This is a genomic window from Erythrobacteraceae bacterium WH01K (assembly GCA_027941995.1).
Classification (GTDB): Bacteria; Pseudomonadota; Alphaproteobacteria; order Sphingomonadales; family Sphingomonadaceae; genus CAJXSN01.
Genome location: CP115966.1, coordinates 2,347,785 through 2,572,760, shown reverse-complemented (window position 1 = coordinate 2,572,760; position 224,976 = coordinate 2,347,785). Strand labels below are relative to the sequence as shown.

The 224,976-nt window shown below is 63.6% G+C and carries 226 protein-coding genes, 3 tRNA genes and 1 other RNA gene (2 of these 230 running past the window's edge); 100 read left to right on the top strand and 130 right to left on the bottom strand.

Translation table 11 applies throughout. The features are described from left to right. Positions 1 to 45, bottom strand: partial view of a GFA family protein gene (locus tag PF049_12735; GenBank protein ID WBY16439.1) — the beginning only. Its footprint begins 579 nt before the window's first position; the window shows 45 of its 624 coding nt (coding positions 1-45); its start codon is at positions 43 to 45; its stop codon lies off the left edge, out of view. On the opposite strand from PF049_12735, the gene PF049_12730 reads away from it, so the two are divergent. Then, positions 44 to 487, top strand: coding sequence for a DUF3429 domain-containing protein (locus PF049_12730; GenBank protein ID WBY16438.1), 444 nt, complete (start codon positions 44 to 46; stop codon positions 485 to 487). The genes PF049_12735 and PF049_12730 overlap by 2 nt on opposite strands. A gap of 28 nt (positions 488 to 515) precedes the next feature. After that, complete coding sequence (locus PF049_12725) at positions 516 to 983, top strand: hypothetical protein (GenBank protein WBY16437.1); 468 nt, start codon at positions 516 to 518, stop codon at positions 981 to 983. A 1-nt stretch (position 984) separates the two neighbouring features. Here the strand turns inward: PF049_12725 and PF049_12720 are convergent, their stop codons facing one another. Next, positions 985 to 1,332 carry a DUF962 domain-containing protein gene (locus PF049_12720; GenBank protein WBY16436.1) on the bottom strand — a complete coding sequence of 116 codons (348 nt, stop codon included), beginning with the start codon at positions 1,330 to 1,332 and terminating at the stop codon, positions 985 to 987. Between the two features lie 232 nt (positions 1,333 to 1,564). Between PF049_12720 and PF049_12715 the strand changes: the two genes are divergently transcribed. Both PF049_12715 and PF049_12710 read left to right on the top strand, forming a co-directional pair. Next, entirely contained in the window at positions 1,565 to 2,149 is a 585-nt protein-coding gene (locus PF049_12715) for a YbhB/YbcL family Raf kinase inhibitor-like protein (protein ID WBY16435.1), read from the top strand. A 25-nt stretch (positions 2,150 to 2,174) separates the two neighbouring features. Further along, a complete protein-coding gene (locus PF049_12710) occupies positions 2,175 to 2,426 on the top strand; it encodes an SWIB/MDM2 domain-containing protein (protein WBY16434.1) in 252 nt (83 codons plus the stop codon). Here PF049_12710 and PF049_12705 read toward each other — a convergent pair whose 3' ends face one another. Further along, on the bottom strand, positions 2,427 to 2,840 hold the full coding sequence (locus PF049_12705) for a DoxX family protein (protein ID WBY16433.1): 414 nt from the start codon (positions 2,838 to 2,840) through the stop codon (positions 2,427 to 2,429). A 37-nt stretch (positions 2,841 to 2,877) separates the two neighbouring features. Next, positions 2,878 to 3,168, bottom strand: coding sequence for a DUF427 domain-containing protein (locus tag PF049_12700; GenBank protein WBY16432.1), 291 nt, complete (start codon positions 3,166 to 3,168; stop codon positions 2,878 to 2,880). Positions 3,169 to 3,267: 99 nt separating this feature from the next. On the opposite strand from PF049_12700, the gene PF049_12695 reads away from it, so the two are divergent. Then, entirely contained in the window at positions 3,268 to 4,533 is a 1,266-nt protein-coding gene (locus PF049_12695; GenBank protein WBY16431.1) for a dipeptidase, read from the top strand. A 3-nt stretch (positions 4,534 to 4,536) separates the two neighbouring features. Here PF049_12695 and PF049_12690 read toward each other — a convergent pair whose 3' ends face one another. From PF049_12690 to dapD, 5 genes are all read right to left on the bottom strand, one after another. Continuing rightward, a complete protein-coding gene (locus PF049_12690; GenBank protein ID WBY16430.1) occupies positions 4,537 to 4,872 on the bottom strand; it encodes a DUF3140 domain-containing protein in 336 nt (111 codons plus the stop codon). Then, the gene (locus PF049_12685; protein WBY16429.1) at positions 4,872 to 5,066 is read right to left on the bottom strand and encodes a DUF3008 family protein; all 195 of its coding nucleotides are present in this window, start codon (positions 5,064 to 5,066) and stop codon (positions 4,872 to 4,874) included. The genes PF049_12690 and PF049_12685 overlap by 1 nt, the downstream gene beginning before the upstream one ends. Before the next feature lies 1 nt (position 5,067). Next, complete coding sequence (locus tag PF049_12680) at positions 5,068 to 5,298, bottom strand: DUF2945 domain-containing protein (GenBank protein WBY16428.1); 231 nt, start codon at positions 5,296 to 5,298, stop codon at positions 5,068 to 5,070. Between the two features lie 38 nt (positions 5,299 to 5,336). Beyond that, entirely contained in the window at positions 5,337 to 5,672 is a 336-nt protein-coding gene (locus PF049_12675; GenBank protein WBY16427.1) for a hypothetical protein, read from the bottom strand. Positions 5,673 to 5,741: 69 nt separating this feature from the next. Next, positions 5,742 to 6,563, bottom strand: a complete 822-nt coding sequence (gene dapD, locus PF049_12670; protein WBY16426.1) for a 2,3,4,5-tetrahydropyridine-2,6-dicarboxylate N-succinyltransferase — start codon at positions 6,561 to 6,563, stop codon at positions 5,742 to 5,744. 178 nt (positions 6,564 to 6,741) lie between these two features. Between dapD and PF049_12665 the strand changes: the two genes are divergently transcribed. Continuing rightward, entirely contained in the window at positions 6,742 to 9,150 is a 2,409-nt protein-coding gene (locus PF049_12665; protein ID WBY16425.1) for a S8 family serine peptidase, read from the top strand. 24 nt (positions 9,151 to 9,174) lie between these two features. Here the strand turns inward: PF049_12665 and PF049_12660 are convergent, their stop codons facing one another. The 4 genes from PF049_12660 to PF049_12645 all read right to left on the bottom strand — a co-directional run bounded on the left by PF049_12660 (position 9,175) and on the right by PF049_12645 (position 14,293). Then, entirely contained in the window at positions 9,175 to 10,260 is a 1,086-nt protein-coding gene (locus tag PF049_12660) for a phosphotransferase family protein (protein ID WBY16424.1), read from the bottom strand. Then, a complete protein-coding gene (locus tag PF049_12655) occupies positions 10,260 to 11,360 on the bottom strand; it encodes a Zn-dependent alcohol dehydrogenase (GenBank protein ID WBY16423.1) in 1,101 nt (366 codons plus the stop codon). Before PF049_12655 ends, PF049_12660 begins: the two co-directional genes overlap by 1 nt. Further along, entirely contained in the window at positions 11,360 to 12,703 is a 1,344-nt protein-coding gene (locus PF049_12650; protein ID WBY16422.1) for an acyl-CoA dehydrogenase family protein, read from the bottom strand. The genes PF049_12655 and PF049_12650 overlap by 1 nt, the downstream gene beginning before the upstream one ends. Positions 12,704 to 12,796: 93 nt before the next feature. Beyond that, positions 12,797 to 14,293 (bottom strand): MFS transporter, encoded by a 1,497-nt coding sequence (locus PF049_12645; protein ID WBY16421.1) that lies wholly within the window; start codon positions 14,291 to 14,293, stop codon positions 12,797 to 12,799. A 287-nt stretch (positions 14,294 to 14,580) separates the two neighbouring features. On the opposite strand from PF049_12645, the gene PF049_12640 reads away from it, so the two are divergent. The 3 genes from PF049_12640 to PF049_12630 all read left to right on the top strand — a co-directional run bounded on the left by PF049_12640 (position 14,581) and on the right by PF049_12630 (position 17,829). Beyond that, complete coding sequence (locus PF049_12640) at positions 14,581 to 15,774, top strand: acyl-CoA dehydrogenase family protein (protein ID WBY16420.1); 1,194 nt, start codon at positions 14,581 to 14,583, stop codon at positions 15,772 to 15,774. Positions 15,775 to 15,866: 92 nt separating this feature from the next. Further along, positions 15,867 to 17,006: an acyl-CoA/acyl-ACP dehydrogenase gene (locus PF049_12635; GenBank protein WBY16419.1), complete on the top strand. Its 1,140-nt coding sequence runs from the start codon at positions 15,867 to 15,869 to the stop codon at positions 17,004 to 17,006. Positions 17,007 to 17,022: 16 nt separating this feature from the next. Beyond that, positions 17,023 to 17,829, top strand: coding sequence for an SDR family NAD(P)-dependent oxidoreductase (locus PF049_12630; protein ID WBY17927.1), 807 nt, complete (start codon positions 17,023 to 17,025; stop codon positions 17,827 to 17,829). A gap of 31 nt (positions 17,830 to 17,860) precedes the next feature. Here PF049_12630 and gmk read toward each other — a convergent pair whose 3' ends face one another. The 3 genes from gmk to PF049_12615 all read right to left on the bottom strand — a co-directional run bounded on the left by gmk (position 17,861) and on the right by PF049_12615 (position 19,589). Beyond that, entirely contained in the window at positions 17,861 to 18,520 is a 660-nt protein-coding gene (gene gmk, locus PF049_12625; GenBank protein ID WBY16418.1) for a guanylate kinase, read from the bottom strand. A 95-nt stretch (positions 18,521 to 18,615) separates the two neighbouring features. Then, positions 18,616 to 19,023, bottom strand: coding sequence for a hypothetical protein (locus PF049_12620; GenBank protein WBY16417.1), 408 nt, complete (start codon positions 19,021 to 19,023; stop codon positions 18,616 to 18,618). Positions 19,024 to 19,085: 62 nt separating this feature from the next. Continuing rightward, complete coding sequence (locus PF049_12615; GenBank protein WBY16416.1) at positions 19,086 to 19,589, bottom strand: ClpXP protease specificity-enhancing factor SspB; 504 nt, start codon at positions 19,587 to 19,589, stop codon at positions 19,086 to 19,088. An 86-nt stretch (positions 19,590 to 19,675) separates the two neighbouring features. On the opposite strand from PF049_12615, the gene hisB reads away from it, so the two are divergent. The 13 genes from hisB to pal all read left to right on the top strand — a co-directional run bounded on the left by hisB (position 19,676) and on the right by pal (position 28,035). Then, positions 19,676 to 20,269, top strand: a complete 594-nt coding sequence (gene hisB, locus PF049_12610) for an imidazoleglycerol-phosphate dehydratase HisB (protein ID WBY16415.1) — start codon at positions 19,676 to 19,678, stop codon at positions 20,267 to 20,269. Then, complete coding sequence (gene hisH / locus PF049_12605) at positions 20,262 to 20,882, top strand: imidazole glycerol phosphate synthase subunit HisH (GenBank protein ID WBY16414.1); 621 nt, start codon at positions 20,262 to 20,264, stop codon at positions 20,880 to 20,882. The genes hisB and hisH overlap by 8 nt, the downstream gene beginning before the upstream one ends. Positions 20,883 to 20,895: 13 nt before the next feature. Next, positions 20,896 to 21,621: a 1-(5-phosphoribosyl)-5-[(5-phosphoribosylamino)methylideneamino]imidazole-4-carboxamide isomerase gene (gene hisA / locus PF049_12600; protein ID WBY16413.1), complete on the top strand. Its 726-nt coding sequence runs from the start codon at positions 20,896 to 20,898 to the stop codon at positions 21,619 to 21,621. Continuing rightward, entirely contained in the window at positions 21,618 to 22,388 is a 771-nt protein-coding gene (hisF, locus tag PF049_12595; protein WBY16412.1) for an imidazole glycerol phosphate synthase subunit HisF, read from the top strand. The genes hisA and hisF overlap by 4 nt, the downstream gene beginning before the upstream one ends. Before the next feature lie 99 nt (positions 22,389 to 22,487). Further along, positions 22,488 to 22,682, top strand: coding sequence for a PEP-CTERM sorting domain-containing protein (locus PF049_12590; protein WBY16411.1), 195 nt, complete (start codon positions 22,488 to 22,490; stop codon positions 22,680 to 22,682). A gap of 59 nt (positions 22,683 to 22,741) precedes the next feature. Beyond that, positions 22,742 to 23,056: a phosphoribosyl-ATP diphosphatase gene (locus tag PF049_12585; GenBank protein ID WBY16410.1), complete on the top strand. Its 315-nt coding sequence runs from the start codon at positions 22,742 to 22,744 to the stop codon at positions 23,054 to 23,056. After that, positions 23,056 to 23,433: a histidine triad nucleotide-binding protein gene (locus PF049_12580; protein ID WBY17926.1), complete on the top strand. Its 378-nt coding sequence runs from the start codon at positions 23,056 to 23,058 to the stop codon at positions 23,431 to 23,433. The genes PF049_12585 and PF049_12580 overlap by 1 nt, the downstream gene beginning before the upstream one ends. Before the next feature lie 112 nt (positions 23,434 to 23,545). Further along, positions 23,546 to 24,004, top strand: a complete 459-nt coding sequence (locus PF049_12575; GenBank protein ID WBY16409.1) for a YbgC/FadM family acyl-CoA thioesterase — start codon at positions 23,546 to 23,548, stop codon at positions 24,002 to 24,004. After that, positions 24,001 to 24,696 carry a protein TolQ gene (gene tolQ / locus PF049_12570; protein ID WBY16408.1) on the top strand — a complete coding sequence of 232 codons (696 nt, stop codon included), beginning with the start codon at positions 24,001 to 24,003 and terminating at the stop codon, positions 24,694 to 24,696. Before PF049_12575 ends, tolQ begins: the two co-directional genes overlap by 4 nt. Before the next feature lies 1 nt (position 24,697). Further along, positions 24,698 to 25,138, top strand: coding sequence for a biopolymer transporter ExbD (locus PF049_12565; protein WBY16407.1), 441 nt, complete (start codon positions 24,698 to 24,700; stop codon positions 25,136 to 25,138). A 9-nt stretch (positions 25,139 to 25,147) separates the two neighbouring features. Next, positions 25,148 to 26,008, top strand: coding sequence for an energy transducer TonB (locus tag PF049_12560; GenBank protein ID WBY16406.1), 861 nt, complete (start codon positions 25,148 to 25,150; stop codon positions 26,006 to 26,008). After that, positions 26,008 to 27,399: a Tol-Pal system beta propeller repeat protein TolB gene (tolB, locus tag PF049_12555; GenBank protein ID WBY16405.1), complete on the top strand. Its 1,392-nt coding sequence runs from the start codon at positions 26,008 to 26,010 to the stop codon at positions 27,397 to 27,399. The genes PF049_12560 and tolB overlap by 1 nt, the downstream gene beginning before the upstream one ends. A 123-nt stretch (positions 27,400 to 27,522) precedes the next feature. Then, entirely contained in the window at positions 27,523 to 28,035 is a 513-nt protein-coding gene (pal, locus tag PF049_12550) for a peptidoglycan-associated lipoprotein Pal (protein ID WBY16404.1), read from the top strand. 64 nt (positions 28,036 to 28,099) lie between these two features. Here the strand turns inward: pal and PF049_12545 are convergent, their stop codons facing one another. Next, on the bottom strand, positions 28,100 to 28,243 hold the full coding sequence (locus PF049_12545; GenBank protein ID WBY16403.1) for a hypothetical protein: 144 nt from the start codon (positions 28,241 to 28,243) through the stop codon (positions 28,100 to 28,102). Between the two features lie 179 nt (positions 28,244 to 28,422). Between PF049_12545 and PF049_12540 the strand changes: the two genes are divergently transcribed. Further along, positions 28,423 to 28,956, top strand: a complete 534-nt coding sequence (locus PF049_12540) for a J domain-containing protein (protein WBY16402.1) — start codon at positions 28,423 to 28,425, stop codon at positions 28,954 to 28,956. A 24-nt stretch (positions 28,957 to 28,980) separates the two neighbouring features. On the opposite strand, the gene PF049_12535 is transcribed toward PF049_12540, so the two are convergent. Further along, positions 28,981 to 29,409 carry a hypothetical protein gene (locus PF049_12535; protein ID WBY16401.1) on the bottom strand — a complete coding sequence of 143 codons (429 nt, stop codon included), beginning with the start codon at positions 29,407 to 29,409 and terminating at the stop codon, positions 28,981 to 28,983. A gap of 143 nt (positions 29,410 to 29,552) precedes the next feature. Here PF049_12535 and PF049_12530 point away from each other — a divergent pair, with 143 nt between their 5' ends. Then, positions 29,553 to 30,191 carry a glutathione S-transferase gene (locus PF049_12530; GenBank protein ID WBY16400.1) on the top strand — a complete coding sequence of 213 codons (639 nt, stop codon included), beginning with the start codon at positions 29,553 to 29,555 and terminating at the stop codon, positions 30,189 to 30,191. A 7-nt stretch (positions 30,192 to 30,198) separates the two neighbouring features. Here the strand turns inward: PF049_12530 and purT are convergent, their stop codons facing one another. From purT to PF049_12510, 4 genes are all read right to left on the bottom strand, one after another. Next, on the bottom strand, positions 30,199 to 31,368 hold the full coding sequence (gene purT / locus PF049_12525) for a formate-dependent phosphoribosylglycinamide formyltransferase (GenBank protein ID WBY16399.1): 1,170 nt from the start codon (positions 31,366 to 31,368) through the stop codon (positions 30,199 to 30,201). Next, a complete protein-coding gene (locus PF049_12520) occupies positions 31,368 to 32,168 on the bottom strand; it encodes an SDR family NAD(P)-dependent oxidoreductase (GenBank protein WBY16398.1) in 801 nt (266 codons plus the stop codon). The genes purT and PF049_12520 overlap by 1 nt, the downstream gene beginning before the upstream one ends. A gap of 4 nt (positions 32,169 to 32,172) precedes the next feature. Next, positions 32,173 to 33,504 (bottom strand): cystathionine gamma-synthase family protein, encoded by a 1,332-nt coding sequence (locus tag PF049_12515; protein ID WBY16397.1) that lies wholly within the window; start codon positions 33,502 to 33,504, stop codon positions 32,173 to 32,175. Positions 33,505 to 33,652: 148 nt separating this feature from the next. After that, positions 33,653 to 35,065, bottom strand: a complete 1,413-nt coding sequence (locus tag PF049_12510) for a DASS family sodium-coupled anion symporter (GenBank protein ID WBY16396.1) — start codon at positions 35,063 to 35,065, stop codon at positions 33,653 to 33,655. Positions 35,066 to 35,521: 456 nt separating this feature from the next. On the opposite strand from PF049_12510, the gene PF049_12505 reads away from it, so the two are divergent. Further along, the gene (locus PF049_12505; protein ID WBY16395.1) at positions 35,522 to 36,058 is read left to right on the top strand and encodes a hypothetical protein; all 537 of its coding nucleotides are present in this window, start codon (positions 35,522 to 35,524) and stop codon (positions 36,056 to 36,058) included. Positions 36,059 to 36,359: 301 nt separating this feature from the next. Here the strand turns inward: PF049_12505 and infC are convergent, their stop codons facing one another. Further along, complete coding sequence (gene infC / locus PF049_12500; protein WBY17925.1) at positions 36,360 to 36,878, bottom strand: translation initiation factor IF-3; 519 nt, start codon at positions 36,876 to 36,878, stop codon at positions 36,360 to 36,362. 123 nt (positions 36,879 to 37,001) lie between these two features. Beyond that, positions 37,002 to 37,721: a ligase-associated DNA damage response endonuclease PdeM gene (gene pdeM / locus PF049_12495; protein WBY16394.1), complete on the bottom strand. Its 720-nt coding sequence runs from the start codon at positions 37,719 to 37,721 to the stop codon at positions 37,002 to 37,004. A 44-nt stretch (positions 37,722 to 37,765) separates the two neighbouring features. On the opposite strand from pdeM, the gene hemF reads away from it, so the two are divergent. From hemF to PF049_12480, 3 genes are all read left to right on the top strand, one after another. Further along, positions 37,766 to 38,623 carry an oxygen-dependent coproporphyrinogen oxidase gene (hemF, locus tag PF049_12490; GenBank protein ID WBY16393.1) on the top strand — a complete coding sequence of 286 codons (858 nt, stop codon included), beginning with the start codon at positions 37,766 to 37,768 and terminating at the stop codon, positions 38,621 to 38,623. A 90-nt stretch (positions 38,624 to 38,713) separates the two neighbouring features. Further along, a complete protein-coding gene (locus PF049_12485; GenBank protein ID WBY16392.1) occupies positions 38,714 to 40,618 on the top strand; it encodes a M1 family metallopeptidase in 1,905 nt (634 codons plus the stop codon). Between the two features lie 81 nt (positions 40,619 to 40,699). Further along, positions 40,700 to 42,793 carry a bifunctional (p)ppGpp synthetase/guanosine-3',5'-bis(diphosphate) 3'-pyrophosphohydrolase gene (locus tag PF049_12480; protein WBY16391.1) on the top strand — a complete coding sequence of 698 codons (2,094 nt, stop codon included), beginning with the start codon at positions 40,700 to 40,702 and terminating at the stop codon, positions 42,791 to 42,793. Between the two features lie 64 nt (positions 42,794 to 42,857). On the opposite strand, the gene PF049_12475 is transcribed toward PF049_12480, so the two are convergent. The 3 genes from PF049_12475 to PF049_12465 form a co-directional block, all read right to left on the bottom strand. Continuing rightward, positions 42,858 to 43,391, bottom strand: a complete 534-nt coding sequence (locus tag PF049_12475) for a GNAT family N-acetyltransferase (protein WBY16390.1) — start codon at positions 43,389 to 43,391, stop codon at positions 42,858 to 42,860. Further along, positions 43,388 to 44,416: a peptidylprolyl isomerase gene (locus tag PF049_12470; protein ID WBY16389.1), complete on the bottom strand. Its 1,029-nt coding sequence runs from the start codon at positions 44,414 to 44,416 to the stop codon at positions 43,388 to 43,390. The genes PF049_12475 and PF049_12470 overlap by 4 nt, the downstream gene beginning before the upstream one ends. A gap of 255 nt (positions 44,417 to 44,671) precedes the next feature. Further along, the gene (locus PF049_12465) at positions 44,672 to 45,073 is read right to left on the bottom strand and encodes a metallopeptidase family protein (protein ID WBY16388.1); all 402 of its coding nucleotides are present in this window, start codon (positions 45,071 to 45,073) and stop codon (positions 44,672 to 44,674) included. A gap of 118 nt (positions 45,074 to 45,191) precedes the next feature. Here PF049_12465 and PF049_12460 point away from each other — a divergent pair. Beyond that, a tRNA-Ser gene (locus PF049_12460) sits at positions 45,192 to 45,282 on the top strand. Positions 45,283 to 45,527: 245 nt separating this feature from the next. Here the strand turns inward: PF049_12460 and PF049_12455 are convergent. The 15 genes from PF049_12455 to PF049_12385 form a co-directional block, all read right to left on the bottom strand. Next, positions 45,528 to 47,183 (bottom strand): recombinase family protein, encoded by a 1,656-nt coding sequence (locus PF049_12455; protein ID WBY16387.1) that lies wholly within the window; start codon positions 47,181 to 47,183, stop codon positions 45,528 to 45,530. Continuing rightward, positions 47,180 to 47,596: a DUF2924 domain-containing protein gene (locus tag PF049_12450; protein ID WBY16386.1), complete on the bottom strand. Its 417-nt coding sequence runs from the start codon at positions 47,594 to 47,596 to the stop codon at positions 47,180 to 47,182. The genes PF049_12455 and PF049_12450 overlap by 4 nt, the downstream gene beginning before the upstream one ends. A gap of 2 nt (positions 47,597 to 47,598) precedes the next feature. Further along, the gene (locus PF049_12445; protein WBY16385.1) at positions 47,599 to 47,868 is read right to left on the bottom strand and encodes a DUF3489 domain-containing protein; all 270 of its coding nucleotides are present in this window, start codon (positions 47,866 to 47,868) and stop codon (positions 47,599 to 47,601) included. A 431-nt stretch (positions 47,869 to 48,299) separates the two neighbouring features. Further along, the gene (locus PF049_12440; GenBank protein WBY16384.1) at positions 48,300 to 49,412 is read right to left on the bottom strand and encodes a hypothetical protein; all 1,113 of its coding nucleotides are present in this window, start codon (positions 49,410 to 49,412) and stop codon (positions 48,300 to 48,302) included. A gap of 7 nt (positions 49,413 to 49,419) precedes the next feature. Next, positions 49,420 to 49,722, bottom strand: a complete 303-nt coding sequence (gene csgH / locus PF049_12435; protein ID WBY16383.1) for a curli-like amyloid fiber formation chaperone CsgH — start codon at positions 49,720 to 49,722, stop codon at positions 49,420 to 49,422. A 59-nt stretch (positions 49,723 to 49,781) separates the two neighbouring features. After that, positions 49,782 to 50,522, bottom strand: coding sequence for a hypothetical protein (locus PF049_12430; GenBank protein ID WBY16382.1), 741 nt, complete (start codon positions 50,520 to 50,522; stop codon positions 49,782 to 49,784). Positions 50,523 to 50,526: 4 nt separating this feature from the next. Then, entirely contained in the window at positions 50,527 to 51,243 is a 717-nt protein-coding gene (locus tag PF049_12425) for a hypothetical protein (GenBank protein WBY16381.1), read from the bottom strand. 106 nt (positions 51,244 to 51,349) lie between these two features. Further along, positions 51,350 to 52,732, bottom strand: coding sequence for a hypothetical protein (locus PF049_12420; GenBank protein WBY16380.1), 1,383 nt, complete (start codon positions 52,730 to 52,732; stop codon positions 51,350 to 51,352). Between the two features lie 132 nt (positions 52,733 to 52,864). Then, the gene (locus PF049_12415) at positions 52,865 to 55,186 is read right to left on the bottom strand and encodes a hypothetical protein (protein ID WBY16379.1); all 2,322 of its coding nucleotides are present in this window, start codon (positions 55,184 to 55,186) and stop codon (positions 52,865 to 52,867) included. 418 nt (positions 55,187 to 55,604) lie between these two features. Further along, positions 55,605 to 56,570: a CsgG/HfaB family protein gene (locus tag PF049_12410; protein WBY16378.1), complete on the bottom strand. Its 966-nt coding sequence runs from the start codon at positions 56,568 to 56,570 to the stop codon at positions 55,605 to 55,607. Next, positions 56,570 to 56,995 (bottom strand): curli assembly protein CsgF, encoded by a 426-nt coding sequence (locus PF049_12405; protein WBY16377.1) that lies wholly within the window; start codon positions 56,993 to 56,995, stop codon positions 56,570 to 56,572. The genes PF049_12410 and PF049_12405 overlap by 1 nt, the downstream gene beginning before the upstream one ends. A gap of 904 nt (positions 56,996 to 57,899) precedes the next feature. Continuing rightward, positions 57,900 to 58,655 carry an SDR family NAD(P)-dependent oxidoreductase gene (locus tag PF049_12400; GenBank protein WBY16376.1) on the bottom strand — a complete coding sequence of 252 codons (756 nt, stop codon included), beginning with the start codon at positions 58,653 to 58,655 and terminating at the stop codon, positions 57,900 to 57,902. 35 nt (positions 58,656 to 58,690) lie between these two features. Further along, positions 58,691 to 59,884, bottom strand: coding sequence for a glutathione-dependent formaldehyde dehydrogenase (locus PF049_12395; protein ID WBY16375.1), 1,194 nt, complete (start codon positions 59,882 to 59,884; stop codon positions 58,691 to 58,693). Continuing rightward, positions 59,884 to 60,540 (bottom strand): SRPBCC family protein, encoded by a 657-nt coding sequence (locus tag PF049_12390; GenBank protein WBY16374.1) that lies wholly within the window; start codon positions 60,538 to 60,540, stop codon positions 59,884 to 59,886. Before PF049_12390 ends, PF049_12395 begins: the two co-directional genes overlap by 1 nt. Before the next feature lie 17 nt (positions 60,541 to 60,557). Continuing rightward, on the bottom strand, positions 60,558 to 62,651 hold the full coding sequence (locus PF049_12385) for a catalase (GenBank protein WBY16373.1): 2,094 nt from the start codon (positions 62,649 to 62,651) through the stop codon (positions 60,558 to 60,560). 309 nt (positions 62,652 to 62,960) lie between these two features. Between PF049_12385 and PF049_12380 the strand changes: the two genes are divergently transcribed. The 6 genes from PF049_12380 (at position 62,961) to PF049_12355 (ending at position 67,696) form a co-directional block, all read left to right on the top strand. Beyond that, a complete protein-coding gene (locus PF049_12380) occupies positions 62,961 to 63,455 on the top strand; it encodes a ferritin-like domain-containing protein (protein WBY16372.1) in 495 nt (164 codons plus the stop codon). A 173-nt stretch (positions 63,456 to 63,628) separates the two neighbouring features. Beyond that, on the top strand, positions 63,629 to 64,588 hold the full coding sequence (locus PF049_12375) for a hypothetical protein (protein ID WBY16371.1): 960 nt from the start codon (positions 63,629 to 63,631) through the stop codon (positions 64,586 to 64,588). Further along, positions 64,581 to 65,675: an acyl-CoA/acyl-ACP dehydrogenase gene (locus PF049_12370; protein WBY16370.1), complete on the top strand. Its 1,095-nt coding sequence runs from the start codon at positions 64,581 to 64,583 to the stop codon at positions 65,673 to 65,675. The genes PF049_12375 and PF049_12370 overlap by 8 nt, the downstream gene beginning before the upstream one ends. Beyond that, a complete protein-coding gene (locus PF049_12365; protein ID WBY16369.1) occupies positions 65,672 to 66,403 on the top strand; it encodes a PIG-L family deacetylase in 732 nt (243 codons plus the stop codon). The genes PF049_12370 and PF049_12365 overlap by 4 nt, the downstream gene beginning before the upstream one ends. Next, on the top strand, positions 66,393 to 67,007 hold the full coding sequence (locus PF049_12360) for an SAM-dependent methyltransferase (protein WBY16368.1): 615 nt from the start codon (positions 66,393 to 66,395) through the stop codon (positions 67,005 to 67,007). Before PF049_12365 ends, PF049_12360 begins: the two co-directional genes overlap by 11 nt. A 134-nt stretch (positions 67,008 to 67,141) precedes the next feature. Then, positions 67,142 to 67,696, top strand: a complete 555-nt coding sequence (locus PF049_12355; protein WBY16367.1) for a DUF421 domain-containing protein — start codon at positions 67,142 to 67,144, stop codon at positions 67,694 to 67,696. Between the two features lie 153 nt (positions 67,697 to 67,849). Here PF049_12355 and PF049_12350 read toward each other — a convergent pair whose 3' ends face one another. Further along, the gene (locus PF049_12350) at positions 67,850 to 68,641 is read right to left on the bottom strand and encodes a hypothetical protein (protein ID WBY16366.1); all 792 of its coding nucleotides are present in this window, start codon (positions 68,639 to 68,641) and stop codon (positions 67,850 to 67,852) included. A 174-nt stretch (positions 68,642 to 68,815) separates the two neighbouring features. Here PF049_12350 and PF049_12345 point away from each other — a divergent pair, with 174 nt between their 5' ends. Beyond that, positions 68,816 to 71,809, top strand: coding sequence for a hypothetical protein (locus tag PF049_12345; GenBank protein WBY16365.1), 2,994 nt, complete (start codon positions 68,816 to 68,818; stop codon positions 71,807 to 71,809). A 26-nt stretch (positions 71,810 to 71,835) separates the two neighbouring features. Continuing rightward, a complete protein-coding gene (locus PF049_12340) occupies positions 71,836 to 72,543 on the top strand; it encodes a DEAD/DEAH box helicase (GenBank protein WBY16364.1) in 708 nt (235 codons plus the stop codon). A 35-nt stretch (positions 72,544 to 72,578) separates the two neighbouring features. On the opposite strand, the gene PF049_12335 is transcribed toward PF049_12340, so the two are convergent. The 9 genes from PF049_12335 to PF049_12295 all read right to left on the bottom strand — a co-directional run bounded on the left by PF049_12335 (position 72,579) and on the right by PF049_12295 (position 81,157). Continuing rightward, a protein-coding gene (locus PF049_12335; GenBank protein ID WBY16363.1) for an IS3 family transposase occupies positions 72,579 to 73,930 on the bottom strand; the annotation gives its coding sequence in 2 pieces (ribosomal slippage) (positions 72,579 to 73,592 and positions 73,595 to 73,930; 1,350 coding nt in all). Positions 73,931 to 74,098: 168 nt separating this feature from the next. Continuing rightward, positions 74,099 to 74,461: an excalibur calcium-binding domain-containing protein gene (locus tag PF049_12330; GenBank protein WBY16362.1), complete on the bottom strand. Its 363-nt coding sequence runs from the start codon at positions 74,459 to 74,461 to the stop codon at positions 74,099 to 74,101. Continuing rightward, a complete protein-coding gene (locus PF049_12325) occupies positions 74,458 to 74,889 on the bottom strand; it encodes a hypothetical protein (protein ID WBY16361.1) in 432 nt (143 codons plus the stop codon). Before PF049_12325 ends, PF049_12330 begins: the two co-directional genes overlap by 4 nt. Before the next feature lie 44 nt (positions 74,890 to 74,933). After that, a complete protein-coding gene (locus PF049_12320) occupies positions 74,934 to 75,536 on the bottom strand; it encodes a hypothetical protein (GenBank protein WBY16360.1) in 603 nt (200 codons plus the stop codon). A gap of 1 nt (position 75,537) precedes the next feature. After that, positions 75,538 to 76,737, bottom strand: a complete 1,200-nt coding sequence (locus PF049_12315; protein ID WBY16359.1) for a M48 family metalloprotease — start codon at positions 76,735 to 76,737, stop codon at positions 75,538 to 75,540. Then, positions 76,737 to 77,483: a hypothetical protein gene (locus PF049_12310; GenBank protein WBY16358.1), complete on the bottom strand. Its 747-nt coding sequence runs from the start codon at positions 77,481 to 77,483 to the stop codon at positions 76,737 to 76,739. The genes PF049_12315 and PF049_12310 overlap by 1 nt, the downstream gene beginning before the upstream one ends. A 130-nt stretch (positions 77,484 to 77,613) precedes the next feature. Beyond that, positions 77,614 to 79,074: a phage terminase large subunit gene (terL, locus tag PF049_12305; protein ID WBY16357.1), complete on the bottom strand. Its 1,461-nt coding sequence runs from the start codon at positions 79,072 to 79,074 to the stop codon at positions 77,614 to 77,616. After that, positions 79,071 to 79,667 carry a DUF5681 domain-containing protein gene (locus PF049_12300; protein WBY16356.1) on the bottom strand — a complete coding sequence of 199 codons (597 nt, stop codon included), beginning with the start codon at positions 79,665 to 79,667 and terminating at the stop codon, positions 79,071 to 79,073. Before PF049_12300 ends, terL begins: the two co-directional genes overlap by 4 nt. 68 nt (positions 79,668 to 79,735) lie before the next feature. After that, complete coding sequence (locus PF049_12295; protein WBY16355.1) at positions 79,736 to 81,157, bottom strand: site-specific DNA-methyltransferase; 1,422 nt, start codon at positions 81,155 to 81,157, stop codon at positions 79,736 to 79,738. Between the two features lie 526 nt (positions 81,158 to 81,683). On the opposite strand from PF049_12295, the gene PF049_12290 reads away from it, so the two are divergent. Further along, complete coding sequence (locus PF049_12290) at positions 81,684 to 82,793, top strand: S-(hydroxymethyl)glutathione dehydrogenase/class III alcohol dehydrogenase (protein ID WBY16354.1); 1,110 nt, start codon at positions 81,684 to 81,686, stop codon at positions 82,791 to 82,793. Positions 82,794 to 83,070: 277 nt separating this feature from the next. Continuing rightward, complete coding sequence (locus tag PF049_12285; protein ID WBY16353.1) at positions 83,071 to 84,900, top strand: DEAD/DEAH box helicase; 1,830 nt, start codon at positions 83,071 to 83,073, stop codon at positions 84,898 to 84,900. A 39-nt stretch (positions 84,901 to 84,939) separates the two neighbouring features. Here the strand turns inward: PF049_12285 and PF049_12280 are convergent, their stop codons facing one another. Then, a complete protein-coding gene (locus tag PF049_12280; GenBank protein WBY16352.1) occupies positions 84,940 to 85,488 on the bottom strand; it encodes a glutathione S-transferase family protein in 549 nt (182 codons plus the stop codon). A gap of 90 nt (positions 85,489 to 85,578) precedes the next feature. On the opposite strand from PF049_12280, the gene PF049_12275 reads away from it, so the two are divergent. Continuing rightward, positions 85,579 to 87,003 carry an aldehyde dehydrogenase family protein gene (locus tag PF049_12275; protein WBY16351.1) on the top strand — a complete coding sequence of 475 codons (1,425 nt, stop codon included), beginning with the start codon at positions 85,579 to 85,581 and terminating at the stop codon, positions 87,001 to 87,003. A 15-nt stretch (positions 87,004 to 87,018) separates the two neighbouring features. Here the strand turns inward: PF049_12275 and PF049_12270 are convergent, their stop codons facing one another. Then, the gene (locus PF049_12270) at positions 87,019 to 88,233 is read right to left on the bottom strand and encodes a molybdopterin molybdotransferase MoeA (GenBank protein WBY16350.1); all 1,215 of its coding nucleotides are present in this window, start codon (positions 88,231 to 88,233) and stop codon (positions 87,019 to 87,021) included. Further along, a complete protein-coding gene (gene acs, locus PF049_12265; GenBank protein ID WBY16349.1) occupies positions 88,230 to 90,140 on the bottom strand; it encodes an acetate--CoA ligase in 1,911 nt (636 codons plus the stop codon). The genes PF049_12270 and acs overlap by 4 nt, the downstream gene beginning before the upstream one ends. Before the next feature lie 280 nt (positions 90,141 to 90,420). Between acs and PF049_12260 the strand changes: the two genes are divergently transcribed. Continuing rightward, a complete protein-coding gene (locus tag PF049_12260; GenBank protein ID WBY17924.1) occupies positions 90,421 to 92,604 on the top strand; it encodes an RNA degradosome polyphosphate kinase in 2,184 nt (727 codons plus the stop codon). Beyond that, positions 92,601 to 94,130: a Ppx/GppA family phosphatase gene (locus tag PF049_12255; protein ID WBY16348.1), complete on the top strand. Its 1,530-nt coding sequence runs from the start codon at positions 92,601 to 92,603 to the stop codon at positions 94,128 to 94,130. The genes PF049_12260 and PF049_12255 overlap by 4 nt, the downstream gene beginning before the upstream one ends. Here the strand turns inward: PF049_12255 and PF049_12250 are convergent. Continuing rightward, positions 94,127 to 94,879 carry a queuosine precursor transporter gene (locus PF049_12250; GenBank protein WBY16347.1) on the bottom strand — a complete coding sequence of 251 codons (753 nt, stop codon included), beginning with the start codon at positions 94,877 to 94,879 and terminating at the stop codon, positions 94,127 to 94,129. The two genes, PF049_12255 and PF049_12250, sit on opposite strands and share 4 nt — an antisense overlap. Positions 94,880 to 94,940: 61 nt before the next feature. Here PF049_12250 and PF049_12245 point away from each other — a divergent pair. Further along, positions 94,941 to 95,017 (top strand) — tRNA-Arg (locus PF049_12245). A 76-nt stretch (positions 95,018 to 95,093) separates the two neighbouring features. On the opposite strand, the gene PF049_12240 is transcribed toward PF049_12245, so the two are convergent. Beyond that, complete coding sequence (locus tag PF049_12240; protein ID WBY16346.1) at positions 95,094 to 95,264, bottom strand: hypothetical protein; 171 nt, start codon at positions 95,262 to 95,264, stop codon at positions 95,094 to 95,096. Between the two features lie 233 nt (positions 95,265 to 95,497). Here PF049_12240 and PF049_12235 point away from each other — a divergent pair, with 233 nt between their 5' ends. From PF049_12235 to PF049_12210, 6 genes are all read left to right on the top strand, one after another. Further along, positions 95,498 to 96,127 carry a TetR family transcriptional regulator gene (locus tag PF049_12235; GenBank protein WBY16345.1) on the top strand — a complete coding sequence of 210 codons (630 nt, stop codon included), beginning with the start codon at positions 95,498 to 95,500 and terminating at the stop codon, positions 96,125 to 96,127. Next, the gene (locus tag PF049_12230) at positions 96,124 to 97,809 is read left to right on the top strand and encodes an MFS transporter (protein ID WBY16344.1); all 1,686 of its coding nucleotides are present in this window, start codon (positions 96,124 to 96,126) and stop codon (positions 97,807 to 97,809) included. The genes PF049_12235 and PF049_12230 overlap by 4 nt, the downstream gene beginning before the upstream one ends. Continuing rightward, positions 97,806 to 98,915 carry an HlyD family secretion protein gene (locus PF049_12225; protein WBY16343.1) on the top strand — a complete coding sequence of 370 codons (1,110 nt, stop codon included), beginning with the start codon at positions 97,806 to 97,808 and terminating at the stop codon, positions 98,913 to 98,915. The genes PF049_12230 and PF049_12225 overlap by 4 nt, the downstream gene beginning before the upstream one ends. 5 nt (positions 98,916 to 98,920) lie before the next feature. Further along, entirely contained in the window at positions 98,921 to 100,285 is a 1,365-nt protein-coding gene (locus PF049_12220) for an efflux transporter outer membrane subunit (protein ID WBY17923.1), read from the top strand. A gap of 275 nt (positions 100,286 to 100,560) precedes the next feature. Further along, positions 100,561 to 102,168 carry a S1 family peptidase gene (locus PF049_12215; GenBank protein WBY16342.1) on the top strand — a complete coding sequence of 536 codons (1,608 nt, stop codon included), beginning with the start codon at positions 100,561 to 100,563 and terminating at the stop codon, positions 102,166 to 102,168. After that, positions 102,146 to 102,574, top strand: coding sequence for a hypothetical protein (locus tag PF049_12210; protein WBY16341.1), 429 nt, complete (start codon positions 102,146 to 102,148; stop codon positions 102,572 to 102,574). The genes PF049_12215 and PF049_12210 overlap by 23 nt, the downstream gene beginning before the upstream one ends. 412 nt (positions 102,575 to 102,986) lie before the next feature. On the opposite strand, the gene PF049_12205 is transcribed toward PF049_12210, so the two are convergent. Continuing rightward, a complete protein-coding gene (locus tag PF049_12205) occupies positions 102,987 to 103,673 on the bottom strand; it encodes a type 1 glutamine amidotransferase domain-containing protein (GenBank protein WBY16340.1) in 687 nt (228 codons plus the stop codon). A 129-nt stretch (positions 103,674 to 103,802) separates the two neighbouring features. On the opposite strand from PF049_12205, the gene PF049_12200 reads away from it, so the two are divergent. The 3 genes from PF049_12200 to PF049_12190 are packed head-to-tail and all read left to right on the top strand — an operon-like array spanning position 103,803 to position 106,809. Further along, on the top strand, positions 103,803 to 104,939 hold the full coding sequence (locus tag PF049_12200) for an 8-amino-7-oxononanoate synthase (GenBank protein ID WBY16339.1): 1,137 nt from the start codon (positions 103,803 to 103,805) through the stop codon (positions 104,937 to 104,939). Further along, positions 104,936 to 105,559, top strand: coding sequence for a dethiobiotin synthase (bioD, locus tag PF049_12195; GenBank protein ID WBY16338.1), 624 nt, complete (start codon positions 104,936 to 104,938; stop codon positions 105,557 to 105,559). Before PF049_12200 ends, bioD begins: the two co-directional genes overlap by 4 nt. Continuing rightward, positions 105,556 to 106,809, top strand: coding sequence for an adenosylmethionine--8-amino-7-oxononanoate transaminase (locus tag PF049_12190; GenBank protein ID WBY16337.1), 1,254 nt, complete (start codon positions 105,556 to 105,558; stop codon positions 106,807 to 106,809). Before bioD ends, PF049_12190 begins: the two co-directional genes overlap by 4 nt. Before the next feature lie 3 nt (positions 106,810 to 106,812). On the opposite strand, the gene PF049_12185 is transcribed toward PF049_12190, so the two are convergent. The 8 genes from PF049_12185 to leuC form a co-directional block, all read right to left on the bottom strand. Next, entirely contained in the window at positions 106,813 to 107,628 is an 816-nt protein-coding gene (locus tag PF049_12185; protein WBY16336.1) for an NUDIX domain-containing protein, read from the bottom strand. A gap of 322 nt (positions 107,629 to 107,950) precedes the next feature. Continuing rightward, positions 107,951 to 108,280, bottom strand: a complete 330-nt coding sequence (grxD, locus tag PF049_12180) for a Grx4 family monothiol glutaredoxin (GenBank protein ID WBY16335.1) — start codon at positions 108,278 to 108,280, stop codon at positions 107,951 to 107,953. A gap of 81 nt (positions 108,281 to 108,361) precedes the next feature. Next, positions 108,362 to 108,595 (bottom strand): BolA family transcriptional regulator, encoded by a 234-nt coding sequence (locus PF049_12175; protein WBY16334.1) that lies wholly within the window; start codon positions 108,593 to 108,595, stop codon positions 108,362 to 108,364. A gap of 11 nt (positions 108,596 to 108,606) precedes the next feature. After that, entirely contained in the window at positions 108,607 to 108,930 is a 324-nt protein-coding gene (locus tag PF049_12170; GenBank protein ID WBY16333.1) for a DUF1476 domain-containing protein, read from the bottom strand. Positions 108,931 to 108,980: 50 nt separating this feature from the next. Beyond that, positions 108,981 to 109,979, bottom strand: a complete 999-nt coding sequence (locus PF049_12165) for an NADPH:quinone oxidoreductase family protein (GenBank protein WBY16332.1) — start codon at positions 109,977 to 109,979, stop codon at positions 108,981 to 108,983. Next, positions 109,976 to 110,593: a 3-isopropylmalate dehydratase small subunit gene (leuD, locus tag PF049_12160; GenBank protein WBY16331.1), complete on the bottom strand. Its 618-nt coding sequence runs from the start codon at positions 110,591 to 110,593 to the stop codon at positions 109,976 to 109,978. The genes PF049_12165 and leuD overlap by 4 nt, the downstream gene beginning before the upstream one ends. Further along, positions 110,593 to 110,754 carry an isopropylmalate isomerase gene (locus PF049_12155; GenBank protein WBY16330.1) on the bottom strand — a complete coding sequence of 54 codons (162 nt, stop codon included), beginning with the start codon at positions 110,752 to 110,754 and terminating at the stop codon, positions 110,593 to 110,595. The genes leuD and PF049_12155 overlap by 1 nt, the downstream gene beginning before the upstream one ends. Before the next feature lie 64 nt (positions 110,755 to 110,818). Beyond that, positions 110,819 to 112,252, bottom strand: coding sequence for a 3-isopropylmalate dehydratase large subunit (gene leuC / locus PF049_12150; GenBank protein WBY16329.1), 1,434 nt, complete (start codon positions 112,250 to 112,252; stop codon positions 110,819 to 110,821). 104 nt (positions 112,253 to 112,356) lie between these two features. Here leuC and PF049_12145 point away from each other — a divergent pair, with 104 nt between their 5' ends. The 3 genes from PF049_12145 to PF049_12135 all read left to right on the top strand — a co-directional run bounded on the left by PF049_12145 (position 112,357) and on the right by PF049_12135 (position 114,171). Next, entirely contained in the window at positions 112,357 to 112,767 is a 411-nt protein-coding gene (locus PF049_12145) for a thioesterase family protein (protein WBY16328.1), read from the top strand. Between the two features lie 100 nt (positions 112,768 to 112,867). Then, positions 112,868 to 113,632 carry a fatty acid desaturase gene (locus PF049_12140; GenBank protein WBY16327.1) on the top strand — a complete coding sequence of 255 codons (765 nt, stop codon included), beginning with the start codon at positions 112,868 to 112,870 and terminating at the stop codon, positions 113,630 to 113,632. Beyond that, on the top strand, positions 113,629 to 114,171 hold the full coding sequence (locus PF049_12135; protein WBY16326.1) for a sterol desaturase family protein: 543 nt from the start codon (positions 113,629 to 113,631) through the stop codon (positions 114,169 to 114,171). The genes PF049_12140 and PF049_12135 overlap by 4 nt, the downstream gene beginning before the upstream one ends. A gap of 48 nt (positions 114,172 to 114,219) precedes the next feature. Here the strand turns inward: PF049_12135 and PF049_12130 are convergent, their stop codons facing one another. From PF049_12130 to PF049_12075, 12 genes are all read right to left on the bottom strand, one after another. Next, on the bottom strand, positions 114,220 to 114,381 hold the full coding sequence (locus PF049_12130; protein WBY16325.1) for a YqaE/Pmp3 family membrane protein: 162 nt from the start codon (positions 114,379 to 114,381) through the stop codon (positions 114,220 to 114,222). Between the two features lie 75 nt (positions 114,382 to 114,456). Next, on the bottom strand, positions 114,457 to 114,864 hold the full coding sequence (locus PF049_12125; GenBank protein WBY16324.1) for a SufE family protein: 408 nt from the start codon (positions 114,862 to 114,864) through the stop codon (positions 114,457 to 114,459). Between the two features lie 38 nt (positions 114,865 to 114,902). Next, complete coding sequence (locus PF049_12120) at positions 114,903 to 115,151, bottom strand: hypothetical protein (protein WBY16323.1); 249 nt, start codon at positions 115,149 to 115,151, stop codon at positions 114,903 to 114,905. Positions 115,152 to 115,205: 54 nt separating this feature from the next. After that, entirely contained in the window at positions 115,206 to 115,457 is a 252-nt protein-coding gene (locus tag PF049_12115) for a hypothetical protein (protein WBY16322.1), read from the bottom strand. Further along, entirely contained in the window at positions 115,454 to 115,756 is a 303-nt protein-coding gene (locus tag PF049_12110; protein WBY16321.1) for a hypothetical protein, read from the bottom strand. The genes PF049_12115 and PF049_12110 overlap by 4 nt, the downstream gene beginning before the upstream one ends. Beyond that, positions 115,756 to 116,085 (bottom strand): hypothetical protein, encoded by a 330-nt coding sequence (locus PF049_12105; protein WBY16320.1) that lies wholly within the window; start codon positions 116,083 to 116,085, stop codon positions 115,756 to 115,758. Before PF049_12105 ends, PF049_12110 begins: the two co-directional genes overlap by 1 nt. Beyond that, positions 116,085 to 116,420: a hypothetical protein gene (locus PF049_12100; protein ID WBY16319.1), complete on the bottom strand. Its 336-nt coding sequence runs from the start codon at positions 116,418 to 116,420 to the stop codon at positions 116,085 to 116,087. The genes PF049_12105 and PF049_12100 overlap by 1 nt, the downstream gene beginning before the upstream one ends. Further along, positions 116,420 to 116,743, bottom strand: a complete 324-nt coding sequence (locus PF049_12095; protein WBY16318.1) for a hypothetical protein — start codon at positions 116,741 to 116,743, stop codon at positions 116,420 to 116,422. The genes PF049_12100 and PF049_12095 overlap by 1 nt, the downstream gene beginning before the upstream one ends. Before the next feature lie 31 nt (positions 116,744 to 116,774). Continuing rightward, positions 116,775 to 117,167, bottom strand: a complete 393-nt coding sequence (gene pspC, locus PF049_12090) for an envelope stress response membrane protein PspC (GenBank protein ID WBY16317.1) — start codon at positions 117,165 to 117,167, stop codon at positions 116,775 to 116,777. After that, on the bottom strand, positions 117,164 to 117,460 hold the full coding sequence (gene pspB, locus PF049_12085) for an envelope stress response membrane protein PspB (protein ID WBY16316.1): 297 nt from the start codon (positions 117,458 to 117,460) through the stop codon (positions 117,164 to 117,166). The genes pspC and pspB overlap by 4 nt, the downstream gene beginning before the upstream one ends. Positions 117,461 to 117,463: 3 nt before the next feature. After that, the gene (gene pspA / locus PF049_12080; GenBank protein ID WBY17922.1) at positions 117,464 to 118,168 is read right to left on the bottom strand and encodes a phage shock protein PspA; all 705 of its coding nucleotides are present in this window, start codon (positions 118,166 to 118,168) and stop codon (positions 117,464 to 117,466) included. A 197-nt stretch (positions 118,169 to 118,365) separates the two neighbouring features. Next, entirely contained in the window at positions 118,366 to 118,518 is a 153-nt protein-coding gene (locus PF049_12075) for a hypothetical protein (GenBank protein WBY16315.1), read from the bottom strand. 160 nt (positions 118,519 to 118,678) lie between these two features. On the opposite strand from PF049_12075, the gene pspF reads away from it, so the two are divergent. The 8 genes from pspF (at position 118,679) to rbfA (ending at position 127,017) form a co-directional block, all read left to right on the top strand. After that, a complete protein-coding gene (gene pspF / locus PF049_12070; GenBank protein ID WBY16314.1) occupies positions 118,679 to 119,725 on the top strand; it encodes a phage shock protein operon transcriptional activator in 1,047 nt (348 codons plus the stop codon). 55 nt (positions 119,726 to 119,780) lie between these two features. After that, positions 119,781 to 120,389 carry an SOS response-associated peptidase family protein gene (locus PF049_12065; protein ID WBY16313.1) on the top strand — a complete coding sequence of 203 codons (609 nt, stop codon included), beginning with the start codon at positions 119,781 to 119,783 and terminating at the stop codon, positions 120,387 to 120,389. Positions 120,390 to 120,523: 134 nt separating this feature from the next. After that, complete coding sequence (gene rimP / locus PF049_12060; protein WBY16312.1) at positions 120,524 to 121,105, top strand: ribosome maturation protein RimP; 582 nt, start codon at positions 120,524 to 120,526, stop codon at positions 121,103 to 121,105. Next, entirely contained in the window at positions 121,105 to 122,781 is a 1,677-nt protein-coding gene (gene nusA, locus PF049_12055) for a transcription termination factor NusA (protein WBY16311.1), read from the top strand. Before rimP ends, nusA begins: the two co-directional genes overlap by 1 nt. Then, positions 122,762 to 123,514, top strand: a complete 753-nt coding sequence (locus tag PF049_12050) for a DUF448 domain-containing protein (GenBank protein WBY16310.1) — start codon at positions 122,762 to 122,764, stop codon at positions 123,512 to 123,514. Before nusA ends, PF049_12050 begins: the two co-directional genes overlap by 20 nt. Before the next feature lie 58 nt (positions 123,515 to 123,572). Further along, positions 123,573 to 126,134, top strand: coding sequence for a translation initiation factor IF-2 (gene infB, locus PF049_12045; GenBank protein WBY16309.1), 2,562 nt, complete (start codon positions 123,573 to 123,575; stop codon positions 126,132 to 126,134). Positions 126,135 to 126,145: 11 nt separating this feature from the next. Beyond that, complete coding sequence (locus PF049_12040; GenBank protein WBY16308.1) at positions 126,146 to 126,604, top strand: PaaI family thioesterase; 459 nt, start codon at positions 126,146 to 126,148, stop codon at positions 126,602 to 126,604. Beyond that, positions 126,604 to 127,017 (top strand): 30S ribosome-binding factor RbfA, encoded by a 414-nt coding sequence (gene rbfA / locus PF049_12035; protein ID WBY16307.1) that lies wholly within the window; start codon positions 126,604 to 126,606, stop codon positions 127,015 to 127,017. Before PF049_12040 ends, rbfA begins: the two co-directional genes overlap by 1 nt. 19 nt (positions 127,018 to 127,036) lie before the next feature. On the opposite strand, the gene PF049_12030 is transcribed toward rbfA, so the two are convergent. After that, the gene (locus PF049_12030) at positions 127,037 to 128,662 is read right to left on the bottom strand and encodes an AbgT family transporter (GenBank protein WBY16306.1); all 1,626 of its coding nucleotides are present in this window, start codon (positions 128,660 to 128,662) and stop codon (positions 127,037 to 127,039) included. Positions 128,663 to 128,781: 119 nt separating this feature from the next. Between PF049_12030 and PF049_12025 the strand changes: the two genes are divergently transcribed. Both PF049_12025 and PF049_12020 read left to right on the top strand, forming a co-directional pair. Continuing rightward, positions 128,782 to 129,366, top strand: coding sequence for a thymidine kinase (locus tag PF049_12025; protein ID WBY16305.1), 585 nt, complete (start codon positions 128,782 to 128,784; stop codon positions 129,364 to 129,366). 5 nt (positions 129,367 to 129,371) lie between these two features. Next, on the top strand, positions 129,372 to 130,052 hold the full coding sequence (locus PF049_12020) for a site-2 protease family protein (protein WBY16304.1): 681 nt from the start codon (positions 129,372 to 129,374) through the stop codon (positions 130,050 to 130,052). 21 nt (positions 130,053 to 130,073) lie between these two features. Here PF049_12020 and glpD read toward each other — a convergent pair whose 3' ends face one another. Then, positions 130,074 to 131,576, bottom strand: coding sequence for a glycerol-3-phosphate dehydrogenase (gene glpD, locus PF049_12015; protein WBY16303.1), 1,503 nt, complete (start codon positions 131,574 to 131,576; stop codon positions 130,074 to 130,076). A gap of 48 nt (positions 131,577 to 131,624) precedes the next feature. Between glpD and truB the strand changes: the two genes are divergently transcribed. The 4 genes from truB (at position 131,625) to PF049_11995 (ending at position 136,145) form a co-directional block, all read left to right on the top strand. After that, positions 131,625 to 132,638, top strand: a complete 1,014-nt coding sequence (gene truB / locus PF049_12010) for a tRNA pseudouridine(55) synthase TruB (protein WBY16302.1) — start codon at positions 131,625 to 131,627, stop codon at positions 132,636 to 132,638. Positions 132,639 to 132,650: 12 nt separating this feature from the next. Then, positions 132,651 to 132,920 (top strand): 30S ribosomal protein S15, encoded by a 270-nt coding sequence (gene rpsO / locus PF049_12005; protein ID WBY16301.1) that lies wholly within the window; start codon positions 132,651 to 132,653, stop codon positions 132,918 to 132,920. Between the two features lie 186 nt (positions 132,921 to 133,106). Further along, complete coding sequence (gene pnp, locus PF049_12000; protein ID WBY16300.1) at positions 133,107 to 135,389, top strand: polyribonucleotide nucleotidyltransferase; 2,283 nt, start codon at positions 133,107 to 133,109, stop codon at positions 135,387 to 135,389. A gap of 72 nt (positions 135,390 to 135,461) precedes the next feature. Further along, positions 135,462 to 136,145: a spermidine synthase gene (locus PF049_11995; protein WBY16299.1), complete on the top strand. Its 684-nt coding sequence runs from the start codon at positions 135,462 to 135,464 to the stop codon at positions 136,143 to 136,145. Positions 136,146 to 136,175: 30 nt separating this feature from the next. On the opposite strand, the gene PF049_11990 is transcribed toward PF049_11995, so the two are convergent. Further along, on the bottom strand, positions 136,176 to 136,697 hold the full coding sequence (locus PF049_11990) for a DUF1993 domain-containing protein (GenBank protein ID WBY16298.1): 522 nt from the start codon (positions 136,695 to 136,697) through the stop codon (positions 136,176 to 136,178). 80 nt (positions 136,698 to 136,777) lie between these two features. Beyond that, a complete protein-coding gene (locus PF049_11985) occupies positions 136,778 to 137,470 on the bottom strand; it encodes a GcrA family cell cycle regulator (GenBank protein WBY16297.1) in 693 nt (230 codons plus the stop codon). 143 nt (positions 137,471 to 137,613) lie between these two features. On the opposite strand from PF049_11985, the gene PF049_11980 reads away from it, so the two are divergent. Continuing rightward, positions 137,614 to 138,489 carry an ABC transporter permease gene (locus PF049_11980; protein ID WBY16296.1) on the top strand — a complete coding sequence of 292 codons (876 nt, stop codon included), beginning with the start codon at positions 137,614 to 137,616 and terminating at the stop codon, positions 138,487 to 138,489. Between the two features lie 21 nt (positions 138,490 to 138,510). On the opposite strand, the gene hspQ is transcribed toward PF049_11980, so the two are convergent. After that, on the bottom strand, positions 138,511 to 138,891 hold the full coding sequence (gene hspQ, locus PF049_11975) for a heat shock protein HspQ (GenBank protein WBY16295.1): 381 nt from the start codon (positions 138,889 to 138,891) through the stop codon (positions 138,511 to 138,513). Positions 138,892 to 139,087: 196 nt separating this feature from the next. Here hspQ and PF049_11970 point away from each other — a divergent pair. The 3 genes from PF049_11970 to PF049_11960 all read left to right on the top strand — a co-directional run bounded on the left by PF049_11970 (position 139,088) and on the right by PF049_11960 (position 141,271). Beyond that, a tRNA-Ser gene (locus tag PF049_11970) sits at positions 139,088 to 139,176 on the top strand. Between the two features lie 86 nt (positions 139,177 to 139,262). Next, a complete protein-coding gene (locus PF049_11965) occupies positions 139,263 to 140,342 on the top strand; it encodes a Gfo/Idh/MocA family oxidoreductase (protein WBY16294.1) in 1,080 nt (359 codons plus the stop codon). Positions 140,343 to 140,344: 2 nt separating this feature from the next. Further along, the gene (locus PF049_11960; protein ID WBY16293.1) at positions 140,345 to 141,271 is read left to right on the top strand and encodes a TauD/TfdA family dioxygenase; all 927 of its coding nucleotides are present in this window, start codon (positions 140,345 to 140,347) and stop codon (positions 141,269 to 141,271) included. On the opposite strand, the gene PF049_11955 is transcribed toward PF049_11960, so the two are convergent. Next, positions 141,264 to 142,979, bottom strand: a complete 1,716-nt coding sequence (locus tag PF049_11955) for a solute:sodium symporter family transporter (protein ID WBY16292.1) — start codon at positions 142,977 to 142,979, stop codon at positions 141,264 to 141,266. The genes PF049_11960 and PF049_11955 overlap by 8 nt on opposite strands. Positions 142,980 to 143,138: 159 nt before the next feature. Between PF049_11955 and PF049_11950 the strand changes: the two genes are divergently transcribed. Then, positions 143,139 to 144,215, top strand: a complete 1,077-nt coding sequence (locus tag PF049_11950) for a putative sulfate exporter family transporter (protein ID WBY16291.1) — start codon at positions 143,139 to 143,141, stop codon at positions 144,213 to 144,215. A 22-nt stretch (positions 144,216 to 144,237) separates the two neighbouring features. Here PF049_11950 and PF049_11945 read toward each other — a convergent pair whose 3' ends face one another. After that, the gene (locus tag PF049_11945; GenBank protein ID WBY16290.1) at positions 144,238 to 144,711 is read right to left on the bottom strand and encodes an Lrp/AsnC family transcriptional regulator; all 474 of its coding nucleotides are present in this window, start codon (positions 144,709 to 144,711) and stop codon (positions 144,238 to 144,240) included. Positions 144,712 to 144,813: 102 nt separating this feature from the next. On the opposite strand from PF049_11945, the gene PF049_11940 reads away from it, so the two are divergent. Then, on the top strand, positions 144,814 to 145,050 hold the full coding sequence (locus tag PF049_11940) for a DUF6356 family protein (protein WBY16289.1): 237 nt from the start codon (positions 144,814 to 144,816) through the stop codon (positions 145,048 to 145,050). A gap of 9 nt (positions 145,051 to 145,059) precedes the next feature. Here the strand turns inward: PF049_11940 and ppc are convergent, their stop codons facing one another. The 10 genes from ppc to PF049_11890 form a co-directional block, all read right to left on the bottom strand. Further along, positions 145,060 to 147,732: a phosphoenolpyruvate carboxylase gene (gene ppc / locus PF049_11935; protein ID WBY16288.1), complete on the bottom strand. Its 2,673-nt coding sequence runs from the start codon at positions 147,730 to 147,732 to the stop codon at positions 145,060 to 145,062. Continuing rightward, positions 147,729 to 148,706, bottom strand: coding sequence for a glucokinase (glk, locus tag PF049_11930; protein WBY16287.1), 978 nt, complete (start codon positions 148,704 to 148,706; stop codon positions 147,729 to 147,731). The genes ppc and glk overlap by 4 nt, the downstream gene beginning before the upstream one ends. Then, positions 148,703 to 150,541 carry a phosphogluconate dehydratase gene (gene edd / locus PF049_11925; protein ID WBY17921.1) on the bottom strand — a complete coding sequence of 613 codons (1,839 nt, stop codon included), beginning with the start codon at positions 150,539 to 150,541 and terminating at the stop codon, positions 148,703 to 148,705. The genes glk and edd overlap by 4 nt, the downstream gene beginning before the upstream one ends. Position 150,542: 1 nt before the next feature. Further along, entirely contained in the window at positions 150,543 to 152,024 is a 1,482-nt protein-coding gene (gene zwf, locus PF049_11920; GenBank protein ID WBY16286.1) for a glucose-6-phosphate dehydrogenase, read from the bottom strand. A gap of 77 nt (positions 152,025 to 152,101) precedes the next feature. Further along, a complete protein-coding gene (locus PF049_11915) occupies positions 152,102 to 153,625 on the bottom strand; it encodes a tryptophan 7-halogenase (GenBank protein WBY16285.1) in 1,524 nt (507 codons plus the stop codon). Further along, on the bottom strand, positions 153,622 to 155,664 hold the full coding sequence (locus PF049_11910; GenBank protein WBY16284.1) for a glycoside hydrolase family 97 protein: 2,043 nt from the start codon (positions 155,662 to 155,664) through the stop codon (positions 153,622 to 153,624). The genes PF049_11915 and PF049_11910 overlap by 4 nt, the downstream gene beginning before the upstream one ends. Then, entirely contained in the window at positions 155,661 to 157,283 is a 1,623-nt protein-coding gene (locus PF049_11905; protein WBY16283.1) for an alpha-amylase family glycosyl hydrolase, read from the bottom strand. The genes PF049_11910 and PF049_11905 overlap by 4 nt, the downstream gene beginning before the upstream one ends. 3 nt (positions 157,284 to 157,286) lie before the next feature. Beyond that, entirely contained in the window at positions 157,287 to 159,152 is a 1,866-nt protein-coding gene (locus tag PF049_11900) for an alpha-amylase family glycosyl hydrolase (protein WBY16282.1), read from the bottom strand. Continuing rightward, positions 159,149 to 160,660, bottom strand: coding sequence for a tryptophan 7-halogenase (locus PF049_11895; GenBank protein ID WBY16281.1), 1,512 nt, complete (start codon positions 160,658 to 160,660; stop codon positions 159,149 to 159,151). The genes PF049_11900 and PF049_11895 overlap by 4 nt, the downstream gene beginning before the upstream one ends. A 138-nt stretch (positions 160,661 to 160,798) precedes the next feature. Further along, complete coding sequence (locus tag PF049_11890) at positions 160,799 to 163,462, bottom strand: TonB-dependent receptor (GenBank protein WBY17920.1); 2,664 nt, start codon at positions 163,460 to 163,462, stop codon at positions 160,799 to 160,801. A gap of 327 nt (positions 163,463 to 163,789) precedes the next feature. On the opposite strand from PF049_11890, the gene PF049_11885 reads away from it, so the two are divergent. From PF049_11885 to PF049_11870, 4 genes are all read left to right on the top strand, one after another. Next, the gene (locus tag PF049_11885) at positions 163,790 to 164,824 is read left to right on the top strand and encodes a LacI family DNA-binding transcriptional regulator (protein WBY16280.1); all 1,035 of its coding nucleotides are present in this window, start codon (positions 163,790 to 163,792) and stop codon (positions 164,822 to 164,824) included. 118 nt (positions 164,825 to 164,942) lie between these two features. Further along, positions 164,943 to 166,445, top strand: a complete 1,503-nt coding sequence (locus tag PF049_11880; protein ID WBY16279.1) for an MFS transporter — start codon at positions 164,943 to 164,945, stop codon at positions 166,443 to 166,445. 188 nt (positions 166,446 to 166,633) lie between these two features. Next, entirely contained in the window at positions 166,634 to 169,591 is a 2,958-nt protein-coding gene (locus tag PF049_11875) for a TonB-dependent receptor (GenBank protein WBY16278.1), read from the top strand. Positions 169,592 to 169,643: 52 nt separating this feature from the next. Beyond that, entirely contained in the window at positions 169,644 to 170,936 is a 1,293-nt protein-coding gene (locus PF049_11870) for an MFS transporter (protein WBY16277.1), read from the top strand. Between the two features lie 27 nt (positions 170,937 to 170,963). On the opposite strand, the gene PF049_11865 is transcribed toward PF049_11870, so the two are convergent. From PF049_11865 to tsaD, 12 genes are all read right to left on the bottom strand, one after another. Further along, positions 170,964 to 171,482 carry a DUF421 domain-containing protein gene (locus PF049_11865; GenBank protein ID WBY16276.1) on the bottom strand — a complete coding sequence of 173 codons (519 nt, stop codon included), beginning with the start codon at positions 171,480 to 171,482 and terminating at the stop codon, positions 170,964 to 170,966. Continuing rightward, positions 171,482 to 172,492 (bottom strand): fumarylacetoacetate hydrolase family protein, encoded by a 1,011-nt coding sequence (locus tag PF049_11860; GenBank protein WBY16275.1) that lies wholly within the window; start codon positions 172,490 to 172,492, stop codon positions 171,482 to 171,484. Before PF049_11860 ends, PF049_11865 begins: the two co-directional genes overlap by 1 nt. 19 nt (positions 172,493 to 172,511) lie before the next feature. Then, the gene (maiA, locus tag PF049_11855; GenBank protein ID WBY16274.1) at positions 172,512 to 173,156 is read right to left on the bottom strand and encodes a maleylacetoacetate isomerase; all 645 of its coding nucleotides are present in this window, start codon (positions 173,154 to 173,156) and stop codon (positions 172,512 to 172,514) included. 55 nt (positions 173,157 to 173,211) lie between these two features. Next, positions 173,212 to 174,408 carry an acyl-CoA dehydrogenase gene (locus PF049_11850; GenBank protein WBY16273.1) on the bottom strand — a complete coding sequence of 399 codons (1,197 nt, stop codon included), beginning with the start codon at positions 174,406 to 174,408 and terminating at the stop codon, positions 173,212 to 173,214. A 119-nt stretch (positions 174,409 to 174,527) separates the two neighbouring features. Continuing rightward, on the bottom strand, positions 174,528 to 174,884 hold the full coding sequence (locus tag PF049_11845; protein WBY16272.1) for a response regulator: 357 nt from the start codon (positions 174,882 to 174,884) through the stop codon (positions 174,528 to 174,530). Between the two features lie 57 nt (positions 174,885 to 174,941). Beyond that, positions 174,942 to 175,556, bottom strand: coding sequence for a hypothetical protein (locus tag PF049_11840; protein WBY16271.1), 615 nt, complete (start codon positions 175,554 to 175,556; stop codon positions 174,942 to 174,944). Next, a complete protein-coding gene (locus tag PF049_11835) occupies positions 175,553 to 175,702 on the bottom strand; it encodes a hypothetical protein (GenBank protein WBY16270.1) in 150 nt (49 codons plus the stop codon). Before PF049_11835 ends, PF049_11840 begins: the two co-directional genes overlap by 4 nt. 10 nt (positions 175,703 to 175,712) lie before the next feature. Continuing rightward, positions 175,713 to 176,453 (bottom strand): OmpA family protein, encoded by a 741-nt coding sequence (locus PF049_11830; protein WBY16269.1) that lies wholly within the window; start codon positions 176,451 to 176,453, stop codon positions 175,713 to 175,715. Between the two features lie 82 nt (positions 176,454 to 176,535). Beyond that, the gene (locus PF049_11825) at positions 176,536 to 178,266 is read right to left on the bottom strand and encodes a VWA domain-containing protein (GenBank protein WBY16268.1); all 1,731 of its coding nucleotides are present in this window, start codon (positions 178,264 to 178,266) and stop codon (positions 176,536 to 176,538) included. A gap of 91 nt (positions 178,267 to 178,357) precedes the next feature. Next, entirely contained in the window at positions 178,358 to 179,839 is a 1,482-nt protein-coding gene (locus PF049_11820; protein WBY17919.1) for a lipopolysaccharide biosynthesis protein, read from the bottom strand. Between the two features lie 35 nt (positions 179,840 to 179,874). After that, positions 179,875 to 180,885 carry an NAD(P)-dependent glycerol-3-phosphate dehydrogenase gene (locus PF049_11815; GenBank protein WBY16267.1) on the bottom strand — a complete coding sequence of 337 codons (1,011 nt, stop codon included), beginning with the start codon at positions 180,883 to 180,885 and terminating at the stop codon, positions 179,875 to 179,877. After that, positions 180,882 to 181,916 (bottom strand): tRNA (adenosine(37)-N6)-threonylcarbamoyltransferase complex transferase subunit TsaD, encoded by a 1,035-nt coding sequence (tsaD, locus tag PF049_11810; GenBank protein ID WBY16266.1) that lies wholly within the window; start codon positions 181,914 to 181,916, stop codon positions 180,882 to 180,884. The genes PF049_11815 and tsaD overlap by 4 nt, the downstream gene beginning before the upstream one ends. Before the next feature lie 47 nt (positions 181,917 to 181,963). Here tsaD and hemC point away from each other — a divergent pair, with 47 nt between their 5' ends. The 3 genes from hemC to PF049_11795 are packed head-to-tail and all read left to right on the top strand — an operon-like array spanning position 181,964 to position 184,556. Further along, positions 181,964 to 182,902 carry a hydroxymethylbilane synthase gene (gene hemC / locus PF049_11805; GenBank protein WBY16265.1) on the top strand — a complete coding sequence of 313 codons (939 nt, stop codon included), beginning with the start codon at positions 181,964 to 181,966 and terminating at the stop codon, positions 182,900 to 182,902. Further along, a complete protein-coding gene (locus PF049_11800; GenBank protein WBY16264.1) occupies positions 182,899 to 183,582 on the top strand; it encodes a uroporphyrinogen-III synthase in 684 nt (227 codons plus the stop codon). The genes hemC and PF049_11800 overlap by 4 nt, the downstream gene beginning before the upstream one ends. 56 nt (positions 183,583 to 183,638) lie before the next feature. Beyond that, complete coding sequence (locus tag PF049_11795; protein WBY16263.1) at positions 183,639 to 184,556, top strand: hypothetical protein; 918 nt, start codon at positions 183,639 to 183,641, stop codon at positions 184,554 to 184,556. An 18-nt stretch (positions 184,557 to 184,574) separates the two neighbouring features. On the opposite strand, the gene PF049_11790 is transcribed toward PF049_11795, so the two are convergent. After that, entirely contained in the window at positions 184,575 to 185,801 is a 1,227-nt protein-coding gene (locus PF049_11790) for an FAD-dependent monooxygenase (GenBank protein ID WBY16262.1), read from the bottom strand. Between the two features lie 103 nt (positions 185,802 to 185,904). Here PF049_11790 and PF049_11785 point away from each other — a divergent pair, with 103 nt between their 5' ends. Further along, the gene (locus PF049_11785) at positions 185,905 to 187,956 is read left to right on the top strand and encodes a protein-disulfide reductase DsbD family protein (protein WBY16261.1); all 2,052 of its coding nucleotides are present in this window, start codon (positions 185,905 to 185,907) and stop codon (positions 187,954 to 187,956) included. Here PF049_11785 and PF049_11780 read toward each other — a convergent pair. Next, positions 187,937 to 188,512 carry a hypothetical protein gene (locus PF049_11780; protein ID WBY16260.1) on the bottom strand — a complete coding sequence of 192 codons (576 nt, stop codon included), beginning with the start codon at positions 188,510 to 188,512 and terminating at the stop codon, positions 187,937 to 187,939. The two genes, PF049_11785 and PF049_11780, sit on opposite strands and share 20 nt — an antisense overlap. Continuing rightward, positions 188,509 to 190,701 (bottom strand): excinuclease ABC subunit UvrB, encoded by a 2,193-nt coding sequence (gene uvrB, locus PF049_11775; GenBank protein WBY16259.1) that lies wholly within the window; start codon positions 190,699 to 190,701, stop codon positions 188,509 to 188,511. Before uvrB ends, PF049_11780 begins: the two co-directional genes overlap by 4 nt. Before the next feature lie 138 nt (positions 190,702 to 190,839). On the opposite strand from uvrB, the gene PF049_11770 reads away from it, so the two are divergent. From PF049_11770 to PF049_11740, 7 genes are all read left to right on the top strand, one after another. After that, positions 190,840 to 191,361 carry a DUF3617 domain-containing protein gene (locus PF049_11770; protein WBY16258.1) on the top strand — a complete coding sequence of 174 codons (522 nt, stop codon included), beginning with the start codon at positions 190,840 to 190,842 and terminating at the stop codon, positions 191,359 to 191,361. Further along, positions 191,349 to 191,885 carry a DUF3617 domain-containing protein gene (locus tag PF049_11765; GenBank protein ID WBY16257.1) on the top strand — a complete coding sequence of 179 codons (537 nt, stop codon included), beginning with the start codon at positions 191,349 to 191,351 and terminating at the stop codon, positions 191,883 to 191,885. Before PF049_11770 ends, PF049_11765 begins: the two co-directional genes overlap by 13 nt. Positions 191,886 to 191,949: 64 nt before the next feature. Further along, positions 191,950 to 192,732 (top strand): alpha/beta fold hydrolase, encoded by a 783-nt coding sequence (locus PF049_11760; protein ID WBY17918.1) that lies wholly within the window; start codon positions 191,950 to 191,952, stop codon positions 192,730 to 192,732. Positions 192,733 to 192,793: 61 nt separating this feature from the next. Beyond that, on the top strand, positions 192,794 to 194,218 hold the full coding sequence (locus PF049_11755) for a circularly permuted type 2 ATP-grasp protein (GenBank protein ID WBY16256.1): 1,425 nt from the start codon (positions 192,794 to 192,796) through the stop codon (positions 194,216 to 194,218). Next, on the top strand, positions 194,218 to 195,162 hold the full coding sequence (locus tag PF049_11750; GenBank protein WBY16255.1) for an alpha-E domain-containing protein: 945 nt from the start codon (positions 194,218 to 194,220) through the stop codon (positions 195,160 to 195,162). Before PF049_11755 ends, PF049_11750 begins: the two co-directional genes overlap by 1 nt. Beyond that, positions 195,162 to 195,977, top strand: a complete 816-nt coding sequence (locus PF049_11745) for a transglutaminase family protein (protein WBY16254.1) — start codon at positions 195,162 to 195,164, stop codon at positions 195,975 to 195,977. The genes PF049_11750 and PF049_11745 overlap by 1 nt, the downstream gene beginning before the upstream one ends. A gap of 55 nt (positions 195,978 to 196,032) precedes the next feature. Then, the gene (locus tag PF049_11740; GenBank protein WBY16253.1) at positions 196,033 to 196,776 is read left to right on the top strand and encodes a proteasome-type protease; all 744 of its coding nucleotides are present in this window, start codon (positions 196,033 to 196,035) and stop codon (positions 196,774 to 196,776) included. A gap of 191 nt (positions 196,777 to 196,967) precedes the next feature. On the opposite strand, the gene PF049_11735 is transcribed toward PF049_11740, so the two are convergent. After that, on the bottom strand, positions 196,968 to 197,369 hold the full coding sequence (locus PF049_11735) for a hypothetical protein (GenBank protein WBY16252.1): 402 nt from the start codon (positions 197,367 to 197,369) through the stop codon (positions 196,968 to 196,970). A 28-nt stretch (positions 197,370 to 197,397) separates the two neighbouring features. Here PF049_11735 and PF049_11730 point away from each other — a divergent pair, with 28 nt between their 5' ends. Continuing rightward, entirely contained in the window at positions 197,398 to 197,577 is a 180-nt protein-coding gene (locus PF049_11730; GenBank protein WBY16251.1) for a helix-turn-helix transcriptional regulator, read from the top strand. Here PF049_11730 and PF049_11725 read toward each other — a convergent pair. Together PF049_11725 and putP are read right to left on the bottom strand one after the other, a co-directional pair. Further along, positions 197,574 to 198,275: an extensin family protein gene (locus tag PF049_11725; GenBank protein ID WBY16250.1), complete on the bottom strand. Its 702-nt coding sequence runs from the start codon at positions 198,273 to 198,275 to the stop codon at positions 197,574 to 197,576. The genes PF049_11730 and PF049_11725 overlap by 4 nt on opposite strands. Before the next feature lie 56 nt (positions 198,276 to 198,331). After that, positions 198,332 to 199,801, bottom strand: a complete 1,470-nt coding sequence (gene putP / locus PF049_11720) for a sodium/proline symporter PutP (protein WBY16249.1) — start codon at positions 199,799 to 199,801, stop codon at positions 198,332 to 198,334. 326 nt (positions 199,802 to 200,127) lie between these two features. On the opposite strand from putP, the gene PF049_11715 reads away from it, so the two are divergent. Both PF049_11715 and PF049_11710 read left to right on the top strand, forming a co-directional pair. Then, the gene (locus PF049_11715) at positions 200,128 to 200,886 is read left to right on the top strand and encodes a hypothetical protein (protein WBY16248.1); all 759 of its coding nucleotides are present in this window, start codon (positions 200,128 to 200,130) and stop codon (positions 200,884 to 200,886) included. Positions 200,887 to 200,980: 94 nt separating this feature from the next. Beyond that, complete coding sequence (locus PF049_11710; GenBank protein WBY16247.1) at positions 200,981 to 201,754, top strand: SDR family oxidoreductase; 774 nt, start codon at positions 200,981 to 200,983, stop codon at positions 201,752 to 201,754. Between the two features lie 65 nt (positions 201,755 to 201,819). Here the strand turns inward: PF049_11710 and PF049_11705 are convergent, their stop codons facing one another. The 5 genes from PF049_11705 to typA all read right to left on the bottom strand — a co-directional run bounded on the left by PF049_11705 (position 201,820) and on the right by typA (position 207,557). Further along, a complete protein-coding gene (locus PF049_11705) occupies positions 201,820 to 202,314 on the bottom strand; it encodes a hypothetical protein (GenBank protein WBY16246.1) in 495 nt (164 codons plus the stop codon). A gap of 19 nt (positions 202,315 to 202,333) precedes the next feature. Next, entirely contained in the window at positions 202,334 to 203,026 is a 693-nt protein-coding gene (locus tag PF049_11700; GenBank protein ID WBY16245.1) for a TadE/TadG family type IV pilus assembly protein, read from the bottom strand. Further along, positions 203,023 to 203,640 (bottom strand): pilus assembly protein, encoded by a 618-nt coding sequence (locus PF049_11695; GenBank protein WBY16244.1) that lies wholly within the window; start codon positions 203,638 to 203,640, stop codon positions 203,023 to 203,025. The genes PF049_11700 and PF049_11695 overlap by 4 nt, the downstream gene beginning before the upstream one ends. Further along, complete coding sequence (locus tag PF049_11690; protein ID WBY16243.1) at positions 203,637 to 205,622, bottom strand: pilus assembly protein TadG-related protein; 1,986 nt, start codon at positions 205,620 to 205,622, stop codon at positions 203,637 to 203,639. Before PF049_11690 ends, PF049_11695 begins: the two co-directional genes overlap by 4 nt. A 114-nt stretch (positions 205,623 to 205,736) precedes the next feature. Further along, on the bottom strand, positions 205,737 to 207,557 hold the full coding sequence (typA, locus tag PF049_11685; GenBank protein WBY16242.1) for a translational GTPase TypA: 1,821 nt from the start codon (positions 207,555 to 207,557) through the stop codon (positions 205,737 to 205,739). A 287-nt stretch (positions 207,558 to 207,844) separates the two neighbouring features. Here typA and PF049_11680 point away from each other — a divergent pair, with 287 nt between their 5' ends. Next, a complete protein-coding gene (locus PF049_11680) occupies positions 207,845 to 210,550 on the top strand; it encodes a TonB-dependent receptor (protein ID WBY16241.1) in 2,706 nt (901 codons plus the stop codon). 205 nt (positions 210,551 to 210,755) lie between these two features. Then, positions 210,756 to 211,133: a DUF805 domain-containing protein gene (locus tag PF049_11675; protein WBY16240.1), complete on the top strand. Its 378-nt coding sequence runs from the start codon at positions 210,756 to 210,758 to the stop codon at positions 211,131 to 211,133. On the opposite strand, the gene PF049_11670 is transcribed toward PF049_11675, so the two are convergent. Next, complete coding sequence (locus tag PF049_11670) at positions 211,130 to 213,667, bottom strand: FtsX-like permease family protein (protein WBY16239.1); 2,538 nt, start codon at positions 213,665 to 213,667, stop codon at positions 211,130 to 211,132. The two genes, PF049_11675 and PF049_11670, sit on opposite strands and share 4 nt — an antisense overlap. Beyond that, positions 213,664 to 214,404, bottom strand: coding sequence for an ABC transporter ATP-binding protein (locus PF049_11665; protein WBY16238.1), 741 nt, complete (start codon positions 214,402 to 214,404; stop codon positions 213,664 to 213,666). The genes PF049_11670 and PF049_11665 overlap by 4 nt, the downstream gene beginning before the upstream one ends. Positions 214,405 to 214,430: 26 nt before the next feature. Between PF049_11665 and PF049_11660 the strand changes: the two genes are divergently transcribed. After that, complete coding sequence (locus tag PF049_11660; GenBank protein WBY16237.1) at positions 214,431 to 215,180, top strand: arylesterase; 750 nt, start codon at positions 214,431 to 214,433, stop codon at positions 215,178 to 215,180. 17 nt (positions 215,181 to 215,197) lie between these two features. On the opposite strand, the gene recF is transcribed toward PF049_11660, so the two are convergent. Further along, a complete protein-coding gene (gene recF, locus PF049_11655; protein WBY16236.1) occupies positions 215,198 to 216,283 on the bottom strand; it encodes a DNA replication/repair protein RecF in 1,086 nt (361 codons plus the stop codon). Between the two features lie 391 nt (positions 216,284 to 216,674). On the opposite strand from recF, the gene PF049_11650 reads away from it, so the two are divergent. Beyond that, complete coding sequence (locus PF049_11650) at positions 216,675 to 216,800, top strand: enoyl-CoA hydratase (protein ID WBY16235.1); 126 nt, start codon at positions 216,675 to 216,677, stop codon at positions 216,798 to 216,800. Between the two features lie 44 nt (positions 216,801 to 216,844). Further along, complete coding sequence (locus PF049_11645; GenBank protein WBY17917.1) at positions 216,845 to 217,033, top strand: PspC domain-containing protein; 189 nt, start codon at positions 216,845 to 216,847, stop codon at positions 217,031 to 217,033. A 203-nt stretch (positions 217,034 to 217,236) separates the two neighbouring features. Here the strand turns inward: PF049_11645 and PF049_11640 are convergent, their stop codons facing one another. Genes PF049_11640 through PF049_11620 form a run of 5 tightly spaced genes read right to left on the bottom strand, consistent with a single transcriptional unit; the run spans position 217,237 to position 220,748 of the window. Continuing rightward, the gene (locus tag PF049_11640) at positions 217,237 to 218,031 is read right to left on the bottom strand and encodes an SDR family oxidoreductase (GenBank protein WBY16234.1); all 795 of its coding nucleotides are present in this window, start codon (positions 218,029 to 218,031) and stop codon (positions 217,237 to 217,239) included. 35 nt (positions 218,032 to 218,066) lie between these two features. After that, complete coding sequence (locus tag PF049_11635; protein WBY16233.1) at positions 218,067 to 218,639, bottom strand: NUDIX hydrolase; 573 nt, start codon at positions 218,637 to 218,639, stop codon at positions 218,067 to 218,069. Then, positions 218,636 to 219,310, bottom strand: coding sequence for a hypothetical protein (locus tag PF049_11630; GenBank protein ID WBY16232.1), 675 nt, complete (start codon positions 219,308 to 219,310; stop codon positions 218,636 to 218,638). Before PF049_11630 ends, PF049_11635 begins: the two co-directional genes overlap by 4 nt. Further along, positions 219,311 to 220,120, bottom strand: coding sequence for a TPM domain-containing protein (locus PF049_11625; protein WBY17916.1), 810 nt, complete (start codon positions 220,118 to 220,120; stop codon positions 219,311 to 219,313). Positions 220,121 to 220,130: 10 nt separating this feature from the next. Next, entirely contained in the window at positions 220,131 to 220,748 is a 618-nt protein-coding gene (locus PF049_11620) for a LemA family protein (GenBank protein WBY16231.1), read from the bottom strand. A gap of 148 nt (positions 220,749 to 220,896) precedes the next feature. Between PF049_11620 and mscL the strand changes: the two genes are divergently transcribed. Beyond that, on the top strand, positions 220,897 to 221,367 hold the full coding sequence (gene mscL / locus PF049_11615) for a large conductance mechanosensitive channel protein MscL (protein WBY16230.1): 471 nt from the start codon (positions 220,897 to 220,899) through the stop codon (positions 221,365 to 221,367). A 20-nt stretch (positions 221,368 to 221,387) separates the two neighbouring features. Next, positions 221,388 to 221,732: a transfer-messenger RNA gene (gene ssrA / locus PF049_11610) on the top strand. A gap of 140 nt (positions 221,733 to 221,872) precedes the next feature. Here ssrA and PF049_11605 read toward each other — a convergent pair. The 4 genes from PF049_11605 to PF049_11590 all read right to left on the bottom strand — a co-directional run. Beyond that, a complete protein-coding gene (locus tag PF049_11605; GenBank protein ID WBY16229.1) occupies positions 221,873 to 222,118 on the bottom strand; it encodes a hypothetical protein in 246 nt (81 codons plus the stop codon). Between the two features lie 177 nt (positions 222,119 to 222,295). Beyond that, positions 222,296 to 223,561 carry an N-succinylarginine dihydrolase gene (locus PF049_11600; protein ID WBY16228.1) on the bottom strand — a complete coding sequence of 422 codons (1,266 nt, stop codon included), beginning with the start codon at positions 223,559 to 223,561 and terminating at the stop codon, positions 222,296 to 222,298. Then, positions 223,558 to 224,571, bottom strand: coding sequence for an arginine N-succinyltransferase (locus tag PF049_11595; protein WBY16227.1), 1,014 nt, complete (start codon positions 224,569 to 224,571; stop codon positions 223,558 to 223,560). Before PF049_11595 ends, PF049_11600 begins: the two co-directional genes overlap by 4 nt. Then, positions 224,568 to 224,976 carry the end of a hydrolase gene (locus tag PF049_11590; GenBank protein ID WBY16226.1) on the bottom strand. It continues 803 nt past the right edge of the window, so only the last 409 of its 1,212 coding nucleotides appear in the window; the start codon falls outside the window, past its right edge; it ends in the stop codon at positions 224,568 to 224,570. The genes PF049_11595 and PF049_11590 overlap by 4 nt, the downstream gene beginning before the upstream one ends.

The following is a 224,976-nucleotide window of genomic DNA, read 5'->3' as shown; positions in this document are numbered from 1 at the left end:
TTCGGGTGTTCGCTGCGTTGACCGTAGGATGACAAAAATCCCCATGCTTCCGCGTATTCTGGGCCTCGCCGGCTTGCTGCCGCAACTGGCCTGCGTTCTCGCGGTCTGGTTCGGGCCGCTTGAATGGCGGTTCACCGCACTCGCGATCGGGTGGGGCTATGCGGCACTGATCTTCAGCTTTCTCGGAGGGTTGTGGTGGGGGCTCGCCGCGGCCGAAAGCGCAGCGGGCCGCCACGTTCCGGCCTTGCTGTGGCTGCTATCAGTCGTGCCCAGTCTTTGGGCGCTCGTCACCTACCTGCCGTGGATCGCAGGCGCCAACTGGCCGGGACCTTCGCTTGTCGGGCTGGGTCTGGCCATCCTAGCAAGCCTTTTCGTCGACCGGCGTATCGGTACCGAACTGCAAGTTACGCCGCCGTGGTGGATGGCGTTGCGAACCCCGCTCTCGTGCGGGTTGGGGCTACTCTCCATCCTTCTTGCCCTTGGCTAGGGCGCATCGAAGCAGTAATTCGAAAGGTATGACCTCACTTTCCCTCGGTATTTCGATGAGCCTTCGCGGCGCTTTCCTGTTTCCAGCTCTTTTCGCATTGGCGGCCTGCGGGGCGGGCCAGCAGGATAACGATACGGTGCCCGGAACCTCGCCGGAAGGGTTCACCGGCATCGGTGTGGAGGAAACGATCTTTTTCGGCGGAACCGAACCGTTCTGGGGCGGGGAAGTGGCGGATCGCCAGATGCTCTACACGACACCCGAAAATGCCGACGGCGTGCGCTTCGCGGTCGAACGCTTCACCGGGCAGGGCGGATTGGGCTTCTCTGGCACGGTGGAAGGAGCGCCCGTCGACATGACGGTAACGCCGGGCGAATGCAGTGACGGGATGAGCGACCGTGTCTATCCCTACACTGTCACTCTCCAGATCGGTCCAGAACAGCGTGTGGGCTGCGCCCATACCGACAGGCAGCCCTTCACCGGGCCGGAGGCTCCGTGACCTAGCGCCTGGGGTCCGAAGCCACGCCGGCGTTTCGCAGGTGCGGACGCAGCCGCCCTGTCAGCCACAGCCACCACATCCTGAAATCGGCCGCGAGGCTCCACAGCGGATAGGTGAAGGTCGCCGGCCGGTTTTTCTCGACGGTGAAATGCGCGATCCAGGCGAAGAAATACCCGGCAAGCGGAAGGGCGATCAGGACCCACCAGTTTGCAGTCAGGACGCCGAAGACGGCCAGCCCTACGACAAGGCTGGTCCCGACATAGTGAAGCATTCGGGTTCGGGGGAGCGAATGTTGGCGCAGGTAGAATGGCCAGAAGTCGGAAAAGCTCTTGTATTCCCTCTCGGCCATCCTTCGATTTCCCCGTGTCCTGAATGTCGTCCTCTTCGAACCGGATCTGAAGGAAATGCGAGCCGATTTCAACGATAGCGGGTCTTGCACCGATGGGGTCTGACATCTTCGCGATGCGGCAGACAGGCCTGCAAATTGGGGGAAATGCCTGAAAAGCCCGCCCTGCGCCCTCGCAAAGGGCCACAAATGGTCCTAGCACTAAGGCGTAATTTCTGACTGGAGACGATTTAGAATGGCCGAATGGCTCGATTCCGTGTTGCCCAAGGACTGTCCTCGCAATGAAGGGCTCGCGATCGCGCGACTTGCGAAGGCGAACCAGATCGGCCGGGGCGGACTGACATTGACGAGCCCGGCATTCGAGGCCGGAGGCGTCCTCGATCCATGCTTCACGGCCGACGAAGAAGACGCCGTTGCGCCGCCTCTGGAATGGACCGCCCCGCCTCCCGGCACGCAGGAACTGGTTATCCTCGTCGAAGATGCGAGCGCCAGCCCGCCGACCCTGCACTGGGCCGTATGGGGCCTTGGCGGACAGCGCGGAAAATTGCTTGAGGGCGAAGTGCCGCCGCGTGTCGGCAAGAACGATCGCGGCAATTCGGAATGGCTCCTTCCCCAGCTGGAAACCGGAGCAGAGGCGCACACCTATGTCTTCCAGATATTCGCGCTGGACCTGCCGCTGACGCTGCTGCCCGGCGCAACGAAGGACGACCTGCTCGCCTCGATGGAGGGGCAGGTCACCGCAGCGGCGGTGCTCGCTGCAAAATACCAGTCGCTTCCCGAGGAAGAGATCGACTGGGACGACGAAGACGCTATCGACTGAAACACTTGCCAACAGGAGATTTGTAATGGCCGGAAAGAACAACGCCCTTCAGAAACCCGTCACGGTTTCGCCCGAACTCGAAAACGTGATCGGCAAGGGCCCGATGACGCGCGCCCAGGTCACGTCCAAGGTGTGGGAATACATCAAGAAGCACGACCTGCAGAAGCCGACCGACAAGCGCACCATCGTGCCTGACGACAAGCTGGGTGCCGTCATCGGCAAGGAAGAGATTTCCATGTTCAAGATGACCGCAGCGGTGTCGAAGCACCTCAGCTGATCAGCGATTGCGGGCGAGGGGCCACCGTGTCACCTCGCCCGCCCACAGGGCCAGCCAGATAATCAGCGGCTGCGCGATCATGCGCGGCACGTGATAGGCAAGGCCCAGACCCCCTGTCGCACCGCTGTTCGCACTGGCGAGGTCGATGGCGAAGTGATGCATGTTCGCCGGCCATACGCACAGCGCATAGAGGCCAAGGCCCACACCGGCCGCGCGGCGCAGTCGCTTGGAGAAGGGCTGGAGCAACCCTGCCGCACCGGCAATCTCCGCGATCCCGGTCCAGAACACCACCGCGGCAGGTTCAGGAACCCATGGCGGGGTGATCAGCAGGAACGGGGCAGGCGAAACTATGTGGAGATAGCCCGCGACCGCATAGAACAATGCCAGGACGGCGCGGGTGACTGCTTTCGCCATGGCCGATGTCATCGCATGTCATGGCGTGCGCCTCAACTCAGTCTTCGACGATCTCGACCTCTCCGACAAACGCGATATGGTCGCGAATATGCTCCGCGTCCGGCAGCGGGTCGGTATAGGTCCATGCGGCGTCTTCCAGCATTGCACCGCCGGCATTGATGCTGAAATAGCTTGCATCCCCCTTCCATCCACAATGGCTCGTCTTGTCCGAGTGGACGAGATTGCCGCGATTGACGCTCGCTGGCGGGAAATAGTGATTTCCCTCGACAATCGCGGTGTCGTCGCTGCGAGCGATGGATTCGCCATTCCAGCGTGCTTCCATGGTCATGGCAAAGGTCCTTTTGCTTTCGTATCCGGTTTCGCTAGGTCAGCGAAACAGAAGCCGACCCGTTCCACCAGGTCGGAAATTCCGATGGAGAGAAAGCCAATGATCCCGCGTCCGTCCCCCTTATTCGCCGCCCTGTTTCTTTCCGCGACTGCATCGCCGGCGTTGGCACAGTCGGCAGAAGAGGTGGCGGCGGCAGCGCTGGACGCGGCCCCTGTGTGGGACGGGCATAACGATGTGCCAATTCAGCTGCGTGGCCGGTTCGGGAACGTGCTCGCCGATTTCGATTTCGAGGACACGACCGGGACGGCCACCGACACGCGCGCGGCGATGCATACCGACATCACCCGTGCACGCGCAGGCAGGTTGGGAGCGCAGTTCTGGTCCGTCTATGTCAGCGCATCGCTGAACGAACCCGAAGCGGTGCAGGCGACCGTCGAGCAGATCGACGTGACCAAGCGGCTGATCGCGCGGTATCCCGGCGATCTGGAACTGGCGCTGACCGCAGATGATGTGGAGCGCGCGGTGTCCAATGGCCGGATTGCCTCGTTGATGGGCATGGAAGGCGGACATTCCATCGGGTCCAGCCTGGCGGTCCTGCGCCAGATGTATGCGATGGGCGCGCGCTACATGACGCTGACGCACTCCAGGACGCTCAGCTGGGCGGACAGCGCGACCGACGAGCCGCGCAATGACGGTCTGAGCGATTTCGGCAAGGACGTGGTGCGCGAAATGAACCGGATCGGCATGCTGGTCGATCTGAGTCATGTGAGCGAGAAAGCCATGCACGACGCGTTGGACGTGGCAAGTGCACCGGTGATCTTCAGCCATTCGTCTGCCCGTGCGCTCAACGGCCATGCCCGGAACGTGCCGGACAGCGTTTTGCAGCGGCTGCCAAAGAATGGCGGTATCATCATGGTAACTTTCGTGCCCGGGTTCCTGAGCGAGGAGGCGCGCGTCTGGAACGCCAACCGTGCGGCAGAGACGGCCCGGCTTGAGGCGCTATGGCTGGGCCAGCCCGGCGAAGTCGCCCGCCGGCTGGAGGCATGGGACGAAGCCAACCCCCTCCCGAAATCTTCCATTGCCCAGACCGCCGACCATATCGACCACGTGCGTTCGGTCGCGGGTATCGATGCGATCGGTATTGGCGGGGATTACGACGGCATTCCCTTTGCGCCGCCGGGGCTGGAAGACGTGTCGACCTATCCGGCGCTGTTCACGGAACTGGCGCGGCGCGGCTATTCGCAAGGCGATCTAGAGAAAATCTCCATGCGCAACATGATGCGTGTCATGCGCCAGGCCGAAAGCGTGGCGGCAAAGTCCATAGACCAGGCACCGTTCGAATATCCCGCCGGCGAGGAGCGGTAGAGCCTAGTCCGACTTGCAGGGGTCGTGGCCCCAGTTCATCAGGCTGTATCGCCAGTCGCTGTCCGCGATATCGCCCGACGGCTTTTGCGCCGTGTGCCGGTGAACATAGCCGATGACCTTGTCCATGTGGCTCCACTGGCTATCGGTCAGGTCAACCTTGTTCGTGCGCTTGATCTCGACGATCCGGCGACCGGATTTGTGACCTGTGCTTTCGCCTGAATCGGTGTCGCCGACCGATTTGGATTCATCGGTCTCAAGCCATTCTTCGAGCTCCTTGGGCTGCATGTTCACGCAGTCGTAGAACTCGTCATAGGTTTCGTCGCGTGACCGGTCCGACATCAGTCGTCCCCGCCGGCCGTATCGGGCAGGTCGGAGCGATCGGTGGAAGCCATGTCTTCCAGCTCGCTCTCGCTCATGCTGTCATACATGTCTTTCGACGCACCCTGCAGGTCCGATACCTTCTGCTCACCGCGCTTGGCGGCGAGCGCTGCGCCCGCCGCCTGTTGCTGTGCCTTGCTGTTGGCCTTCGCCATCTCAGGTATCCTGCGCGGAGAGTTCGGAGCCGCGCTTCAGCACCTTGTCGCCATCTTCCTGATTGATCAGGTAGGCCGGGTTGTCCTCGTCACCATCCTTCGTGACTTCGGAATCCTGCAGGGTGCGGGTGACCTCACGCTCGAAGCGTTCCTCGATCTGGCCCTTGCCCTCGCCATTGCCCCAGTCCCACTTCACGTACTGGTTGGTCTGAAAGCTTTTGGAATTGCTCATCATCGATCTCCTTTATTGGAAGATCAATTCGCGGACCCTTATTCGGGTTCCACCGTCTCCGTGGCATCCGGCGAGGTCTCGACATCGTTGGCGATCGTATCGACGTCGCCCGTGCCCGTGTCCTCGATCGTGTCGGCATCGTCGCTGACGATGCTGTCCGTACCGTCGCCGCTATCGGCTGCGTTGATGTTTCCGGTAGCGGTAATCTCGCTCTCGGCATCGCCTTGCGACAGGGCGCCGGTGATCCAGATGATCGACATGAATGCGATGGCCAGGATCAGGCCGATGCCCAGAACCCAGCGTACAACGCCTTCCTTGCTGCCGCCGCTTGCTTCCGTCTCATCGACGTGCACTTCCCCGTTTTGTCTATCCATTTTTATGTCCTACCCGTCGTAGATATTGCTTGTCGTTTGTTAAACGCGATCCTGCTGACGCGGTTCCGGTCAGTCCCGCAGCAGCTCGTTGATACCGGTCTTGGCGCGGGTCTGTTCGTCCACCGTCTTGACGATCACGGCGCAGGCGAGGGCGGGGCCGCCCTTGTCCGAAGGCAATGTGCCCGGCACGACCACGGAATAGGGCGGGATGTGTCCGCGAATGACCTCGCCTGTGTCACGGTAGACGATCTTGGTCGACTGGGTGATGAAGGTCCCCATCGCCACCACCGCGCCTTCGCCGACGACCACGCCTTCCACGATTTCCGAACGCGCGCCGATAAAGCAGTTGTCGCCGATGATCGTCGGATTGGCCTGCAACGGTTCCAGCACGCCGCCGATTCCCGCACCGGCAGAGATGTGGCAGTTCGCACCGACCTGCGCGCAGGAGCCGACGCTGGCCCACGTGTCGATCATCGTGCCGTCACCGACATAGGCGCCGATATTGGTAAAGCTGGGCATCAGGACCACGCCCTTGCCGATGTGGCTGCCCCTGCGCACGATGGCGCCGGGAACGACGCGGAACCCCGCGGACCGGAACGCCGCATCGTCCCATCCTTCGAACTTGCTCGGCACCTTGTCGAAAGCCGGTGCCCCGACCGCGCCTTCCATCACGCCGTTGTCGCGCAGGCGGAACGAAAGCAGGACCGCTTTCTTCAGCCATTGGTTGACGGTCCAGCCCCCTTTGCCGTCAGGCTCTGCCACGCGTGCTTTGCCGCTATCGATGAGGCCGATCGCCTCTTCGACCGCCTTGCCGACCGTTTCGTCCCCGGCCTTCAGATCGTCGCGATTGTCCCAGGCGGTTTCGATCGTGCTGGCCAAGGTGTCGGTCATTTCGGCAATCCTGTTTTCGAGGGGTGGCGCGGCCGGGTGGCCGCATGTGGCCTTGCTGCTAGCCACGCGGCCGCGGACCTGCAAGACACACCTGACAGGCCGCCGCGCCCTGCAGGCTTCAGTATCGCCGGGAAAAGCGTTAAGGAAGTTGTCAACGGTAGTCTGCGAATGTGTTGGCATGAGAGGAAAAAGCCCGTCACCAGCGGCGACCCTTCGCGGGGCGAACCGTCGCACACCGCTGCTTCGCATCCTGTTTCTCGGCTGCGCGAGCGCTGCATTGGCAGCATGCGGAGGAGGGGGCGGGGGCAGCTCCATCAGGACGCCGGCACCGCCGCCATCGCCGGCGCCCGCACCCCCGCCATCGCCAACGCCGGCGCCGCCGCCGACTGATTTCGACACTGCCGAGGTCGCCCGTTCCGACGGGCCGCAGCAGCATGACGCGATTTCCGTCTGGGAAGCGGGCACGACCGGGGAGGGCGAACGGATCGCCATCATCGATACCGGCATCGATCTCGACAATCCCGAATTTGCCGGACGCATAGACTCGCGCTCGACCTATGTCGCAGGAACCGGCAACGCCCAGGATGTCGATGATCACGGCACCCATGTCGCACTGGTAGCCGCCGGCGCTTTCAACCAGCGCGGCGTCGTCGGCATCGCGTTCGATTCCCAGATCCCTGCCCTGCGTGCGGACAGGCCGGGAACCTGCAATGACAGCAGCGATGCCTCGCTGGATGGCTGCCGGTTCGCCGAAGCCGATCTCGCCAACGCGGTCGACCGTGCGCGCAACGCCAATGCGACCGTCATCAATCTGAGCCTTGGCGGCAGCAATCCGGGACAGCGCCTGCGCGAAACCGTGTCGCGTGCCGCTGCGGACGGGATCGTGATTGTCGTGTCCGCCGGAAACGATGGCGGATCGAGCGAGCCGGGCATCGATCCGGACAATCCGGACCGCTTCGCAACCGGCCTGCTGGAGGTTGGCGGAGACAATGTCATCATCGTCGGGTCGGTGGACGAGAACAACAATTTCTCCGACTTCAGCAATGCAGCGGGTGACTTTGCCGGTTCGTTCATCGCGGCGCGCGGTGAGGAGATCTGCTGCATTTACGAAAACGGCGAACTGCGGAGGACGGCACGCGATGGCCTGAGCTTCGTGACCGTCTTTTCCGGCACCAGTTTCGCCGCACCGCAGGTGTCGGGCGCGGTGGCCCTGCTGGCCCAGGCATTCCCCAACCTGACCGGGGCCGAGATCGTGGAGATCATTCTCGAAAGCGCGCGCGATGCCGGGGCTGCGGGTTCCGACACCATTTACGGGCAGGGCATTCTCGACATCGGGGCGGCCTTCGCCCCCATCGGCACCACCCGGATGGCAGGGAGCGCGACGAGCCTGCAATTGGCCGACGACGCCGCCATCGGCTCTGGCGCAATGGGCGATGCGCTGGCAGCAACCACGCTCGATACCATCGTGCTGGACAAATACGACCGCGCGTTCGGGTTCAAGCTAGGGTCGCGCCTTCGCGGAGCCTCGCCCGAACCGCTGCTGCACGGTGTCGTCGGCAGCAATGGGAGGCGAGTGGCCGCAGGAAGCGACAGGCTGTCGCTGGCCTTTACCGTTGGCGCGGCAGGATCGGCAGGTGACGGGACGGCGCTGCAGCCCCTCAGGTTGACGCAGACGCAGGCCGACGGCGCGCGCGTGCTGGCCGGGCGCCTGTCGCTGGCCGTCGCCGACGGAACGCGGGCCGGCCTTGCCTTTGGTGAACGCGGCGAAGCGCTCGCGGCGGATCTGCAGGGGCGCGAACGGCCCGCTTTCCTAATTGCACAGGATACCGGCAGCGACACCGGTTTCGCTCGCACGGGGAAGATGTCGCTTGCGGTGCGTCACGAACTTGGACCGGTCGGCATGACCGTCGGTGTTTTGTCGGGAGAGGCCATCCTCGGCGCAGCGCGGCGCGGTGCGGACGTTGCATCGCGCAGGTTCGAGCGGTTCGGCACGCAAGGCGTGTCCATGTCGCTCGATCACCGGACAGGCCCGTTGACGGCGGTCCTGGGCGCTAGCCTTCTAGGCGAAGACCGAACGATCCTGGGTGGATACTGGCATGATGCCTTTGGCGTGTCCGGGGCGGATACGCTTTTCCTGGATGGCGCGCTCGGGCTGGACGCAGGGGATGGTTGGCGCATCGGCTCGGCGTTCAGGCAGGGGATCACCCGCCCGAGAGGCGGGGGCATGCTGGCACCGGGCGCCACGATCAGCAGCAATGCGTTTTCCCTGGATGTGGCGAAAAGCGATGCCTTCACGAAAGGCGACGCCATCGCACTGCGTTTTTCGCAGCCGCTGAGGGTCACGGGTGGCGGGCTCGACCTGATCCTGCCCGTCGCCTACGATTACGCAGCGGAGAGCGCTGTCTACAACGTAGAGCGGCTGTCACTCGCTCCGGCAGGGCGAGAAATGATGGGCGAACTCAGCTGGACGGGAAGCGTCCTTGGCGGGGCGTTCATCAGCAGCATCTATCTTCGCAGCCAGCCCGGGCATTACGCCGACGCGCCTGACGATGCCGGGTTGGTGCTGCGCTGGAACCGGCAGTTCTAGCGCAGCACCGTAGTAATCCAGCAATCAGTCCAGCCCGGCCTGTTTCGCAAAGGCGTAGGCGTTCTGGACAAGGGGCGTCACCCGCTCGCTCATCTGCTTGGCATGGGCGCTGCTCGCCGTGCCGTCGATGACGCGTTTCTTGATGCCCTGGATGATGCCTGCGAGCCGGAACAGGTTGTAGGCGAAATACCATTCCATCGGCGGAACCGGGAAGCCCGTACGCTCGACATAGCGGCCGACCGCCTCGTCGACCGACGGAATGCCGAGCCCCTCGATATCGAGCCCGCCAAGCCCGGCGCGCCCATCGGCAGGGTTGTACCAGTTCAGCATGAGGTAGCTGAAGTCCGCGACGGGATCGCCCAGGGTGGACAATTCCCAGTCCAGCACCGCGATGACACGGTTCTCGTCAGGGGCGAAGATCATGTTGTCGAGCCGGTAGTCGCCGTGGACGATACCGCTGGCATGCTGCGGCGGGATCGTTTCGGGCAGCCATTCGATCAGCCGGTCCATTTCCGGAATGGTTTCCGTTTCCGACAGCTTGTACTGTTTCGACCAGCGGGCGATCTGCCGGGCGCAGTAGTCTTCCGACTTGCCGAAATCGCCGAGGCCGATTTCCTCCGGCTTCTTCAGGTGGAGATCCACCATCGTGTCGATCATCGCGAAGTAGATTTCGCGCCGCTCTTCCGGCGTCTGCTTCGGCAGGGCACCGTTCCACAGCGAACGCCCGTCGGCGAGGCTCATCACGAAGAACTTGGAGCCGAGCACGTCCGGATCCTCGCACAGCCCGAAGGTTCGCGGAACGGGGAAACCGGTCGGGTACAGCCCTGTCATCGCCTGATATTCGCGGTCGACCGCATGGGCGGAAGGCAGCAGCTTGCCGAAGGGCTGGCGTCGCAACACGTAGGATGCGCCCGGCGTGTCGATGCGATACGTGGGGTTGGACTGACCGCCCTTGAACTTGGTGTAGCTGATGGGGCCTTCATACCCCTCCACGTTCTGTTCGAACCAGGCGGTCAGGGCGTCCATGTCCAGCCGGTCGCGGTCCTCGACCTCGACCGTGCCGACCATCTCCTTTTCGTAGTCGATCGCGTTGTCCTGTTCCCCGGCCATCAGTCGAACACCACCACGCTGCGCGCGCTCGTGCCTTCGCGCATCTTGTCGAAGCCGGCATTGATGTCTTCCAGCTTGATCCGCTCGGCAATGATGGTGTCGAGATCGAGCAGGCCGCGCATGTAGAAATCGACGAGGCGCGGCAGGTCGACCGGGAAGTGGTTCATCCCCATGATCGCGCCCATCAGTTTCTTGCCGCCGAGCAGGTCCATCGCGCCGAGGCCGACCTTGCAGTCCAGCGGCATCATGCCGAGGATGATGGCCGTGCCGCCGCGCCGCAGCGACGCGACCGCGAGGTCTGCGCTTGCCTGACGGCCGACAGCCTCGATCCCCCAGTGGACACCGCCGCCGGTCAGGGCGACGATCTGCTTGGCAGCATCGTCGGCCAGCGCATCGACCGTGTGGGTCGCGCCCAGCACCTTCGCCAGTTCGCGCTTTTCCTCCAGCGGATCGGCGGCGATGACCATGCCTGCCCCGGCAATCTTTGCAGCGTTGATCGCGGCAAGACCGACACCGCCGCAGCCCACGACCAGCACGGTCTCGCCCGGCGTTACGGCAGCCGCATTGAAGATCGTGCCGGCACCCGTCGTCACCGCGCAGCCGATGACGGCGGCGCGGTCCAGCGGCATGTCCTTGTCGATGGCGACGCAGGCATTCTCGTGGATCAGCATCTGCTCGCTGAAAGCGGACAGGTTCAGCATCTGGGCCACGGGTTCGACCCCGCCGGAACCGTCGGCGCGGGTAATGCGCGAAGGTTCGCCCTTGCCCCGGCGGGTGTTGGCCCCGAGGCACAGCGCCATGCGGCCGGTGACGCAGAATTCGCACTGGCCGCAGAACGCACTGAGGCAGGAAACGACGTGGTCGCCCGGCTTCACCGTGCTGACTTCGCTGCCGACAGCGCGGACCACGCCCGCTGCCTCGTGCCCGGGAATGGCGGGCAAGGCGTGGGGATAGGACCCGTCGATGAAGTGCAGGTCCGAATGGCACAGGCCGCAGGCCTTGGTGTCGATCAGCACTTCGTGGGGGCGGGGATCGGCGAGTTCCACCTCGCCGATCACCAGTCCCTCACCCGGTTTTTCCAGGATTGCTGCCTTTGCCATCAGCGCGTCGCCCCTACGTCACCGCTCGACATCGCACCGGCGCTGCCGGCACTGGCAGCATGGGCGTTGCCGCCGCGAAGGGCATTGGCGGTTTCGCTTTCCTGCGGCACGTGCTTGCCGAACTCCATGCGCGCGATGGAGCGGGCGTGGACTTCGTCCGGGCCGTCTGCAAGGCGCAGCGTGCGCTGGTGGGCATAGGCGTTGGCAAGGCCGTAATCGTTCGACACGCCGCCGCCGCCATGGGCCTGGATGGCATCGTCGATGATCCGCAGGGCCATGTTCGGTGCCTGCACCTTGATCATGGCGATTTCCTGCTTGGCCGACTTGTTGCCGACCTTGTCCATCATGTCGGCGGCTTTCAGGCAGAGGAGGCGGGTCATGTCGATGTCGATGCGGGCACGCGCGACGCGCTCTTCCCAGACCGAGTGCTTGTAGATCGGCTTGCCGAACGCTTCGCGCTCCTGCAGCCGCTTGCACATCTTCTCCAGCGCTTCCTCGGCAACGCCGATCGTGCGCATGCAGTGGTGGATGCGGCCCGGCCCGAGGCGCCCTTGCGCGATCTCGAAGCCGCGCCCTTCGCCCAGCAGCATGTTGGTCGCAGGGGCGCGCACGTCCTTCAGCTCGACTTCCATGTGGCCGTGCGGTGCATCGTCATAGCCGAAGACGGGCAAGTGACGGATGACATTCACGCCTTCGGCATCGGTCGGCATCAGGATCATCGACTGCTGGGCGTGGCGACCGGCATTGGGATCGGTCTTGCCCATGACGATCGCGACCTTGCAGCGCGGATCGCCGAGACCGCTGGACCACCATTTGCGGCCGTTGATGACGTATTCGTCGCCATCGCGTTCGATCCGGGTCTCGATGTTCGTTGCGTCGGAGGAAGCGGTGAACGGTTCGGTCATCAGGAAGGCGGAGCGGATCTCGCCGTTCATCAGCGGGGTCAGCCACTGGTCCTTCTGCTCGCGCGTGCCGTAGCGGTAGAACACCTCCATATTGCCGGTATCGGGCGCGGAGCAGTTGAAGACTTCGGAGGCAAAACCGATGCGGCCCATTTCCTCGGCGCACATGGCATATTCGAGATTGGTGAGGCCCGGACCTTCGAATTCGTAGGTCTCTTCCACATGGTGGTGGCCGTCATTGCGCGGCGGCATGAACAGGTTCCAGATGCCCTGCGCCTTGGCCTTTTCCTTCAGTTCCTCGACCACCGGGATGACTTTCCACCGGTCGCCTTCGGCGTCCTGTTCGAGATAGGTCGGCACGGCCGGGCGAACGTGGGATTCAATGAAATCCTTCACGCGGTCGCGCCAGTGGCGCTGGCGGTCTGTGGGTTCGAAATCCATGGGAAAGCATCCTTCTTTGTGAGTCGTTTTATCGTTCGTGTGGAGCGACCGTGGCAGAGCCGTGCGGCCGCGCCAAGGCGTGAATTCAGGGGTTCATGGGGTTATCGCATGTCCATCGGGGTCGGCGCGGACCGCCTGGTCCAGCGGTGGCGGCGGGGCTGCCGGACCGGATGTGGAGCGCCCGCTTTCGCGTGCAGCGATCCGCGCTTCGTGGTCTGCTCGGCTGATCGGGAAACGCGCCAGCCAGAATGCGGCGAGTAGGCCGAGAGCAACCCCGGCGGCGAGATAGATCAGGGCAAGCTTGCCGACCGCGTCGGCGGCAACTGCGTCCTGCGGCGTGCCCTGTTCGATGCCGAGCGACTGAATGATCAGGCTGGTTACCAGGATGCCGACGCCGGTGGCGCATTTCTGCACCAGCCAGTTGCCGGAATAGAAAGTCGCCTCTGCCCGCTTGCCGGTCCGCTCTTCATGCGCCTCGACGATTTCCGCGACCATCGAAGTGGCCGAGATGATGCTGACGATGGAGCCGGTATTGGCCACCACCAGCATCGCCAGCAGCGGCGCGGTAGAAGCGGTCGTCCCGGTTTCCGGCCAGGCCCCCAGCAGGAACGCGACATAGGGCGAGAAATAGAAGACGAGCGAGACAATCGCCCCCATCGCTGCGGACCGCGGCTTGCCGAACCGGCGATGGAGCGGGCCGACGATGGCGAACATGATGAAAACGGATACCGCCAACACCGCCGGATAGATCTGGAAAGCCGTCTCGTCGAACTTCCAGATGTAATTGTTCACGTACTGAGTGACGGAGAAATTCATCCCCTGCGCCACGTAAGCGGCCAGACCGCCTGCGGCGAAGATCAGGAAGGCTTTTTCACGGAAGGCGTCGCCGATTTCGGAGAAAGCGCCGGAGAGCGAGAACGCTTCGGGCCGGGCAGGAGGGTATCCGGCAACGTAACGGTGCTGGCCGGCGGCGGAGCCTGCGACCGACAGGAAGATGAGCGTCGCGCCGAATATGCCCATCGTCGCATAGCCTTCCGGCTCCAGCTGGGATTGGGGGGTCGGCAGGAAGACCGTGAAGGCTAGGACCATCATGACCATCCCGCCCAGCCATCCGGACAGGAAGCGGAAGCGGAACAGCGTCGTTCGCTCGTCGTAATCGTCGGTGATTTCAGGGACCAGGCTGATCGAGGGAACCTCGCAGGCCGAAAGAAGCAGCCTTACCCCGACCGCGAGTGCAACGATTTCCCAGAATGTCGGCGTGCCGGTGACGGGCGGCGACCACATCAGGACCCACATGAGCGCCAGCGGGATCGGTGCAAGGTACAGCCACGGCAGGCGGCGGCCCCAGCGAGTGTAGGTCCGGTCCGACAGGTGTCCGATCATCGGATCGACGAAGGCATCAATGATGAGCGCGGTCGCCAGTGCAGCGCCGACCAGCCACGCTTCGACGCCCAGGACAAGATTGTAATAGGGCAGGAGGAAGAAGCTGAAGCCAAGGTCCTTCACCCCGAACGCGACCGCACCCGACCCGTGGATCAGCTTTAGCCGCAGGGGAAGCGGGTGCGGAAGACGTGACGCCGCGCCGCTCATCTGCATTCCGCAGAAGGCCGCAAAAGGGGCGCGACTCCGCCTCGTTTCAAGCTCTCTCCCATGCCTTCAAGCGTAGGCAAGTTAACGCGTCCGTCAACGCGCGAATGCCTTACGCTACGGCACGGCAGGCCTGCGGCATCGCGGAGAATTATCGCCCAAGCCTGCCCTTGCAGCGGGACGCCCAATGCGCTTAACGCTTACGTTAAAGAGAGGGCGATCCGCGCCCCGTTTCCATCCCCCGCGCCGCAAATGGCGACATATTGCGCAAGTATCACTGGAGAGAGTTCATGTCCGACCTGGAAGCGTTCCGCAGCGAAACCCGAGACTGGCTGGAGGCGAACTGCCCCGCCGAAATGCGCGAGCCTGTCCGCGACGATCAGGATGTCTACTGGGGCGGCCGCAAGGCGACGTTCAATTCCGACGCGCAGAAAGCCTGGTTCGATGCCTGCGTGGAAAAAGGCTACACGGTCCCCGCCTGGCCGAAGGAATATGGCGGTGCTGGCCTGAGCCCGGCAGAGGCCAAGGTGTTGCGCGAAGAAATGGCCCGCATCAATGCCCGGCCGCCGCTCAGCAGTTTCGGCATCTGGATGCTCGGCCCGGCGCTGCTGCAATTCGGCACCGAAGGTCAGAAGAAGCGCTTCCTCAACGAAATCGCCCGCGGCGAAATCCGCTGGTGCCAGGGCTATAGCGAGCCGGGCAGCGGATCCGATCTCGTGTCCATGCAGACCTTCGGCGAGGACAAGGGCGACCACTGGGTCGTCAACGGCCAGAAGATCTGGACCTCTTATGCCGACGAGGCGGACTGGATCTTCTGCCTCGTCCGCACGGACAAGGAAAACAAGTACCAGGGCATCACCTTCATGCTGTTCGACATGGCCGGCGAAGGCGTGTCGACGAAGCCGATCCTGCTGATCAGCGGCAACAGCCCGTTCTGCGAAACCTTCTTCGACGATGTGAAGGTCCCCAAGTCCTATGGCGAGGATTGCCCCGGCTATGTCGGCGAAATCAATCGCGGCTGGGACGTGGCGAAATACCTGCTGGGTCACGAACGCGAGATGATTTCCGGCGCAGGCGGCGGTGGCCACACCAGCACGATCGGTGCCGCGATGATGCGCCGGGCGAACAAGGATGGCGCCCAGCTCGATCCGGTACTGCGCGCGGAATTGGCGATGTTCGATGTCGACGCGCTGGCCTATGCCGCAATGGGCGAGAAATTCCTCGACGAGATCAAGGTCGGCAAGGCGCATCCTGCCCAGCCGAACATGATGAAATATGTCGGGACCGAATTGAACAAGCGTCGCCACGAGCTGATGATGTCGGCGGGTGGCAGCACGGCGCTGGAATGGGACAGCGAGGAAACCAGCGGCGGCAAGCCGGCTCGCAACTGGCTGCGCACCAAGGCGAACTCGATCGAGGGCGGAACCAGCGAGGTCATGCTGAACGTGATTTCCAAGCGTATCCTTGAACTGCCGGGGGCTTGAGCCACGCCACCATGTCGCCGGTCGATGCACCGGCGGATGTCTGAGAATTTTTGGCGCGGGGGGTGGCAGACCCCTCGCGAGCGGAGAGAACGATGCCACTTTACCACGACGACGATCAGGCCATGCTGGCCGACAGTGCCAGCCAGTTCATGGCCGAAGAAGGCGCGATCAAGAAACAGCTGCGCCACTGGCGGGACCGCGATTGCAAGGATGGCTTCGGCCACGGCTTGTGGAAGCAGTTCGGCGAAATGGGTTTCACCGGCATCCTGGTGGACGAGGACGATGGCGGGCTGGGCATGGGCCATGTCGAGGCTGGTATCGTGCTGGAGGAAATCGGCCGGAACCTGACGCCGTCGCCGTTCCTCACCAGTTCGGTCCTCGCCGCCACGGCGCTGAAACATGGCGGTTCGGACGTGAAGGGCCGATACCTGCCTGGCCTGGTCGCCGGCGAAAGCGTATTCGCGGTCGCGATCGACGAGGGCGCGAAGCACAACCCCGATCGCATCGCCTGCAAGGCGGAGAAGTCGGGCAACGGCTTCAAGCTGTCGGGCAAGAAGGACTACGTCGTCTATGGCGGCAGCGCCGACATGCTGGTGGTCGCGGCGCGCACTTCCGGCGGGGACGCGGACCAGGACGGCATCACCCTGTTCGCCGTGCCGAAGGACGCGGCAGGCATGAACCACGAGGCCGTGCGCCTCGTCGACAGCTCCATGGCCACCCACACGACCTTCGACGGTGTCGAACTGGATGGCGATGCGGTGATCGGCGAAGTCGATGGCGGACGTGAAATCCTGAACGCGATGCTCGATGCGGGCCGTGCCGGTTCCGCTGCGGAAGGCTGCGGCGTAGCGCGCGGGGCGTTCGACATGACGGTCGACTACCTGAAACAGCGCAAGCAGTTCGGCCAGTTGATCGGGGAATTCCAGGCCCTCCAGCACCGGGCCAGCCATCTGTATTCCGAAGTCGAGATCGCACGGGCCGTGACGATCAAGGCGCAGCAATTGCTGGACGGGAATTCCGAAAATGCATCGCTGATGGTGTCGGTGGCAAAGGCGAAGGTTGCCAAGGCTGCCGGTCTGTCGGTCAAGGAAGGCGTCCAGATGCATGGCGGCATCGGCATGACCGACGAATACGACATCGGCCTTTACATGAAGCGCGACCGCGCATTGCAGGAATTCCTGGGCGACCAGTATTTCCACGCCAACCGCGTCGCGCAGCTCAGCGGATATTGAGGGAGACGATCCGATGATGAAATTGAACGAACTGTTCGGGCTGGAAGGCAAGATCGCGCTGGTCACCGGCGGCAGCCGCGGAATCGGCAAGATGATCGTGGAAGGCCTGCTCGAGGCCGGCTGCGCGAAGGTCTACATCGTCGCCCGCAAGAAGGAGCAGGTCGACGAAACCAGTGCGGAACTGGGCGAGAAGGTCATCGGCCTGACCGGTGACCTGTCGCAGATGGACGGTATCAAGGCGCTGGCGGACGACCTCGCGAGCCGCGAGGACAAGCTTGACCTGCTGGTCAACAATGCGGGCGCTGTCTGGGGCGAACCGTTCGAGGATTTCACCGAAGCGGGCTGGGACCGCACGATGGACCTCAACGTGAAGACCCCGTTCTTCCTGACGCAGAAGCTGCTTCCCCTGCTGAAGGCCGCCGGCACGAAGGATCGCCCGGCCAAGGTTCTGATGATTGCCAGCATCGACGGGATGAAGAGCAATCCGTGGCCGACCTACCCCTACCAGGCGTCGAAAGCGGGTCTTATCCATCTGACGCGGCGGATGGCTGCCGAACTGGTCGGACACAACATCATCGTGAATGGCATCGGACCCGGCGCATTCCCCAGCGCCATGAACCGTGCCGCCCGCGACAATGCCGACATGGTGGAAAAAGGCATCCCCTCGCGCCGGGTCGGTGTGACGGAAGACATGGCGGCAGGCGCAATCTACCTGCTCAGCCGCGCTGGCGACTATGTCGTCGGCACGACCATTCCCATCGATGGCGGCGTGGTGAACGCCAATATCGGTGCAGGTAACTTCGTGGATCCCTCGGGCGACTGACGCCCGGGGGTTTCCCCTTTCGGCTAAATTCTTATTCGGTCAGTTCGCGCACGAACGGGATCAATCCCGTCTGGCGTGTGCGGCGCATGCGCTCCGCGTGCAGGATTTCGCTGACCTTGTGGAAGCAGTCGTCCAGATCGTCATTGATGACGACGTAGTCGTATTCGGCCCAGTGGCTGATTTCGGCCTTGGCGCGTTCCATCCGCGCATCGATGATGTCCGGTGCGTCGGTGCCGCGTCCTTCGAGCCTCTCGCGCAGGGCCGCGATACTGGGCGGCAGGATGAACACGCTGACCGTGTCCTGCTGGTCCTTCTGGTAGAGTTGCTGCGTGCCCTGCCAATCGATGTCGAACAGGAAATCCTGCCCTTCCTTCAGCGCGTTGCGGATATGCCCCTTGGGCGTGCCGTACCGGTTGCCGAAGACGTGCGCCCATTCGTAGAAGTCGTCGTCATCCACCATCCGGTCGAATTCGGCATCGGACACGAAATGATAATGCACACCGTCCACCTCGCCCTCGCGCGGGGCACGGGTCGTGGCACTGACGGAAAGCTTGATCTCGTTATCCGCGGTCAGGAGTTTGCGCGCAATCGTCGTCTTCCCCGCGCCGGAAGGGGAGGACAGGATGAACATCAGGCCCCGGCGATGGAGCGTGTCGGACTGCGAGTCTGGAATGCCGTTTGCCTTGGTCATGGTGGCTCTTGCCCCCACGCGCGCAGGGAAATCAAGCGCTGCTGTCAGACGATCTGCAATCCCGGAGGTCTACGGCCGGTGCAGCTTGCGCCCGATCAGTCGTCCCGCGCCTGTTCCAGCAATTCGCGGTCGCCTTCCAGCCGGGCCTTTCGGGCGCGGCCCCGGTCGAACAGGGTTTTTGCGACCAGACCACCGCTGACGATGACCGCACCGGGCAGCGATCGCGTAGCAAGCTTGGCAAGGGCGAAGCTGGCGACCGTTTTTTTCAAGGAGCGATTGGCGACGATTTCCGACGCGGTCTCGCTGCCATACCGGCCCTTCAGGAACCCCTTCTCCACCGCGCCGCGCAGCAGGTACGACCCTGCTCGCATGGCAACATCGGCCATGATGACATTCGTCGCGGGATTGACGGACGGGCCGGGCACGTGCCGACGGTTGCCGCGTGTGCGCCTGCGCACCTTGTCTACCGCGTCTGCCCCGTATTCCTCGACATGCTTGACCATCTGACCCTCCTGTTGTCCGGACCGCTGCCTGTGCCACCCCGGTCCGCAGAAGGGAGGCGCTCCTAGCTCTTGCGGCCGAAATCCACCGTGACGACGTTGGAGCCGTCTTCGCTCTCTGTAACGGGCGCGGTGCCTGCCTGTTCCGCCTCGTCGTTTTCGGGTGCCTCGTGTTCTTCCGGGCTCATGTCGGCGACGGTGGCCTGGAACTGCAGCCCGAAATCGACAGCCGGATCGACGAAAGCGGTGATGGCGGCATAGCGAATATCCAGCTTCGCCGGCATCTGGTTGAAGCTGAGCCCCACGCTGAAGCCATCATCCGTTACCACCAGGTCCCAGAACTTGTTCTGCAGGACGATGGTCATCTCGTCCGGAAACCGCTCGCGCAGATGGGGCGGGATGTTGACGCCGGGAGCCTGCGTCTTGAACGTGATGTAGAAATGATGTTCTCCGGGCAGCTCGTTCGGGCCCCGGGCAATTTCCCCGAGCACGCGGCCGACGACGGCGCGCAGGGCCTCCTGCACGATCTCGTCATAGGGGATCAGGCTGTCTGGTGTGTTGTCGCTCATATCGCGGCAACTCGTGGCGTCGGCAGGCGCGCGGGTCAAGCCGGAAAGCTTGCCTGCCTGTGGTGAGGGCCTATAGCGCGCTCGTTATGCGAACAGGCACAATCAGCCGCGACACCGCCGAAACGAAGATCCTGGTCGAGGTCGATCTCGACGGGACCGGCACGTACGATGTCTCGACCGGCATCGGTTTTCTCGATCACATGGTGGAACAGTTCAGCCGCCACTCCTTGATCGACGTCACGATGAAGGTGGATGGCGACCTGCATGTCGACCAGCACCATACCACCGAGGACAGCGCGCTCGCGCTGGGGCAGGCCCTGGCAGCTGCGCTGGGGGACAAGGGGGGCATCGGACGATACGGAACGGCGCATTCGCCCATGGACGAGACGCTGGCGCGCGTTGCGCTGGACATTTCGGGACGCCCCTACCTCGTCTGGAAAGCCGGCTTCACGCAGGAAAAGCTGGGCGAATGGGATACCGAACTGATCGAGCACTGGTTCCATTCCGTCTCGCAGACGGCTGGGCTGACGCTCCATGTCGAACTGCTCTACGGAACCAACAACCACCACATCTGCGAGGCGATCTACAAGGGATTTGCCCGGGCGATGCGCAGCGCGGTCGAACTCGATCCGCGTAAAGGCGGGGCCATTCCCAGCACCAAGGGGCAGCTGGGTGGCTGAGACGGTCGCCCTGATCGATTACGGGGCCGGGAACCTTCATTCGGTAGAGAACGCGCTCAAGGCAGTCGGGGCAGACGTCCTGGTCACGGCGGATGCCGGCGCGGTGGCGTCTGCTTCCCGGATCGTGCTGCCGGGCGTTGGCTCCTACGCCGCCTGCATGAAGGGGCTGTCAGCCATTCCCGACATGACGGAAACGCTGGCAGAACGCGTGCTTTCGAAAGGGACGCCCTTTCTCGGCATCTGTGTCGGCATGCAATTGATGGCGACGCGCGGGCTGGAGCATGGCGCGCATCCGGGCCTTGGCTGGGTTGGCGGCGATGTCGCGCCCCTGCAGGCGAGCGCCGACGTGAAGGTCCCGCATATGGGCTGGAACCGCGTCGAACCGGTCGGCGAACCCTCGCTTGTCGAGCCGGGGGAGGCGTATTTCCTCCATTCCTACGCCCTTCGCTATGCGGGCGAGGGGCAGGCCTCCGTCTGCGCGGCGACCGATCACGGCGGGCCGGTGGTGGCCGCAGTCCAGACCGGCACGGCGCTGGGCGTCCAGTTCCATCCTGAAAAGAGCCAGCGCTACGGGCTCGACCTGCTTTCCCGCTTCCTCGAATGGCGGCCTTGAAAAGGATTCCGGCGTGATCGTATTTCCCGCAATCGACCTGAAGAACGGCGAAGTAGTCCGCCTCGCGGAAGGCGACATGGACCGGGCAACGGTCTATGGCGACGATCCTGCAGCGCAGGCGATGCTGTTCGCCGGGGTAGGGGCGAGCCATCTCCATGTGGTCGATCTCGACGGAGCGTTCGCGGGCGAGAGCCGTAACCGGGACGCGGTCGAAGCAATCGTGAAAGCCTTCCCCGGCAAGATGCAACTGGGCGGCGGCATCCGGGACCGGATCGCGGTCGAGGGCTGGCTGGCGCTCGGCGTCGACCGGATCGTGATCGGATCGGCCGCGCTCAAGGACCCGGACTTCGTTAAGGAAGCCGCGCGCGCCAATCCGCAGCGTATCGTTGTGGCCGTAGATGCGCGTGACGGCATGGTCGCGACCGAAGGCTGGGCGGAGGTCTCCGACGTGCCCGTCGCCGACATGGCGCGCCGGTTCGAGGATGCGGGCGTTGCCAGCCTGCTGTTTACCGATATCGGCCGCGACGGCCTGCTGAAGGGTTGCAATGTTGCAGCGACGCTGGACCTCGCCCGGGCGACCGACTTGCCGGTGATCGCCAGCGGCGGGGTTGCGGGTATGGAAGATATTCACGCACTTGCCGCCCATGCGGGCGAGGGGATCGAGGGCGTCATCACAGGCCGCGCACTCTACGAAGGTCGGCTCGACCTTGCCGAAGCGATCGGGGCGGCCGGCACATGACCGTCTGCGTTCGCGTCATTCCCTGTCTCGACGTTGCCGATGGCCGCGTGGTGAAGGGCGTCAATTTCGTCGACTTGAAGGATGCCGGCGACCCGGTCGAGCAGGCGCAGGCCTATGATGCTGCGGGGGCGGACGAGCTGTGTTTCCTCGACATATCCGCCACGCATGAGGGGCGGGGCACGCTGCTGGACATGGTCCGCCGCACCGCCAAAGTGTGTTTCATGCCGCTGACCGTGGGCGGCGGTGTCGCAAGCGTGGAGGACGCGCGCGCGCTGCTGCTGGCAGGGGCGGACAAGGTCGCGGTCAACAGCGCGGCGGTGAAGCGGCCCGAACTGGTTTCCGAAATCGCCGAGAAGATGGGCAGCCAGTGTGTCGTCGCCAGCGTCGATGCTCGCCGGACGGGCGAGGGCCGGTGGGAAATCTTTACCCATGGCGGCCGGAAAGCGACGGGCGTCGATGCTGTCGAACACGCCCGCAGGCTCGCCGGTCTCGGCGCAGGCGAACTGCTGGTTACCTCCATGGACGGGGACGGAACGAAGGCAGGATACGACCTCGAATTGACCCGGACCATATCCGATTCGGTGGATGTGCCGGTGATCGCCAGCGGCGGTGTGGGCACGCTGGATCACCTGGTCGAAGGCGTGACCCGAGGTCATGCGAGCGCGGTGCTGGCGGCCTCGATCTTCCATTTCGGGCAGCACACCGTGTCGCAGGCGCATGATGTCCTGCGCGCCGCAGGACTTCCTGTGCGTTCCGCGATTGCCTGACCCGCAAGGGTTAGCGACTCGCTAACCATCGGTTCCAAAGCGGGACGCCGCTTTTTCCCGCCTTGTGCAGGTGCAAGATCTGATGTCCTGACTGCTCCCATGAGCAAGGTCCCATCTTCGGTTCTCCGTTCCAGCGTCGCCATCCTGCTTACGTCCGCATGGGCGGTCCCCGCCGCGGCGCAGGCCGGCACGGCCATTCCGGAGCCCTCCAATCTTGCCCTGTTCGGGATCGGGCTGGCCGGACTGGTGATCGGCCGCCAGGTGGCAAAGCGCCGGTCCGACAGCGAGGAATAGGCTCTTCACTGCCGCGGCCCGCTTGACGCGGGCGGCGTGGGAGCGCCATGGCGCCATGCATGGAAACGCTGCAGCGCCTCGAACAGACCATCGCACAGCGCCGCAGTGCCGATCCCGGCAGCAGCTATGTCGCGCAGCTGACCTCTCGCGGACGCCCCGTCATGGCGCGCAAATTGGGAGAGGAGGCGGTCGAGGCGACCATCGCCTCGCTCACCGGCGATGACGCGGAAATGGTGGGGGAGGCGGCCGACGTCCTGTTCCACCTCATGGTGCTTCTTGCCGACAGGGGCATTCCGCTGAGCGATGTGCTTGCCGAACTGGACCGCCGCGAAGGCGTGTCCGGCCTCGACGAGAAAGCCAGCAGGAGCGAATGATGCCGATCGACCCGACGAAGCCCTATGACGATGACAATATCTTCGCGAAGATCCTGCGCGGCGAAATTCCGGCGAACAAGGTGTACGAGGACGACTGGGCCTTCGCGTTCGAGGACATCAATCCGCAAGCGGAAATCCACACGCTCGTCATCCCCAAGGGTCGATATGTAAGCTGGGACGATTTTTCCGTCCGCGCTTCCGATGCGGAGATCGGCGGTTTCGTCCGGGCCGTCGGGGAAGTCGCGCGGTCGAAGGGGATGGTCGAACCCGGCTACCGGCTGATGGCGAATATCGGCGCGCATGGCGGGCAGAAAGTGCCGCATCTCCATGTCCACATCTTCGGCGGCCAGCCGCTCGGCCCGATGATCGCCCGCTGAAGGGCTTTCGTCGCGCAGGACGAAGCCGCTCTCCTTTCGTCGCATTACGGAATCGGTTCGTCGATGTCGCTTGCTAGGCGACTCGCCCCTCCGCTAAAGCGGCCCGCGCACCATGACAGTCTCCCCCACTCCTCCCGGTGGCATCTTCGATGGCCCGGTTCACCTCTACGCCGTGCGCGTGTATTACGAAGATACGGACCTGTCCGGCATCACCTATCACGCCAATTACCTGCGGTGGTTCGAGCGCGCGCGGTCCGACGTGCTGCGCATGCTTCAGATCGACCAGCGCGAGGCGATCGAAGCCGGAGAAGGTGCCTATGCGGTGGCCGATGTGGCTCTGCGATACGTGCGGCCTGCGAAGCTGGACGACGATGTCGTGATCCACACTCGCTGTACCGATATCCGTGCGGCGTCCGTCAGGATGAACCAGCGGGCGATGCGGGGCGACGAATTGCTGTGTACAGCGCAGTTGCGAGTCGGCTTCGTGGCCCCCGACGGACGGCCCCGCCGCCAGCCCGAGGCGTGGCGCAATGCTTTCAAGACTGTTTTGACCGAGGAACCCGTTTCATGAATGTGCTCGCCGTCGCTGCTGCGGCCCCGACCCGCCTCAATCCGCTCGAGCTGTTCCTGGACGCCGACATCGTCGTTCAGGCGGTCATGATCGGCCTGCTGATCGCCTCGGTCTGGAGCTGGATGATCATCATCAGCTTCGCCACCCGGCTTGGTGGGGTGCGTCGCCGGTCCAAGGCGTTCGAGGCCGAGTTCTGGCAGGCGGACGATTTCGACAGCGTCATGCGTGACCACCAGAAGAAAAACGTGCCGGCCGCCCGCGTTGCCAATGCCGCGATGCTGGAATGGAAGCGTTCGACCAAGGGCGGGCTGAAGGATCGCGACGGCGCGCGGCAGAGAATCGCCAGTGCGATGGAAAGCCAGGTCGCGACCGAGGCCGACGATCTGTCCGACCGCTTGGGCTTCCTGGCCACGACCGGCTCCGTCGCGCCGTTCGTGGGCCTGTTCGGCACGGTGTGGGGCATCATGAACAGCTTCTTCCAGATCGGGGCCCAGGAAAGCTCTTCGCTCGCCGTGGTCGCGCCGGGCATCTCGGAGGCGCTGTTCGCCACTGCCATCGGCCTGTTCGCAGCCATTCCCGCAGTGATCGCCTATAACCGCTTCTCGGGCGCGGTGAACACATTCGAGGGGCGGCTGCAGCGCTTTGCCGACCGGTTCCATGCCAATCTGAGCCGGGAACTGGAGCGCGTCTGACATGGCGATGGGCATCCACAACACGTCTCGCCGCGGCCGGGGTTCGCGCCGGGCCCCGATGGCGGAAATCAACGTCACGCCGTTCGTGGACGTGATGCTGGTGCTGCTCATCATCTTCATGGTGACGGCCCCGCTGCTGACTGCGGGTGTGCCGGTCGACCTGCCGGAAAGCCGGGCAAATGCGCTGCCGCAGGAAAGCGAGCAGGTCACCGTGTCGATCCTGCAGGACGGTACGATCTATCTCGGCGAACAGCCGCTCGTCCCGGGCAGCTTTGCGCAGGAACTGGAGGCGCTGGGCGCTGTGGGCGACCGGCCCGAGGTCACGCTGCGTGCGGACCGGACGCTCGACTATGGCCTCGTGATGGGCGTGATGGGCGAACTGAACCGTGCCGGTTTCAATTCGATCTCGTTGGTCACCAACGGTTCAGTCGAAGCGCCATAGCTGCTGCGCATGGCTGCAACCGCCCTTCGCCGCGATGAAGCATCCGCCCTGGCAGTGGCTGCGGTCCTGCATGCAGCGCTGATCGGCGTCCTGCTGCTGCAACCGGACGACCGCGCCCCCGCGCCGGAGCCGGAACGTGTCGTCGTCAGCCTGTCGGAAGATGTCGGGCTGACCTCCACCGCGCCGGACCCCGTGGCGGAAAGCCGCGCTCCGCAGGCCCCGACATTCTCCGAACTGGCCGCACCTCCGCCGCCGACACCGGTGCAGGTGACGCCGCCACAGGAAACGCCGCGAACGGTGCCGCCGCGTCCCACGCCGCCGACCCGGGCACGTCCGCGTCCTGCGCCGACCAGCGCCCCGCGGCCGACCCCGACGCGTGCGGCAAGACCGTCCCCGGCACCGACCCGCGCTGCGCGGCCCAGTCCTGCACCGGCACCCGCACCCGCTCCGTCTCCGCGCGCAACCTCCGGTGCCAGCCGGATCGGCAGCGATTTCCTTCCCGGTAGCGGGGAAAGCGCGTCCAGCACCGAAACCCGCATTCCCGCATCGCAGATCGGCGGCAGCGCGAAGGCAAGCCTGCTGGCGGCGATTACCCGCGAATTGCGCCCGCACTGGAACGCGCCCAACGGCGTCGATGCCGAATTGCTGGTAACGCCCGTCAGCTGGCGATTGTCCGAAAACGGGGCGCTGCAGGGCAGCCCTTCGTGCGGAACGACCCGCGGCATTACCGATTCCAATCGCCCGCAGGCCGACCGGCACTGCGAGCTTGCCATCAGGGCGGTTCGTCTTGCCGCCCCTTTCGACTTGCCCGATCAGTATTACAACGCGTGGAAGTCGGTCAGAAACTTCGAATTCAGCGGTGAACTGTGATGCGTATTTCCTTCCTTTTCGGCCTTGCGGTGGTTTTCTCTTCTCCTGTCCTTGCACAGGATCTTGCCGCGCCCGCCCCAGCGGACGGCGAAGTCGTCCAGATCGAGGATGACGAGGAAGGCGGCCTGACCGGCGGCAGCGTCGTCGACCGCATCGATTTCGACGATCTCGGAATTGCCATCCCGGCCTTCGCCGCCGACCGCGACGTGCCCACCGCCGCCAATTCGGCCGGCACGGCAGCGCTGGGGCTGGAACTGGCACGGGTCATCACCTCGGACCTCAAGAACAACGGCCTGTTCAAGCCGACCGGGCCGGACGCACTGCCGCGACCGACTTATCCGCAGATCACGGATCCCCAATGGAGTACGTGGTCCAACCGCGGTGCGGAAATGCTGGTCCAGGGCTATGTCCGTGCGCAGGACGACGGGCGGCTGGTGGTGGGCTGCTACCTTTACGACATGGCGCTGCAGGACGAACTGGCCCGTTCCGGCTGGATTGTCCCGCCCTCCGACTGGCGCCGTGCCGCCCATAAGTGCGCCGATCTCGTCTATTCGCGCCTGACCGGTGAAGATCCGTTCTTCGACAGCCGCATCGCCTATATCGCGGAAACGGGGCCGAAGGATAACCGGACCAAGCGGCTTGCCGTCATGGACAGCGACGGGGCCAATCACCGCTTCCTGACGCTGGGCGGTTCGACTGCGCTTACCCCGCGATATTCCCCCGATTACCGCCGCCTGCTCTATCTCAGCTATGTTGACGGCAATCCGCGGATCTACATCTACGATATCGGTAGCGGTCGCCAACAGCTGGTCACCCAGAACAGCAACCCGACCTTCGCCCCGCGCTGGAGCCCGGATGGCAAGTGGATCCTCTATTCCATGGCCGTCAACGGCAATACCGACATCTACCGCGTCAGCGCCGAAGGGGGCCCCAGCGTCCGCCTGACCGATGCACCGGGCATCGATATCGGCGGCTCCTATTCCCCCGATGGCAGCCAGATCGTGTTCGAGAGCGACCGGTCGGGAAGCCAGCAGATTTACGTTATGGATTCGAACGGCGGCAACCAGCGCCGCCTGTCCTTCTTCGGCGGTCGCGCCGCTACGCCGGAATGGAGCCCGCGCGGCGACCAGATCGCCTTCACCTACATCCCGGGCGACTTCAACATCGCCGTGATGAGCCCCAATGGCCGCAATTTCCGCAAGCTGACGAATGCGTGGCAGGACGAGGCGCCGACCTGGTCGCCCAATGGCCGTATCATCCAGTTCTTCCGGACAGAGCGCAATTCGGGCAAGACGTCGATCTACCAGGTGGACCTGACGGGCGAGAACGAACGCCGCCTGCCCACCCCGGTGAACGCGTCGGACCCGGCATGGGGACCGATCCTTCCCTGATTGCGTTGTCTTAGCAGATAACCTCGGAACCGGTCCTGCATCAGGGCCGGGATACCGGGGCGAAAACCCGGACGACCCGGACGATGGTCGCGTTCCATCCCTCTTGGACCTGAGGAGTTACTTATGACGTACCGTATCGCCACCACCATGCTGCTCGCCGGCACGCTCGCCCTTGGCGCGTGCAAGAAGGACGCACCGGAAGACCTGCCTCCGCCGCCGATCGATCCGAATGCCGGGTCGAACCAGCAGGCCGACCCGGCTGCCCCCGGCGTCGGCACGAACGAGCATTTCGTTGCCGGGGTCAACGGCCAGAACATCATCTATTTCGACACCGACCGCTACAATATCGACAGCGCCGATGCCGCCGCCCTGCAGACGCAGGCGCAGTATCTCGCTCAGTATCCCAGCGTCTCGGTCACGATCGAGGGCCATGCCGATGAACGCGGAACGCGTGAATACAACCTCGCTCTGGGCGAGCGGCGCGCGAATGCGGCGAAGAACTACCTGACGTCGATCGGTGTGGCAGCAAATCGCATCTCGGTCGTCAGCTATGGCGAGGAACGCCCGGTTGCCCTGGCATCCAATCCCGAGGCGTGGGCACAGAACCGCCGTGCGGTGACGATCGTCGTCAACTGACCCACGGTGCAGACAGCATTGTAAAGGGAAGGGGCCCTGCCGATTAGGCGGGGCCCTTTTTCGTTCAGTCGAACATTACGACCGGTGACAGTGCCATGCCCGGGCTGGAGCGGTCGCCGGACCGGTCGCCAGCGGGGCCCGACGACACGGCGAACAGCGCCATGGCGAGCACGCTTGCGATTACTGATACGGACAATTGCTTGCTCATCGGTCCCGGTCCGGCCTGATCGTGAAAATGCTGGTAATGCCGACCTGTGAAGGCTTCGTTGCAGGGCGGCACCGAAGAAAACATTTCATGGCCCAGCGGGTTCCCGCGCCTTCCTTCTGCGCGCAACAATCCCTAGACTATCGCCATGATCTTCCGACGAGCGACTTCGAGACTGCGTTTTGCCTAGGGCGGGCCGTTCCAACGATTGGGGCTTTCCCCGCTGGCGTCCCTATGGCTCCAGCCGCGAAACCGTGGCCCAGCGCGAATGCGACCGGCACGGGTGCACGGAAGCCGGGCTGTGTCCTGCGCCCAAGTCGCCCAACAGCCCTGACCGCTGGCATTTCTGCCAGAAGCACGCGGCGGAATACAACAAGGGCTGGGATTACTTCGAAGGGCTGGACAAGGAACAGGCCGCCGAACGCAAGCGGACCGAGCAGCGCGATGCAAACGCCTACGCCGAGGCGCAGCATTACGGCTGGGCCGGCAGCGGGGACGGGACCTGGACCGCCGACGAACTGCTGGCGCTGGAAGTGCTGGAGCTGGAAACCGACGCCGATTTCGAGACGATCAAGAAGGCGTATCGCATCCGCGCAAAGGCGGTCCATCCGGACGTGAAACCGGGCGACGAGGAAGCGGCGAAGGAATTCCAGAAGATCCAGGTCGCCTACGAAGTCCTGAAAAACGGCGAGGACCGCCGCAGCTGGAAGGGGTAAAGCACTGCGCGAACAGCGCCCGCGTCAACCCCGCTTGCGCAGCAGTCCTGCGACAAATACCAGCCAGCCTATCGTCATCGAGATGCTGCTGAGCCCGATCGCTATCGTGACCAAGATTTCCACCGATTTGGCGGCTGAATAGCCAGCGCCTGCAATGGGCAGGTTGTCGCTTGCCCCGGTAGCGGCAGACACCGTCAGCGCAGTCCACAGGCCGAACATGCCGGCAATGATCGTCCATCTACCGATGTTCGACAAGTTCGCTGGAAGGTTGGCAGAGCCCCACAGGGCGCCCGCTATCATCATTGCCATGCCGCTTTGCACGGCCGTCAGATGAGCGGACAATCCCATGCGCGGGTTGAGAAAAATCTGGACCACGCCTCCCTGCAGCAGGCCAAGCAGAAATAGCACGGCACCCGCGACGACAAGGCTGCGCTGGTGGCTGGTTATTGGCACGGCAGTCCCTCCCTGCGGTTTTTCGCTGGCATTCGCCCAAGACTGCTTCTTGTCGTCTTTCCGATCGCTGTTGGCAAATCCCGCGCGGACGACAGGGGACCTTCGGGCTGTTCAATGCGTATTTGGGGCAAAGGAGAAAAATGATGCCCGATAACCAAGATACCCTCTACACCATGCCCGGCACCTGCTCGCTCGCCGCCAACATCGCGGTCGCGTGGCTGGATGCACCGGTTGCGGTCGAGAATATGGACTATGGTGACCACAAGAAGGACGCCTATCTTAAGATCAACCCCAAGGGGAAAGTGCCGGCAATCCGTTTTGCCGATGGCGATGTGCTGACAGAGCTTTCGGCGATCCTCGGCTGGTTGGGGGCGGAGCATGGCAAGGACCGCTATGCGCGCGACACTACGCTGGGCCGCCGCGAGGCGGAGGCGCTGTCGTACATGACGACTGAAGTCCATGCCTCTTACGGCCCGCATTTTGCCGCGCAGAACTTCGCCGAAAGCGAGTCGGCACAGGAAGAAGTGAAGCAGGCCGCCTACGATACGCTTCGCGGCCATTACGAACGGATGGAGAAGAAGCTCTCCGATGCCGGCGGCGAATGGTATCTGGGCGAGAAGAGCTTTGCCGACGCGTTCCTCTATGTCCTCGTGCGCTGGCTCGACCAGACGCCGCTGTCGCTGGGGGATTACCCGTCGTTATCCGCGCACCGCGACCGGATGGAGGCGGATGAGGGCGTGAAAACCGCACTCGCCCGGCAGAACATGGAGCCTCAGGGCTGAAGCCGCTTCATTCGTAGGAAATCGTGACCGTCGATGCCGCTTCGCCTGCAACGCGGAGAGCGGTATCGGTATCCGCCGCCGAGGCGAGTGCGACGCCCATCCGGCGATATGGGCGGGTCACGGGTTTGCCGAAGATGCGCACATCCGCGCCGCCTGTCATGGCGTCCGCCATTCCTTCATAGCGAAAGTCCTCGCTTTCCCGGTCGGCCAGGATGACGGCGCTTGCCGACGGGCGCGCGCGGATTTCTTGCGGGATGGGGAGACCCATGATCGCCCTTGCGTGAAGGTCGAATTCCGACAGGTTCTGGCTCGCCAGCGTGACCATACCCGTATCGTGGGGCCGGGGGCTGAGTTCCGAGAAAATGACGTTCTCGCCCCGAACGAAGAACTCGACGCCGAACAGGCCGTAGCCCGCCCCGCCTGATGCCAGCGCATCCACGACCCGGCGGGCCATGTCCTGCGCCGCCGCGATGGGGCCGTCCGCCATGGCGGCCGGTTGCCAGCTTTCGCGGTAGTCGCCGCGTTCCTGCCGATGGCCGATGGGCGGGCAGAAGGTCACGCCGTCCTTGTGACGCACCGTCAGCAGCGTGATTTCGTAGTCGAAATCGATGAAGCCTTCGACGATGACACGCGCCCTGTCGCCGCGCATACCGGCGCAGGCGTAATCCCATGCAGCCTCAAGCTCCCTGGCTGAATGCACGGTGCTCTGGCCTTTGCCGGAGGAGGACATGACCGGCTTGATGACGCAGGGAAAACCCGTCACCTCGGCCGCAGCGCGAACTTCGTCCAGGCTTTCGGCATAGCGATAGGTGCTGGTGGTAATCCCCAGCTCCTGCGCCGCCAGATCGCGGATGGCGTCGCGGTTCATGGTCATCTGTGTCGCGCGTGCGCTGGGCACGATATTGAACCCGGACGCTTCGAGATCGGCCAGCACCTCGGTCCGGATCGCCTCGACCTCGGGCACCACGTAATCGGGTTCGTGCCGCTGGGCGACGCTGCGCAAGGCGTCGCCGTCGAGCATGGAGAAGACCTCGCTCTCGTCCGCCACCTGCATTGCCGGCGCGTCTGCATAGCTGTCGCAGGCGACGACATACGCGCCCAGCCGCTTGGCCGAGATAATGAATTCGCGCCCCAGTTCGCCGGAGCCGAGGAGCAGGATCTTCGCAGTGAACGCCATCAGGTCACGTCTTTCGCAGAAAGCCCGGGTGCCGGATTGTCGTTCCACCACGCGGTGTTGGAGAAGGGCCGGATATCCACTTCGTGGCTCCAGCAATTGCGCGGCTGGTGCGCCAGGTGCCAGTAGGTTTCGGCGATCGCCGCGGGGTCGATCATACCGTCCTCGCCCTTTGCCTGTTTGTACGCCTCGAAATTCTCGCCCAGCATCCTGCCCAGCGTATCCGGCGCGTCAACGGGCCCATCGACCACCACGTGCGCCACATGGACACCCTGCGGCGCCAGTTCGGCATTCAGGGTCTGGCACAGCATCCGCCGCCCGCCCATCGCCGCAGCGTGGCTATGCTGCCCGGCATTGCCGCGCACGGCCGCGGTAGCGCTGGTGACGAGGATGGTTCCGGCACCGCGCTCGACCATGCGCGGGGCAAGGATGTGGGCGAGCCGGAAGAGGCCGAACGTGCCCAGCCGCCAGCCCAGTTCGAAGGTCCGGTGCGGTGTGCCCGCCAGTGCCCGGTTCCCGATCTGCGCGCCCAGATTGTAGACCGCGCAGGAGATCGGGCCGATATCGCTTTCGACACGCTCCACCAGTTCCTCGATCGTGCCGTCCGCCGCGGCATCCAGAAGCGTGCCGCTCGCCTCGCCTCCCGCATCCTCGATTTGCCGGACCAGCTTCGCCAGCCCCGCCTCGCCCGATCGCCGCGCGAGGACGGCATGATAGCCGCCCTCGGCGAAGCGCTGCGCCACATGCCCGCCGATCCCGGCACCGGCTCCGATGACGAGACAGACGGGGCTGGGCGCGCTCATCGGATCAGACCGCTTCCAGCGCCTGCTCGAAGTCGGCGATCAGGTCGTCCGCGTCCTCGATCCCGATGCTGATGCGCACGAGGCTGTCGGTGATGCCGAGTTCCTGCCGGCGGCCATGGGCGACCGAGAGGTGCGTCATGCTGGCCGGGTGGCTGGCGAGCGTCTCCGTCCCGCCGAGGCTTACGGCCAGCTTGGCGACCTTCAGATTGTCGAGGAAGTGGAAGCATTCCTCTTCGCCGCCTTTCAGGAACAGCGAGAAGGTGCTGCCTGCGCCCAGACAATGCCGGTCGTAGATGTCCTTCTGACGCTCGTCCTCGATCATGCCGAGATAGCCCAGGCCGTCGACCTTGGGATGCTGTTTCAGGAATTCGCAGACCCTGGCAGCGTTCTCGCCGGCGCGCTGCATGCGCAGTTCCACGGTCTCGAGGCTGCGGCACAGCATCCACGCAGTGTTGGGATCGGCAATGCCGCCCATCGTGTTCCTGAGCGCGCGGATGGCATCGATGAACCGCTTCGGCCCGGCAACGCTGCCCGCCACGAGGTCGGAATGGCCGCCGACATACTTGGTCAGGCTGTAGACCACCAGGTCCGCGCCATGCTCCAGCGGGCGCTGCCACAGGGGGCCGAGGAAGGTGTTGTCGATCGCGATGGGACAGCGGTCGGGATCGAAATGCGCATCGCGCGCTACCTTTACCGCCTCGATATCGACCAGCGCATTGGTCGGGTTGCCGGGGCTTTCGAGGTAGATCAGTGGAACCTCGCCGCCCTGTTCCTCGGCCTTGGCCTTCGCCGCCTTCATCACCTCGTCCAGTTTCTCGGCGCTCGCGCCGGCTGGGAAGTCGATATAGGTCACGCCGTATTTCGCCATGGTCTTGGCGACGAAGCCTTCCGATGCGGCGTACAAGGGCCCGGAGTGGACGATCACGTCACCCGCCTTGCAGGCGGCCAGCATCAGGATGGCGATAGCGGTCATGCCGCTGGAGAAGCTGAGCGCCTCTTCCGCGCCGTCCCAGATCGCGAGGCGATCCTCCAGAATTTCCTGGTTCGGGCCGTTGAAGCGCGAATAGACGAGGCCGTCTGCGCCGCCCGGGCGCTGGCCGGTAATGCCTTCGAAGTGACGCTTGCCCGCCGCCGCGCTCTCGAAGGCGAAGGTGCTGGTAAGGAAAACGGGACTTTTCAGCGAACCTTCGGACAGGGCGGGGTCGAAGCCATGCCCCATCATCAGGGTTGCAGGCTTCAGTTCGCGTCCGCCGATGGTCGTGACCTCGGGCTTGGGATTGCGGCGCGGGGTCGGCTGTTCGGTCGCGGAATCGGCGGTGCTGGGCGTATCGGTCATTGGGACAGGCTTCCTGTTACATATGCTCCCAGGAAGGCAGGAGCCGTGGTCTGCACCGTCGGGGCGGCCCGCTCCTAACCTCCGCAGGAGCGCATCTCCACCGGGCGCGTCGTGATAGGGCGGCGATTATCGTGTCCGCCCGTCCGCTTCAAGCGAACACAGCAGCCACCAGCCAGACCGCGCCGACGATCAGGCCGATGCCGAGCAGGTCGAGGATCAGGCCCGCCTTCACCATGCGTTCTATCCTGATCCGGCCCGTCGCCCACGCGATGGCATTGGGTCCGGTTCCGGCCGGCAGCATGAAGCCCCAACTGGCGGCGAGGGCGGCCGGCATGGCAAGCAGCACCGGGTCGGCCCCCAGCGCCACGACCAGGCTGGCGACGACCGGGATGATCGCGCTGGCAGTGGCGACATTGCTGGCAAATTCGGTGATCAGGACGACCATCGCGACCAGCGCCAGCGCGACCAGCAGCAGCGGCACGGTTTCCAGCACCAGCAACGCATTGCCCAGCCAGTCGGCAAGCCCGCTCGCGCCCATGCCCGCGGCGAGGGCCAGCCCGCCGCCGAACATCATGATGACACCCCATGGCGCGCGGTCGGCTTCCTGCCATGTCAGCAGCGGACGGCCCGTGCCGTCGGGCAGCAGGAACAGCGCGAGGCTGGCGAAGATGGCGATCGTCCCGTCCGTCCAGCTTCCCGTGGGGAGGTAGGGCGCGACCAGCAGCCTGGTCATCCAGGCCAGGAACGTGAGGGCCACCACTGCCATGACCCGCTTCTGCGGCGTGCCGAGAGGCGTATCCTGGGCGATGGCGTCTCGCGCCTTGGCCACATCGAAGGGATGCGCGGCGACCCGTTGCACCCGCGCGATGACGAACGCCGCTGCGGGCACGCCGATCACGACGACGGGCAGTCCGTACAGCATCCACTCCGCAAAGCTGATCTGCACGCCGATGGATGTCTCCAGCAGGCCTACCGCAATCGCATTGGTGGGGGAGCCGACCAGCGTGCCCAGCCCGCCGATGCTGGCGGCAAAGGCGATCCCCATCGGCAAGGCGCCGTAAAGACCGTCCGCCGTGTCTTCCCCGCTTCCTCCCCCGGCCAGAACGGCAATCGCCATCGGCATCATGATGAGCGTGGTGGAGGTATTGGAGATGAGCATCGACAGGATCGCCGCACTCGCCATGAAGGCGATGAGCAGTCCTGCCTGCCCGCCGCGCTGCCCCAGCGCATTCAGGATCGCTGTCGCCAGCCGTTTGTGCAGCCCCGTGCGTTCGATGGCGAGGGCGATGAATGCGCCGCCCAAGAGGAGGAACAGGATCGGGGAATAATAGGTACTGGCCGTCGTCCGCGCGTCGCTGACCCCGGTGAAGGGCAGGACGATGAATGGCATCAGCGCGGTTGCGGTCAGCGGCAGGGCTTCCGTCATCCACCACGCGGCCATCAGGACGACCAGCCCCGCCACGATCAACGCTTCCCGGGTCATTCCGGCAGGCGGCGGCGCGAAGACGCCGAATGCCAGGGCCAGCGCGCCGACCAGCAGCCCGATTGTTCGTGCAGTCATCCTCGAATTCCCCTCCGTCGCCGGTTCAACCACAGCTTGGCGGGAAGGGGAAGGGCACTTTCCCGCGCGTGAACGGGAACGTCAGGTCCGGTTGGGTCGCTTCATGGCAGTATGAAACGCATGAAGACAGCTTCCCTTATCGCCGCCTGTTCTATGGCTGCGAACGGGCTTGCAGCCACTGCGTTTGCAGCCACGGCCATGGGCCAGGAATACAGGCAGGCGCGACCCTATCCGGGTGTGAACACCCCGGCCGTGCGCGCGCCCGTAGCGCCCCGAGCGGAAATCCCTGTACCGGAAAAATCCGCGCCCGACAGGCCGCGCCGGATAACAGGGGCAGGAGCGTCAGAGCCGTACCGGGCTCAGGTGCCTTTACGGACGGTTTTCGATGGCCCGGCTGCGAATGCCGCGAACTGGGAAATCGGGCCGGTTATTCGCGGAAAGAGCCGGTCGCCCGGAATGCCGCTCAGGCCCACGCAGCAAGGGCCAGCGATGAATGGCGGATGGAGCTTCGATTTCCCCTACCCAAGCCCGCAGGCAGGGCACGTCCATTACGTGACTGCACCCGCCTCTGCCATGCAGGTGGACCTGGCGAATGCAAGGCGCATCACGATGACCTATCGCATCGATGCGGCGCCGGGCACGCAGTTCCATCCCCAGGAATGGCCGGGAACCCCGGCGACGTTATCGCTGTATTTCCAGGTGCGGGGCGATAATTGGTCCGCCCGCGACCAATACCGATTTGCGCGCTGGTATGCCCCTTCGGACAAGGTCGTGCGGCTTGCTCCAGGCACGTTTTCGATCTCGCTCGAGCTCGCCGACAACTGGATTGCGGTGAAAACTTTCGATCGCGAGAGCGCGCCGGGCGAATTTCGCCGGTCACTGGAAAACGCCGCGCGCATCGGCTTCACGCTGGGCGGCAAGGGCGGGCGAGGGCACGGGGTCTATGCCACCGGCCCTGCGCGGTTTACCGTGCTGGATTTCCGGACCGAGTAGGCCTCAATCGCTAGAGTGGAGGCGCGCGTCCTCATCGAGGGGGGCGGCCGCGCCGCCCGACAGTCCGGACCCGCCGGGCCCTGTCGGGATGACAGGCGCTCCGCTTTCCGGTCCCCCTCCGCTTTCCGGTCCCCCTCCGCTTTCCGGTCCTTTGTCCGGCGGAGGCTTACCGCGCGGCGGTTTGCCGGGCGAGCCCCGGTCCAGCCATTGGCCGAACCGCGCGAACAACCCGGCCTCGCTCCTCTTCCGGCGGCGGAAGAAAGGTTTCCGGAACGGTTCCGGCCCGCTCAAGCCCGCACGGTCACTTCGGCGCGAGGACCATCAGCATCTGGCGACCTTCGAGCCGCGGGAAGGCTTCGACCTTGGCGGTTTCTTCCATGTCGTCGCGGACACGGTTCAGCAGGTCCATGCCCAGATTCTGGTGCGCCATCTCGCGCCCGCGGAACCGCAGGGTCACCTTCACCTTGTCGCCATTGTCGATGAACTTGTTCACGTTGCGCATTTTGACATCGTAGTCATGCGTATCGATGTTCGGACGCATCTTGACCTCTTTGATGTCCTGCGTCTTTTGCGTCTTGCGCTGCAGATTGGCCTTTTTCTGCGCTTCGAACCGATGCTTGCCCACATCGAGGAACTTGCAGACCGGCGGATTTGCATTCGGCGACACCTCGACGAGATTCAGGCCGGCTTCGGCCGCCTGTTCGATCGCTTCATTGGTGTACATGACACCGAGATTTTCCCCTTCATCATCGATGACGCGGACTTTCTCGGACTGGATGAACTGGTCGTAGCGAGGGCCGCTCTTGGTTGGCGGCTGCAGGGAACGACGGGGTGGACGAGCTATGGGGCGATTCCTTTGTCTTGTTTCGTTGGAAGGCTGACATAGGGCCAAAGCGCGACTTTTGCTAGGTGGATTGAGAAGGATGCGCGCCTTTTCTCCGCCTCATGCCGCGACCCGTGCCCCCTCCCGCCACAGCGGGAAGCGGGCAAGCCGCCCCCCTGCCGGCAGGACGGCCTCGATCGAACGGGCGGGTTGCAGTGCTTTCAAGATGGCGCGGTCGCCTGCCGGCATCCCACCGGTGAACGCGCCGAAGGCAGGCGCGATCATGCGGTGCGTTCCCGCGCCCGTATCCGCCAGCACGGCGCAAGGCCGGCTGATGCGGCGGCGCTGCACGCTGACCGTCAGCTTGGGATGGTAATGGCCCGAGATTTCCGGGCGGGTCTCCCCCCGTTTCGCCTCGTGCCGCAGGATCACGCCGCCAAGCTCCATTTCCTCGACCAAGGTCCCGCCGCAGCGTGCCTCCGCGACGCTGCCGTCCCGGCGCGTGTCGTGGTTGCCGGTAATCCAGATCCAGTCGAGCGAGCCGGTCAGCGATTCCAGCAACGCGCAATCGTGATCGTCCAGCCGCGTCGCGCCGTCGGCATCGTGGAAATTGTCGCCCAGCGTGATGACGCGCCTCGCTCCTGTTTCGAGCACTTCCTTCGCCACCCGTTCCAGGGTCTCGCGTGTGTCATAAGGCGGCAGCATCTGGCCATGCCGGGCATAGAAGCTCGCCTTTTCGAGATGCAGGTCGGCCACCAGCAGCGCGTTCTCGCGCGGCCAGTACAACGCACGGCCTTTCGTGAGCAGCAGCTCTGTATCAGCGAACGAAACGGGAACCATGCAGCGCTATTGCCGCGATGGCGGCAGCTTGGCAAGAGGGCGCCATGAACGACTGGACGACCCATTCCGTACAGGCACGCGCCTGGTTCGAGGATCTTCGCACCCGCATCTGCACCGAATTCGAGGCGATCGAGCGGGAGGCAGGCTCCGATGCAGGCTTCGAATATACCCCGTGGAACCGCGTGGAAGAGGGCAATGCGGACCCCGGCGGCGGGGTGCGCGGCGTAATGAAGGGCCGGGTGTTCGAGAAGGTCGGCGTCAATGTCTCGACCGTGCAGGGCAATTTCGCATCCGACTTTGCCAAGACGATGAACGGTGTCGATCCGGACAATCCGGTCTTCACGGCAACCGGTATCAGCCTGGTCGCGCATATGGCCAATCCGCACGTGCCCGCAGTGCATATGAACACGCGCTTCCTGACCACGGGGAAGGCATGGTTCGGCGGCGGGGCCGATCTCAACCCGCCGATCCCCTACGAGCAGGATACGCAGGCTTTCCACGCACGGATGCGCGCCGCCTGCGCAGCGCACAATCCGACCTATTACGACCGGTTCAGCAAATGGGCGGAGGAGTATTTCTACATCCCCCACCGCCAGTGCCATCGCGGCGTCGGGGGCATCTTCTACGATCACCTGGAATGCGACGACGACGCCGATTTCGAGCGTCACTTCGCCTTCACCCGCGATGTGGGCGAGGCGTTCCTCGACATCTATCCGCAGCTCGTTCGCGGCCGGATGGAGATGGACTTTACGCCCGATGAAGAACGCCAGCAGCTCGAATGGCGCGGGCGCTATGCCGAATTCAACCTCGTTTACGATCGCGGCACGCTGTTCGGTCTGAAGACCGGCGGCAATATCGACGCCATCCTGATGAGCCTGCCGCCCCGCGCGGAGTGGAGCTGACGAGACTTCCTAGCCCCATTCGGAACTGTTCAGGCCAGCTTATCACGGGCCCCGCTAGCCCTGAGGCAATCCTTTTTCCCGGAGTTTTCCATGCACCGTCCCATCCTTGCCGTTCTCCTCGCCACAGCAGCGACCGCTTGCACCTCCGTGCCGTCCTCTACGGTCGGTAGCGACCCGATGGGTATCAATCCGATGACTGTCGCACCCATCCTGACTTCGCCGGAGGCGGTCGACACGCTGACCTTCGCCCAACCCCAGGTCGCGCGGGTGGTCCATGTCGCCCTCGACCTGGCGCTCGATTTCGACGGCAAGGCGATTGGCGGGACGGCCGGCCTCGTCCTCGATGCGCAGGACTATGCGGACGAAATCGTGCTCGACAACAACGGACTGGTCATCGAGCAGGTGACCGACGGCGCCGGAAATCCGCTGGACTTCGTCATCGGCGACGCGGTCGAGGGGAAGGGCGCGCCGCTGACTGTCTTTATTGGTGAGGCGCGGCAGGTCGAGATTACCTACAAGGCTGCCCCCGATGCCGCAGCCCTGCAGTGGCTGACGCCGGAACAGACCGCGGGCGGGGAGCATCCTTTCCTCTTCAGCCAGGGTCAGGCGATCCTCAACCGGACATGGATTCCGACGCAGGACAGCCCCGGCATCCGCCAGACGTGGCAGGCGCGCATCACCGCGCCAAAGCCACTCGACGTGGTGATGAGCGGGGTGCGCCAGGGCGAACCCGAAGATCTCGGCAACGGACGCCGTGCCTTCACCTTCGTGATGGACAAGCCGGTCCCGCCCTATCTCATTGCCATCGCGGCGGGCGATATCGACTTCGCCGCAACGGGCCCGCGCACCGGCGTGTGGGCGGAGCCGTCCGTGCTGCCGCGCGCCGCACGCGAAGTGGGCGATACCGAAGCCTTGGTCGAGGCGGCGGAGGCCCTTTACGGCGATTATCGCTGGGGCCGCTACGACATGATCGTGCTCCCGCCTGCCTTCCCGTATGGCGGCATGGAGAACCCGGTGATGACCTTCCTCACGCCGACATTCATCGCCGGGGACCGGTCCAACAACGGCCTTGTCGCGCACGAGCTGGCGCATAGCTGGTCGGGCAATCTCGTCACCAATGCCGTCTGGGGCGACAGCTGGCTGAACGAGGGCGTGACCACTTATTTCGAGAACCGGATCGTTGAGGAAGTCTACGGGGAAAAGCGCGCGGCGCAGGAAGCCGCGCTGATGTTCGCCAATATCGAGGAAACGCTGGCCGAGGTCGGCATGGATGCGCCCGGCACTGCGCTCAGCACGGAAGGCGGATATGAACTCGGCAGCGCGATCGCCTACGACAAGGGCGCGTTCTTCCTGATGACGGTGGAGAGCATTGTCGGGCGCGAGCGCTTCGATGCGTGGCTGCGCCAGTGGTTCGACAACCACGCCTTCCAGCCCGCGACCAGCGAGATGTTCCATGCCGACATGCTGGAAAACCTCGTGGCAAGCGATGCCGAACGCGAGGCGCTAATGCTGCGCGAATGGATCTTCGAACCCGGCCTGCCGTCCAATGTGAAGCGCCCGGACCCCGCCGCCTTTGCCGAGGTCGATGCCGCCGTCACCGCTTATGCGGACAATGATGTCATTCCGGCAGGCTGGTCCGGCTGGACCGCGGCGGAGCAGATGCGGTTCCTGCGCGGTATCGAGGACGCGCGCAGCGCCGACCAGCTTGCGGCTCTGGACGACGCGCTGGGCCTGTCGCAGAACGGCAATAACGAGATCCGTTTTCTGTGGCTCGAACTGGCCCTGGACAATCGCTACGAACCCGCCGTGCCGCAGACCGAGGAATTCCTGGCCCGCGTCGGCCGCGCGAAATTCGTGCGCCCGCTGTTCGAGACGCTGTGGAACGAAGGCGAATGGGGCCGTCCCATCGCGCGCCGCATCTACGACCGCACGCGGGCGAGCTATCACTCGGTCACACGGGCAGGCGTCGACCGCGTGCTGGCGGCGGGAGAATAGCGCTCGCTCCCGCTTTTTCGCGCCTTTGCCTGCACGTTTTGCATTGCAATATCGGGGCGCGGCGTCACATCATGGGATGCGATGCTGCGCCAGTACGAACTTGTTGAACGGGTCAAGGAATACGACCCCGACGCCGACGAGGCGATGCTCAACCGCGCCTATGTCTACACCGTGCAGAAACACGGCACGCAGAAACGCGCCAGTGGCGATCCCTATTTCAGCCACCCGGTAGAAGTCGCCGGGCTAATGACCGACCTGAAGCTGGACCAGGCGACGGTCATGACCGCGCTGCTCCACGACACGGTCGAGGACACGCTGGCAACGATCGACGACATCGAGAAGAATTTCGGCAAGGATGTCGCCCGGCTGGTCGACGGCGTGACCAAGCTCAGCAAGATCGAGCAGATGCCGGAGAACGAGCGCGCGGCGGAAAACCTGCGCAAGTTCCTGCTGGCGATGAGCGAGGATATCCGCGTCTTGCTGGTGAAGCTGGGCGACCGGCTGCACAATATGCGCACGCTCCATTTCATCAAGAAGGAGGAGAAGCGCCGCCGCATCGCCCGCGAGACGCTGGATATCTATGCCCCGCTGGCAGAGCGCATCGGCATGTACGAATACATGCGCGAGATGCAGGCGCTGGCGTTCCGGCACCTGGAGCCGGAGGCGTACGAGACCATTACGGGCCGGCTGACGCAGATCCGCGAAAGCGATGGCGGCCAGGTCGATGCCATCGCGCTCGCCATCAAGCAGGCGCTGGCAGAGGCGGGCCTGCAGGTCGAGGTGCATGGCCGTGAGAAACAACCCTATTCCATCTGGCGCAAGATGGCGGAACGGCATGTCAGCTTCGATGCCATCACCGACATCTTCGCCTTCCGCGTGCTGACGGACAGCGTTGAGGATTGCTACCGCGCGATGGGCCTGCTTCACACGACGTGGCAGTTCATTCCCGGCCGGTTCAAGGATTACATCTCCACCCCCAAGAACAACGGGTATCGCTCGCTCCACACCTCGCTCATCTTCGACAAGTCGATGCGGGTGGAGGTGCAGATACGCAGCCACGACATGCACCGGACCAACGGTTTCGGCCTGGCGGCGCACTGGGCCTACAAGCAGCAGGATTCGCACGATGGTCAGGTGGCGTGGCTGCGCGACCTGATCGAGATCGTCGATGCCAGCCACGACGCGGAAGAACTGCTCGAACACGCGCGCATGGCGATCTACCAGGACCGTATCTTCGCGTTCACGCCGAAGGGGGCATTGTTCCAGCTGCCCAAGGGGGCGACGCCGGTCGACTTCGCCTTTGCGGTGCATACCGATCTGGGCGCGCAGACGGTCGGGGCCAAGGTCAATGGCCGGCACATGCCGCTGCGCACGCAGCTGGCGAATGGCGACGTGGTGGAGATCATCAAGGGCAAGGATGCCGAGCCGCAGATGTCGTGGCTGGGTTTCGTCGTGACAGGCAAGGCACGCGCCTCCATCCGCCGGGCCGTGCGGCTGAAGGAACGCGACGAGATCGAGGCGCTGGGTCACAAGCTGTTCGACGACATCGCCGACCGCGTGCCTGCCAAGATCGGGAAGAAAGCCATTCGTGCCGCGGTCAAGCGGCTGGAACTGGAAGACGAGGACGATCTGTACTTCGCTGTCGGCGCGGCCAAAATCGACGACCGCGACGTGATGGAAGCGCTGGTGCCGGGCTGCACCACCGAGATCGAGGGCGGGGATCCCGACTGGATCAGGCGCGAGCGGGCGATATCGATCCGCGGACTGACGCCGGGCGTCGGCTTCCGCCTCGCCACCTGCTGCCATCCCGTCCCCGGCGACCGCATCGTGGGCCTGCGCCATCCGAACAAGAGCGTTGAGGTCCATGCCATCGACTGCCTGACGCTGGCCAGCGGCATTGATAACGACTGGCTCGACCTGCAATGGGACAAGCGCAGCCAGGGCGCGGTCGGCCGGCTTAAGGTGACGCTGTACGACCGGACCGGCACGCTGGCTGAAATGGCCGGCATCTTCGCCAAGAACCACGTCAATGTCCGCAGCCTGAAACAGACCCAGCTGGACCATCCTTTCACCAGCTATGAGATCGAGCTTGAGGTCCAGGACCTGGCGCACCTCACCCGCATATTGAGCGCGCTCAGGGCCAGCGACGCTGTGGCGCAGGCCGACAGGGGGTAGGGGGCGACATGCGCCGCTTCGCGCACAACCCTTTCGGCAATCGCATCGAGTTGATGCAGAGCCTCTAGCCTGCTGCCACGGCGTTCAGTTCCTCGGCTGTCCAGCGACAGCGCAGGCGCCATTCTCCCATTGCGAGGGCCCATTGGGTGTCGGTCCGTTCGATTTCTCTCGCGCCGAGTTTGCGGTAGAATGCGCGGGCGTCCTCGTTTTTCTCGAACACCCACAGATACAGTCCGCTATCAGGATCGCGCGCGGCGACCAGCCTTGTTATCTCCCGGAACAGGGCAAGTCCGTGCCCCTGGCCGCGATGTGCAGCGCTCGCGTGGAGGTTGTCGAGGAAGGCGCCGTGGACCGGGTCGTGGCCGTGATAGACACAGGCAAACCCCGCCAATGCCCCAGCCGCGTCCAGCGAGACCAGTGTTTCGCGCCCGTCGTCGGACGTGGAGAGCCGGTCTTGCCAGCCCGTGAGGCGGTCGGCCTCCACCTCGTTCGCGAGATAGTCGCCGGGCAAATTACCCGCATATCCCTGCCGCCAGTTCGCGGCATGCAGAGCAGCGATGGCTTCTGCGTCCTCGCGGCGGGCTGGTCTGATCGTCACTCGGCGATGATCCGCCTGACAGGTACGGGGATGTTGCAGATATCCGCGCCGCCCGCAGGCTCGATGAAGAAGGGATCGCGCCGGTTAACCCGAGCCTCGGCATAACGGGCGAAGGTCTCGCGTTCGGTGGAAAGGTACTCGAAGCGGGGCTGTTCGGCGGCAGGCAAGTCGCTCGCCACGCGAATGCTCTCGATCGGAACGCGCTTCCTTGCATCTTCGTAGAACCCCAGCGCCCCTTCGCCGCGCGGCAGGCTGGAGAGATGCTCGATCCCTTCGACGACCCTGCCAACCAGGGCAATGTTCCGGTCGAGATGTCGAGGCGCATGGCCAATCACCGTGTAGAGTTCCGCGCCCGACCCGGTGTCAGGAGAATAGCCGCGTCCGACACCTACCATGCCGTAGCAATGAACGGGCGACCACTCGCCATCGCGCATAGACAGCGGCCAGCCACGCGCGAAGTAGAAGTAGGTCGCGTAATTGTCGATGTTCACCCCTTTGCCCTTCAGGCCCGGCGACATGATGCCGGTCTTTTTCTGGAATACGGAATAAAAATTGCGCCAGAACCGGGTTCCGCGCATCGCGATATCGGTCAGCGCCTCGCTGCGTTGGCTGACGACGTAATCTCGCTCGTCCATTACTTTCAAACCAGTGGGCAGCGGCTTCGCGTCGCCCTCGGCTTCAGGATTGTCGACATTGGGATCGCCCCACTGCACCACGTAATTGTCCTGCACGCGGTTGATGCTGACGCCGTCGTACCATCCGGCGCGGGCGAGGGTGCGGATGTTCTCGACCCAGCCTTGCGAGAAGGGCGGCGGCATGAGCTGGATGACGACCTGTCGCTCGTTGCCGTCGCGGTCTGGCGCGAGGGTCATGACCAGAAGGTCCTCGGCGTCGATTGCCTTCCAGTCGGACGCATCCGCCTGCGCGACGATCTCGTTCGGAGAGGGAGCGCCCTGCGGTTCCTCCTGCGCTGTGGCGGACGTGGCGAGTGCGAAAGCGGCGGTGGCGGCGAGGAGCTGTTTCATGGGCGGCTTTTTGTCACGGTAGCCGGGCCGCGCCTAGGGGTTAGGGAGTCTTTTTGTTGTCCGCACGCCATCCGGCGTGCGAAATCCTCACGCCTTCGGCGCTGCGGGCGGGCAGTCGCCCTTGCGGCGCGCTAGGCGCGCGCCGAGCTCCGCGACAAGGCCGTTGCCTTGGAATGGCTCGGGGCCAACAGGCCCCGCCCGCAGGGTCAAAAAAACACCGAGGACGAAGCCGCGGAGGCGGGTTCGCAAAGCAGGCTAAACCATGTCCTCCAGCGCATGCATGTCGTCGTCGCTCAGACCGAAATGATGGCCGATCTCGTGAATCACCACATGGGCGACCAGGTGCTCCAGCGTCTCGTCCCCGCGTTCCGCCCATTCGTCGAGGATCGCCCGGCGATAGAGGAAGACGCGCGGAGGCATCCGCCCCGAATGCTCGATACTGCGTTCCGTCAGCGCCTCGCCCTCATAGAGGCCCGTCAGCGCGAAGGGATTGTCGATGCCGAGATCGTCCAGCACCTCCTCGGTGGCGAAATCCTGCACCTCGAAAACGATGTCGTGCATCCGGTCGCGGAACGCCTGTGGCAGCCGTGCCATGGCGGTGCGGGCCATCGCTTCCATCTCTTCGAGCGAGCACGGCAATCCGATCATGCGGGTCATATGTTCCTCGCTACGACCGCAGAGCTTGCAGTGCAATGTGAAGCTGGCTAGACGCGCGCCTTCCCGCCCCGCAGGTTTCGCACATACGACCAGCGAACCAGCCGCGCGGCGGGAATGCGGAGACGTGGCCGAGTGGTCGAAGGCGCACGCCTGGAAAGTGTGTATACGGTAACCCCGTATCGTGGGTTCGAATCCCACCGTCTCCGCCACTATTCACGTACCTGATATCGAATGTTTTTTGTGCCGGCAGAAACCGCGGGGTTCAGCGCCATTCGCGCGCCCGGTCCGGTCTGCAGAGAGCCGTCGCTGTGCGCTTACAGGGTCAATTTGGCCGCCTTTCTCTGCAGGCAATTTGGCCAGACCGGAATGCGGTAAGCCTTTGGCTCTGCAGAGTAAGCTCGAACGAAGAGTGGCGCCGAAGCGCCGCGGTGAGTTCGGACTTGGTGCGATCGCGCTACATGTTGAAGTAGGCGAGCTGCTCATCCCATCTTGTCGGGAGATCGGCGGAGCGCAAGGTCGCTGCCGAGACCGCGATAGGCTGCGATCCAGAGAGGATGGCATCGACGATGGCCGGTGCGAGGAAGTTCAGCCTTACCACCCGCGAAATCCACGAATCGTTGACCTTCTCGTCACGGGCGATGGTGGCGATGTCGGCTTCCCCGCTAGAAAGGCGAGCCCACCATTTGCGCGCGCGAACCAGCAGCTGGACTAGCCCGGGATCGGCGGAGGCGAGTGTCGCGGGCTTGCCATCTGCCTGGACGAGCCGCAGCGCGCGTCCGCTGCGACTAAGCTTTACCTCGGACTTGAGTACGACGCGGCAAGATTCTTCCGCTGCATATCCGAGCCGGGCCAGCAGGGCCAGGCCGCTGAGCGCTATCTCGATTACATTCGCTCTGACTACGATCCGCTCTACCAGCTCGTTCAAAAGGCGCCGGTCCTTGGATGAGACCTGTTCCGCAAGCTCGGCGCATGTCCGGTTGATCGATGGCAGTCTCCCGGCCTCGATCGGTAGGCCAGCATCCGCGAGCAGCGTGATCGGGTCGCGCAGCGCCTCGGCCACGCGCTTGGTTACTGCGCCTTCGAGTTCGCTGGCTGGGATACGGATGCCAGTCTCGTTGTGCTCGTCCCCGGCGTGTTGCAGCGATCGACTGACGTAGTAGCGGTAGCGAACCTTTCCCTTGCAGGCATGGCTTGCGACGAGTGGCTCGCCGTGCTCGTCGAAGACGGATCCAGCGAGCAGGCTTGGTGACCTTGTCCGGGACTTACGCTCCTCGCCTTGCAGGTTGGCCGCGAGCATGGCCTGTACACGGTCCCAGGTCGCCCGGTCGACAATGGGCTCGTGCTTGCCATCATAAACCTGCCCCTTGTGGTGGATTTCGCCGAGGTAGACCGGGTTGGCGAGCAACTTGTATATCTGGCCGCGCGTCAGCGGTCCTCCGCCGATCTCCCTGCCGGTGGCCAGCACGCGGCGCGGCGAATGGATCTCTTGCTCGCGCATCTGTTCGGCCACCAGCCGGACATTCCCTAGTTCGAGGTATAGCGCGAAGACCTCTCTCACGAGCGATGCATGTTCCTCGACGATCTTGAGGCTACGGCCATCAGGCTCGTAGCCGATCGGCGGGACGCCGCCCATCCACATGCCCTTGGCCTTCGAGGCGGCGATCTTGTCGCGGATGCGCTCGGCGGTGACCTCGCGCTCGAACTGGGCGAAGCTCAGCAGCATGTTGAGCGTGAGCCGTCCCATCGAGTTGGTGGTGTTGAACGACTGGGTGACCGAGACGAAGCTAACCTCGGCCTTGTCCATCGTCTCGACCAGCTTGGCGAAGTCGATAAGCGAGCGTGTCAGCCGGTCGACCTTGTAGACCACGACGATGTCGACCTTCCCCACCTCTATATCGGTTAGCAGGCGCTGGAGGGCAGGTCGCTCGAGCGTTCCGCCCGAAAGCCCGCCATCATCGTATTCTTCATCGAGCAGCGACCAGCCTTCCGATGCGTGGCTCAGTATATACGCGGCACAAGCCTCGCGCTGGGCATGGAGCGAGTTGAAGTCCTGCTCAAGACCTTCCTCGGAGGACTTGCGGGTGTAGATCGCGCAGCGGACCTTTCTCATGCTGCCTTCCTCCTCTGCTTGAGGCCGAAGAAGGCAGGGCCCGACCACCGCGTCCCGGTGATCGCGCGGGCCACCTCGCTCAGCGAGCGCCATTCGCGCTCGTTCCATCGGATCTCGCCGCCTTCGCCGATGGTGACTACGTGGACCTTGCCGCCGAACTCGCGGGCGAGCCGCATGCCGGGACGTACATCGCTTGTCCGGGTCCTCGCTGCCACCGCCTGGTCGAGCCGCTGCCTTGTCTTGCGCGGCAAGCCACCGAGCGCTTTGGCCTGCAGTTCGTAGGCGAGCGCCAAGCGGAGCAGCTTGGCGCTGACTTGCGGGACCGGGCGACCGGTGAGCTTTGCCCACCGGTCCTTGAGGTCTCCCTTCGCCAGCGTGTTCAGGTTCGCAAGCTGGTCTTCGAGGTTCGCCATAATCACGCGCTCCTAGTGATGCGGTAGCAAGCCGCATCGCCCCGCTTGTCGCGTTCGATCGTGTGCCCCTTCTTCTTTAGCCCCGTCAGCGCTGCCCGCGTGGTGTGCGGTAGCCAGCCCGTGACCCCTATCATCTCCTCGAGCGTTGCGCCGTCCTTGCGCTCGAGCAGCGTAACGATCTTACCGATCTTGGTCTCGCGCGGCCGCGCACTATTTTCCCGGCTGGCGGTAGTCGTGGAGCCGGTCGCCTTCTTGGTAGTCTGATTCGTCATGGGTGGTACTCCTTTACCGGGGCGGCGACATGCCGCTCCCACCACCCAAGGCCCCGGCCGAGCACGTCGCCGGGGCGGCAGCCAGTCGATGCGGCCGCGATCCAGTGATCACACCAATGCTTCGTTTACTGCCGAAGTCGAATAGAAAGTGTGGGCAATGCGAAAGTCGGTTTTGCGCCCCCTTTTCGGACGTTCGAGCCCTCCTCCGCAACGCCCAGAAGCGGCCCCTCTTCTAGGTTCCATCAGGGATTATCTTATCGGGCCAGTATGATGAAACGACGCGGGCCGCACCATACATTTTTTAGAGAGCGTAATTCATCAAATTGCCTTTTCGTTGGAAAGACTTTTAATGCCTTTTGATAGAAATACGTCAACCAACCTGCCATTGTGTGTCGCAAGAGCTTCGACCGGAACGCACTGCTGCATGCAGGTTAACCAGTGTAATCAGGTAGGATCAGTTCGTGGTAGACCGGATCATAAGTGATCGGCACACCGGCTTCTCGCAGCCGATCCAGGGTGACAAACATATCGCTCGCTCGCGACCCTCTCAGATACGCAAAGCGCTCGACATCGAACCGATCCTGGAAGACATCGAGAAGCTGACCGATGCTGACACTAATACGAGATGCCTCGTCGACTTGGAATGCGACCGTCGCGATCGAGCGATCGCCATGTCGCAGAACCATTTGTGAGGACGCATCGCGTATCTCGATTTGAGCGATTTGCGCATCGGTCGGGAGTTTCGTAACCTGATCGATGTATGCCCTTCGTTCGTAGGGCTTGATCGAACTGACCCAGCGATTTTCGGCAATTGCGGAGGCGCTAGACGGGGGGGGTGTCGGCGAGGGGTCAACATTCTCGCCTTCGCCAATTTCAAATTCAAATTTTTTCGACCTTAGCGAGATGACAAACCGGGCGTTCTCCAGTTCCTCCATCTTGTGTGAGACGCTGCTTAGCAAGGTATCGCTCGGGCCTGTGGGCGCCGAGAGCGAAGCGAGGGCAACATCCTGCTCGGTCTCCGGTTTTCCTGCAACAGGCGAACCGCTTTGTGCGGTCGAGGCCGAATGAGACAGTCTGTCGGTGCTGTGAAGCATCGAAACCGACCCATCTCGCGCCGGATCGGCCAAAGAGGTAACGCTGCTGTCGAGGGTTGGGGCTAGCAGTCGATCATCCGCTACATCCGCGTCGAAGGAAACTTTTGCCTGTTTTTCTAAGGACTTTCCACGCTCCGTTTCTTGCCGTGCTGCGAGCTTCCTCGACGGCACAGCGACGTCGTTTTCTCCTATGTCGACAGTCGATCCGGGATCGTCGGAGCCCCGACCTGTACCAGCGCTTCGCGCCGATGCGTCGACTGGCGATGTTTGGCTCGTTAAATCCGTGGATGAGTCATCAAATGGTGGCTCGCTCGGGGCGCTCGACTGAATCAGGATGGGGAAAATTGAAACCGTAGAAAAAAATATCGAAGAGATTGCAGCCCCTGCAACGAGCACACCGCTTGCTCGTTGACTCTCAAATCGCTGGCCGGAATAGATCATCGCACTCATCGGTTACTCAGTTCGATACCGGATCTGTCTGCTCGCATGTGCCGGCAAAGAGGACGTACTCGGAGCCTGCCTGTTCTTTTACAGACAGCCGCGCGCACCACTCGTCGGCATACGAAACCCTGAAACGGGAAAGGGTGTGGGTGCTCCCAGCCGCCAAATCCGTGCGCCCCTTGTGGACTGCGCGCGACTGGCCCGTGATTTCGATCTCGTACTCCACGGACTGAGCGATGCCGGAATTGGCAATGATCTCGATTTCCGCTTCGTTTCCGCTGTCCGAAACTTCCATCGAAAGTGCTTTCGTGGTGTTCATTTCAGATCCTCCCAAGGCCGCAACGGCAAGTGCGACAGATAGCAACAAAGGGGGCGCCATCACATCGCTCCTCCACCGGGTCCGCCGAAGCGTTCGATAATAGCATTGATCAGCGCCTGCGTTTCGGCTGAGAATTCGCCGGCTCCCGTTCCGTCCTCCGGAGAGGGCGCTGCGTCTACGGGCGTGTTGGCAGACAGGGCTACGGAAGCGATCGCCTGGTTTTCGAATTCGTCGGATGCATCAGGATTGCGAACAAGGCGGCGGACCGCACCCTCGATCGACCGGCTTTGCATGCCGTCGAGGGATTCGCCCAGCAACCGCTCTTCGGGCGACAGCCCGTTGCGCTGCGCCGACGCAAACTCCGCCGACCGGGTCTCGAGCCGGTTCGAGCACAAGAGGCGGATGGGCTCGCTCTGATTCTCGCTCTCGCAGATATCGGTGCCGCGAACCGTGTCGATCAGGACCTGCCGCTCGGTCTCGTCCAGTTGCGCCAGCAGGGTCGAAACGTCCTCGCTCGAAAGCTGATTCAGCGCGGCAAGGTCGAACTGCGCTGCGGTAATCTGTTCGACCGGCCGCCCATCGTCCGCATCGCTGCCATTCGCACCGCCATAAACGTCGACGGTTCGGTCCGGTTGCGGCGGCTCCTCTTCTGCCACGCCGGCAGGACTGCGATCGTCGGGCTTGCCGTTCGCCTGGTCGATGAAGACCGCATCCTCGCCCTGCCTGCCCGGCGATTGCGCGCCGAGCCCCTGCGCCAGCGCAAAAGCCAGCACGAGTGAAAAGGCGAAAGACCGGTTCATCGGCTCAATTCCCCCCGCCGGTATTCGTTTGCGTAACCTGCATGGCCTGGCCGCCGTCCTGCGTAATTTCCAGGTCGAACAGCCCGCTGCCGTCCTGTGTCCACTCCAGGCGATTGCCTGCGCCCAGTTGGGTTGCCGTCATCGCATTGCCATCGCCGTTCTGGGTAAGGGTTGCCTGGTTGTCGCTGCCGTCCTGCACCAGGTTCAGGAGATTGTCGGACCCGGTCTGACTGGCGGCTACGGCCGAATAGAGGCTGCCGTTTTCGTTCTGCGAGATGTCGGCGACATTGCTGTCGCCCTGCTGTGCGAGCATGGCAACGGTCTGGCCGGGACCTTCCTGGCCGACGCGCGCGATATTCTCGTCGCCGTCCTGCGCGACGATTGCGAAATGTCTGCCATCCGACTGCCCGACATCAGCCTCGTTGACATCCCCTGACTGCGCGATGCGGGCGAAGGAGTTGCTCCCCGTCTGCCGGGCCTCGGCGCGGTTCGTAGCGCCGACCTGGGTGATGAACACGCCGCGCCGGTCCTCGGCAGGGGTGGGAAGGCTTCCATCCGTAAAGGTCGAACCGCCGGTTCCATCGTTGATGTTGCACACGCCAACCGTGTTACCGGCACAAGGGTCGTCACCGGCACCCCGTCCGTCCTGCGCGAAGATCGGCGTTCCTGCGGTCAGGGCACCTAATGCCAGCGGCAGGGCGATTGTGCGAAACGACGGCATGGCATAATCCTTTTGCGGAAAATTTACTGTAGCAATTCCCGGACGGGCCACGAAACCCGCCCGGGAACCATGGGCGGCGGACCGAAACGGCCCGCCGCCAAGCGGTTTACTGACTGTTGACCGCTCCGACACCGCCCTGTGTAACAGTGGCGGAATTGCCGTTGCCGGTTTGATCGATAGTCGAGACGTTACTATCTCCCGATTGAATCACGTCAGCCGTGTTGAGCGTTCCGCTCTGCAGGATTGTCGACATATTGAAGTCACCCGACTGCAGAACATCGGCCTCGTTCCCGCCGGTACCAGCCCCATCCAGCTGCGTGATCCTGGATTCATTATTATTGCCGGACTGGTTTAGCATTGCGATCTGACCGCTGCCTTGCTGATTTATGGAGCTGACATTGCCGTCACCACCCTGATCAACCGAAGCGAGGCCGTCCGTCAGCCCATTCCCTGCGCCAGGGTTCCCCTGCTGGATCGTGCTGCGGTTGTCATCGCCATCTTGTGCAACGGTAGAATTATTGAACGAACCGAACTGTTCGCGAACATTGCTGAAGTTGCGATCACCAGTCTGATCCACCTCGGCAGTGTTATCGCTTCCCCGCTGGATCACGATAGAATCGTTGTCTGCGCCGATCTGATCGACGAAAGCAACCAGACGGCTACCGCCTTGATCGACATTGCTGTCATTCATCAGCCCGCCCTGATTCACAGTGGCTTCATCATACTGAGACTGTTGCACGTTGCTTATGCCGCCTGTGCCGGTTTGCGTAACCGAGGCCATATTGTTGCTGCGGACCTGGTTGACATCGGAGTCGTTACCTGAGCCCGATTGGGTCACAATTGCGCTGTTCGCCTGACGGGTCTGCTGCACCATGGAATCGTTGTCCGAGCCGGTCTGGAAAACGTCGACACGCGAAGCCGGATCAAACTCCGTATCGCCACTGATCTCATACTGATCGACCGTGGAACGGTGACCTGTTCCTTCCTGCGAGTTGTATGCGGCAGCACCGGTCAGGCCAACACCATTTAGGCCGTTATCCGTCTGGTTGATAGTCGACTGGTTGTCGCTACCGTCCTGAATGATTCGGGCGTTATTCGCAAAGCCCGACGGAACGGTGCTGTCGGTGTCGGTGTCAGACGAATCGAAGCTCGAAGCCTGGGTGATATTTGCGATGTTCGATGCGCCACCCGGATTATCATTGTCCTGCTCGACACGGGCGCGGCTCTTGTTGCCGTCCTGGTCGATATTTACGACGTTGGAGGGCACGCTGAAACCAACCGTGCCCGCCGGGTTTTCATTCTGCGTAACTTCGACGAAGTTGTCGTCGCCGTTCTGATCCACGGTCGATTGGTTCTCGTTACCGGTCTGGGTGACGGTGGTGTCGTTGTTGCTACCAAGCTGGTCGATGTCGGAATTGCTCTGCGCAAAGGCGGGAGCGGCGAGACCGAGCGCGATTACGGAGGCGCTGGCTAGGATAGTTTTTTTCATCATAATTTCCTTTTGCTTACAGTGGTCTGCGACCAATGGGTTTGGCGCGAATTCTTACTGTTCGCTTGGGGCTTTGCGGGCTGCGCCCGCAAAAAGGTCGGGTGGCGACAGATCGTCGCCACCCGGTCATTTTCAGGACGCCGGGCTGCTCTGCATTACCGTCGCGCTGTTGTTGTTGCCGTTCTGGTCGATGTTCGACACGGCACCGGTTCCAGTCTGCGTGACATCGGCATAGTTGCCATCACCCAGCTGCTTGATCACCGAGTCGTTTTCGAAGCCGGCCTGGGTCAGGCGCGCCTCGTTGTTCTCGCCGTTCTGCGAGATCGACGACTTCCCACTCTCACCGGACTGATTGACGACTGCGAGATTGTCGGAACCCAGGAAATTGCCCTGGTCGATCAAGGATTCGTTATTGAGCCCAGCTTGCAGCACGTCGGCTTCCTGACGGAATCCGCGCTGAATGATCTTAGACCTGTCGGTATCGCCTTCCTGGCGGACCGTGGCGAGGTGACCGCTGCCGAACGTCCCACCCTGATCGATGATCGAGACACTGTCGGAGCTCGAGGCGATCTGGTTGACGAAGGCGGACTGGTTGCTGCCCCGCTGTGTCAGCGTGGACGTGCCATTCGTGCCCGATTGCGTCACGCCAACCTCGTTCTCGTCGAAGAACTCGCCTGCGCTGTTCAGCAGTCCGGCCTGGTCGATGGTGGAGGTATTGTTCACACCGTCCTGCAGAACCCGTGCCTGGTGGCCGCCGATGAAGCCCTGGGTCACGGTCGAGGTGTTGTCCGAACCGGCCTGGTCGACGACTGCGCCGCTGATTACCGTCGAGGTCTGCGTGACGGTCGAGGTATTGTCTGCGCCCTCTTGCGTCACATAGGCCGCGTTGATGGCACCGTTCTGCGTCACGGTCGATGAGTGACCGGAATCGGTCTGGCCGACTTCGGCAAAACCGAAGGTACCCGACTGATTGACGGTCGAGGTGTTGCTGGTTCCGTCCTGGCTCACATCGGCAGAGTTGTCGCTGTTCGACTGGGTCAGGTTGGACAGGTTCTCGTCACCGTTCTGGAAAACGACGGCGTCCTGCGCGTTTCCGCTCTGGTTGACGAAGCTTTCATTGGTCGGAGCGTTGGCGGGATCTACCACGTTTGAACCGGTCTGGGTCACGCGAACCGAACTGTCGAAGCTGCTCTGATCGATGAGAGACGCGTTGCGGGCGTGGCTGCCGCTCTGTTCGACAACAGCCGAGCCGTTGCCGCTTTGGCCGACGATCGAGGTATTGTAGACGCCCGACTGCGAAACGTCGGCGGATGCTGCGCCGGTCTGTACGATCGACGACCGGTTGATGGTACCATTCTGGTTGACGAGTGCGTCCGCCCCATCGGCCTGCTGGTCGATCAGCGAAACGTTGTTGGCGAAGCTCTCACCTGCGCCGTTCGGCGGCGGGAATGAATCCCCGTCCCAGGTTCGCGGGCCGAGATCGTTGATACCGCCGCCTTGCGTTACCTCGGCGCTGGCACCCGCGCTCTGGGTGATGCGGCTGGTATTGCCATCGCTAAGCTGACGGGACGTCGCCGAGGCGCCCACGGCGGTATCGGTCTGCACGATCGACGAATTGTTACGGTCGCTAGTTTGAATGATCGTGGCATCGACAGGTACCGCTGCCTGTTCGACACTGGCAACGTTGTCGTCGCCCGTCTGGTCGATCAGCGCATCCGCGAAGACATTCGGCACGACCGGCGCGCCTGCCGGACTGCTGTCGCCGGTTCCGTCCGCGCTCTGGTTCACGACCGTTGCGGTGTTGCTGTTGCCGAGCTGATTGACGACGGCGTTCGAGAAATTGCCATCCTGCGTGATCATGACGGTATTGTCGTCACCGATCGTGTTCACGTCCGCAACGGTGTTGTCACCGTTCTGCAGAACAGTGCTCATATTGCCGGCGCCAAGCTGGTTCACGCCGACGAGGTCGGTTGCATCCGCGCTGGCATAGTCATTGTCGGGATCGCCGACAGCGCCATTCTCGCCGGTTTGAACGACCGTGCTGAAGTTGTCGTCGCCGGTCTGGCTGACGCTGGCTTCGTTGAAGCGGTCGCTCTGCTCGATCGTCGAGGTGCTGCTGCCATCCTGAAAAACCGAAGCATTCTGCGCACCGCCCGACTGGGCGATGGTCGATACCGCAGCGCCACTCACCTGGATCACGCTGGCGCGTTCGTCCGAGCCAACCTGACTTAACGTGCTTTCGGCGCCGTCCGTGGCGTCTTGCTGGTCGACGACCGCGGTATTGTTCGTGTTTTCCTGGGTGACGTCCGACTCCGAACCCGTCCCGCTCTGGGTGACCGTGGCGTTGTGGTTCGTGCCGTCCTGATCGATGTCACTGTCATTGCTCTGCGCGAACGCAGGAGCAGCAATCGAGAGCGCCAGTACAGAGGCGCCGGTAAGGATCGTCTTTTTCATCACAATTTCCTTCTGCTTTCAGGTGTTGTGCGACTTTGATTTTGATGCGGGCTCATCTGGTCCGCTTGATTTCCAGCGGTTTCCCCCGCCGAAACGAAAACGGGACCGACAGCCACTGGCTGCCGGTCCCGCAATTACATGGGGGTGATGGGACGAAGATTTCGCGCAACGCCAACGGCGCCGACAGCATGGCTGCCGCGGCGCGGAAGGAGGTTTGACAGATTAAAGACAGTCTTCATCTTGCATCACCTTTTCATAAAGGCGATAGCCGTCACGCACCTGCGCACAGACGCACGGGCGTTTCAGGGTATCGCAGCCCAATCACTGCACGCATTCGGAGTTGCCGCTCCTGTGCGTGCTTTTTTCTTTGACGGCCCCGTGTCCGGGCTCATCGCCCGCTGGCTAGGGCCGTCAAAGCTCAAGAATCGTCGTCATCCTCCTCGCCGGTGTCGATGACTTTCAGTGCCGAGACGGCGCCTGCACGCCTGACTGCGCGCTGGACATCGCCGGCATCGTAAATTCCGTTCTTCTCGGCGAGGTAATGCTGCCTTATCGCAGCCGCCCCCTCCATGTCGTCAAATCGCCACAAGTCGAGTTCCACGCCTTCCAGAACCAGTCCGTAGACAGCCTTTTCGATCGCTTGCTGCAGGGCCACCTGATCCGGTTCGTTCGACGTGATTCCGGCTTCCGCCTCCAGCAGTTCCTTGAACGCTACGAAGCGGAAAGCGCTGGCCCCGATGGCTTGGCTCGCAATCGTCTTGGATGCGGTGACATTGGTCAGCACCTCGCCCGTCCGCACAGAGACGGCGCGCAGATAAACGGTGACGGTGTCCTGGCGGTATTCCTGTCGGGCACCAATACCCAAGAACGCCGCGCCGGCGCCGCCGGTGACCGTATTGCTGTCGTAGCCGACGATCCCGCCTTCCAACAGGACACCGGCAAAAAGCAGGGCGGGCAGGGCGTTAGGATCGGTTTCCTGCTCCCCGAGATAGCGTTTGCGCATCTCGCTAATGATCTGGCGTTCCTTGAGCAGGTTATCGAGGCGCTCGCGCTCGACGACGGTGAACCACTGGCGCTGCCCCGTTTCCTGCAGCGCGCGAACCAGCATCGAGCTGGCGCCCTGCGTCACGGCCCGGGAAAGCGTTTGCCCACTGGTCGTCGGCTTGAACTGGCCGGTCTGGTCGGTGAAACCGTATACGGCGATCGCCACCTGGCGTTCCGGCGCGGGAAGCCCGTTGAGGAGGTTCTGCGTCTGGGTTTTCTTGGGGAAATAGGCGAGACTGGTCTTCGGCGGGATGAAGTCGCGTCCATCGTCGCCCACGCTCATGCACCCGGCGAGCGAGGCAGCCGCAAGACCCAGGATTGACGTGCGAACGTACCGCATCAGTTCACCTCGATGAAAAGCGGGATCACGATGCGGGTTTCTTCGCCCGTCTCGTCGTTCCTGATTTCGAGGGTGACGGAATCCAGCGAACGGAAGAAGTCGATGGTCTGGCCACCGAAGCTGATTGTCCCACTCTCCTGCGGATTATCTCCGAAAATCGCATCGACGATCTGAGACGAGAGAGCCGACAACAGTCGCGATTGCAATTGCCGCGCAAAAATGTCGGCTTGTGAATTGGTGGTTGTGCTTCGCGGATCGCGATAATCGTTCTGCGCGTTCGCCGTGCCGAGTATGTGTGCCGAATTGAACGGATTGCCACCATTTGTCGGACTGATCGGTTCGTAGACCAAATCCTGAGCAGCAGCGCTGCCAGCACCGAACGCGACTGCGCCCAGAGCGCAAATGTAGAATGGCCTGAAAGTCACACTTCCCCCTTTAAAGACTACACCAACGTAGCCTCTAACCGATCCGAATTGCAGGCGATGTATCGCTCCGCAGATAAAGTGCGACCTTCGATTCGTTAACGAACTACTAAAGGATGATTCCCGAATATTCAATGCCGCCATGCTAGAATGTTACATATTGGGACATGAGCAGTAGATAGTTGATTTTTTGGGTTTTTCCCCGCTGATTTGGTTTGCAGGTCGGCAAGCTGCTGTATGAATTTGGAGTAAATCTACAGCCCCACTTTGGCACGAACCTTAGGAAGACCGTAGCGCATTGAAGGTAGGCGAATCGAACAATGGTGCGCCGATGCCTAGTTTGGCCCGAGAGCTCGGCTATCAAATAGCAGGTAGCGCCCGATCATGCGCGCCAGATTTTTGAGCGCACCTTTCCATTTTAATTGGCCTTCTGGAATTTAGTGTCAGCTTCTGTCCTATTTTAGCGAGAAAGTTGACTAACCGCAGCCGGCCCAGCTTTTGTCTGTCAGCTTTGCGCCCCAAATTTCGGTCGTTAAATAATGCTTCGAGATCGCACATAAGCGGACTCTATCGTCTAAACGACACATCAGTAAAAGGTCTCGATCACGCTACCCTACCGATGAACCTTCGCCTTGCGTTCGAATTCAGGGCCTCCGACCGCGAAAGCCGTGCTCTTTCATCGGCGTTGTTAATCGCTTGAATATCCTTTCGCGCGGCGGCGTTCCTGGCATCCTTTTGAAGAAAGAGGAGCACCCTCCAAGGCGACTGTCAGGAATGCGCTGCCGACGTTCCGACACGAGCACCTGCGAGAGGCAACCAGGCAAACCACGCCAAGGTTGGAGACAGGTGCTGTGCCACACCATTCTCTAATTCATGGCTAATCCTGTCGGAGAGGTTCTCGCCAAGGCTAGCGTTCGGGCAGCGCTAGGCGTCGATGTATCTGTAGGACCAGTTCGTCTGGGAGAATGTCGGCGAAGATGTCCTGCACTTTGTTGATGAGGCCGCTAACCTCCTGCGTCTCGCCTTTGAGGAGCGCGTGATAGCCATCGCGCGCGACCTTTGCCGGATTGGACTTGCTGTCCATCTGCCCGGCCTGCGTGTCTTCCATCCCGGCGCGCTCGAAGAACTGCGTGTCGGTCACGCCTGGCATCAGACAGGATATCACGACATCGGTGTGCTTGATCTCGTTCGCCAGGCCGACGCAGAAATCATTCACGAAGGCCTTGGTCGAATTATAGACCAACTGATACGCGTCGGGCATGTCGCCCGCAATCGACCCGGTTACCAGAATCCGCCCCTGGCCGCGCAGGACCATGCGCGCGCCGACCCTGTGGACCAGCGACACCGTGCCCTTAACGTTCGTGTCGATCACATGCGCGATGGCCTTCCACTGCTGAAGGAAGAATGCATCGCCCAGGCCGTGGCCTGCGTTGGCGACCAGCACGTCGACATCGCGCTCGCCAATACTGTTCATCAGGGCCTCGATCCCCGTTTCGGTGCCGAGGTCGGTCTCGATCATCTCGACCAAAGCGGCGCCGCAATCGCGCAGGGTCGCTTCGGCAGGCTCTAGATCGCGATCGGCAACGAGCAGTAGGGCGACGCCATCCTTCGCTGCCAGTTTCGCCAGTTCCAATCCGATACCGCTCGATGCACCGGTGACCACGCAGAAACCGGTAAGCTTGTCGACCGGGTTTTAACTCATGCGGGGGCCCCCGCATCCATACCGGGCTTGAGAACGACCTTGGTCCAGCTGTCCTGTTCCTCGCGGAAGTTCTTGTAGCCGCGCGGGGCGTCTTCCAGCGGCAGGCGGTGGGAGATGAGGAAGGTCGTGTCGATGGTGCCATCCTCGATCTTGTCGAGCAGCGGCTTGGTATAGCGCTGTACGTGCGTCTGGCCGGCACGCACCTGCAACCCCTTTTCCATCAGCGCGCCCAGCGGAAACTTGTCGGTCATCCCGCCATACACGCCGGGGATCGAGACGCGCCCTCCGGGCCGGACCGCCAGGATCGCCTGCTTGAGCGCCGCTGCACGGTCCGCGCCCATGCCGACGGTCTGCTTGACCATGTCGAGCATGTTGTCGACCGCGAAACCGTGCGATTCCATGCCGACCGCATCGATCACGGCGTCCACGCCGATCCCGCCCGACATTTCCATCAATGCCTCACGCACTTCGGTGGTCTTGAAATTGATTACCTCCGCGCCGAGCTGCTTGGCCAGTTCGAGCCGGTGCGGATAGTGGTCGATCGCGATCACCTTGCTCGCGCCCATGATGATGGCCGACTGGATCGCGAAAAGCCCCACCGGGCCGCAGCCCCACACGGCGACCGTGTCGTCGGGCTGGATATCGGCGTTCTCCGCACCCATCCAGCCGGTCGGCAGGATATCGGAGAGGAACAGCACCTTCTCGTCTTCGAGATGGTCGGGGATCACGATCGGTCCGACATCGGAAAACGGCACGCGGACATATTCGGCCTGACCGCCCGAATAGCCGCCCGTGAGGTGTGAATAGCCGAACAGCGCAGCCATCGGATGGCCGTAAAGCGTGGCCGACATGTCCTGCTTTTCAGCCGGGTTGGAATTCTCGCATGCGGAGTATTGCTTGATCTGGCAGTGGAAGCAACCGCCGCAGCTGATGGTGAAGGGTACAACTACGCGCTGGCCCTTTTTCAGCGTGCTGTCCTTGCCGGTTTCGACGACTTCGCCCATGAATTCGTGGCCGAGCACGTCGCCCGGAGCCACGCCGGGGATGACGCCGTCATACAGGTGCAGGTCCGAACCGCAGATCGCGGTGGAGGTGATCTTGAGGATCGCGTCGCGCGGGTTGATGATTTCGGGATCGGGCACGCTGTCCACGCGGACGTCGTGCGTTCCGTGCCATGTAAGTGCACGCATTATCCGTTCTCCTGCTGTTTTGCTTTGCGCGTTTCGCTCTTGCGATGCGCCGATGTGGCAATCTCGCCCGTTTCCATCAGCATCTTGAAACGCTTGAGGTCGTGCCGGGCCTGCACTTCGGGTTCGCGCAGGAAGACCTTGGCAATCCCGCGCCCGATGACGCCGCCCGGCGCATCGTATTCGATCCGAAGCGAGACGCGGGTGCCGCGATCGCCGGGAGCCTCGGTGAAAGTCACCTCGCCGCTGGTCTCGATATCCGAGCCTTCGACGGAGGCCCAGGCGATGCGTTCGTTTTCGACATCGTCGGCAATCTCGGTCTTCAGGTCGACCGTCGTCCCGGCGGGCGCCTTGATCGTCCAGGTCGTATGGCCCTTCGTTCCGTCCTGCTTGGAGATCCGCTCGACGTTCTCCATGAACTCCGGCAAATTTCCGAAGTCCCGCCAATAGGCATACAGCTCGGCGGCGGGCTTGCGGATGGTGACCGTGCGGCCCACCAGCGCGTGTTCACCCTGATTTTTCCGGCGAGCGATTTTCGGCGCATCGTCGCCGCCGCCGTCATGCCGACGGGAGAGGAAGGCGCCGAAGGCCACGGCGCCCAGCGCCACGCCCGCGGCGGCGACAGTGCCCGCAATGCCGATTTCTCGATTGTTTCTCATGTCGGTGTCCTTCCCGCTCAGTCCTGCTTCACGCTCTCGCGGTCCCAGAAGCGCAGCTCGCCGCACTTCTCGATGAAGGCGCTGGCCGCATCCTTGCCGGACGAGACATCGACGAAGCCGTCGTCCATCCAGTTCCACACGCCTGCCGTCTCGAAGAGGGGTTTGACCGCGGGGACGTAGGCGACAAATTTCGCATGGGCAAAGGCGTCGTTGACGAAGTCGATGCTCGGCTTGTCGGTGTTGTAGCGCTTAGCCGAAGCCTCGCTCATCACCACGGCCACCGCATCGTAGGTGACCGAGGGACCGCCATCGATCTTCTCGTCGGCTTCCATCATCTTGCCGTCGGACAGCTTGGCACCGGCCACGTGCGGTGCGACGATCTCGACCATGCCGCCAGCGCTGGTCGCGGCATCCTTCAGCGCCTTGACTACATCCGCATCGGCCCCGTCGGCAATATAGATGCCCAGCTTGCGACCCTTGAAATTACCGGGACCGTTCTTGAGGATCGAAAGCGCGGAGCTTTCGGCAAGATCGGTGATCGGGTCTCGGGCCGCAGGCACCTTTTCGGGCAGTTCGGGAAGGCCGATCCCGTCGGCCACCTCTTGCGCCAGTCCTTCGTCGATATGGCGCAAGTGGCCGATCATCCGCTTGCGGATGCTCATGCGACCCACCTTGGACAGCTCGAAAGTCAGCGCGTTCGCCATGTGCGTCTGCTCGACCGGGGTCTGGCTGATATAGAACTGACGCGCCTGGCTGTAGTGATCGGCAAAGGTTTCGCTGCGCACGCGCATCTTGGGCCCTTCCACCTGCGCCTCGTAGCTTTGGAATCCCTTCATCGGGCAAGCGCGCGGTCCGCGATCTTCCTGGGCACCGTCGCCATCGCCCCAGCTGTTAGGCTCGTAATTCACGCGGCCCTTGGGATTGGTCATCGCCATATGGCCATCCTGCTGGAAATGGCGGACCGGGCACTTCGACGCATTGATCGGCAAATGGGTAAAGTTGGGACCGCCCAGCCGCTTCAGCTGCGTGTCGAGGTAGCTGAAATTGCGCCCCTGCAGCAGCGGATCGTCCGAATGGTCGATACCCGGCACCAGGTTCTGCGTGCAAAATGCTACCTGCTCGGTCTCGGCAAAGAAATTGTCGACATTGGCGTCAAGCGTCAGCGTACCGATAATCTCGACCGGGACCTGCTCTTCGGGGATGATCTTGGTCGCGTCGAGCACGTCGAAATCGAACTGCTCGGCGAATTCCTCGTCGAACACCTGGATGCCCAGGTCCCACTGCGGGAAGTCCCCTGCGTCGATCGCATCCCACATATCGCGGCGATGAAAGTCGGGGTCCATCCCGTTGACCTTGAGCGCCTCGTTCCAGATCACAGACTGGAGGCCCAGCTTGGGCTTCCAATGGAATTTGACGAAGTGACTCTCGCCCTTCTCGTTGACGAGGCGGAAGGTGTGCACGCCAAAGCCTTCCATGAAGCGGAACGAGCGCGGGATGGTGCGGTCTGACATGATCCACATGACCATGTTCATCGCCTCCGGGCTCAAGCTGATGAAGTCCCAGAAATTGTCGTGCGCGGTCTGCGCCTGCGGAAAGCCGCGATCGGGCGCGGGCTTGGCGGCGTGGATCAGGTCGGGGAACTTGATCGCATCCTGGATGAAGAACACCGGAATGTTGTTGCCGACGAGATCCCAGTTGCCTTCCTGCGTGTAGAACTTGGTGGCGAAACCACGCACGTCGCGCGCAAGATCGGGCGAGCCCTTGTTGCCGGCCACGGTGGAAAAACGCGTGAAGGTGGGCACCCTGATGCCTTCCTCGTTGAAGATCCGTGCCCGCGAATATTGCGGGATCGCTTTCTTCAGCTCGAAATGGCCATGCACACCATAGCCGCGCGCATGGACGACGCGTTCGGGAATGCGCTCGTGATCGAAATGGAAAATCTTCTCGCGCGCGATCTGGTCTTCGAGCAGCTGGGGCCCACGCGGTCCGGCCGTCAGCCAATTCTGGTCGTCGGCTATCGGATGACCCTGCGCGGTCGTCATCACGTCGTCGTCACCCTTGGGCTTCTGGTGGTTCGCGCCACCTTTCGAAAGGTCGAGTTCCTTGGCCATACAGTGCTCCGATAATGGGTTTCTATCCCTCACTAACGGCTTCCTTCGAGAAGGGTTGCACACTCGACCAAAAATATCTGCGCCGACACTAATAAACATAAATCAATAGAAATTCACAGCTAACAAATACTAGCTTTGAAAGCTAATTTCATCGTGATCCATTTTAGCCAAACTTTTTTGCGACCAGCTAACATTTGATGGTCGTCGGAATTTGTATTTCTCGGTTTGGGAACGGATCGCTCCTTCGTTGGTTTGATTCGCGTTCGCGAAATCTCTCGCGAGCGCCTGCCAACCGCGAAGGAACAACCTATGCCCGCCCCTGAAAACCTCACCGATTGTTACACTGAAGAACTGGCCGACCTGTGGTCCGCCAACGACCAGATGGAAAAGGTCGTTCGCGAGCTTGCGAGCAAGGCAGGCGACGCCAAGCTCAAGGCGAAGCTGGAAAAGGGTGTCGAAGGCATCGCCAAGCACACCAAGACGATCAAGGGACTGCTCGACGATTGCGGGATCGACGAAAAGGAACATTGCAAGGGGATGGAAGGTCTCGTGAAAGAGGCCCGCAAGCACGCCCTCGATGCCGATATCTCCGACGATGACGTGCGCGACGTTATCATCGTCGCCCAGTATCAGCGGATGTGCCATTACGGTATCTGCGGCTTTGGCACCTCCAAGGCTTTTGCCGAAGCGTTGGGCAAGAGCGACCATGTCGTCAAGCTCGATGCGATCACTGAGGATATCTACGACACCGACGAGAATCTGAGCGATCTCGCCGAACGCAGCGTCAACCTGGCCGCAAAATGATTGCGGGCCCGGGGGCCGGGCGCCATCAGGTCCGGTCCCGACCTTCCATGCTTGACCAGTCTGCTGAGAGTCGGGAGCCCAAGGGTTCTTCCTGTCCAAACGAAACCGAACTGTCTGCTCTTCTGGCCAGCCCTCCGTTCGTCGGCAAGACCGAGGTTTCGCGCTGCCGGGGTGTGCTCAAACGCGACTACGATTTCGCAGTAGCTGTCCCCGTCCGGGACGAAGAACGCCGACTGCCGGCCACCCTCGATGCGATCTCCATTGCCATGCTAGCTGTGCCCTTCGCAGGGTGCGCGGTGTTCGTCATCAACGATACGAGCGATGCTTCGGCCGATGTAATCGAGCGCTGGGCGGTGCGCGAGCGGCAGTCTTTTCTGGCGCTGGAAGTGTCCTTCGACCAGACGATCCGTAACGCTCCGCATGCCCGCCGGCTTGCCCTCGACATTGCGGCACGCGCGGTGTCCGGCGGCGCTCTCTTCACGACGGATGCCGACACAATCGTGGGCAAAACCTGGATCGACGCGGGGCTTAGCTACCTTGCCAAAGGCTATAACCTCGTATGTGAGGATGTCCTGCTCGACGAACAAGAGCTTGCGGCCCTGCCTGCACAAGTGCGCGAGGTGGGCGATGCCGAGCGTGCTTATCTTGACCTGTGCGATCGCCTGTGGCGGTACTGGACGGACGGGCGCGCCGGCACACTGGCTTACCGCCCCTCCGGCGCAAGCCTTGCCATGAAGGGATCGAGCTATCTCGCACTCGGCGGCTTGCCGACCCCTTCCGTCGGAGAAGATCGGGCCTTGTGCGACGCGATGCTCGGCGCGGGGTTCGCGGTCAAGGCGATGGAGAATTTCGGAACCCGCACGTCCGCCCGCCTGACCGGGCGCGCATTGGGGGGATGTGGCGATGCCCTAGCGGAGAGGGCGCTTTCCGCCGATCCCGAATGCGATTCCCGCTTAAAGCCGGTTCGGCTCCTGCACAACGAAGCGACCTCATGGATGAAGATAACCGGCGGCATAAGCCAGGGGTTTCATGGGCTCCCGAATACCTGCGCCCCAATGACGTTCAGCGCCGTGCAGCGCGAACTGCAGATCGCGCGCAAGCTTGTGGCTAGTTACGGTCTGGGCGATGCCTGACGCAGCTTCGATAAGAGAGCTCGAAACGGCGGTTCACCAACTGGCTCCAGCTTCGGATTGCTCCGGCGGTTCGCTTGCCGAAGAGGTTTCGCTGTTGGCCGAACGCGGTTGGCTTCGCGCCTGCTTGCCCAGACAGTGGGGCGGCGAAGGCTGGGGCTGCGAACCTGCCGGAAAGCGCGACGCATTCGATGCCTTGCGCGCCCTTGGCCGGGCCAATCTGTCGTTGGCGAGATTGTTCGAAGGTCACATGAACGCGGTCAAGCTGATCGCGTTGTACGGCAGCGAGGGCACGGCGAGCAATGCGGCGAGCGCGATCGAAGGAGGCGCGCTTCTCGGCGTTTGGGGTGCCGACGATCTCGCCGACCCGCTCGGCTTCGATCGTCGCGAGGGCGCGTTGGCGCTAACCGGAACGAAGCGCTTCGCCTCCGGCCTCGGACTGGTCGGCCAGGCAATAGTCACGGTCGCGACGGCGGAAGGCCAGCAGTTGCTGCTCGTCCCGGCGGACGAGCCGGAGCGGTGCGATCATTCGGCTTGGTCGATGGGTGGCATGCGTGCCACCCAATCTGGCCAATACGAGTTTTCCGGGGTCGAGGTCCGCGACGATGCGCTGGTTGGCGCCCCGGGGGATTACCTGCGCGAACCTCATTTCGAGGGTGGTATCTGGCGCTACTGTGCGGCCCATCTCGGCGCTGCCGAAGCGCTGTATCATGCGATGCTGGGACAATTGACCGACCGTAGGCGCGCCGATGATCCGAGCCAGCAGCGCCGTATCGTTGCCAGCGCGATCGCGATAGAATCGGCTCGTCTCTGGCTGCTGCGTGCTGCCGAGGAAGTTGAAGCGGCCGGGGCTGAAGGCTGCAAGGCCACGCTATCCCTGCTCGCACGTGAGGCGACCGAGGATGCGTGTCGGCTGGTCATGGAGAATGTCGAGCGCTCTCTCGGCATGGCGGCGCATGTCGAAGGCTCATTTGTCCACCGCATGATGAGGGACTTGCGCCTGTTCCTGTGCCAAGCCACGCCCGACGCGAAACGCGGCAAGGCGGCCGAAGCCTTGGCAGCGGCAGTCGCGCGCGCCGAACAGCTATGAGCGTTCCCGCTCTGCCCGAAGGCTCGGTTCTCAGCGCTGCCCAGTCATCTCGTTACGTGTCGCTCGAAACGCTGGCTCCCCCGGGCCGATTGCTGATCATCGCCCCGCATCCAGACGACGAGACATTGGGCTGTGGCATGGCGCTGGCGGCAGCTCTGGCCGAAGGGCGCGAGGTCACCATCCTGTTGCTGACCGACGGAGAAGGCTCGCACCCCAATTCGCGCAAATTCGGCACCGCGCGGCGGGTCGCGGCGCGCGCGGTCGAGTTCGACAACGCGCTGACGGCGCTCGCTCCAGACAAATCGATTGCGGTGGTCCGTGCGCATCTGCCCGATGGAAAGACGACGGACGAAAGCGCCCCGCAGGTCGTCGATCGCCTTCGGGAACATCGCTGCGTCGCTAATGCGGACTCGATCTGGTCGACATGGGTTGAGGATCCGCATTGCGACCACCGAACTGCCGCCATCGTGGCGCGAATGCTCTCCGACCTGTCGGACGCCGCGCTCTGGAGCTTCTCGGTCTGGGGGCGCTTCGGCGAGCGTCCCGTGCCAGACCGGTTGTGCCTGTTCTTCGACAGCCGGTTTCACCGCGCAAAGCGCGACGCAATGGATGCCTATGACTCCCAAATGACCACCCTGATCGACGACGATCCGGCAGGGTTCACAATGCCGCCTGCATTGTTCGAGCACTTCGCGAGCCATCCCGAAATATTCTTCCATGAAAGATGACCCGTCGTACCGACGGCAGACGTTCGACGCGCTCTTCGCGAGCGACCCCGACCCATGGGGCTTCGAGAGCAAGGCGTACGAGGCGAGCAAACGGCGTGCGACGGTGGCGATGCTTTTTCCCGACCGTTTCGAGCGTGCGCTGGAGGTCGGGTGCGCCAATGGGGTGCTGACGGGGGATCTGGCGAGCGTGTGCGAGGAGGTTCTGGGCATCGACGTCTCGTCTGCCGCGTTGCGGCTGGCGGAAACGCGCTTGGCCGATTGCGACCACGTCTCGCTCATCCGAGCCGAAGTTCCCCGGGAATGGCCGGAAGGGACCTTCGACCTCATCGTATTTTCCGAGATCCTCTACTTTCTCTCGAGCAAGGAGATTGCGCAGGTCGCGGACCTCGCCTGGCAAAGCCTCGCCCACGATGGCGTATGCTTGCTGGTCAACTGGACCGGCCCTAATGACCTGCCGGTGGATGGACACAGTGCCAGCGTTATCTTCACCAATGCATTGCCTTGGCTAAGTGCGGCAAGCGGAGTTTGGTCCCAGTATCGCATCGACCGTTTGCACAAGCCTTTCGTTCGGGAAGAGGCTACTCCGGAGCGTCCGAAAGATTAGTGCGAGCTAATTCCGATGGCCGCGATGGTTTTGAATTTATCACCCAGCCAAGCGAGCGGTTACTGCTGCACCTCGACCTGCTACGTGCGCGCTGAGACGGCTCGCCCCCCCCAACAAACTCGAGGAAATCAAGCATGTTCGGACTGAGTGACTATCCTGACGCAATTATTCGCGGAGCCGCGCTTGGCCTCATTACGCTGGTCTGGGTCGTTCTTGTCGTGCGTGTGATTGGTCTGCGTACATTCTCGAAGATGACTGCCTTCGATTTCGTCATCACGCTCGCGACCGGTTCGCTGCTCGCTTCAGCAGCAACCGTTACCGAATGGACGGCGCTGGTTCAGGCATTGAGCGCAATCCTCGCTTTGCTGATAGCGCAGTTGATGTTGGCGCGGGTACGCCGCAGATCGAGGACGTTTCAGCTTATGATCGAGAACGATCCGATTATGCTGATGCATAATGGTAAGATATTGGAAGGCGCGCTTGCCAAGACGCGCGTGAGCGAAAGCGACGTTCTTTATGAAATCCGTCTGCAGGGTATTCGCGACCTGTCCCATGTTCGCTCGATGGTCCTGGAAAGCACCGGCGATATTTCGATCATATCGGGGGAAACCGGACCGACCGAGGAAGTCATGAAAGAGGTCGATTGCTGCTACGGTCCAGAGAAACACCATACCACTCGGCAAAAGTGATCTCGCGCTCCGGTCGGCTGGTTCGACGGCCGCCGCGTCATCGATCTGGCCGCTTCCGCGTTGGTTGTACGGACGGGTCATTAGGTGAAGTGCAGCTTCGGGGCGTGAGGAACTCAAAACCGGACTGTCTGCAACCGGCCCACTAGCGGTCGCCTATCGGGCCAATATGGCATCCAGCTTCTCTACCAAGTTAGCCCGAGCTGCCGAAATGGCATTCGTATTGGTTTTAACGGAACAGTCCTCGTCGCTCTTCCTTCCCAGAAAGAAGGAAATCCTCTCCGCGTTCGCTCCACTTGGATGAGGCAGGCCATCAAGGATTTGATCCCGGGAAAGGCCGGTTTCCTGCGCCACGTGGATCATGGCCGCGGACACCTTTGGACCGAGCGGGACGATCAACGCGTCACGGAGATCCGCCAATTCTTGGCCCGCGTGGCGCTCTAATTGGTTCCGCAAAAGTGGGGTCCGCACCATGTCCGGCGTCCCCGACCAGTTCGCGCCATCGAGGAAGACAGGATACCGCAGCGCCGAGGTGAAATGCACCAATTGCTGCTTGTCTGACCAGAGCTGGGCGGTGCTCTCGATCCCAAGCCATTTCGCGACTCCCACCAGGTCGAGCATTGCCACGAGATTGCCGCGCATCGGCTCGCCCGAGAAACTCGCGTGGACCTTCGCTGCCCTCGCTGCTTCCAAGTTGCTCTTGCCTCCGCGCAGTGCATTGCGCGCTGCCAGCAATGCCTGTCGCGCTTGGAACAGGCCTGGCGTCATTCCAACGATCACGATCTTCGCGTCGCGATTAACGTGGTCGAACGGTGCGTACTGGACCCGCAATTCGCGACCACGCACTTCAGATCTCGCCATGTTTAGGCGCTCGAGCGAGTTCGCAGTGGCGATTTCTTCGTCCGTGAGGCTCTTTACCACGGACGCGAAGCTGTCGAATATTTCCAAGCCCTAATAACCCGTTCTTGTCAGCATGCTTGTCATGGCCCGCGCTTCCTAGTCGCCACGGCGGACACCCACACCTAGCGGAGTGCTCACTTTGAGCGCATTCCCACGACTTATCTCATTGTCAAGGCTAGACATTTCACTCTTTCGCAATATCCAGTCACTTAAGGGGTCTGGATGCTGGAAGAGATAAACAGGGCAGTTAGCGAGGTATTTCTCGGGGGGCGATTCGAATCTCGCCCTCTTTACTTGGTCCTGGATAACCAAGGGCGCGAACAACTAGCGACGTCATTGAACGTTGGGCCTCACGAGGTAGAGGACGTTTGCTGCCGAGAGGTTAGCAAGCACCTCAAGAAGCAAGGCGATCCTTACTCTAACTTCGAGTACGAGTTGTTTGCATGGTCATTGAGGCGCCGAAAGGGATATCCTCCCTTCACCGCCCTCCTGTTCGTGCTTTCGCATGCCGCGGAACAGATGGTCTCGGACGGCCAGTTCACCGCCGGAAACTACTATGACCGTCTCTCGGCGCTCGTGAACGTCGCACCGGGAAGGTTGTCGCAGCACGGCCGTTCAACCGAGCAATTCTGGAAGTCATTTAACAGCTGGTTGGCCGACAACGACTTCGCGTTCGGCCGACCGACAGCACGTGCTATCAACTCGAATCGCTACGTCGGCATCCCGATGTCACAGGCGATCGTCCGAGAGGCAGACCGCCAGCGGTTCCACCTCATGTTCGACAAGTACGGTTTCACGAACACGGACGACGTTAGCGAGACCGAGATCGAGCAGTACATATCGACTTGGATCCGCAGTACCCAGCCCACCAAGCAGCTCAAGGAAGCATGGAAAAAAACGGAGCTGCGCTCGCGGATCTGCGAGGCGGCGATAGCCGAGCTCGAAGATTGGCAGGCAGAAGACACCGCTACTTCTGGAAGCTCTGGCAGCGGTATCTCTCGCTTATCTCTCGCGCTCGGCCTTCGACACGATTTCCTTGGGCGCTCGGCGGCGCTCTATTTCGGCAAGGAGCAGTCGCTTGAGTCAATCGCCTTGGGCATGGACGGAAGTGGCGAGCTGGAGCTTTCGAACACGACGTACGCGGCATTCGCGACACTGGAACCCAGGTCTAGCATTCCGCTGTCGCGGTGCCTGCTGCACGGCCTCGAACTCGATCAGGATGGAGAGCCCGCGTACAAGTGGCATGGTCGGCCTGCGATCCCCTTGAGCCGGTCTGACCAGGGATACTGGTCGGAGGTTAGCCGCGTATCCCTTGGCGTCGAGCATCTCGTGCTCGTGCGCGACGACAGCAAGATCCGCGGCGCTATCGAGGGAGCCCTGGAAGAAGCAGCGGCGCCAGGTTACACGCTCGCAACCCCTGCCCAGCTCAAGGGCCTGCCGCCGGGGTGGGTGCTGTACGAGAAGGTAGTGATCAAGCGCGCCCTCTCGGAGTTAAAGGGCTTCGAATCCGTTCTTTCGCCAGTCGGAGAGGCCGCGAGCCTTCGCCTGGAGGGAGGCATCAAGCTCGGGCGCGGCATCTACCATCGCTGGCTTCCACCGACGGTCCAGCTGGAAAGCACCAAGCCCGGGGTATCGGTCGTCGCATGGGAGGGGTCTTCTCCAGATGGACCCGAGCTATGCAGCCAAGAAAGCGGTAGCAGCGCGGTCGAGCTCGACCTCTCCGACTGCATACCTGAGAGCGGTAACGTTTACCTCGAGGGAAGGGCCGGAAAGACTCCTGTCGCGTCGGCCAGCCTGCTCTTCAGGTCTGCAGACCGTCCCCGCCCGCTCGATCGACAAGCACGTTCGATCGTCGAGTACACGGGCGTCCAGCAGGCAATCGTAGGAAGAACTGACAGCACGATAGCGGTCAGAGGCCTGCTCATTCGCAAACCGGGCACCGGCGACTACGATCTCGGGATCTTGGATTCTTTCCGAGACCTTCCTGCGCCGCCGCAGAGGCTGGATGAAAACGAGGAAGCAGGTCCCGGGGCGCCGGTGGTGGCCAGGTCGAGCGAGGCGATCGAGTCCATAAAGGGTCTCTCGGTGGACGAAGTCATGGAGCTTCCATGTGCGGTCAGGGGGCTTCACCGGCTCAAGTTTGCGCCAGTCCCACCCGGCACCCCTCAGTATGCTCCCGTGGACGTCGAGTGCTTGGACTGTGACATCACCTACCTGCACCGTCGCAAGCCTGCAGCGAAGGCCGGTGCTCGGCGCTCTTCAGCCCGGCGGAGCGTTCCCCAGAGCAGCAATGTCGGTAGTTCGATTGCCAAGCGCGAGATCAACCATGACTTGTGGCTGGACGGGGCCTGCTTCCTAGGGGCGGGTTCGGCCGCGGTCTTCGAGACATTTGCAGCGTCCTCAGGGGTAGACCCTTGGCGTGCAGGTCCAGTCCTAAGGGACTTCACTTTGCTTGGACACTTGGACGTCGAGACGGGACCAACACACCGCGCACGGAACTGGAGCGCGAGTCCCCCGGTCTTGTCGCATACTGGCAACGGTACGGCCGTACTGTCCGGGTTCCGCTCTAAGTCCCTCATCGAGCAGCTCCATGAAAACGTGGTGAAGGCCGGGGGAGAATTGCAGCTCGAGAGCCTGGCCAATCACCCGTCTATTGTCCGTGTGTTCGGTCTCGATGAGGAAGCGCTGGCTGAAGCGATAGGCGAAGTTCGCGACCCACATGGGCGTACTATTGCCGTGGTTTCCAACGCGGGCCCGGACATCCTGTCTTTCTTGGCCGATCGCGCGTCCTTGGTGGAAATGTTCCGCCCGGTTTCACTTGGGAAGGGAATACCTGTCCAGCGGTATGATCCCCACTTCAACAAGTGGAGAAACGCAGACCAAGTCCAAGGCCAGGGTGCATACCGAGTCTCGGAGGCCGGCACGAGCTATGTCTACGTGACTGCATCGGGCAAGGCGTTTTCTGGGCCTCACGAGCTCGTGAAGGTCGCGGCAGCGCGCGGATCAGGTACGAGACTACACGCGTACGATCCGGAAACACGGCAATTCTCGAGCAGGCTTGGCTGCGAGCCCATAGGACTGCTCGGCCGCGCGCTGGTGTCCTGCCGAGGCCAATTACCGCCCACCAATGACGGTCTTAGCATTTTCAAAGACGTTCCACCCGGGGTCGCCGCGGGTGTCTTGCATCACCTCTACAATGGAGAACTCCCAGGGTGAAAACCTCGAGAAACCCGGTTTCAGTCATGGACTACATCCACGAGTCCTACCTGCGCTACTACGATTCCGCGTTCTGGATGCGCGACGAGTCCATCATGGAGGAACGCCGGGAGTTGCTCCTCGAGCCAGGCGTGATGGCGCAAGAGGTCTTACTCGAGGCTGTCCCTGTTTATCCTTCGGAAATCCCGGTTGCCGAGGCCTGCGAGAAAACAGGTCTCTCCACGCACACGGCAAAACACCTCGGGCCAATCGTCTTCGGCCAAGACAACATCAAGCTCCGCCGGCACCAAGCCGAAGCGCTCGAGTACGCGATCGCGGGGGATGGCAAGGGACGGAAGAACGTGGTGGTCACCTCGGGAACAGGCTCGGGTAAGACCGAGAGCTTCCTCCTCCCCCTCTTGGCCCGGCTAATCGAGGAGCGTGCCGTTGGAGCCGGAAGCTCGACGATAAACCCGTGGTGGGAACGTCAACTGGGAAATGGCGATAGCAAGTGGGAGCACTTGCGCAGCAACGGACATCACTCGGTCACTCCCGCGGTCAGGGCCATGGTTCTCTATCCCACCAACGCGCTCGTCGAAGACCAGGTGTCGCGCTTGCGCCAAGCCGCGATCCGCGGTGCCGAGGCCATGGGCGGACCGCTATTTTATTTCGGTCGCTACACCGGGGCGACCCCGGGAGGGACGTCCTTCCCACCATGTCCGTCGTCAGAACATTTGGCACAACTCGCGGCGTAGGCTTGCGGAGTGTGGGCCTCGTCTGGGATTGATGTTTAGGCGGCGAGCTTGTGGTGTTGCAAGCGCCGATGTTCGAGTGTCTTTCGCTTGATCCTTTCTCTTCGCTTGATGATGGCGGCAGCCCTGCCGAAGTAGGCATCGGCAGGCGTCACGTTGTCGAGGCTCTCGTGGTAGCGCTGGTGATTGTAATGCTCGACGAAGGCCTCGATCTGCTGTTCGAGATCGCCGGGCAGGAAGTAGTTCTCCAGCAGGATGCGGTTCTTCAGGGTCTGGTGCCAGCGTTCGATCTTGCCCTGGGTCTGCGGATGGAAGGGTGCGCCGCGAACGTGGTCCATTTGCTTGCCATCGAGATAGTCGGCCAGCTCGCCTGCGATGTAGCTCGGGCCATTGTCACTGAGCAGGCGCGGCCTGTGCAGCACGTTGGCATGGTCGCAGCCTGAGGCGGTCAGTGCCATGTCCAGCGTGTCGATGACGTCCTCGGCTCGCATGGTGGTGCAGAGCTTCCATGCAATGATGTAGCGCGAGTAATCGTCGAGCACGGTCGAGAGATAGACCCAGCCCCATCCTATGATCTTGAAGTAGGTAAAGTCGGTCTGCCACATCTCGTTGGGGCGGGAGGTTTGTGTGTGGAACGCATCTGCCGCCTTGATCACGGTGTAGGCCGGGCTGGTGATCAGATCATGAGCCTTGAGCAGCCGGTAAACCGTAGCTTCGGACACGAAGTAGCGCCGCTCGTCGGTGAAGCGCACCGCCAGTTCTCGCGGGGACAGCTCGGTCTGTTCCAGCGCCATCTCGACGATCTGCTGCTGGACATCCTCGCCGATGCGGTTCCACACCCGGCTCGGCCTGGATGGTCGGTCTGCCAGCGCCTCGGGGCCACCTTCAAGGTAACGATCATACCAGCGGTAGAAGGTGCGCCGTGCCACGCCGAGCTGGTCCAGCGTGCGTTTGGCGGGCAGGTGCGACTGCTCGACGATCCGGATTATCTCCAGCTTCTCGGATGCAGGGTATCTCATTCGCCGTCTCCCCCATCCGCGATCATGCTTTTTTTGAGCAGGCGGTTCTCCAGGGTGAGGTCGGCCACGCATTCCTTGAGATCGCGAGCTTCTCGCCGCAGGTCCTTCACCTCGTCCGTGGTCGCAGCACGCGCAGTGTCACCAGCCAGACGGCGCTTGCCGGCCTCCATGAACTCCTTGGACCAGGTGTAATACAGGCTCTGTGCGATCCCTTCACGGCGGCACAGCTCGGCAATGGAGTCATCGCCGCGCAGGCCATCGAGCACGATCCTGATCTTGTCTTCAGCAGAGAAGTGCCGACGGGTCTTGCGGCGGATGTCCTTTACGACCTGCTCGGCAGGCTTTTTGGAGCTTGAGGATTTGGGCTTCATCTTCGTTCCTTCGTCACTACGACGAAGCCCAAATCCTCCTTAAATCACAACCTCAAATCTGTGCCATAGGTGCTGACGGGGGACAAGGACGAACACTGTCGACAAACGCTTGGAGTGCGGCTTGGTCGATCGCGACTTCCTCTTCGATCGAACGGTCTTGGTTCGCCTTCATTCACAGCCCACGCCGTCGTTATCCCGGTCGAGATGGCTTCCATATCCCGGGTCGCCCCTGCGGACGGGAGCGGCGCCAGCCGCCCGCGCCGAGGCGCAGTTCGGGTAATAAGTCCCGCTTTGTTGCGACCTCGGCTTCGCTGGCTGTGCGCTCGCACGATGGCAGTGCCTCCCGCCGTTCTTGCGATCGTTGTGGCATCCGTCCGCGGCCAAGCCGCCAGGATGTGCAGCGGCGAGGGCGGGCGCGAGAAGCGAGTATAAAAACAACAACCCGCCGAAGATCAACGCCGAGCTTATGAGGGTAAACTCGAACTGAATTCCCTTCTCGAATCCATAGGCCTCGTCGCGCGGGTCATTCATCGGCACTTGTGCCCTTTCCAATACTTGTCCCAGCGAGCGGCCCAGCCGCCCCGGACCATGGCACAGTTGATATCTCCACCTCGCGGAGAAATGCACCAAGCCGCAGTACGGTTACCGCCTGCCGACCCATCCGAAACACAGCGCAGCGCCGGCCCTTCTACCAAGACATGTCCGTGGGCATTTTCGCCGACAGGCCTGCCTAGGAGGGCAACCAGCGCGTCTCGTGCTGCCGTGGCGTCCGCGGCAGGGCAAGGGTGCCCGGGGCTGCAGGAGCCGTCCCTTTCCCTTGCCGCTATCCCGGAAAGCCGGATCCGGGGACCTTCTTCGCACCAGATCGGCCCGTCACCGTCCCACACAGCCACCGGCGTGCAAGAAAAGGCCTGGCCGCTCGGGACGATGACCGTGGCGAGGAAAAGTAGAAAGCTCATAGCGCGCGCTGATATCTAGGATCGAGAGTTTCGATCAGGGTAGTTCACTTGAGTCTCGCGGTATCCGCCAAGGCGCGGAAGTCTTGGAGCGTCCGGTTGAAATAGTGGAGACGCGGAGCGTCGAAAGTGATCATGTAGAGCTTGCCGTCGATTATCGTCGCCCTCGCTTCGCCCTTCCTCGTGAGACCATCGAGGTCCGTGTACTCGTAGGTGAAAAAGACACCGTCGCGACCGAGAAAAGTGCCGGGCTCAGCGGAAACCAGCTGGAATGCCGCTAGGTCCTTGTAAGTCCTATAGGTTCCTTCGAGCAGCTCCGGCACTTCGACGAGAAGTGTCGAAGACGTGAACTTGGGTAGAGGATCGCGCTTCTTATTTCGTTCCTTGACCAGTGGATCCCCAGCTTCGATTCCCCCGAAGAAGGTGACATCGTTCAGCTGGCCACCGTCCAAGGTCCACGTCTCGGTTCGCTTACCGATCTTCCCGCTTAGCCTATTCCAGTCCCTAGCTGGTGTCACGAGGACGTCAGAGTCTGCCACGTCGACGGTCTCGCCTTTTTCCCGGAGCTTGTGTGCGCTGACGGGAGCGGAAATAACCGCAACCGAAATGCAAACGCCGATGACTGCGGCTTTGATCTTGGTGGTTTTCATTCTAGTTCTCCTTCGGGAGCATGAGGCGGATCATGCTCGCATCTTCGGCGTCCGGGGCAAGCTCGAGATACTGCTTCAAGGCTTCCTGGCCGCGGCGGCTCTCACCTGTCTTAAAAAGGGATAGGCCGAGGCCGCGATACGATGCAGCGAGATTACCATCTAGGGCGATGGCGTTCTGATAAAACTGTGCAGCATGAACGAGGTCGCGTTGATTGCCTCGCGTCCGGTATAGCTCGCCGCGGGCATGCCAAAGAGTCGGCGTCCAGCCGTTCCTAGCGAGGTTCTCGATGATATACTCGCTTGCGCCGAAATCATTGAGCTTGATCTGGTCTTCCAAGAATACGGGCAGCCACTTCGCGAGGGCCTCGCGGTACCTCGAGGCCCCGTCGTCGCGACTAGCGCCGCCCGGAGAGGCGAGCTCCGAGAGATAGCCTGCTCGCTCACCGTGGGGTGGATGCGATGCCGTAAACGCGATCGCGTTGTACTTGGGCTTTTTCAAGCCTCGCGCCAACGCGGAAGCATCGATCTCGCCCATCAGGTTCTGCCAAACTTCCGACGCCGCTTGGGGTCGCAGCGAACTCTGGTTGAGGTAACCTAAGCCGAGAAGGTCCGCTTCGCGTTCCTGGTCGCGGCCGTAGCGATACAAATTGCCGTAAACGGAAATCTCGAGAGACTGGTAAGTGCGCCGTGCATCGTAGCCGGGAGACATGCTCGCAAGCAAAGCGCCCCATGCTAGCAGGTCGCTCCCGGTTCGCCGTTCCTTGAATTGCTTAAGGCTATGCCGCTGCTCAAAGTGGCCGAACTCGTGACCAAGTACGGCAGCGAGTTCAGCTTCGCTGCGCATTCTTAGGAGCATACCGCTAAAAACGCGCATGGTACCGTTGGGAGACATGGTCGCGTTGAAAGTCGGTTCTCGCAGGACGTAGATCCGGGTCGCCTTGCAACGGTCGGTCCCAACGGTCTTGCAGAGTACCTCTTTGAGATAGGAATTAAGGGCCTCGTCTTGGATGACAAGCTGGGAGGCTGCGAGCCGACGTTCGCTCTCGTCGTCCTCTCTCCACAGGCCAACCTCGTCGACGCCCTGCGGTTGGTAGAACCCCTGGTAGGGCGGCGGGGTGGGGGCCGGCTCCGCATTCACGTGCGTCGCACCAGTAACGCTGGCGGCGACAAGGGCGGCCTTAGCCAGGAGAAAGTGTCCCATCACTCTTTTCCGATATCGCTGCCAGGGAAATCTTCGAGCAGCTGCCGAACTCGCTTCTGCGAACCGTCTATCTCGCGGACATCGCCTCCCATGGCGGCATCGGCATTGAGCCAAAGCAGGTCACCAGTCCGCAGGTCGACAAGACCTGCGTAGCCCACGTGCTCACCAGATTTCACCGCGATACCCGGGCCTAGGAGGGCCACCACCTGTAAAATCTTGCGACCGGTCGAGCCGTAAGCATCCTTGTTGTAGATAAACAAAGCGTAGTCCGCGCTCTCGGCCCCCGGCAGCCGCGACACGCCATCTCCCAAAGACCAGTCGAACACGTCGTCCTTGTTGTCGCGCTTTTTCGTCGGCAGTCGGTTACCGACAAAGAACTGGTACTCGATGACTGCCTGCGAGACAGCTGCGAAGAGCGCCATGTGCTCCTCGACCGCTTGCGCGTCTTCGCCATATGCCTCGGGAGCAACGATGACCTCGTTGCCCAACCGAGATTGAAGCTCTTCGAGCGCTACCTGGATGTTCGATTTCGCCTGCTCCGTCCACTCTGCGTTCGGTTCAAACATTCCGCCCGTTGATTGGGAGCCAACGCTGACAGAGGGTCGAAAGACCAGGATGCGCTTACCGCTCTGCGGTGCAAGCTCGAAGCCTTGCTTGACGGCTGAGCGCTCTTGCGCGTGAACAGGAGTAAGTGCGAACGCCAGTGACGCGATCGCGAGCGCGACCCATTGTGCCAATAATTTCATGTAATGCCCCCCTTGAGCCGCCTTAAACGGCTCGACTTACCGTGGCTACTTTATCGGGAAGCTATAAGGCAATATTAAAATTCGGTGACTTGCCACGAACTGGTCAATCATCGCGTTCGCCGCCGGACCCCTACCACGGTCGCTTTTCAAGCCTCACTACGTTGCGCGCTCTTCCGTCAGGCTCGTATTCCGTCAGGAGCCAGGTCCAGTGTCTCAACTGGTGTCGAACGAACTGGCTGAAACTGTCAGCCTGGTCATCGTACTTGCCATGTGGAAAGGCGCGGAGCTCGTTCCGAAAATCGTCCAGCCAAGGCGCCTCACGCGGTAGAAGAAATTGCCCAGATTCAACTTCCGCAAGGCAGGCATTGAAGCGGTCTTCCTTGCTGGCCACGGGGGTGGCCGCAATTGGACGCAACCTGTTAGTTGCGCGGAGCTCCTGAAGCAGTGCATGCCCGCTGCCCGCCTTTTCAATGATGACCCGGTCTGCACGGTATCGTCGACTGAGATCCTGGACTGCGCGGAATAGGTCGGGATAGTCGAGCCGTTTACGGAGCACGTCGAGCAGGTACCATTTCCTCTCGTAGCGCTCGAAGCCCCAGGTCGTGCAAACCGAGTAATCGCTGGTCGGTGCCGCGCTCATCCCGGTGTCCCAGCTCTGCACCACCTTGAGGAAGTCGCGTCGTTCCGGAGGTTCTTCGTAAGTCCCGAACCACTCGAGCCGTATCATGTTGCCCTCGGCCGCGACCGGTTCTTGCTGGTACTGCGAGGAGAAAACCACGGGGCCGAGGTCTCGGCGTAGCTGGTCGAGTGTTGCCCGGTTCTCTCGTGCCGGGTTCAATAGGTCGCCGGCTGAGCGATGGTGTAGTCGCCCCCTACCGATCGCGACGCTCTCCTCCTTCTCGGCGATGGCGGGAAGGTTGAGGTGCTTATATCCCTTTTCGAACATGTAGGCGGGCAAGTCGTCCTCGTGCAGCCGTTGCTGGATCGAGATAATGCGCCCCGTTGCCTTGTTGTTGAGGCGGCTCAGCAAGGTGTTGTCGAACCAGTCGCGCAGGTTCTGCCGTTCGACAGAGCTCTTTGCCTCGTCGGCCTTCATGCAATCATCGACGATGATGATGTCGGCTCCAAAACCCGTGATCGAGCCCTGTACCGAGACAGCCTTCCGCACGCCGCCGGCCGTCGTCTCGATTTCCAGGGCGCGGTTGCCACGATCGCTTATGCGTGTGTCCGGAAAATCCTTCCGGTACCACTCGCTTTCCATGAGCGTACGGGTCTGGTTCGAATGGTGCCGAGCGAGGTCCTGACTGTAACTCGCCACCATGATTTTGGCTTTTGGCTCGTGGCCAAGGACCCACGCGACAAACGCCACCGACGCGGTCACCGACTTCAGGTGCCGCGGCGGAACAGTGATTACGAGGCGCCTCTCTTCGCCGGATCGCGCCTGCATCAGGGCATGGCAGATCGCTTCGAGGTACCACGCCAGTTCGAGCGGGGGATCCCCGGGGTGAAGCGTCTCGAACGCCTTGATGAGGAATAACTGGAACTGCTGGCGGCGCATAGCAGACAGTAGGGTAGGTGTGTGTATGCTCACGGCCTCTCTCCTTGCTGTTTAGCCAATTGCGCTTCGAAGGCAGCCAGGATGGCGAGATCGGCAGAGGAGAGGCTCTCGTCGGCTGCCAGTTCCTCGCCAGGTCCGGCGGTATCCGGAACCGCGAGACGCCATAATTTCATCAACTCGAACTGTGCGCGGGCATCGCCTTTCAGGGCCTTTTCGAGCGTCTTCTGCAGGACCGCCTCGATCTTGCTGATCTTCTTGGTTCCTTCGGAGGTCCGGACAGCCAGCTTCCCGCCAAGAGTCTCGCGCACGATGGTGTTGAGGCCCTTCGCACCTTTGGGCCGTCCCCTTGGATTTCCGGACTGGCCAGGCTTGAAGCGGGTCGTAATTGGCGGTTTCCCGTAGCCCACCTCGTAGACCGCATCTCGTGGTCCCACCGAGGGCTCTTCGTCGGGTTCAGCTGGGGTCGGCTCGGCAGCCTTGGAGGCTCCGGTGTCTGGGGGTGGATCGGGAGTTTCTACCGGTGGCTGCATCCGGGTACGTTTTCTGGCTGGCGGCAGGCGGCGAGGCTGGTCTTCGTCTTCTTCGGGAAAGGCGCTGATCCAGTCGGGAGCAGGTTTGAATGGCATGGGTTGTCTCCGGAATAAATGTGAAGGCGCGCCGACCACTTCACTGGGCCGGCGCGCGAGAGGGTTGATCAGGCGGCGCTGGTCGTAGTTTGAGCCGACGAGTTTTCGTTCTCGTCTGGGTTGACGGCGCGGAGCGCAGCAACCTCGGCAAAGGCCTGTCCGGTTTCGAGCAGCACGGCCTTCTCGCCCGTCATGGCTTCCCATCGCCGGATCGCGACATCGACATATCCCGGCTCGATCTCGATGCCGTACCCGCGACGCTTCGTGCGTTCGCATGCCAAGATCGTGGTGCCGGAGCCCATGAAGGCATCCAGCACGATTTCACCGGGGTGGGTGACGTCTCGGATCGCGTCGGCAACGAGGGCGGTGGGCTTGACCGTCGGGTGGTCCGCGAGGTCCTTCATGCGGTCCTTCCCGAAGGTATTTACGCCTGCGTAGTCCCAGACGTTCGTGCGATAGCGCCCGTGCTTGCCCAGCTCGACGTTGTTGGTGTGCGGGGCTTTTCCCTTTTTCGTGATGAAGACCAGCTCGTGCTTCGACCGGTACAGGCTCCCCATTCCGCCGTTGTTCTTGTTCCACGCACACAGGTTGAGCAGCGAAAGCCCGTTGCCCTCGATGGCGGACAGCAACTCGCCGAGATGACGCCAGTCCATGCACAGGTCGAGCACTGCGCCGTCCTTGCAGTGCGGAAGCATCGCCGCGATGAACTCTGACAGGAACGCGGTGAACTCGGCCTTGGTCATCTCGCCCGAGGCCATGGCAAACTCGGCATGGCTCACCTTACCGAGCCCACACACGTGCCCCGAGACGGGGACGTTGTAGGGTGGGTCGGTGAATGCCATCGCTGCAGTCTTGCCATCGAGCAGCTTAGACCAGTTAGCAGTTTCGAGGCTGGAACCGCACAGCAGGCGGTGCTCGTCGAGAAGCCATAGGTCACCAATACGGCTGACTGGATTTACCGGCGGTTCAACCTGGTCGTCAGCAGGGTCCGCGCTGGGCTCGTCGGCCGGCCCGAAATCTTCCTCGAGCACCAAGTCAATCTCGGCCGTTTCCCAGCCCAGTATCTCGACCGGGGCCTCATCGAACTCGATGATCGCGGCGAACTCGATCGCCAAGGCATCACGGTCCCACGTCCCGAGTTCAGCGAGCCTGTTGTCAGCGAGGCGATAGGATCGCACCTGCGCTGGGCTCCATTGGTGGGCGACGATAACAGGGACCTCGGTTATCCCTACGCGGCGAGCCGCTTCGAGGCGCGCCTCGCCGGCAATGATGATGTCCTGCTCATCGACAAGCATCGGCATCGCGAACCCGAATTCTCGGATGGAAGCGGCGAGTTTGACCAGCTGCTTCTCTGGGTGTTTGCGCGGATTGTTCTCGTATCGCTTGAGCGAGGCCAGCGGCCGATATTCTATTGGACCGAGTTTCTGCTCGAGCGAGGCGATGTCATTGCGAATGCCGTTGGCGGCCCGCTTCTTTGATTGGTTTGTCATCTGAAATGTCCTTCGTTGCCGAGCAGGCAGCACGAGTAGGGACGAGGCTTGCAGCACGCGGGCGACAACCAAGGTCCCGCCAGGTGCAGTGCACGGCGGTTGCTGTTGGTTGTCCCGAGAATTGCTGCTGTGCGCCGAAGGGCGCGGTGCCTCTGCCTCGAAGGACAGCGATGAGGTTGGATTGGGCTCCCTGATCGTCAAGATGGCCGGGTAAAAATAGTGCCTGCAAATCGCGAACTTACTTCCCTGCTTATCCGCCGATCTCCCCCTGTTCGCACCTGCAAATTCCCTGTTATCGTTTTAGGGAAATCCATTTTGGAAATGGCTAATTCCTGCCGCTCTCGCGTACCGACCAGACCCCCTTACTGGAGGCGAAATTCATCTTTTCCCTGTTAATTCCCGTGAAGCAGGGAATTGCATGTGGAGAGCGGTTCGCAGATGACTGCCTCCTCCGCCATTTCCCCTCATGACGTTTTCGGTTAGGGCGCTAGCGCAACCCAACCGGACAAGAACTCGAGGATCGCCCATGAAAACCCGCGCCGCTGTCGCTTTCGAAGCAGGAAAGCCACTCGAAATCGTTGAAGTCGATCTCGAGGGGCCCAAGGCGGGCGAGGTGCTGGTCGAAATCATGGCGACCGGTGTGTGCCATACGGACGAGTTCACCCTGTCGGGGGCCGATCCGGAAGGCGCGTTTCCCGCGATCCTGGGGCATGAAGGCGCAGGCATCGTGCGCGAAATCGGCCCCGGCGTGACCGACCTGGAGGTCGGTGATCACGTGATCCCGCTCTACACCGCCGAATGCCGGACCTGCGAATACTGCCTGAACCCCAAGACCAACCTGTGCCAGCGCGTGCGCGCGACTCAGGGGCAGGGCGTCATGCCGGACGGCACGTCGCGCTTCTCCTACAAGGGGGAGAAGATCCTGCATTACATGGGCACGTCCACCTTCTCGAACTTCACGGTCCTGCCGGAAATCTCGCTGGCAAAGATCCGCAAGGACGCGCCGTTCGACAAGGTCTGCTATATCGGCTGCGGCGTCACCACGGGGATCGGCGCGGTGATGTTCACCGCCAAGGTGGAGCCCAATGCCACGGCGGTGGTTTTCGGCCTCGGCGGGATCGGGCTGAACGTCATCCAGGGGCTGAAGCTGGTCGGCGCGCGGCAGATCGTGGGGGTCGATGCCAATCCTTCGAAAGAGCAGATGGCCCGGCAGTTCGGCATGACCGACTTCGTCAACCCGAAGGAAGTGAAGGGCGACCTGGTCGGCCATCTCGTCGAACTGACGGGCGGCGGGGCGGATTATTCGTTCGAATGCATCGGCAATGTCGATGTGATGCGGACCGCGCTGGAATGCTGCCACAAGGGGTGGGGCGAAAGCGTCATCATCGGCGTCGCGCCTGCCGGTGCGGAGATCCGGACGCGGCCGTTCCAGCTGGTGACGGGCCGCGTATGGCGCGGTTCGGCCTTCGGCGGGGCGCGCGGCCGGACCGATGTGCCCGGCATCGTGGACATGTACATGGATGGCCGGATCGACATCGATAGCCTGATCACGCACAAGATGCCGTTGGAGGACATCAACAAGGCCTTCGATCTCATGCATGCGGGCGAGAGCATCCGCAGCGTAGTGGAGTTCTAGGCACCGAACCTGCCCCGGGCCAATCCGGGCTGCGCCGAATTTTGGTGCATTGCAGCATGATTGCAGGTAAAGGACCAAGCGCAAGGTGAGCACGGCGCGCCGTTCAGGCTGCCCGTCGCACTCCCTTTCTGTCAATTTTCCCGGCGATCCCTCACCCGTGCGGTAGCGATTTGCCGTTTCCGGTTTCCGGGCGCCGGCATCATGCCTCGCCCTGAGACGCCATTCGCCCCGCCTTGCGCTCTTCGAACGCGGCCCGGCCTGTAATTCGAGAGCTGTCATGTCCTTTTCCGACCTTCCCCCGATCCTTGCCGAGGCGCTGTCCGGCCAGGGCTACGAAGCACCGACCGCGGTGCAGGCGGCCGTCACCGCGCCCGATGCGAGGGGCCGCGACCTCGTGGTGTCCGCGCAGACCGGATCGGGCAAGACCGTGGCCTTCGGTCTTGCCATCGCGGACGAGATGCTGGGCGAGGAAGGCGCGCTTCCCTTCGCAGCCAGTCCTCTGGCACTCATCATCGCACCGACGCGCGAACTGGCGCTGCAGGTCAGCCGCGAACTGGGCTGGCTGTACGGCGCAGCCCATGCCCGCATTGCCACCTGCGTGGGCGGCATGGACGCATCGAAGGAACGCCGCGCGCTGAAACACGGCGCGCATATCGTCGTAGGCACACCGGGTCGCCTGCGCGATCACCTCGAGCGAGGTGCGCTGGACCTGTCGTCGCTGCGCGCAGCCGTTCTCGACGAGGCGGACGAGATGCTGGACATGGGCTTCCGCGAGGATCTGGAAGAAATCCTCGACGCGACGCCGGAGGGTCGGCGCACGCTGCTGTTCTCGGCCACCATGCCCAAGCCCATCGAGGCCCTGGCCCGCCGGTACCAGAACGACGCGCTGCGTATCTCCACCGTCGGGGACGAGCGGGGACATGGCGACATCGCCTACCAGGCGGTGACCGTCGCGCCGGCGGAAATCGAGGCGGCGGTGGTCAACCTGCTTCGCTTCCACGAGGCGGAAACCGCGATCCTGTTCTGCGCCACGCGGGACAAGGTCCGCCGCTTCCACGCCATGCTGCAGAACCGCGGCTTTGCCGTCGTCGCCCTGTCGGGCGAGCATTCGCAGAGCGAGCGCAACCACGCGATGCAGGCGCTGCGGGACAAGCGGGCACGGGTCTGCGTCGCCACGGACGTGGCGGCACGCGGGATCGACCTGCCCAGCCTCAGCCTTGTCGTCCATGTCGAAATCCCGCGCGATGCGGAGACATTGCAGCATCGTTCGGGCCGGACCGGACGTGCAGGCAAGAAGGGGACCGCCGTGCTGGTCGTTCCCTATCCGCGCCGGCGCCGCGTGCAGTCCATGCTGCGCGGTGCGCGGATCGAGGCGGACTGGATCGACGCCCCGACGCCGAAGGACATCCGTTACGCCGACCGCGAGCGGTTGATGGAAATGCTGCTGGAACCGGCGGAATACGACAAGGAAGACCGCAAGCTGGCGCAGCGACTGATGGCCGAACGTTCGGCCGAGGATATTGCCGCGGCGCTGGTCGCTGCGCACCGGTCGAAAATGCCCCGGCCCGAAGAGCTGATCGCCAACACGCCCGAGGCTCGCAAGGCAGACAAGCAGGATCGACGGCGCGACGGGTTCGACGACACCGTCTGGTACCGGATCGATATCGGGCGGCGCCACAATGCCGACCCGCGCTGGGTCCTGCCGCTGCTGTGCCGCCGCGGACACATCACGCGCAACGAAGTCGGCGCCATCCGCATCGGAGCGAACGAAACGCATTTCCAGATCCCGCGCGCCGTTGCTGCGAAATTCGACGATGCCGTGGCGCGTACCGCGCAGGGCGACGATGAACAGGACCGTCTGGTCATCGAACCATCCGAAGGCCCGCGCGAAGCGGCTCGCGGCCATCGCCGGGGCCGCGACGACGGGGATTTCGGCGCGGCACGTGGACCCAAACCGCCATTCCGCAAGGGTGGCGGCCCCGGAAAACCCGGTGGCAAACCCGGCAGCAGGCCCGGCGGGAAATTCGCCGGAAAGTCTGCTGCCAAGGGCGGCAAGAAACCGCACCGCAAGGGTGGCGGCTTCAAGAATGGCCCACGGCCCAGCTAAAAAGGCAGCGACGGTCCGCGGGCGGACGGGAACTGAGGCTTAGCCCGGTTCGATCCGTTCCGGCATTGCCTTGCGCACGAAACGGTCGGCGTTCGCGTAAGGCGCGGCGATGGAATCGCGGGCGGTCATACGCTCGAAATGAGCTGCCAAAGCGGGCCATGGCGACAGGTCGAATTGCGCGACGAGCGAGGCCTGCATCAGGCACGTCGTGACCGCGAAATCGGCGATCGAGATGGCAGGCCCCGCGAACCATTCCGCCTCGCCCAGCCTGCGCTCCAGCACATCGAGCACTGCGGGCATCTGGCCGGCCCATGTTTCCTGTGCGCGGGCGATGTCGGGTTCTTTCCCGCTGATGATGGAGAAGAACAGCGGACGGAATATCCCCAGCCCGGCGGCAGCGGCGAGATTCGTGTCGGCGAATTCCTCGATAAACAGGGCATTGCCGTAATCGGAAGCGGCTTCGGGATAGAGCGGCGTCTGCGGGTGCTTCTTCTCGACATAGCCGCAGATCGCGCGGCTGTCGGGAATGGTCCCGCCCACGCCGGTTTCCGCGACGGAGCGATCCCGCAGAACCGGGATGCGTTTCATCGACCGTCCTCTTGGAAAGCGATTGCGCCTGGCAGAGGCAGCGCCCATGTTGCGGGGCAAGCAAGAACGTTCATCAGGAGAGAAGCGCCCATGGCAACGCAGTACAAGAACCTCGTCGACGGCAAGATGACCGGTGCAGGCTCGACTTTCGAAGTGGTCAATCCCGCGACGGAGGAAGTCATCGGACTGGTCCCGGCCTGCGGCAAGGACGAGCTGGACCAGGCCGTCGCAGCCGCGCGCCGCGCGTTCAAGACCTGGCGCAAGACGTCGATGGACGAGCGACGGAATGCCATCAAGGCGATAGCCGGGGCCATCAACGAGAACTCCGAAGAGCTCTACCGCCTGCTGACGGCAGAGCAGGGCAAGCCGCACCAGCAGGCCAAGGGCGAGATCATGGGCGCCGCCTACATGGCCGCGACCCAGGCCGAACTCGATCTGGAAGACGAGCTGGTGCAGGACAACGAGAAGGAATCGATCCGCACCCGCCGCGTTCCCGTCGGCGTGGTCGGCGGCATCGTGCCGTGGAATTTCCCGGTGTCGATGGCGATCCAGAAGATCGTGCCCGCCATGCTGTCGGGCTGCACCATCGTTCTGAAACCCTCTCCCTTCACGCCGCTGACCACGCTGAGGCTGGCCGAGCTGATCGCGGACAAGGTGCCTGCCGGCGTTGTCAACATCATCACCGGCGAAGACAGCCTAGGCCCGCTCATCACCGAGCATCCCGATATCGACAAGATCACTTTCACGGGCTCCACCGCCACGGGCAAGAAGATCATGGAAGGCGCGGCAGGCGACCTGAAGCGCATCACGCTGGAACTGGGCGGGAACGATGCCAGCATCGTGATGCCCGATGCGGACGTGGAGAAAGTGGCCGAGCAGCTGTTCTGGGCCAGCTTCACCAATGCAGGCCAGATCTGCATCGCGGCCAAGCGGGTCTATATCCACGAGGATATCTACGACGATCTGAGCGCGGCGATCGCGGAATACGCGAAGGGCGTGACCGTCGGCGACGGTTCGCAGCAGGGAACGGGCGTCGGACCGATCCAGAACAGGAAGCAGTACGAGCGGGTGCTGGAACTGATCCAGGATGCCAAGGACAAGGGATACAAGTTCCTGACCGGCGGCGATACCGACCCGAGCGGCACGGGCTATTTCGTGCCGCTGACCATCCTCGACAATCCGCCGGAAGACGCACGGATCGTGGCAGAGGAACAGTTCGGACCGGTCATGCCGCTGATGAAGTTCTCGACCGAGAAAGAAGTTATCGAGCGCGCCAATGCTTCCGAATACGGCCTTGCCGGCGCGGTCTGGACGAAGGACGAGGACAAGGGCGTGGAGATCGCCGAGCAGCTCGAGACAGGCACGGTCTGGATCAACCAGTTCCTGAAGCTGACGCCGCACACGCCGTTTGCCGGGCACAAGCAGTCCGGCTTCGGCGCGGAATACGGTAAGGAAGGCCTGCTGGAATTCACTTACCCGCAGGTCATCATGCTGAAGAAGAACGCGGCGGTCTGAGCACCGCCCGCCTGCCTAGAGCGGCAGGTAGGGAACAATCGCCCCGGCCCCTGCGGCCGGGGCGTTCGTCTTTCTGAAAAGCAGCGCATCGGCAGCGGCGAGCGGGCGCAGCAGGCTGCTGTCCTGCGCGCCGGTAAGCGCGATCCGCGTCGCCCCGTCCGTGCCGTGCGTCAATGCGGCGCGCTGGAACGTCTCACGCGGACCGTTGGCATCTAGGTCGTGGGACACAGCCGCGTGTCGCAGGGCGTGTTCGAGCGAGGCAGGGGGCGCCAGTCCGACGAGCGTCTCCACCGCCAGCCTTCCGAAAAGAAGGGCTGTCACATAGCTGGACGCCGGATTGCCGGGCAGGCCGAGGACACGGGTGCCCGATGGCAGGCCTCCGAACCAGACCGGCTTTCCCGGACGCACGGCGACCTTGCTGAACAGGATTTCCCCGCCCAGAGCGCCAAACGCCGCCTTGACCAGGTCGTGCGGACCGACAGACGCCCCTCCGGCGATGACCAAAAGGTCGGCCCCGTCGCCCAGTGCCAGCTTGTCGGCAACCTCGTCCGCGCTGTCGCCTGCGCGCCCGATCCAGGATGCATCGGCTCCGAACCCCGTGAACTGCACGGCGAGGGCGACCGAATTGCTGTCATAGATACTGGCGTTGCCCGGCTCGCTTCCCGGGTCCAGCAATTCGTCGCCATTGGTCAGGATGGCGACACGGGGCTTCTGGAAAACGCTGGCGGTGCCGTGACCCGCGGCGGCCAGCAGGGCCAGGCGTGCCGCGGTCAGTTGTTCGCCTGCTTTTACCAGTGCATCGCCGCGCACGAAATCGATGCCGGAACGCCTGATATGGCCTGTCCCGGACTGCTCCTGCTCGACCACGACCGTGCTGTCGCTGCGGGACGCATCTTCCAGGATCAGGATGTGGTCTGCTCCGCCGGGAATATGCGCGCCGGTGGAAACGAGCGTTGCCTCGCCCGCTCCGACGCAGCCTGGAAAGGGCGTGCCGGCCCTGCTTTCTCCGACGATTTGGAGGCGCGATCCTACGGCGCAATCCGCGCGGCGGACCGCGTAGCCGTCCATCGCCGACAGGTCCGCCGGAGGGGCAGAGACCAGCGCCGCTATGTCGCTCGCACAGATACGCCCCGCTGCGTCTGCCAGCGAGACGGTTTCGCTGCCCATAGATTGGCCCAGCGGTTGGCAATTTGCGGCCAGCAGGCGGCGCGCCTCTTCCAGTGCAATCATGGCGCGATGCGGTTCGCGACCAGGTCGTCCACCACGGCAGGGTCCGCCAAAGTCGAAACGTCGCCCACCTGCTCGGGTTGTCCCTCCGCAATCTTGCGCAGGATTCGGCGCATGATCTTGCCGCTGCGGGTCTTGGGCAGGGCAGGGGCGAATTGCAGCGCATCGGGGGTCGCGATCGGGCCGATCTCCTTGCGAACCCACTGGCGCAATTCCTCTCGCAGGTCCTCGTTCTCGTCCACGTCTGCAGTCAGTGTGACATAGGCGTAGATGCCCTGTCCCTTGATGTCGTGCGGCATTCCGACCACGGCCGCCTCCGCCACGCTGTCATGCGCGACCAGCGCGCTTTCCACTTCGGCCGTGCCCATGCGGTGGCCCGATACGTTGATGACGTCATCGACCCGGCCGGTAATCCAGTAATAGCGATCTTCGTCTCGGCGGCAGCCGTCGCCGGTGAAGTAGCGTCCCGGATAGGTGCTGAAATAGGTGTCGAAGAAACGCTGGTGGTCGCCGTAAACGCTGCGCATCTGGCCGGGCCAGCTTTGCGCCAGGCACAGATTGCCCTCGACCGCGCCCTCCAGCACCTCGCCCTCTGTATCGACCAGCAGCGGATGAACGCCGGGGAGGGGCTTCGTCGCGCTGCCCGGCTTTGTTTCGACCACGCCGGGAACAGGTGCGATCAGGGCGCCGCCCGTTTCCGTCTGCCACCAGGTATCGACGATCGGGCAGCGGCCCCCGCCGATCACGCGGTGATACCAGTTCCAAGCCTCCGGATTGATCGGCTCGCCCACCGAGCCCAGCAGGCGCAGCTTCGACAGGTCGTATTTCGCAGGCCACGCCTCGCCCTCGCGCATCAGGGCGCGGATCGCGGTCGGCGCGGTGTAGAAGACGGTGACGCCGAGCCGTTGGCAGGTTTCCCAGAAGCGGCCGGGATCGGGATAGTTCGGCACGCCGTCGAACATCACCGTCTGCGCGCCGTTGGAAAGCGGGCCGTAGACGAGATAGCTGTGGCCGGTGATCCAGCCCACGTCGGCGGTGCACCAGAAAAGGTCGTCCGTTTCCTTGCCCTCGGCCGGGCCGAACAGCAGGTCGTAGGTCAGGGTGACCCACAGCAGATAGCCGCCGGTCGTATGCAGCACGCCCTTGGGCTTGCCGGTTGAGCCGCTGGTATAAAGGATGAAGAGCGGGTCCTCCGCTTCCATTGCTTCCGGCGCGCAATCCGGTTCGACCGTGGCACGGGCCTCGTGCCACCAGACATCGCGGCCCTCGGCCACGGAAACCTCGCCGCCGGTACGCTCGACCATCACGACCGTATGCACGCCCGGACAGCGTTTCAGCGCCTCGTCGCTATTGGCCTTGAGCGGAATGCGCTTGCCCCCGCGCACGCCTTCGTCGGCGGTGACGAGCGCCACGGCTTCACAATCCAGGATGCGGTCGGCGAGGCTGTCGGGGGAGAAGCCGCCGAAAACCACCGAATGCACCGCCCCGATGCGGGCACAGGCCAGCATGGCGAAGGCAGCTTCGGGAATGTTGGGCATGTAGATGATGACGCGGTCGCCCTTGCCGATGCCGCGTGCCTTCAGGACGTTGGCGAAGCGGCAGACCTCTTCATGGACCTCGCGGTAGGTCAGCCGGCGGCCTTCCCCGGGCTCGTCGCCCTCGAACACGATGGCAGTCCGGTCGCCGCGCAAATCGAGATGACGGTCGAGGCAGTTGACGCTGGCGTTGAGCCGCCCGTCGCCGAACCACCTGATCCCGAAATCCGCCTTGTCGAAAGAGCTCTCGTCTGCCCGCGTCGGAAAGGTGTCCCAGTCGAGCCGCTTCGCCTGGGCCAGCCAGTGCGCTTCGCTGTCCTTGCGAAGCGAAGCCTGCATTCCTGCCAGTGTGCGTTCGACTGTGCGTTCGACCATGCTCGTCCTGCTCCCTGTCGCGGGGTCACGCCGCGCGCGCCCCGGCTTATTTGCGTTTTCCTCGCCGTTCGTGCCTTGCCGCATCGCACCGGGTCAAGCGAAAGCATGTTCACCATTACCGCTCGCGCAGGGCACGTTGCCCTTGCCTGTGCATTTGCATAGGACAACCCCATCAACGCCGCCTTGCAAGGAATGCGAGCCCATGGACAGCCCGGCCAGCAATGACGACGATCCTGTAACGCCGGTTTCGTCGAGGCCACGCCCCGCACTGGCGGCGTCCATGGACGACGATCAGGGGCAGCACGAAGGCGATGCCTATTTCAACCGCGAGCTGAGCTGGCTGGAATTCAACGACCGCGTTCTGGAAGAGGCCCGCAACCCCGCCTATCCGCTGCTGGAAAGAGTGCGGTTCCTGTCCATTTCAGGCAGCAATCTGGACGAATTCCTGATGATCCGCGTGGCCGGGCTGGTCGGGCAGGTCCAGCGCGGTATAGACCGCATATCGAGCGACGGGCGCTCGCCATCGCAGCAATTGAGCGAAATCCACGCCCGGCTCGACCGGCTGAGCGACAAGCAGCAGAGCACCTGGCGCGAATTGCGCCGCCTTCTCGCCGACAGCGGAATCCATGTGGCGGACGAGGAACGCGTGGACGAACAGGCCTATCAGTGGCTCAAACGGTATTTCCTCGACGAGATCATGCCGGTGATCACGCCCCAGGCGCTCGACCCGGCACACCCGTTCCCGTTCATCCAGAACGAGGGGCTGGGGCTGCTTTTTACCCTTCACAAGGGGGATCAGGAACTGGTGGAGATGATCCTCATTCCCACCGCGCTCCCGCGGTTCCTGCGCGTGTCGGGCACCGGCAGCGACGATGCGCTTTATATCAGTATCGAGAGCCTGATTACCCGCTTCGCGCAGTATCTGTTCCCCGGGTTCGACATCGTCGGCGACGGCGCGTTCCGCGTCCTGCGTGACAGCGATATCGAAATCGAGGAAGAGGCGGAGGATCTCGTGCGCACGTTCCGCACGGCGATCCAGCGGCGGCGGCGCGGGCAGGTGATCCAGCTGGAACTGGTGGACGATTTCTGTCCGACAGCGGAAGTCCTGCTGCGCGACCGGCTGGATACGCCGGGTGCGACGATCGTGAAGACCGAGGGGATGCTGGGCATCGAAGGCCTGTCGGGCATCGTCGACGAGGATCGCCCGGACCTGAAATTCGCCAGCTACTCCCCGCGCTATCCCGAACGCGTGCTGGAACATGACGGCGACCTGTTCTCCGCCATCCGCGAGAAGGACATAGTCATCCACCACCCGTATGAAAGCTTCGACGTGGTGGTCGATTTCATCCGGCAGGCGGCAGTCGATCCCCATGTCGTGGCGATCAAGCAGGCGCTTTACCGTGCGGGCACGCAGTCCGAAGTGATCGAGGCGCTGGTCGAGGCGGCGGAAAACGGCAAGTCGGTCACCGCCGTCGTCGAACTGAAAGCCCGCTTCGACGAGGAACAGAACCTCTATTGGGCCAGCAAGCTGGAGCGGGCGGGTGTGCAGGTCATCTACGGCTTCGTGGACTGGAAGACCCATGCCAAGGTCGCGATGATCGTCCGGCGGGAGGAAAGCGGCTTTCGCACCTACTGCCATTTCGGGACCGGGAATTATCACCCGGTCACGGCGAAGATCTATACCGATCTCAGCTATTTCACCGCCGATCCGCGGCTGGGCCGTGATGCAGCCAAGCTGTTCAATTTCGTCACCGGCTATGTCGAACCGAGGCGGCTGGAAATGTTGTCGGTCTCGCCCATCGACCTGCGCGAGGAGCTCTACGCGCGGATAGAGCGCGAAATCGAGCATGCACGCGCCGGGCGTCCGGCCAATATCTGGATGAAGATGAACCAGCTGTCCGACAGCGGGATGATCGACAGGCTGTACGAGGCGAGCAGCGAAGGGGTCGAGATCCAGCTGGTCGTGCGCGGCATCTGCAATCTGCGTCCGGGTGTGGAGGGAATGTCGCAGAACATTCGCGTCAAATCGATTATCGGGCGTTTCCTCGAACACAGCCGCATCTACGCCTTCGGGAATGGCCACCCGATGCCCAGCCCGGAGACATCGCTGTTCATCTCTTCCGCCGACCTCATGGGCCGCAACCTCGACCGCCGGGTCGAGCAACTCGTCCCGATCGAGAACCCGACGGTCCACAACCAGATCCTCGACCAGGTCTTGCTGGCCAACCTGCTGGACACCGAACAGAGCTGGGAATTGCAGCCCGATGGTACATATGACCGCGTGCCGGAGGGCGACAAGCCCTTCAACTGTCATCGCTACTTCATGACCAACCCGTCGCTGTCGGGGCGCGGCGGCGCGCTGGAAGCGGGCGGGGTGCCCAAATTGTCCCTACGTCGGCCCGCTCGCCGCAGACCCGATGGGGACGCGGTCCGCGATGATGCTCCGATCGGCGCCGCGAATTGAGCCTGCGCGGACGAAACGGCGATCCCGGCGGGCTGTTCTCGGGCGAGACACCCGAGCGGGCTATTATCGACATCGGGTCCAACACCGTCCGGCTGGTACTGTATGGCGGCTCGACACGGGCCCCGCGCGTCCTCCTGAACGAGAAGGTGGCGGCCCGGCTCGGACGCGACATAGCATCGAGCGGCGAACTGGCGCAGGAGGCCGTCGACCTCGCCAACCGGGGGATGGAGCGATACGCCCTCGTCCTCGCCGATCTGGGGATCACCAGGGTCGACGTGATGGCGACCGCTGCCGTGCGCGAAGCGGCGAACGGTCAGGACTTCATCGATCATCTGCGCGCTCTTGGCTTCTCGCCCCGCATATTGAGCGGCGAAGAAGAGGCGACCACCAGTGCATGGGGGGTGCTGGGCGCATTTCCGGGCGCACGCGGCATGGTCGCGGACCTTGGCGGTGGCAGTCTGGAACTGGTCGAAATCGGTGACGACAGGCCGGGCAGTGCGATCAGCCTGCCCATCGGGACGCTGCGCCTGCCCGGACTGGGCGGCGACAGGGCGGGTTTGAGAAAAGCGCTCGACAAGATTTTGAAGAAGGCGGACATCGGCAAGGCGGGCGGGTCGCTCTACCTCGTCGGCGGGACACTGCGCGCGATGGCGGTCTACGCGATGGAGAAGGCGCGCACGCCGCTGACCGACCCGCACGGCCTCAGCCTCGCTTACGACGATGCGCTGGCCCTTGCGCGGCGGCTGACCGATGTTTCCGAGGACGAACTGCGCGCGATGCCCCGCATCTCCAGCATGCGGGCAGGAATGCTCCCCGATGCAGCGGTGCTGATGACCGCCCTGCTCAAACGATCGAAGCCGGAGCGCGTGATCGTTTCCGCCTGGGGCCTGCGCGAAGGGCTGTTGTTCAGCGAACTGCCCGACCATGCACGCCGCCGCGATCCGCTGCTGGCCGGTGTGTCGCATTTCGCCGCCCAACGCGGCGCGCCGCCGGTTCTCGCCACGCGGGTTGCCAGCTGGACGGTGGGTGCGCTGCCGGCGGCAACACGGGGGACGGAAAGGGTACGGCTGGCGGCAACGATGCTGTCACTGGCCGCGATGCAGATCGAACCGAACCTCCGCCTGCGCCAGGGCGTCGAATGGGCATTGCACAAGAGGTGGATTGCGATCGATCCCGTGGGCCGCGCCATGCTGGCAGCCGCAATCTGCGGCAACGGCAACGAGCCGGCGCTGCCGGACGAACTTCATGCGCTGGCCGACGAGGACCGGCTGGAAGAGGCGCTGTGCTGGGGCCTTGCGACACGGCTGTGCCGCAGGCTGGGCGGACGTTCGCGCACTTCGCTGGAGGCCAGCAATCTGAAGCTGGAAGGCGACTCGCTCGTCCTGCGCCTGCGCCGCGACCGGGCTGCTCTGTTCGGGGTGCCGAACGAGAAGGATCTCGTCCTGCTGGCCGACCGGCTCAAACTGGACGCCCGGATGGAAGTGGTGGAGACGATCGACCCGCTGATGCCGGACCCGAGGGACTAGGCCGCCCCGTCCGGTTTTTCCCGCGCGAAAGGCGAGAAGTCCGTCTGCGTGTCATAGACGTCCACACCTTCGCGCCACTTCAGCCAGCCGATGACGATGTAGGTGACAGGCGTCAGCAGCGCTTCCCAAGCGGTCTTGATCAGCCACTGCGACAGGACGACCTGCCACAGCAATTCGGGCGGCCATCCGGCGATGCCCCAGAAGGCGAGCGGATAGAAGATCAGGCTGTCCAGCCCCTGTCCGATAACGGTCGATCCGATGGTGCGCGCCCACAGCATCCGGCCCTGCATCCAGACCTTCATCCGCGCCAGCACCAGCGAATTGGCAAACTCGCCCGCCCAGAAGGCGATAATGCTGGCCGCGACGATGCGCCAGGTATTCCCGAACACCTTTTCATAGGCGTCCTGTCCGTCCCAGCCATCGGCAGCGGGCAGGGACACGACCGCCCACGCCATGAATGCCATGAAAAGCAGGGCGGCAAATCCTGTCCAGATGACCCGGCGCGCCCGGGCATAGCCGTAGACCTCTGTCAGGATGTCGCCGATGATGTAGCTGACAGGGAAGAACAGCACCCCGGCCCCGAACGACCACGTCTCGCCGCCTGGCAAGGTCACAAAGCTCGGCTTCGAAGCGCCGATCAGGTTCGACAGCAGCAGGATGGTGACGAAGGCCGCCATCACGAAGTCGTAATAGCGAAAGCGCAGCCCTGCAGTGCCGGCGGTATGTTGGGTGATTGGCCGCTTATCCATGATCCACGCGACTAACGCGGTTTTCGCGGACCGCAAAGCACGCTATCGCCGCCCGCGGCGCGCGCCCGTAGCTCATCTGGATAGAGCGCGAGACTTCTAATCTTGAGGCAGCAGGTTCGAGTCCTGCCGGGCGCGCCAGTCACCAATCACCATCCTGTCTGTTCGGCACTGGCGGTGAGGCCGGCGACCCCTGACGGATCGCCGGCCTGCCGTGTTATTCAGCCGCGTTGAGAGCTTCGAGCAGCTTTTCGGCTGCCGGTTCGCTGGATGGAGGGTTCTGGCCGGTGATGAGCAGGCCGTCCTGCACCACGTAGGGTTCGAAGACGCCGCCTTCGGAAAAGTCGCCGCCCTGCTGTTTCAGCACATCTTCCAGCAGGAAAGGCACGACGTCGGTCAGGCCGACCGCCTCTTCTTCCTCGTTCGTGAACCCGGTGACCTTGCGGCCCCGCGCCTTGCGCCAGGTCCCACAACGGACCTTGGCCTTATCGGTCTTCGCATCGGGGTCGTCGGACTTTGGGCCAACGGCGGCTGCCCGCTAGCCAGTCCAGGTCGATTTATTCAACAGCCATTGAATAACGAAACACGGGGCCTTATGTTGCAGCGCACAAGGAGCGGTGAATGGCTGAACGACGTGGGCGTGGGCGCCCCAGAGAAAACGATAGCGACACCAGTGCAGCAATTTCGCGCGCCGCTATGCAGCGCTTTGCCGCGCAGGGTTTCGACGCCGCCACGCTACGCGAGATCGCCGGCGATGCCGGGGTCGACGTTGCGCTGATTTCCTATCGCTTCGGCGGCAAGCAGGGCTTGTGGAAGGATATCGTTTCGCAGGCGAGTGCGGACCTGCACGAGGCGCTCGAAAAGGCCTCGCTCGATAGCGGGGCAACCGGCTCGCAGAAACGTCTGGAGCATTCAGCCCATGCCTTCCTCGCTTATCTTCTCGATCGTCCAGAGGTTCCCCGTCTGCTGCTGCGTGACATAACGATCGACAGCGATCGTTCGAAATGGCTGCTCGAAACGCTTTCGCTGCCCCTTCACCAACATTTCATGGACCTGGCGCAGGCAGCATCGGATGAGGTGGACAAGACCCCGGCGCACCTCCAGTTCAGGGTGGCGAATTTCATCTATTCCGCTGCCAGCACCGTCGCCCGGCGCGAACGCCTCGGCAAGCTTGTCGGCGGTATGGAAGACGATGCCCAATTTGCAGCCGCGCTCGAAGATGTTCTCGTCAAGGGAGCGCTGATGCCGTGACTGAACGCGACACCCTCATCGACACGGTGGACGGTTACCGCTTCAAGCCGCACGAGATGCCGATCCTCCCCGGCTCTCCTGCCAATCCGGACCATCCTCCGGCGCGCCGCGCGGCCTATCTCGCGATCGGTGCCTTCATGGCTCTGGTGGGGGGCGCGCAGAACGGTTTCCTTCTCGCCAACGCACCGGCCCTCCAGGCCGAATTCGCGCTGACGCCGGTCGAGGCAGGTTGGCTGACGGTGGCGTTCTATTCGACCTATGCCACGATGAGCATGCTGCTGTTCCGCGTGCGGCAGGAATTCGGCATCCAGCCGTTCGTGCGATGGGCCATGGCCGGGCTGGTCGCCGCCAATCTCGTCCAGATGATCGGCCCCGGATACTATCCCGAACTTGCCGCGCGCGCGGTTGCGGGCATCACCGCCAGCGGGCTGTCCGCGCTGGCGATCTACTACCTTATGCAAGGTCTTCCGGCCGCGATGCGCGTCGGCGGATTGGTTATCTCGCTGGGTCTGATACAGGTATCATTCCCGCTTGCTCGGGCGGTGTCGCCCGCTCTGCTGGTCGATGGCGACATGACAAATGTCTTCCAGTTCCAGTTCGCCCTGTCGCTACTGGGCCTGGGAATGGTCATCCTGCTGCGCCTCCCGCCGGGTATCCGCAAGCAGACCTTCGAGAAGCTCGACATCCCAAGCATCGCGCTCTTCATCATCGGGATCGCCGCATTTTGCGCTTTCCTGATCCAGGGGCGAATCCAGTGGTGGGACACGCCTTGGCTCGGATACGCGCTCGTCGTCGCGATCCTCGCCCTGGGGGGGTGCTTCCTGATCGAGGCCAACCGCAAGAGCCCCATGCTCGATCTCAGCTGGCTGTCGAGCCGCTCGATCCTCGCTCTTGCCGTAATCGGTGCAACCGTGCGAATCCTCGTTGCAGAACAGGGCTTCGGGGCCAGCGGGATGTTCGCTGCGCTGGGCTATGGCAACGAACAGCTGACGGGCTATTTCTGGGTTCTCACCGGGGCGACCTTCGGCGGCATGGCGCTGTCCGTGGTACGGCTCGACCCCAAGGACCTCACCCGGCCAGTGCTCTTCGCGATCCTCGTCATTTGCATCTCCGCTTTCGCCGATACGCGCACCGGGGTGATGACACGGCCGCAGGACCTCTACTTCACGCAGGCCGCTATAGCCTTCGCTGCGGTCTTCGCCATGGGGCCGATCATGATGGAGGGCATGCTGCGCGCGCTCGCGGCGGGCCAGAGCTACGTCATCAGCTTCATCGCGATATTCTCGCTCTCGCAATCGATCGGCGGCCTTGCGGGTATTTCGCTGCTGTCGGCCTTCCATACCGTGCGCCTCAAGACGCATCTTATCGACGCCGGAAGCACGCTCACGCTCGCCAACCAGCAGCTGGGCCAGGCGCTCGCCGATGCCGCCCGGCGCGCCGCTCCGCTGCAGGGCGATCCCGCGCTCCAGCAGCAGGCCGCCGCATCCAGCATCTCGCAGGAAGTCGGCCGCGAGGCCGCAGTGCTCGCTTTCAACGACGTGTTCTTCCTCATCGGCACGCTGTCTGCAGTGACCTTCACCGTCGTTCTCGTGCCGTGGCTCATCAACAAGATCCGCGGGCGTAACCCGCTCGCCAAGGAACTGGCCTTCATGGAGGCCATGCTCGCAAGGACCAGACAATGACCGACCCGAATCCTTCCGAAACCGAAACCATGACCGAAGACGCGCCCGCGCCCGAGCTGGAGACCGGCTGGTCGCCCAATCCTTCGCGCCGCCGGATCGTGGTGGCGGTCGGGGCGATCCTCCTCGGCGTGCTTGTGGCGCTGTTCGCATGGGACCTCCCGCCCTTCGACGGTGGCGACGAGACGACCAACAACGCCTATGTCCGCGGCCGCACCACCATCGTCAGCCCGCAGGTTGCAGGTTACCTCGTCGAAGTGCCTGTGACAGACTTCCAGCGCGTGCAGAAAGGCGAATTGCTCGCCCGGATCGACGATGCGCCCTTCCAGCAGAAGCTACAGCAGGGCGCCGCCAATACGGCAGCGCAGCAAGCGACGCTGGCCAATAGCGCGCAGAGCCTGCGCTCGGCTCGGGCGCAGCTAGAATTGCAGGATGCCGCGGTCGCTGCGGCCCGTGCAGGGCTGCAGCAGGCGCAGGCCGATATGAACCGTATCGCAGAACTGGTGGGCGAAGGTTCGGTTTCGCTACGTGAACGCGACCAGGCGCGCGCGGCACTGCAGCAGGCGCAGGCCGGCGTGAGGCAGGCGCAGGCGCAGCGGGCCATCGCGGCGGAGAATGTGCGTTCGGTTACCGTGGGACGCGGAGCGCTCGAAGCGCAGGTGGCAGGGGCGGAGGCCTCCAAAGGGCTTGCCGAGTTCGAACTGTCGCGCACCGAAATCCGCGCGCCGCGTGCCGGTCGCCTGAGCGAGGTCAGCGCGCGCGTTGGCCAGTTGGTTACTGCCGGAACCCAGCTCATGTACATCGTGCCCGACGATCTGTGGGTTGTGGCGAATTTCAAGGAAACGCAGACCGCGAACATGGCCGTCGGCCAGCGCGCCACGCTCGAAGTCGACGCGCTGGGCGGTCTGGAACTCACTGGCCGCGTGCAGAGCATTGCGCCGGCGGCGAGCAGCGAATTCAGCCTCGTGAAGCCCGACACCGGTGCAGGCAATTTCGTCAAAGTGCCGCAGCGTATCGCCGTGCGGATCGTGCTCGATAAGGGCCAGGACGCCGCACAGCGGCTCGGCCCGGGCATGTCGGTCGTCGCCACTGTACACACGGAAGAATAATCATGATGCGCAGACCACTGGCCTTTCTGGCTACTAGCGCCCTTGCTCTCTCCGCCTGTGCTCCTGCTTTGCAGGAGGCTCCGCTTGGCGCCGCGGTTGCTCCACCGACCGAATGGCGGACCAGTCTTGATGTGACCGGCCCCATCGAACGCGACTGGTGGAACGCTTTCGGCGACCCGCAGCTTTCGCGCCTCGTCGAACAGGCACGAGCCAACAATCCCGACGTGCAAATCGCCGCCGCCCGTGTCGAAGATGCGCGCGCCGCCGAGCTTGCCTCGCGCGGTTTCCTTCGTCCCGCACTCGGCGCGGGCGTCGAAGCCGGCATCCGGCGCGAGGTTTCGCCGTTCGGCCAGGCGAAGACGAGCGTTGCTGCACAGCCTGCATTCCGTGCTTCCTACGAACTCGATCTTTTCGGCAAGAATGCCGCACGCGTCGATGCGTCCGAGGCGGGTGTCGCTGCAAGCGCTGCAGCCACGGAAGCGGCGCGCCTCTCGGTAAGCGCGGCGACCGCCAGCGGATACATCACCCTGCTGGCGCTCGACAAGCGGCTCTCCGTGCTCGAGCAGACGCTGGTCGCACGGCAGGAGGCGCTGAAGTTTGCCCGCGACCGGGCCGAGGTCGGCTACACCTCCCAGCTCCCTCTCAGGCAGGCCGAGGCCGAGTACCAGGCCACCGCGCAGCTCGTTCCGCAATTGAAGGCGCAGATTGCGCGGCAGGAAAATGCCCTCTCGATCCTGACCGGAGAATTGCCTGGCGCAATCGATCGGGGCGGGACGCTGGCGGACCTGCGCCAGCCACCAGCGCCTGAGATGCTCCCGTCCGATCTGCTGCGCAGACGCCCTGATATCGCGGCGGCGGAGTATCGCATCGCGGCGGCGGATGCACAGATGCGCGTGGCCCGCGCGGACTTCATGCCCTCGATCGACCTCGGAGCATCGGCGGGACTGGCGTTGTCGGACCTGCTGGCCGACCCCGTTGGCGTCTGGACGCTGGGCGGGAGCGTTCTCGCCCCGATTTTCCAGGGCGGGAGGCTGCAGGCTCAGCTCGGCGGCGCAACGGCGCAGCGAGATCAGGCGGCCTGGGCCTATCGCTCGGCGGTGCTAGACGCCTTCAGGGAAGTCGAGGATCGCATGGCGCTGCTGGCCAATCTGGAAGAGCAGGAAGTCGCCCTCGAAGCCCAGCAGGTTGCCGTAGCCGATGCGCTGCGCCATGCTCGAAACCGCTATCGTGCCGGCTACACACCCTACATCGAGCAGGTCGATGCACAGCGTGCCTTGCTGGGCGTCGAGTTGTCGCTGGTACAGACCAGGGCCGATGAACTGACCGCGCTGGTCGGGCTCTATCAGGCTGTGGGCGGGGCGCCAGAATGAATAGACCAAGACTTGCTGGTGCGTGATACAGAGCGGCTGCTTTCCAAGCATCTGAAGCCGCTTTCTCCGAGCTGGCGTCGTGCCGCGAGCGGACCGGCGGATAACGACCCTAATGTCGGCCATTCGAAATAGTGGCGTTTTGACCCAAAAGCTGTCGTTTGTTCAGGAGCGAGCTGCTGGTAGCTGCGCGTCTTCGAGAAACTCTCAAATTTCGGAACCAACTGTGCCGCCGATGACTTAGATGTCTTGCATCCGTCTGCAAGCCATATGTCGGGATGGTTGAATACGCGAATGTGCAACAAGAGGCGAGAAGTATGCTAAAAAGTAAATATCGTTATTTGTTCGCATCAGTAGCAGTGCTTTCTATTAGCGGCGGTGGTCTTTTTGCCCAAGACAGCATTGGACCCGTTCCGGACGAGCCAATAGAATTAGAACAAGATCTCGTTTCAACTACAGACAACGGTTTAGATGAGGAAGCGCATCAAGCCGCTCAACCGGAGCCAATGGACTTAGCCGAGGTACTGGCGGCGGAAGCCAAGGCATACTCCGAACTATATGGCGTATCCCATCGTGAAGCTATGAGGCGCCTTAGCATCATGCATGGAACGGGTTCTGCAATTCAAAATTTGGAGAACAGTGTCGGAAATGACCACGCCGGGACCTATTTCGAGAACTCTGGCGAATTCAAGTTGGTAGTGCGCACCACTAGGCGCGAGCGACAGCAGGCGAGGCGACTTGTCCGTGCTGCTGAAAGAGCAGAACGTCGCGAAGCGCGTCGTGAAGCAAGACGCGAAGCGCGACAGGCGGAACGCAGAGAAACTCGGCCTGAGCAGCGTAGGGCGGAAAGGGGAGGCAGTCGGCGCGCGGAGCGTCTGGCTGCGTTGCGTATTACTGAAGCGGACATAGATACCGCCGACGAGATCATCGCAGCCGAGCAAAGCGCGCCTGTCGAGGTTACATCGAACGCCAGAATAGCGGTCGACGAGGCGCGCCAAATATTGCAGGATCGTCGTCCGCAGATTGCAACCATCATGGGTAGCGATCAGTTCGGATCGGGATACAATGTCGAAACTGGAGCCTATCGAGTTTGGGCAGTTAATGTGGCCAATATTGCGGCGAAGAAGTCCGCATTGGAATCTGCTCTAGGCGGACCGGTCGATTTGGAGTCGACGGAAGTTCAGGAGCGACAGACCCACATTCGGGGTGGAGGAGCTCTCTATCTCACATCGACAAGTAACATCGAGAGATGCACAACCGGTTTCGTAGCCTACGAGGGCGGTGATCGCCGCAAATTGGGTGTTCTGACAGCAGGACATTGTGCAAATGACATGTATTATCGTGGTGCCGATGCGCCGAATTATCCCATCTTATTGACGGTGCCCACTGGAAAAGAACATTGGACTGCTAGCGCAGACCTTCAGTGGATGACTGGTAATCATGAAACGGTGGGCGAATTCTATGCCGATCACACGACTGCGGTAAGAAGGGTTACGTCATCTCGTTCTGTAAGCAACACGACGCAAGCCATCACTTGGCTCAACAAGCGTGGCAGTTTTATCTGTCACTATGGCAAAACAACCGGGCAAAGCTGTGGCGAAGTGGTCGATACGGATGCACAGCCTAACTTCGCGGACGGTTGCGGTCCGAACCGCGCGACTTGTGACGACGCTTATGTTGAAGTTCACAACTATGCGAAAGCCGGAGAACGTCAGCTGGCTTGCTGGGACGGCGACAGTGGTGGTCCGTGGTTCGCCTATGGAGAGGCATTTGGAATTCATACCGGGTGCCGCATGACAGGATCGCAGCCGGGGCAAACCTTAGCCGCGTGGTATACACCCATCGAAATTGCAAGGAATCTCAATGTCCAGCTCTATATCCCATAAAACCTTCATACTCGTTTCGGCATTAACGATACTAGTAGGTTGCGAAAGCGCTGGTCCGGCAGAACAAGAGGTCGAGTTCATAGGCAATGTTGCTGTGCATGACGCAGGCGAAGACAGGCTGACCGCAAGCATCGGCGGACAACTGGAGGAGAAGCAGGGATGTCTCATCCTGCGCGCAGGCATAGCAGGCGAATACCTGCCATTATTTCCAAAGGACGAAGTGACACAGCGAGCAGACGGGGTGGTGTATCTACGCGATACACCGTTGATTTCTGGGCAGGAAATTAACCTGGGTGGCGGTGAATACACCCCGGCCGCCGACAGTGCTGCGGGAAAAGCCGTGGCAAAGTGCGGTGTGTCTAAAATATGGTCAGGATGGTATTCAGAGCGACAGGAAGAAATTTGATCCCACCGTCAGGTTGGTCGGCCTAGCGTAAGCGCGACTTCTCTTAAACGATGCGGTTATGCAAAAGATACGCCGAGCGGTTTGAGAATGACTCAAGCACGGTACTTATGTCTGCTTTATCCGGGAGATAAATGGAAGCTGACAGTCGCAAAACCACCCGAAACCGGACATGGGCCGACAGCCCAAAGCGGGAAAAAGCGGACGGTCAGCTTTGGGAGATTATAAATCCAACCTTGAATGCCTGGAATGAGCGCGCAAGTCTGCCGTTATAAGGATAGGGAAGATAGAATTTCCCAACGTTCACAGTGCCCATCACTTTTACGTCGGGTGCGCCAGTCACCGATCGTGATAATGTGGGTTCGGAACCGACAGTAAAGGCCGGCGACCCCTGACGGATCGCCGGCCTGCCGTGTTATTTGGCCGCGTTGAGAGCTTCGAGCAGCTTTTCGGCTGCCGGTTCGCTGGATGGCGGGTTCTGGCCGGTGATCAAAAGACCATGCTGTACCACGTAGGGTTCGAAGACGCCGCCTTCGGAAAAGTCGCCGCCCTGCTGCTTCAGCACATCTTCCAGCAGGAAAGGCACGACGTCGGTCAGGCCGACCGCCTCTTCTTCCTCGTTCGTGAAGCCGGTGACCTTGCGGCCCTTCACGAGCGGTTCGCCTTCCGGCGTTGTGACGTTCTTCAGCACCGCTGGGGCATGGCAGACGAGGGCGACAGGCTTGCCTGCGGCGAGGGCGCCTTCGATCGTCGCCTTCGAATCCGCGCTTTCGGCCAGGTCCCACATCGGGCCGTGGCCGCCGGGATAAAATACGCCGTCGAAGGCTGCCACATCGACATCTGCCAGTTTCTTCGTCGATGCGAGATGGGCCTGCGCCTCATCGTCTTCCTTGAACCTCCTCGTCGCATCGGTCTGCGCGTCGGGTTCGTCGGACTTGGGATCGAGCGGCGGCTGCCCGCCTGCCGGGCTGACGAGCGTGATGTCGTGTCCGGCATCCTTGAGCACGTAATAAGGCGCGGCGAACTCTTCCAGCCAGAAGCCGGTTTTCTTGCCGGTATCGCCGAGCGTGTCGTGACTGGTCAGAACCATGAGGATTTTCATTCGGGGGTTTCCTTTTACAGGGAGAGAAGGGGGGCGACGGCTTGCTGCGTCGCATATCGGTCAAACACACAGGCCGGACTTATGTTTCCTTGTCCGGCGACACGGCTTGCATCGTCATCGCAGTCCCCTATGTCGCGCGGCATCGTGAGGCTGCTCGATTTCCATACCGGCGATATCGCGCGCCTTGCACAGGCCGGGCGGCGGCGCGTCCTTTCCCTGCCGGCAGGGCGCGACTTCTCCTCCAACGATTACCTCGGTCTCGCTGCGTCGGGTGCCTTAAGTCAGGCGGCGCAGGACGCGCTTGCCCGCGGCGTGTCCGTCGGTTCCGGAGGGTCGCGCCTGCTGCGCGGCAATAGGGCGGAGCACGAAGCGCTGGAGGCGGCGGCGGCCGGATTTTTCGGGTCCGAGACCGCCCTGTTTCTCGGCTCCGGCTTTGCCGCGAACAGCCTGCTTTTTTCGACCCTGCCGCAGTCCGGCGATCTGATCCTGCATGACGAACTGGTCCATGCGAGCGCGCATGAAGGTATGAGGCTTTCGCGGGCGGCGTACCGTTCCTTCCGCCACAACGATGCGAGCGATGCCGCCACGCAGATTGCGCGGTGGCGCGGGGAAGGGAACAGGGGGACGGTCTGGCTCGCCTTCGAAACGCTCTACAGCATGGATGGCGACCGGGCCCCAGTCAGCGACTTTGCCGCCCTGGCAGAACGGGAAGGGGTCATGCTGGTCGTGGATGAAGCGCATGCTGCAGGCGTTTACGGACAGGCTGGCCGCGGGCTGGCGGCTGATCTTCATGGCGCGCAAAACGTCATCGTCCTGGCAACCTGCGGAAAAGCGATGGGCTGCGAAGGCGCGTTGGTGCTGGCCGCCGAACCGCTGCGCGATTTCCTTATCAACAGGGGGCGCAGCTTCATCTTCTCCACCGCCCCGTCCCCCCTGATGGCAGAGATCGCGCGGGCCTCTCTGGGGCTGGTGGCTCAGGCCGATGGTCGCCGGGAAAGGCTTGCCGCGCTCGTACACCACGCTGGCAAAGCGCTTGCGCCCCTCGGCATTGCGGGCAGCGGTTCGCAGATCCAGCCTGTCGTCATCGGTGACGATGCGCGCACCATGGAAATTGCTGCGGCCTTGCAGGAACGCGGCTTCGATGTGCGCGGCATCCGTCCGCCCTCCGTGCCGGCGGGCACGGCCCGGCTGCGAATTTCCATCACGCTCAACACCGACGAAGCCGTAATCGACGGCCTTCGCGATGCTCTGGAGGACTTGTTGTGAGCCGCACCTTCATTGTCACAGGCACCGATACCGATATCGGCAAAACGGTCTTCGCCGCTGCCCTGACCGCTGCCCTGGACGCGCGGTACTGGAAACCGGTCCAGGCGGGGCTGGATGATGGCAGCGACAGCGCCCGGGTGGCGGCATACGGCGTGGCGGAAGACCGTATCCTGCCCGAAGCCTACCGCCTCACCACGCCGTGTTCGCCGCACCGCGCAGCCGAGCTGGACGGCGTGACGATCAAGCCCGCGCGCCTCGCGTTACCGGACCACGACGGAACCCTGGTGGTCGAGGGGGCGGGCGGGGCGCTGGTGCCGGTCACCCGCGAACTGCTTTACGCCGACCTTTTCGCCCGGTGGGGCGCGCCTGCCATCGTCGTGGCGCGCACCGGGCTCGGCACGATCAATCACAGCCTGTTGACGCTGGAGGCCCTGAAGGCGCGCGGCGTGCCCGTGCTGGGCATGGCCTTCGTCGGTCCGGCCGAAGCGGACAGCGAGGAGACGATCTGCGCCATCGGTAACGTCCGCCGCCTCGGCCGCCTGCCTGTTCTGGGCCAGTTGACCCCGGAGACACTCGGGCAGGCATTCCGCGACAATTTCAATGAGGGCGATTTTTCATGAACGGCTCGCCCATCTGGCATCCCTTTACCCAGCACGGCCTGCGGGAGCCGATCCCGCAGGTTGCCAGCGCGAGCGGTGCGGTGCTGCACCTGGAGGACGGGCGCGAGATCATCGACGCCATCTCATCGTGGTGGGTGACGACCCACGGCCACGCGCATCCGGCAATCGCAGGGGCCATCGCAGAGCAGGCGGCGCGGCTGGACCAGGTGATCTTCGCCGGCTGGACACACCAGCCTGCAGAGGATCTTGCAGCCGGCCTGAGGGCCATCATGCCGGATAGCCTCACCCGCGTGTTCTTCTCCGATTCCGGGTCCACCAGCGTCGAGGTCGCGCTGAAGATGGCGCTTGGGTACTGGCGCAATCGCGGTGAGGATCGCCAGCGCATCGTGGTGATGGACAACGGCTATCACGGCGACACGATCGGCACCATGTCGGTCGGCGCGCGCGGGGCCTTCAACCGGGCGTACGAGCCGCTGCTGTTCGATGTGATCTCGGTCCCGTTTCCGGAGGAGTGTGCGGAGCAGGAGACGCTGGATGCGCTCGAGGCCGCCTGCCGCGACGGGGCGGCCGCCTTCATCGTCGAACCGCTGGTTTTGGGGGCAGGCGGAATGCTGATGTATTCGGCTGCGACCCTGGCCGAGATGCGACGGATCTGCGCCGAGCACGGCACGCTCTTCATCGCGGATGAGGTGATGACCGGCTGGGGCCGCACCGGCACGTTGCTGGCGTGCGAGCAGGCGGGCGTGGAGCCGGACATTCTCTGCCTGTCGAAGGGCCTTACAGGCGGAGCGATGCCGCTAGCCGTGACCGTGGCGAGCGAGCCCGTTTTCGAAGCGCATTACAGCACGGACCGGGGGGAGATGTTCTTCCACTCTTCCAGCTACACTGCGAACCCGGTCGCCTGCGCGGCGGCCAATGCCAATCTGGCAATCTGGCGCACCGAGCCGGTGATGCAGCGGATTGCTGATCTTTCCGCACGGCAGCAGGCATGGCTGGCCAATACCGCGCAGCACGAGATGGTCCGGAATGCGCGCCAATTAGGGACGATTACCGCTTTCGATGTCGGTGCGGCCGAGGGATATCTCTCGGACCTCGCACCCCGCATGCTGAAGATGTTCCGCGAACGGGGCGTGCTGCTGCGCCCGCTCGGCAATACGGTCTATGCGATGCCGCCCTATTGCATCGACGACGAGCAATTGAGCCGCGTCTACGGCGTCATCGGCGAGGTCCTGGACGAGGTTTCGAATTAGGGCTCAGCCCCTTGCCACGCTGTCCAGCAATTCGGCGGTGACGGGATAGCCTGCGTCTTCCATGATTCGCAGCATTGGGCGATCGCCGGTGGTGTCGATCTGCGGGATGATCGTTCTGACCGGTGTCGCTTCCGCATGGGCCCTTGCTTCTTCGAAGCTGCCGAACAGGGCGAGCCGTTCCAGGTTTCGGCGGGTCGGGAAGATCAGCTTGATGTCCCCCTTGTCCGCCATCTCCAGCGCGCCCTTTGCGCTGACCCAGAACAGGCGGGTGTTTTCCGACTGGTCGACTGCGACATCGACGGCCCCGGTGCCGAGATTGGCGAGGTAGAAGCGCGTGTCGTAAACGCGCGGTATCTTCTCGTTCCTCGGGAACCATCGGGCGAAAGGCGTCAGCTGTGCAAGGTCGAGCGACCAGTTGAATTCATCGAGCACCGGGGCAAGCGCGACGGTCTGTTCCAGCAGGGCCCTTGCGCCTCGCGCCTTTTGTGCGTCGATGTCGCCTGCAAGCCCGACGGCGAGCCCCGTTTCTTCCAGCGTCTCGCGCACGACTGCGATCTGGTGGGCGGCTTCTTCCGGGTCGATGCCGGACGACAGCGCGCGGCCCAATTCGAAATCGGCAGGATCGACGCGCCCGCCGGGAAAGACCGCCATGCCGCCCGCAAAGGTCATGGTCTTCGAACGGACGGTCATGAGGATTTCGGGCGGCTCACCCTCTGGCCCGTTGCGGAAGATGATGACGGTTGCAGCCGGGATGCCGTTCGGCGTTCCTCTGGTATCGGGACTGGAACCACCGGGCGTCTGTTCAGGGGATGCGGACATGAGCGCGATAGTGGCCAAGACTGCGCGCGATGCCAAGTATGGAAATGAGCGCCGGGAAACGGCACCACTCGGCCCGCCCCTAGGTGTCGGAGGAGTTTACACAGCGAGCGGGCCTTAAACCGGTCTTCACCATGAAACCCGCGCAAACCTGCGTGTCAGTGCGTCTGGCACGGGGGATGCATAAGGTAGGGCACCCGAATGGTCTTCGAGTATCGAGGCGGGATCACTCCTGGTCCCCCGATCCCGCCTCCCCCCGAAACAAAAAAGGCCCGCGATCGTCGCGGGCCTTTTTTCGTTTGTCCTTCGCAGGAAGAAGGCAGGATCAGGACGCCTTGGCCACGCCTTTCTCGTCCATGGTCTGCTGCAATTCGCCAGCCTCGAACATTTCCATCATGATGTCGCTGCCGCCCAGGAATTCGCCCTTCACGTAAAGCTGGGGGATGGTCGGCCAGTCGGAATATTCCTTGATGCCGGAACGGATTTCCTGGTCCTGCAGCACGTCGACGCTTTCATACGCGACGCCGCAATGGTCCAGGATCGCAACGGCGCGGCTGGAAAATCCGCATTGCGGGAACAGCGGCGTACCCTTCATGAAGAGAACGACGTCGTTGTCGCCGACAATGCCGGAAATGCGTGATTTGATATCGGTCATGGCTGTGTGCGCCTGTAGGTCTTTGATTGAATTCGTGCTCGAAGCGTCGGGGCCTCGCCAGTCGGGCCGGCAGGGCCGCTATCAATCTGGGGCTTGTGTCGTCAGTTGCAAGGCATGGAGCACGCCGCCCATTTTCCCGCCCAGCGCTTCGTAGACCATCTTGTGCTGGGCAACCCGGCTCTTGCCGGCGAAGGCGGGCGAGACGACATGGGCGGCCCAGTGATCGTTGTCACCGGCCAGATCGCGCATCTCGACCTCTGCATCGGGCAGGGCCGCCTTGATCATGCCTTCGATTTCGGATGCGGACATCGGCATGGCGCGTCCCCTCAGCTCTCGCTCATCAACTGGCGGCGCGCCTCCACGGCGCATTCGTCCAGCTTGGTACGGATGTCGTCTTCCGAGACGTCGCATTCGGCGGCGGTCAGGTCGCCCAGGACCTTGCGGATGACATCCTCGTCGCCCGCTTCCTCGAAATCCGCCTGCACGACGGCTTTCTTGTAGGAATCGGTTTCCTCCTCGGTCAGGCCCATGAGGTCCGCGGCCCACTCGCCGAGCATGCGATTGCGGCGGGCCGCGACCTTGAAGGCCGTTTCCTCGTCCATCGCGAACTTGCTTTCCTCGCCTTTCCGGCGGTCGTTGAAGTCTGTCATGACGTCCCCAGTTGAAATGTCTCCCGCCCCAGATAGGGGGCTGGAGAAGCCTAGTCCATCGTTACGACGAGCTTGCCGATGGCGCCGCGGTTTTCCAGCTTGGCAATCGCTTCGTGCGCCTTGGCCAGCGGATAGGTTTCGCTGATCAGCGGGCTGATCTTTCCGGCTTTCCAGAGATCGAACAGTTCCTCGATATTGCGCTGGTTGCGTTCCGGCTCGCGCGCGGTGAACGCACCCCAGAACACACCGCGGATATCGCAGCTCTTCAGCAGGGTCAGGTTGAGCGGCATCTTCGCGATGCCTGCGGGGAAGCCGACCACCAGAAAGCGGCCTTCCCATGCGATCGAGCGAAGCGCCGGTTCCGAATAGTCGCCGCCGACGATGTCGTAGACGATGTCTGCGCCGTTCGGCCCGACGGCATCCTTGAACGCAGCGGCCAGCGCCTTGCTCGTATCCTTGTCGAACGGCGCGCGGGGGTAGATGACGGTTTCATCCGCGCCCGCCTTCTTCGCGACTTCGGCCTTCTCCTCGGTAGAGACGGCAGCGACGACGCGGGCGCCATAGGCCTTGGCAAGTTCCACCGCCGATAGGCCGACGCCGCCTGCCGCGCCCAGGACCAGCACCGTTTCGCCTTCCTTGATGTCGCCGCGATCCTTCAGCCCGTGAATGGTCGTGCCATAGGTCATCAACAGGGCGGAGGCGTCGACGGTATCGATCCCGTCCGGAACCTTGAACATGCGGGATGCATCGACGGCGATCTTCTCGCGCAGACCCCCATTACCGACACCCGACAGGATGCGGTCGCCGACCTTCCACCCGGTGACGCCTTCGCCGACGCTTTCGATCGTGCCGGAAATCTCGCCGCCGGGGGAAAAGGGGCGTTCCGGTTTGAACTGGTACATGTCGCGGATGATCAGTGCATCGGGATAGTTGATGGCGCAGGCTGCCACTTTCACGACGACCTGTCCCTCGCCGGCAACCGGATCCTCGATATCTTCGATGACCAGGGTTTCGGGTCCGCCGGTTTCCTTGCTCAGCAGGGCTTTCATGTCGTTGCTCTCTCCTCTTTATGGTTTTCCGGGTGGGCCAGCCACGGCATGTTCGCGCCCTGCCGGCCTTCATAGTCTGCGATGGCATCGTTCCGGGCAAGGGTCAGTCCGACCTCGTCCAGGCCTTCCATCAGGCATTGCTTGCGGAACGCATCCATCTCGAAGGTGAAGCGGTCCTGATACGGTGTGGTGACGACCTGGTTTTCGAGGTCGATGGACACGGGGTCGGTCTGCGCGACCTCCATCAGGCGGTTGATCTGCTCTTGCGGCAGCGCGACCGTCACGATGCCGTTCTTGAAGGCGTTACCGGCAAATATGTCGGAAAAGCTCGCCGCGATGACGGCGGTGATGCCGAGGTCCCTCAGCGCCCAGGCCGCATGTTCACGGCTGGACCCGCAGCCGAAATTATCGCCCGCGATCAGTATGGGCGATCCGGCATATTCGTCGGAATCGAAGATGTTGTCCGGGTCTTCGCGCAAGGTTTCGAAGGCCCCGCGGCCCAGTCCTTCGCGGGTGATCGTCTTCAGCCAGTGGGCGGGAATGATGATGTCCGTATCGACATTCGCCGCGCCGAAGGGAATTGCGCGACCTCCCACTTCCCGCACCTTCTGCATCAGTCCGTCTCCGGGTTTTCGCCCGAGGGGATGGGGCCGGGCTGTTGCGGCTCGTTTCTTTTGCGGCGCTTGTTCGCATAAAGCAGGGCCGCGGCGATGGCGGCAGAGCCGATGGCAGCGCCGACCGATGCGGCAGCTTTTCCGGTAATTTTCTTCGTCATGGATTTCTCTTGGGACGGTAGGATGGTCGGTTCAAGGGGAGAGGGGCCGCCGGGAAGCCGATTGTCAGCCGGTCAGGTCGCGCACGTCGGTGAGCCGTCCCGTGACGGCAGCGGCGGCAGCCATGGCAGGGCTCATCAAATGCGTGCGCGCGCCGGGGCCTTGCCTGCCCACGAAGTTCCGGTTCGACGTGGAGGCGCAGCGCTCCCCGGCAGGTACCTTGTCCGGATTCATGGCGAGGCAGGCGGAACAGCCCGGCTCGCGCCATTCGAATCCTGCCTCGGTGAATATCCTGTCCAGCCCTTCGTCCTCGGCCTGTTTCTTGACGAGGCCCGATCCCGGCACGGCAATGGCCCACCGGACCCCGTCCGCTTTCCTGCGTCCGCGCAGGATTTCAGCTGCGGCGCGCAAATCCTCTATCCGGCTGTTCGTGCAACTGCCGATGAAGATATTCTCGACCGGAACTTCGGACAGTTTCTGGCCCGGCGTCAGGCCCATGTAATCGAGACTGCGCCGCGCCGCCGCCTGTTTGGACGGATCGGCGAAAGAGGCGGGATCGGGCACCTTCTCGCCGATGGCGGCTGTATCCTCGGGGCTGGTGCCCCAGGTGACCGTCGGTTCGACATCGGCGGCGTCGATCACGACGCTGGTGTCGAACTCGGCACCGGGATCGGTGGCAAGGCTACGCCACCATGCGACCGCCGTGTCCCAGTCCTCGCCCTGCGGCGCATAGGGGCGGTCCTTCAGGTAAGCGAAGACCGTGTCGTCGGGCGCGATGATGCCTGCCCGGGCGCCGGCCTCGATGCTCATATTGCAGACGGTCAGCCGGCTTTCGACCGACATCGCCTCGAAAACCTCACCGCGATATTCGATGACATGGCCCGTGCCGCCCGCCGTTCCGATGACACCGATGATGTGGAGGATCAGGTCCTTCGCGGTAATACCGGGGCCGAGCGTGCCCTTTACCCGCACTTCCATCGTCTTCGATTGCGGGAGGAGCAGGGTCTGGGTCGCCAGTACGTGCTCGACCTCGCTCGTCCCGATGCCGAAGGCGAGCGCGCCGATCCCGCCATGGGCCGCCGTATGAGAATCGCCGCATACGATGGTCGCGCCCGGCAGGGAAAAGCCCTGCTCCGGGCCGACGACATGGACGATGCCCTGCGCCTGCGCGGTCGCGGGAATGTAGGGAACGCCGAATTCCGCCGTATTGCGCTCCAGCGCGTCGAGCTGCTGCGCGCTCAGCGGGTCGACGATGGGCAAAGGCTTGCCATCCGCATCGATCCGCGCCGTGGTTGCGACATTGTGGTCGGGTACGGCCAGCGTCAGGTCAGGCCGGCGAACCTTGCGTCCGGCAAGCCGCAGCGCCTCGAACGCCTGCGGACTGGTCACTTCGTGGACGAGATGGCGGTCGATATAGACGAGCGCGGTTCCATCGCCGCGCCGTTCGACCACGTGGGCATCCCAGATTTTTTCGTAAAGCGTGCGGGGTTTGCTGGCCATGATGGAACGCAGCATTGCGACCATTCCGCAACATCCGCAAGATTATCGCGCCCAAGCAAATACGGGTCATGGAATAGAAACGTTTCTTCGCTTAACTTACAATCATGTCAGCAAAGCCCTTCGCCTTTCCGATCAAGATCCTGCCCGACGATATCGATTTTATGGGGCATGTGAACAACGCCCGCTATCTGGGCTGGGTGCAGGATGCGGTGCTGGCGCATTGGCGCAAGTTCGCGCCGGACGATGCGGTTGCCAGCCGCGCATGGGTCGCGCTGAAGCACGAGATTACCTATCGCAAGCCTGCCTTCCTGGAAGACGACGTGATCGCCCGCACCGTGCTGGAAAGCACGCGGGGGGCACGGGCATTCTACTCCACGGTGATCGAACGCGGCGGCGAAGTCCTGGCCGAGGTGAAATCGAGCTGGTGCTGCATCGATGCGGAAAGCCTGAAGCCGGCGCGTATCGGGGAGGAAATCCGGTCCTATTTCAACCTGCGGGACCAGGCTGCCTCGTAATACGCCGTCGCTCGCAGGCTAACGCATGGCCCTGCAAGGCAAGAGGCTGGCCGAAGGGCGACCTTTTGCGCAGGCTTGCAGGATACTATATCGGCTTCCCATGAGCCATGCGTTCGCATCATCCACGACACATCACGCATCGCAGGCGGCGATCGGCCTTGCGCTGGGGCTGTCCGTGGTGCTCGCCTGGCTGGGCCTGCATTTCTACGCAATGTTCGTATTCGACCTGACGCTGGCCACGCTTCCGCTCGGACTGCTGATGGCGGCGGCGTTCTGCTGGCTTTCGGTGGGCGTGTTCATCGTCAGCCACGATGCCATGCACGGCTCGCTGGCGCCCGGCTGGCCGCGGCTGAACAGCGCGGTCGGGGCAATCCTGCTGTTCCTGTATGCAGGCTTTGGCTGGCGCCGGATGCGCGAAGCTCATTTCGCCCACCATCGCCATGTCGGAACGCGGGACGATCCGGATTTCGACGCCGACAATCCGGCCGATTTCCTGCGCTGGTACGGGACATTCCTGCGGCGATATTTCGGCTGGAAATCGGCGGCCTACGTATCCGGCATCGTCGCCGCCTACTGGCTGGTCCTCGGCGTTCCGGCCGGGAAGATCGTCCTTCTCTACGGTTTGCCCGCCATCCTCAGCTCGCTCCAGCTGTTCTATTTCGGAACCTTCCGCCCGCATCGCCATGCGGAGGACAGTTTTCCCGACCGGCACAATGCGCGCAGCGAGCGTTTCGGGACGCTATCCAGCCTGATGACCTGCTTCCATTTCGGCTATCACCACGAACACCATCTTGCGCCCAATGTCCCGTGGTGGGGGCTTCCGGCGTGGCGCAGGGCATCGTCACGGTCTAGGGTGGCGACATGAGCTGGTGGCAGATATCGTTGATCGTCCTTGCATCGGTCATCGGGATGGAGCTGTTCGCCTGGTGGGCGCATAAATACATCATGCATGGATGGGGCTGGGGATGGCACCGCGACCACCACGAACCCCATGATCGCAAGCTGGAGAAGAACGACCTGTTCGCCGTCGTGTTCGGCACCATCGTCTTCGGGATGTTCGCCGTCGGCTATCTCGTGTCCGACGCACTGTGGTGGGTGGCTTTCGGCATCACGCTTTACGGCGTCATCTATACGCTCGTTCATGACGGGCTGGTGCACCAGCGCTACTGGAAATGGTCCCCAAGGCGCGGCTACGCGAAGCGGCTGGTGCAGGCCCACAGGCTCCACCATGCAACCATCGGCAAGGAAGGCGGCGTAAGCTTCGGCTTCGTCTTCGCGCGGGATCCGGCGAGATTGAAGGCGGATCTGAAACGGCAGAAGGATGCCGGGATCGCCCGCGTCCGGTCCGGCGCGCGCACGGGCGGGGATGCCTCGTCCGGAATCGAATGGGGCGCCGAGGTCTGAACCTCGACGCCCTTCGATATATCCGGTCACGGACCCTGCCGTGCGCGATTACCGCAAGTAGTTGACGTATAGTCCGTGCAGCAGCCCGGGCACGAAAAAGATGATCGTCAGGATCAGGTTGATCCAGAAATCCCGGTCCAGCCCGTGTTTCATCGCGACGCCCAGCGGCGGCAGGAGGATCGTTGCGATAAGTGTAATGATGGCAATCATGTCTGAAAAATCCTGTAAAGCTATGGCTCTACAGCGGCCGGCGCGGTGAACGGTTCCCCTTCTGCAGAACCAATCTCAGGAATTGGCGATGCGCGCAGCGTGTTCTTTTACCAGGGCGATCATGTTGGGAATGCCCTGTGTCCGGTTGGAACTGAGCTGGTTGCCGAGGTCGAAAGGTTCGAGCTTCGCGGTCACATCCATTTGCGCGACTGCGCCGGCGGGCTGGTCCTGCACGGCCGCGATCACCAGGGCGACGATGCCTTTCGTGATGGCGGCGTTGCTGTCGGCGAGGAAGTGCAGTTGCTCGCCGTTCTCGGTCGGATAGACCCAGACGCTGGCCGAGCAGCCGCGAACCAGCGTGGCATCGGTCTTCAGCGCATCGGGCATAGGATCGAGGTCGCGGCCCAGCTCGATCAGCAGGCGATAGCGCTCGTCGCCTTCCAGGAACTCGTATTCTTCGCGGATGTCGTCGAGTGTTCGCATGACGCGCCATGTAGCGAGCGCGGCGTGAAATTCCAGTTCTAGAGGTCGACCCCGCTGGCGATGGCTTCCAGCTTGCGGATGCGTTCCTTCAGGTCGGCAATCTCGATCCGCGCTGCGCCTTCCGGCGAACCGCCCTCCGACTGCGAGACGGCCGCGCGCTGGGGGAGGCGGCTTTCCAGTTCCGTGCGCTTTAGCTGGAGCCAGCCCTGCCATGCCCTGAGCAAGGCGGCGAGGGTGACCAGCAGCCCGGCAAGGGCGGTGATGGCAATGACGGCAGTCGGTTCCATGTCGATACTCCTACCCTTGCTTCCTGTCCTCTGGCGCCGGTCCGGTGCGGGACCTCAGTCGCGCAGCTTCTCGATTTCCTCGGCGGTGCGGCGCGATGGATCCGTGGCGATACGTTCCAGCACCTTCACCCGCTCGCGAAGATCCGCCAGTTCGGATCGCGCGGCGTCGCGTTCGCTTTCCAGCTCGCGTTCGCGTTTGCCGCCATCCGTCCTGGCCGCGTCTTTCCGGTTCTCGGCCCGCTGCATGAACAGTGCGGTCGCGCAGACGATCAGGGCGATAAGGATGATGGCCGACCAGAAACTCACGATACATTCTCCCGCTCTGTACGGTCGTCGATAGCCTGCAGGTCGCGCAGTTCGTCGATCTGGCTGGCGAGGGCATGATTGGAATCGGTTGCGATACGTTCGAGGACGCGCACGCGTTCTTCCAGCTTGCGATAGCTCGCACCGCCGTGCCCGTTTTCGGCTTCTGCCTTGCGCGCTTCGAGTTCGAGTTTTCGCTCTTCGTGCTCGACCGTCCGTCTGTGCGCCGCCGTGGCAAAGCGGAATACTATGGCGGCCGCGATCAGGACGAATGCGAAGATCAGGAGCAGGTTGCCATCCATCAGTTCACCTCCTTCTTCGCCGCGCGTTCGTCGCGCAGGCTCTCGATCTCGTGGGTCAGGTGGTACCCCCCATCGGTCACGATCCGCTCGACATTACCCAGCCGGTCCTTGATCGAGCCCAGTTCGGCACGCAGTTCCGCATTTTCCTGGGTCAGCAGGGTAACGCGCTGCTTCGCCTCGGCATCGGTCCTGGGATAGACCGCCTTGCCCCAACTGTTTTCGAGCGGATATCCGTTCTTCACCCGTATCCAGGTGTTGGCGACCCAGCCGATAGCGATGAAGGCCGAGGGTATCGCGAGTGCCGCAACCGGAATTTGCGAGAGGTCCATCACATCTTTTCCTTCTTGTTCAGGCCGAGCGGCACCCCGCTGTCCATCTGCTTGTCACGGAGGGCTTCAATCTCATCCGAAAGGGTGTAGCCCTTGTCGGTGACGATGCGCTCCAGATTGACCATCCGGTCCTGCATCGCGTCGAGCTTCTCGTGCAGGGCAGCATTTTCCGCTTTCAGGCGCTGCGTTTCGCCAGTGTCCTTCGGCGCGGTTTTGCCGCCCCATTCGTCTTCCAGTTCGTAGCCGTGTTTGGCGCGGATCCAGTTGTTGACGACCCAGCCGATGGTGCTGAGGGCGATGATCGCGATCACGAATTCGGGGCTGCCCCAGTCCATCACGCTTTCTCCCTGCGGTTCATCTCGAGCGGGACGCCGCTATCCTGGTCTTCGACCTTGCGGGTATCGCGCAGCGCCTCGATCTGGGTGGCGACGTCGTAGCCGCGGTCGGTGACGATGCGTTCGAGCACCTGCACCCGGTCTTCGAGATCCTTGATCTGACCCACATATTGCGCGGCCTTTTCGGACGTTGCGTCCGCCGTCGCTTCGATTTTCTGCTTCTCCAGCTTGTTCCGGCTGATGATCCACACGATCGCAATCGGAATAAGGAACGGCATGGTCACGGCGGCAAGGCCGGTCAGCGCTCCGATAAATTCACCCATTTTTCTTCCCCTTCGATTGGCAGCGCGGTTCTCAGTCGGTCAGGCGCAGGCGGTCGATTTCGGACGTCAGGCGCGGGTTGCTGCTGACGTAGTAGGTTTCGACTTCGGCCAGCCGGCGGTCGATGTCGCGGAACTTGCCGCGAACCTCGCGTACGGTGCGCTTCGGGTTCTGCCGCAGGCGCTGCCAGTATTGCTGCTCTTCCTGATCGACATAAAGATGCGGCGGCTTCTTGTTCAGCAGCAGGCCGGCCAGCAGGTAGAGCGGGATGATTACCGGGCTCAGGATGCCGGTGAACAGCGCGGCGAGGAAGCCGAGACGGATCCAGAAGGCATTGACCCCGGTATAGTCCGCAATGCCGGAGCATACGCCCATCAGCTTCGCATTCTGCTTGTCGCGGTACAGCGTGGTGCGGGGGGTATTCATCGGGCGGCTCCCTTCTTCTCGGCGAGCAGTTCTTCCAGCTCGTTCAGCTTGGCGTTGTCTTCTTCGGAATTCTGCACGAGGCGGGCGGGCTTGAAGTCGGCGTGGTCGTGCTCGACCAGGCGTTCCACCGTGTCCATCCGCGCGTCGAGACGCTTGGCGAGATTGTACATCTCTTCCAGCAGGGCCTCGTCATCGTTGGTGATGGTGGCAGCGGTTTTCCACTTGGTGATGTAGTGGAGGACGACCCACGGAAGACCGATGAAGATCGCCGGTATGATGATGATTTCTTCCATGGCTCAGGCGTCCTTCCCGTCTTCGTTGCTGCTGTCCGCACCCGGTCTGCCGAGCGCTTTCTTCATGGCTTCCAGTTCCTCGTCGACCTTGTCGCTGCCGGCCAGGGCGGCGATCTCGTCGGACAGGCTGGGCGCATCCTTGCTCTCGATGCCGAGCGCGTCGGCACGGCCTTCTGCATAGTCGACCCGGCGTTCCAGCTGGTCGAACCGGCTGAGCGCATCGTCGACCCGCTCGTTCGTCATCAGGCTGCGCAGCTTCACGCGGTTCTCCGCGCTTTCCAGCCGTGCGGCGATTGCCGTCTGGCGGCTGCGGGCCTCGCGCAGGCGGTTCTGCAGCTTCTGGATGTCCTGTTCGTAGGCGCGCAGGGCATCGTCCAGTACGGCGATTTCCTGCTTCAGCTGGTCCGACATGTCGGATGCCTTCTTCTTCTCGACCAGCGCCGCGCGGGCCAGGTCTTCGCGGTCCTTGCTCAGCGCCAGCTGCGCCTTCTCCGCCCAGTCGGCCTGCAGCTTGTCCAGCTTGACCGTGTGGCGGTGCATTTCCTTCTGGTCGGCGATCGTGCGCGCGGCGCTTGCCCGGACCTCGACCAGCGTTTCCTCCATCTCGAGGATGATCATGCGGATCATCTTCTGGGGGTCGTCCGCCTGGTCCAGCATGTCGTTAAAATTGGCCGCGATGATATCGCGTGTGCGGGAGAAAATTCCCATGAACGGTACTCCGAGGTTGAAGGGATCGTCTTTCTTGGCCGCGCCGGGGCGGGCCTGTGTCGGGGTGGGGCTGCGGCGAACGCGCTCCACTTCCTCGTCCAGGCGCGAAAGACGGGATTTGCGGGCCGAAGCGCCAGTGGCGTCGGGGGAAGACGAACGCTCCGGCCCTAACTTTGAATGACGGGGATCGTGGCTGCTCATGCCAGCTCCACCTGCTCCGCCGTAACGGTCGTGGCGTAAGCAGGCTGGACCTCCAGCTGCGTGCCGAGCGCCACGAAAGCGGTCATCGTCACGATGCTGACCATGGCGGCCTGACCGAGGCGGGTGCGGAAGAATTCGCGGCTGTACATGATGGGTCTCCCGTAAGGATGTGTTCGAGTATGTTAACCTATCAGCAAAGGGCGTGCCAAACCGCGAAGTCCGCAGAAATGCGCCGTTTCGACAAACGGCCTACTGGTTCCGATAGGTGTATATTGCCAAGGGTTGGGAAATTTCACTATAAGATCGGCCATGGAGCGGGAAAACCAGTTTATCGGCCAATCCGGGGCGTTTCTCGACGCGGTCGAGCGTGCCAGCCGCGCCGCGCCCATGCGCCGCCCGGTCCTGGTCATCGGGGAGCGCGGGACCGGCAAGGAACTGATTGCCGAACGGCTCCACCGACTGTCCGACAGGTGGGACGAAAATCTCGTCACCATGAACTGCGCCGCTCTGCCGGAGACACTGATCGAGGCTGAATTGTTCGGCCACGAAGCGGGCGCCTTTACCGGCGCGACCAGGACGCGAGAGGGCCGGTTCGAGGAAGCCGACAAGGGCACGCTGTTCCTCGACGAGCTGGGCACGCTGAGCATGGCGGCGCAGGAACGCCTGCTGCGCGCCGTCGAATATGGCGAGGTCACCCGTATTGGCGCGTCGCGTCCGGTCCGGGTGGATGTGCGCATCGTAGCCGCCACGAACGAGGACCTGCCGCGCCTCGCTGCCGAGGGCACGTTCCGGGCCGACCTTCTCGACCGGCTCAGCTTCGAGGTCATCACCCTGCCGCCCCTGCGTGTGCGGGATGGGGATATCGGCGTGCTGGCCGAATATTTCGCCCGCCGCATGGCCGCCGAACTCGGCTGGGACGGCTGGCCGGGCTTTGCATCCCATGTGCAGCGGGAACTGGAAGAGCATCCCTGGCCCGGCAATGTCCGCGAACTGCGCAATGTCGTGGAACGATCGGTCTATCGCTGGGACAATCCGGACGAGCCCATTGCCCATGTCCAGTTCGATCCTTTCGAAAGCCCATGGAAACCGCTGGAAAGCGAGGTTCGCAAGCGGCAACCTGCGCGCGCGTCCACCGATTTCACCGAAGTCGGGCAGCCGGAAAACCGGTCGGCCATCGATTTCGAGACTATCGACGACCTGCGCGGTGCGGTCGATGCCCATGAACGCTCGATCGTCGAGCACGCGCTGGGCAAGCATCGCTGGAACCAGCGACAGACCGCGAAGGCGCTGGGACTGAGTTACGACCAGCTGCGCCATTGCATCAAGAAGCACGGCCTGATGGAAGAGGCTGACTGAAGGGGCCGCATTGCGGATTTTTGCCTGCCGCGGCGCGGCGATGTAAGACCGCGCCATGTGCAACCTTTACAATGTGCGCGCCTCGCAAACCGAACTGGCCGACTTCTTCGACGCCGTGGCGCAGGATTTCGGCAGCAATGCGCCGGACGAGATCTTTCCGGGCCATCCTGCCCCGGTCGTGGCAGGAGGACGCCTGAAACCCATGGTCTGGGGATTCCCCTTCGAGCGGACAGGCGCAAAAGGGCAGAAGCTGAAGCCAAAGCCGGTGAACAATGCCCGCACCGACAAGCTGAAAAGCTTCTTCTGGCGCGACAGTTTCGAGAATCGCCGCTGCCTGATCCCCGTCACGCGCTTTGCCGAGGCGGAGGGCGCAAAGGGCAGCATGACCCGCACCTGGTTCAGCGTGCCCGGTTCGCCGGTATTCGCGGCCGCCGGCATCTGGCGCGATACCGACGAATGGAGCGAAGCGTTCTCGATGGTGATGACCGATGCCAACCGGCAGGTCGCGCCTGTCCACGACCGGATGCCGGTCATCCTTCCGCCCGAAGTCTGGTCTGCATGGCTCGAAGGCACGCCGCATGAAGCTTTCGACCTGTGCCGGCCTTTCGACGGTGAGCTATCGGTCGACCGGACGGAAGATCCCTGGGTGCGCAGGCGATCTTAATCCTTGCAATATGCCGGGCGGCGACCTATCTCGCATCCATCCCGACATCGTTGCTGCAATGTGGGGCTGGCGCCGGAAGGGGCCGGCGCGAAACCGCTTTGCCTTTGCCGCGGTGGAAACAAACTGGAGACCGAATGGCCGATCTGGCACGCCTTGAAGACGTAATCGAACCCGAAGCGAAGGCGCTGGGCTTCGAGCTCGTCCGCGTGAAGATGATGCCGTCGGAAGCCGGGGACGGCGGGCAGGCGCTGCAGATCATGGCGGAAGACCCGGCGACGGGCCAGCTGGTGATCGAGCAGTGCGCCGCGCTCTCGCGCCGTATCTCCGACCGGCTCGACGCGCTGGAGGAGGAGGGCACGGTTCTCGTCCCCGGTGCCTACCACCTGGAAGTCAGCAGCCCGGGCATCGACCGCCCGCTGACCCGCGCGAAGGATTTCAGCGATTGGGCAGGGCACGAAGCGAAGGTCTCTTTGGCAGAGAAGGTCCACGGCCATCGCACGCTGAAGGGCACGCTGGTCGGCATCGACGAGAACGGTGTCGTCACGATAGACGATAACCGCGCGGGCGAGGTTTCCTTCCCCCGCGATATGATCCATGCGGCGAAGCTGGTCCTGACGGACGCGCTGATCGCCGCCACGCAACCGCTCGACACCGAAGGTGCCGAGGACATTATCGAAGACCCGGAAACGGACGAAGAAGAGAAGGCTGACGACTGATGGCCAGTGCAATTTCCGCCAACAAGGCAGAACTGCTCGCAATTGCGAACGCGGTCGCCTCCGAAAAGATGATCGACAAGGAAATCGTCATCGAGGCGATGGAAGAGGCGATCCAGAAGAGCGCGCGCAACCGCTATGGCGCGGAAAACGACATCCGTGCGAAGCTCGACCCGCAGACCGGCGACCTGCGCCTGTGGCGCGTCGTCGAAGTGGTCGAGGAGGTCGAGGACTATTTCAAGCAGGTCGACCTGAAGGCCGCGCAGAAGCTGCAGGACGATGCCGGCATCGGTGACTTCATCGTCGACCCGCTGCCGCCGGTCGATCTTGGCCGTATCGACGCGCAGAGCGCCAAGCAGGTGATTTTCCAGAAGGTCCGCGATGCGGAGCGCGAGCGCCAGTACGACGAATTCAAGGACCGCGCGAACGAGGTCATCACCGGCGTCATCAAGTCGGTCGAGTTCGGCCACGTGATCGTCAATCTCGGCCGCGCAGAGGGCGTCATTCGCCGCGACCAGCAGATTCCGCGCGAAGCTGTTCGCGTGGGCGAGCGTATTCGCGCTCTGATCACCAAGGTCGAGCGCAACAATCGCGGCCCGCAGATCTTCCTCAGCCGTGCCGCGCCCGATTTCATGCGCAAGCTGTTCGCGCAGGAAGTGCCCGAAATCTACGACGGCATCATCGAGATCAAGGCCGCCGCCCGCGATCCGGGCAGCCGTGCGAAGATCGGCGTTATCAGCCACGACAGCAGCATCGACCCCGTCGGTGCCTGTGTCGGCATGAAGGGCAGCCGCGTGCAGGCCGTCGTGCAGGAACTGCAGGGCGAGAAGATCGACATCATCCCGTGGAGCGAGGATATTGCGACCTTCGTGGTGAACGCGCTCCAGCCTGCAACCGTCAGCCGCGTCGTGCTGGACGAGGACGAGCCGCGTATCGAAGTCGTCGTGCCCGACGACCAGCTCAGCCTGGCCATCGGTCGCCGCGGCCAGAACGTGCGTCTCGCCAGCCAGCTGACCGGTCACCAGATCGACATCATGACCGAGGAAGAGGCGAGCGAGAAGCGGTCGAAGGAATTCGCCGAGCGCTCCAAGATGTTCGAGGAAGAACTCGACGTCGACGAAACCCTCTCGCAGCTGCTGGTTGCCGAAGGCTTCGCGGAACTGGAAGAGGTCGCCTATGTCGAACTGGCCGAACTCGCCAGCATCGAGGGCTTCGACGAGGAACTGGCCGAGGAACTGCAGAGCCGCGCGACAGAGGCGCTGGAGCGTCACGAGGCAACCGCGCGCGAAGAACGCCGCGAACTGGGTGTCGAGGACGATCTTGCAGAACTGCCGCACCTGACCGAACAGATGCTGGTCGTGCTGGGCAAGGCCGAGATCAGGACGCTGGACGACCTGGCCGATCTCGCGACCGACGAACTGATCGCCAAGAAGCGCGAGGCGCCGCGTCGCCGTCCGTCGCCGACCGACCCGAAGGCCGGTCCGCCGATGAAGAGCGATCGTCCGTCGCGGCCCGAGGACAAGGGCGGCGTGCTGGGTGCGTTCGGCCTGAGCGAAGAGCAGGGCAACGAGATCATCATGTCGGCCCGCGCGCACTGGTTCGAAGACGAAGAGGAAGCGCCCGCCACGGCGGATGCGACCGAGCAGCAGGAGGCCGCCGATGCGGACTCCACCCAATGAGCGCCTGAAGTCCGACATCGATGACGCGCAAGCCGGGGCAGGCAAGCCTGCTCCGGAGCGCAAATGCATCCTGTCAGGGGAGCACGGCGCGCGCGATACTCTCGTGCGCCTTGCCATCTCCCCGGACGGGGACGTGCTGCCCGACGTCCAGGCGAAAGCGCCCGGACGCGGCGCATGGCTCGGCGCGGACCGTGCTGCGCTGGAAGAGGCGATGGCCAATGGCCGGCTGCGGGGCGCTCTCGCCCGGGCCTTCAAGGGCGCGCGCCTGTCGGTCCCCGACGACCTGCCGCAAAGGATCGAGGATTCGCTGACGCGCGCTTTTCTCGACCGGCTGGGTCTCGAAATGCGCGGCGGAAGCATTATCTTGGGATCCAAACGCATTGCCGAGACTGCGCGCGGCGGGGGCATCGGCCTGCTGCTGCACGCGTCGGATGCAAGCGAGGGCGGGGCCTCCAGGCTCGACCAGGCATGGCGTGTCGGCTCCGACGCTGAGGGGTCCGGACAGCGCGGTACGCGCTTGCCACTGGACCGTGACGCTTTGTCTGTGGCATTGGGCGGCGCAAACGTCGTCCATCTGGGCGTCAGCAGCCGCGGCTCGCGAGGAACTGCACGCTCCGGCAAGAGCGCGGCAGGCCGGGTGGGCACTGCCCTGCAGCGCCTGTTGCAATTCACCGGCGCGCCACCTGGACCTTCCGGGGGTGCGCTGACCCAAAGCACGCAGGACAGCGGCTGACGGGCATTTGGCTCGCCAGACGACGACGATACAAGTTTGTAAGGAAGATACGCTTTTTATGGCCGATAACGAAGACAAGCCCAAGACCCGCAAGCCGCTCGGACTGAAGCGGCCGGTCGATGCGGGCGAGGTCAAGCAGACCTTCAGCCACGGCCGAACCAACAAGGTCGCCGTTGAGGTGAAGCGTCGCCGCAAGCTGGTGAAGCCTGGTGAGAAGGGGGCCGAGGAGCCTACACCGGCACCCACCGCTGCACCGGAACCCGAAGCGGCACCCGCGCCGGTTCCCGCCCCTGCGCCCGCCCCCGCACCTGCGCCCGCTCCCGCCAACAAGGCACCTGCCGGCGAAACGCCGCAGGAACGCGTTGCCCGGTTGCAGCGCGAGGCCGAAGAAGATCGCCTGAGGCTGGCCGAGGACGCGCGCAAGCGCGAGGAAAAGCAGTCCCGCCAGGCAGCCGAGGACGAGAAGAAGCGCGCCGAGGAAAACCGCAAGGCGGAAGAGGCTGCTGCAAAGCAGGCCGAACTCGATGCGAAAGATGCGGCCAAGGCTGAAGAGGCTGCTACCGAAGAGCCTGCTGCCGAAGCCGCGCAGGCCGACGATGCAGCGGAGAAACCGGCCGCCAAGGTCGTGCCGGGCGCACGCAAGTTCACGCCGGTCGCACGGCCCGAGCCCAAGCGCCCGCCGAAGAAGGAAGAGAAGAAGGCCCGCACGCCCGAGCGTCCGGACAAGCGCCGTTCCGGCAAGCTGACCGTGACCAAGGCGCTGAACGAGGATGAAGGTCGCCGTGCCCGCAGCCTCGCCGCGCTGAAGCGTGCCCGCGAGCGTGAGAAGCGTGCGCAGGGCGGCGGCAGCACGAAGCCGCGCGAGAAGCAGGTTCGCGACGTCATCGTTCCCGAGGCCATCACGGTCGGCGAACTGGCGAAGCGTATGGGCGAGAAGGGTGCAGAGCTGGTCAAGGCCCTGTTCCAGATGGACATGATGGTCACCGTCAACCAGACCATCGACGCCGATACCGCCGAATTGCTGGTCGAGGAATTCGGCCACAACGTCCAGCGCGTCTCCGAAGACGACGTCGACATCAAGGTGGAAGAGGACAAGGATCCCGAGGACACGCTGAAACCGCGTCCGCCGGTGGTCACGATCATGGGCCATGTCGATCACGGCAAGACCAGCCTGCTGGACGCCCTGCGCGGCACCAATGTGACGAAGGGCGAGGCCGGCGGCATCACCCAGCACATCGGCAGCTACCAGATCACGACCAAGAACAAGGACAAGATCACCTTCCTCGATACGCCCGGCCACGCCGCGTTCACGGAAATGCGCCAGCGCGGCGCCAACGTGACCGATATCGTGGTTCTCGTAGTCGCAGCCGATGACGGCATCATGCCGCAGACGATCGAGGCGATCAAACACACCAAGGCATCGGGCGTCCCGATGATCGTGGCGATCAACAAGATCGACAAGCCGGAGGCGAACGCGCAGAAAATCCGCGAACGCCTGCTGGAACACGAGGTGATCGTGGAAGCGATGTCGGGCGATGTGCAGGACGTGGAAGTTTCCGCGACCAAGGGCACTGGCCTCGACAAGCTGCTCGAGGCGATTGCGCTGCAGGCCGAACTGCTCGAGCTGAAGGCGAACCCGGACCGCGCTGCCGATGCGACGGTGATCGAGGCACAGCTCGACAAGGGCCGCGGCCCTGTCGCGACCGTCCTCGTCACGCGCGGCACGCTGAAGCGTGGCGACGTGTTCGTGGTCGGTACCGAAAGTGGCAAGGTCCGCGCCGTGGTCAACGACCAGGGCAAGCAGATCAAGGAAGCCGGCCCGTCCATGCCGGTCGAGGTCCTCGGCCTCGGCGGTGTGCCGATGGCCGGCGACCAGCTGACCGTGGTGGAAAGCGAATCCCGCGCCCGCGAAGTTGCCGAATATCGCCGCGAGAAGGCCACGGAGAAGCGCACCGCGCTTGCCCCGACCAGCTTCGATACGATGTTCAACAACCTGCAAGCCGATGTGGTCGAGTTCCCGCTGCTGGTGAAGGCCGACGTGCAGGGCAGCGTGGAGGCGATCAACACCGCGCTCCACAACCTGTCCAACGACCTCATCAAGGTCCGCATCCTGCATGCAGGGGTCGGCGCCATCACCGAAAGCGATGTCACCCTGGCGGCGGCATCGGGTGCGCCGATCATCGGTTTCAACGTGCGGCCCAATGCGAAGGCCCGCGACCTGGTGAAGCGCGACGGCGTGGAGATGAAGTATTACGACGTCATCTATCACCTGACCGAGGAAATCGCGAAGGAGATGGCGGGCGAGCTCGGCCCCGAGAAGATCGAGCATGTCGTCGGCCGCGCAGAGGTCAAGGAAGTCTTCAAGTCCGGCAAGAAGGACAAGGCAGCCGGTCTGCTGGTCACCGAAGGCGTCATCCGCAAGGGGCTGCATGCACGCCTCACGCGGGACGATGTCATCGTGTCCGCCACGACAATCGCCTCGCTCCGCCGGTTCAAGGACGACGTGGACGAAGTCCGCACCGGCCTGGAATGCGGTGTCGTGCTGGAAGACACGAACGACGTCCAGCCGGGCGACAGCCTCGAGGTCTTCGAGATCGAGGAGCGTGAACGCACGCTTTGAACCCTGTAGGAATGAACGAGAGCAGCGTGGGCAGCGACGACATATTCGGCGATGGGCCACCTTCGCCCCATTCGTCGCTGCTCGCCTCGGAATTCGTCGACTGGGACGAGGCGGCGCAGACCGCCACCATGCGCTTCACCGTGCAGGAGCAGATGTGCACCTGGCGCGGCGGCGTGCAGGGCGGGCTGGTCGCAGGCTACCTCGATGATGTTATGGGTTATGCCTATGTCGCCGCGAGCGGAGGCCGCGAAGCGCCGCTCAATCTCGACCTGTCGATGTCCCTCATCCGGCTGATACCGCACGGTGCGGTCATCACGGGCAAGGGCAGGGTGGTGAAGGCGGGCCGGCGCGTCCTGTTCCTGGAGGGCGAATTGCTGGACGAGGAAGGGCGCATCCTTGCGCGCGCCACATCGACCGCCATCCCGACACCCAAACCACAGCCCGGCCATGCGCCGCTGGAGAAACCCTGATGGCTCGCCGCGAACAATTCACCGCCGAACAGCATTCCGTCCGCGTCCTGAAGGTGGGCGAGCGCGTGCGGCACATCCTGTCGGAGCTGCTCGCCCGGCAGGAGGTGCATGACGAAACGGTGAGCGCGGCGAACATCGCGGTGACCGAAGTGCGGATGACGCCGGATCTTCGCAATGCGACGGCCTATGTCAAACCGCTGCTGGGCAAGGGCGAGGACGAGATCGTCGACGCCCTGCGCCGCAATACGGCCTACCTCCAGCGCGAGGTGGCAAAGCGGCTGGGCCTGAAATTCGCGCCCAAGCTCAAATTCCGTGCCGACGAAAGCTTCGAGGAAGCGGACCGGATCGAGAAGCTGCTGAACGACCCGAAGGTCGCGCGCGATCTGGACGGGGACGACGACGCCGCCGATTAGGAGGGCGCCTGCGCCCCGATCATTCCGATGCGGCAGGCCCGGTCGGATCGATGGCGGTCGGCACATCCATGAATACCCCTGCGCCCGGACCAAGCGGCAGGTCCAGCACGACCCAGCCGATCGTCATGGCAAGGCCCGCCACCAGCAGGCCGACCGAGTAGGGCAGCATCGTCGCCGCAAGCGAGCCGAGCCCGAAATCCTTTTGCCAGCGCTGGCAGAAAATCAGGATCAGCGGGAAATAGACCATCAACGGTGTGATGATGTTGGTCGCGCCATCGCCCACGCGGTACGCGGCGGTCGCCATTTCCGGCGTGATGCCGAGCAACATCAGCATCGGCACCAGTACGGGCGACAGCAGCGCCCACTTGGCTGAGGCAGAGCCGACGAAGATGTTGAGCAGGGCGGATGTCAGGATGATGGCGGCCAGCAGCGCCCAGGCAGGCAGGCCGCTATTGCCGAGGAAATCGGCCCCGCCGACCGCCAGGATCAGGCCAAGATTGGACCATGCGAACATCGCCACGAAATGCGCCGCGGCAAAGGCGAGGACGAGATAGTAGGCGAGGTCTTCCATCGCCCCTGCCATCATCTTCACCAGGTCCTTGTGATCGCCGATCGTGCCGGCAGCCTTGCCGTAGGCCCAGCCGGCCAACAGGAAGAGCAGGAAGAAACCGCCGACCAGGCTCTGGTAGAACGGCGTCAGCTGCGCCTCTGCACTGGCCGTCTCGTCGATCAGCGGCGTGCCGGGGCCGAAGGTGAAAAACAGCCACAGCCCGATCACGAACAGCACGGCCAGACCGGCGCGGCGCAGGCCTTTGCTTTCGCCTTCGGTCAGGGCCCGGTCGCCGTCGGCCACTTCGCCCTGCGCTTCGCCGGCGATCTCGCGCTCTGCCATGGCGGGATTGTAGGCGCCTAGACGCGGTTCGATGATCTTGTCGGTGACGTACCAGATGACCGGCAGGAAAACGAAGGTCATCGCGGCAATGAAGAACCAGTTGCCCGCGATATTGGCGGTAAAATCGCCGAACACCGTCTCGACCGCTGCCTCGGTGATGCCGAACAGCAGGGCATCCAGTTGCCCGGGCACGAGATTGGCGGAGAACCCGCCCGATACGCCGGCAAACGCGGCCGCGATACCGGCCACCGGATGGCGTCCCGCGGCATGGAAGATGATACCTGCAAGGGGGATCAGGACGACATAGGCTGCATCCGCCGCCAGGTTCCCCAGCATCCCGATCAGCACCACGATCGGCGTCAGGATGGCAACCGGCGCATTGCGCACGCCTGCGCGCATGGCGGTTCCGAACAGGCCGGCTCGCTCCGCCACGCCTGCGCCCAGCATGACGACCAGCACATAGCCCAGCGGATGGAAGTGGGTGAAGGTCTTGGGCATCTCGACCCAGAGCCTGGCGATGTTCTCCGCACTCAGCAGGCTTTGCGCGGTAATTATGGTGGCGGCCCCGGTATCGGGATCGATTTCGGTCGGGTGCGCGGCGGAGACACCGGCAAGGCTGGCAATGACGGAAATGCCGACAAGCAGAGCAATCAGCCAGAAGAACAGGAAGACCGGATCGGGCAGCTTGTTGCCGCTTCTCTCGATCCAGCCGAGAATGCCAGTCTGCTGCGTGGTCGCGGTCGGTGTCGTCATGGTGCCCCCGGGATTGGCCTTGCGCTGCATGCCTAGCATCGCGCCCGCGCTCTGTCTTGGGGATGAATGGCGTCAATCCACGAGACATCCGCCGCACTGCGGGGTAGCACCGGAGGGAGATGGCCACGCTCTATTTCTATTATGCCAGCATGAATGCAGGCAAGTCGACGACGCTGCTGCAGGCGGACTTCAATTACCGCGAGCGCGGGATGCGCACCATGCTGTGGACGGCCGCGCTGGACGACCGGTCCGCCGGAAAGCCGATTGCCAGCCGCATCGGGCTGGAAGCCGACGCGCACCTGTTCGATGATGCCACCGACCTGTGGCGCGACGTGATGGCGGAGCATTCCCGCGCCGCGCTCGACTGCCTGCTGGTGGACGAGGCGCAGTTCCTGTCGCGCGGGCAAGCGTGGCAATGTGCGAGGCTGGCGGACGAGGGAGGCATCCCGGTCCTGTGCTATGGCCTGCGCACCGATTTCCAGGGCGAACTGTTTCCCGGCTCTGCCGCGCTTCTCGGCATAGCGGACGAACTGGTCGAGCTGAAAGCCGTCTGCCATTGCGGGCGCAAGGCGAGCATGAACATGCGCGTCGATGCCGATGGCAATCCCGTGGCCGAAGGGGCGCAGACTGTCATCGGCGGGAACGAACGCTATGTCGCGCTGTGTCGCAAACACTTTGGAGAAGCGGTCGGCTACCCTAGATAGGGGGCATGACAGATACACTTGCCCTCGCTGCGCTACTGATACCGGCGCTGGTCATCGCCATCGTGTTCCACGAGGTTGCGCATGGCTGGACCGCCCTGATGCTGGGCGATCCGACGGCGAAGGAGCAGCGGCGGCTCAGCCTGAACCCGGTCCGGCACGTCGATCCCGTGGGCACGATCGTCGTCCCTGGTGCCCTCGCGCTGGCAGGCGCTCCGATTTTCGGCTGGGCCAAGCCGGTGCCGGTGCGCAAGGACAGGCTCGACAATCCGCGTTTCGGGATGATGGCCGTGGCGGCGGCCGGTCCGGGCACCAACCTGCTGCTCGCGCTCGTCGGGGCGGTTCTCCTCGGCGGAGCGGCGGCTGCGGGCCTCGTACAGCCGGGCGGGGAACAGGGGTTCCTGACGCAGGGCCTGTTCTATTTCATCCTGATCAACATCTTCCTCGCCTTCTTCAACCTGTTGCCGATCCCGCCTTTCGACGGGTCGCATATCTTCGAGGGCCTGCTGCCGCCGAAATGGGCGCGCGCCTATGACAGGCTGCGTCCGGTGGGCATGCTGCTGTTCGTGGGTCTGATCGCGCTGACCTGGTTCGCGCCCGAGCTGAGGGTCCTGGAGAACACGGTCGGTCCCCCCGTGAACTGGGCGCTGGAGAAATATCTCGGCCTGGCCGACGCAATTGCCGGTTAGCGCGGCAGCGGCGTCGAGGCGCTAGCCGCCCGGAACGTTCCGCTTGAACCAGCGGGCGACGGCGTCCTTCCCCGCATCGTCCAGGTGCAGACCCAGCTTGCTGCGCCGCCACAGGACGTCCTCTGCCGTGCGCGCATATTCATGCTCTGCCAGATAGGCGAGTTCGCTCGCATAGAGATTGCCGCCCATCAGTTCGCCGCATTCGGATAGCGATGACTTGTCGCCGAGGATCGCGGCAATGCGCGTCCCGTAGGCCCGGACCAGGCGGACGATGCCTGCGCGCGGAAACCACGGCGCGCGGGCCTGCCAGTCGGCAATGAAGCGGTCGACGGCCAGCGGATCGATCGATCCGCCTGGCAACCGCGCCGTTCGGGTCCATGCGCCGCCCACTGCCAAGCCGGCTTCCTCCAGCCTTTCGAGCGCATGCTCCGCCAGCTTGCGATAGGTCGTGATCTTGCCGCCGAAGATCGACAGGATGGGCGGTTCGCTGCCGCCGCCTTCCACCTCGAACACGTAGTCGCGCGTCACGGTGGAATTGTTCGCCGCCTTGTCATCGTAGAGCGGGCGGACGCCGGAATAGCTCCATACGGCATCGGCCGGGCTGATGTCCGTTCGCAGGTGTTCGTTGACGGCATTGCAGATATAGGCGCGCTCGTCCTCGTCGATGGCGACCGCGTCCGGGTCGCCTTCATACCCGACATCTGTCGTGCCCAGCAGCGTGAAGTCTCGTTCGTAAGGGATGGCGAAGACGATGCGCCCGTCGCCGTTCTGGAAGATATAGGCGTGCTCGCCCTCATACAGCCTGCGCGTGACCAAGTGGCTGCCCTTCACCAGTCGCAGGTTCTGGTGGCTTTCGCCCGGCAAGGCGCGGCCCAGCACTTCATCGACCCAGGGACCGGCCGCATTCACCACAGCGCGCGCGGTCACGCTCTCCTGTTTGCCGCCCTGCGCGCTCAGGGTGGCCGTCCACCTGTCGCCCGCACGGGCCAGCGCGGTGCAAGCCGCCCGTGTGCGGATGTCGGCTCCGTGCGTGGCGGCGTCCATGGCGTTCAGCACCACCAGCCGGCTGTCTTCCACCCAGCAATCGGAATATTCGAAGCCCTTCGTCAGGCGAGGTTCCAGAACGTTGCCATGCGGCGGTCTGCGCAGGTCCACGCGCCGGGTCCCGGGCAGCAATTTGCGCCCCCCGATATGGTCGTAGAGGAACAGGCCCAACCGCAGCAGCCAGGCCGGGCGCAATCCGGTGTCATGGGGTAGCACGAAGCGCAGCGGCCAGATGATGTGCGGGGCCGCGGCCAGCAGGACTTCCCTCTCCTTCAGGCTTTCGCGCACCAGTCGGAATTCGTAATTCTCGAGATAGCGCAGGCCGCCATGCACCAGTTTCGTGCTGGCGCTGGAGGTATGCTGGGCCAGGTCGTCCTTTTCGACGAGAAGCACCTTCAGCCCGCGCCCCGCGGCGTCGCGTGCGATCCCCGCACCGTTGATGCCGCCGCCGATGACGAGGATGTCGTAATGGTCTGCCATGCTGCGACCCTGATGGCGTCACGCGCCGCAAATGGCTAGGCGGACCTTGTGACACGTGCCCCGAAACCTTCGAATCGCCGTCCTGCCTCCGGCTGGATCATCCTCGACAAGCCGCGAGGACTGGGATCGACCCAGGCCGTGGGTGCGGTGAAGCGTAACCTGCGCGAGGGCGGCCATGTGAAAACCAAGGTCGGTCATGGCGGCACGCTGGACCCGCTGGCCGAAGGCGTCCTGCCGATCGCACTGGGCGAAGCGACGAAGCTTGCCGGGCGGATGCTGGATGCCTCCAAGATATACGAATTCACCATCCGGTTCGGGGAAGAGACCAGCACGCTCGACAGCGAGGGCGAGGTGGTCCAGCGGTCCACACGCCGCCCGCCAAGGGCCGCGATCGCTGCCGTGCTGGAGCATTTTACCGGCGCAATCGAACAGGTGCCGCCCGCATTCTCCGCCGTGAAGATCGACGGCAAGCGCGCTTATGACCGGGCGCGGGCGGGGGAGGCGGTGGAGATGAAGACGCGTTCCGTCGTCATCCATTCGCTCACATTCCCCGGCGCGCCGGAGGGCGAGGAAGCGACAAGCGCCTTTGCCACCACGGCGGGCCGGCCCGACCCTTACGACCCGGCCGCGCCGCTGGAACTGGCCGACGACGTGACGCTGGTGGCCCATGTCAGCAAGGGGACATATATCCGTTCCCTGGCACGGGATATCGCACGCGCGCTTGGAACCGTGGGGCACGTGACCTATCTGAGGCGAACGAAGGCCGGGCCGTTCACGCAGGAACAGGCGATTTCGCTGGACAGATTGAACGAAATCGGTAAGGGCGCGGACCTTCAGGAATATCTCCTGCCGTTGGAGGCAGGGCTGGACGACATCCCGGCCCTTTCCCTCTCTCCCGACGACGCGCAGGCGGTCCGACAGGGCCGGAAACTTTCGGGACTGCCCCAGACCGACGGGCTCTACCTTGCGACACGGGACACTGTTCCGGTGGCGCTCGTGGAACTCGAAGGTGGCACGCTTCGCATCGTGCGGGGTTTCAACCTATCCGATGTCGCAGAGTAAGAGAGAACTGACATGTCGGTATCCGCCGAGAAGAAACAGGAAATCATCAAGGACAACGCCCGCGAAGACGGCGATACGGGCAGCCCGGAAGTGCAGGTCGCCATCCTGACCGAACGCATCCGCAACCTGACGGAGCACTTCAAGGGCCACCACAAGGACAACCACTCGCGTCGTGGTCTCCTCCAGATGGTCAACCGCCGTCGCAGCCTCCTCGCCTATCTCAAGAAAAAGGATGTGGAGCGCTACAACGCCCTGATCGCGAAGCTGGGCCTTCGCAAATAAGAGTTTCGTGAAAGGCGGCTCCGACAAAGGGCCGCCTTTTTCGCATGTGGCGCCACGTTGCAATCCGGCAGCGGGTGCCTTCCAAGGGAAGCCGAAAGATGGCTTCATACCGCACCGGGGCGGCTACCCCGGAACAGTAGGCCCCGCCCCGCAATAAGGCGCCGGCGGGTTCATTTAGGATAATCAATGTTCGACAAGAAAACCGTATCGATCGAGTGGGGCGGCAAGACCCTCACCCTCGAAACCGGCCAGATCGCCCGTCAGGCTGACGGCGCCGTGCTGGCCACCTATGGCGAAACCGTGGTGCTGTGCGCCGTGACCGCCGCCAAGAGTGTTCGCGAAGGGCAGGACTTCTTTCCGCTCACCGTCCACTACCAGGAAAAATTCTCCGCTGCGGGCCGTATCCCGGGCGGCTTCTTCAAGCGCGAAGGCCGCGCGACGGAGAAGGAAACGCTGACCTCCCGCCTGATCGACCGCCCCGTTCGTCCGCTCTTCCCGGAAGGCTTCTACAACGAAATCAACGTCATCGCGCAGGTCCTCAGCTATGATGGCGAGACCGAGCCCGATATCGTGGCCATGATCGCGGCATCGGCTGCGCTGACCATTTCGGGCGTGCCCTTCATGGGTCCGATCGGCGCGGCGCGCGTCGGTTTCCGCAATGGCGAATACGAACTCAACCCGAGCCTTGCTTCCGCGCTCGACGAAGACGGTCGTCTCGACCTCGTCGTCGCCGCGACGCAGGACGCGGTGATGATGGTCGAATCCGAAGCCAAGGAACTGACCGAAGAGGAAATGCTCGGCGCCGTAATGTTCGCGCACGAGGAAAGCCGCAAGGTCATCGGTGCAATCATCGACCTGGCCGAAAAGGCTGCCAAGGATCCGTGGGAAATCGACACTTCGGACGATACTTCCGCGATCAAGGAAAAGCTGCGCGGCATCGTGGGCGACGACATTGCCGCCGCCTACAAGATGACCAGCAAGGCCGACCGTTCGGACGCGCTCAACGCCGCCCGCGAAAAGGCCAAGGAAGCTTTTGCGGACGAAGAGCCGCAGACGCAGATGGTCGCCAACAAGGCAGTCAAGAAGCTGGAAAGCGAAATCGTTCGCGGCGCCATCCTGAAGGACGGCACCCGCATCGACGGCCGCAAGCTCGATCAGGTTCGCCCGATCGAGGCGATGGTCGGCCTGCTGCCCCGCACGCACGGTTCGGCCCTGTTCACGCGCGGTGAGACGCAGGCAATCTGCACCACCACGCTGGGCACCAAGGATGCCGAGCAGATGATCGACGGTCTCGAAGGCCTGTCGTACAACCACTTCATGCTGCACTACAACTTCCCGCCCTACTCGGTCGGCGAAGTCGGTCGCTTCGGCTTCACCAGCCGCCGCGAGACCGGTCACGGCAAACTCGCATGGCGCGCGCTGCACCCGGTTCTGCCGACGCATGAGGATTTCCCGTACACTATCCGCATCCTGTCGGACATCACCGAGTCGAACGGCTCGTCCTCGATGGCCACGGTATGCGGCGGCTGCCTGTCGATGATGGATGCCGGCGTTCCGATCGAACGCCCGGTGTCGGGCATCGCCATGGGCCTGATCCTGGAAGGCGACGATTTCGCCGTCCTGTCCGACATCCTGGGTGACGAAGATCACCTCGGCGACATGGACTTCAAGGTTGCAGGGTCGGAAAACGGCATCACTTCGCTCCAGATGGACATCAAGGTTGCCGGCATCACGCAGGAAATCATGAAGACCGCGCTGGAGCAGGCGAAAGCCGGCCGTGCGCACATCCTGGGTGAAATGAACAAGGCGCTGACCGGCGCCCGCACCGAGGTGTCGAAGCACGCTCCGCGCATCGAGACGATGCAGATCGACAAGTCGAAGATCCGCGACGTCATCGGCACGGGCGGCAAGGTGATCCGCGAGATCGTGGCCGAAACCGGCGCCAAGGTCGACATCGACGACGAGGGCGTGATCAAGATCTCGTCCAGCGACGGCGAGCAGATCGAAGCTGCGAAGAAGTGGATCGAAGGCATCGTCGAAGAGGCGGAAGTCGGCAAGATCTACACAGGCAAGGTCGTCAACATCGTCGACTTCGGCGCATTCGTGAACTTCATGGGCGGCAAGGACGGTCTCGTCCACGTGTCCGAAATGAAGAACGAGCGCGTGGAAAAGCCGACCGACGTCGTGTCGGAAGGCCAGGAAGTGAAGGTCAAGGTCCTCGAGATCGACAATCGCGGCAAGGTCCGCCTGTCGATGCGTGTCGTCGACCAGGAAACCGGCGAAGAGCTGGAAGACACGCGTCCTCCGCGCGAGAACAAGCCTCGCGGCGGTGGCGGTGATCGCCGCGGCCCGCGCGGTGGCGGCGGTGGCCGTGGTCGCGGCGGCGACCGGGGCGGACGCGGCGGCAACCGTGACGGCGGGGGAGACTCCGACGGCGGTGCCCACGTGCCGGACTTCCTGAAGGACTGATCCTTCGGACCTGCCAGAAGAGAGGGGCCGCGACGTGTTCGCGGCCCTTTTCATTCGTGAAAGAGAGCGATCATGCTACCCCGTGAAACCATCGCCACCGCCAGTATTCCGCAGGGCGACACGCTGACCCTCGTCAGCCATGGCCGCGATTTCATCATCATGCTCGGCCGCGACGAGCTGATGGGCACGCGCATGCAGTTCAGTGAGGAACAGCTGGCGCAGCTCACCATGGAACAGCTCGAGGCACGCGCGCCGCGTGTGCTGATCGGCGGATATGGCATGGGCTTCACCTTCCGTGCCGCGCTAGAGGCGCTGCCGGATGAAGGCGGGCAAGTCGTGGTGGCGGAAGTCGTGCCCGACATCCTCGACTGGGCGAAGGGACCGCTCGCGCACCTGACGGGCGATACGCTGGACGATCCCCGCGGCGAGGTTGCGATTGCCGACGTAGCGGCCCTGATCGACGATGCCGTCGATGGCACGACCGCGAAATACGACGCCATCCTGCTGGACGTCGACAATGGACCCGACGGCATAGTTCGCGAAGGCAACGAACGCCTTTATACCCGCACCGGCATTGCCCGCTGCCGAGACGCGCTGAACCCCGGGGGCATGCTGGCCATCTGGTCGGCGGCGGACGACCACAAGTTCACCGGCCGCCTGAAGGACGCAGGCTTCGACGTGGAGGTCCGTGCCGTGAGGGCGCGGCCGAACAACAAGGGGCCGCGCCACACGATCTGGTTTGCCCGCCGCCGCTGACCGCAGGCGCGCTGACGGACAGGGCTGGCTTCAACCGGCCAGGCGCATTCGTCCCATGAAATTCATCTTGCCCACGCCCACGCCCTTCATCCGCAGGATGTTGTAGGCAGTGGCGGCGTGGAAATAGAAGTTCGGCTGGCTGAAACTGAGCAGGAACTGGTCGGCGGTGAAGTCCAGCCGGTTTTCCTTGAACTCGAACCGCATCGGCTGGCCGACGAAGCTTTCCATCTCCGCCTCGTCCAGCCCTTCCATGAATTGCGTGGCTCCGGCCAGCTTCTCGCGCAGGGCGGCAAAGCTGGTGGGCGGCGGATTGAGGTCGGGCGAATAGACGCCTGCCCGCACACCCTCGACCGCGCCTCGCGTATGTTCGGCAACGCATTTCACCTGGTATGTGAAAGGAAGCATGTCTTCGATGATGCGTTCGCCGATCATGTCGGCTTCGCTCACGCCCTGTTCGCTGCACCATGTCTCGGCCTTCCCCAGCAGGTGACCGGCAGTGCCCAGCATCTGCAAGGCGCTGGGGACATAGGCGGCGTGAAGCGAAATCGGCATGGTGGACTCCCTCGGAAAATGTCTCGTAAACGAAAAGGCCCGGCTGTCTCGCGACGGCCGGGCCTTTTATGTCTGAAAAGTCAGCGTACGCGCGGTCCGCCGAACGGCAGCGGCGGAGGGGGACGGCGCGCACCACGGGGCAGCTGTGCCTGGTAGGCCCGGCCGCAATGCTCGACGCAATAGGGGAAGCCGGGATTGACCGCTTCGCCGCAGAAATGGAAATCGGCTTCGCCCGGATGACCCATCGGCCAGCGGCAGACCTTTTCCGACAGGTCCAGCAGGCTGGTCTTGTCGGCGATTTCGGGGCTGGGCTTTTGCGGGACGAGGCGGCGCGGCGGGGCCGGCGGGATCGGCGGCTGCTGGTCGCCCGGGCCCTGGCGCAGGAACCCGCCGGGGCCGACGGACACGATCTTCGGCATGTCGGACCGCTTTTCCGGCATGGGTTGGGGGGCCTTGCTGTCGCCAGAGACCTGCGCGGGTCCGGCAGCGGGGCGAGCAGGCGCGGCCGGCGCAGGTTTTGCAACCGGCTTGGGCGCAGGCGCTGCCTTTTTCGGCGGCGCCTTGGGAGCGGCCTTCGCCGCCGGCTTAGCAGCTGCTTTCTTCTTCTCGCCGGCCTTTACCGGGGAGGGGCGCGATTTCAGGCCCAGGCGGTGCGCCTTGCCGATCACGGCGTTACGGCTGACCCCGCCAAGCTCTTCGGCAATCTGGCTCGCGGTGGAGCCTTTTTCCCACATCGTCTTCAGCTTGGCAGTGCGTTCTTCGGTCCAGCTCATGGATGTCCTGTCATCAAATCTCTGCGCCGATTCGGGCGCCGTGTGCAGCCCACATAAGGCGCGATAGTGTCTTTACCAGCCTTCCCTCGTCCTGCCTGCACCCGTTCTTGCACGGCTGGTGGCAAGCGCCTAGCGATGCGCGCATGAAACAGAGCGCTGACAGCCCCGAAATCGTGCAACCGCAGGGACAGGCAAGCCCGGCGTTCTCACCGCGCGGAGAGCCCCTGATAACAGGCGTGAACCGCATCGGTTTGTGGAGCCTTTATATGAAGGAGGTGCGCCGTTTTCTCAAGGTCCAGATCCAGACCGTCTGGGCTCCGGCTGTCACGACCCTGTTGTTCCTCATCATCTTCTCGGTCGCGCTGGGCCGGGGCGGCCGAGAGGTCCTGGGCGTGCCTTTCGCCAGCTTCGTCGCTCCGGGGCTGATCGTGATGGGCATGATGCAGAACGCGTTTGCCAATTCCAGCTTCAGCCTGCTGTCGGGCAAGATACAGGGGACCATCATCGATCTGCTGATGCCGCCCTTGTCGGAAGGGGAGCTGATGACCGGCATCGTGCTGGCGGCCATCACGCGCGGGGTAGCCGTGGGCGGTGCGGTCGCGCTCGCCATGGTGCTTTGGCCGGGCGTCAGCCTGTGGCCGGCCGAGCCATGGGCGATCGTCTGGTTCGGCCTGATGGGGACGACCATGCTGTCCCTGATGGGGCTGATGACGTCCATCTGGTCGGAAAAGTTCGATCACAACGCGATGATCACCAATTTCATCGTCGCCCCGCTCAGCCTGCTGTCGGGCACGTTCTACACGATCGACAATCTCGCACCCGTTTTCCAGGCGGTGAGCCGGGCCAATCCGTTCTTCTACGTGATTGCCGGCTTTCGCTACGGGTTCCTGAGCGAAAGCGACATCGGCGAAGGCGCCGGGGCAGTCGTGCAGGCGGCGATCGGCCTGGGCGTGTTCAACCTGCTGTTCGCGGTCATCGTGTACCGCGTCCTGAAATCCGGCTGGAAGATAAAGGACTGATCCGGCCAGACCTTCGGAGCGTCAGTGGGTCAGCTTGCGCTGCATCTTGTAGCGGCCCTTGCTGAACGCTTCGAACAGCTGCGATACTTCAGGATGTTCGACCGGCCCGCCATCGGGATCGGCCAGCAGGTTCTGCTGGCTGACATAGGCGACGTAATTGCTTTCGTCGTTTTCGGCGAACAGGTGGTAGAAGGGCTGGTCGCGCCGGGGGCGGATGTCCCTGGGAATGGATTCGTACCATTCATCGCTATTGGCGAAGACGGGGTCGATGTCGAAGATGACGCCGCGAAAATCGAACATCTTGTGACGCACCACATCACCGATCGCGAAGCGCGCACTGGCACTGCGCGGCACTTCGATTTCGCGGCCTGCCGTGGAGGAGAAATACACCGAGTTGTCCATGGATCGGCATATAGTGTGTCTGCCAGCGCCCGGCAATGCGGCCACAAGGTCCGGTCCCCCGAGAGGTTCTAAAGCCCGGGGTGGGACGCGCGGTGATAGCGTATGGCAAAAGGGGGTTGGCAAGCCGCAGGCCTTGGGCTAACCGCCGCGCTCCTGACGACCCATGCGCGACAGCGCAGGAGCGAAATCCTCGTGCGGAGAGGTGCCGGAGTGGTCGAACGGGGCAGTCTCGAAAACTGTTGTGCCTTCTGGGTACCGTGGGTTCGAATCCCACCCTCTCCGCCACCGGTCCAATGCCTGCCCATGATGATCTTCACGGAATGACAGCATGAATTGCTGGCCTGGCTGCCGGCTTGGGCTAAATGCGTTTCATGAGTTCGCAATTTCGCTATTCGATCGCCGGGTGCGGCATGATGGGCCGCGAACATATGCGCAACGTCGCCCTGGTTCCGGGCGCGCGGCTGGTCGGTATTTGCGACCCCGACGAGGGTTCGCGCGAGGCGGCGCGGGTTCTTGCGGAAGAGCTGGGACAGGCGCCGGAATTCTTCTCCGATTGCGGCGCAATGCTGGACACTGCGAAGCCTGATGCCGTCATCATCGCGTCCCCGAACATGACGCATTTCGATGTGGTCCGGCAGGTCATGGCGGCGGGGCCGGCAATCCTGCTGGAAAAACCGATGTGCACCAACCTCGCCGATGCCCGCGCGCTGCACGCCATGGCGGCCAATTACCCCGCGCCCATATGGGTTGGGCTCGAATACCGTTTCATGCCTCCGGTCGCGCGTTTCATCGAGCGGGTGCATGCGGGCGAAACGGGGCCGGTGAAGATGGCCAGCATCCGCGAGCACCGTTTCCCGTTCCTGGAAAAGGTCGGCGACTGGAACCGCTTCAATCGTAACAGCGGCGGCACGCTGGTGGAGAAATGCTGCCATTTCTTCGACCTGATGCGACATATCCTGCAGGACGAACCGCGGCGCATCTATGCCAGCGGCGCGCAGGACGTGAACCATCTGGACGAACGCTATGATGGCGAGGTGCCCGATATCATCGACAACGCGGTGGTGGTGGTCGATTTCGTGCGCGGGGCGCGCGCCGTGCTGGACCTGTGCATGTTTGCCGAAGGGTCGGAGCAGCAGGAGGACATCTATGCCCTCGGCCCGGCAGGAAAGCTGGAAGTCGCCCTGCCGCGCGCCAGCGTGATCTGGTCCCCGCGCGACCGCAGCGGACCGGTGGCGGAACCGGTGGCGACACCGGCCGAAGCGCTTGCGGCAGGCGATCACTGGGGCGCCACCTATTACCAGCTATGCGCGTTCCACGATTGCCTTGCATCGGGCAAGGCGCCGCAAATCGGCACGCTGGACGGCCTGCGTTCGGTCCAGATGGGCGTGGCCGCACAGGAAAGCATGGCAAGCGGGCAGGCCGTCGAACTGGACTTCGGGAAGGACGCATAGACATGGCCAGCACACCGGACACGAAGGATTTCCCGGCGGTCATCCACGGGCAGGGCGATCTTGGCGAATTCCTCTCGCAGCAGAAGACCGCTGTGGACGATGCGCTGCTGCATGCCGGGACCTTGCTGTTTCGCGGGTTCGACGTGCCCGATGCCGGGCATTTCGATGCCGCTGTCGAAGGGTATGGGGAAGACGGCTTCACTTACGAGGAATCGCTGTCGAACGCGGTGCGCGTCAATGTGACGCCGCGTGTCTTCACGGCCAACGAGGCTCCGCCGGAAACCGAGATTCACCTGCATCACGAAATGGCGCAGACGCCGATCTACCCCTCGAAACTGTTCTTCTATTGCGAAATCGCGCCTAGCGAGGGCGGGGCGACGCCCGTCTGCCGGTCGGACTGGCTGCTGGAGCGCATGCGGGCAGAGGCGCCCGAAGTGGCCGAACGCTTTGCGCGCGAGGGCGTGCGTTACACCAATGTCATGCCCGGCGCAGACGATGCCGGTTCGGGCCAGGGGCGCAGCTGGAAAAGCACGCTGGGCGCACAGACGCGCGAGGATGCGGAGAGACGCCTCGCCGCGCTCGGTTACGAATGGCAGTGGCGCGAAGATGGCAGCCTGCGCGCAACGACGCCCGTGCTGCCTGCCATTCGTGAACTGCCCGATGGGCGGGAGACGTTCTTCAACCAGCTGATCGCCGCTTTCCGAGGCTGGTCGGATGCCCGTAACCGGGCCGACAAGTCGGTTACCTTCGGCGACGGCACGCCGGTTACGGCAGAGGACATGGCACCGGCCATCGAAGCGTCAGAGGCGTTGACGCGCGACGTGGAGTGGCAGGCGGGCGATGTCGCGCTGCTCGATAATTTCCTGGTCATGCACGGGCGGCGCCCCTTTTCCGGGAAGCGCCGGGTGCTGGCCTCGCTCGTCAGCTGACAGGCGCGGGCATCCCCCTTCGCCGCGCGGCAAGCCAGATTGCGACATTCGCCATGACCAGGCCCGCCATCGACAGGCCGAACAGGTCGCTGAACCCGGACTCCCCCGCCAGCGCCAGCGGCGAGAACAGCAGGTAAAGCGCCACGACGCAGGAAAACAGCGTGCCTGCCAGCGGTTTCGCATAGCGCCATTCTTCGAGGTCGATTTCATGACGCGGGGTGAAGGACCAGGGAGTCTCTCGCGGCCTCCAGTAACCCGCGGCCAGCATGATCGCGACCTCCGCGAGGAACAGCAGGGCGTATTGGTGGATGAAGTGCAGCGTCACCACATCGTCCAGCACGAACCGCAGCAGCGCGTAGACGACGACGTGAAAGACGATGGCGATCTTCGCGCCCAATGCGGGCACGCGGCGGGTGAAGAGGCCGACTATGACGATGGCGATGGTCGGGATGTTGTAGAAGCCGGTGAAAACCCGGATGACCTGCCACAGGCCTTCCTGCGCGAAATGAAGCAGCGGCGCGATGGCAAAGGAGAACAGCGCGATGACGACGCTGGCAAACTTAGCCACGCGGACCAGCTCGGCATCATCGACCGCATCGTTCCTGGCAGGGGCATAGACGTCGATCGCGAACAGGGTCGCTGCGCTGTTTAGCAGCGAGTTGAACGAGCTGAAAACCGCGCCCAGCAGGACCGCGAGGAAAAATCCCGACAGCGCCACGGGCAGAAGGTCCGCCACCAGCCGGGGATAAGCCTGGTCGATGGTCGCAAAGCCCGGTCCGTAGAGATGGAAGGCGATGACCCCGGGGATCATCATCATGAAAGGGACCATTATCTTGAAGAAGCCGGACGCCAGGACGCCCTTCTGACCCTCGGCCAGCGACCGCGCACCCAGCGTGCGCTGGATGACATACTGGTTGGTGCACCAGTAGAACAGATTGGCGAAGATCATCCCGGTGAAGATCGTACCGAACGGCGTCGGGGATTGGGCGTCCCCGATAGCATTCAGCTTTTCGGGATGGCCGGCGAGCAGGCGGGACAGCCCCCGAGTGAACTCGCCGTCCCCCAGCGCGATCAGCCCCAGGACCGGTATCAGTATCCCGACGATGAGGAGGCCCACGCCGTTGATAGTGTCCGAAACGGCCACCGCTTTCAGGCCGCCGAAGACCGCGTAGATCGCACCTGTCACGCCGATTGCGACGATCGTGGCGACCAGCGCGGGGACATAGGCAAGACCGGTCAGGCCCGGTACGTCGAACAGGGCCATGACGGCGACCGAGCCGGAATAGAGCACGGACGGAATGGTCACGAGACCATACCCGAGCATGAACAGGACGACGGACATCCTGCGCACGCTCTCGTCGAACCGGTCGGCCAGGAACTGGGGCAGGGTGGTGAATGCCCCGGCGAGGTAGCGCGGCAGGAAAACCAGCGCCATCGCTATGGTCGCCACCGCTGCGGTAACTTCCCACGCCATGCTCGACATGTCGTAGCCATAGGCCGATCCGTTCAGCCCGATCAGTTGCTCTGCCGAAAGGTTCGTCAGCAACAGGGAGCCGGCGATGAACGTCGCGGTCAGGCCCCGCCCGGCGAGGAAATACCCCTCGCCCGTGCTGGCTGTCCCGCGCGTCCGGTACCAGCTGGCAAAGCCGACCAGCGCCATGAAGACAATGCAGGAAAGCCCTGTGAAAAGGATGTCGCCGCCTGCCAATCGAACCCCCGCTTCACAGGCAGGTAACGAGGCCCGCCCGGTGCCCGAAGCGCTTCTCGGCCGTTCCGGCATGCGAAGTCAACAAGGGCGGCGATGCGCATGGCAGGTTGTCGGCGGGCATCCCTGCGCGCTATCGGCACGTATGATGGAGGCGCGCGGATGAACCGTCAGGCTGAGAATTTCTATGCAGGCGACCTTTTCGGAGAGCTGCACCAGGCCGATGCCGCCATCGATGCTGCGCCCGCTCGCCTGAGCTGGAGCGATTACCTGCCGGGGCTGGTGGTGTGCAGCGTGGCATCGCTGGCCGCGGCATGGCTTGCCGAACATTACGGCTTTCCCATCATCCTGCTGGGCCTGCTGATCGGCCTCGCTATGAGCTTCATCGCGAGCGTGGAGGTCACGGCCCCGGGACTGGATTTCGCCTCGCGGCATTTCCTTCGCGCCGGCATCGTCCTGCTGGGCCTCCAGGTCACCTTCGCGCAGGTTGCGGGGCTGGGCTGGATCGCCTTTGCCGGAACGATGCTGGTCATGGCCTGTGCCTTCGCAGCGGCGATCATCGCGGCGCGCTGGGCCCGGGAAGGGCGCGAGGCAGGCATTCTGGCAGGCGGCGCGACGGCCATCTGCGGGGCATCCGCTGCCCTCGCTCTATACGGGGTCATCGGGCGCGACAGGCTGGACCGTGCACGGTTCTCCGTCGCGCTGGTCGGGGTGGCCGTTGCCAGCGCCATCGCCATGTCGGCCTATCCTGCCATAGCGCAGGGCATCGGCCTGACGGACAAGCAGGCAGGCTTCCTGATCGGGGCATCCGTCCATGATGCCGCGCAGGCCATCGGCGGGGCCTACAGCTATTCCGACCATGCGGGTGCCGATGCGACCGTGGTGAAGCTGGCGCGGGTCGCCATGCTCGGTCCGGTGGTGGCGCTGGTCGCCCTGTGGCTGGGCCGGGGCGAGGGCGGGACCAATTCCGCCTGGCGCAAGGTTGCCATGCCTTGGTTCATCGTCGGCTTCTTCCTGTTGCTGGCGGTAAACAGCGTCGTCACCATTCCCGAGGCGCTGACAGGACCTGCCCTGACTTTATCGAAGGCGCTGCTGTTGCTCGCCGTGGTTGCCACCGCGATGCGGTCGCAGCTGGGACTGCTGATAGAGGCTGGCTGGCGAGCCCTGGTGCCCGTGGCGGTGGCAAGCTGCGCCTCGTTCGTTGTGGCGCTGGCCGTGGCAATCCTGGCGATCGACTAGCGGGAAGCGGTCGCGGCGGCGCTTAGAGCGGCAGGGCGGTCGTGCTTTTCATCTCTTCCATGGAAAAGGTGGCGGTCACGTCGGCGAGGTCGGGAAAGCGGGACAGCATCCGCTGGTAGATGCGGTCGTAATCCGCAATGTCGCGGACCCGCAATTTCAGCAGGTAATCGACATCGCCCGCCATCCGGTGGCACTCGGTAATCTCGTCGATCGTCTCGACGGCCCGTGCGAACGCAGCCAGCCATGCCGGATCGTGCTGCCGCGTGCGAATGGCCACGAACACGGTCGTGCCCAGACCGACGCTGGCAGGGTCGACGATTGCGACACGGCGGGAGATGATCCCCGCGTCCTCCATCCGCTTTATCCGTCGCCAGCAGGGATTGGCCGATAGCCCGACCTTGTCCCCGATGGCCTGGATGGAAAGCGTGGCGTCTCGCTGCAGAACGCCGACAATTCGCCTATCAATGGAATCCAGTTCTATGTTTCCCGATTTCATTGGGGCAATTTACCCGAAAATCAGGTGGGAACAATGATATTTGGGACATAAGGCCCGACAGGGCGCGATATATTGCCTTCAAATCCGCGAAGGAGGGAAAGCATGATTGTCCGCAAGTTCACCCAGCATCCGCATTCGGTCGGCGAGACCTATTGGCAGCACCTGGCCCATGCGAGCGGCTTCGGCCTGCGCATGATGGCTGGCGGGGTCGCCTGCATGCTGCACGGCCTGCTCCCCTTCCTGTTCGTAAAGACGGGCAGCAGGCAGATCGAGACCCTGCATGGCAGGATGGTGGTCAGCCGCAGCAGAATGCCCCAGCCGCTCGATTTCGTGATCTGACGGTCAGGCTCAGCCGCTGTTCCTCAGCGCGGTGGCAATGGCATTGATCGACAGCTGGATACCTTCCGCTATCCGCTCGTCCGTCTCGCCCGCGCGGTGGCGCTTCAGCAGCTCGATCTGCAGCAGGTTGAGCGGCTCGATATAGGGGAGGCGAAGGCGGATCGAAGCGTTGAGCTTCGGCGATTTTTCCAGCAGGTAGGACTGGTCCGTCACCTCCAGCAGCACGTCATGCGTGCGGTGCCAGGCATCGCGGATCTGCGGAAAGATATGCGCGGCAAGATCACGGTCTTCCATCAGTTCCGTGTATTGTTCGGCCAGTGCCATGTCGGATTTCGACAGGACCATCTCCAGATTGGCGAGCGTATTCGAGAAGAAGGCCCAGCCCTGCGCCATGTCCTTCAGGTGGGCCATGTCGGAATGCGCAGTCAGCGCCTGGCCGACGCCGTACCAGCCCGGCAGCATGACGCGGGCCTGCGCCCAGGAAAAGACCCAGGGAATGGCGCGCAGGTCCTCGATTGCATTGGTCGCCTTGCGGCTTGCCGGGCGCGAGCCGATCTTCAGCGTCGCAATTTCCGCAATCGGGGTCATCTGGCGGAAGAAATCGACGAAGCCGTCCGTGCCGTAGACAAGGCCGCGATAGGCATCGAACGCGGTGGACGACAGCGTGTCCATGGTTTCCATGAACCCCTGGTACCGCGCATCCGGCAGCCGCTGCGGTTCCAGTGTGGCCAGCATGCTGGCCGTCGCCATCGCTTCCAGATTGGTGCGCGCGCTGTCCGCAGTACCGAATTTCGCAGCGATAACCTCGCCCTGCTCGGTAATGCGGATGCGGCCCTGCACCGTACCCGGGGGTTGCCCGCGGATTGCCTCGAAAGCGGATCCGCCGCCGCGGCCGACGGAGCCGCCGCGTCCATGGAACAGCTGCATCCCGACGCCGGCATCGGCAAAAACCGGGGCCAGCGCCTCGCTCGCCTTGGCGAGGTTCCAGCACGAGGTCAGGTAGCCGCCATCCTTGTTACTGTCGGAATAGCCGATCATCACTTCCTGGTGACCGCGTGCGCGCGCGATATGCGCGACTTCGGGCAGGGCGAAGTAATCCGCCATTACGCCCGGTGCATTCTCGAGGTCGCCGATGGTTTCGAACAGCGGGACCGCCATGATGGCTGCGTGGGGTTCGTCGCCGGACCGATAGAGACCCGCTTCGCGCAGCAGCACGTGGACTTCCAGCAGGTCGGACACGGTTTCCGCCATGGATACGACATACTGGCTGATGCATTCGGGGCCGAGAAGGCGGTGCGCCTCGGCGGCGGCGTCGATGATGGCGAGCTCGCCGGTGGTCTCTTCGGAATACTCGCTCCACGGCGATCGAAGCGGGCGCCCGCCTGCCAGTTCCGCGCGCAGCAATGCGATGCGCGCCGGTTCGTCGAGACAGAGATAGTCGTCCTGCACGCCCGCCGATTTGAGCAGTTCCGCAACGACTCGCTCATGCACGGCGCTGTTCTGCCGCATGTCGAGCGTCGCCAGGTGGAAGCCGAAAGTGCGCACGCTGCGAATGAGCCGGCCCAGCGCGCCCTGCGACGCCAGCGTCTCCCCGCCGAGACCGGCAAGAGCGCGTGCAAGTGTCCTCAGGTCTGCGGAGAACTCGGCGGGGCCGTCATACGGCTCGCCATCTCCGAGCGGTGGACGGGCGGGCTTCTTGCCGACCAGCCGTTCATAGGTGGCGGACAACCGGTTGTAGATGCCGATGATGGCGCGCCGATAATGCTCGTCCGAACGGTGCGCGGATGTGTCGCCGCTGGCATCGGCGAGCGCGCGCACTTCGGGCGCGATGTCGGCAAGTTCGCTCGAAATGGACAGTTCGGAACCCAGTTGATGCAGGGCATCGAGGTAATGGGTCAGGACCGTGTCGGCCGCCCCCCGCTGGGCATAACGCAGCGAATCTGCGGTCACGAACGGGTTGCCGTCGCGGTCGCCGCCGATCCAGCTTCCCAGCCTCAGGAAGCTGTCCGGACGTTCGCCCAGCACCTTTTCCCACTGGCCGTAAAGTCCGGGCAGGACCGGCAGGAAGACATCGCGCATGAAGGCGAGTGCATTGTCCACCTCGTCGGTGACGCCCAACCGTTCGCGGCGAAGGGTGCGGGTGCGCCAGAGCAGGGCGATCTGCCGCACGATGGCTTCTGCGACGTCATCACCTTCGGGGGTGGTCGTCGCGCCGGTATCGCGCATCTGCATCAGTTCGGCGATACGGGCGCGGTGGTCGATCACGCTCTTGCGCCGGACTTCGGTCGGGTGCGCGGTCAGGACCGGTGCGATCAGGGCGTCGTCCAGCATGGCCAGGATATCGGCCGTGGAAACGCCGTGATCCTTCAGTTCCCCGACCGCAGAGGCGAAGTCGATCTTGGTATCGACCATCACGCCCTCGCGGTCTTCCGCGAGATTTGCGAGCATGGAAAACAGGCCGAAACCGCGAACGAAGGAGAGCGTGTCGTCCAGCCCCAGCCGGTCGAGGCCGAGATCGGTCGGCGTTTCGCCGCGATGCCGTTCGACACTGGCGGAACGGATGCGTTCGGTATGCTCGAACAGGTCCTGCCCCCCTTGTTCGCGGATCACGTCTCCCAACAGCTTACCGAGATAGCGGATGTCCGGGTTCTGCTGGATGGCGGGGCGGGAGGGGGCATTCATTCGTGTTCGCTCCAATAGGCCGCGGCTGCGCCGTAGAGGCCCGGTTGTGGGTGGACGATCAGCTTGACCGGGATAGTGGCCATTAGCGCGGCGAAGCGGCCCTTGGCCTCGAACCGCTCGGCAAAGCCGGATCGGGGCAGGTGTTCGCGCAGGCGGTATCCGAGACCGCCGGCAATGACGACGCCCTGGAAGCCGCCCTGGGCCAGCGCGATGTCGCCCGCGACGCTTCCGAGCGAGAGGCAGAAACGGTCCAGTGCAGCGGCGGCAAGGCTGTCCTGCCCGCTCATCGCCAGCTTCCAGGTCTCGACATCGTCCAGTTCCGGAATGGTCCGGTTTTCCATCCGCGCCAGCGTGGCGTGGATGTCGACGATGCCCGGGCCTGACACCACGCGCTCGATCGACACGCGGTTGTGACGGCGGCGCAGGCGTGCGAGGATCGCATCCTCGATGCTGTCGAGCGGGGCGAAGTCGATATGGCCGCCCTCGGTTGAATGGACGTGATAGCCGCCTCTCCAGCGCCTGAGATGCGCCACGCCGAGGCCGGTTCCCGGGCCGAGTACGCTGAACGTCCCTTCGCCCGGGAGTGGGCCATCCGGGCCTGAGAGGTGGACCAGTTCCTCGTCCGGCGCGCGCGCGACGGCATGGGCCACTGCGGCAAAATCGTTGACCACCGTCCAGCTGGATACGCCCAGCTTGCTTTCGATGAGGGCAGGCCGGATCACCCAGGGATTGTTGGTGAAGCGGATGACATCCCCGCCGACGGGTCCGGCAATGGCAAGCGAGACGGCACCGGGCAGCGTACCGCCACGGCGTTCGCGGAAATCTTCCCATGCGGTCTGGAAACTGGCGTGATCTTCCGTCGCCAGCGTGACGGGCTCGTCCAGCTCTATGCTGCCATCCGCGCTACGCGAGGCGATGGTGAAGCGAGCATGCGTGCCGCCGATATCGACTGCGACCAGCGTGTCTTCGCTCACAATCCCGCCTCTTTCAGCATGGCACTGCCGCCCTGTTCGGCGGGGTCGCTATGCCGGCGCATCATGGCAAACAGTTCGCGCCCGGTGCCCCATTCCTCCGCCGGCGGCGCGGCCTGTTCGCGTGCTGCCCATTCGGCCTCGTCGACCTTTGCCTGCAACGTGCCCTCGCGAGCGCAGACCCTGACGATGTCGCCATCGCGCAGCTTGCCCAAAGGCCCTTCGTGCCATGCCTCCGGCGAGCAGTGGATGGCAGAGGGAACCTTGCCGCTGGCCCCGGACATGCGGCCATCGGTGACAAGAGCAACGTGATAGCCCCGGTCCTGCAAGACGCCCAGCGGCGGCATCAGTTTGTGCAGTTCGGGCATGCCGTTGGCAGCAGGACCCTGGAACCGTACCACAACAACCACGTCGCGGTCCAGTTCGCCCGCCTTGAAAGCCTCGCCCACCGCGCTCTGTGTCTCGAACACGCGGCACGGGGCCTCGATCGTCCGGTGTTCTTCCTGCACGGCGCTGGTCTTCATCGTGGCGCGGCCCAGATTGCCATGAAGCAGAGCAAGGCCGCCATCGCGCTGGAAGGGATCGGATACCGGTTTCAGCAAGGTATCGTCGTGGCTTTCCTGCGCGGCCTGTTTCCACACCAGTGCATCCTCTTCCATGAAGGGTTCCTGCGCCCCCTCCATCAGCGACGCGCCATAGACCGTCATGATGTCGGGATGGGCGAGACCGGCATCCAGCAATTCGCGAATGACGTAAGGCATTCCGCCGGCCGCGTGGAAATAATTGATGTCGCCCGCGCCGTTTGGATAGACGCTGGCGATCAGCGGGACGACCCGGCTCAGCGCGTCCATATCGTCCCAGTCCACCACGATGCCTGCCGCGCGCGCGATGGCGGGAATATGGATCACGTGGTTGGTCGATCCCCCGGTGGCGAGGAGACCCACCACCGCGTTGACGATCGCCTTTTCGTCGATGCACCGGCCCAGCGGGCGGTAATCGGCGTTTTCCTGTCCGTCCTGCGTCCAGCCGATCTCGGTCACACGGTGGGTCGCGGCCCGGGTCAGTTCCTGCCGCAGTTTTGCGCCGGGATTGACGAAGCTGGAGCCGGGCAGATGAAGCCCCATCATCTCCATCATCATCTGGTTGGAATTCGCCGTGCCGTAGAAGGTGCAGGTGCCCGCGCCGTGATAGCTCGCGCTTTCCGCCTCCAGCAATTCCTCGCGGCCGACCTTGCCCTCGGCATAAAGCTGGCGGACGCGGATCTTTTCCTTGTTTGCGAGGCCCGACGGCATGGGTCCTGCCGGCACGAGGATGGTCGGCAGGTGGCCGAAGCGCAAGGAACCGATCAGCAGGCCGGGCACGATCTTGTCGCAGATGCCCAGCAGCAGCGCGCCTTCGAACATTCCATGGCTCAGCCCGACTGCCGCGCTCATCGCGATGACATCGCGGCTGAAGAGGGACAGCTCCATGGAGTCCTGTCCCTGCGTCACTCCGTCGCACATGGCAGGAACGCCGCCTGCGACCTGCGCCGTCGCACCGCGTTCGCGGGCGGCGATCTTGATCTGCTCGGGGTAGCGTCCGTAGGGCTGGTGGGCGCTCAGCATGTCGTTGAAGGCAGTGACGATGCCGATATTCATGGCGTGACCGCTGCGGATCGTGGGCTTGTCTTCTCCGCTGGCAGCAAATCCGTGGGCAAGATTGCCGCAGGACAGGTTCGGCCTGTGAACCCCCTGGTCGCGCTGGCGGTCGATCAGGTCCAGATAGCGGGAGCGACCGTCCCTTGATCGCGCGATGATCCGGTCGGTGACCTTTGCGACAGTGTCGTTGATGGCAGGCATATCACTCATTCCAGCTGACCCCGTCCCTTTCCGTCAGGGCGATGGCGGCGCTGGGGCCCCATCCACCCGATCCGTAGGACTTGGGCTCCATGTTTTCCTTCGCCCAGGTTGACCGGATATCGTCGATCCAGCGCCACTGGGCCTCAACCTCGTCGCGCCTCACGAACAGGGTGGGATCGCCGTCGATCAGGTCCAGCAGCAGGCGCTCATAGGCGATCCTGCGACGCGCGCGGCTGAACGCCTGGGTGAGCGACAGGTCGAGCGGCACCTCGCGCAAGGTCACGCCGTCGCGGTCCATGCTGGGCTTCTTCGCCATGACCATCAGGCGGACATATTCTTCCGGTTGCAGGCGGATGACCAGGCGATTGGCATTCAGCCTGCCGCCGCGCTCTGCAAAGATATTGTGCGGCACGCATTTGAACTGGATCACGATTTCGCTGCGGCGCTCGGCCATGCGCTTACCGGTGCGCAGGTAGAAGGGCACGCCCTGCCAGCGCCAGTTGTCGATATGGGCTTTCAGCGCGACGAAGGTTTCGGTGTCGGACGCCTCGCCAAGATCGTCTTCGTAGCTTTCGACCGCGTTTCCGGCGACCGCGCCGCTGCCATACTGGCCGCGCACCATCTCGGCGGGCTTCACCGGGCGCAGCGAACGCAGCACCTTCACCTTTTCGTCGCGCACGCTGGTCGCGTCGAATTCCGCCGGGGCTTCCATCGCGGTAATCGCGAGCAATTGCAGCATGTGGTTCTGCACCATGTCGCGCAGCGCACCGGTGTCGTCGTAGAAGCCGTGCCGACCCTCCAGCCCCACTGTCTCGCTGACGGTGATCTGCACGTGCTCGATCCCGCCCGCATTCCACAGCGGTTCGAACATCATGTTGGCAAAGCGCAGCGCCATCAGGTTCTGGACCGTCTCCTTGCCCAGGTAATGGTCGATGCGGAAAATCTGGTCTTCATCGAAAGCGCTGGCAACCGCGTCGTTGATGACGGCAGAGCTGGCGAGATCGTTGCCGAGCGGCTTTTCCAGGCCGATGCGGACGTGTGTCCCGGTCAGGCCGGCATGTTTCAGCCCCTTGATGGTGGGTTCGAACAGGAAAGGCGCGGTCGAGAGGAAGATCGACAATCCGCCGGAAATATCGCCCAGTTTCGCGGCGAGGTCGTCGAACCCCTCCAGCGTGGAAGCGTCGAGCGGCTGGTATTGCAGGCGTTCGAGGAAGCTTGCGATACTGCCGGAATCCCTGCGGTCCTCTGGCAGGTATTCCTCCAGCGCCTCCTTTGCGAAGTCCCGGAACCCCTCATCGTCGAGTTCGCTGCGGGCCGTGCCCGTGATCCGCAGGTCTGCGTCGATCAGCTCGTCTTCATGCAGGGCGAACAGGGACGGCAGAAGCATCCTCTTCGCAAGGTCGCCGGTCGCCCCGAACAGCAGCAGGCTTGTCGAAGGCTTCAGGGAATTGGCAGCGGAAATGGCGCGGCTCCTCTGGTGCACAGATGTGATCAGTCTGCGATAAACACCTATCGCTTGCCATGGAAATACGAATGCGGCGGCGAAGGGTGCCCGCCGTCCTAGCCCTGGGGCAGGAAGGGAAAATTCTGCGCGCAGGCATCCAGCATGACAGCGACAGCCTGTCGGTCGGCAATCCGGACGGTTTCGGGCACGGGATGCATCTTGTCTGGGGAAGGGAAGGTACCATAGCCTGCGAACAGGCAGTGCCAGCTGGCATTGGCGTAATAGCTGCGGCCGCCATAGGCGCGCTCGTTCGCCTCGCGCATGTCGCCGTGACGGAACCAGGCGGTCATCATTGTTTTCAGCCCGTCGGAAAGATCGTCATTGGCGGCATTCTCGCGCCAGTACTGCGTATCGGTCCGCTGGTTCAGGCGGTAATGCGCGACGATGTAATCGCGAATGCCGTCATAGCGTGCCGCGATCGAGGCGTTGAAGGCGTCGCGGTTCTGGGGGCCGAACCCGCCCTGTTCATAGGCGCGGGCAAATTCCAGGGCGGTGACGATGACGATGTGCAGGGCCGTCGCCTCCAGCGGCTCGAGGAAACCCTGCGCCAGTCCTGCGGCAAGGCAGTTTCGGGTCCAGCTGTTCTCGACCCGGCCCACCTTCATGTCGAGGAACCGCGCCTCTGCCTCTTCTGCGGCAGGTCCGAGCGCAGCACGCAATTCCGTTTCCGCCTCGGCATCGCCGGTATGGCGCGAGCTGAAGACATATCCATTGCCTACGCGGCTGGTGAGAGGGATGGACCAACGCCAGCCGTTCTTCATCGCGATAGCGTCCGTCTGTGGTTTGTATCCGCCCTGATGCGGCGTCGGCATGACCACGGCGCGGTCGTTAAACAAATTGCCGGAGAATGCGCGGAATGGCGTACCCATTCGCCCCTGTGCGATCACACTGCGAAAACCGGAGCAGTCGACGAACAGGTCGCCCTCGATCCTCTCTCCTCCATCGCACAGCAATGCTGCGACGTCGCCTTCCGGCCCCATCTCGATCTCGCTGACGGTCAGCGGACGATGGACGATGCCGCGCGCGGTACCCCATTCGCGCAGAAATTGGCCCAGGCGATGCGAATTGAAGTGGTAGCCGTAGCTGGGCGCGAAGGGAAAACTGGCGTTCGCTTGCGCTGATTTCCCGCGCGAGGCGAGGACGGTGGCAAGGAACCAGTCGTCCGGGTGCGCAGGCGCGTCGAACCCGCGTCGTGCGGCGGCGCAATTGGCGACGAAGCCCGGTTCGCTATGCAGGTCGACGGGGCCGGGGAAGGGGTGGAAATAGCTTTCGTAACCGGGGCGCTCGCTCCAGCCGGAAAACCGGATGCCCAGCTTGTAGGTCGCCTCGCACGGCCCCATCCATTCGTCCTCGGCAATGCCGAGATGGTCGAAGAATGCTTTCAGCTGCGGCGTCGAACCCTCGCCAACGCCGATGATCCCGATCTGCGGACTTTCGACGACGGTTACATGGCCTCCGCGCTGCCCCCAGGCGTGGTGGAGAAGGCAGGCGGTGATCCAGCCCGCGCTGCCCCCGCCAAGGACCACCACGCGGGGCGGCTTGCCGGACGCTGCGCGCGGGCCAGGACCGTCACTGCTCACTCCTGGGGGACCAGCCGCATGGCAAAGCCGCCTCCAGGGGCGAGGCGCACGGTATAGGTATCGTCCGATGTCAGCATGACGGTATCGTAGGCGATATCGTGCCGGTCCTCTGTCAGATAGGTCGCACCCGGCCCGTCCTTCCACACCTGCGCTTCGTATACGACGCCATCGTCCAGCACATCTAGAGGCAGATCCACCGTCCGCTGCGTCGCATCGTTTACGCCGCCAAGATACCAGTCTTCGCTCGCCCGGTCCTTGCGCGCGAAGATCGCGTAATCGCCCACTTCGCCCGCGACCAGATGGCTTTCGGCCCAATCGGCGGGGACCTGCTTGATGAAATCCAGTTCCCGCGGATGGGCTTCCAGGCTTTCGATGAAGTCGGCGGCCATCTGGATCGGCGAATAAATGGCGAGATAAAGACCGAGCTGTTTCGCCAGCGTCGATGCGATAGGCACGTCCTGGTCGCCCTTCAGCGAAAGCACGCCCGGCGTGTAGTCCATCGGGCCCGACAGCATGCGGGTATAGACCAGCGTGGGGTCATGTTCCGGTCCGTTGTTGAACGGCCCCCACGCATTGTATTCCTGCCCCCGCGCGCCTTCCCGGGCGACCCAGTTGGGATAGGTGCGCCTGATGCCTGTATCCTTTACCGGCTCATGCGGGTTGATGGCGATCCGGCGCCTTGCTGCCTCTTCCACCACCATTTGGTGGTGCTGCACCTGCCGCTGTCCGTCGTGCCATTCGAACAGTTCGGTATTCTCGTCGCACGGATCGTCGATGTCCGCATTGCAGGACACGATCCCGCCGGCATCCGCAACATAGCCGGTCTTGATCCAGTCGATGCCGAGGCTCTCGTAAAGGTCGAGCGCGTCGCCCAGCTGTTTTTCGTAGTTGGCGATGTTCCCGCTGGTTTCATGGTGCCCGATGATCCGCACCCCCTTCGAGCGCGCATACGCGGCTACGTCTTCGAGGTCGAAATCGGGATAATCCTGCGTGAAGCTGAATTCGCGGCCATTGTTGAACCAGTCGCCATCCCAGCCGATGTTCCAGCCTTCGATCAGGACGCCGCGAAAGCCATGCTCGGCGGCGAAATCGATATACTCCTTCGCGCGCTCGGTCGTCGCACCGTGACGTTCGCTGGTGCCCCAAGTCCAGCGATTGGAGATCATTCCCCACCAGATACCGATATATTTCGCCGGCTCCACCCATGCGACGTCGCCCAGCCTATTCGGCTCGTTGAGGTTCAGTTCCAGATCGTTCTCGACCAGGTGGGCAGCCTCGTCGCCGATGCGAATGGTGCGCCAGGGCGTCGTGAAAGCGCCCTCGCGCACGACCTTCGCACCGCGGCTGGACGGGGCCAGCATGGCGCGAAAGCGCTGCCCATCCATCCGGCGCAGCCACATGCCGGAATAATCCACCAGCGCCGCTTCGTGGAACGACAGATGCGTCCCGTCGTCCAGCCGCATGGTCATGGGCGTGTGGGCAATCGACACCGCGTCGACCGGCGTTTCCTGGTACACCATCTCGTATCGGTTCCAGTCGCCGCCCGGGATCCACCACGCGGTGCCCGGCGATGCGATATTGAACTCCGTCAGTTCGTTCGTGATGTTCCATACCGGTTGGTCGGGATCATCCGGGAATTCATAGCGAAAGCCCACGCCGTCATCGAATACCCGCATGCGGACGGTCAGCGCGCGGTCGGCAGTATTGCGCGTCTCGCGAAACGTGACAGCCAGCTCGTTGTGATGGTCGCGTACGAAGCGGCGTTCGCCCCATGGCTGCTCCCAGGTGCCGTCATGACTGTCGCGCGCCTCACTCTCGACCACGAAGTTGCGGCGCATCATCTCGGCATCGCTGAAGGTAAAGCCCAGGTCGCTTTCGGCGATGATTTCCTTGCCATCGCGTGTGACGCGGTAAAACGGCACGCCGTCGCCATCGACGTCCATTTCTGCCACGATGCGGCCATCGGGCGAAGCGACTTCGGCAGCGGCCAAGGGGGCGGCCAATGCGCCAAGGGCGATGGTGGCAAGAAGGCGTGTCATAGCTCGGTCTCCAGGAACAGGGCGGCATGGCCCGGCAGTGTGCCGGGCGCTGCGCCGTTGACGGCCAGCAGGATGCGGCCCGCAGCATCGATCGCGATCGGATCGGGCGAAAGGTTGAACAGGCAGCGGACCTGCGTACCCCGATATTCCCGGACGAGGTCCAGCACCGAGCCTGCTGCCTCGCACGACCGCACGTCTCCGTGATGGAGGGCCGGGGCAGCGTTGCGCAGCGCCAGCACCTCGCGCGTGAAAGAGAGGAGGGAGCCGTCGTCCGCGTTCTGGACATCGACGGCCCTCGCGACGTTTTCCTCGCCATGCGGCAGCCATGGCTGGTCCGCTCCGAACCCGGCAGAAGGCGCGCCCGCTTCCCACGGCATCGGGGTGCGCGCACCGTCGCGCGAGAGGGTCAGCGGCCAGTTGGCGATGGCTTCGGGATCGTGCAGCTGGTCGAAAGGGATGTCGACCTGCGTCAGCCCCAGCTCTTCGCCCTGCCACAGGATGATATTGCCGCGCAGGGACGCGAGGAGAGCGATCTTCAGCCGGGCGAAGGCGTCGCGGTGTTCCGGAGCGCACCAGCGGGACAGTGCCCGCGGTGCGTCATGGTTCTCGAACGCCCAGCTGGGCCAGCCAGCCCCTTCCTCGCCGGACCACTGCGCCAGCGCGCCGCAGACCAAGCCGGGGGTCAGCCGGTCGGCATAGAGGAAATTGAAACCGTACGCGGAATTGAGATGCGTATCGCCCTTCGTGAACGCCTTCATCTCTTCCTCCGCATCGTCGCCGCCGACTTCAGCGACGGTGAAGATGGCATCGTAGCGGTCCGTCAGCCGGCGCATGCGGGCGATGAAGCCCGGAATACCGGGGTGGGATTGGTTGTAGACGCGCCGCTGGAAATCGAACGGCCTCGTGCGCGGCTTGTCGCTGGGCGGGGCAGGGGGATTATCGCGCAAATGCGGGTCGTGCATCAGGAAGTTCAGCGCATCCACGCGAAAGCCGTCGACGCCCCTGTCCAGCCAGAACTGCATGGCCGACAGCAGGGCGTCCTGCACATCGGGATGGTGTCCGTTCACCTGCGGCTGGCTGCTGAGGAAATTGTGCATGTAATACTGGCCGCGCCGTGCATCCCAGGTCCATGCCGGCCCGCCGAAGACCGATTGCCAGTTGCTGGGCGGCGTTCCGTCCGGCCTGGCATCGGCCCAGACATACCAGTCGGCCTTTGGATTGTCGCGGCTGGCGCGGCTTTCGCGGAACCACGGATGTTCGTCCGAAGTGTGCGAATATACCTGGTCGATCAGGACTTTCAGGCCCAGTTCGTGTGCGCGCGCAACCATCGCGTCGAAATCGGCCAGGGTCCCGAACAGAGGATCGACGTCGCAGTAATCGGCCACGTCATATCCGAAATCCCGCATGGGTGACGTGAAGAAAGGCGACACCCAGATGGCATCGACACCCAGCGAGGCGACATGGTCCAGCCGGCTGGTAATGCCCGGCAAATCGCCCACGCCGTCGCCATCGGAATCCATGAAACTGCGGGGATAGATCTGGTAGATTGCCGCGCCCTGCCACCACGGCAGGTCTTCCTGCGTCGCGGATGCCGGGTCTTGCATGCTGACACTGGCCATCGATCAGTCTGCCCCGCTCGTCAGCGTGCAGGCGGTATAGCCGAGGGCCGGCAGGTCGATCCGCATGCTGCCGCGCGCTGCCAGCGAGAGCGGGCACTGTCCCATCAGCGCGGATACGCCGGTGGCACCGTAATCGACTTCGACATGACGGGTAATGGGCGCGTTCGAGGTGTTGAAAGCGACGAGCACCCGCTCACCCGACGCAGGATCGTGCCGTTCCACGGCCAGCAGGCCGGGACCTTCGTGATCGAAGGCGCGCACTGCGGTCGTACCGCGCATCAGGGCAGGGCTGGAAAGGCGGACCTCGGCAAGGGCCGCGATCAGTTCGTACAGCGGATGACGCGTGTCGAAATTGTCCTGCGCGGTAATCGCATCGGTGCCCAGCAGGTCGTTGTCGTTGTAGACGTCGGTGCGGCTGGGGAACATATCCTCGCGCGCCAGCTGGTCGTTGCCGTCGCTGACGAAGCCCTGTTCGTCGCCGTAATAGATGGTCGGCACGCCGCGCAGGGTGAACATCATGGCATGGCCCAGCATGACGCGGGCGAGGATCTCGTCTTCGCCCGCCCCTTCCGCATGGTCTCGCACGAACATGGAGAACCGCCCCATGTCGTGATTGCCGAGGAATGTCGGCAGGCCCGGCGCCGTGTCGGCCCCTCCGGGATAGACCGCGTCCTGTTCCATCAGATCGGCCATCATGGACGGCGCGCTTTTTCCGCCGGCGACTTCTTGTGCAGCGGCTGCGAAGCCGAAGTCCAGCGTGTAGGGCAGGCCCGACTTCGCCATGATTTCCGCGCCCAGCGGCTGGACCGGATTGCTCCAGTACACTTCGCCGAAGACGTGGAAATTGGGAATGCCTGCGGCTGCGGCGCGGGCCCGGATGGCGGGCACGAATTGCTGCCAGAATCCGGGGTTCACATGCTTCGCGGTGTCGATGCGGAAACCGTCGATACCGAATTCGTCGATCCAGCCGCCGAAGATGTCGATCATGCCCTGGACCACGCGCGGATGCTCCGTGAACAGGTCGTCCAGCCCGACGAAATCGCCATAGACGCTGCTTTCGCCGACCCACGCGCTGTCGCCGCGGTTGTGATAGTAGATCGGATCGTTCAGCCAGGCCGGAACCTTGATATCCTTCTCAGCCTTCGGGACGACGGGCGTGTAGGCATAGGCCGGGTCGGTAAGCGCCGCCCAGTTCGCCGCGGCCGGATCATCGTCGCCGACAAAGCCGGTATTGATCGGCGCGCCATCTACCCCGCCGCGCGTGGAATAGGGATATTCGCCCTTGCTGCGATAGGCGTATTCGTCCTCCGCATAGCGGATCACATCGGCGGTGTGGTTGGTGATGATGTCCATGTAGACTTTCATCCCGCGCGCATGCGCCGCGTCGACGAAGGCCTTGAATTCGGCATTGGTGCCGAAATGCGGATCGACCCGGGTGAAATCGGTCACCCAGTATCCGTGATAGCCCGCGCTGAGCGAGCCCGGATTGCCGGGATCGCCCTGGACGGGCTTGTTCTTGAAAATCGGCGCGAACCAGATCGCCGTGACGCCCAATCCCTGGATGTAATCGAGCTTTTCGGTCAGCCCCTTCAAATCGCCGCCGTGATACCAGCCCTTGTGGGTCGGATCGTAGCCGCTAGCGAGCCTGTCCGGCCCATAGCCGCCGTCGTCATTGGTGGTATCGCCATTGGCGAAGCGGTCGGGCAGGACGAAATAGATAACCTCGTCCGTGACCGGGCGGGCGCGGAAATCCTGCTCTGTACCTGATGCCGGGCCTTGCGCTGCAATTTGTGCGGGCGGCGTGCCGGCGCAGGCGGGGAGCGCAAGCCCGGCACTGGCGGCCAGCAGGAGGGCGGCTTTGCGGATCATGCGGATTTCCTCTGCGAATGGTCGATGACGGCGCGCAGGAAATCTGCGTGGTCTGCCATGGATTGGACGGTCTGCCGATTGCGGGATGCGATCCGCTCCAGCATCGCGGAAAGCTGAGCGGCAGGCATCTGGTCCGCGATCGGATTGTAGCTGCCGGGGACAATGCCCTGTCCCGTCAGGACCTGCAGCCAGCCCGGTTCGGTGAACAATTCCTCGTGTTCACGGTGGATCGTGCCGCTGGCCCTGTAGAGAGCAATTTTCGCCGCAAGCGTGTCGGGGATTTGCACGGCCCGGCAGCGATCCCAGAACGGTTCTGTGGTCCTGCCATTTGCGACATAATGCAGGATCAGGAAGTCGCGGATACGCTCCCACTCGAACCGGGCCTGCCGGTTGAATTCGTCCCTGACAGCCTTTTCGCATGCCTTTCCGGGAAGCATCTGGAGAAGGCGTGCGATGGACGACTGGATCAGGTGGATGGATGTCGATTCAAGCGGCTCCATGAAGCCGGCGGCCAGGCCGAGAGCGAGGCAGTTGCGTTCCCACTGTCGCGTTCGCATGCCGGTCCTGAAGCGCAGGGTGCGGGGCTGGCCCAATGGCTCGCCATCGATAGCGCCCAGAAGAATCGCAGTGGCCTCGTCCTCGCTCATGAACTCGCTGCTGAAGACATGGCCGTTGCCGATCCGGTGCTGCAGCGGGATGCGCCACTGCCAGCCCGCCTTGCGCGCGATCGCCCGGGTATAGGGCGTCAGATCACCTGCAGAGGCGCAGGGCACCGCGACGGCACGGTCGCAAGGGAGCCAATGCGACCAGTCCTCGAACCCGGTGCCGAGCGTTTCGCCCAGCAGGAGCGAGCGGAAACCCGTGCAGTCGAGGAAGATCCCGCCTTCCACCCGCGTGCCATCTTCCAGCACCAACGCTGCAATATCGCCGGTGTCGCCATCGCGTTCGACAGAGACGATCGCGCCTTCGACCCGCCGCACCCCGCGCTCTTCGGAATAGCGGCGCAGCATCGCGGCATAGAGCCCGGCATCGAAGTGATAGGCCCAGGGCAGATCGGGCGCAGGCTGGCCCGGCTCTGCCCGGAAGAACTGCATCCTGCCGCCGCGCGCCGCGATATCGGTGAGGCAATAGTCGGCAAGCGGCCCTGCTTGTCCTTCCGCGCGAGCGCGCAGCCAGTAATGGTGGAACGGAAGGACGCCGGAAGGATGGCCCACGGACCCGAAAGCGTGGAGGTAGCTTGCCCCTTCGCCCGACCATCCGTCGAACTCGATGGCGAGCTTGAAGGTGCCCTTCGTCTCGCGCAGGAAGGTGCCTTCGTCGATGCCGAGAGCCGCGTTGAAAAGGCGGATCTGCGGAATGGTCGCCTCGCCAACGCCGACCGTACCGATGGCATCGCTTTCGACGAGGACGATTTCGCGCCCCGAGAAGCGCGCAAGCGTGGCAGCCGCCATCCACCCGGCGCTGCCGCCGCCGGCAATCACTATCGGGGGTAGGGCAGGATTGGGCACGCTCACATCTCCCTTATCGCCCCGTCATCATCAGCGGGGCAACCGCCAGGCCGGCAAACAGCTTTGCCGGCATGGCAGGGCGAACGGCGGATGGAGAGGCCCCCGCGACCCGCGAGAGGCCCCTCCATCCGGCAGGCTTCAGAACTTGTAGGTGAAGCCTGCGAGGAACCGGCGACCATATTCCTGGTAGTCGATGACCGCTTCGGGAACCGGCACGTCGAATTGCGACACGAAGGGCTGGTTGGTCAGGTTCTGGCCCTGCAGGTAGATCGACAGGCCATCGAGCGCGCCGCCTTCGAAGTCATAGCCGATCTGGGCGTCGATGATGGTCTCGGCCCGCGCACGGCGCCGCGTGGGCGATCCGCCGAAGCCGGTGAAGTCGGCCAAGAAGGAGGAGCGGTGACGCACGCTGCCGCGGGCGTTGAAGCCGTTCTTCTCGTAATAGGCAGTGCCGTTTGCGACCCATTTCGAGTAACCCGGGATGACCGCTTCGTCGCCATTCGCGTTCTCCACCTTGGAGTCCGTCCAGCCGAGGCCGCCGGTCACGCCGAACCCGTCCAATGCAGGCGTGATGATGTCCAGCGGGAAGACGATGGACGCCTCTGCCCCGTAGAAATCGCCGCCGCCCGTATTGGTAGGTGCATCCAGCAGGCCGATCTGCGTCGCCACAGGCTGGCCCGCCGGGTCCGGGAAGGCCGAGTAATCGAACACGAAGCGCGCGCGGTCGATATAGCTCTTGATGTCCTTGTAGAAGAACTGGAGCGCGACCACGCCCTGGCCCCCGCCGCCGAAATATTTCTCGATATTGAAGTCGACGGCGTTGGCGCGGTACGGACGCAGCAGCGGGTTGCCGCCGCCGCCGCTGATGAAGGGCGCGACGCCGGTCGGGCTTTCCGAGGGATTGATATTGATGCCGTAGCCGATGGCAACGCGCAGGTCGTCCAGGCGCGGGCGCTGGATTTGGCGGCTGGCGGCAATGCGGAACACCCAGTCGCTGTCGAGCCGAAGCGACAGGTTGGCCGACGGCAGGACGTCCCAGTAACTGTCACCCAGCGAGACGTTGACCTGCTGGCCACCTGCGAAGGCAAGGCCGGAGGATGTCTGGTCGGTCTGGATCGCCTGGACCCCGATATTACCGGTCAGGATGCCGGCGCCCAGCTGCTGGTCGATATCCAGCTGGCCGTAGATTGTCATCAGGTCTTCGCTGATGCGGAAGGCCTTGGCCGGGATGTCGTTCGACAGGTTGCGGTCGAGCACCAGTTCGCCCGAGGCGATGATGTCGCGTGCATCGTAGCTGACGATGGGCCCCAGGCCCAGGTAATCGAGATCGGTATTGCGCAGCAGGAACTGGTCCGGAATGGCGATTTCGGTCAGGCCGGCGCGCGGCTGCACGAAGAATTCGTCCGGCGTCAGGCTCTTGTCGCGATTGGTATAGGACAGGCCGAACAGCACCTTGCTGACGAAGCCGTCCAGTTCGCGCGAGATTCCCACGCGGTACTGCTTCAGCTCGTCCTCGATGATGCGGTTGTTGTAATAGCCCGCCTGCACGCGGCTGCCACCCCAGCCGAGCGGGTCGGTCAGGACGATCTGCGTGGGATCGCTGTAGTCGAGCGAAGGCTGGAAGCTGGTGCCGTTGCGGTCGGACTGGAAACCGATCGTATCGGTCGCCCCGACGCCTGCATTGTATCCGGTGCCCGAATAGCTCTCGATGCTCAGTTCGTTGCGGTCGGTGCGGGAATAGCCGAAATCGACGAAGGCGTTCCATCCGTCGCCATTGTCGTATTCCAGGTTCAGCCCGCCGGAATAGAGGTCGGCCTGGCGCTGGAAGATGTCGTTGCGGATGACGCCTTCGACATTCTCGAACGTGCCGGACGACGCGAACTCGCCGAATTCGGTGTCCACGGTGGTGGCGGTCGAGGAATCGAAGGTGGTGCCGAAGGCTCCGAAGCCCAGGGGAAGCTCGATGCCGCGTTTCGACTGGTCATCGTCGAAATTGGAATAGAATGCATCGGTGGTCAGCGTCAGGCTGTCCGTGAAGTCGATCTCCAGCGTACCGGACACGCCGATGCGCTGCAGCTGCGTGGAAGTCACGAAGCTTTTCGAACCGCCGATGACGAAGGGCGAGCCCGGCTCGCCGCTGCCGGCATAGCCCCAGGCGTTGAATTCCTGCAGCTGGTACGGCTCGTCGGTATAGGCGGCGGACAGCGCGATGCCGACCGTGTCGTCCGCGAACTGGTCGACATAGGTGCCGTTCACGCGGAAGCCGAATTCCTTCGACCCGGCGTTGAGCGCGCCGAGATCGGCATAGGATCCCTTAGCGCCGATCGCCAGGATGCGCTCTCGCTGGTCGAGCGGGCGGATCGTACGGACATCGATCGTCCCGACCAGGCCCTGGCCGACAAGAGAGGCGCTCGGCGTCTTGTACACGACCACCTGGTTGACGACTTCGGAAGGATACTGGTCGAATTCGATCGCGCGGTTGTCGCCGGTCGACGTCTGCTCGCGTCCGTTCAGCAGCGTCTGCGAGAAATCGGGGCCGAAACCACGAATGGCGATCACGTTGGCGCGGCCGTTCAGGCGCTGCGACGTGACGCCGGGCAGACGGGCAATGGATTCGCCGATGGAGTCGTCCGGCAGCTTGCCGATGTCCTCGGCAGTGACCGATTCCAGGATCAGGTCGCTGCGGCGCTTCTCGTTGACCGCGCTTTCCAGCGAGGCGCGAAAGCCGCGGACCACGATGACTTCGTCGCCGTCCTCGTCTCCTTGCGGGGCCGCTTCCGGCGATTCCGCGTCCTGTGCCATCGCAGCCTGCGGTGCAGCGGCCAGGGCGAGCGAAAGGGCCAGCGCCGATCCGCTGATACCTGCCGAGAATGTCTTCCGGTTGATCACTTCGTACTCTCCCAAAATCGCCGTTCGCCGGCATTGTTTCGTCATGCTGAAGATGGGCGCCGCCCCCCTTCGGACAGGCCCGTTGGCTAGCTTGATGGAACGCCATTTTGGTGCGGGGAAGACGGTATACGTATGTTTGTGCAGCGCAGCATCAGCCCATGTCGCCAAATTGCCACACCGCGCCGTGCCCGCTTGCCGAAGGGTCTGCAACGCGTCATTATGCGGGCCGAGGAGCACGCTATGGGGCGGCGCAAGACCGGCAGGCCAACCAGCATCGACATTGCCTACAAGGCGGGGGTTTCGCAGCCCACCGTCAGCCGGGCGCTGCGCGGCGATACTTCGGTCAGTGTGCAGACGCGCGAGCGGATCGAGCGTATTGCAAGGGAGCTGAACTACGCGGTCGATCGCAATGCTTCCTCGCTGCGGACCCAGCGGTCCGACACGATAGCCCTGCTCATCTTCGAAGATCCCACACCCGACGAAAGCATGATCAATCCCTTCTTCGTCGCCATGCTGGGGTCGATTACCCGCGCCTGCGCCCGTCGCGGTCTCGACCTGCTGGTATCGTTCCAGCGCATGGAAGACGACTGGCACCAGCGATACCATGACAGCCACCGGGCAGACGGGCTGATCCTGCTGGGCTATGGCGACTGGCAGCAATACGAGCGCCGATTGCAGCAATTGCAGGAGCAGGGCACGTCCTATGCCCGTTGGGGTTCCGTCAGCCAGGATAGCGGTGGCAAGACCATCGGGTCCGACAATTTCGAAGCCGGGCGGATCGCCGGTCGGCACCTGATCGACGGGGGACGGCGCAATATCGCGTTCCTCGGCCGGATCGACGACAATGCGCCCGAATTCGCGCAGCGTTACCGCGGAATGGCCAGCGCGCTTGCGGATGCGGGCTTTGCTGTCCAGCCTCCGTTGCAGCATGATGCCATCACCAGCGAAGAGGCGGGACGCGCCGCGATGGAGGAGGTCATCGCCACCGGCCGGCCGTTCGACGCGGTCTTCGCAGCCAGCGACCTGATTGCGATCGGCGCGCTGCAGGTCCTTGCAGAGCGCGGCATCGCCGTGCCGGGCGACGTGGCGGTCATCGGGTTCGACAATATCGCTGCCGCCAGCCTGACGACACCGCCGCTCACCACCGTGATGCAGGATGTGCAGGGGGCTGGTCAGAAACTGGTCGACACGCTGCTGGCCCAGATCGAAGGGACTCCGATGCCCGATCCGCGAATGCCGACGCGGCTGATCGTGCGGGGCAGCACGGGCGGCTGAGAACCGACGATCACCGGCAACATTCGTATACATGTTGTCGATCCCCGTTGTCCGTGCGAGCCCGCATGGTGACGGGGTGCGCATTGTGACGACGGCCCCGCGGACAGGGAGAGTTCGCGTGAGTGCAGGCAAGCCCCGGCTGGGCCCGGGGGCATTGTTCAATATCAGCTTCGGCTTCTTCGGCATTCAGATCGGCTTCGCGCTGCAGAATGCGAACATGTCGCGCCTGTTCCAGACGCTGGGCGCCAGCATGGACGACCTGCCGGCATTGTGGGTCGCAGCCCCGCTGACCGGTCTCATCGTGCAGCCGATCATCGGGTATCTTTCGGACAAAACCTGGAACCGCTTCGGACGGCGCAAACCCTATTTCCTGACCGGCGCGATCCTGGCGTCCCTTGCGCTGTTCCTGATGCCGCTCAGCCCGGCATTCGGCGCGCCGCTGCTGTTCGCGGCGGCCATGCTGTGGGTGCTGGACGCATCGCTCAACATCTCGATGGAGCCGTTCCGCGCCTTTGTCGGCGACATGCTGGGAACCGACCAGCATAGCGCAGGCTATGCCGTGCAAACCGCTTTCATCGGCGCGGGCGCGGTGGTCGGATCGATCTTCCCCGCCCTGCTGGAATGGCTGGGCGTGGCGAATGTCGCGCCGCCGGGGCAACTGCCCGATACCGTCCGCTGGAGTTTCTGGTCCGGCGCAGCAATCCTGTTCGCGGCAGTCATGTGGACCGTTCTAACGGTGAAGGAATACAGCCCCGAACAGATGGCGGAATTCGGAGGTGATAGCGCGCAGGACCTGTCGCAACCGGCGCGTGTCCTTGCCTCGAAATCTTTCCTTGCCGGCGGTTTATGGATAGCCCTTGGCACAGCGGTCGTCCTTGCGGTCGAGGCATTCTCGCTGGAGAAGGAAGTCTATCTCCTCGGCGCATTGCTGGCAGCGTATGGCGTGCTCAGCATTGCAGCGATCACGATGGCGCGGCGCGGACAGGATGCGAACATCCTTTCCAGCATCATCGGCGATTTTTCAGGGATGCCGCCGGTCATGAAACGGCTCGCCTTGGTCCAGTTCTTCAGCTGGTCGGCGCTGTTCATCATGTGGATCAACACGACGCCGGTCGTCACGCAATATGTTTACGGCAGCACCGATACGGCCAGTGCCGCCTATAACGAAGGGGCGAACTGGGTGAATGTCCTGTTCACCGTCTATAACGGGGTGGCCGCGATTGCAGCCCTTGCGCTGCTTCCGGTCATGAGCCGCAGGATCGGGCAGGTCTGGACCCATGCCGCCTGCCTGATGCTGGGCGCGGCAGGCTTCCTGATGTTCTTCGCCGTGCGCGATGCGCAGGCCCTTCTGCTGGCGGAGATCGGTATCGGCATCGCCTGGGCCAGCATCCTTGCCATGCCCTACGCCATCCTCGCCTCCAACCTGCCCCAGCAGAAGCTCGGCATCTATATGGGCCTGTTCAATGTCTTCATCGTCGTGCCGCAATTGCTGGTCGCAACGGTCATGGGCAGCGTGATGAATGCCTTCTTCCCAGGCGAACCGGTGTGGACAATGTTGTTCGCGGCGTCCTGCTGGGTGGTGGCCGCAGCAGCCATGATCCGTGTGAAATCCGTGCTTTAGCAACGATGGGTGTTGTAAAGTTACACAACCGGCAACAAAATTGTCATATCCTATTGCCGCGCCCTGATCGTGTGTGCATGATGCTCCCCTGTCTTGGGAGAGGGGCATGCATTTGAACGGTCCGTAAACAAGGGCCGCAGTGCGTCTGATGTTCTCCCCGAGGTGCAAACCCTTGGAGGAGAGCCAAGATGATGCGTACAGATTACCTCAGCACCGTTGCGCGCGGCGTACTTGCCAGCGCAGTCCTGATAGGGGCCAGTCCTGCACTGGCCCAGGTCGATCCCATTACCGCGGGGTCGGATACTTCCGAAAACGACAATACGATCGTCGTTACCGGCTCGCTTATTCGCGGCACGCCGGAAGATGCATCGCTTCCGGTCGATGTCTTCACCGCCGAAGACCTGGCTGCGAACGGCATCGATTCCCCGCTAGACTTCATCAAGGAACTGCCCTCGGTCGGCGCGGTCCTTGGCGATACCAACCAGTTCTCGACCGTGGCGCAGGGTTTCCAGGGCGTCGGCTCCATCAACCTTCGCGGTCTCGATCCGACCCGTACCCTCGTGCTTCTCAACGGCAAACGCACCATCCAGGCGCCGGGCGCAGGCTTTGCCGATACCAATTTGATGCCGCTGTTCGCACTCGACCGGGTCGAGCTGCTAAAGGACGGCGCGGCAGCAACCTATGGTTCCGATGCCATTGCGGGCGTGGCCAACTTTGTCACGCGGCGCAATTTCGTCGGCGCCGAATTGCAGGGCAATTACACCTTCATCGACGGGTCTGACGGCAATTATACGTTGAGCGGGCTGGTCGGTCTCGAGCTTGGAGAGGCAAACGTCCTGCTCGGCGCTGGGTATCAACACCGCTCCGAACTGCGCACCACGGAACGCGATTACACGCAGACCGAATATACGGTGAACCCGTCGGCCTATTCCGCTCTCTCCACTCCCGGCCTGCTCGCCGTGAGCTATTTCGATACCGGTACGGGAACCGTGAACACGCAGGTCCGGCCCGACGTCGGCTGTGAATCTCTGGGCGGTTTCCAGGACGGGGCGCTGTGCCGCTTTACCTACGTTCCCTACGACAACATCGTCGAGGACGAGGATCGCTACCAGATCTACGGGCAGGTATCGGCCCCGATTTCGGACCGGATCGATTTCTTCGTCGAGGCCCTGTTCGCGACGAGCAGGCTCGACAACCTCAACTATTCGCCGTCCTTCCCGCCGACCCAGGGGCCGCGCGGCTCGGGCTTCACCAGCGCTTTCACGACGTCGCCAGCGAACCCCGGCCTGCCGGCGTTCCTGGACCAGGTCGGATTGCCGCAGAGCAGCCCGACCAATCCGATCGTCGCGGTTACCAACGTACTGTTCCGCCCGTTCGGCTTCCTCGGCAACCCGCGCGACCAGGATAGCGGTGCAGCGCGCGGTTTCGCGGAAAACCACGCCTATCGCATCAGCGGCGGGTTCGATTTCGAACTGTCGGACAACCTGTTCCTCGACATCGACGGGACCTTCTGGGAATCGGACCGGACCTTCTTCGCGCCGGGCATCATCGGCTCCCGCCTGCAGGCCGCCCTGAACGGGTTCGGCGGACCGAACTGCCGGGGAACGACCCCGGGAGAGAACGGCTGCTTGTTCTTCAACCCGTTCACCAATGCCGGGCCGCGTAACCCGGCGCTGAACATCGACAACCAGTTCTACGTACCGGGTGCGGAAAACAGCGAAGAGCTGGTAGCCTGGCTGCAGGTTCCCAATGGAACCGAGGAAGAGGAAACGCAGGTCGTGTTCGATGCCGTCCTGTCCGGTGGTACCGGGTTCGAGCTTCCCGGAGGGGAAGTGGCGTTCGCTGCCGGCGTCCAGTACCGCAAGAACAAGTTCACGACCGACCCGCTGAACCAGCTGTCGAATCTCGACGTGAACCCGTGCTTCATTCTGGGCGACCAGAGCTGCGTGGGCACGGCGACGGAAGGCGTGGGCTCCTTCATCTTCCTCGGTGGTTCGCGGCCCGCGCGCCTGTCGCAGGACGTGTATGCCGTCTTCGCGGAAGTCTCGGTCCCGGTGACCGACCGGCTCGAGCTCGACGGCGCAATCCGTTACGAGGATTACGGTTCGCCCATCGGGTCGACCGTCAATCCGAAGGCTTCGGCCCGGTTCGAAGCGACGGACTGGCTGACCCTGCGCGGTTCGGTCGGCACCACCTTCCGTGGTCCGCTGGCATCCAACGTATCGCCCAATGGTACCACGGCGCTGCAGGGGTTCACCGCGGCCGGCGGCAACTACAAGTCGCTCGACATCTTCGGCAACCCGAACGACCTGGGACCGGAAACCGCGCTGACCTACAATCTCGGTTTCATCCTGACGCCGGGCAATCTGACCTTCAGCGTGGATTACTGGTCGATCGACCTGGAAGACCGGATCACGACCACGCCGGGCGATGCCATCGCCAGCTTCGTCGCCAATGGCCAGACCACGGGTAACGAGCCGGTCAATTGCGCCAGCCCGCTGGCCAACCTGATTACCTTCAGCGGCAACCAGTGCGTGCAGGGCACGACGACCGGTCTCGACATCGCCCGCGTGCGTACCGATTTCGTCAACGGTCCGGATGTGAAGATCACCGGACTCGATGTCGCGATCAATTACGACTTCCCGTTAGATTTCGGGATGTTCTCGATCGGCGGCAACGGGTCCTACAATCTGGGCTACGAATTCGATCCGTTCGAAGTGCAGGGCGTGCAGGTGATCGACAGCTACGACGCGGTCGGTTTCGGCAATTATTTCCGCGACCCGAACACGGTCCCGGAATGGCGCGCCAATGCCTATGCCAACTTCAACGCCGGCGGGTTCAACGCCCGTTACGTCCTGACGCATATCGACGGCGTGACGGACGATCGCTGCATTGGGCGCGATCCATGCTTCCAGACTTCTGCCGGTCCGACCGATTACGGGATCGAGAGCGGTAGCTTCACGAAGCATGATTTCTTCCTGACCTACGAATTGCAGTTCCGCGGCGTGGAAGCGCAATTGCAGGCGGGCGTGGAGAATTTCACCGACGCAGCACCGGCCGAGGCCCAGCTTCCGCTCGGCTACAACCCGTTCATCGGATCGGCGCTGGGGCGGACTTACCGTCTCGGCCTGAAGACGAACTTCTAGGAGGAATGGATGCCGGGATCGCGGACCCCGTGATTCCGGCATCACGACATATATGAACACAGACCAGACCCAGCAGACGCTGAGCCCCCGTGCGACCCGCGTCACGCTGGGGCTGCTGACGACGACCTATTTCTTCAGTTACATGGACCGGCAGATCCTCGCGATCCTGCTGGAGGACATCAAGGCGGACCTCCTGCTGTCCGATACGCAGCTAGGCCTGCTGTCGGGGCTGGCCTTCGCCCTGTTTTACGCCACGCTCGGCGTCCCGGTTGCGGCCCTTGCCGATCGGTCGAACCGGCGAAACATCATCGCCGTAGCTCTGGCTCTGTGGAGCGGGATGACCGCGCTTTGCGGCCTCGCCCAGAACTTCACGCACCTGCTGCTCGCCCGTATCGGGGTGGGCGTCGGGGAGGCCGGGTCAAGCCCGCCGAGCCATTCGATGATCGCCGATATGTATCCGGCGGAAAAACGCGCGCTCGCCTTGTCGATCTACTCGCTGGGCGTGACCTTGGGGGCCGCTGCGGGCCAGATATTCGGCGGTAACATCACCTATTTCTTCGACTGGCGGACGGCGTTCATCGCGGTTGGCCTGCCGGGGCTCGTGCTGGCAATCCTGGTGCGCGTATTCGCCAGCGAGCCGCCACGTATTGCAGAACCGGGCCACGCGGCGCTGGAAGGGCAACCGACCATCCGCGAAGGCTTCGCCTCCATTTTCTCGAACGAAGCGGCGCGCTGGCTGGTGGCGGGCGTGACGCTGACGTCGTTGATCGGTTACGCGCTGACCGGCTGGACGCCGCCTTATCTCATTCGCAGCTTTGGCCTGAACACCCTGCAGATCGGCAATATCGTCGCGCCCCTGCTCGCCGTTGCAGGCGTTGCCAGCGGACTGGGAAGCGGATGGTTCGCCAACCGGCTGGCGCAGCGATACGGAATGCAGGCCCAGCCTCTGATGATCGCGGGATTGAAGCTGCTCGCCCTGCCATTCCTCATCATGTTCTACCTGATGCAGGACGCTTTCTGGGCGGTGGGTGCCTATTTCATCGCGGTCCTGTTCCAGAGCTGTTACCTGGGGCCCACATTCGCCATGCTTCAGACACTGGCTCCGATGAAGATGCGGGCCGTGTGGGCCGCGATTACCCTGCTGGTCATCAACCTGATCGGCCTCGGTCTTGGGCCGACCCTGATCGGGGTCATTTCGGACCTCTACATCCCGCGCTTCGGCGACGAATCCCTGCGATACGCGCTGCTGACGGTCGGCTTGCTGACGCCGCTGGCAATCTGGTTCTACTACATGGCCTCGCGCGCCCTGCGGCTGGAGGCGGAGCGCAAGGCTGCCATGGCCTGAGCCACGGACAAGCCGGGACCTGCCCCGTCAGGTCAGGTCCCGGACATTCGCGATCAGCGTTTTCTCCAGCGTATCGCCATGGAGAACGGACACGTCACCTGTCGTCTCCAGGACTACGGCCCGGACCTTGCCCATTTCCAGCACATTGGCTTCGCGCAGCTTGGCCATGACGTCGGACTTGGCGACGCGCTCGTCATGCAGCGCTTTTTCGCAGAACTCCCCGTCCTTCATCAGCAGGACGGCATCGTTCTGGATCGCCTGCTCGAACGGGTCGGAGTTCTTGCGGATACGGGACATGGTCAATTGCACGAAGAACAGTGTGGCCATCGCCAGCATCGCCTGCGCGAAGCCTTCCCATCCGGTCGCCTGCGCCGCGCCGGCCAGGAGCGAACCCGTCGCGACCGTCATGACAAAGTCGAAATTCGTCATCTTGGAAAAGGAGCGCAGGCCTACGATCCGGACCAGCAGGACAACCCAGAACAGGCCCACCGTCGACAGGATTACGGCGCGCGCGATCACGTCGGGCCAGGTCGCCTCGAAAAACATCAGGCCTGAACCACTTCCTGCCGGATGGCGCCGAAGATCGAATGCCCCTCCGCATCGTCCATCCAGATTTTGACCGTGTCGCCCGGATGCATGAAGCGGGTCTTCGCCTCGCCTTCGGCAATCGTCTCGATCATGCGGATTTCGGCAATACAACTATAGCCCAGCCCGCCTTCGCTGACAGGCTTGCCCGGATCGCCTTCCGGCCCCTTGTTGCTGACCGTGCCCGACCCGATGATCGCACCCGCGCCCAGATTGCGCGTCTTGGCCGCGTGGGCGACAAGATCTGCCAGGCTGAAGGTTGCATCCTCGCCCGCCTGTGCCCTGCCGAAGGGCTCGCCATTGTAATTCACCATCAGCGGCAGGTGGATGACGTTGTCCTTCCACGCATCGCCCAGTTCGTCGGGGGTCACGCATACCGGGCTGAATGCGGTCGCAGGCTTCGACTGGAAGAAGCCGAACCCCTTTGCCAGTTCGCCGGGGATAAGGCCACGAAGCGAGACGTCGTTTACCAGCATGACCAACTTGATGTGGCCAGCGGCTTCCTCGCTCGACACGCCCATGGGAACGTCGTCGGTAATGACGGCCACTTCGCCTTCCATGTCGCAGCCCCATTTGACATCGCTCAGGGGAATGTCGGCACGCGGCGGAAGGAAGTCGTCGCTGCCACCCTGGTACATCAGCGGATCGTGGTAGAAGCTTTCCGGAACCTCCGCACCGCGCGCCTTGCGCACCAGTTCGACGTGATTGATATACGCGCTGCCATCGGCCCATTGATAGGCGCGGGGCAGGGGGGAATGCGCCTCGCGCTCGTGGAACCGCTCGCACGGGACAGCCTGGTGTTCGACATCGCGGTAGAGCGCTTCCAGCTTCGGCGCGCATTCTTCCCAATTGTCGAGCGCGGCCTGCAGCGTCGGCGCGATATTGTCGGCGGCGCAATAGCGGGTGATGTCTTTCGAGACAACGACCAGCTTGCCGTCGCGGGTTCCATCGTTGAGCGTTGCGAGTTTCATAGATTCTCGTCCTTAGGTTCTAGTCTGTGTTTTTCGGGGCGTCCGGCTGCGCATCGGGATGCGCGCGCTGGAACGCCGGCAAAGCAAGGCACGCAGCCTCGATCCGGGTGGTGTGGGGCTTGTCGCCGAAATCGAAGTCGAAACGGCGGGCATTGTAGATCTGCGGCATCAGGACGACTTCGAAAAAGCCGGGCCTGTCGAACAGGAAATCGCCCGTTCCCAGCTGCGCCAGCCGCTGCTCCAGCGGCTCCAGCGTGCGGGCGAGCCAGTGGCGATACCAGTCACCCACCTGCTGCGGGGACTGGTCCAGTTCGTCCTTCAGGTATTTCAGTACAGGCAGGTTCAGCGGCGCGTGCAGTTCGGTCGCGATCGCATAGGCTAGCTCTCGTGCGAGATACCTTTGCTCCGGATCGGCGGGCATGAGGGGCGCACCGGGATAAGCATCGTCGAGCCATTCGATGATGGCCATAGACTGCACCTTGTCGCCGTCCGCCGTCTCCAGCATCGGCACGCTGCCGAACGGATTGCGACTGGTGAAGGCCGCGTCCTTCTGCTCCGCTTTCAGCAGATTCACCGCGCAATTTTCATACGCGATCCCTTTCAGCTCCAGCGCGCAGCGCAGGCGGTAGCTGGTCGAACTTCTGTAATAACCGTAGAGCTTCATGTGCCCGTCCTCCGTAGCATCGACGAACGGGCAGGCTGCGCGTTCCAGACGTATGTCAGAACGCGGCCAGCCCCGTGATGGCCCGGCCCAGGATCAGCGCATGGACATCATGCGTGCCCTCGTAGGTGTTGACCGTTTCGAGGTTCACCATGTGGCGGATGACCTGGTATTCCTCGGAAATCCCGTTGCCGCCATGCATGTCGCGCGACTTGCGGGCGATATCCAGAGCCTTGCCGACATTGTTGCGCTTGACGATCGAGATCATCTCGGGCGCGAACTGCCCCTCGTCCATCAGGCGCCCGACACGCAGGCTGGCCTGCAGGCCCATGGAAATGTAGGTCATCATGTCGGCCAGCTTGAGTTGGTAAAGCTGCTTGGATGCCAGCGGCACGCCGAATTGCTTGCGATCGAGGCCGTACTGGCGCGCCGCGTGATAACAGAACTCCGCAGCGCCCATTGCGCCCCAACTGATGCCGTAGCGGGCGCGGTTGAGGCAGCTGAACGGACCTTTCAGACCCTGAACCTCGGGCAGCAGCGCATCGGCGGGCAGTTTCACCTCGTCCATCACGATCATGCCGGTGGTGCTGGCACGCAGGCTGAGCTTGCCCTCGATCTTGGGCGCGGAAAGCCCTTCCATTCCCTTTTCGAGGATGAAGCCGCGAATGCCGTCGCCATGCGCCTCACTCTTGGCCCAGACGACGAAGACGTCGGCGAAGGGGGAGTTGGAAATCCACGTCTTTGCGCCCGACAGGACATATCCGTCCCCGTCCTTCTTGGCATAGGTCCGCATGCCGCCCGGATCGGACCCTGCATCGGGTTCCGTCAGGCCGAAACAGCCGATCAGTTCGCCCGACGCCAGGCCGGGCAGGTACTTGCGGCGCTGTTCTTCCGATCCGAAGGCGTGGATCGGGAACATGACGAGGCTGGACTGGACACTGGCCATGGAGCGATAGCCGCTGTCGACCCGCTCGATCTCGCGCGCGATCAGGCCGTACGACACGTAACTCGCACCCGCGCCACCATACTCTTCCGGCACGGTCGCGCCCAGCAGGCCCGCCTGCCCGAACAGGGGGAAAAGTTCGGGCGCGTCGATCTCGTCGCGGTAGGCATCGGTCACACGCGGTTGCAGCGTATCCTGCGCAAAGCCGTGAGCCGCCTCGCGGATCATGCGCTCGTCTTCCGTCAGCTGATCGTCGAGGCGGAAGGGGTCGTCCCACGTGAAAGGGGCCATTCCGGAATTTGCGCCTGCCATTGTCTCTCCTTCGCTAGGCACCGGTCATTGCCCCTTGCGAACCGTCTTCGCAAGACGTGTCTAGGTCTGCATCGGCAAGGGCCGGTTTTCCCGGCGCCAAACTGCGCCGGATATTGGGCTCAGCGCGAAAGAGCCTGCTTCACTTCCGACAGGATTTGCGCCGGTGCAGTCGGCTTCGACAGGGTTCGCGACCTGGGGAATCTACGGCTTACGTCGTCACCGGAATAGTGACCCGAATGGAAGATCACAGGGACGTCTTCGGCCATCATTTTCTCGGCCAGCGGGAAGACCACGCCGTCGCCCAGTTGCACATCCAGTATCGCAAGGTCGGGCTTGTTCTTCTGGTAGGCCAGCATGGCGGACGATACCGCCTCGAACGGACCGTCCACGTCGTAACCGGCTTCGGCCACGGTTTCGCACAGGTCGAAACCGATGATGCGTTCATCCTCGGCGACCAGTATCGTCGGCTTTTCCATAGTTATTCTCCCACCTGACGCAATCAACGGGGTGGGAGAGCTTCGGTTCCCGTTATTTTATAACTTGCCGAATTCGCTCTCATATCCGGATGTGTCCCCGGTAGCGAGGAAGCGCGCCTGGGTGCGCCAGTCGTCCCGGCGGATGCGGCCCTGGAAGCGCCCGAGTTCGGCGTCGATCCGATCGACCTCGGTATCGTCCCACGCGGCGATCTGCGCGAAGCTGGTGACGCCCAGCTCGTTGAGGAGCGCGGCGAGCTTCGGCCCCACGCCCTTGATCCGTTTCAGATCGTCGGCGGTCCCGGAGGGGGCGGGTCCGGTCGTTTCCGCCGGTGCGGACGCGGGTGCGATTGCCGGGGCCGGATCGGAATCTACGGCGGGGTCGGAAGGCTCGTCGCTGGCAAGGGTTTCCTCCTGCACGGCAGGAGCTTCCGGCTCGGCAGAAACTGCTGCGCCCTTCGCGGCCACGGTAGCCCCGCCGACGGCTCCTGCGGCAACCGGCGGTGCATCAATCAATGCCTGGTTGCGCCGGGCAGGTGCTCCGTCTTCCGGGGTATCGGTACCGCGCGCGATGGTCGTCTTGCGGTTGCTGCGGAATAGCAGCCAGGCGACGATCAGTCCGATCAACAGCGCGGCGAGGAGAATGGGCCAGTTGGCCTGGGCAAGTTGCATCATGACACGGGTCCTTCTGCAGAAGTTTGTTCGGTTTCGTCAGCGTCCGGCGAAAGGGATGCCGAGCGTCCCCATAACATCCAGCCGATGCCGAGACCGATGACATAGGCCGCGAGCGACAGGGCGACGAGTTCGAACCAGATGGGCACGGCGTTCCTCCTACCTCGCGCTTGGTGTGTCGACGGGGGTGGGGATGAGGGGAACTTTCGCGATAACGGAAAATTCGATCCGCCTGTTTGCCGGGTCGGCCGGGTCCAGTCCTTCGACCGGCACGCTTGCGCCGACGCCGCGCGCCCTCAACCCGTCTTGCGGGATGCCGCGCGCGACGAGTTCGCGCCGGACCGTATCGGCACGGTCCCGCGACAGGGCGAGATTGGCCGCTTCATCGCCCGAGCTGTCGGTATGGCCCGTAATGGCGATGATGCTGCCAAGGCACGGGCGAAGCGCTGCAGCCACTTCGTCGAGCAGTTCGTCATTGCCGAAATCCATGTCCGCGCTGGATTCCTCGAACCTGAGCGTGCGGGCATTCAGCAGCGCTGCGACATCGTCCTGGCAATGCATCGAAGTGAAGGTAGCCTCGCCGCTTTCCGCCAGCATGGTGCCATCGCTCCAGTGGACGCCGCCGACGCCGGGGATGGCGGCAATGGCACCGGCCAGATCGGCGCGCGTTCCCTCGTCCAGTTCGGCGGTCGGCGTCAGGAGGGCATGGCGACTGGGCCAGCCATCGGCGGTCGCGAAGCTGACCTGCGCCTCGCGCGCGCCGGACCGGGCGACGACGTCCTGTGCCTGTCGTGCAAGCTCGTCCGCCAGTTCGCCTGCCGTGCGCGTGCTCCACAGAATGGCGAGCGCAGCCACGATGATGGCTCCGGCAAAGATCAGGAGGGAGGAACGCGCGGGCATATCCCGCCCCCTTAAGGCGGCGCGGCGATGGTGAAAAGGGGCCGGTCCAAGTGAACCAGCCCCCTATTCCCGAATTTGCTGCCTATTCCTGCGATGCCCCGGCGAGGCCGACCAGCTTGATGAATTCCTGCCGGTAGAAATCGTCCTGCCGTCCGGCCAGCCGTTCGACATTGCGCCAGCTGTAATCGGCCAGCATCGGATCGCCCCGCAATTTCTGGCCGAACGCGCCCACCGCGGTGGCGAAGGCGAAATCGCCCGTGGGCATGGACGAGGTGGCAAGCGCGCTGGCCGGCAGGACCTGCTCTATCAGGGTCGATGTGTCGCCGTCCGGCTGCTTGTAACGAAGCTTCACATACGCCGCTTCGTTGGCTGCGCCGGTGGCTGCCGCCGGAAGCGGATCGTCGTAGCGGCGGGCCGGAACCCATCCATCGGACCCTGCCGGAACCACTTCGTACAGTGCGGTGACCTGGTGCCCCGCGCCGATATCGCCGGCATCGACGGCATCGTTGTCGAAGTCTTCCTCGCGCAGGATGCGGTTCTCGTAGCCGATCAGCCGGTACTGGCTGATGACGGCCGGATTGAACTCGACCTGCACTTTCACGTCCTTGGCGATGGTGAAGATGGTCGCGCCCATCTCTTCGCCCAGGACCTTCTTCGCTTCCAGCGCGCTGTCGATGTAGCTGTAATTGCCGTTCCCGTTATCGGCGACCTGCTCCATCATCGCGTCGTTGATGTTGCCGCGCCCGAAGCCGAGGACGCTGAGCGTGGTTCCGCTTTCGCGCTTGCGCTCGATCATCTCGACCAGCGCTTCGCGGCTCGACAGGCCGACATTGAAGTCCCCATCCGTCGCCAGGATAACGCGGTTGACGCCGCCTTCGATCCGGTTCGCCTCGGCAATGCGATAGGCGAGTTCGATCCCTGCACCGCCAGCGGTAGAGCCGCCGGCCTGGAGATCGTCCATCGCGCTACGGATCGCGACGGGATCGTTGGTCGGTTCCAGCACCAGCCCCGCGGCGCCTGCATAGACCACGATCGATACGCGGTCCTGCTCCTGCAACTGGTTTGCCAGCTGGCGCATTGCGGTCTTCACCAGCGGCAGCTTGTCCGGGCTGCCCATTGACCCCGAGACATCGAGTAGGAAGACAAGATTGGCCGGCGGGCGGTCCTGCTTCGGCATTTCATATCCGGCAAGCCCGATGCGCACGATGCGCGTCTGCGAGTTCCACGGGCTTTGCGCCACATCGAGGTTCACGCTGAAGGGCTGGTCCACCCGGTCCGGGGTGTCGTAATCGTAGCGGAAATAGTTGATCAGTTCCTCGGTCCGCACGGCGGCCTTGGGCGGCGTCTGCCCATCGGTCAGGAAGCGCCGCGTATTGGCGTAGCTGGCGGTATCGACATCGACGGAGAAGGTGCTGACAGGTTCGCTGCGGGCGATTTTGACCGGCGAGACTTCCTCGCCCTCATATTGCTCGCGCCCCGGATCGGCAGGCACGACGACGGGCGGCACGTAACGGTATTTCTGCGATCCGGCGACAGTGGACGTCTGCGGTCCGCTGCCTACGGCCTCCGACGCGATAGCGCCCGATACCGGGGAGGACGCAACGGCCATACTGACGGGCGGCGGTGTTAACGGTGGCGGGGGAGGCGGCGGCGGGGGAGGGGGCGGCGGAGGCGCGGTTCGAACAGCCGCGTCGTTCGAAACACGCGACCCGGTGACGACGATCTGCTCATCGCCGACATTGTCCTGCGTCGTGGCGCAGGCGGCTAGCGTTCCTGCCAAGGCGGTGGCGGTAACGAAACGGACGGTCCGCATATGATTATCTCCCCGGATGTCGGGCGCGCGGTGGCGCCCATCACCGCAAGGCTCGGCAAAAAGCCGTGAATGGCGACTGAATGCCCCGTAGCTACGACGAAGCGGTCGCGTCTCCTGCCGGTTCCGTGTCCCTGCTCCTGCTGAAAAGCACCCGGTCGTCCGGTCCGAAGCCGCGGTGCCAGATGACGAAGCCATACACGCCTAGGATGGCAGGAATGCCGACCAGCAGTTCGAGCCATTCCGGCAGGAAGGTCGCGCCATAGCCGACCAGCACGGCAGGCGTCGTCGCCCAGACCAGCGCCCAGCGCCAGTTTACGACGGGCGCACCCAGCAGCTTCGAGAGAAGCAGGGCCTTAACCAGCGATGCCAGGGCCAGGGACACCATCAGTGCTCCGGCTGCGCCTGCAGCCATGAAACCGTTTGGCAGGGCGGATCGCTCGATAAAGGTCAGGACCACCACCGTCAGCGCGGCCTGCACGGCAATCGTGCCGATGGAAATCCAGAGATTGCGGACCCGGGCGATGTACACCAGCGCAGCCTCCGAAACCACGGCGGCAGAGGCGACGACCTCGGCCAGCAGGAGGAGGCCCAGCGCCCCCGTACCGCCGACGAAATTCGGCCCCAGCAGACCCATCACGGCTTCGCCCGGTATGCCCAGCGCCAGCGCGATTCCGGCCTGTGCCGCAATGATCCAGAAACCGACCTGCCGAACCTGCCGGGCTATGGCGCCATATTTCCGGGTCTTCAGATTGCGGGTGATGACGGGGCCCAGGATGGGCTCGAAACTCGTCTTCAGCTTTTGCGGCAGGCTCGCGACCTGCTGCGCTGCATAGTAGATGCCCACCGCTGCGGGCGCGGCGAAGAAACCCAAGATGAAAATGTCCACCCGGCGCGTGCCCCATTCGATCGCGTCGGCGGTCGCCAATGGCAGGGCGCGGCCGGTAATGCCGAAGATGCGGCGCGGGTTGGGGCGCCAGTCCATCGGCAGGCCGTAATCGCGCATGAAGGGCCAGAGTGCTGCAAAAAGCCCGGCATAGATCGAGGCGATATAGGCCAGAGCCAGTCCCGCATCGGGCTTCCAGAAATAGAACGCGCCTGCCGCGATGGAGATCGTCCAGGGCTCCACGATGGCCCGCGCATTGACCGTCGCCTTGATGTCGTAGCGATAGGCCTGGGCCGCCAGCAGGACCTCGGTCAGCGCGTAAGCCGGGATGGCAACGACCAGCAGGGGGTCGAGCGGGCTGTTCATGCCGTTGGGAAACATGGGCGCAGGCACGAACCACAGGAAGGTCGCCGCCAGCAGCGAGAAGACCAGCGCCAGCGCCAGTCCGTCGAATACTAGGTGGGTCTCCTGCCCTGTCTCGCCATCGGAAAGCCGCTGCGCCAGGCCGCGCTTCTCGCCCATGGAACAGACCAGGGCGAGAAGTTCGATCACGACCAGGGCGCTGGCAAACCGGCCAAGTGCATCGACACCGTAAAGGCGCCCGGCGATGAAGAGGAAGGGAATGCGCGCCGCAAGGCGCAGCAGGAACCCCAGGACATTGGTACGCCCACCCTTCGCAAGCGCCTGCATGTCGCCTGCGCCGCCGTCATGGTCTGCCTTGGTGCTCACCCGGCCGCTTTCGCGCCGTCCTGTTCGGAGCGCAGCGGGCGGGCAAGGAGGTCGCCGACGACTTGCCGCGCCGGATCACCTTCCAGCAAGCGGACTACGGCATCGACGATCGGCATGGCGATGCCGCGCTTGTTTGCCAGTTCCGCCAGGACCGGGGCGGTGTGCGCCCCTTCGGCGACGGTGCGCCGGTCGTTCATCAGATCGGCCGCCGACTGGCCCTCGCCAAGCGCCTTGCCGAGAGAGAAATTGCGGCTGGAGGTCGAGGAGCAGGTGAGGACAAGATCGCCCAGACCGCACAGGCCCGCCAGCGTTTCCGCCCGCGCGCCCAGCGCCTCCCCGAACCGCAGCATCTCGGCATAGCCGCGTGCGATAAGCGCTGCGCGGGCGTTCTGGCCCAGCTCCAGCCCGTCGACCACGCCGCAAGCGATTGCGAGCACGTTCTTCACCGAACCACCGATTTCAGCGCCTGCGACATCGTCGGAGAAATAGGGCCGGAAAGATGGCCGTGCGATGACTGGCGCAAGGCGGTCCCATTGCTCCCGCCCGTCGGCGCAGGCCAGGGTCACGGCGGTGGGCAGGCCGGCGGCAACCTCGTGCGCGAAGGTAGGGCCGCTCATGATGGCAATCGCGCTGGCGGGACATGCCGCCGCCGCGACATCGTTCATCAGCCGCCCCGTACCCCGCTCGATCCCCTTGCTGCAAAGGACGAGGTCGCGCGGGCTTGCCGCAAGCTCGCCCAGAGTGGAGCCCAGATGCTGCGCCGGCGTGACCACGAAAACTGCATCGAGGGACGCCAGTTCGGCAAGGTCGCCGGTCGCACGGATGGATGGGGCCAGCTTTGCCGAGGGCAGGAAGACATCGTTCCGGTGTTCGGCATTGATGCCTTCGACCACTTCCGGTTCGCGCGCCCAGAGCAGGACGCTGCGCCCGTCGCTCGCCAGCATCTGCGCGATGGCCGTGCCCCAGGCACCTGCTCCGATGACGCCTGCCCTTGCCGGTTCGCTCATGCCTTCACTCCTGCTCCGCGCACCGGCTCCGCCTTCGGATCGAGCGGCCAGCGCGGCCGGGCCCTGAAGTCGAGCGGGTCGGATTGCTGCAGGGGCAGCCGCTCGCAGCCCGCCCAGGCGATCATCGCGGCATTATCGGTGCACAGGGCCATCGGCGGCGCTGTAAAGGCCATGTCGCGCCCGGCAGCGAAATCCTCCAGCGCTGCGCGCATCGTCATGTTGGCAGCGACCCCGCCCGCAACGACCAGCGAGGGGAGATCGCCGTGCCCCGACAAGGCTGTTTCCAGCCGGTCGATCACGCAATCGACCGCCGCCTGCTGGAAAGAGGCCGCGATATCGGCATCGGCATATTGTCCGCTCTCATGTGCGCGCAGGACAGCGCTTTTCAGGCCGGCGAAACTGAAATGGGGTTCGGCAGAGCCGAGCAAGGGCCGGGGGAGGGGAACGGCCGATGCATCCCCCTGCAGCGCCAGCCGCTCCACCGCCGGGCCGCCGGGATAGCCAAGACCCATGATCTTGGCCGACTTGTCGAAAGCCTCGCCCAGCGCATCGTCGATGGTCGTCGCCAGCCTGCGATATTCACCGACCCCGTCGACCCGCAATATCTGGCAGTGTCCGCCCGAAACCAGAAGCAGCGCATACGGAAATTGGAGGTTCTCATCGGCCAATCGGGGGCTGAGCGCGTGGCCCTCGAGATGGTTGATTGCCATCAGCGGCTTGCCGGAAGCCATGGCCAGCGCTTTCCCGCTGACGAGGCCGACCATGACCCCGCCGATCAGCCCCGGGCCCGCTGTCGCGGCAATCGCGTCGCAATCGTCCAGCGTCATGCCTGCATCGTCCAGGACTGCAGCGATCATCGGCGCGAGCCGGTCTGCATGGGCGCGGGCCGCGATTTCGGGGACCACGCCGCCATAAGGCGCGTGTTCTTCGTCCTGCGACGCTATGCGCTGGGCAAGGATGCGCCGGTCGCTGTCCACCAGCGCCGCTGCCGTTTCATCGCAGCTCGATTCAAGACCCAGTACCACGCCCATCTTGGCTTCCCCTTAGCCGATGCCGACGCTAGGGCAAGCCGCGCACCATGACAGTCGCTTCCCAGAACACACCCGAACTTCGTCTCGGCACTCGCCGTTCCCCGCTTGCCATGGCGCAGGCGGAAGAGACGCGCGATCGCCTTTGTGCAGCGCATGGATGGCCGCAATCGGCCGTCGAACTGGTGCCGGTCGTTGCCAGTGGCGATAGGATACAGGACCGTCCTCTGGCCGAGATTGGCGGCAAGGCGCTGTGGACGCGGGAACTCGATGCATGGCTTGCGGAAGGCCGGATCGATGTCGCGGTGCATTCCATGAAGGATGTCGAGACGCTGCGCCCGGACAGCCTGACCATCGCTGCCATCCTTCCCCGCGCGGACAAGCGCGACGTGCTGGTGGGCGCCGCGTCGCTTGCCGACCTTGCGCCCGGTGCGAAGGTCGGCACGTCCGCCCCGAGACGCGCGGCACAGGCGCTTCATGCAAGACCGGATATCGAAGTCGTGATGTTCCGCGGCAATGTCGCGACACGGCTGGGCAAGCTGGAAGCGGGAGAGGCGGATGCGACGTTCCTCGCCAAGGCAGGGCTGGACCGCTTGGGCGAGGACGCAGGCATTACCCTTGCGGTGGACGCCTGGCTGCCCGCACCTGCGCAAGGGGCGATTGGGCTGGAATGCCGGACGGACGATTCCCGAACCCGGCAGGTGCTTGCCGCCATCGACGACAAGCCAAGCCATGCCGAGGTGCTGGCGGAGCGCGCGGTGCTGGAGGGGCTCGGCGGTACGTGTCAAAGCCCGATCGCCATGCTCTCTACCTGCCGCGGCACGATGATCGACCTGCGCTGCGCCCTTTACAGTCCGGATGGCCGGGACCGGGTCGAGGGCGAGGCCACGATGTCCGTGGGCGACCTGACAGGCGCGAAAGCTCTCGCGGCGGACCTGCTTTCGCGGGCGCCCGCCTCCATCCGGTCCGTCTTCGAGGCGGCCCGGTGAGCAGGCCGCTGGTCGTCCTGCGGCCCGAGCCCGGGCTGACATCGACGCTCGTCGCCGCGTTCGGCCTCGGGCTCAAGGCAACCGGAATGCCGCTTTGCACCGTGTCGGCAGCCGCGTGGAAGGTGCCTGCCGAGCAGTTCGACGGCATTCTGCTCGGCAGCGCGAATGCCATCCGCCATGCCGGCGCGGAACTGGAAAAGATCACGCACCTGCCGGTCCTTTGCGTCGGGGAGGCGACCGCGCGGCTGGCCCGTGATGCCGGCATGAACGTGGAGCGCACGGGTTCGGGCGGCCTGCAATCGGTTCTCGACCAGATCGACGGCGAAACGCGCCATTTGCTGCGGCTCGCCGGGGAAACCCATCTGGCGTTGAAGGTGCCCGCCTCGGTCACGGTGGACACCTGCATCACCTATCGCACACACTATCATTCCCTTTCCGACCGGCAGGTTTCACTGCTGCGCGATGGGGCCACGGTGCTGCTCCATTCGGGGGAAATGGCCGAACATTTCGCCCGCCAGTGCGACGCAGCGGCGCTGGACCGCGCTGCGTTCGATTGCATTGCGATGGCGCCTCGCATCGCTGAGCGGGCCGGGGCGGGCTGGCGGTCCATGACCGTGGCGCAGCATCCGGACGACGCGTCCCTCTTGGCAGCCGCGCGGGAATTGTGCGACAAGCCGTAAACAGGGATCGCATTGGTGGCGCGGCCGGTTTCGGCCGCCGCGTCTGACTGGAACGTATGAACGACTTTTCATCCAGACGCCGCTCACGCGGCGCGGCACGCTCCGTTCTGGCAGCGGTGCTCATGGTCGCGCTGATTGCGGCGGCCGTTTTCGGCTATCTCGCATGGCGAGAGGCATTCGCCGATACCTCGCCCGTCGATGCCACCATTGACGAGGCGAACGATGTCCTCGCCCGCATAGAAGGCGAGGTGCCCCCGGAAGAGTCGCCTGCGCCGGCACAGACCGCCGCTGCGGTGGAGACGGTGGAGCGCGCCACGCAGGCAGTGGCCCGGGTTACGGAGCAGCAGGGCGGCATAGACCAGCGGCTTGCCGCGGCGGAGCAGCGTCTCGCGCGCCTCGATGTCCAGGCGCAGGCGGCAGCCGGCAATGCGGCGCGGGCGGAAGGCCTGCTAATCGCTCTGGCGACCCGCCGGACGGTGGAGAAGGGGGCGGAACTCGGCTTCCTTGCGGACCAGCTGCGCCTGAGGTTCGGCGATGCGAAGCCGAACGCCGTGCGGACCATCACCTCCGTATCGCGCGACCCGGTGACGCTCGACCGCCTGATTGCCCGGCTTGAGGGTCTGGGACCTGACCTGCAGCAAAGCAGCGAAGCGCCCAGCCTCGATACGATCCGCCGCGAGCTTGGCAGCCTGTTCGTTATCCGCAGGGAAAGCGCACCATCGCCGCAGCCCCTGCGCCGGATGGAACGTGCGCGGCTGTTCCTTGAAAGTGGCCGGTATGAATCCGCTATCGAGGAGGTGCAGAACATGCCGGGCGCCGACAATGCGGAAGGCTGGATCGCCGACGTGCGCCGCTATGCCGCGGTCCAGCGCGCGCTTGATCTGATCGAGACGTCCGCTATTCTTGAGCCGCAATTGCTGCGCGATGGCACCGGAAACCGCATCGGCGGCTCTCTCGAACCGGCCAATCCCTGAGGACGGCAGCGATTTCGCTCAGGCTTTGAGCAAGCTCGGGCGGTCGCCGGTGATCCCGCGCGCCTCGTCCATGAACCAGCTCTTGAGTGCCGGAACCCGCTGGACGCCCGCCATGCCGAGGCGCCGTACGGCGGAGGCCGCCTTGCCCGGTACCCCGAACAGTCGCGTCAGCCCGTCGGTCGCCAGCGCCACGGTGAAGGCATCAAGCCCGCGCCAGTTTTCATAGCGCTCCAGCATCTGGGCATCGCCGGGCTCCAGTCCGAGACGCCGGCCTTCCTCCAACACTTCGACCAGCGCGCCGACATCGCGCAGGCCGAGGTTCAGGCCCTGTCCGGCAATCGGGTGGATGCCATGGGCGCTGTCGCCGATCAGGGCCAGCCGGTGATCCGTGATGCGGGCCGTGTGATGGAAGCCGAGCGGGTAGGAACTGCGCGTCCCGACTTCACTGATCGTGCCGAAAATGCCGCCCATCTTTCGGGCAGCCTCTGTCAGGAATGCGCGATCGCCGAGTGCCAGCATCCCGGCCGCATCCGCCTCGTCCACGGTCCAGACGAGCGCGCTGCGATGGCGTCCCCGCTCGTCATCCAGCAGCGGGAGCAGAGCAAACGGGCCGTCGGGGTAGAAGATTTCCCAGGCGACGTTGCCGTGCGGCTTCTCGTGGATCAGGCCTGCGATGATGGCGCGGTGATCGTATTGCCACTTGGCCACGGAAATGCCGGCCTCGTCACGGGTGGGGGAGCCGCGGCCTTCTGCTGCGATCATCAGGCTGCCCTTCAAGATTTCTCCGCTTGCCAACCTGGCCGAGCATCCGAATTCCCCGCGCGTGCGCTCTGCGACTTCGGCGCCGCTGTGCCACGTTATCAGCGGTTCCTTCCGCGCGGCGTCGAACAATGTCAGGCGCAGCGTCCGGTTGGCAAACATGCGGCCAAGAGAGCTTTCATGCGCTTCGGGCTGGAAATCGATGCGTCCGGGCTTCATCTGGTCCGATACGGCAATACTGTCGATCGGGCTGCCAAGCGGCTCCAAAGTATCGGCCAGGCCGATCTTCGAGAACAGGTTCCAGCTGGCTGTGGAGATGGCCGTTGCGCGCCCGTCGAACCCTTCTGCGGTCAGGTCCTCGGGCTGCGCACGGTCGATCACGTGGCTGCTGAAACCGCGGCTCGCGGCGGCGAGGGCCAGAGTCATGCCGACCAGTCCGCCGCCGAGGATCAGCAGGTCGCGGGTTTCGCCATCGGATGCATTCATGTTCCGTGTCCCATCAGGTGCTGCCCTGCAGCGTTCATTGTCCCAACACCCGATAGGCACTAGGGGTCCGCGCATGTCCCTTGCAAGGTCATTCCTGCTGGCCATGATGGCCCTCGTACTGTCCTTCGGCACGGCGATGGAGTCAGCCCATGCGCAGGGCTTCGCCGGTTCGGGCGGAACGCCGAATATCCGCGCCACCCTGGAGGTCGAGGGGCCTGTCACACCCGGCGGCCAGACGATGCTGGCCATAAGGTTCGTGCCCGTGTCGGAGGAATGGCACGGCTACTGGTCCAATCCCGGCGATGCGGGGCTGGGGATGCAGGTCGAGTGGGACCTGCCCGACGGCGTCTCGGTCGGCGCGTTCGAATATCCCGTCCCCAGCCGCCTGACCATCGATGGGCTGATGAACCACGTCTACAAGGGCGAATACGCGGTCCTCGCCCCGCTGAGGCTGGCGGAGAATGCCGCCGTACGCGGGCCGTTCCGCATTTCGGGCAAGGCATTCTATCTCGCTTGTACGGACCAGATCTGCGTGCCGGAAGAAGCGCGGATCGAGGCCGCCGTGACCATTGCCGATGGCGGTGTGCGCGACCCGCGCTTTGCCGAGTACCGCGCCGCCATTCCGCCCTTGCTCGATAAAAAGGCCCGGTTCGAACAGTCGCGCGGTCTTCTGCGTATTGCGATCCCGCTGCCGTCTGGTGTGGATGCAGGGCAACCGCACCTGTTCCTGGAGCAGAAGGACGTGGTGCAATACGCGGCGCGGCAAGGTTTCTCGCAGGGCGGCGATCAATTGATTGCCGAGATACCGCTCGCCGGATCGGGAGAGGAGCCCCGAACGCTCAGCGGCATTCTCAAGCTGGCGGCGGGCACCGATGAAGAGCGCGGCCTGCGGTTCGAAGCGGTACGCGGCGATGTGCCCTCCGGCGGCCGGGTTCTGGTTGGCCGGGAGCCTGCGCTGCCCTCTGCCTGGCTGGTCCTGCTGGGCGCATTCGCCGGGGGACTGCTGCTGAATGTCATGCCCTGCGTTTTCCCGGTGCTGAGTTTGAAGGCGATGAGCCTGGCCCGCGCCGGTATCGACCAGCCGACTGCGCGGCGCGACGGGCTGGCCTATACGGCTGGCGTCATGCTGGCGACCACCGCGCTGGGCGGCGTGATGCTGGCCCTGCGCGCTGCGGGCGAGCAGGTGGGCTGGGCCTTCCAGTTGCAGGAGCCCGGCGTTGTCGTCGCGCTGCTGGTCCTGGCGACGCTGATTACCGCGAATTTCGCCGGCCTGTTCGAATTGCCTTCGAGGCCGATTGCGAGCGGGGGCAAGCCTGCAGGGGCCTTTGCTACCGGACTGCTTGCAGCGGTCGTCGCAACGCCCTGTACGGGCCCGTTCATGGCTGCGGCCATCGGCGCTGCCCTGCTGCTGCCGACCTGGTTGGCGCTTGCCATCTTTGCCAGCCTAGGACTTGGACTTGCCCTGCCGTTCCTGCTGCTCGGCTTCGTGCCGGCCTTGCGCAATCGCCTGCCGAAGCCGGGGAAGTGGATGGACACGTTCCGCAAGATACTGGCCATCCCCATGGGCCTGACCGTTCTGGCTCTGGGCTGGCTGTTGACGCAGCTGGGGGGAGTATCCCTGCTGCTGCTGGGCGGGCTGGCGGCGCTGGCGGCGATCTCGCTTGCTTTCTTCCTGCACCGGCGCCGGTTGCCGGTCGCGGCATGGGCCGCTGGCTTGGGACTGGTCTTTGCCGTCGGTGCTGCCCGTGCGGGGTCGGTTGCTGACGCACACGATGCCGCGCAGTCGGCATCGCTGCTGGATCCGCAGCCATTCTCCGAAGAAGCCCTGGCCGATGCGCGCGCCACGGGCAGGCCCGTCTTCGTGTGGTTCACCGCAGACTGGTGCGTGACCTGCAAGCTGAACGAGCGCGTGGGGATCGAGCGAGAAGAGACCCGGCAGGCGTTCGAGCGGGCCGGCGTCATTTCGCTGCGCGGCGACTGGACGCGCCGCGATGACGAGATCGCCGAATTCCTGACCCGGCAGGGGGCGGCGGGCGTGCCGCTCTACCTGTGGTATCCGGCAGGCAGCACGGCGGAGCCGCGCAGGTTGCCGCAGGTTCTCACACCCGGCACGCTGCCGGACCTCGCCCGGTCCGTCACGACCCCCGTTCGATAGCGGGCGGGACGTCTGCTTCCGCTGCTGCTTCCGTCTCGCTTGGCGACCGGCAGTCTTCCACGAAATCGCCGGGGACCGGACTGGCATTGAGTACCAGCGAGCCCGCGCCCGGAATGGTCAGCTCGACGTCCCGCGGGCCGGTCAGCGCCTCGAGATTGCCATTCGCCGGATCGACGCTGCCTTGCCAGACCCATGCGCGGCCGTTGAAGGTCGCATCGACCGGAATACGCGCGACATGGAAATTGCCGACCAGGGCCATCAGGGCCTTCGATTTGGCATCGGCCTTGACCAGCCGGGTAAAGACCAGCCGGTTCGGACCGTCTCCCGGCAGAGGCTCGCAGGCCAGTGCCAGCATCGGCGTGCTGCCGGGGATCCCGTAAAGGAGGCGGGTGCCTTCCTCAACCTCAGCCCAGACGGCGCCTTCGACGCTGGGAGAAGGCAGCGGTTCGCCTGCGAATTGCTGGGCTTCTTCCAGAGGAACCCGCTCGACATACGGATCGGTGTCTTCCTGCTGGCAGGCCGTCAGGGCCAGCAGCACGATGGCGGCGAACCTCATCGCGGGCCCATCCGCTTCTTCGTCTCGCGGCCGTATCGCAGCTTGCGCGTGCCCGGCTTGCCTTCGTTGGACCGGCCCACGACGGGCGCCTTCTTCTCGGTATCGGGCAGGCCCAGCTCGTCGTTCTCGAGCCGTCGTATCTCGTCGCGCAATCGGCCTGCTTCCTCGAATTCGAGATTGGCTGCAGCATCGCGCATGCGTTTTTCCAGGTCCTCGATATAGGCGCGCAAATTGTGCCCGACGAGGTTGTTGCGCTCCTCGTCGCCGGTATCGACGGTGACGCCGTCCTGGGCTGCCGAATGGGCCACGATATCGGCAATGTCGCGCTTGATCGTGCGCGGCGTGATGCCGTGTTCCTCGTTATAGGCGCGCTGTTTCTCGCGGCGGCGTTCGGTTTCCGCCATGGCGCGTTCCATGCTCCCGGTAATGCGGTCGGCATAGAGGATGACGCGGCCATCGACGTTGCGCGCGGCGCGGCCGATGGTCTGGATCAGGGACGTCTCGGACCGCAGGAAGCCTTCCTTGTCGGCGTCGAGGATGCAGACCAGCCCGCATTCCGGGATGTCGAGACCTTCGCGCAGCAGGTTGATGCCGATCAGGACATCGTAGACCCCCAGTCGCAGGTCGCGGATGAGTTCGATACGCTCCAGCGTTTCAACGTCGGAATGCATGTAGCGGACACGCACGCCCGCCTCGTGCATGAACTCCGTCAGGTCTTCGGCCATGCGTTTGGTCAGCGTGGTGACGAGCGTCCGGTAGCCCTGCTTCGCCGTGGCGAGGCATTCCTGGATGCAGTCCTGCACCTGGTCCTCGACCGGGCGGATCTCGACCGGCGGGTCGATCAGGCCGGTCGGGCGGATGACCTGTTCGGCAAAAACGCCGCCCGACTGGTCCATTTCCCACCCGCCAGGCGTGGCCGATACGCAGAAGGTCTGGGGGCGCATCGCGTCCCATTCGTTGAAGCGAAGGGGCCGGTTGTCGATACAGCTTGGCAGGCGGAATCCGTGTTCCGCCAGCGTGATCTTGCGCCGATGGTCGCCCTTCGACATCGCGCCGATCTGGGGCACGGTCTGGTGGCTTTCATCGACGAACAGCAGCGCGTTTTCCGGCAGGTATTCGAACAGGGTTGGCGGCGGCTCGCCCGGCAGGCGGCCGGTCAGGAAGCGGCTGTAATTCTCGATGCCGTTGCAGCTGCCGGTTGCGGCAATCATCTCGAGATCGAAATTCGTGCGCTGCTCCAGGCGCTGCGCTTCGAGCAGGCGGCCTTCTTCCTGCAATTCCTTCAGCCGCTCGGTGAGTTCGAAGCGGATCGCTTCCGATGCCTGTTTCATCGTCGGGCCCGGAGTCACGTAGTGGCTGTTGGCGTAGATGCGGACGGTTTCCAGCTCGCGGCCCTTCTGGCCGGTCAGCGGATCGAATTCGTGGATGCTCTCAATCTCGTCGCCGAAGAAGCTGACGCGCCACGCCATGTCCTCGTAATGCGAGGGGAAAATTTCCAGATTGTCGCCGCGCACCCGGAACGTGCCGCGCTGGAAGGCGGCGTCGTTGCGCTTGTATTGCAAGGCGACCAGCTTGCGGATGATCTCGCGCTGGTCGACGCTTTCGTCCTTCTTGATATCGAAGATCATGGCCGAATAGGTCTCGACCGAGCCGATGCCGTAGAGGCACGAAACGGACGCCACGATAATCACGTCGTCGCGTTCCAGCAGGGCGCGCGTGGCCGAGTGGCGCATCCGGTCGATCGCCTCGTTTACCGAGCTTTCCTTCTCGATATAGGTGTCGGATCGGGGGACGTAGGCCTCGGGCTGGTAATAGTCGTAGTAGCTGACGAAATACTCGACCGCATTGTTCGGGAAGAAGCTCTTGAACTCGCCGTAAAGCTGGGCGGCCAGGATTTTGTTCGGGGCCAGGATCAGGGCGGGGCGCTGCAATTCCTCGATCACCTTGGCCATGGTGAAAGTCTTGCCCGAACCGGTGACGCCGAGCAGAACCTGCGTCTGCTCGCCACCCTCGGCCTCGCGCACCAGTTCCTCGATCGCGGTGGGCTGGTCGCCGCTCGGGGTGTAGTCGCTCACCAGCTCGAACTTCTTGCCGGGCATGGATTTTTCCGGACGCGCCGGTTTGTGGGGCGTAAAGTTGTCGCTCGTGTCGGGTTCTTCGAGACCGCGACGGATTACCAGTTCTGCCATGAGAGGGGATATGGGGCAAGCAGACCCGGTCCTCAAGCGGGCGGTTGCCAGACCGGAGCCGATGCGGCACATCCGGTGTAGCAAGAGGAGCCCGTTTCAATGCCGCAAACTGCCAGAACGACCGGATTGCTTTGTGCCATGACGGCGCTCGCCCTGACCGCATGCGGAGACAGCGCCGAAGTGGCCGACCCCGCCGATGCGGAGCAGGTGGCCGCGCTTGCTGACAGCCTGGTGAAACCGCAGCCCGGCGAATACGAAGTCGCCTCGGAACTGATCGAGTTCCAGCTGCCCGGCATCCCCGACGAGCAGGCAGAGATGATGCGCGGCATCATGGAAGGCGGTTTCTCGCAGACGACGACCTATTGCCTGACGGCGGAACAGGCGGAGAAGGGCTGGCAGGACGCGGTCGAGGGAATGCAGCAGACCGACCAGGATTGCGAATATTCGAAATTCGAGACGGCGGGCAATACGCTGACGGCCTCCATGACCTGCACGCAGGACGACGGCACCGTGGCACAGGTCGACATGACGGGCGATCTTGCCGAAACCAGCCAGGACATCACCATGGCCATGTCCGGCAAATCGCCCGAAATGCCGGGCGGCGAGATGCAGATGAAGCTTCGCATGAAATCGACGCGGATCGGTGAATGCGCCGCCTGATAACCATTGCGGGCTCGCTGGTCCTCGCAGGCTGCGGTTCCGAGCCGATGTCGCCCGAGGAGGTGCTGGGACAGGTCGATGCGCTGGAACGGCCGGCGCCGGGCCTCTACCGGACCGAGGCGAAGCTCCTATCTTTCGAGATGCCCGGGATTGCCCCTGCCGACGCCGATCGCTTCCGCAACCGGATGGCCGGTCTGGCAGCGCAGCCCCAGCAGCAATGCCTGACGCCCGAGGAGGCGGAGCGAGGCTTCGAGGATTTGCTGCGTACCATTGGCGAGGACGTGAACGGCCTGACCTGCGCGTTCGAGGATTTCGCCACCGATCCCCCGGCGCTGGAAGCGGTCCTGGCGTGTCAGGGCAGCGGCATGGAAGCGCGCATCGGTTTCGACGGCACTGCCGATGCGGACGGACTAGACCTGGAAATGGCGATGGACGCTAGCACGCCGCTCGTCCCCGGGCAGTCGATGCAACTGGTATTCGACGTATCGTCCGAGCGCGTGGGCGAATGTCCCGCAGCGCAGTGACAAGACCGTCTTTCGCAGGGTAGCCTTGCAATCCGGCACCGCGATGTCGATTTGTCGGAAGATGATGCCAAGGCCATCCATTCCCTTCCGGGGCGCAGCGAGCGGCGTCGGCGGCGAGATTGCGCGCCGCGTCGGACTGGCGCGCGAACCCTGGCCCGAAGACTCGCGGACGCCGGACTGGAAGCTCCTGGTCGGCGAACTCAGCGCGCTGGCGGAGCCGGTAAAGCGCGTGGTCAAGGCTCCCTCGACGCGAATAGCATTGCCCCCGACCCGGACACGCCGCACGGTAATCCTGTTGCCCGGTTTCGCCACCCATCCCGTTCGCATGCGATATTTCGCCCGCGTGCTGGAAGGTGCCGGACACACCGTCAAACGCTGGGGGCAGGGTTTCAATTGGGGCGTCTCCAGCGAGCGGTTCGAGGCCGCGGAGCTGAGATTGCTCGACGTGTGCCAGCGAACGGGCGAACCTGTCGTCCTTGTCGGCTGGAGCCTTGGCGGGCTGTTCGCGCGGGAGCTGGCGAAGAGAAATCCCGATGCCGTTGCCAAGGTCATTACCATGGGCACGCCGTTCTCTGGCAGTCCGCGCGACAACAACGCATGGCGGGCCTACCAGCTGGTGGCGGGTCATTCGGTGGACAGCCCCCCGATCGAGGCGGACGTACCGGCCAAACCCCCTGTCCCGACAATCGCACTGTGGAGCCCGCGCGACGGGATCGTCCATCACCGCGCCGCCGCCGGACGGCCGGGCGAGCGGGACCGCGCGATCGCCTTGCGCTGCACGCATATCGGCTTTTCCTATGCCCCTGAATCCATCGCTGCGGTTGCGCGGGAACTAGAGGCGGACTGAACCGTCAGTATTGCAGGCGAAGCGCGGTCCTGCGTTTCTGGTTCAAGGTCCCGGGGGTTTGATGGCCGAAGGCGCGAAGCCTTTCGACGAGATGCGTAATGGCGATGGCGGGGTAAAGCCTGCCTATCGGTCTTACTGCGACTGGTTCGAGCAGCAGGATAACGATCTGCTCAAGCGCAAGCACCGCGATGCGGAGGACCAGTTCCGCCGCACGGGCATCACCTTCAACGTTTATGGCGACGACGAGGCGGAGGAGCGGCTGATCCCGTTCGACATGGTCCCGCGTGTCATCGACGCGGCCGACTGGCGGAAACTGACGCGCGGCATCGAGCAGCGGGTCAGCGCGCTCAACGCCTTCATGTACGATCTCTATCACCGGCAGGAGATCATCCGCGCGGGCCGCATCCCCGAACGCCTGTTCCGCCAGAACGACGCCTGGCTGTCGAACATGGTCGGCTTCACGCCGCCGGGCAGTGTATACACGCATATCGTGGGGATCGATCTCGTGCGCACGGCGGACGGGTTCTTTGTGCTGGAAGACAATGCCCGCACACCCAGCGGCGTATCCTACATGCTGGAAAACCGCGAAACCATGATGGCGATGTTCCCGGACCTGTTCATGCAGGTGCCGGTCGAAACCGTCTCAAATTATCCTCGCCGCCTCGCAAAAAGCCTAGCCGCCTGCGCCCCGCCGAAATGCGAGGGCAAGCCGCTCGTCGCCGTGCTGACCCCGGGCATCTACAACAGCGCCTATTACGAACATGCCTTTCTGGCAGACCAGATGGGCGCGGAGCTGGTCGAGGGCAGCGACCTGCGTGTCGTCGATGGCCGCGTAACGATGCGCACGACCCGCGGTTACGAACCGGTCGACGTCCTCTATCGGCGCGTCGACGACGAATTTCTCGATCCTCTTACGTTCAATCCGGATTCCATGCTGGGTGTCCCGGGGATCATGGATGTTTACCGTTCCGGCGGGATCACGATCGCCAACGCGCCCGGAACCGGCGTCTGCGACGACAAGGCGATCTATTCCTTCATGCCGGATATCGTCGAATTCTATACCGGCGAGAAACCGCTGCTGCCCAATGTCGAGACATGGCGCTGCGCGGAGGAAGACAGCCTGAAATACGTGCTCGACAATCTGGGCGAGCTCGTCGTCAAGGAAGTGCACGGATCGGGCGGATACGGAATGCTGATCGGCCCCACATCGACGAAGGCCGAGATCGAGGACTTCCGCAAGAAAATCGAGGCCAATCCGCAAGGGTATATCGCCCAGCCGACGCTGTCGCTGTCGACTTGTCCCATCTTTACCGAAGCCGGGCTAGCTCCGCGCCATGTCGATCTTCGCCCCTACGTGCTGGTGTCGCCGGACGGCATCGACATCACGCCCGGGGGCCTGACCCGCGTGGCGCTGGAAGAAGGCTCTCTCGTGGTCAATTCAAGCCAGGGCGGCGGGACCAAGGATACGTGGGTGTTGAAAGAATAATGCTGGGGCGCACCGCAAACGGACTGTTCTGGATGTTCCGCTATCTCGAGCGGGCAGAGAATACCGCCCGCCTGCTGGACGCCGGCCTGCGCATGTCGCTGACCAGGGACCTGGTGACGGCGGAGGAGGAATGGCGATCGGTCATCCAGACCGCCGGACAGCGCCCCGCCTACGAGACCTATAACGAGACCTATACCGGCGTTCAGGCGTGGAATTTCATCCTGCGCGACCCGAAAAACCCGATGTCCGTGCGGGCCATGCTGGAGAATGTTCGCACCAATGCGCGGGTCGCGCGCAACGCCATCAGCGGCGAGGTGTGGGAAAGCGTCAATGAAAGCTGGATGCAGATCGAATCCGCTCTCGAGAAACCAGTCGGGCAGGGCCAGCTTGGCGATGTGCTCGGCATGGTCAGGCGGGCAGGGACACTCGTCCACGGCGCACTGGGCGATTCCATGCTGCGCGATGCCGGCTTCCATTTCGCCCGCGCCGGAATGTTCGTGGAGCGGACCGACAGCACCGCCCGCATCCTCGACATCAAATATTACCTTCTTTTGCCGAGCCTCTCCTATGTCGGCTCCAGCCTCGATGCCGGACAGTGGGATACCGTCCTGCGTTCGGTTTCCGGCGACCGCGCGTTTCGCTGGCTGAACGCCGGAAATATCGATGCCAAGGGAATCGTCGAATTCCTGACGCTCGATGCGCGCTTTCCGCGCTCCATCGCGTTCTGCCAGTCCGCCCTGCGCGACGAACTCGCCGCTCTCGCCCGGCTCCATCGGAACGAGGGCCGCAGCAACGAACTGATGCGGCAGGCGGATATGCGGCTGACCGACAAGACCGTGGACGACGTATTCGACGTCGGCCTGCACCAGTTCCTCGTCGATACGATGAACACCAACGCCGCGATTGCCGAGGCAATCGCCGAAGATTACAGGTTCCACGCCTGATGCGCCTCGCGATACGACATACCACCCGGTACAATTTCGAAGAGCCGGTCGTGCACGCCCTGCAACGGCTTCGCCTGACACCAAAGACGACGCAGGGGCAGGAAATCCTGTCCTGGGACATGTCGTTCGAGAACGCGAAATGCGAGCTCGAATACGAGGACCAGCACCACAACACCGTCAGCCTTGTCGCGGTCGACCAGGGGGTGCGCGAAGTTATTGTCAGGTGCGAAGGCAATGTCGATACCGAGGACAATCTCGGCGTGATCGGCCGCCATTCCGGCCACCTGCCTCTATGGAGCTTCCTTGGCCAGACCAGGCTTACCCAGCCGGGCGAGAAGGTGAACAAGCTGCTGGATGGACTGGAATGCACCGAAGACGGTCGTCTGGACTTCCTGCACGAATTGTCCCGCCGGATTTCCGACCGCGTCGAATACCGGATAGGCGAAACCGAGGTGCATACCACGGCAGAGGAATCGGCCGCGCAAGGAAGCGGCGTGTGCCAGGATCACGCCCACATCTTCATCGGTGCGGCCCGTGCGCATGATATCCCCGCACGCTATGTCAGCGGATATCTGATGATGAACGACCGGATCGATCAGGAGGCGACCCATGCCTGGGCGGAAGCGCATATCGACGGGCTGGGCTGGGTCGGGTTCGACATATCGAACCGGATCAGCCCCGATCCCCGTTATATCCGTGTCGCCACGGGGCGCGATTACCGCGATGCGGCCCCGGTGACAGGCATCAGTTTCGGCGGCCTATCCAGTTCGCTGCATGTCGACGTTGCTGTTGAACAGCAGCAGGTCGAACAGTAACCATCCCCCGAATTATCGGTGCCATCGCACCGGTCGAAAAGAGGCGAAGCGCTGTATGACGTATTGTGTCGGAATGATGATCGACAAGGGGATCGTCCTGATGGGCGACACCCGCACCAATTCGGGGGTCGACAACATTTCCGTCTTCCGGAAGATGTTTCACTGGCAGGTGCCGGGCGAGCGAATGCTGGCGGTGATGACCGCCGGCAATCTGGCAACCACGCAAGCGGTGGTCAGCCAGCTGGAAGAGCGAACGAAAACGCCTGACGATCGAACCAATTCGCTGCTCCAGCTTCCCACCATGTTCATGGTCGCGACCGAGATCGGCAAGCTGCTTCGCGCAACCGTGCAGGAACGGCAGGATGCCAACGGCGTTCGCGGAAAGGGCCGCTTTACCGCCTCGATCATCCTCGCCGGACAGATTGCGGGAATGGAGCCGCGCCTTTTCCACATCTATCCCGAAGGCAATTTCATCGAGGCGGGTCTCGAGACGCCGTTTTTCCAGATAGGCGAAACGAAATACGGCCGGCCGATCATCCTTCGCGGATACGACCGCGAGATGAGCTTCGAAGATGCGGTGAAGCTCCTGATGGTATCCTTCGATTCCACACTAAAGGCCAACCTGTCCGTCGGCCTGCCCCTCGACCTGATGGTGATCGAGCGTGACAAATACGAACCCACGCACGAACGGCGTATTACGGCGGACGACCCGTATTTCGAAGCGATTTCATCGAGATGGGGCGATGCGCTGAGGGAAGCCTTTCACTCGCTACCGGACTATACTTTTTACAATAAGTAATTCCCCTCAGGCGGCGCACCCTTACGCGCAACTATCTAGAAATACTTCGTCAATTCGAACCATTTCCGATCTGGGAAACGCGCGGAATATCGTGATTTGTCGAGCAATCACAGCCATCTAGTTCGGCTATGGTGCTAATACGAATTGGCAAGTCTGCCCGATCCGCGATGATGGCCGCTATGGAAAAACGGCTAATACTTCACTGCGTCGATGCCGACGTCCGCGTCCGGGCAGAACTTGCCCGCACCGGTTTCGCCCTGGGCCACCATGCGGAGGTCTACAGCTCCATCTCGGAACTTTGCGAGCGGCCACCGCGCGAAGGCCTGCTGGTCGTGCGGGACAATCCGCGAGACGGTGGTTTCATCGCCGCGTCCGAGACCCTGGTGATGAACGGCGTCTGGTTGCCGGCTATCGCCACGGATCATGCGCCTTCGACGGGGCGGATCGTCTCCGCCATGAAGGCCGGCGCGCTCGATTACCTGCCCTTGCCGATCGACCGGCAGCGTCTTGGTGCGACGCTCGACCGGCTGGGCGGGGAAGTGCAGCGCGAATCCGCTCTCAGGAGACGCAAGGTCGAGGCGAGGGGGGCGCATTTCGCAGCTCTCCAATCGCGAGCGGGAAGTGCTCGACTGGCTCAGCGAGGGCAGCAGCAACAAGGCCATCGCACGGCAATTGTGCATCAGCCCGCGTACGGTCGAGATCCACAGGGCGAACATGATGCACAAGCTGGGTGCGCGCCACGCAGCGGAAGCGGTCCGGTTGCGGCTGGAAGCCCAAATCGAGCCGCCCGTCGCCTATTAACGGCAAAACCCCCCGCCGCCCGTCTCGACGTGGAAGTGATCGCGGTGCGCGGCGTTGTAGTCCGGGCCGAGGACGGTACCGAAGCGCTTGCAGGCGCTTTCCTGGATGCGCCGCAGGAATCGCCGTTCCGCCCGCGATCCGTCGTCCCAGTCCGCCAGAACCGACACCCGCCTGCCATCCTCCAGCACGAAGGCGGCGATGTCGATCGCCTCTGCGCGCGAATGACCGGACCGGCGCGACGTGCCTGCGACGTTGCGGCACGCGTAGCTGCCCATGGTTTCAATCCTGGCAAGGCCGCTTCCGAGATATTCGCGCGCAGCCCGGTCGACGCCGTAGCGCGCCCAGCCCGACAGGGCATTCGCCGCCGTACACTGGACCGCTCGCACATCGGTCACCGTGAACCGGCTCCGGTCGCCCTGCAATTCGGTCAGCGACAGCCCGCCGGAGAAATAGCAGCCCGGACCGTCGCTGCGGTTGGGGATGCGCGTGAAGCGGGCCCCGCTGGCGGCGAGATTGCCGAGGCATTTCCGGTCGCTGTCCGAGGTGGCGGGCACTACGCCCTGACCCGAACCGGAGCGGTCGATCGGCGGAGGAAGCCGCCGCTCGCTTCTGTCCCCCTGCCTTTCCGGCAGGACCTGGCAGCCCGAGGCGACCAGGGAGAACGCGGCAAGCGCTACGAGGGGAAACCGACCGAGCATCGCCCTCCAGATGAAGGCCCTGGCCTTAATGGCGGCCTAACCCCTCCCAGCGCTGCTCAACCGCCTACCCGCCGCGTCGCGTTCGAGACCAGCCAGATGGCGAGGCTCGATGCGATGAAGCCCGGTATGATTTCGTAGACGCCCGGCCCGCCGAGGAACGCGCCGTTCCAGCCGAGCGCAATCCACGCCATCACCACGCCTGCGCCCGTCACGAGGCCGGCCACCGCGCCTCCGCCGGTCATCCGTTTCCAAGTGAGGGCGAACAGGATCAGCGGCCCGAACGCCGCGCCGAAGCCTGCCCATGCGTTAGCCACCAGCCCCAGGACCTCGCTTTCCGAATCGGCGGCAATCGCGATGGCCGCCAGCGCCACCAGCAGAACGGCGATGCGGCCGACATTCACCGCCTCGCGCTCGCTGGCTTCCTTGCGCAGGAACAGGCGGTAGAAATCTTCCGTCAGCGAGCTGGAGCTGACCAGCAATTGCGAGCTGATGGTGCTCATGATCGCGGCCAGCAGCGCTGCCAGCAGGAAACCGGTGACGAGCGGGTGGAACAGCAGGGTCGCCAGGACGATGAAGATCGTCTCCGGGTCCTCCACCACGACACCGTTCGCCTCGGCATAGGCGCGGCCTGCAATGCCGACGCCGATGGCCCCGATCAGGGCGACCAGCATCCACGACAGGCCGATATTGCGCGCCACCTTCACATCGGCGACGCTGCGCACTGCCATGAAGCGCACGATGATATGCGGCTGTCCGAAATAGCCGAGGCCCCATGTCACCGCGCTGAGCCAGCCGATCAGGGTCAGACCGCTGAACAGGTTCAGATAATTCGCATTGCCTGCCGCGCGCGCCGCCTCTGCCGCCAGTGCGAGGTCGGTTCCGCCCGTCAGCACGACCAGCGGCATGATGACGAGGGCGACCACCATGATGCAGCCCTGCACGAAATCGGTCAGGCTGACGGCCAAAAAGCCGCCGATCATGGTGTAGGCGAGGACGACGCCCGCCGTGATCCAGATGCCCAGCATGTAGTCGCTCATGCCTGCATCGGGCAGCAAACCGGCAAAGGCGGTCTCGAACAATTTGCCCCCGCCGACGAGGCCAGCGGCGGTATAGACGGTGAAGAACAGCACGATGATGATCGCCGAGACCACGCGCAGCGCGATGGCCTTGTCCGGGAAGCGGTTGGCGAGGAATTGCGGGATGGTCAGTGCATTGCCCAGTTCCTCTGTCTGCTGGCGCAGGCGCGGGGCGACGATGATCCAGTTGGCGACCGCGCCGGCGAACAGGCCGATGCCGATCCATGCCTCCACGAGGCCCGCGGCGTAGAGCGCACCCGGCAGGCCCAGCAGCAGCCAGCCCGACATGTCGCTGGCCCCGGCGCTAAGCGCGGCGACTGCAGGGTGCAGGTTGCGTCCGCCCAGCAGGTAGCCCTCGCTGTCCTCCGTCGATTTGCGCCAGGCATAGAGCCCGATGCCCAGCATGAGGATGAAATAGGCGGCAAGGGAAATGAGTGTTCCGGTCTGCATGGAGCCGCGCGCTACCAAAAAGACCGCGCTATGGCCACCGGAGCGGGGCCGAGGGCGGCGACGTTCGCTTCTGCGAGCGCATGGCGGCCGGTGCGAAGTTGACAAAGGCGACACTGCAAATTCGCGATGTGGCGCGCCAAGTGCCTGACATGGCGGAGAAAACCGCCTTCTGGCGAAGTTGACACATCGCGTGGGAGAAAAGGAAAGCGCGCTTTGTCCATGACCGCTACATGGCAGGCAAAGCCGGTGTAGGAAAATGTTCCGTCGCCCCCGTGGACCTCTGCGTCCCTTGTCCGCCGGCGCCCGGCTGCGTTACGAAGGCGGCCATGGACCTTTCCCCGACCCTGCTGACCGCCGCGATGGCCGTGGCCTTCTCGCTGGTTCACCTCTTCGTCGGACGGCTGCGCTTCCTCGATGTGGAGCCGCGCAGCGCCTGGCTCAGCTTCGCCGGCGGCGTAGCCGTGGGCTATGTCTTCCTGCACATCCTGCCCGAACTGGCAGCACACGGCGCGACCTTCACGCAGGCGACGGGCATCTCCACCGGGCTGGCGGAAAGCATGGTCTACACGCTGGCGCTGGCAGGGCTGGTGCTGTTCTACGGGCTGGAAAGGGCGATAGTCGTCAGCCGGGACGCGCGGCGTTCAAAGGAGGGGCGCGACAGGCCGAAACACGGCATATTCTGGCTGCACATCGCGGCCAGCAGCACGCTGATCTTCGTCGTCGCCTATCTCCTCAACCACCGGGAGGACCCGACACTGGCCGGGCTGGCGCTGTTCTTCGGCGCGCTGCTGCTGCATTTCGTGACCGCCGATTTCGGGGCGAGGGCCGACCATCCCGAACTTTACGACCGGCAAGGGCGCTGGGTGCTGGTGGCAGCCACGATGGGCGGCTGGGTGACGGGCCTGTTTCTCGAACTGCCCGAACTCGCCATCGGATGCCTGTTCGCCTTTGTCGGCGGGGCGATCATCCTGGTGGTGATGAAGGAAGAACTGCCGGAGGAAGCGGCCAGCCGCTTCCTGCCTTTCCTGGGCGGCGCTGCCCTGTATTCGGCGCTGGTCCTGTCGGAAGTCTACCTGTTGCGCTGAGCACGCCACCTTGTGAACGGTGCCGACCCGCGCCGGACCCATTCCAACGCCGGTCCGTTGCGACAGGGAACACCCCACCAAGGAGATTTCCCGCATGAACCGTTTCACCGGCAAGACAGTCATCGTCACAGGCTCGTCCTCCGGCATCGGAGAGGCGACTGCGCGCCGCTTCGCTGCGGAAGGCGCGAATGTCGTCCTCAATTCCCGCAGCCGCGACGACCTGGAAAAGGTCGCGAAGGACCTGGACGAGGACCGCACCCTGATCGTGGAGGGGAGCATTTCCGATCCCGACATGGCAGAGGCCATCGTCGCCCGCACGATCGAGCATTTCGGCCAGCTCGACGTGCTGGTGAACAATGCCGGCGTGGCCGCGGCGGGCATGATGCGCAAGGCCAGCAATGACGACATCGACAAGGTGATCGACATCAATGTGAAGGGCACGATGTATATGTGCCGCGCGGCCATTCCCGAACTGGCGAAGACGCAGGGGTCCATCGTCAACACGTCCAGCGTGTCGGGGCTGGGCGGCGACTGGTCGATGCCGATCTACAACGCGTCGAAGGGCGCGGTTTCGACCCTGACCAGGGCGCTGGCGCTGCAACTGGGCAACAAGAAAATCCGCGTGAACGCCGTGTGCCCGTCCTTCACCCGGTCGGAGATGACCGACGGGATGGGCGACAATGAAGACCTGATGGAAGCGTTCGACCGCCGGATGCCGCTGGGCGCGCCAGCCGAAGCGGACGATATTGCCGGGCCGATCCTGTTCCTCGCCAGCGACGATGCGCGCATGGTGACGGGCGTGAACCTGCCCGTCGATGGCGGGGTCAGCGCCAGCAACGGCCAGCCCAACTTCCTCGCATTCAAGTGAGCGAAATGGGGACGGGGGGTGTTGCCGATCGCGTGCTGAAAGACAGCAAGCGGGCCTCCGGTAGCCTATAGATCCAGAACAGCCGGCGGCGGCGATTGCAAGGTGATGGGCTCGGCTGGCGGACCATTGGAACGGAAACCGCTGGGCGCAGGGAGGGATTGCGTACGCGCAGAGCTTGTTTGACGCCGGAAAGTCGGCGTGGATCGCGATGAAGATGGGGCGGTGGTCCTTCGCCCGGTTATCTGGTCGCTTCGGGATTCCTCCAGCGCGGTGTCTGCCCTGTCGCGAAAACGATCATCCGCAAACCCGCCGTCTTCGTCCGGCCCGTAAAAATCGTCGAGCAGCGCATTGCTCGAATCGGGCTGACGATAATTGATTCGCCCCGTTCGGGAGTCTGGATCTTGCGTCCGGGCAGAGGCATCGGCGCTCACCTTTCTCGAAGACGGGAACGACACATCGTCGGACGCGGCTATGGTCGACACGGTCGAATCCTCGCCGGCAATCAGCATGGCGGCCAGAGCGATGATGGCGACGAAGGACAACCAGTATTTCGGATTCATCGAAACCCTCTCGTCCTAATCAGGATGCTGAATAGATGTCGCATGTGCGCACGGGCAGTCCGGGGGACGGATAGACGCCAGACAGGTCACGTGAGCCGCGTACGTTGAACGCGGAATGGGTGCGGATATATTCCTTCGACAGGAAACGGGTCGCCAGTTCCAGGTCGATCAGAGGTTCGTATTCGTAGATGATCTCCACGAAAATCACCGCCTGGTTCGGCGAGGCGGTGATTTCCTGTCCTGTCTTGCCCATGCCGGCAAAGCCTGTACCGCTCGAGCCGGTGCCTTCCGGTCCGTAGGCGGATTCGACCTCCAGCTCACCCATGCAGCGCTGCCAGTGGATCCACTGGCCGCCCTCGCTGTTCTGTTCCAGGCTGCTGACGATCACGCGGGCGTTTTCGAAAAGCTCGATCTCCGCGCCCGCCTGCAGATCCACGCCCAGCAGGATATCGTTGATGTCGGCTTCGTAGATTTTCTGCGCGTTGAGAGCGTCCCGGTCACCGATGCGCGAACCGTTGTCGGCAATATGCATGGCCGCCTGGCTGACGCGCAAATTGGTTATCGCATAATTGGACAGTTCGATCCCGCTCACGCCTACCAGCGCCAGGATTGGCGCGAGCATCGCGAATTCGACCATGGCAAGGCCGGATGCATCGCGCAGGCCCAGCCGGATGTTCCGGCCCATGAGGGAAAGGCGTTCGGACAAGCTCATGTGCAATTGCCCAGCACGACGGGGCGTTCCTGCTGTCCGTCATAGGGTTGGTTGCGCAGGACAGTCGACGCGGTCACGGAGATTTCCCTGGGCACGTCGATGAACGTGTCGAGCGGAAACATCCGGTCGTATTTTGCGGTTACGGTGTAAAGCACCGCATCCCGCGCACCGCCAAGCCCGCTCTTGCCGCGATCGGCATCCCAGGTCCCGTTATCGTTGACATCGTCGAACTGCTCACCGTTGTCGCAAACGCCGTTGCCGTTGGTATCGATGTAATCCTCGGGCTTTTGGACATCGGCAAATGTCGTGTAATTCTTGCGCTCGAAATCGATTTTCGCGTTCGGCACGATGAGCTTGATGTCCTGCCTGACGGCAGCATCGAGAGCATCGGTCGTCGTGATCGTCGGCTCGAGTGTCGATCTGCGGGCCGATTGCTGCAGGGCGCCTTGCATCACGGTCTTGGCGTAGATCTGGAAACCGAAATCGAACAGACCGACCAGCATCAGGCAAAGGATCGGTGCGACGAAGCCGAATTCCGTCAGCGTTGCGCCGGTCTCGTCGCGCGCCAGCCTGCGCAGACCGGACCCGTATGCGTGAGCAAACCTGCGCGTCATTCGACCAGCCTCAGCTCCGCGATGCTTGTTGCGATCGTGCGGAAACGTGTGATCAGCGTGGTCTGGTTGTCGGCCGTCATTGCGCGGCTCTCGTCGCTCGCGCAGCCGCGGGTGTGGTTGTTCAGGGGGTTGTTGAACGAGACGGTCCAGATCGTGATGCCCTTGTTCTTGGCCTGTTCGCAAACCGCGTCGAGCCGGGCATTGTGGATCGCAGCGATACCGTCCCAATCGTCACGCCATTTTGCCGTACCGCCTTTGAACCCGGCGAGATGACCATCCATGTCGGGGTTGCCATAGGCGTTCTGCCAGTACGGACCGGGCGACATCGCGCCGTCTGTCATGAAGATCATGTGGCGGATGATCGGATCACCGTTGGGGGCAGTTCTGTTGCTGCTGGAGAATATGCCATCGGGAGACAGCAGGCGCGCACCCCACAGGACGCCGAGATCGTGCATCGTGCTGCCGCCCGCGGTCAGCGCGTTGATCCGGTCTTCGAAAATCTCGTTGCGATCGGTGCCGCTCAACTTGTATTCCGTAAGCTTGTACGCGCGCGGGGGACAGACATTGTCCCTTCGCTGCCAACCGCTCGGCACCGCCTTCCAATTGGTCGTGGTCACCGGATCTTTCTGGTTCCGGTCCTCTGTCATCGCGTTCCACAGCGGCCGCCACTGGGTGTTCACATTGGCCGGATCCGGGACGAGATCGATATCCAGGTCATAGGCACCCGCCGGGATCGGATCGAAGTCCGTCGTCGCGACGGTCGTCGCTTCTTCGATACATCCGTCCCAGGTCTGGGCGGGGAATGGGTTCCTGAACCGGAAAGGTGTTCCGTCCGCCTTCATAACCTGCGTTACGGTATCGAATTTCTTGAAAGACGACGTGTCGAGGGTTTTTTCCGCGAAGGTGTAATCCTTGAAACGGGTCTCGTAAGTCGGGGGAACAGCAGGCTTCCCGGGTTTGGCAGGAGAACCTTCGACAATCCTGTACTTGCGCACGCGCGCTTCGCAGGCTCCGTAATATCGCCCGGATCCGTCGCGGAAATAGTTCCGGTAGTAATCGTCGTCGCTGATGACCCACTTCTCGCCATTGACCGTATAGGTTCCGTCATAGGCGTTGCAGGCCGCCGACCCGTAAGTCGAATGATTGGGGTCGTTCGACCAAGCGTAATCGAACAATGTCGAACTGCCGAGCTTCCCCTTGTCGCGCGTTACCAGTTCGCGCTGATCGGAATAGAGTTCTTCCCTGTCGGGAGTCGCAGGCTCACCCGGCACGGCAGGCGACCCGGGGTCGGTCATCACGGTTTCGAAATTGGCTTCACGCGTCTGGTACTGGTGCGTGTCGGCCAGATAATCTGTGTTGAGATCGTTCAGGATATTCCCGACATTCATGTTGGAATTGTACGGAACGATTGCGATGCGCACGCGAGCATCGGCAGGGGCCACAGCCATGATCTCGTCATAGAACGCGAATACGGCGGACTTGAGCGCGTCGATCTGACTTACGCCTTCGTTCAGATCGTTCATCGACCCCGACATGTCGAGAACCAGCGAAATATCGATATTGGGCAGGTTGAGGTCGGCGCTGCAATCGACGTCCAGCTCAATGTTGTCGAACCCGAATACCTTCATCAGCGTCACGGGGACGCTCGTCTGTGCCGTGCCGTCAAACCGGGTACCGCTGGCGTGAGACAGTTCGTAGGTCGTCGTCCCCGTTCCGTACATTCCCTGCGTGAAATTGACCTCGAAGAAATTGTCTGCAAGATCCTCGATCTCGGTAGGGATCACGCCGTCGGTAATACTGTCGCCGGCCAGCTTCTTGCGCGCTGCCAACGTCGCCGCATCGCATGCCTGCTGGAGACGCGACTGGGCCAGGTACATCCGGCTGGCGTCCACGCCGCCCCCGATCACGCCGATGATCGGCAGGATGGCAGCCGCTCCGATAGCCAGCGTATTCGCGCGCTTGTCACGAACGAGCGAACGCAACAGCGCATTCGAACGCCGCGACGCTCTCGCCCCGTCTGCCCCTGTCCGGTCCCTGGTCATGACCAGGTGATTTAGGGACGAAACCTTACCAAAAAGTGTGCCGTCTGCGCGCGATCAGTTGCCCGATGCGCGCTTTGCCTTCTTGCGCTCGTGCGGGTCGAGGATCGCCTTGCGCAGGCGAATGCTCTGCGGGGTGACTTCGACCATTTCGTCGTCGTCGATATAGGCGATGGACTGTTCCAGCGTCATGACGCGCGGTGTCGTCAGGCGGATGGCGTCGTCCTTGCCGGTGGAGCGGAAGTTGGTCAGCTGCTTCGACTTCATCGGGTTGACTTCCAGATCGTCCGGCTTGGCGTTCTCGCCGATGATCATGCCTTCGTAGATCTTGGCCCCGCCGCCAATGAACAACTCGCCCCGGTCCTCCAGCGCATTGAGCGCATAGGGGACGGCTTCACCCGGCACCATCGAGATCAGCACGCCGTTCTGGCGGCCTTCGATCGGCCCCTTGTAGACGTCGTATTTCTCGAACAGGCGGTTCATGATGCCCGTGCCGCGCGTGTCGGACAGGAATTCGCCGTGATAGCCGATCAGGCCGCGGCTGGGCGCGCTGAAGGTGATGCGGGTCTTGCCCATGCCGCTGGGACGCATCTCGGTCAGCTCTGCCTTGCGGCGCTGCATCTTTTCCACGACCGTGCCCGAATGCTCGTCGTCCACGTCGATGACGACGGTTTCATACGGCTCCATGCGCTGACCGTTTTCCTCGCGGAACAAGACGCGCGGACGGCTGATGCCGAGTTCGAAGCCCTCGCGGCGCATCGTCTCGATCAGGACGCCCAGCTGCAATTCGCCGCGGCCCGCAACTTCGAAGCTGTCCTTGTCCTCGGCCTCCGTCACGCGGATGGCGACATTGGTTTCCGCCTCGCGGTTCAGGCGGTCGCGGATCATGCGGCTGGTGACCTTGTCGCCTTCGCGGCCCGCCAGCGGCGAATCGTTCACCGCAAAGCGCATGGCGAGGGTGGGGGGGTCGATCGGCTGTGCCTCGATCGCTTCCTTCACCGACGGATCGGCGATGGTGTTCGACACGGTCGCCTTTTCAAGGCCTGCCAGCGCGATGATGTCGCCAGCCTTCGCGCTTTCGACCGGCACGCGGTCGAGCCCGTCGAAGCTCATCAGCTTGGTCGCGCGGCCCGTCTCGATCACATTGCCGTCGCGGTCGATGGCGTGGATCGGATCGTTGACATTGACCGTGCCCGACTGGACCCGGCCGGTGAGCACGCGGCCCATGAAATTGTCGCGGTCGAGCAGGGTGGCGAGGAAGCTGAACGGTCCGCTTTCGTCCAGGCCCGGGGCGGGCACGTGTTCGACGATGCGCTGGAACAGCGGTTCCAGGCTGCCTTCGCGCACATCGTCCGTCTCGCCCGCATAGCCGTCGCGGCCCGATGCGTAGAGCGTGGGGAAGTCGAGCTGTTCGTCATTGGCATCGAGGCTGACGAAGAGGTCGAACACCTCGTCCAGCACTTCCTGCGGGCGGCCGTCGGGGCGGTCGATCTTGTTGACGACAACGATCGGCTTCAGGCCCAGGGCAAGCGCCTTGCCGGTGACGAACTTGGTCTGCGGCATCGCGCCTTCCGCGCTGTCGACCAGCAGGATGACGCCGTCGACCATCGACAGGATACGCTCCACCTCGGCGCCGAAATCGGCGTGGCCGGGCGTATCGACGATGTTGATGCGCGTGCCGTTCCATTCGACGCTGGTGCATTTGGCGAGAATCGTGATCCCGCGTTCCTTTTCCAGGTCGCCGGAATCCATGGCCCGTTCCTCGACCCGCTGGTTCTCGCGGAACGTGCCGGACTGGCGGAAAAGCTGGTCGACGAGGGTGGTTTTACCGTGATCGACGTGGGCGATGATCGCCACGTTGCGAAGCGCTTGGGACATGGGTTTTCTCGTAGGGAAGCGGATCAGGGGATGCGCGCGACCGGGTGGAGGGAGCGCGCCGTGCGGGGGCCCATTACAAGCTAGGGCGGGGCAGGACAAGCTGTGCTGCACCTGCGAAGGCTGCAATGCGTGTGTGTGGCCGCAATGCCACACCTGAAAAATCCCGTGACTCTGCGGCTTTGAGACTGCTTGAGCGGTTCCGCTGCACCCATTAGAGGCCACAGATGCAGCGTCTTGCGGACGAAACGGTCCGCTGTCCGGCGCTTCGTTCGGAGAGGAACCCATTGATGAAATTCATGACTACCGGCCTTGCCGGAACCGCACGCTTTGCCCTTCTGGCAGGTGCTGCTTCCATCGCCTTCCCCGCAGCCGCGCTTGCCCAGTCCCCCCAGGCTGAAGCCGATGCCGCGATCGAGGCAGGTGGTCCCGACGATGGCGACGCCTTCACCGGCATGGAAGAATCCGCCAACGAAAACGACGTCATCATCGTGACCGCAACCAAGCGTGCGACCACGCTGCAGGAAACGCCGGTCTCCGTCAGCGTCACCAGCGGCGAAACGCTGGAGCGCGCCGAAATCCGCGATCTCGGCGACCTGCAGACCGTCGCCCCGTCGCTGCGCGTCAGCCAGCTGCAGAGCGCGGCCAACACCACCTTCATCATCCGCGGCTTCGGCAACGGCGCCAACAATTTCGGCATCGAGCCGTCGGTCGGCGTGTTCATCGACGGCGTCTTCCGCTCGCGCTCGGCCTCGTCGATCAACGACCTTGCCAACGTGTCGCGGATCGAGGTCCTGCGCGGTCCGCAGAACACCCTGTTCGGCAAGAACGCCAGTGCCGGCGTTATCTCGGTCGTCACGCGCGAGCCGCAGTTCGACTTCGGCGGTTCGGTCAGCCTGACCTACGGCAATTTCGACCAGATCGTGGCCAAGGCCGACGTGACGGGCCCGCTCTCCGACTCGGTCGCCTTCTCGCTCGACGGCACCTACAACAAGCGCGACGGCTACGTGGATGTCGTGAACCTGGGCGAGGACATCAACGAGCGTGACCGCTATGTCGTTCGCGGCCAGCTGCTGTTCGACAATGGCGGCCCGCTCCGCCTGCGCGCCATCGGCGACTACTCCAAGATCGACGAGCTGTGCTGCTATGCCGGCAATGTCCGCGCCGGTGCCACTACCCCGCTGCTGTTCGCAGTCGGCGGCGCGGTCGGCGTGGAAGACGTGTTCTCCGACCAGGCGTTCCTGAACGTCCTGCCGGAAAACAACATCGAGAACTACGGCGGCTCGCTGCAGGCGGATCTCGAGCTGGGCGCGCTGACGCTGACCTCGATCAGTGCCTACCGCGAACTGCGCAGCTTCAACCAGCAGGACGTCGACTTCTCCAGCGCGGACATCGTCAACGAATTCCGCGACCAGTCGGTCGACACGATCACGCAGGAACTGCGTATCGCCTCCGATTTCGACGGTCCGTTCAACTTCCTGCTCGGCGGTTTCTACTTCAACGAAGACATCACGCAGCTGAGCGGTCTGGACAACGGCCAGGCCAGCCGCACGTTCTTCGACCTGATCGCCGGTGCCGGCACGCCCGGCACGCTGGGCTTCGTGGAAACGACGCTGGGCCTGCCGGTGGGCGCATCCTTCGCCCCGGGTGCGACCACCCGCGAGAATTTCACGCTGGACAATGAATCGTACTCGATCTTCGGTACGGTCGACATCGAAGTCACCGATCGCCTGACGCTGACCGGCGGCTTCAACTACACCGACGACAAGAAGGACTTCGTCCTGTCGCAGCAGTCGCTCGACCCGCTGGGCCAGGTGAACTTCGTCGATGCTGTGATCGTGGGCGGCATCGCGCAGGCCCTGCAGATTCCCGTCAGCGCGGTCACGCCGACGGTCATCCAGCAGTTCGCAGCCGCATCGCCGGCCGGTTTCCAGCAGATCGCCGGTATCGCGACGACGCCGTGTTCGGCAGCCGCACCGCCCCCGGCGTGCAACCAGCTGCTGCCGCTGCAGGCGTTGCAGTTCCTGCCGCCGTTCCTTAACCTGCCGAATGCAGTCGAAGACGGACAGACGCGTGACGACGACTGGAGCTACACCCTGCGTGCAGCCTACGAAATCTCCAACGCGTTCAACGTCTATGCGACCTACGCCACGGGCTTCAAGGCAAGCTCGGTCAACCTGTCGCGCGACAGCCGTCCGGCAGGCGTGGACTTCACGCCGGGTCCGTTCGGCAGCACGATCCTGGCACCGTCCTCGCCGATCCTCGACGCCGGTCTCGCAGTCCCGAACCTGTCGACGGGTTCGCGCTTCGCCGGTCCGGAGAACGCCGAAGTCTACGAAATCGGCGTGAAGGCACAGCTCGACCGCCTCGGCTTCAACCTCGCGCTGTTCGACCAGACGATCGAGGGCTTCCAGTCCTTCGCCTTCACCGGCACGGGCTTCGCGCTTGCGAATGCCGGTTCGCAGTCGGTCAAGGGTTTCGAGTTCGATTCGACCGTCAACCCGGTCGATCCGCTCGTGCTGACCTTCGCGCTGACCTATCTCGACAGCAAGTATGACAGCTTCCCCGGCTCTGCCGTGGGCGACCTCACCGGCCTGTCGGTCGCCGGTGTGCCGGAATATACGATCTCGACCTCGGCGACCTACACGCACGAGTTCGGCGCATCGGGCAACCAGCTGATCGGGCGCGTGGACTATTACCACGAGAGCGCGACGCAGATCCTCGACGGCCTGCCGGCCTTCGTCGACAATTCGCTGGCCAACCCGGGCGCACCGGCACGGGCCATCGCGCGCGATTACCGCCGCGAGGTCAACCAGGTGAACGCTTCGCTGACCCTGGCCCTGGAAAACGGCTTCGAGCTGGGCGCCTATGTCCGCAACCTGACGAACGAGCGTTACCTGACGACGATCTTCGACGGTGTGGCACAGCAGGGCACGATCTCGGGCTATCCGAACGCGCCGCGCACCTACGGCGTCACGGCACGCTATCGTTTCTAAAGACAGGCTTTTTCAAGGCTTGGACGGGGAAGGGGAGCTTCGGCTCCCCTTTTTCGTGCCCTCATCGCAGGTCCTTGCGGGACGCGCACCGCTGCCGGGCCAGCGCGATTTTCCCGCTTCCGCTTTTGCGAGAGGAAGCTAGTCTTCGCCCTTCGCATGACACGCCGCGCGGTGCGGTGCTGTGCATGCCGAGGGGGAAAATGACATGGACTGGATGACACTGCCGCTGAAACGCTATGCCGAATTCAGCGGGCGCTCCCGGCGCCGGGAATACTGGATGTTCGTGCTTTTCATCATCGCGGTGTCGGTCGGCATCGGGATCGTGGAGGCCATTCTCGGTCTCAGCGCGACCATCGGCGATGCCTACGGACCGATCTCGCTCCTGTTCCTGCTCGCGATCTTCGTCCCGTCGCTGGCGGTGCAGGTCCGCCGTTTCCACGACCAGGGCCGCAGCGGCTGGTTCGTCCTGCTGAACTTCGTCCCGTTCATTGGCACGCTGATCGTGCTGGTCTTCATGTGCCTGGACGGCACCGACGGTCCCAATGAATACGGACCCGATCCGAAGGCCTCGCTGCCGGATTAAAGCGCGCGCAGCGCCTGGGCAGGCTTGGCCCTGAGAAGTGGCAGGGAGCCGAGGATGGCGAACCCGACCACTAGGGCGAGGCCTGCCCCCAGCACGGCGAGGACGACGCCCCAGTCGGGCAGCCAGTCGAATTCGAACAGCTGAGTGACGACCAGCCATGCCAGCGCGCTGCCGATGGCCAGCGCCACCCCGGCCAGCACCAACGCCAGCAGGGCGTATTCGAGGAACTGCATCCACAGGATTTGCCCGCGGCTCGCGCCCAGCACGCGCATGACCACGGTATCGTAGGTGCGCGCGGCCCGGGCGGCGGCAATCGCGCCCAGCAGTACGGCAAGGCCGGCAAGCACCGCGACGGAGGCTGCGGCCAGCGTGGCGAGGCCGACCTGCCCCAGTATCTCCCGTGCCTGCACCAACACCTGGCTGACCTCGATCACGGAACTGGAGGGGAAGGTCTGGACCAGACCGCGCAGCAGCGGCCCGGTATCGCCCGAATTGGGCAGCTCTATGGTCGCGGCTAGGTTGTGCGGTGCATCCTCCAGCGCATTGGGACTGAAGACGAGCACGTAGTTGAAACCCATGCTTTCCCAGTCGATCCGGCGCAGATTGGCGACGCGCGCGCTGCGCTCCACGCCCAAAAGGGCGACGGTGATCGTGTCGCCCACCTGCAGGTCGATGGAGGCGGCAAATTCCTCGTCGACGCTGACCTGCGGCTCGCCCTGCCACATCGGGCCCCACCACTCGCCTTCGACGATGGTGTTTCCGCGGGGCACGTTCTCGGCATAGGTCAGGCCGCGCTCCCCGCGCAGGGCCCATGCGCCGTCGGGAATTTCCTCCAGGTCCGCCACCCGCGTCAGGTCGCCTTCCGGACCGTAAGCCGTGACGGAACCGCGCAGGGCGGGGACGGTGCGGATAACCGCGTCCTCGTCTTCCGCCCGGACCAGGGACCGGAAATCCTCTGCCTGGTCACGCGGGATGTCGAGCACGAAATAGTCGGGCGCCTCGGCCGGGACGCGGCTCTGGATATTGCCGTCGATGGCGGTCTGGATCGCGGCCAGCAGCACGAAGGCGGACAGGCCGAAGCCGAGCGCGGTCACCAGCGCGCCGGTCGATGCGCCGGGGCGGTGCAGATTGGCCAGCGCATTGCGCAGCAGCGGGTCCGCCGGACGCGGCACGCGCTGCGCGATGTGGCGTATGCCCATGCCCAGACCTGCCAGCAGCAACAGCATGGCCGCCGCCCCGGCCAGGAAACCGCCTGCCAGCAGCGGGTCGTTCGACGTGACCAGCGCCAGCACGACGATAGCGAAAAGCCCTCCGCCGACCCATTTCAGCGCCGTGCGGTCGCGTGTCAGCGGGGACGTGCGGGCGCGCATCAGCGCCATCGCCGGGAAGCGGCGGGCGCGCAGGATCGGCGTCGCGGCAAAGACCAGCGCGACCAGCAGGCCGTATGCGCTCGCCAGCAGCAGCGCGCCGGGTTCGAAAACGAAGCCGCCCTCGACCGGCAGGAGGTCTTGCAATGCCATGCCCAGCAGGGGCGTGATGGCGAGACCGGCGGCCAGTCCGGCAAGGCTGCCGACCACGGCGGCCAGCCCGATCTGGAGGCCGTAAATGCGGGTGATGTCCCTGCTCGTCGCGCCCAGCACTTTCAGCGTGGCGATACTGTTACGGCGCGCCTCGAGATAGGAGGACACGCCGCCGCCGATGCCGATCCCGGCAATGACCAGCGCGGCGAGGCCCACCAGCGTCAGGAATTCACCCATCCGGTCGACGAAGCGGTCCGCGCCGGGACTGGCGCGGTCGCGGTCGCGAAAGTCGAAACCGGCAAGCGGAAACGCGTCGGTCAGTTCCTCCTCCACCGCCTCGGGATCGCGCGAGGGGTCGGTGAAGGCGATGCGCGTCTTGCTCTGGTACATGGCGCCCGGTTGCAGCAGGCCCGCATCCTGCGGCACACCCTCGGCCACGATGATGGTCGGGCCAAGCTGGAACCCTTCGCTCAATTTGTCGGGCTCGGTATCGATGACGCCGCCGGCACGCAGAGTCGCCGTGCCGACGCGGAACGTGTCGCCCACCGCGATGTCCAGCCGGTCCATCGCGCCCTGGCCGAGCCACGCCTCTCCGGCGGGCGGCGCGCCGACCGTGCGCCCGTCCTGCAGCGTCAGCGCGCCGTAGAGCGGATATTTGCCGTCCACCGCCTTCAGCCCGACAGGGGCAGTGTTCTCGCCATTGCGGGCCACCACCTGCAGGCGGGTGCCGGTCGACAATTCGCCATAGCGGGCGAGCGCCGCGAATTCCTCAGCATTGGGGGATCGCTGCCAGATCTCGACTTCCAGGTCGCCGCCGAGCAGTTCCTGCCCGCGGTTTTCCAGCTCGCGGTCGATGGCCCCTGTCAGCGTGCCGATGGCAGCGAGCGCCCCGGTGCCCAGGAACAGGCAGACGAGCAGGAGGCGCAGGCCCTTGAAGCGCAGGTTCAGCTCTCGCCGCGCCAGCGTCCAGGCCGCGCCCCATGACAAACCGCCCGCCGCGGCGTGGTCGCTCATGCGGCGGTCCCGGTGGCTGCAGTGTCGGTGGCTGCCGTGTCGGTGGCGATGCGGCCATCGGCCAGCGTGATGATCCGGTCGCAGCGTTCGGCCAGCGCCGGGTCGTGGGTGATGATGACCAGCGTCGCGCCGGTCTGCGCGCGGCGGTCGAACAGGACGTCGACGATTTCCGCGCCTGTCGCCGCGTCGAGATTGCCGGTCGGTTCGTCGGCGAAGATCAGTTCCGGGCGCGGCGCGATGGCGCGGGCGATGGCGACGCGCTGCTGTTCCCCTCCCGAAAGCTGGGTCGGGTAATGGTCGAGCCGGTGGCCAAGGCCCACAGCCGTCAATTCGTCCCGCGCACGGTCACGCACGCCGTTCATCGAAGCCAGTTCCATCGGGGTGGCGACGTTCTCGGTCGCGGTCATGGTCGGCAGCAGGTGGAACGCCTGAAGCACTATGCCGATACGGCCCCTGCGCGCCTGCGCCAGGCCGTCCTCGTCCATGGCGGCGAAATCCGCGCCTGCCACGGTGAGGGAGCCGGACGTGGCGCGTTCCAGCCCCGACAGCACCGCCATCAGCGAGCTCTTGCCCGAACCCGACGGGCCGAGCAGGGCCAGCACCTCGCCCGGCGCAACATCGAGATCGACGCCTTTCAGAATCTCGACGGGCTGGCGGTCTTGTCCCAGCGTCAGGGTCAGGTTGCGGGCGGATATGGCGGCGCCGCGCACGGCGTCTGTTTCGGGGGTAGTGGTCACCCGTGTGCAGTGGCATAAGGGCGGCCATGGAACAACCTAGCCCTAGTGCCGCTCGGCCAGCCGCCATCCGCTCTTCATCGAAAATCCTCGCTCCGCTCGCTGTCCTCGCATCGCTTGCGCTGGCCTCCTGCGGGGAAGAAGCCGCGGTGACGGAGCCGGCTCCTGTACAGACAGGTGCGAGCGAGACCGTGACCGAGGTGCCGGTCGCGGGCGAACAGCGCGACATCCTCGCTTTCGGGGACAGCCTGTTTGCCGGCTACAACGTGCCGAAGGACGACAGCTATCCGGCGAAGCTGGAGGCGGCCCTTCGCGCGGCGGGCGTCAATGCGCGGGTCGTGAATGCGGGCGTATCGGGCGATACCAGTGCAGCGGGTCGCCAGCGGTTCGAATTCACGCTCGACGCGCAGGAAGAGGCGCCCGACCTCCTGATCCTGGAACTGGGCGGCAACGACCTGCTGCGCAGCATCGATCCGGCGCAGACCCGGGCGAACCTCGCCGCGATGATCGAGACGGCGCAGGCGCGCGGCATAGACGTGCTGCTGATGGGAATGCAGGCGCCGCCCAATGTCGGGCCGGAATTCCAGGCCGAATTCAGCGGCCTCTATACCTCGCTGGCAGAGGAATATGGCGTGGCCCTTATCCCGAACTGGGTGGAGGACGTTGCGTCGAAACCGGAACTGATCCAGTCCGACCGCATCCACCCGACGGTGGAGGGGATCGAGCTGCTCGTGGAAAGCACGCGCGAAGCGGTCGAGGCAGCCATTCCCGACGCCTGACGGATCGGCGCCCTGTTCTATTCCCGGACCAGTGCGCCGTCCGTGACACGCCAGATCGCAGCTTCTGCCCGGATGCTGCCGAACGGGGCAGCCTCCGTCCCGGTCAGCCACGCCTGCGACCCACCGGCGCGAAGCCGGTCGAACAGCGCATCGCGGCGCAGGGGATCGAGATGCGCCGCGACCTCGTCCAGCAGCAGGATCCCGGCGCGTCCCGCCGCGGCAAGCTCTGCATGGGCGAGCACGATGGCGATCAGCATCGCCTTCTGCTCTCCGGTCGAGCACAGGGCCGCAGGCCGGCCCTTCGCGGCCATGTGAACCAGCAATTCGTCGCGATGCGGCCCGGTCAGCGTGCGCGCCGCCTTGCGATCGCGCTGGCGGGTGGAACGCAGCGCCTCGGCCAGCTCGTGCTCGGCAAACGGCCCTCCGGCCTCCAGCGCGAGGAGGGGCACCGCGAACGGGCTGCCCGCCTGCATTTCCAGCGCTTCGCCCAGCGCGCCGACCAGCCGGGCGCGGCCCTGCGCCAGCAGCGCGCCATGCTGCGCCAGTTGCGCCTCTATGCCGTCGAGCCATGCGGGTTCGGGTTCGCGCTCGTCCGAGAGCAGGCGGTTGCGCTCGCGCAAGGCCGCCTCGTAGCGGCTTGCGGCCCGCGCGTGGGAAGGATCGAGAGCGGTCGCCAGGCGGTCCATGAAGCGGCGGCGCTCGCCGGCGCTGGCCGTGAACAGCCCGTCCATCGCCGGGGTCAGCCATGACACGGCCAGCCATTCGCCCAGCGCGATCGCGCTTGCCTCCGCCCCGTTGATCCGGACCCGGCGCCGCCCGGGGCGCATCGGTGCGGTGGAGGTCTGCAAATGGACATCCTCGCCGCCATCCGCAGGCGAGAGCAGGGCGGAAAGCGCAAAGCCGCCCGCGCCCGATGCCCGGGCAATCTCGCCAAGCGGGGCACGCCGAAGCCCCCGGCCGGGCGCAAGCAGCGACAGCGCCTCCAGCACATTGGTCTTGCCCGCCCCGTTCTCGCCCACCAGCAGGTTGAACCGCGCGGTTCCTTCCAGCGCGGAAGCGGCGTGATTGCGGAAATCGGAAAAGGCGATGCGGGCGATGGCCATGGGTGGCAGCGGTCCTACCTGCGGGGGGCGGGGAAGGCCACTGAAAGCAGCTTCGCCCGCTGCCGGAAACGGCTATGTCAAATGTTGGTGAGATTTACCAACCTTTCGGATTGATGAACGGCTGTTCAGATGGCTGCGAGCCGAAAAACCCCGGAAATCTCCCGTTTTTCAAAACTGGCACACCTGATGCAACACTTTGGGCAACCCGGCGAGACGGTCTCTCCGGGAGCCAAGAGAAAGGAAATACCATGTCCATCTTCAACCCGAACCGTGCCGCAGCCGCCGTCTTCTCGCTCGCCATCTCGGCCATGTTCTTCGCCAGCGCGATCGTCCCGGGCAGCCCCGCAGTCTTCGCCTGATCCCCGCAAACCCGAATACAAGGAACGACCCCATGAAATTCTTTTCCAACTGGAGCTCGCAGGTAATCGCCGGCCTCGGCTCGCTCGCAGTCAGTGGTGTCCTGATGGCCTATGCCATCGTCCCCGCCTCGCCCTCTATCGTCCCGGTGATGGCATGAGCAGGATCGAGCGTAGCGATCGTGGCGACCGCAGGGATGGCCCCATCATCGGCGCGGACAAGAGCTTCAGGCTCGACCGCCGCGATGCGAAACTGGCCGGAGTGTGCGGCGGCATTGCCAACTATTTCGATGTCGATGCCTTCTGGATCCGCCTGGGCTTCGTCGCAGGAACCATCATCGGCTTCGGATCGCTGGTCCTGGTCTATATCGCGATCGCCCTGATCGCGGACTGAAGCGCGGCAAAACAGCAGCTGACCCGGTTTCTGGGCAGCCGCGCCTCACAATGAAACGAAACCGGGAGGGGCCGCTTGGCCCCTCTCTTTTTTTTTGCGCAAGTCTCGGCTGCAAACCGACAGCGAGCGACCGCTCGCCGGCCGATAAGCCGCCCCCTCGGCAGGCGATCGCCCAGCGATCTGCCGCGAGAGCAAACGAATAGTCACATCGCGCTGATGCCGCCGTCCAGCTTCAGCTCCGCGCCGGTCATGAAACGGCTTTCGTCGCTGGCGAGATAGAGCACCGCATTGGCGATGTCGTTGGGTTCGCCGACGAATTTGAGCGGGATCTGCCGCGCCAGCTTTTCCATCAGCACGTCCTTGTCGATCTTGTGGTTCTTCGCCGTCCCGTCCAGGATCGGCGTGTCGACGAAGGTCGGATGGACCGAGTTGCAGCGGATCTGCATGTTGTTCTTCGCGCAGTGGAGCGCGATCGACTTCGACAGCATCCACACCGCCGCTTTCGACGAATTGTAGGCCGGCATGGTGTCGCTGGCGATCAGCCCGGCAATGCTGGAAATGTTCACGATGCTGCCCGGCGCGTGTTCGCGCATCAGGGGCAGGGCCTTCTGGCATCCGTGGAAGATGGAATCGACATTGATGGAAAAACACCGCTTCCAGTCGTCGAAATCGCACGTCTCGATATTGCCGGCGACACCGATCCCGGCATTGTTCACCAGCACGTTCAGCCCGCCCATGTTCTCGCGCGCGGCATCAACGGCGGCTTCCCATTCGGCCGGATCGGTCACGTCGTGACGGATGGCGAAAGCCGTGCCTTCGCCCAGCGCCTCGTTGATGCGCGCAGCCGTGTCGGATGCCCCGTCGCCATTGATATCGGTGCACAGGACCCGCGCGCCTTCCTGCGCCAGCAGCATCGAATGCGCTGCCCCCAGTCCCTGCGCCGCCCCTGTCACGAGGGCAAGTTTGTCCGCTACGCGGCCGTTCGTGCTCGCTGCCATGATTCTCTCTCCGCTAGTTGTTTTCGGATGCCGCGCTAGACGATGGCGCCCTGCGTGCCCAGCAGCATCGCGATCCGTACGTCGATGGCGACACTCGCCTCGCGTTTTTCGGCAACGAAAGCTTCCAATTGGTCCAGCGGCACGCGGTGAACGGCGATGTCCTCGCCCTCGACCCCGCCGCCGTCCGACACTTTTTGCAGGTCCCCTGCGCGCATCAGGCTGAAGCTTTCCGACACCATGCCGGGGCTGGAATAGAACTCGCCCAGCAATTCCATCGTGCTTGCGCGGTATCCGGTTTCCTCTTCCAGTTCGCGGCGGGCGGCATCTTCCGGGCTCTCGCCTTCTCCGCCATCCTCGTCGCCGATCAGTCCGGCGGGGATTTCGAGGCAGAAGCGGGACAGCGGCACGCGGTATTGCTCTACCAACAGGACGTGGCGTCCGTCTTCCGCATCGTCCACCGCCACGATGGCAGCGGCGCGAATGCCGCGGGCGCGCCCGGCATATTCCCACCGGCCCCGCGTCTTGGCAGTAATGAACCTGCCCGCCCAGGCGACCGTTTCCGGCTTGTCCGCATCGGCATCGCGGGAGGGCTGGGTCGGCGCGCTCAAAGCTCGATCAGCCTGTCGGGCAATTCGTTCTGGTCATCTTCCGCGCGTGGGAAATGCCGCGACAGCACTTCGCCGACATCGCGAATCCCTGCGGCAAGCCCGTCCGCGATCCGGCCTTCGCGGATTTCGGACAGCATGTCGGACATGGCCTCGCCCCACACATCGGCCGACACCAATTCGGCAATCGGTTCGTCGGCGACGATTTCGGCTCGGTGCTCCTTCATCGAAAGATACAGCAGCACGCCGGTGCGGCCATGGGTCCGCCGTTCCGCCCCGACCTTGAAATGGCGGACGGCAGCCGCGTGGACGCGCGACGTCTTCACAGGGCCCGGCAGGGCGAGGAAGGTCAGCCGGTCCCACGACAGGACCAGCCAGCTGGCGATGAAGGTCAGCAATCCCAGGCCGATGGTCATGCTGGCCAGTTCCCCGGTCGTCCATTCGTGCATCCAGCCGCCGATCAGCCGGTCCCACATGTCCATGAAGGGCGCGGGGAAGAGGGCGAAGACGCTCATCGCGGTGAAGGCCAGGGCGACCGCGTAAAGCAGGATCACTTCGGAATAGCCGTCGCTGCGGTCGGCCAGTACGGTCACGATTTCGCCCGATGTCGTCAGCTCTGCCGCGGCGACTGCTGCGGTGACTTTCTCGTGTTCCTGCTTGCTCAGATACGCCATTTACCAACCACCACTGGCGCCGCCGCCGCCAAAGCTGCCGCCGCCGCCGGAAAAGCCGCCGAAGCCGCCCCCTCCGCCGAAACCGCCGCCGCCCCAGCCGCCGCCGTCCCCGTCGATACCGCGCGCAATCGCCTTGCCCGCTTCCCACAGGATGATGTCGCCGACGACGCCCCGTCCGCCGCGATAGCGCCTGCTGCGCCCGCCGCGCCCGAACATCGGCAGCACGAAGAAAAAGAAGATGAAGCCCAGCCAGATGATCGTCCCGATGGGAAAACCGCCATCGCGCTGGCGTGCCTGGTCCGCCTGCCGTGCGACCTGCACCGCCTCGTCGGCGGGCAATTCCAGCTGCGAGGCGATCGCTTCGGTCCCGGCCATGATGCCGCCGGGAAAATCGCCGTCTCTGAATCGCGGGAGGATGTCGTTCTGGATGATGACGGAGGACAGCGCATCGGTCATGATGCCTTCGAGGCCGTAGCCGACCTCGATCCGCACCTTGCGCTCGCTGGGCGCTACGAGCAGCAGTGCGCCGTCATTGCGCTCTGCGTCCCCGATACCCCATGCGCGGCCGAGCTGGTAGCCGTAATTGGCGATATCGTCGCCGCCCAGGCTGGGCACGGTCGCCACGACCAATTGCCGTTGCGACTGGTTTTCCAGCTGCGCCAGCCGCTGCGTCAGCGCCGCCTCCTGAGCGTCGGGAATGATGTTCGCCGCATCGACGACGCGGCCCGTCAGCTCGGGAAAGTCCTGGGCCTGGACGGGCACGCCGACAGCAGCGGCGAACAGCGCCGCGAGGAAGAGAAGGTGCCGTATCACCGCCGGCTCAATTGCCGTCGGTCATGTCGATCGTCGGCGCGATTTCGGCGCCTTCGCTGGCAGCTTCGTAAGGCACCAGCGGTTCCGCGCCATGGATCAGGTTCGCGCCGATCGTGTCGGGGAAGGTGCGGATGGTTGTGTTATAGTTGCGCACCGCTTCGTTGTAATCGCGGATGGCGACGGCGATGCGGTTCTCCGTGCCTTCCAGCTGGCTCTGCAGCGCGAGGAAGTTCTGGCTGGAGGTGATCTGCGGATAGGCTTCGAAGCTGGCGAGCAGGCGGCCGAGACCGGCACCGAGCTGGCCCTGTGCCTGCTGGAACTGTGCCATGGCCTCGGGATCGTCCAGCTGGTCGGCATCGATATTGACGCTGGTTGCGCGGGCGCGGGCCTCGGTCACTTCGGTCAGGATGCCGCGCTCGTTCTCGGCAGCGCCCTGCGCGACTTCGACGAGGTTGGGAATGAGATTCGCCCGGCGCTGGAACTGCGCCTCGACATCGGCCCATTTCGCCTTCGCGTTCTCTTCTGCGGTCGGCACCGAGTTGATGCCGCACGAAGCGAGGCTGGCAGCGGCCAGGCCGAGAAGGACGGTGTTGCGCATTCTGGCAAGGGGGCGGGTGAAAGTCATGTCGCTGGGGTTCCTCTGGACTGGCGCGGCGGCGCGCATTGCGATCTGTATTGCCTAGATAGCACACCTTCGCCCTCTCGCAAGCTTGCGCGGCGAGAATCCCGCGACTAAAGCACGCTATCTTTTGTTAAGCATAAGGGGGACGACCATGCTGACGGAATTCAAGGAATTCATTGCCAAGGGCAATGTGATGGAACTGGCCGTTGCGGTCATCATCGCGGGCGCCTTTGCCACCATCGTGGCATCGCTGACCGACGACCTGATCATGCCGGTCGTGGGCTGGATTTTCGGCGGGATGGATTTCTCGCAATATTTCATCCTGCTGAGCACCCCCGAAGGATACGAAGGCTCCACCACCGACTACGCCGCGCTGAAGGAAGCCGGCGCTGCGATGATCGGATACGGTGCCTTCATCACCGCGATCATCAACTTCGTGATCCTGGCGTTCATCATCTTCCTGATGGTGCGCTACGTGAACAAGGTGAAGGCGCGTCTGGAAGAGCCCAAGGCCGAGGAAGAGGCCGCGACCGGCCCGACCGAGATCGAACTGCTGCAGGAAATCCGCGACGCCCTGAAGAGCGGCGCGCCCGGCGCCCCGAAGAACGGCCCGATGGGCTAAGCCCGCTACCTTCCATTCCTACACTTCACATTAAGCCGGCACTCCCTATATGGGGCGTGTCGGCTTTTTGCCGTCTATGGCGATAAACTACGCTGTGTAATAGACACAACGGACCCGGGGGCAGTACCCGGCGGCTCCACCAAAAGGCCCGGTTTTCGCGGGTTTCCTGATGGGGCCGAACCAGGATCGACGTGTGTTGAAAGGCAGTGTTTTCACCCGGGCTGAGTAACCCGTAATAGGCTCAAACACACAAGTGCCAACGATAACGAAGCACTCGCAATCGCTGCGTAACCTGACGGCCTAGCGGCCTGATCTTACAAAGCTAAAGCGCGGTTGGACCCACCGGGCAACAGAAGCGGATTCCGGGGGCCCGGGGGGGCCTAGCAACAGAACCCCCCACTTTTCGTTCATGGGAATGAGCCGAGTTCGCCTCCGGAGCGACGGTCGTCCCCCTCCGATCAAAAACGCGGGGGCCTGGCAACAGAAACCCCCAGCTTTCGCGCCACTATTTTTCGGACAGTCGCGCGTGTTCCTTCGCTTCGCGCTCGTAACGCAGGGCATCGAGGATCTTCGCGCCGCCGAGGAATACCGCGCCGGCCGTGGCTGCCATCAGAAGGTAACCGCCGATGCCCGGATATTGCAGGGTGTAGAGCGAGCCGCGCGTCATCGCGCCCAGCGCCAGGGCGAAGATGATCAGATACGCCTCGAAACGTGTCTTGATGACAAACAGGCGGCTGATCTTCTTAAGCATTTAGCGCAGGCTCCTTAACCTTTTGCCCTGCAAGGCCTGCGCCAATGGCGCGGACCTGCGCAGTCCAGTGGTTAACACAGGCGGCGAGTGTAAGGTTCACCGACACGCTGGCAAGCGCGTTAACCCTGAAAATTCCGGCGCTACCGTGAGTTGGCAGCGCCCGTCTGCATCGATAACTCAGCGCAGCGCGGAAAGGTCCAGCGCATCCAGCAGCGCCGAACGCGCCGCGCGCACTGACGACGCCAGGCCATCGCTGCCGATATCGGCGGGGTCGATCTGTTCGGGCCAGTTCTTCGCGATGACCGTCTCCAGCAGGTCAGCCTTCGCCTCGCCCAGCAGGAAACGGGGATCGACCGTCGCAGGGTCGGCAACGACACGCAGGCGCAGGCAGGCAGGGCCGCCGCCATTGGCCATGGACTGACGCACATCGACCGGGATGATCTGCCGGATGGGACCGTTGCCGGCGATCATCTGCTCGCAGAACTGCCAGACATCGGGGCTTTCGCGGCATTCCTCGGGCACGATCAAGGACATTTCGCCGGTCGGCAGGGTCAATAGCTGGGCGTTGAACAGATAGGTCCGGATCGCCTCCGCCATGCTGACCGCTTCGGCGGGCACCTCAACGACCTCCAGAGCCGGGAACGCGGCGCGGATTGCATCATAGGCGCCCTGCTGGTCGGCAAAGGCCTCGGCATGGGTGAAAAGCACCCGCTCGTTCGCCACGGCCACGACGTCGTTGTGAAACGCGCCAGCCTCGATCGCGGCGGGGTTCTGCTCGATGAAAACGCAAGTCGTGGGGTCGAGGCCGTGGAGCCGGGCGACGGCGCGGCTGGCCTGTTCGTGCTGGCGCGCGGGAAAGCGGCCGCCGGGACGCCCGTAAACGAACACCTCGACCCCCGGGCTCCCGTGTCCTTCGCAAAAACGCATATGGTTCGCCGCGCCCTCGTCGCCGAAGCTGGACGGCACGGCTTCGTGCACCGCGAAGTGGTCGCTATTGCCGAACGCGATCTCCAGCTGCGCCTTCGTGTCGCGCCATTCCTGCCCGCGGTGGAGCATGGTGACGAGATTGGCCGGGGTCAGATGGCAGCGCCCGTCGGCGGTATCGGGGGCCGGGCTGACGGTGGCGGCATTGGCGGTCCACATCGAACTGGCCGACCATGCGGCCGCGCGAAGCTGCGGGGGCATGTTGTCGTCCGCACCGATCCGGCGCAGGAGATCGTCATTGGGGCGGGGCAGGGGCAGCAGGAAACCCTGCGAGAGGCCTCGGCCCATATTACCGCGCATCTTGGCAACGCCCTGCAGCGCCGCGGCGCGGGGATAGGACGGATCGCCCCCGTGACTGGCACTGGCGATATTGCCGAGGCTGAGACCGGCGTAATTGTGGCTCGGCCCGACCAGCCCGTCGAAATTGATCTCTTTCAGGCGTGTGCTGTCGATGCTCATCGCACGGTGCTCCACACGGTATCGCCCCCGCTTACGCCCAGCGTCCGGAGGGCCTGGTCGTCGATCGATATGGTATCGCCATCCGGCTGGCGCACGGCGTAGCAGGACCGGAAATCCTCCAGCCGCCCAGTGGCGACGATCGCTTTCTCGCCGCCTTCGCATGGCTGCGTGGAGATTTCGGCCCGCACCGCGTCCTTCACGCTGACGACCTCGTCGGTCCGCGCCAGCATGGTCGGCCCGCCGTCGAAGATGTCGACATAGCCTTCGTAGGCGAAGCCTTCCTTCTCCAGCATCCGCATCGCGGCGCGCCCCGTCGGGTGGGGCAGGCCGATGACCTCGCGCGCATCGTCGTCCAGCATGGCGACATAGACCGGGTGCTTGGGCATCAGGTCGGCGATGAACTGGTTGCCGTTGATCGCGTTGAAATAGTCCGCTTCCTGGAACGTCATGCCGAAGAACCGCCCGGCGACCCCGTCCCAGAAGGGGGACCCGCCGCGGTCGTCGATGATGCCGCGCAGCTCTGCCAGCACGCGGTCGGCGAACCTTTCGCGGTGCATCCGTATGAACAGATAGCGGCTGCGGGCGAGCAGAAGGCCGAGCCCGCCGGCCCTCTCGTTCGGGTGGAGGAACAGGCCGCCGACTTCGCTCGACCCTTCGAGGTCGGTCGACAGGCTCAGCATTTCGGCCCGGACCGTGCGGTCCAGCTCCTGCGAATACTGGGTCAGCGTGTTGAGGCGGTAGGAATAGAACGGCCATTGCTGGCCGACTTTCGTCATCAGCTGGCAAGTGCCCCGCACCGCGCCGGTCTCGGTATTTTCCAGCACCAATACGAATGTCTCGTCGACCAGCTCGGTGCGGGTATTGGCGAAAGCTTTCGCGCTCGTCTCCAGCTTCTCGCCCAGCGCGTCGCGGTCGGGCGGCAGGTTGGTGAAGCCACCGCCCGTCAGCTTGGCCATTTCATACAGGTGTTCCAGATCGTCGGGGCGACTGGCGCGCAGGCGAAAACTCAAATCGCTTCTCCGGTAGCGAGGCGGTGGAGGACCAGGGTCGATAGCTGGGCGCGCTCTTTCAGCGAAGGCGCGATCATGAATTCGTTCGGCGAGTGGATCTTGCCGCCGCGTACGCCCATCGTATCGACCACGGGGACGCCGGTGGCGGCGATGTTGTTGCCGTCGCACACGCCGCCGGTCGATTGCCAGTCGATCTCCTGCCCGAGTTGCGCGCCGCAATCGCGCACGATGTCGAACAGTTTCTGGGCGCGGCGGCCCACCGGCTTGGGTGGACGGGTGATGCCGCCATGGACATGGATGTCCACCTCCTGCGACTGCCTAACTTCGCCCAGCAAGGCATTCATTTCGCCGGTGAACCAGTCGGCGGCGGCGGGTTCCCTGGGCCGGATGTTGAAGCGCAGGACG

What these genes read in the sequence shown, in the direction of transcription:
- PF049_12730 (WBY16438.1), top strand. Translation starts at nt 44, where the DNA reads ATGCTTCCGCGTATTCTGGGCCTCGCCGGCTTGCTGCCGCAACTGGCC.
- PF049_12725 (WBY16437.1), top strand. Translation starts at nt 516, where the DNA reads ATGACCTCACTTTCCCTCGGTATTTCGATGAGCCTTCGCGGCGCTTTC.
- PF049_12720 (WBY16436.1), bottom strand. Translation starts at nt 1,332, where the DNA reads ATGGCCGAGAGGGAATACAAGAGCTTTTCCGACTTCTGGCCATTCTAC.
- PF049_12715 (WBY16435.1), top strand. Translation starts at nt 1,565, where the DNA reads ATGGCCGAATGGCTCGATTCCGTGTTGCCCAAGGACTGTCCTCGCAAT.
- PF049_12710 (WBY16434.1), top strand. Translation starts at nt 2,175, where the DNA reads ATGGCCGGAAAGAACAACGCCCTTCAGAAACCCGTCACGGTTTCGCCC.
- PF049_12705 (WBY16433.1), bottom strand. Translation starts at nt 2,840, where the DNA reads ATGGCGAAAGCAGTCACCCGCGCCGTCCTGGCATTGTTCTATGCGGTC.
- PF049_12700 (WBY16432.1), bottom strand. Translation starts at nt 3,168, where the DNA reads ATGACCATGGAAGCACGCTGGAATGGCGAATCCATCGCTCGCAGCGAC.
- PF049_12695 (WBY16431.1), top strand. Translation starts at nt 3,268, where the DNA reads ATGATCCCGCGTCCGTCCCCCTTATTCGCCGCCCTGTTTCTTTCCGCG.
- PF049_12690 (WBY16430.1), bottom strand. Translation starts at nt 4,872, where the DNA reads ATGTCGGACCGGTCACGCGACGAAACCTATGACGAGTTCTACGACTGC.
- PF049_12685 (WBY16429.1), bottom strand. Translation starts at nt 5,066, where the DNA reads ATGGCGAAGGCCAACAGCAAGGCACAGCAACAGGCGGCGGGCGCAGCG.
- PF049_12680 (WBY16428.1), bottom strand. Translation starts at nt 5,298, where the DNA reads ATGAGCAATTCCAAAAGCTTTCAGACCAACCAGTACGTGAAGTGGGAC.
- PF049_12675 (WBY16427.1), bottom strand. Translation starts at nt 5,672, where the DNA reads ATGGATAGACAAAACGGGGAAGTGCACGTCGATGAGACGGAAGCAAGC.
- dapD (WBY16426.1), bottom strand. Translation starts at nt 6,563, where the DNA reads ATGACCGACACCTTGGCCAGCACGATCGAAACCGCCTGGGACAATCGC.
- PF049_12665 (WBY16425.1), top strand. Translation starts at nt 6,742, where the DNA reads ATGAGAGGAAAAAGCCCGTCACCAGCGGCGACCCTTCGCGGGGCGAAC.
- PF049_12660 (WBY16424.1), bottom strand. Translation starts at nt 10,260, where the DNA reads ATGGCCGGGGAACAGGACAACGCGATCGACTACGAAAAGGAGATGGTC.
- PF049_12655 (WBY16423.1), bottom strand. Translation starts at nt 11,360, where the DNA reads ATGGCAAAGGCAGCAATCCTGGAAAAACCGGGTGAGGGACTGGTGATC.
- PF049_12650 (WBY16422.1), bottom strand. Translation starts at nt 12,703, where the DNA reads ATGGATTTCGAACCCACAGACCGCCAGCGCCACTGGCGCGACCGCGTG.
- PF049_12645 (WBY16421.1), bottom strand. Translation starts at nt 14,293, where the DNA reads ATGAGCGGCGCGGCGTCACGTCTTCCGCACCCGCTTCCCCTGCGGCTA.
- PF049_12640 (WBY16420.1), top strand. Translation starts at nt 14,581, where the DNA reads ATGTCCGACCTGGAAGCGTTCCGCAGCGAAACCCGAGACTGGCTGGAG.
- PF049_12635 (WBY16419.1), top strand. Translation starts at nt 15,867, where the DNA reads ATGCCACTTTACCACGACGACGATCAGGCCATGCTGGCCGACAGTGCC.
- PF049_12630 (WBY17927.1), top strand. Translation starts at nt 17,023, where the DNA reads ATGAAATTGAACGAACTGTTCGGGCTGGAAGGCAAGATCGCGCTGGTC.
- gmk (WBY16418.1), bottom strand. Translation starts at nt 18,520, where the DNA reads ATGACCAAGGCAAACGGCATTCCAGACTCGCAGTCCGACACGCTCCAT.
- PF049_12620 (WBY16417.1), bottom strand. Translation starts at nt 19,023, where the DNA reads ATGGTCAAGCATGTCGAGGAATACGGGGCAGACGCGGTAGACAAGGTG.
- PF049_12615 (WBY16416.1), bottom strand. Translation starts at nt 19,589, where the DNA reads ATGAGCGACAACACACCAGACAGCCTGATCCCCTATGACGAGATCGTG.
- hisB (WBY16415.1), top strand. Translation starts at nt 19,676, where the DNA reads ATGCGAACAGGCACAATCAGCCGCGACACCGCCGAAACGAAGATCCTG.
- hisF (WBY16412.1), top strand. Translation starts at nt 21,618, where the DNA reads ATGACCGTCTGCGTTCGCGTCATTCCCTGTCTCGACGTTGCCGATGGC.
- PF049_12590 (WBY16411.1), top strand. Translation starts at nt 22,488, where the DNA reads ATGAGCAAGGTCCCATCTTCGGTTCTCCGTTCCAGCGTCGCCATCCTG.
- PF049_12585 (WBY16410.1), top strand. Translation starts at nt 22,742, where the DNA reads ATGGAAACGCTGCAGCGCCTCGAACAGACCATCGCACAGCGCCGCAGT.
- PF049_12580 (WBY17926.1), top strand. Translation starts at nt 23,056, where the DNA reads ATGCCGATCGACCCGACGAAGCCCTATGACGATGACAATATCTTCGCG.
- PF049_12575 (WBY16409.1), top strand. Translation starts at nt 23,546, where the DNA reads ATGACAGTCTCCCCCACTCCTCCCGGTGGCATCTTCGATGGCCCGGTT.
- tolQ (WBY16408.1), top strand. Translation starts at nt 24,001, where the DNA reads ATGAATGTGCTCGCCGTCGCTGCTGCGGCCCCGACCCGCCTCAATCCG.
- PF049_12565 (WBY16407.1), top strand. Translation starts at nt 24,698, where the DNA reads ATGGCGATGGGCATCCACAACACGTCTCGCCGCGGCCGGGGTTCGCGC.
- PF049_12560 (WBY16406.1), top strand. Translation starts at nt 25,148, where the DNA reads ATGGCTGCAACCGCCCTTCGCCGCGATGAAGCATCCGCCCTGGCAGTG.
- tolB (WBY16405.1), top strand. Translation starts at nt 26,008, where the DNA reads ATGCGTATTTCCTTCCTTTTCGGCCTTGCGGTGGTTTTCTCTTCTCCT.
- pal (WBY16404.1), top strand. Translation starts at nt 27,523, where the DNA reads ATGACGTACCGTATCGCCACCACCATGCTGCTCGCCGGCACGCTCGCC.
- PF049_12545 (WBY16403.1), bottom strand. Translation starts at nt 28,243, where the DNA reads ATGAGCAAGCAATTGTCCGTATCAGTAATCGCAAGCGTGCTCGCCATG.
- PF049_12530 (WBY16400.1), top strand. Translation starts at nt 29,553, where the DNA reads ATGCCCGATAACCAAGATACCCTCTACACCATGCCCGGCACCTGCTCG.
- purT (WBY16399.1), bottom strand. Translation starts at nt 31,368, where the DNA reads ATGGCGTTCACTGCGAAGATCCTGCTCCTCGGCTCCGGCGAACTGGGG.
- PF049_12520 (WBY16398.1), bottom strand. Translation starts at nt 32,168, where the DNA reads ATGAGCGCGCCCAGCCCCGTCTGTCTCGTCATCGGAGCCGGTGCCGGG.
- PF049_12515 (WBY16397.1), bottom strand. Translation starts at nt 33,504, where the DNA reads ATGACCGATACGCCCAGCACCGCCGATTCCGCGACCGAACAGCCGACC.
- PF049_12510 (WBY16396.1), bottom strand. Translation starts at nt 35,065, where the DNA reads ATGACTGCACGAACAATCGGGCTGCTGGTCGGCGCGCTGGCCCTGGCA.
- PF049_12505 (WBY16395.1), top strand. Translation starts at nt 35,522, where the DNA reads ATGCCGCTCAGGCCCACGCAGCAAGGGCCAGCGATGAATGGCGGATGG.
- pdeM (WBY16394.1), bottom strand. Translation starts at nt 37,721, where the DNA reads ATGGTTCCCGTTTCGTTCGCTGATACAGAGCTGCTGCTCACGAAAGGC.
- hemF (WBY16393.1), top strand. Translation starts at nt 37,766, where the DNA reads ATGAACGACTGGACGACCCATTCCGTACAGGCACGCGCCTGGTTCGAG.
- PF049_12485 (WBY16392.1), top strand. Translation starts at nt 38,714, where the DNA reads ATGCACCGTCCCATCCTTGCCGTTCTCCTCGCCACAGCAGCGACCGCT.
- PF049_12480 (WBY16391.1), top strand. Translation starts at nt 40,700, where the DNA reads ATGCTGCGCCAGTACGAACTTGTTGAACGGGTCAAGGAATACGACCCC.
- PF049_12470 (WBY16389.1), bottom strand. Translation starts at nt 44,416, where the DNA reads ATGAAACAGCTCCTCGCCGCCACCGCCGCTTTCGCACTCGCCACGTCC.
- PF049_12465 (WBY16388.1), bottom strand. Translation starts at nt 45,073, where the DNA reads ATGACCCGCATGATCGGATTGCCGTGCTCGCTCGAAGAGATGGAAGCG.
- PF049_12455 (WBY16387.1), bottom strand. Translation starts at nt 47,183, where the DNA reads ATGAGAAAGGTCCGCTGCGCGATCTACACCCGCAAGTCCTCCGAGGAA.
- PF049_12450 (WBY16386.1), bottom strand. Translation starts at nt 47,596, where the DNA reads ATGGCGAACCTCGAAGACCAGCTTGCGAACCTGAACACGCTGGCGAAG.
- PF049_12445 (WBY16385.1), bottom strand. Translation starts at nt 47,868, where the DNA reads ATGACGAATCAGACTACCAAGAAGGCGACCGGCTCCACGACTACCGCC.
- PF049_12440 (WBY16384.1), bottom strand. Translation starts at nt 49,412, where the DNA reads ATGAGTGCGATGATCTATTCCGGCCAGCGATTTGAGAGTCAACGAGCA.
- csgH (WBY16383.1), bottom strand. Translation starts at nt 49,722, where the DNA reads ATGAACACCACGAAAGCACTTTCGATGGAAGTTTCGGACAGCGGAAAC.
- PF049_12430 (WBY16382.1), bottom strand. Translation starts at nt 50,522, where the DNA reads ATGAACCGGTCTTTCGCCTTTTCACTCGTGCTGGCTTTTGCGCTGGCG.
- PF049_12425 (WBY16381.1), bottom strand. Translation starts at nt 51,243, where the DNA reads ATGCCGTCGTTTCGCACAATCGCCCTGCCGCTGGCATTAGGTGCCCTG.
- PF049_12420 (WBY16380.1), bottom strand. Translation starts at nt 52,732, where the DNA reads ATGAAAAAAACTATCCTAGCCAGCGCCTCCGTAATCGCGCTCGGTCTC.
- PF049_12415 (WBY16379.1), bottom strand. Translation starts at nt 55,186, where the DNA reads ATGAAAAAGACGATCCTTACCGGCGCCTCTGTACTGGCGCTCTCGATT.
- PF049_12410 (WBY16378.1), bottom strand. Translation starts at nt 56,570, where the DNA reads ATGCGGTACGTTCGCACGTCAATCCTGGGTCTTGCGGCTGCCTCGCTC.
- PF049_12395 (WBY16375.1), bottom strand. Translation starts at nt 59,884, where the DNA reads ATGCGTGCACTTACATGGCACGGAACGCACGACGTCCGCGTGGACAGC.
- PF049_12390 (WBY16374.1), bottom strand. Translation starts at nt 60,540, where the DNA reads ATGAGAAACAATCGAGAAATCGGCATTGCGGGCACTGTCGCCGCCGCG.
- PF049_12385 (WBY16373.1), bottom strand. Translation starts at nt 62,651, where the DNA reads ATGGCCAAGGAACTCGACCTTTCGAAAGGTGGCGCGAACCACCAGAAG.
- PF049_12380 (WBY16372.1), top strand. Translation starts at nt 62,961, where the DNA reads ATGCCCGCCCCTGAAAACCTCACCGATTGTTACACTGAAGAACTGGCC.
- PF049_12370 (WBY16370.1), top strand. Translation starts at nt 64,581, where the DNA reads ATGCCTGACGCAGCTTCGATAAGAGAGCTCGAAACGGCGGTTCACCAA.
- PF049_12365 (WBY16369.1), top strand. Translation starts at nt 65,672, where the DNA reads ATGAGCGTTCCCGCTCTGCCCGAAGGCTCGGTTCTCAGCGCTGCCCAG.
- PF049_12360 (WBY16368.1), top strand. Translation starts at nt 66,393, where the DNA reads ATGAAAGATGACCCGTCGTACCGACGGCAGACGTTCGACGCGCTCTTC.
- PF049_12355 (WBY16367.1), top strand. Translation starts at nt 67,142, where the DNA reads ATGTTCGGACTGAGTGACTATCCTGACGCAATTATTCGCGGAGCCGCG.
- PF049_12345 (WBY16365.1), top strand. Translation starts at nt 68,816, where the DNA reads ATGCTGGAAGAGATAAACAGGGCAGTTAGCGAGGTATTTCTCGGGGGG.
- PF049_12340 (WBY16364.1), top strand. Translation starts at nt 71,836, where the DNA reads ATGGACTACATCCACGAGTCCTACCTGCGCTACTACGATTCCGCGTTC.
- PF049_12330 (WBY16362.1), bottom strand. Translation starts at nt 74,461, where the DNA reads ATGAATGACCCGCGCGACGAGGCCTATGGATTCGAGAAGGGAATTCAG.
- PF049_12325 (WBY16361.1), bottom strand. Translation starts at nt 74,889, where the DNA reads ATGAGCTTTCTACTTTTCCTCGCCACGGTCATCGTCCCGAGCGGCCAG.
- PF049_12320 (WBY16360.1), bottom strand. Translation starts at nt 75,536, where the DNA reads ATGAAAACCACCAAGATCAAAGCCGCAGTCATCGGCGTTTGCATTTCG.
- PF049_12315 (WBY16359.1), bottom strand. Translation starts at nt 76,737, where the DNA reads ATGGGACACTTTCTCCTGGCTAAGGCCGCCCTTGTCGCCGCCAGCGTT.
- PF049_12310 (WBY16358.1), bottom strand. Translation starts at nt 77,483, where the DNA reads ATGAAATTATTGGCACAATGGGTCGCGCTCGCGATCGCGTCACTGGCG.
- PF049_12300 (WBY16356.1), bottom strand. Translation starts at nt 79,667, where the DNA reads ATGCCATTCAAACCTGCTCCCGACTGGATCAGCGCCTTTCCCGAAGAA.
- PF049_12295 (WBY16355.1), bottom strand. Translation starts at nt 81,157, where the DNA reads ATGACAAACCAATCAAAGAAGCGGGCCGCCAACGGCATTCGCAATGAC.
- PF049_12290 (WBY16354.1), top strand. Translation starts at nt 81,684, where the DNA reads ATGAAAACCCGCGCCGCTGTCGCTTTCGAAGCAGGAAAGCCACTCGAA.
- PF049_12285 (WBY16353.1), top strand. Translation starts at nt 83,071, where the DNA reads ATGTCCTTTTCCGACCTTCCCCCGATCCTTGCCGAGGCGCTGTCCGGC.
- PF049_12280 (WBY16352.1), bottom strand. Translation starts at nt 85,488, where the DNA reads ATGAAACGCATCCCGGTTCTGCGGGATCGCTCCGTCGCGGAAACCGGC.
- PF049_12275 (WBY16351.1), top strand. Translation starts at nt 85,579, where the DNA reads ATGGCAACGCAGTACAAGAACCTCGTCGACGGCAAGATGACCGGTGCA.
- PF049_12270 (WBY16350.1), bottom strand. Translation starts at nt 88,233, where the DNA reads ATGATTGCACTGGAAGAGGCGCGCCGCCTGCTGGCCGCAAATTGCCAA.
- acs (WBY16349.1), bottom strand. Translation starts at nt 90,140, where the DNA reads ATGGTCGAACGCACAGTCGAACGCACACTGGCAGGAATGCAGGCTTCG.
- PF049_12260 (WBY17924.1), top strand. Translation starts at nt 90,421, where the DNA reads ATGGACGACGATCAGGGGCAGCACGAAGGCGATGCCTATTTCAACCGC.
- PF049_12250 (WBY16347.1), bottom strand. Translation starts at nt 94,879, where the DNA reads ATGGATAAGCGGCCAATCACCCAACATACCGCCGGCACTGCAGGGCTG.
- PF049_12235 (WBY16345.1), top strand. Translation starts at nt 95,498, where the DNA reads ATGGCTGAACGACGTGGGCGTGGGCGCCCCAGAGAAAACGATAGCGAC.
- PF049_12225 (WBY16343.1), top strand. Translation starts at nt 97,806, where the DNA reads ATGACCGACCCGAATCCTTCCGAAACCGAAACCATGACCGAAGACGCG.
- PF049_12220 (WBY17923.1), top strand. Translation starts at nt 98,921, where the DNA reads ATGCGCAGACCACTGGCCTTTCTGGCTACTAGCGCCCTTGCTCTCTCC.
- PF049_12215 (WBY16342.1), top strand. Translation starts at nt 100,561, where the DNA reads ATGGTTGAATACGCGAATGTGCAACAAGAGGCGAGAAGTATGCTAAAA.
- PF049_12210 (WBY16341.1), top strand. Translation starts at nt 102,146, where the DNA reads ATGTCCAGCTCTATATCCCATAAAACCTTCATACTCGTTTCGGCATTA.
- PF049_12205 (WBY16340.1), bottom strand. Translation starts at nt 103,673, where the DNA reads ATGAAAATCCTCATGGTTCTGACCAGTCACGACACGCTCGGCGATACC.
- PF049_12200 (WBY16339.1), top strand. Translation starts at nt 103,803, where the DNA reads ATGTCGCGCGGCATCGTGAGGCTGCTCGATTTCCATACCGGCGATATC.
- PF049_12190 (WBY16337.1), top strand. Translation starts at nt 105,556, where the DNA reads ATGAACGGCTCGCCCATCTGGCATCCCTTTACCCAGCACGGCCTGCGG.
- PF049_12185 (WBY16336.1), bottom strand. Translation starts at nt 107,628, where the DNA reads ATGTCCGCATCCCCTGAACAGACGCCCGGTGGTTCCAGTCCCGATACC.
- grxD (WBY16335.1), bottom strand. Translation starts at nt 108,280, where the DNA reads ATGACCGATATCAAATCACGCATTTCCGGCATTGTCGGCGACAACGAC.
- PF049_12175 (WBY16334.1), bottom strand. Translation starts at nt 108,595, where the DNA reads ATGCCGATGTCCGCATCCGAAATCGAAGGCATGATCAAGGCGGCCCTG.
- PF049_12170 (WBY16333.1), bottom strand. Translation starts at nt 108,930, where the DNA reads ATGACAGACTTCAACGACCGCCGGAAAGGCGAGGAAAGCAAGTTCGCG.
- PF049_12165 (WBY16332.1), bottom strand. Translation starts at nt 109,979, where the DNA reads ATGAAAGCCCTGCTGAGCAAGGAAACCGGCGGACCCGAAACCCTGGTC.
- leuD (WBY16331.1), bottom strand. Translation starts at nt 110,593, where the DNA reads ATGCAGAAGGTGCGGGAAGTGGGAGGTCGCGCAATTCCCTTCGGCGCG.
- PF049_12155 (WBY16330.1), bottom strand. Translation starts at nt 110,754, where the DNA reads ATGACGAAGAAAATTACCGGAAAAGCTGCCGCATCGGTCGGCGCTGCC.
- leuC (WBY16329.1), bottom strand. Translation starts at nt 112,252, where the DNA reads ATGGCCAGCAAACCCCGCACGCTTTACGAAAAAATCTGGGATGCCCAC.
- PF049_12145 (WBY16328.1), top strand. Translation starts at nt 112,357, where the DNA reads ATGTCAGCAAAGCCCTTCGCCTTTCCGATCAAGATCCTGCCCGACGAT.
- PF049_12140 (WBY16327.1), top strand. Translation starts at nt 112,868, where the DNA reads ATGAGCCATGCGTTCGCATCATCCACGACACATCACGCATCGCAGGCG.
- PF049_12135 (WBY16326.1), top strand. Translation starts at nt 113,629, where the DNA reads ATGAGCTGGTGGCAGATATCGTTGATCGTCCTTGCATCGGTCATCGGG.
- PF049_12130 (WBY16325.1), bottom strand. Translation starts at nt 114,381, where the DNA reads ATGATTGCCATCATTACACTTATCGCAACGATCCTCCTGCCGCCGCTG.
- PF049_12125 (WBY16324.1), bottom strand. Translation starts at nt 114,864, where the DNA reads ATGCGAACACTCGACGACATCCGCGAAGAATACGAGTTCCTGGAAGGC.
- PF049_12120 (WBY16323.1), bottom strand. Translation starts at nt 115,151, where the DNA reads ATGGAACCGACTGCCGTCATTGCCATCACCGCCCTTGCCGGGCTGCTG.
- PF049_12110 (WBY16321.1), bottom strand. Translation starts at nt 115,756, where the DNA reads ATGGATGGCAACCTGCTCCTGATCTTCGCATTCGTCCTGATCGCGGCC.
- PF049_12105 (WBY16320.1), bottom strand. Translation starts at nt 116,085, where the DNA reads ATGGACCTCTCGCAAATTCCGGTTGCGGCACTCGCGATACCCTCGGCC.
- PF049_12100 (WBY16319.1), bottom strand. Translation starts at nt 116,420, where the DNA reads ATGGACTGGGGCAGCCCCGAATTCGTGATCGCGATCATCGCCCTCAGC.
- PF049_12095 (WBY16318.1), bottom strand. Translation starts at nt 116,743, where the DNA reads ATGGGTGAATTTATCGGAGCGCTGACCGGCCTTGCCGCCGTGACCATG.
- pspC (WBY16317.1), bottom strand. Translation starts at nt 117,167, where the DNA reads ATGAATACCCCCCGCACCACGCTGTACCGCGACAAGCAGAATGCGAAG.
- pspB (WBY16316.1), bottom strand. Translation starts at nt 117,460, where the DNA reads ATGGAAGAAATCATCATCATACCGGCGATCTTCATCGGTCTTCCGTGG.
- pspA (WBY17922.1), bottom strand. Translation starts at nt 118,168, where the DNA reads ATGGGAATTTTCTCCCGCACACGCGATATCATCGCGGCCAATTTTAAC.
- PF049_12075 (WBY16315.1), bottom strand. Translation starts at nt 118,518, where the DNA reads ATGTACAGCCGCGAATTCTTCCGCACCCGCCTCGGTCAGGCCGCCATG.
- pspF (WBY16314.1), top strand. Translation starts at nt 118,679, where the DNA reads ATGGAGCGGGAAAACCAGTTTATCGGCCAATCCGGGGCGTTTCTCGAC.
- PF049_12065 (WBY16313.1), top strand. Translation starts at nt 119,781, where the DNA reads ATGTGCAACCTTTACAATGTGCGCGCCTCGCAAACCGAACTGGCCGAC.
- rimP (WBY16312.1), top strand. Translation starts at nt 120,524, where the DNA reads ATGGCCGATCTGGCACGCCTTGAAGACGTAATCGAACCCGAAGCGAAG.
- nusA (WBY16311.1), top strand. Translation starts at nt 121,105, where the DNA reads ATGGCCAGTGCAATTTCCGCCAACAAGGCAGAACTGCTCGCAATTGCG.
- PF049_12050 (WBY16310.1), top strand. Translation starts at nt 122,762, where the DNA reads ATGCGGACTCCACCCAATGAGCGCCTGAAGTCCGACATCGATGACGCG.
- infB (WBY16309.1), top strand. Translation starts at nt 123,573, where the DNA reads ATGGCCGATAACGAAGACAAGCCCAAGACCCGCAAGCCGCTCGGACTG.
- PF049_12040 (WBY16308.1), top strand. Translation starts at nt 126,146, where the DNA reads ATGAACGAGAGCAGCGTGGGCAGCGACGACATATTCGGCGATGGGCCA.
- rbfA (WBY16307.1), top strand. Translation starts at nt 126,604, where the DNA reads ATGGCTCGCCGCGAACAATTCACCGCCGAACAGCATTCCGTCCGCGTC.
- PF049_12030 (WBY16306.1), bottom strand. Translation starts at nt 128,662, where the DNA reads ATGACGACACCGACCGCGACCACGCAGCAGACTGGCATTCTCGGCTGG.
- PF049_12025 (WBY16305.1), top strand. Translation starts at nt 128,782, where the DNA reads ATGGCCACGCTCTATTTCTATTATGCCAGCATGAATGCAGGCAAGTCG.
- PF049_12020 (WBY16304.1), top strand. Translation starts at nt 129,372, where the DNA reads ATGACAGATACACTTGCCCTCGCTGCGCTACTGATACCGGCGCTGGTC.
- glpD (WBY16303.1), bottom strand. Translation starts at nt 131,576, where the DNA reads ATGGCAGACCATTACGACATCCTCGTCATCGGCGGCGGCATCAACGGT.
- rpsO (WBY16301.1), top strand. Translation starts at nt 132,651, where the DNA reads ATGTCGGTATCCGCCGAGAAGAAACAGGAAATCATCAAGGACAACGCC.
- pnp (WBY16300.1), top strand. Translation starts at nt 133,107, where the DNA reads ATGTTCGACAAGAAAACCGTATCGATCGAGTGGGGCGGCAAGACCCTC.
- PF049_11995 (WBY16299.1), top strand. Translation starts at nt 135,462, where the DNA reads ATGCTACCCCGTGAAACCATCGCCACCGCCAGTATTCCGCAGGGCGAC.
- PF049_11990 (WBY16298.1), bottom strand. Translation starts at nt 136,697, where the DNA reads ATGCCGATTTCGCTTCACGCCGCCTATGTCCCCAGCGCCTTGCAGATG.
- PF049_11985 (WBY16297.1), bottom strand. Translation starts at nt 137,470, where the DNA reads ATGAGCTGGACCGAAGAACGCACTGCCAAGCTGAAGACGATGTGGGAA.
- PF049_11980 (WBY16296.1), top strand. Translation starts at nt 137,614, where the DNA reads ATGAAACAGAGCGCTGACAGCCCCGAAATCGTGCAACCGCAGGGACAG.
- hspQ (WBY16295.1), bottom strand. Translation starts at nt 138,891, where the DNA reads ATGGACAACTCGGTGTATTTCTCCTCCACGGCAGGCCGCGAAATCGAA.
- PF049_11965 (WBY16294.1), top strand. Translation starts at nt 139,263, where the DNA reads ATGAGTTCGCAATTTCGCTATTCGATCGCCGGGTGCGGCATGATGGGC.
- PF049_11960 (WBY16293.1), top strand. Translation starts at nt 140,345, where the DNA reads ATGGCCAGCACACCGGACACGAAGGATTTCCCGGCGGTCATCCACGGG.
- PF049_11950 (WBY16291.1), top strand. Translation starts at nt 143,139, where the DNA reads ATGAACCGTCAGGCTGAGAATTTCTATGCAGGCGACCTTTTCGGAGAG.
- PF049_11945 (WBY16290.1), bottom strand. Translation starts at nt 144,711, where the DNA reads ATGAAATCGGGAAACATAGAACTGGATTCCATTGATAGGCGAATTGTC.
- PF049_11940 (WBY16289.1), top strand. Translation starts at nt 144,814, where the DNA reads ATGATTGTCCGCAAGTTCACCCAGCATCCGCATTCGGTCGGCGAGACC.
- ppc (WBY16288.1), bottom strand. Translation starts at nt 147,732, where the DNA reads ATGAATGCCCCCTCCCGCCCCGCCATCCAGCAGAACCCGGACATCCGC.
- edd (WBY17921.1), bottom strand. Translation starts at nt 150,541, where the DNA reads ATGCCTGCCATCAACGACACTGTCGCAAAGGTCACCGACCGGATCATC.
- PF049_11910 (WBY16284.1), bottom strand. Translation starts at nt 155,664, where the DNA reads ATGACACGCCTTCTTGCCACCATCGCCCTTGGCGCATTGGCCGCCCCC.
- PF049_11905 (WBY16283.1), bottom strand. Translation starts at nt 157,283, where the DNA reads ATGGCCAGTGTCAGCATGCAAGACCCGGCATCCGCGACGCAGGAAGAC.
- PF049_11900 (WBY16282.1), bottom strand. Translation starts at nt 159,152, where the DNA reads ATGATCCGCAAAGCCGCCCTCCTGCTGGCCGCCAGTGCCGGGCTTGCG.
- PF049_11890 (WBY17920.1), bottom strand. Translation starts at nt 163,462, where the DNA reads ATGGCACAGGACGCGGAATCGCCGGAAGCGGCCCCGCAAGGAGACGAG.
- PF049_11885 (WBY16280.1), top strand. Translation starts at nt 163,790, where the DNA reads ATGGGGCGGCGCAAGACCGGCAGGCCAACCAGCATCGACATTGCCTAC.
- PF049_11875 (WBY16278.1), top strand. Translation starts at nt 166,634, where the DNA reads ATGATGCGTACAGATTACCTCAGCACCGTTGCGCGCGGCGTACTTGCC.
- PF049_11870 (WBY16277.1), top strand. Translation starts at nt 169,644, where the DNA reads ATGAACACAGACCAGACCCAGCAGACGCTGAGCCCCCGTGCGACCCGC.
- PF049_11865 (WBY16276.1), bottom strand. Translation starts at nt 171,482, where the DNA reads ATGTTTTTCGAGGCGACCTGGCCCGACGTGATCGCGCGCGCCGTAATC.
- PF049_11860 (WBY16275.1), bottom strand. Translation starts at nt 172,492, where the DNA reads ATGAAACTCGCAACGCTCAACGATGGAACCCGCGACGGCAAGCTGGTC.
- maiA (WBY16274.1), bottom strand. Translation starts at nt 173,156, where the DNA reads ATGAAGCTCTACGGTTATTACAGAAGTTCGACCAGCTACCGCCTGCGC.
- PF049_11850 (WBY16273.1), bottom strand. Translation starts at nt 174,408, where the DNA reads ATGGCAGGCGCAAATTCCGGAATGGCCCCTTTCACGTGGGACGACCCC.
- PF049_11845 (WBY16272.1), bottom strand. Translation starts at nt 174,884, where the DNA reads ATGGAAAAGCCGACGATACTGGTCGCCGAGGATGAACGCATCATCGGT.
- PF049_11840 (WBY16271.1), bottom strand. Translation starts at nt 175,556, where the DNA reads ATGATGCAACTTGCCCAGGCCAACTGGCCCATTCTCCTCGCCGCGCTG.
- PF049_11830 (WBY16269.1), bottom strand. Translation starts at nt 176,453, where the DNA reads ATGCCCGCGCGTTCCTCCCTCCTGATCTTTGCCGGAGCCATCATCGTG.
- PF049_11825 (WBY16268.1), bottom strand. Translation starts at nt 178,266, where the DNA reads ATGCGGACCGTCCGTTTCGTTACCGCCACCGCCTTGGCAGGAACGCTA.
- PF049_11820 (WBY17919.1), bottom strand. Translation starts at nt 179,839, where the DNA reads ATGCAGGCGCTTGCGAAGGGTGGGCGTACCAATGTCCTGGGGTTCCTG.
- PF049_11815 (WBY16267.1), bottom strand. Translation starts at nt 180,885, where the DNA reads ATGAGCGAACCGGCAAGGGCAGGCGTCATCGGAGCAGGTGCCTGGGGC.
- tsaD (WBY16266.1), bottom strand. Translation starts at nt 181,916, where the DNA reads ATGGGCGTGGTACTGGGTCTTGAATCGAGCTGCGATGAAACGGCAGCG.
- hemC (WBY16265.1), top strand. Translation starts at nt 181,964, where the DNA reads ATGACAGTCGCTTCCCAGAACACACCCGAACTTCGTCTCGGCACTCGC.
- PF049_11795 (WBY16263.1), top strand. Translation starts at nt 183,639, where the DNA reads ATGAACGACTTTTCATCCAGACGCCGCTCACGCGGCGCGGCACGCTCC.
- PF049_11790 (WBY16262.1), bottom strand. Translation starts at nt 185,801, where the DNA reads ATGAATGCATCCGATGGCGAAACCCGCGACCTGCTGATCCTCGGCGGC.
- PF049_11785 (WBY16261.1), top strand. Translation starts at nt 185,905, where the DNA reads ATGATGGCCCTCGTACTGTCCTTCGGCACGGCGATGGAGTCAGCCCAT.
- PF049_11780 (WBY16260.1), bottom strand. Translation starts at nt 188,512, where the DNA reads ATGAGGTTCGCCGCCATCGTGCTGCTGGCCCTGACGGCCTGCCAGCAG.
- uvrB (WBY16259.1), bottom strand. Translation starts at nt 190,701, where the DNA reads ATGGCAGAACTGGTAATCCGTCGCGGTCTCGAAGAACCCGACACGAGC.
- PF049_11770 (WBY16258.1), top strand. Translation starts at nt 190,840, where the DNA reads ATGACGGCGCTCGCCCTGACCGCATGCGGAGACAGCGCCGAAGTGGCC.
- PF049_11765 (WBY16257.1), top strand. Translation starts at nt 191,349, where the DNA reads ATGCGCCGCCTGATAACCATTGCGGGCTCGCTGGTCCTCGCAGGCTGC.
- PF049_11760 (WBY17918.1), top strand. Translation starts at nt 191,950, where the DNA reads ATGCCAAGGCCATCCATTCCCTTCCGGGGCGCAGCGAGCGGCGTCGGC.
- PF049_11755 (WBY16256.1), top strand. Translation starts at nt 192,794, where the DNA reads ATGGCCGAAGGCGCGAAGCCTTTCGACGAGATGCGTAATGGCGATGGC.
- PF049_11750 (WBY16255.1), top strand. Translation starts at nt 194,218, where the DNA reads ATGCTGGGGCGCACCGCAAACGGACTGTTCTGGATGTTCCGCTATCTC.
- PF049_11745 (WBY16254.1), top strand. Translation starts at nt 195,162, where the DNA reads ATGCGCCTCGCGATACGACATACCACCCGGTACAATTTCGAAGAGCCG.
- PF049_11740 (WBY16253.1), top strand. Translation starts at nt 196,033, where the DNA reads ATGACGTATTGTGTCGGAATGATGATCGACAAGGGGATCGTCCTGATG.
- PF049_11735 (WBY16252.1), bottom strand. Translation starts at nt 197,369, where the DNA reads ATGCGCCCCCCTCGCCTCGACCTTGCGTCTCCTGAGAGCGGATTCGCG.
- PF049_11725 (WBY16250.1), bottom strand. Translation starts at nt 198,275, where the DNA reads ATGCTCGGTCGGTTTCCCCTCGTAGCGCTTGCCGCGTTCTCCCTGGTC.
- putP (WBY16249.1), bottom strand. Translation starts at nt 199,801, where the DNA reads ATGCAGACCGGAACACTCATTTCCCTTGCCGCCTATTTCATCCTCATG.
- PF049_11715 (WBY16248.1), top strand. Translation starts at nt 200,128, where the DNA reads ATGGACCTTTCCCCGACCCTGCTGACCGCCGCGATGGCCGTGGCCTTC.
- PF049_11710 (WBY16247.1), top strand. Translation starts at nt 200,981, where the DNA reads ATGAACCGTTTCACCGGCAAGACAGTCATCGTCACAGGCTCGTCCTCC.
- PF049_11705 (WBY16246.1), bottom strand. Translation starts at nt 202,314, where the DNA reads ATGAATCCGAAATACTGGTTGTCCTTCGTCGCCATCATCGCTCTGGCC.
- PF049_11700 (WBY16245.1), bottom strand. Translation starts at nt 203,026, where the DNA reads ATGAGCTTGTCCGAACGCCTTTCCCTCATGGGCCGGAACATCCGGCTG.
- PF049_11695 (WBY16244.1), bottom strand. Translation starts at nt 203,640, where the DNA reads ATGACGCGCAGGTTTGCTCACGCATACGGGTCCGGTCTGCGCAGGCTG.
- typA (WBY16242.1), bottom strand. Translation starts at nt 207,557, where the DNA reads ATGTCCCAAGCGCTTCGCAACGTGGCGATCATCGCCCACGTCGATCAC.
- PF049_11680 (WBY16241.1), top strand. Translation starts at nt 207,845, where the DNA reads ATGAAATTCATGACTACCGGCCTTGCCGGAACCGCACGCTTTGCCCTT.
- PF049_11675 (WBY16240.1), top strand. Translation starts at nt 210,756, where the DNA reads ATGGACTGGATGACACTGCCGCTGAAACGCTATGCCGAATTCAGCGGG.
- PF049_11670 (WBY16239.1), bottom strand. Translation starts at nt 213,667, where the DNA reads ATGAGCGACCACGCCGCGGCGGGCGGTTTGTCATGGGGCGCGGCCTGG.
- PF049_11660 (WBY16237.1), top strand. Translation starts at nt 214,431, where the DNA reads ATGGAACAACCTAGCCCTAGTGCCGCTCGGCCAGCCGCCATCCGCTCT.
- recF (WBY16236.1), bottom strand. Translation starts at nt 216,283, where the DNA reads ATGGCCATCGCCCGCATCGCCTTTTCCGATTTCCGCAATCACGCCGCT.
- PF049_11650 (WBY16235.1), top strand. Translation starts at nt 216,675, where the DNA reads ATGAAATTCTTTTCCAACTGGAGCTCGCAGGTAATCGCCGGCCTCGGC.
- PF049_11640 (WBY16234.1), bottom strand. Translation starts at nt 218,031, where the DNA reads ATGGCAGCGAGCACGAACGGCCGCGTAGCGGACAAACTTGCCCTCGTG.
- PF049_11630 (WBY16232.1), bottom strand. Translation starts at nt 219,310, where the DNA reads ATGGCGTATCTGAGCAAGCAGGAACACGAGAAAGTCACCGCAGCAGTC.
- PF049_11620 (WBY16231.1), bottom strand. Translation starts at nt 220,748, where the DNA reads ATGACTTTCACCCGCCCCCTTGCCAGAATGCGCAACACCGTCCTTCTC.
- mscL (WBY16230.1), top strand. Translation starts at nt 220,897, where the DNA reads ATGCTGACGGAATTCAAGGAATTCATTGCCAAGGGCAATGTGATGGAA.
- PF049_11605 (WBY16229.1), bottom strand. Translation starts at nt 222,118, where the DNA reads ATGCTTAAGAAGATCAGCCGCCTGTTTGTCATCAAGACACGTTTCGAG.
- PF049_11600 (WBY16228.1), bottom strand. Translation starts at nt 223,561, where the DNA reads ATGAGCATCGACAGCACACGCCTGAAAGAGATCAATTTCGACGGGCTG.